Source organism: Rhizohabitans arisaemae (assembly GCF_025996515.1).
GTDB lineage: Bacteria > Actinomycetota > Actinomycetes > Streptosporangiales > Streptosporangiaceae > Rhizohabitans > Rhizohabitans arisaemae.
This window is the reverse complement of the sequence record NZ_BLRH01000009.1, coordinates 861954-1092639: the sequence shown is the minus strand read 5'-3', so window position 1 is coordinate 1092639 and position 230686 is coordinate 861954. Positions and strand designations below refer to the sequence as shown.

Sequence of the window (230686 nt, the reverse complement as noted above, 5' to 3'; positions counted from 1 at the left end):
TCGACGCTGAGGGCTACCTGGTGGCCAAGGGAGACTTCCCGGTACCCCCCGGACCCAGCTTCTGGGAGCGCGGGGACGCCGAGGCCGAGGTCAGGGCGAAGGGAGGCCACGCGTGAGCGAGCCCAAGCAGACCGTGCCCAAGCCGATCGCCGGTGTGAGTGGCTACATCGACGACCGCATCGGCGCCGGCAACTTCCTCAAGCGGAACCTGCGCAAGATCTTCCCCGACCACTGGTCGTTCCTGCTGGGGGAGATCGCGCTCTACTCGTTCATCGTCATCCTGCTCTCGGGGACGTTCCTGACGTTCTTCTTCAAGCCCAGCATGGCGCACACCGTCTACGAAGGCTCCTACGCCCCGCTCCGGGGCATCGGGATGAGCGAGGCGTACAAGTCCACGCTGGAGATCAGCTTCGACGTCCGGGGCGGACTGCTCATGCGGCAGATCCACCACTGGGCGGCGCTGCTGTTCGTCGCGGGCATGATGGTGCACATGCTCCGGGTGTTCTTCACCGGTGCCTTCCGCAAGCCCCGTGAGATCAACTGGATCATCGGCGTCCTGCTGCTCACCCTCGCCCTCGCCGCCGGTCTGACCGGCTACTCGCTCCCGGACGACCTGCTCTCCGGCGCGGGTCTGCGGATCACCGAGGGTGTGCTCATCTCGCTGCCGCTGGTGGGCAGCTACGCCACCTTCCTGCTCTTCGGCGGGGAGTACCCCGGGTTCGACGTGATCCCGAGGTTCTACACCCTGCACGTCCTGCTCATCCCCGGCATCATCCTGGCGCTCATCACCGCCCACATGATCTTGATGTGGGTGCAGAAGCACACCCAGATGCCGGGCAAGGGCCGGACCGAGAAGAACGTGGTCGGCGCGCCGTTCTACCCCGCCTTCATGGCCAAGGCCGGTGCGTACTTCCTGTTCACCTTCGGGGTGCTCGCCGGGCTCGGCACCTTCGCCCAGATCAACCCGGTCTGGCTGTTCGGGCCGTACAACCCGGCGGACATCTCCGCCGGATCCCAGCCCGACTTCTACATGGGCTTCCTCGAAGGCTCGCTCCGGCTCATGCCCGCCTGGGAGATCAACATCGGCAGCTACACCCTGCCGCTCAGCGTGATCATCCCGGCGCTGGTGCCGATGGGCATCATCATGACCGGGCTCGCGCTCTGGCCGTTCCTCGAACAGTGGGTCACCGGCGACAAGCGGGAGCACCACGTGTGCGACCGTCCCCGCAACGCTCCGGTACGGACGTCCGTCGGCTTCGCCGGGATCACCTTCTACGGGGTGCTCTGGCTGCTCGGCTCCAACGACGAGCTCTCGGTCGCCTTCGACGTCTCCCTGTTCGCGACCACCTGGTTCGGCCGGATCGCGGTTATCGTCGGTCCGATCATCGCCTTCCTGATCTCCTACCGGATCTGCATCGGCCTGCAGCGCAAGGACGCCGACGTCCTCGGCCACGGGGTCGAGTCCGGCGTGATCAAGCGGCTGCCGCACGGTGAGTTCGTCGAGATCCACGTCCCCGCCCGCGAGGACGTGGCCGCGCACCTGCGCGGGAAGAAGGAGATCCCGAGCCTGGAGGCCCCGGTCGACGAGCGCGGCATTCCCGCGCCCGGGGTACGCGGCCTGATCGGCAAGGTGCGCCTCACCCTCAACCGGGCCTTCCGTGCGGACGACATCCCGCTGGAGGAGGGCCACGGCCACGAGGAGGAGCACAAGGCCATCGGCGCCGGAAGCGGTCACAAAGCCGACCACTGATCGGTGGAGTGTTCGGACGGGGTGGCCGGGTCGACCGGCCGCCCCGTTCGGCGTTCGGAAGGTCAGGCGCGGCCCAGCCGGCGGAGCAGGAGCGCGGACAGGACGGGCCGGGCGCCGAGCCGGGCGACCGACTCGGCGACCTCCCGGTCTGAGGAGATCACCGCGACGGCGCGACCGGTCGGCTCCGCCCGTACCAGCTGCCTGATGAGGTCGTCGGCGGTCTGCCCGGGGGCGCTGAAGCGGACCCTGACCCCGCGCGGTGAGCTGACCGGGACCGGGGCGTTCAGCTCGGCCCCGTCGAAGACGCAGGTGACCTCGGCCCGGGTCTGCGCGGCGAGCGCGCTGAGGCCCCCGACGAGGCGGGCCCGCTGCTCGGCGAGGGTGAGCGTGCCGTAGCCGGTCTTGGTGACGTTGTAGCCGTCGACGATGATGTGGAGCTGGGGCAGGATCAGGATCTGGTCGAGCAGCGCGGGGTCGTCGTCGGCGAGCGCCCGGGCGGGGAGTCTGCGGGCGCCCTGCGGCCCCGGGGTGACCGCGCTGACCGTGTCGGCGGGCTTGCTGATGACCGAGGGCAGGGCGAGTTCCCGGCGCAGACCCGCCGCGGCGTCCTGCAATGCGTCGAGGAGGATTCTGAGCCGGGCGTCCTCCGCGGTCCTGCCTTCCCGGGCGGCGCGTTTGCCCGCCTCCAGCTGGTTCTCCGCGGCGGCGAGCCGTTCCCTGAGCCGTTTCAGCTCGGCGTCGCCCGCACCGGCCGCCAGGGCCGTCTCGGCGCGCAGCGCCGCCATCGCGTCGGCGAGGGTGTTCGTCTCCTCCTCGGCGGCTTTCAGCCGTTCCCTGGTCTCGTGGAGCTTTCGCCGCAGGTCGGTGTTCTCCGCCCGGACCGTCTTGAGCTGTTCGCGCAGCCGGTCCGCCTCCTCCTTCCCGGAGACCTTCGCGGCGGTGAGCTGCGCGCGCAGTTTGGCGGCGGTCTCCTCGGCGGCGGCGCCCTCGGCGGCCGCGGTGGAACGCTCGATGTCCTCCCGGGCGACCTCGATCATGTCGTGCCAGCCGACGGGACGGATCAGGTAGGCCGCCGCGGCGATGAGGACCGGCTCGGCCGCGGGCGGGACGGCGCCTTCACGCAGGCCGGCGACGAGGTCGGGCCAGGCGTCGCTGAGGGCCTGCCCGACGTGTTCGCGGAAGTCCTTGTCCGATTCGAGCTGCGCGGCGATGGAGGTCCCGGCGAGCCGGGCGCGTTTCCTGGGGTCGAACCGCGCGATGGCCCGGAGTTGCGGCGGCACGTCGGCAAGGGCGAGTGTGCCGAGAACCTGGGCGCCGAGGTCCACCACATGCTGGCGGACGGCCTCCGGCAGCGGCCGGTGCAGGGTCTCGTCGTCGGAACTCACGACGGGACCTCAGCACACATCCCCGGACACTTCGCGGGCCACACGGCAAGATATACCCGCTCACCAGCCGATCCATGACTTCGGCTGCCGGCGGGGCCGCCATGTGATCCAGGCACGGGTCACTCCTCTTGTGGTGTTGCAGGCAAGCGTACGGCTTTGACGCGCACGGTCCGTCTCGACGTTGTACGTCCAGTTATAGACAATCACGTGTTGGATACGGGTAACTGTGAACGGGGTTCAGAGGCAACCTTGTCGGTGCCGGGATCTAAGGTCGCAGTCGTGGAGGCAGTCCAAGGGAGACTCGACGAGCTCGGCACCCCCCTCTCCGAGACCACTTTCGTGGTTTTCGACCTCGAGACCACCGGGGGTTCGGCCGCGGAGAACGCGATCACTGAGATCGGCGCCGTGAAGATACGGGGAGGCGAGGTTCTCGGCGAGTTCGCCACCCTGGTCGACCCCGGCGGGCCGATACCCCCCTTCATCACGGTGCTGACGGGGATCACCGACGCCATGGTCATGGCCGCGCCGCGCATCGAGTCGGTCCTGCCGTCGTTTCTGGAGTTCGCCTACGGCAGCGTGCTCGTGGCGCACAACGCGTCCTTCGACATGGGTTTCGTCAAGGCGGCCTGCGCCGCGCACGGCTACCCGCCGCCCGCCAACCCCGTGGTCGACACGGTCGACCTGGCGCGCCGGGCGCTCACCCGGGACGAGGCGCCCAACTGCAAGCTGGCCACCCTCGCCCGGGTCCTCGGCAGCCGGACCGAGCCGTCCCACCGGGCGCTCGCCGACGCCCGGGCCACGGTGGACGTGTTGCACGCCCTGATCGAGCGGGTCGGCTCCTTCGGCGTGCACACCCTGGAGGAGCTGAAGGGCTTCGTCCGGGCCCCGACGCCGGAGCAGCAGCGCAAGCGCCATCTCGCCGACGCGGTGCCGGGCGAGCCGGGCGTCTACGTGTTCGAGGACGGCGACGGCCACGTGCTGTACGTCGGCAAGAGCACGAGCCTGCGCACCCGGGTCCGCTCCTACTTCACCGCGAGCGAGACCCGTACCCGGATCCGGGAGATGATCGGCATCGCCGAGCGGGTCCGGACGATCGTGTGCGCGACGCCGCTCGAAGCCGAGGTACGGGAGCTCCGGCTCATCGCCGAGAACAAGCCGCGGTACAACCGGAGATCCCGGTTTCCGGAGAAGGTGGTCTGGCTCAAGCTCACCGCGGAGGTGTTTCCGCGGTTGTCGGTGGTCCGGGAGCTCAAGGACGACGGGGCGGCGTATCTGGGCCCGTTCTCCTCCGCCAGGAACGCGGAGTACGCCAGGGACGCCTTGCACGAGAGCGTGCCGCTGCGCCGCTGCACGGACCGGATCACCCTGCGCAAGGGGCGGGCCGCGTGCGTGCTGTTCGAGATCGGCCGGTGCGGCGCGCCCTGTGAGGGCCGGCAGTCGGCGGAGGAGTACGCCTCGCACGTCAAGGTGGCCAGGGAGGCGATGGAGAGCGACGTCCGTCCGGTGGAACGTGCCGTTCAGGCCAGGATCGACCTGCTCTCGGCGGAGTTGCGGTACGAGGAGGCGGCGGAGGACCGCGATCGGCTCGCCTCCTATGTCCGGACCGCGGCCCGGATGCAGCGCCTGGCGGCGCTGAGCGGGCTCACCGAGCTGGTCGCGGCGCGCCCGGCGTTCGCCGGGGGATGGGAGCTGCACGTCATCCGGTACGGGCGGCTCGCCGCCTCGGGGGTCATGCCGCGCGGCGCCCATCCGGCCCTGTATGTGGAGGCGCTCACCGCCACGGCCGAGACGGTGCCGCCGGGCGCCGGTCCGACCCCGCGGGCGAGCGCCGAGGAGACGGACGTCATCCTGCGCTGGCTGGTCTCGCCGGGGGTGCGGCTGGTCCAGGTCGACGGCACGTGGAGCGAGCCGGCGCACGGGGCCGGTCGGCTCAAGGCACGGCTGGACGCCGCCTATCCCAGGGCCGACCCGGGTGGTCCCCGGACCCCGCGTGAGGGCCGTCCGCTCCGGTAGGCGGGGGAACCCCGTGCGGAGGGGCCTGGGCCGGGTACGGACTAGAGTCGGAGACGAACCCGACATTCAGGGAGGAACGCGTGGTTACCGCGATCGTGCACATCAAGGCGGACGTCGCCCGTATCCCCGAGGTCGCCGAGGCCGTCGCGGACATCGACGGGGTGAGCGAGGTCTACTCCATCACCGGTGAGTACGACCTGCTCGCCATGGTCCGCGTCTCAAGCTACGAGCGGATCGCCGACGTCGTCCCGCGCACCCTCAACAAGGTCCCCGGCATTCTGCACACCGAGACCCACGTCGCCTTCCGCACCTACTCCAAGCACGACCTGGACGCGGCCTTCTCCATCGGCCTGGCCGACGCGGACTGACGCGGCGACTCGTCCGGACGGAGGCCTTTTCCCGGGTTGGGCCTGATCGACAAATCCGGAATCGCTTGAAAACACGGCGTTCCCTTCAGTACTGTCTCGCAGGTCCGTCATTTCGGAAGAGTCGGAAGAGGGAGCTTCGTCTAGGTGGGTTCGCGAGGTTCCGGCTCAACAGCAGCCAAGGTCGTCGGAATGGGACTGGCCGTCACGCTCGCCGTGACGATCTGCGGTGAGTCCGCCGTGGCGGAGCCCCGGCCGACGCTCGCGCAGGCGCGGGCCAAACTGGCCAAGCTCAACGATCAGATGGACCAGTACGTCGAGCGCTACAACCTCGCCACCGAGCGGTGGAAAGAGGCCAAGAAGAAGTTCGACACGGTCAACGCCGAGCTGACCAAGGAGCAGGAGCGCGTCGAGGTGCTGCGCCGCGACGTCGCCCACATGGCGGCGGTCGCGTATCAGAGCGGCGCCGCGGCCTTCGCCCTGCCCAATCTGATCGGTGCCGAGAACCCCACCGACGCGCTGGACCAGATGGCCTCCTTCACCCAGCTCGCCACGAGCCAGGCGCTGATCGTCACGTCCTACCAGTCGGTCCTGGACAAGCTCACACGGCGGCGGAACGACGCCAAGACGCTGGTCACCGAGGCGGACAAGGCCCGCAAGGACGTACGGGACGAGCGGACCAAGATCGAGAAGGCGGTCCGGGAGCAGTTGAAGCTGCTCAGGCGGCTCGGCACCTACAAGGCGGGCAACCCCAACAGCCCCGGCCTGAAGTACAACGGGCCGGCGTCCGGCAACTCCCTGGCCGTCCTGCGCTTCGCCTTCGCCCAGATCGGCAAGCCCTACCGGTGGGGCGGCACCGGCCCCGGCTCCTGGGACTGCTCCGGGCTCTCCCAGGCCGCCTGGGCCAAGGGGGGCGTCTCCCTGCCCCGGACCACCACCCAGCAGTGGGCGTGGGGCTCCAGCCGGCGCGTGTCGATGGACAACCTCCGGCCAGGTGATCTGATCTTCAGCAGGGGCCTGGGGCACATGGGCATCTACATCGGGGACGGGAAGATGCTGCACGCCCCCCAGACCGGGGACGTCGTCAAGATCACGCCGTTGTCCCGGTACGGCAACCACAGGTTCCTGGGCGGGATCCGCCCCTGACGTAGACTCGCCCCGTGCGCAGCGTGGCCGTCGGCCGGGTTCTGCCGGCGGTCGTGTGCGCCGGTCTCTGCCTGGCGCTTCCGGCCGGGGATCGGATACCGGCGGAGCCGCGGGCTCCGCGGATCCCGGCGGCGTCGGCGGCCGGGGTCCCGGTGGCGGCCCGAGTGGACCCGGCGGTCCGGGCGCTGCTGGAGCGGCGCGCCGCGGCCGTACGGGATCGGGACCGGGACGGGTTTCTCGCGGCGGTGGATCCGGGGGCGGCGGAGTTCCGGGCGGCGCAGGCCCGGCTCTTCGATCGGCTGACCCGGCTTCCGTTCGCCGACTGGCGGTACACCGTCGACGGCGGGGACGGCGCGATCGCGTGGGTCGTCCTGTCGTATCGGCTGCGCGGGTTCGACCGGGATTCCGTCACCCGCAGGCAGTACGTCGAGATCTCCCCCCGGGGTCTGCTCGCCGGAGACGGCCGCTCGGCCGGGCTGGCCGACGATCCGGAGATCTGGGACGAGGAGTCCGTTGCGGTGACGGCGGGCCGGCGGTCCCTGGTGATCGGGGCCGGCGCCGGGATCGCCGAGACCGCCGCCCTGGTGGATCAGGGGATCGAGTCCGTCACGCGGGTCTGGGGGAGCGACTGGACCCGGCGGGCGGTGGTCCTGGTGCCGGGCACGGCCGCGCTGGCCGAGGCGCTCACCAAAGGCGGCCTTTCGGACATCGCGGCGCTGGCGACGGTCGCGACGGGTCCCGCCGGGGTGCCCGGCCGGGGGACGGGCGATCGGGTCGTGCTGGTGCCCGAGGGGTTCGCCCGGCTGTCGGAGACCGGGCGCCGGATCGTGCTCGCCCACGAGCTGACCCATGTCGCGACCCGGGCGGTGACCACGTCCACGGTCCCCGCCTGGCTGGTCGAGGGCTTCGCCGACTACATCGGCTACCGGGATTCGGGGATGAGCCGGTGGCAGGCGGCGCGGGAACTCGCCCGCGAGGTGCGGGCGGGGAAGATCCCGGGCCGGCTGCCGGGGCTGCCCGCGTTCGAGGCCGACGCCCCGCGGCTGGCGCAGGCCTACCAGGAGGCCTGGCTGGCCTGCGAGTACATCGCCACCCGGTGGGGCGAGCAGACGCTCGTCCGGCTGTACCGGGAGGCGGAGCGCTCCTCGGAGCGGGCGGCCCTCGCCACGGTGCTCAAGGTCGGCCCGGACCGGTTCACCGCGGACTGGCGCCGCTTCGTCCGGGACACCCTGGGCTGAGTTCCCCCTGCGCCCGGCGAACTCGTGCCGCGCGGGGCGTCCCTCCGGCGGGGAACGGGCGCCGCCAAGTACGCTGTGGCGCGTGAGATCACGAGCTTGGGCCGGGCTGACGGTATTGGGGGCCGCCTTGGCCGCCGTGATCGTGTTCACCACGCCCTGGAGCGCCCTGTCCGCCGAGCCGGCCCCGCTTGCCGAGTACTTCACCCCGGAGGAGATCGCCCGTTCCCGGGCGTTCGACGCGGCGGTGAACGTTCCCGGCTACCTCTCGCTCGCGCTCACCCTGGTCTTCGCGGTGCTGCTGGTGGTCACCCCCTGGGGCGGGCGCCTGATGCGGCGGCTGCCCGGCCCCTGGGCCGTACAGGTGCTCATCGGGGTCGTGCTCGTCGAGCTGGTCCTGCGGTTGATCACATTGCCGTTCTCGGCGTGGGGCGAGACGGTGCTGCGCCACTACGGCCTGTCGGTGCAGGACTGGGGGAGCTGGCTTCTGGACAAGGCCAAGGGTTTCGCGATCAACACGGTGCTCGTCGCGGTGCTGGTGCTCGCCCTGGTCGCGCTCGCCCGGCGGTTCCCGAGGTCGTGGTGGATCCCGGCGGCGCTCGGGGGCGCGGCCCTGACCGTCCTGGTGTCGTTCGTATACCCGGTGGTGGTCGAGCCGGTCTACAACGACTTCAAGCCGATGGCGGCCGGGCAGCTCCGCTCCGACCTGCTCGACCTGGCCCGCAAGGACGGGGTGCCGGTCGAAGACGTGCTGGTCGCGGACGCGTCCCGGCGGACGACCGCCCTCAACGCGTACGTGTCGGGATTCGGGGCGACCCGTCGCATCGTGGTGTACGACACGCTGCTCAAAGGCGCCACCCCGGAGGAGATCAAACTGATCGCCGCCCACGAGCTGGGGCACGCCAAGGAGAACGACGTCCTCGCGGGGACGCTCGTCGCGGCCCTGGCCACGGCCTTCGGGGCGTGTCTGATCTTCCTGCTGGTCCCGGCGCTCAAGGTGGAGTCGGTGCCGCTCCTCCTGGGGTTGTTCATTCTCTTCAACACGCTCAGCGCGCCGGTGCAGAACCTGGTCAGCCGCCGGATCGAGGCGCGGGCCGACGTACACGCCCTGGATCTCACCCGCGAACCGGCGTCCTTCGTCGCGATGCAGCGCCGGCTCGCCGTGAAGAACATCTCCGATCTGTCCCCCGACGCGCTGGAGTACCTGCTCTACTCGTCGCATCCGACGGCGGTGCAGCGGATCGGCATCGCCAGGTCGTGGGCGGCGCGCAACGGGTTGCCGGTGCCGTGAGCAGGATCCTCTTCGTCACCAACGACTTTCCGCCCCGTCCCGGTGGGATCCAGGTGTTCGTCCACGCCCTGACGCTGCGCCGCCCGCCCGGTTCGGTCGTCGTCTACGCCCCCGCCTGGCGGGGGGCCGCCGCGTTCGACGCGCGGCAGCCGTACCCGGTGATCCGCCATCCCTCGACGGTGATGCTCCCCGTCGGCTCGGTGGCGCGGAGGGCGGCACGGATCGCCGCGCGGTTCGGCTGCGACACCGTTGTGTTCGGCGCGGCGTTGCCGCTGGGGCTGCTCGCCCCCGAACTCCGCAAAGCGGGCATAAGGCGAATTATTGCGATAAGTCATGGACATGAGGCGGGATGGGCGTCGTGGTTTCCCGCCACGCGGATGCTGCGCCGCATCGGCTCCTCGGTCGACGTCATCACCTACCTCGGCGAGTACACCCGGGTACGGCTGGCGCGGGCGGTCCCCGGCCGGACCCGGCTGGCCAGGCTCGCCCCCGGGGTGGACACCCGGGTGTTCCGGCCGGGCGCCGGGGGAGCGGTGATCCGGAGGCGGTACGGGCTCGGCGGCCGGCCGGTCGTCGTCTGCGTCTCCCGCCTGGTGCCGCGCAAAGGCCAGGACACCTTGATCCGGTGCTGGCCCCGGGTGCTCGCCCGTGTCCCCGAAGCGGCGCTGCTCGTGGTCGGGGGCGGCCCGTACCGGCGCCGGCTGGAACGGCTCGCCGCCACCCTGGGCGTCGGGGCGTCGGTCACGTTCGCCGGATCGGTGCCCTGGTCGGAGCTGCCCGCGCACTACGACGCCGGGGACGTCTTCGCGATGCCCTGCCGGACCAGGCTGTTCGGACTCGACGTGGAGGGCCTCGGCATCGTCTACCTCGAGGCCGCGGCGACCGGCCTGCCGGTGGTCGCCGGAGCCTCGGGCGGGGCCCCGGACGCCGTGCTGCCGGGGGAGACCGGACACGTGGTGGACGGCCGGTCCCCGGACGCCGTCGCCGGCGCGCTCGTCGGCCTGCTCACCGACGAGGCGCACGCCAAGGCGATGGGTGAGAAGGGGCGGGCCTGGATCGAGCGCGAATGGCACTGGGACCTCGTCGCCGAACGCTTCGCCTGCCTCCTCGACGGCTGAGCGGCGGGATCACTTCCGGTAGATGGACTCGATCTCCTCGGCGAAGTCCTGGGCGACGACATTGCGCTTGAGCTTCAAGGACGGGGTGAGGTGGCCGCTGGCCACGGTGAGGTCCTCGTCGAGAAGGACGAACTTGCGGATGGACTCGGCCTTGGAGACCGACCGGTTGGCCTCGTCCACGGCCTTCTGCACCGCCGCGCGGATCTCGGGGGTGCCCGAGGCGACCGCGCCCGGCTTGCCGTTGTCCTTCCGCCACTGGTCCAGGGCCTCGGGGTCGATCGAGATGAGCGCGCCGATGAACGGCCTGTCGTCGCCGACCACCACGCACTGGCTGACCAGGGGGTGCGCCCGGATCCGGTCCTCCAGCGGCGCGGGCGCCACGTTCTTGCCCCCCGCGGTGACGATGATCTCCTTCTTCCGGCCGGTGATGCGCAGGTAGCCGTCGGAGTCGAGCTCACCGATGTCACCGGTGTGGAACCACCCCTGCTCGTCCATCACCTCCGCGGTGGCCTCCTCGTTGTTCCAGTAGCCGTCGAAGACGTGGTCGCCCTTGACGAGGACCTCGCCGTCCTCGGCGATCGCGACGGTGGTACCCGGCAGCGGCTTGCCCACCGAGCCGATCTTGTTCAGCTCGGGGGTGTTCACCGAGGTCGGCGCGGAGGTCTCGGTGAGCCCGTACCCCTCGTAGATCTCGATGCCGACCCCGCGGAAGAAGTGGCCGAGCCGCTCGCCGAGCGCCGAACCGCCGGACAGGGCGCCGGTCAGCCGGCCGCCGACCGCGGCACGCAGCTTGCCGTACACGAGCTTGGTGAAGACGGCGTGCTTGATCCGCAGCCCGAGTCCGGGCCCCGAGCCGTCCAGGGACCGGCTGTAGGCGATCGCCGTGTCGACGGCGATCCGGAAGATCTTGTCCTTCCCCTCCGCGATGGCCTTCTGCTCGGCGCGGTTGTAGACCTTCTCGAAGACCCTCGGCACCGAGAGCAGGAAGAGCGGCCGGAACGAGAGCAGCTCGGGGGCGACGTTGGCGAGATCGGGGGTGTGCCCGAGCGGGGTCGAGCTCTCCACGGCGCCGACCTCGATGATCCGGGCGAAGCTGTGTGCGAGGGGCAGGAAGAGGATGGTCGACCGGCCCTGCTGGGTGAAGACCGTCTTCAGCGCGCCGAACACGGCGGTACGGGAGGTGAAGAGCAGGTTGCGATGGGTGAGGCGGCAGCCCTTGGGCATGCCGGTGGTGCCGGAGGTGTAGATGATCGTGGCGAGGTCGTCGGCCTTGCGGCTGGTCCGGTGGGTGGCGAGGACGGCGTCGTCGACCTCGGCACCCTGCGCGTTGAGCTCGTCGAGCCTGTCGAACCGCCAGATCTGCCCAAGCTCCGGCAGTTCGGGCAGGACCTCCCGGATCCGCTCCTCGTGCTCGTCCAGCTCGGCGAAGACCGCCTTCGTCCCGCTGTCGCTCACGACCCACTGGATCTGCTCGGCGGACGCGTTCTCGTAGATCGGCACCGACACCGCGCCGACCGCCCAGACGGCGTAGTCGATGAGCGTCCACTCGTACCGGGTACGGCCCATGATCGCGACCCGGTCGCCCGACTCGATCCCGCTCGCGATCATCCCCTTGGCGAGCGCCGACACCTGGTCGGCGAACTCGCGGACGGTGACGTCGGTCCACGTCGGGCCGACCTTGCGCAGGAACACGACCGAGCCCGGATCCCGTTCGGCCCGGTCGACGATGGTGGCGACGCAGTTGGCATGGTCGGGGATCTCCACAAAACCGGGAACGTTGTACTCGCGCACGGTGACTCCTTGAACCACACCTTATTGTCGAATGCCTGGACGCTATCGTGCGAAGTTGTGCCTGGGTAGATCTCGACGCCATGGCGTTACACCGCAATGTCAGCTTATGAGTTCTTTGCGGGGGCACGAGGCTCCGGGTCGGATCCGCCGGTGTCGGCGGCCCCGGGAGCCCGCGCCGCCGAGTAGCGTTGACGCGAGGAGGAGACCTTATGGCGGATCGCACAAGGGCCGGCATCGTGATCGGCGCGGATCGGGAGTCGGTCCTGGCCGTGATCGCCGACTTCCCCGCCTACCCCGAGTGGGCGGGCCAGATCAGGCAGGCCCGGATCCTTCAGACCGGGCCGGACGGCAAGGCGACCTTGGTGCGGTTCGTCCTGGACGCCGGGATCATCAAAGACGAGTACACCCTCGGCTACACCTGGCACGGGGACGAGGGGGTCGGCTGGCGGATGGTCGAGCCGGGTCTCATGCTGTCCGGCCTGGAGGGCGGCTACCTCCTGGCGGACGCCGGGACCGGGACCGAGGTGACCTACGAGCTGACGGTCGCCCTCAAGGTGCCCATGCTCGGCATGGTGAAGCGGAAGGCGGAGAAGGTCATCGTCGACACGGCGCTGCGTGAGCTCAAGAAGCGCGTGGAGCGCGGATGAGCCCGCCCTCCGGGGCGGCGTACCGGGTACGGTCGAAGCAGGAGGAGACGATGACCGAGAAGACACCCCAGGGGTCGGCGGCCGAAGAGGCGCTGCGGCTGCTGGACGCGTTGCAGCAGCGGGTCGGCCGGGAGTTCGCCAAGGGTTTCATCAAAGGCGGCTTCGAAGGGTTCACCTCGCGAGGCTCCCGGACCCGCGGGGATGTGTGGAGCGAGGCGGTGAACGAGCCGGAGTACGGCGACGGCGAGTACATCTGCCGGGCCTGCCCGGTCTGCCGGGCGATCGCGGCGAGCCGTGGGTCCGGCCCCGACGTGGCCGATCAGGTGGCGTCGGTGGGGGGCGAGTTCCTGACCGCGGTACGAGGCGCGTTCGACGTGCTGACCAAGCCGCGCACCCAGCCCAGGACCACCGACGACGACGAAGACGACGGCCTCGGATAACGGGCCTCCCCCGCCCGGTGCCGTCCCTATCATCGGTCTATGTCGTTGACCATCGGAGTGGATGTCGGCGGGACCAAGGTCGCTGCGGGTGTGGTCGACGAGGAGGGCCGCATCCTGGAGAGGATCGGGCGCCTGACCCCCGCTCGGGATCAGGTCAAGACCGCCGAGACGATCTGCGAAGTGATCGTGGAGCTGGCCGGTCGGCACGACGTGGCGGCCGTGGGTCTGGGAGCGGCGGGCTTCGTCGACGAATCCCGGGCGACGGTCCGATTCGCCCCCAACCTCGCCTGGCGGGAGGAACCGCTGAAGCGGCGGGTCGAAGACATGGTCGGCCTTCCCGTCGTGGTGGAGAACGACGCCAACGCCGGGGCGTGGGGCGAGGCCAGGTTCGGGGCCGGCCGAGGCGAGGAGAACCTGGTCTGTGTGACGATCGGGACCGGCATCGGCGGCGGCCTCATCCTGGGCGGACGGCTCTACCGGGGCAGGTGGGGCATGGGCGGCGAGGTGGGGCACTTCCGCGTCGTCCCGGACGGCCGCCTCTGCGGCTGCGGCAACCGCGGCTGCTGGGAGCGGTACGCGAGCGGGTCGGCGCTCGGCCTCGAGGCGAAGGCGCTCGGCATGACCGAGTCCGGTGCGCAGATCACCGAGGCGGCGGCCGCGGGCCGTCGGGACGCGCTGACCGCCTTCGGCGTCGTCGGGTCGTGGATCGGCCAGGGGCTCGCCGATCTCGCCGCGCTCCTGGACCCCGGCTGCTTCGTGATCGGCGGCGGGGTGAGCGCCGCGGGCGACATCCTGCTGCTACCGGTACGGGAGGCCTTCGCGACCAGGCTCACCGGGCGCGCCCACCGCACCCTCGCCGAGATCCGACTCGCCGAGCTGGGGCCGGACGCCGGGCTGGTCGGCGCGGCGGACCTGGCCCGCTCCGGGTGACCTCGCCATGCTGATCAGGGTCGCCTCCTACAACATCCGGTCGATGCGGGACGACACGGCGGCGCTGACCCGGGTGATCCGTGCCATGCGGCCGGACGTCCTGTGCCTGCAGGAGGCGCCGAGGTTCGCCTTCTGGCGCCGGAAACGGGCCGGGCTGGCCCGCAGGACGGGCCTTGAGGTCGCGGTCAACCGCCGGAGCGGCGGTTTGGCGATCTTCACGTCCCCCCGGGTGCGGCTCGTCCACGGGGTGGGCCGTCCGCTGCGGCCGTTCGCCGGGCTGGAGCGGCGGTCGATCGCCGTCGCGGTCGCCGAGTTCGGGGGGCGCCGGATCGCCGTGGGCAATCTGCATCTGGATCTGGACGCCGCGGCCCGGTTCCACCACGCGGTCGAGGCGGTCTCCCTCCTGGACGGCCTGGGTGTTCCCACGGCGATCGCCGGGGATTTCAACGAGGAGGCGGACGGCTCCGCCCGTCGTTATCTCGCCCGGCGATTCACAGATGGCGACGGTGGGACGACTTTTCCGGCAGGATGTCCACATAAGCGGATCGACACCGTCTTCGCGGGACCTGAGGTGAGAATCCTCGCATGCGGGGTACCGGCTGCCGATCCTTCCGACCTGGCCGAGGCGAGCGACCATCTCCCGGTGCTGGCCGAGATTGAGCTGCGTAAGCCTGGATAGGGAACCTTTCACCGGCGTAGAGGACTGAAGGAGCGTGGTGCGGTCCGTCTGGGGAGACCGTGCCCATACGATGTTTCGTCACTGTGAGACCGTGGAGAACCAGGGGGAGGGGGACACGATGCCCGACGGCCGCCGCCGGACACCCGCTGTCCCGCTGAGACGGGTGGCCCCCGCGTGCGTGGTGGGCCTGTTGCTGGGAGGGCTCCTCGGCGGGCCGCTCATCCCCCCGGAACCGCCCGCACGGGGCAAGCCGCCGAACCGGATCCAAGCCGCGGCCGCGCCGGTTGCGCACGTACGGGCGGGGTCCGGGATCGACGGCTGGCAGCGGGTGGCGGTGACGGGGCTCCAAGCCAACAGCTCCCTCTCCGACGTCGTCGCGCTCGGCCCGAACAGCGTCTGGATCGTCGGCCAGCAGAACGTCTGGGACTCCTGGCAGAACCGGGCCGTGCTCTCCCGCTGGGACGGGACCGCCTGGTCGGAGGCGACGGTACGGGGTGACACCATCGGCGCGGACCACCTGCGGTCGATCGCCGCGGCTTCGCCGACGGAGCTGTGGACGGCCGGAGTGGCCCACGACGGCGGACCCTACCTGGCGCGGGGCGACGGCAACGTCTTCGACCGGGTGAACGCGCCCGTGCTCACCGCGACCGACTGGCTCGGCGCGGTCGCCGCCGTACCCGGCCGGATGGTGGCCGTCGGCAGCCGGGGGGACAAGACCCTTATCGTCTCCGCCGACGGCGGCTCCTGGAAGATCGCCGACCGGCCGCACGAGGGCACCCTGTACGGGGTCACCCTCACCGGCCGCGACTCCGGGTGGACCGTCGGGGACTCCGGGGATCGCCCGCTGATCATGCGGCTCAGCGGGAAGACCTGGCGCACCCAGCGGGTCCCCCTGGTGCGGAACGGCTTCCTGCGGGACGTCTACGCCGAGAGCGCCAAACGCGCCTGGGCGGTCGGCGGCGTCTACCAGGGGAACGGGCGATACCGCCCGCTGGTCATGAAATGGAACGGCAAGACGTGGTCCACGGTGAAGACGCCCGCCTCCGGCGCCGAACTGTACGGCGTGACGGGCGACGGCAAGGGACGCCTGTGGATCTCCGGGTACGACCCCGCCCGTCCGAGTCAGTCGTTCCTGCTCCGCCTGGACGGCAAGCGGTGGAGCACCCAGTACGGCAAGCCGATGGCGGGGAGCACCGCGGTACGGCTGCAGGCGCTGGCCCGGGTCCCCAAGACCGACGTCCTGTGGACCGTCGGGCACGTCGTCGACCGCATGGGCCGGTACGGCGAGCTCGCCGAGCGCTCGATCCGCAAGCGCCCTTCGGCCTGAGTTCCCGCGCCGGGGCGAGCGGGTTCAGACGACCGCGCCGTTGTCCCAGCCCGAGTCCTTGGGCGGCTCGTCGCCCATGTGCAGGACGAGCGTGATGAAGCCTCCGATGAAGGCGGCGATCGCGCCGAAGAGCGGCCAGCCGCCGAGCTCCCAGCCCAGCATCACCGAGAGCAGCAGGTAGGCGGGGCCGCCGAAGAGCGCGATCCAGGCGATCTTGGCTGTGACGTCCAGCGAGGGGAGCGGGGGAGGCGGCGGGGGGATGTAGTGACCCTCGTCGTCCTCGGTGTCGAACCCGGCCTCGTCGCCGTCCTCGGCCTCGTCGACCCGGCCGGGTGGGCCGGGCTCCACCAGCCGATCGGAGTCGGGGGCGTCTGAGGGCTTGGCTGTACGCCGGCTGGAGTCCGCGGCCACGTTCTCTCGCTCGGGCCACGGTGGTTCCCCGGCTGCCGGTTGATTGAAGGAGGCGACGATCTGGCGCCAGACCTCGTCCTCATCGCTTTGCGGCGTCACGTTGTCCGCTGGTCCCCCGTCACTGGTCTCTCTTCAAGGGTACCGACGCGTGCTCGCGAATGAATTCGAGGCTCCCCTCGAAGATCGCGGGCGCGTCGTTGTCAAGGGTGGCGACGTGATAGCTGTCGGGGCATTCGCGGATCGTCGCCGCGGGCAGCGCGGTGCGCAGAATGGCCACGCTTTCGGGCTTCACGACGTGGTCGTCGGGGCTGTGGAAGACGAGCACCGGCTGAGTGATCTTCCCAAGCTCGGCCGCGGTGATGGACCAGAGTTTGGGCAGAGTAGCCGCGGCCTTGACCGGCACCCGCTCGTAGGCGAGCTCGGCGACGCCCTCCTTCTTGATGTCCCCCGCCACCCCCGGGATGGAGGGGACGAGGAACTTCATCAGCATGGCGACCTTGAACAGCGGGCTGTCGGGGCGGAGCGAGGGGTTGACCACGACGACCCCGCGGATCGAGTCACCGTGCCGTTCCGCGAGGCGCAGCGCCATGCAGCCGCCGAGGGAGAGGCCCATGATGAAGATGTCGACGCACTTGCCGCGGAGTTCCCCGAATTCCCGCTCGACCTCGGCGTACCAGTCTTCCCAGCGGGTACGCGCCATCTCACGCCAGGTAGTACCGTGGCCCGGCAGGCGGGGGAGCGCGACCGTCAGACCGGCTTCGGCGAGATATTCGGCCCAGGGCCGGAGCGACTGTGGAGTTCCCGTGAATCCGTGGCACAGTAGGACACCGACTTCACCGCCTTCGTGATGGTACGGCTCCGCACCGGGTAGCAACGGCATCGAAGGTTCCTCCTCTCGGCTTGCCCGATGGTCGCACGATCCCGGGTGTAGGTGAAGGAGGCAGAAGGTGGGAAGATGGTGAAGGGTTCGCGGAGAGGGGTGGCGAGTGTTCTATTGGGTGGTTAAGGCCATTCTTAGCCCTTTCCTCCATTTTTTCTTCCGTCCCTGGTCGGAGGGGGTGGAGAACGTTCCACGGGAGGGTCCTGCGATCCTGGCCGGCAATCATCTGTCGTTCGCCGACCATTTCTTTGGCCCGCTTCAGCTTCCCCGTAAGGTTATCTCGCTCGGCAAGGCCGAATACTTCACAGGAACCGGCCTCAAAGGCTTCTTCACCAGGATTTTCTTTACCTTGGTGGGAACCGTGCCCATCGATCGCTCGGGCGGCAAGGCGAGCGAGGCCGCGCTCCGCACCGGGCTCCGGGTGCTCGGCGAGGGCGACCTGCTCGGCATCTACCCGGAGGGCACCCGATCCCCCGACGGCCGGCTGTACAAGGGGAAGACGGGCGTGGCCCGGCTGGCGCTGGAGTCACGGGTCCCGGTCATCCCGTGGGCGCTGGTCAACACCTTTGAGATGATGCCTCCCGGTCAGCTCATCCCCAGCCGCAAATGGCGGCCGGGGGTTCGCTTCGGCAAGCCGCTCGATTTCTCCCGCTATTACGGGATGGAGAACGACCGGCTCGTGCTTCGCGCGGTGACCGACGAGATCATGTACGCGCTGATGGAGCTCTCCGGCCAGGAGTACGTCGACAAGTACGCCACCTCAGCCAAGATCGAGATGCTCCGTAAGGCGAGGGAGGCCGCGTCCTCCTCTTAGGCTCCGCGGGTTCCTCTCAGGCTCCGTGGTTCCTCCTAGGCTCCGCCTCGCTTCCAGAAGGCGCGTCGTGCGGGCCGGGCCTGCGGCGGGGGCGTGGTGATCGAGGTGAGCAGGTCGACGGTCCGCTGCCAGAGCTCGTCGAGCCGGGCCTGATCCACGGCCGTGTGATCCTCACAGCGCAGCAGTTCCTCGGCGAGTGCGGCGAGTTCCGGGGCCGCTCCCGATCCGGCCAGGAGGGCCTGGAGCCTGGTGCCGAGGTCGGCGAGGTGGATCCGGCGGTCTTCCGGGTGGACTTCGCGGAGCAGGGTCAGCTCTTGGAAGATCGCGGCGTACACGGACGGGTCCAGGCCGACGGCTTTGCGTGTCCCGGGCCCCGCGGGTGCGGGCGCGGCCTGCCTCAGGGGGAGCGGTGCCCCGGCGGGGATCGGGCCGGCGCCTCCGGGGGGAGGCGGCGGGAAAGCTGCGTGCTTGGCCCGAGGCGGCGCGGGTGCCGCTCCGGGTGGGGCGATGCCGCTGAACGCCGCTGGCGCCGCTTCGGTGAAGGCCATCGGTGCGGCCATCGGCGGCATCGCGGAGTCGAACATCATCGGAGCGGGCGGTGCCCAGCCGCTCGGCAGTTCGACCGGCTGGATCGCTCGATGCCGCGGTCCGCCTTCCGCGGCGACACGGGTGTCCACCGCGACCAGTGCGGTGAACCGGCACAGCACCCCGAAGCGGAGTGAGGTGCGGGTGATGAGCTCCTCCAGGGAACGGTCACCCGCCACCGCGTAACGGTCTTCCAGATCCCGTAGGTAGGCGCGGGCCCAGATCACCGTCGCGGCCTTGTCCGCCGTGCGGACCGCGCCGACGACCCGTTCGAAGGCCTGTCCGTCCGAGGAGGTCCCCCGTACCCGGGCGGATTCCGGCGCCGCCCCCCGCCAGCGTCCGGAGACGACCAGCGGGACCCCGGGGAAGAGGTCGCCCATGCGGGTCGTGGTCTCACCGATCAGGCCCGGGGCGTCCACGGTGAGGCCGGTGACGAGCGGGGCCCCGATCCGCCGGTGGATGTGGTCCATCGCCTCGTCGAGCCGGTCCTCGGACTCGACGAGCTCGCAGCGACCCCGGCCCGCGGCCGCGAGTCTGCCCAGGAATCCCGCGTTCACCGCGCGGTCGATGCCGACCGTGTGGACGCGGATGCCGCGGAGATCGGCCCCGGCGAGGATCTGGTCCTCGTTGCCCACCTGCCCGTCGGTGACCAGGACGAGCACTCGGTCCCGGGTGGGGTCGTCGAGCAGCCGGACGCCCAGGGTCAGCGCCGCCAGCAACTCGGTGCCGCCCCGGGCGTCGAGCTTGGCCAGGTGTTCGACGGCCCGGAACCGGTGCCGGTCGGTGGCGGCCACCAGCCCGTCCTCGGGGCTTTCCACGACGTGGTCGAAGGAGAGCACGCCGAACCGGTCCTCCGACGAGAGGGTGTCCACGATTCTGGCGGCCGCGCGCCGGGCGGCGATCATCTTCCAGCCCTGCATGCTCCCCGATCGGTCGAGCAGCAGGACGACGTCACGTGGACGGCGGGTCGCGCCTTGGCGGGGCGGTACCAGGGTGAGGGTGAAGGTGCCCTCGTCGCCGTCCTCGTCGGGGGCGACGGCCAGCGAGCTCTGCTCGGCCTCGTCCAGGACCAGGCGGAGGATGAAGTCGCGGTCGAGCCGTTCCCCGGGCCGCAGCGAGATCGTGTTCCCGGTCACCTCGACCTCGTGCAGGCTGGAGCGGAGCTCCCGGACGGTCAGTCCCGCCGGGTCGAGCCGGGCCGTGAGGGAGAGGCGCACCGGGCTCGGGAACCCGGGCAGCAGGGTCGGCGGGGTGATCCGCGAGGCGTCCGGCACCGCGTCGGTGTCCCGGACGGTGCCGTCTCCCGCAGGGAGGTCGCCGAGCGGGACGCCGGGGATGTACCGGGGGGCGACCACGAGGGGGAACCGGAACGTCGCCGCGCCGTCCTCGTACGGCAACGGCTGGCTCAGCGTCAGATGGATGCCGACCCGCTCGCCCGGGAGGATGTTCCCGACCCGGATCGTGAAGACGTCGGGCCGTTCCTCCTCGGCGATGGCGGCGCGGCGTCCGGCGGCGAGGGCCTGGTCGTAGTCCTGCCTGGCCTCGCCGCGCTCTTTCAGCACGCCTTCCACGACCCGGTCGTCGGCCTCCATCCGCAAGGCGGTGACCGCGGCGCGGGGTGGGAGCGGGAAGATGTACGTCGCCTCCAAGGGCACGTCGAAGGGGTTGCGGAACATCTGGGTGACCTCGACGCCGGAGACGAGGCCGGTGATCCGGGCCTGGACGTCGAGGCTCTCCAGCGGCAGGTTGCCGCGATCCGTGGCGAGTGCGCCGAGTCCCGCGTCCGGTGTCGTGTCGCATTCGCCGGCCGGCAGCACGGTGACGATCATGAGCTGTTCCCTTCGGGGTTCTGAGCGACGTGGGGCTGCGAGGTGGGGTGCCGCGTGGGGGGTTCGTGGCCGAGTCGTCCCAGCCGGGAGAGCCGGTCGAGCAGGGGTCGCGCGGCGCTCACCAGAGCGGCCGTCTCGTCCGGGCCGAGTCGGGCACCCGGCCCGTCGAGGAGGAGGGTCACCCCGGGGGCGAGGCGTATCCCCTGAACCAGCCGCTCGTCATGGGTCTCCGGTGTCGCCCCGGGGGCGACCCGGACGGTACGCGGCGGCCCGCTCCAGGTGACGTCGGGGGTGGCCGAGGCGGACTCGGACGATGCCGCCGGCCCGGCCCGGCCCGGTTGATTCCAGGCGAAGTCCGGCACGGCCGACGCGGGTCCGGCGGACGTGGCCGGTGCGGAAGGCTCGGCGTTGCCGGGAGCGGCCTCCGGGAACGGGACGGGGTGGGTCGGCCCGTGCCAGCCGACGTCCGGCGCCCCGGCGGGGTCGGAGCCCCACTCGAAGACGGGATCGGTGAAGTCGAAGACGGGTCCGGCGGGCGCCTCGGGAGGTGCGGGCGGCCTGGCCCAGAAGCGGCCGGGTGCGGCCCGGGGCGCGGCGGACGGGGAGGGGTCGTCGTACCGGGGGACACGGGCGACGGATTGCAGGACCGCGTCGGTCGCCCCGGCGAGCTCCGCCTGGATGTCGGAGATCTTCCGCCCTTGGGCCTGCCGTCGTTTGACGGCGACGAGCTGGAGAAGGTGCCGAGGGCCGTACAGCGCGGTCCGCCCGCGCCGGGCCAGGGGCGGGTCGACCAGGCCGATCGTGACGTACCACCGGACCAGTCGCTCGCTCGGCAGGTCCTTGACCCTGCCGCTCCCCCTGCCGTCGCCGGACGGGCCCCGCGCGTCCGGGGTCTCGGTCGCATGCGCGTCGGAGGACCGGGTCGCCTCGCCCGTGAGCGCGGCCCCGGCCTGCTCCACCAGCTCTCCGATCGTCCATTCCATACTGCAATGATGGCACTGCAATCATTGCAGTGTCAATGCCGGGTCCGAGTCGCCCCCGGCCGCGGACCGGCCCGTCCCGCGATCGGCCGGGTGCGGGCGACGGCGCCGATCGGCCGCGCGGCCACCAAGATCACTCAAGCGTGGCCCGTACCCCTGACGTCGTCGCGTCGTCCGCCCCCGGCCGGGAGGGGTCACAGGAGGCGGTCGGCGACGGGGGCGATCTCGGGATCGGCGGTGAGCAGGTCGCGGAGCGCGTCCCAGCGGGCGTGCTCGTCGTCGGCGCCTTCGGCGGCGGGGTCGCGCGGGGAGTCGAGCCCGGCGTCGTCGAGCGCCGCGCACCATTTCCGGTCGTCCTTGGACGCCGCCGCCTCCTCCAGCCGGGTGAGGGTGCTGACCTCGCCGTCCGGCCGTGAGGTGAGCCGGCTCAGCAGGTGCGGCCAGCGGATGGTCAGCGCGGCGAGCTTGGCCAGGGCGGTGTCGGCGGGGCGGGGGGTTCCGGCGAGGCTCTGCCGGTAGGTGACGTAGGAGTAGAAACGGAAGACGTTGACATAGCGCTTGAGCTCACGCGGGTTGCTGAGGGCGAGGGCGGGGAGGGCGCTCTCCACCGCGTCGTAGGCCCGCTGGTCGCTGTAGATGTCGTCGAACACCCGGTCCGCCGCGAGCCTGGTCTCCCGGGCGAGCCCGCCGAGCGCGTCGGGCCCCGGGCGCAGGCCGAGGTGGCGTTGCGCCTGGTGGGCGACCCGGTCGAGGGTGTCGCCGGTGGGGGCGAGGGCGCGGATGGCGATCTCCAGCCGTTCGACGAGGGCCGGATCGGGGGTGGAGACCTCGTCCCGGACCGCGCGGGGGCCCACCGGGCGGCCCGTGGGGGTGGGTCCGGTGGCGGGTCCGGCTGCGGACCCCCCGGGCCGCGCCGGGGCGGCGGGCGCCACCCCGAGGAGCGCGCGCACATAGGCGGAGGCCTGGGATTCGACCGGAGGCAGCGAGAGCGGAAGCTGGACGATTTTCTCCAGGAAGCGCCAGCCGAGGCCGGACCGGCCGTCCCGATCGCCCGAGCGCAGGTTCCCGGCGAGGTCCGGGTGGGCCGCCTCGATGTGGGCGGCGACGAGTTCGGGCTCCATCGCCAGCACGAAGACGCAGCCGGGGAAACCGCCCGCGAGGAAGAGGTTGATCGCCTCGATGACCTGGGCGACGGTGTCGGACGCGCAGCGGTCGAGGTCGTCCACGAAGATCACCAGAGGCCGGTCCTCGGTGGCGACGAGCTTGAGCACCCGGCGCATGTCGGTCTGGACCAGGTGCAGGAACCCGGTCCGCGCCCGGTATCCGGGCTCAAGGATCAGGTTGCCGAACACGTCGGGCTGCTGGACGAGCCGCCCGAACACCGTACCCGCGGACTCGGAGAGGAACCGCGCGAGCCGTACCCCTCCCGCCACCAGGACGGCGAGCGCCCCGCCGACGCCGACCCCCGCCGCGGTCTGGTCCAGCGCGGCGGTGAGGCCAGGCAGGACGACGCCGAGGGTGAGGCTGCCACCCGCCAGGACGAGTGTGACGACGAGGGCGAGGAGCGCGGGGAGGAGCCGGGAGGCGGCGAGCCGGTAGGCCCGCCCGCGTACCTCGTCGCGGTCGATCCGCGCGAGGTTGAGTTCGAGCCAGAATCGCTCCCGGTCGGCCACGGGGAGCCGCTCCACGACCTGGCTGACGATCTCGTGGGCGAGCCCGGACCAGACCTGCTCCCCGGTCTGGTACATCCACGGGTTGAACCAGACGGTGGGCCGCCAGCCGGGCTGCTCCACCTCGGGTTCAGCACTTCGGCCGGGCGCTTGCTCAAAAGAGGACGGGCGGCGGAGCAGCCGGAGCACCTCGCGGTTGGTGACGGCCCTCCGGGAGCTTGTGGTGAAGGCGATCCGGCCTGCGGCCCCGACGGACGCGCCGGGGTCGAGCAACTCCTGGATCATGCGCATCAGCGAGGTCTTGCCGGAGCCCCACGGGCCGTGGATCCCGATGGTGAGCGGGGGCCGGGTCTCGGGGGAGCGGATGAAGGCGGTGATCGCCTCCGCGTGGACGCGGTGGCCGAGCTGGTCGGCGGTGGTCCAGCGGTCGGGGGTGAGCAGGGCCCGGGGGCAGGGGGCCCGGCGTCCGGCCCGCCGGCGCCGCATGCGCAGGCTCAGCTCCGGCAGGACCTCGGGTTCCACCGCGGACAGCAGCGCGGCGGCGAACACCCGCGTGCTCGGGTCCGGCGCCGGGGCGAGCCCCCACCGGCACAGTTCGTCCCACGCGGCGTCGGCGTCGGCGTCGAGCATCACGTGCGCGACCTCGGCGGTGAGTTCCTCGTTCTCGGGCAGCAGCGCGGATCGCCGCAGCAGCGCCTGGGCCGCCGGGCTCAGCCGCTCGTGGTAGAGGGTGTGGAGTACGGCGCCCACCCCGGGGTCGTCGGTCAGCCCGAGTTTGCGCAGCAGCTCTCGGTGGGACGCCCCGTGCGGCGGGAGGTACGGCGGCAGCGCGGGTACGGCGCACGCCTGGTGGTCGAGCAGGAACGGCCTGCGGCTCGATCCCGCGAGCCTGCCCATCGCGTACGCGTGCAGATCCGCCACGGTGATCACGCCGTCGGCGTCGGTGTCGGCCGCTCCCGAGACGACGCCTTCGGCGATCACCTCGGTCAGCGAGGGGGCCGCGGGGTCGGCGGTCGCCGCCCGGGTGGACAGGGCGGTGGAGAGGACGGCGGCGGCGACGGGCGGGTCACCGGGGACGTCGAGGCGGCGCACCCCGTCGCCGAGGCCGTCCGGGCCGGTGTCCACCAGCCAGCCGAAGTCGACGACGAGCAGGAGCGCGGCGGCCGGTGTGCGGTCCGTCTCCGCGCTGAACTCGCGCATCAGGGTCACGAAGTCGCGGGAGTTGAGCCCGGTGGAGCCGGAGACGCGTACGAGGAGCAGGTCGCCGGGCTCGGCGCCGGCCAGGAACGCCGCCGTCCTGGCCCGTTCCTCGGCCCCGGTGACCGGGGGCACGGTCTCGACGGCGAAGCCGCGCACGGCGAGGGCCGCGGCGAGCCGCCGGCCCGCTTCGTCCGGGCCCGGCGCGTCGGTGAGGATCAGCGCCCGATACGCCCCTGTGATCTGCGACATCGCCTTGGACTCTAGGCGCGCCGCGTCGGCCGGGCCGGGTGATTTGCCGGATCTTGCCCTCGCGCTGTGATCCTTTTCTGCGGGATGTTCCCGTGGACTTTATGACGTATTCCCGCCAAGTTCGCGGAGGGGTCCTACCGTGGACGCCGAGGAGGTTTCGATGAACCGTTCCACGCTGCGAAGCCCCGGAGTCCTGCGCGGCAACCCCGTTCCCGTCGTCGGGGCGCTCTGGCGGGCGGCGCATCTCGCCGGGTCCGGTTCCTCGTCCGGCCCCGGCCCGTACGGTCCGCTGTGCACACCGGACCGGCACGGACTCGCCCTGCCGTGGGGGTTCACCGCCAAGGTCGTCGCGGCGAGCGGCCACCGGGTGGGCGGGCTGACCTGGCCGGCCGCTTCGGCGGCGGGGGCGTGCCTGCCCGACGGGCCCGGCTGGGTGTACGTCTCCAACGCGGCGGCCCCCGTGCTCGGCGGGGTCTGCGTGATCCGGTTCGGCGCCGAGGGGACCCCGCGGGGGGCCTGCCGGGTCCTGTCGGGGACCGATCGCAACCGGGCGGGCGGGCCGACACCCTGGCGGACCTGGCTTTCGGCGGAGGACACGGCGCGCGGGCGCCTGTTCGAGACCGATCCGTACGGCGTCCACGCGGCGATCCCCCGGCTGGCGACGGGACGGTTCCGGCGCGGGGACCTCGCCTGCGACCCGGAGCGGGGCACCGTCTACATGGTGGAGGACGAGCCGGACGGATGCCTCTACCGTTTCCGCCCCGCCATCTGGGGCGACCTCTCCAGCGGCGTGCTGGAGGTGATGGCCGGGCCGCCCGGATCCCCGGCCGCGGTGCGCTGGGAGCGGGTGCCCGACCCCTCGGCCTCCTGCGAGCCGCTCCGGGCCCAGGTGCCGGCGGCGCGGCGCTTCGACGGCGCGCGGAGCCTGCACCACTCCGCCGGGGTCTGCTACTTCGCGGCGGGCGGCGACGGGCGGGTCTGGGGGTACGACACGCGCGCCGCGCGGCTCGACGTCGTGTACGACGCGCACACCGCGGGCGGCTCCCCGGCCGCCGGGCTGAGGATGCCGGACCTGCTCGTGGCCGACGACGCCGAAGGCGGAGTCCGGGCCGACACGGTGACCGGTACGGGCGGCGCCGCGCCCTTCCTGGAGCTGACCGGGGAAGACCGGCCGGGGATCGAGGACATGACGTTCTCCCCGGACGGCCGCCGCCTTTACCTGGCCACCCGGCAGGCCGTCTACGAGATCTCGGGCCCGTTCCCGGGCGAATGAGGGTCAGGCCCAGGACTTGGCGCGTTCGACGGCCGAGCGCCACCGGGCGTACCCGTCCCCGTCCCGGGCCTGCCGGGCCGAGGGCTCGAAACGCCGGTCCAGGCGCCAGGTCTGGCGGAGTTCGGCGACCGAGGACCACACCCCGGTGCCGAGCCCCGCGAGGAACGCCGCCCCGAGCGCCGTGGTCTCCTGGATCTCGGGCCGCTCCACCGGGCTGCCCAGCTGGTCGGCCTGGAGGGACATGAGCAGGTCGTTGCCGCTCGCCCCGCCGTCCGCCTTGAGCACGGGGACGCTCAGTCCCGCCTCCCCGGTCATGACGTCGACGACGTCGCGCACCTCGAACGCGATCGCCTCCAGGGTCGCCCGGACCAGGTGGGCCCGGGTCGTTCCCCGGGTGACCCCGATGATCAGGCCGCGGGCGTCCGGGTCCCAGTGCGGGGCGCCGAGCCCGGTCAGCGCGGGGACGAAGACGACGCCGCCCGAGTCGGGCACGCTCCGGGCGATCGCCTCCGACTGGGGCGCCGCGTCGATCAGGCCGAGGCCGTCGCGCAGCCACTGGACGGCCGCGCCGGTCACGAAGACGGCGCCTTCGAGGGCGTAGGTCAGCTCACCGGCGGGGTTCTCCCAGGCGACGGTGGTGAGCAGCCCGGCCTCCGACCGTACCGGCGTGTTCCCCGTGTTGATGAGCACGAAGGAGCCGGTGCCGTAGGTGCACTTCACGTCCCCGGCGTCGAAGCAGGTCTGGCCGAAGAGCGCGGCCTGCTGGTCGCCCGCGATCCCGGCGATCGGGAGGCGCAGGCCGAAGAACTCCCCGGGGTCGGTGCGGCCCGCCTCGCCGTAGGAGGGCACGATCCGGGGGAGCGCCCGGTGCGGTACCCGGAAGAGCTCGCACAGCTCGGGCGACCACTCTCCGGCGACGATGTCGAACAGCAGGGTCCGCGAGGCGTTGGAGGCGTCGGTGACGTGCACGGCCCCGCCGGTGAGCCTGCTGACGAGGTAGGAGTCGACGGTCCCGAAGACCACGCGGCCGTCCTCGACCCCCTCCCAGACCCGCGGCTCGTGGTCGGCGATCCAGGTGAGTTTGGTGGCGGAGAAGTACGGGTCGAGCCGGAGCCCGCTCAGCTCGGCGACCCGGCTCTCGTGCCCCTGCTCCTTGAGGGCGGAGCACAGGGCGGTGGAGCGCCGGTCCTGCCAGACGACGGCGCGCCGCGGCGCCGCCAGGGTCCTGCGGTCCCACAGGACGACGGTCTCCCGCTGGTTGGTGATCCCGATCGAGGTGGGGGGCGTGCGGGCGTGTTCGAGTGCGGTACAGCACGCGCTCAGCGTGGCCTGCCAGATCTCCTCCGGACCGTGTTCGACCCACCCGGGCCGGGGAAAGTGCTGAGTGAACTCCTGGTAGCCGCGGGAGTCGATCCGTCCGTGCTCGGTCACGACCAGGGCGGTGACACCGGTGGTCCCCGCGTCGATCGCCAACACACTCATAGAGGCTCCGATGGTCTAGACCACTGGCTCCCGGCTCGGGCAGAATGCTCGTCGGGTCTTAACAGTCTTACCGGGTGGATATGGAAAGGAACATGCTATGCGGATCGGAGTGCTGACCGGGGGTGGTGACTGCCCAGGGCTGAACGCGGTCATCAGGGCCGTCGTCCGCAAAGGGATCAAAGAGTACGGACATGAGTTCGTCGGATTCCGGGACGGCTGGCGCGGGCCGCTCGAGGGGGAGACCCGGGAGCTGGACATCGCGGCGGTCCGCGGCATCCTGCCGCGCGGTGGCACGATTCTCGGCTCGTCGCGGACCAACCCCATAAAGATCGAGGGCGGGGTCGACCGGATCAAGGACAATCTGGCCTCGCTCGGCGTCGACGCGTTGATCGCCATCGGCGGGGAGGACACCCTGGGCGTCGCCACCCAGCTGCACGACCTCGGCGTCAACGTGGTGGGTGTGCCCAAGACGATCGACAACGACCTCGGCGCCACCGACTACACCTTCGGGTTCGACACGGCCGTCAACATCGCCATGGAGGCGATCGACCGTCTGCACACGACCGCCGAGTCGCACCACCGGGCGCTGATCGTCGAGGTCATGGGCCGGCACGCGGGCTGGATCGCGCTCCACGCCGGGATGGCCGCGGGCGCGAACGCCATCCTCATCCCGGAGAACCCGTTCGACGTCGAGAAGGTCTGCGAGTACGTGCGGAACAGGTTCCAGAGCCGGTACGCGGCGATCGTCGTGGTGGCCGAGGGCGCGCACCCGCTGGAAGGGCAGATGTCGCTGTCGCACGGCGAGCTCGACTCCTTCGGCCACGTCCGCCTCGGCGGGATCGGCGAGTTCCTCGCCCGCGAGATCGAGAAGCACACCGGCAAGGAGGCCAGGACCACCGTCCTCGGCCACATTCAGCGCGGGGGCACCCCCACGGCCTTCGACCGGGTCCTGGCGACGCGCTTCGGCCTGCAGGCGATCGACGCGGCGCACGAGCGGGACTTCGGGAAGATGGTGGCGCTGCGGGGCACCGACATCGTCCGGGTCCCGCTCATCGAGGGGACCAAGGAGCTGAAGACGGTTCCGATCGAGCGCTACCGGGAGTCCGAGGTCTTCTTCGGCTGATCGGCCGGGCCGGTCTGGTCCACCGGCTCGAACAGGGAAGTCCGTGCCGAGGTGGCGCCCTGCCGGTGCGCACCCGGCCGGCCTTCCCGGACCGGCCTGCCGGTCCGGGTGTCGGCGGGCGGACCGGGCCTGCCGGCCGCCGGGGGCCGTACCTCCTGTTCGGCGAGTCGCCGCCGGGCTTCGATCCGGTCGAGCAGGTCGGCCTCCTCCCGCAGCTCCGATTCGCTGGGCGTGAGGAGCACCGTGGTGAGCAGGCCCACGGTGAGGACGCTGATCCCGACGATCAACGGGAGCAGGAAGTCGGTCGAGTCGGCCCCCGTGGGCTGTCCGAGCGACTCGTCGATGCCGACGCTCATGGCGGACATCCCCGTGTAGTGCATCCCGCTGATCGCCACCCCCATGATCATCGCGGCTAGAACGGTCCACACCAAGCCCCGGACGCGCAGGGTGAACCAGAGGGCGACGGTGCTGGCGACGACGGCGATGACGCACGAGGCGATCACCAGCAGCGGGTCGTAGCCGACGTGTCCCGGCATGTTGAGGGCGGCCATCCCCAGGTAGTGCATGCTCGCGACGCCGGCTCCCGCGATCAGGCCGCCGACGAGCAGGGCCGGGCGCCTGCCCCCGCCGTAGGTCAGGATGACCAGGCCCACCCCGACCACGACGATCGCCACCACCGCGCTGGCGACCGTGACGGGCACGTCGTACCGGATCGGGACCCGGTCGACCGAGAAGCCGAGCATGGCGATGAAGTGCATCACCCAGATCCCGGTCCCGCCGATGCAGATCGCTCCCCAGATCAGCCAGCGCAGCCGGGCGCCGCCGCGCATGCCCCTGGCCCGTGAGGTGAGCAGGAGACCGAGCAGGGAACCCAGTGTCGACATGAGGTACGCGAGTACCGGCGTCAACAGCCCATACGCGAAATGGTTGATATGTCCCATTATCAGTCACCTTGGCACTTGTTCTGTGTGATTGAAGCATTCTGTCGTTACTGACGCCTGAGTGGCGACCCGGGGTTACCGGCACGACCTGGGGCTGTCTTGGGGATACATTTAGACACCGGGAAGTTTCCGCCGGAGCGCGGGCGTTGCACCGACCAGAGGACCCCCGTCCCCGCACTCGCATCGGTGTGCGATCCCGGCTCCGGCCGTGCTCTCTCCGTCAGTCTGTGAGGTATCCCCGTGTCCGTCGCGACCAAGCTGAGCGAGCCCTGCGTGCTGCTCAAACTCGGCGAAGTGGTCCTGAAAGGCGGGAATCGCGAGCTTTTCGAGCAGCGGTTGCAGGCCAACCTGAGGAGCGCGCTCAAGCCGTTCGGGATCAACGTCGACCTTCGGCAGCGGCACGGGGTGATCGTCCTGCTCCTCCCGGCGGGCACCTCGGTCGAGATCGCCGAGCAGATCGCCGCCCGGGTCTCCGACGTGATGGGCCTGGTCTGGGTCCACCGGGCCTGGCGGGTGCCCAAGGACCCCGACGCGCTGGTCGCCGCCGCGCTCGAACTCCTCGAAGGGCGCGAGGACGTCGCGCGGAAGGTGAGCTTCGCGGTCCGGTCCCGCCGCCGGGACAAGCGGTTCCCCCTCACCTCGACCGAGATCGACCGGCTGGTCGGCGGGATAATCAACGACGTGCACGGGCTCCCCGTGGACCTCTCCACGCCCGAGCTCACCGTCCAGATCGAGGTGGACCGGGACGAGGCGTTCGTCTTCACCGGCGGCCTGGCCGGTCACGGCGGGCTGCCGGTCGGGATCAGCGGCCGGGCCCTGGTGCTCATGTCCGGGGGGATCGACTCGCCGGTGGCGGCCTACCGGATGATGCGGCGCGGCCTGCGGGTGGACTTCCTCCACTTCTCCGGCATCCCCTTCACCGGACCGGAGTCGATCTACAAGGCGTACGGGCTGGTGCGGGAACTCGACCGGTTCCAGGGCAACTCCCGGCTGTACGTCGTCCCCTTCGGCAAGGCGCAGCAGTCGCTGAAGTCCTCGGGTGAGGACCGGCTCCTGGTGGTCGCGCAGCGCAGGCTGATGCTGAAGACGGCCGCCCGGGTCGCCCGGCGCCTGCGCGGAAAGGCCCTCATCACCGGGGACTCGCTCGGCCAGGTGTCGTCCCAGACCCTGCAGAACATCACCGCGCTGGACGACGCGGTCTCCATGCCCATCCTGCGTCCGCTGATCGGCATGGACAAGACGGAGATCATCGCCGAGGCGCGCCGGATTCGCACCCTGGGCATCTCCGAACTCCCCGACCAGGACTGCTGCACCATGCTCGCCCCCCGGCGGGTGGAGACCAAGGCGAAGATCGACGACCTGCGCCTCATCGAGAAACGCCTGGACGCCGACGAACTCGCCTCCCGCCTCGCCGGATCCGTCCAGGAATACCACCCGGTCTGCGGCTAATGCGGCTTAGGCCGGATACGTGCAGGCAGTCTGCCCGTTAGGCTCGCATCGTGGGAACCATTCAGATCCGGAACGTCCCGGAAGCGACGATATTGGAACTGAAGGCCCGTGCGGAGCGAGCAGGCCGGTCGCTCTCGGCCTACCTGCGAGAACTCCTGAACGAGGAGGTCTCCACCCCGCCGATCGGCGAGGTGATGGCCGGGATCGCGGCGAGTGAGCCGATCCCGTACGACCCGGACTTCATCCGGGAGACCATCCGTGACGGCCGCCTGTGAGCACCTCTTTCATTGTCCGGCCAATCAGGTAGGCGGCAACCTGCCGCGGCCGACCGGTCGGATGGGTGCGCCGGAATCCGGGGGCGGGGAACGAACGCCGTACGGCCGGGGGCTCGTGGCCACCGGCCGTACGGGATCAAAATGTCGCGCGGTCACGCGGAGGGGAGCCGGGAGCGGGTGGCTCGGTCAGACCGCGGCGGGGGTGGGCTCGGGGGTCGGGGTCGCGGTGCGGCCCATCAGCGGCGGGAACTGGCGCATGATCCTGGCGAGTTCCCGAAGGTCCCCGTCGACCAGTGCCTGCGGGCCGTCGCAGAGGGCCGTCTCCGGGTGCGGGTGGACGTCGATGATGACGCCGTCCGCGCCGACCGCGATCGCCGACCGGGTGAGCGGCAGCACCAGGTCCCGGCGGCCGCCCGAATGCGACGGGTCGATGATCACAGGCAGGTGGGAGAGCCGCTGGGCGACCGGCACGGCCGAGACGTCGAGCGTGTTGCGGGTCGCGGTCTCGAACGTCCGGATCCCCCGCTCGCACAGGACGATGTCGAGGTTGCCGCGCTGGGCGATGTACTCGGCCGCCATCAGCCACTCCTCGATCGTGGCGTTCATGCCGCGCTTCAGCATGACCGGCTTGCCCGCCGAGCCGACCGCCTGCAGGAGGGCGAAGTTCTGCATGTTGCGGGTGCCCACCTGGAGCATGTCGGCGTAGGAGGCGACCAGGTCGACGTCGTGGGCGTCGACCACCTCGGTCACGATCGGCAGGCCGGTCTCGGCCCGTACCTCGTCCAGAATCCGCAGGCCGGCCTCGCCGAGACCCTGGAAGGCGTACGGCGAGGTGCGCGGCTTGTAGGCGCCGCCGCGCAGCAGCGAGGCGCCCGCGGCCTTGGCCATCACCGCGGCGTCCAGCGTCTGCTCCGGGGTCTCCACCGCGCACGGACCGGCGATCAGCGTCACCGTGTCCGGTCCGATGAGGACGCCGCCGACGCTCACCGAGGACCGGTCGGGATGGTTCTCCCGGCTCACCAGCTTGTACGGCGTGGAGACGCGCATCACGTCCGCGACGCCGTTCATGCCGCGCAGGTTCAGTGCGCTGAACTGGGTCAGGTCTCCGATGAGGCCGATGACGGTGCGGCGCACGCCTCTGCTGACGAACGCCTCGCCGCCGGCCGCGCCGACCAGTGAGACGAGCGCCTCGATATCGCTGTTTGTGGCCTCAGGGGCCATGACGATGACCATGTCTGTCCACTCCCGCTCATAGTTTCTCCACGTGATGCGCGTCCGGGTGCCGTGCCGGCCTGCCGATGAAACGACGAAGGCCCCGGGTCGGAATCCGAACCCGGGGCCTTCGCTCATCAGCCTGTCAGCGCAGCGTCTGATGGCGAGCGGTCCGCCCAGCGGGTCCGTCGCCATACCAATAAAACCAGAACGCAGTACGCATCGATTGAAAGAATACCGTACGGCGGTCAAAGCCGGACCCGGTGGGGGCCGGCGCGGGGGCTTGGGGGACAGTGGCAGGATGACCCCTGTGATGTGTCATCCCGGGAGACCGGTCTCCCGGACCCCCCGGCGGCGCGCCCCGAGGTCGTCCGTCCCGCCCGCCGGTCTCGTGCGCGGGATCGGGCGCCCGTGAGCGAGGAGCCGGAGAACCGCCTGCCACCCGGGCAGTACGTCCCCCGCGGACGCCCGGTGATCCATTACGGGCGGGTGCCGCGGTTCAACCCGGACACCTGGATCTTTCAGATCTTCGGCGCCACGGCCTCCGGGAAGGAGCACCGCCTCTCCTGGCCGGAGTTCGAGCGGCTGCCCAAGAGGACCGTTTTCGCGGATTTCCACTGCGTGACCAGGTTCTCCATCATGGGCAACGAGTGGTGCGGAGTCTCTCCCGCCACCCTCCTGGAGCTGGCTCCGCCCGCGCCCGGCGTACGGCATGTGATGGTGTGGGGGGAGTACGGCTACAGCGCGAACATGCGGCTGTCCGACTTCGTCGCGGACGACACCCTGTTCGCTCTCGAACTCGACGAGAATCGGATCACGCCGGAGCGGGGGTTTCCCCTCCGCCTCGTCGTCCCGCGGTTGTACGCCTGGAAGAGCGTCAAGTGGGTGCGCGCCCTGGAGTACCTCACCGAGGACCGGCGGGGGTTCTGGGAGGAGCGCGGCTACCACAACCTCGCCGACCCGTGGCGGGAGCAGCGGTACTCCTATCAGGAGGAACCCGGCGACGGACCCCTCTAGTTCCATTACACAGGGCTATTGTTTGATTGCCTTGTGTGACGGATCGCTTGCGGGCGCCCGGGTGGGCGGTGCAGCGTGGGGGGCATGTTTCGTGTCCTCGCGGTCGACGATGAGGCCCCCGCGCTGGATGAGCTCGCCCATCTGCTGCGGCGCAACCCCCGCATCGAGCGGGTGGAGACCGCGACCTGCGGCGTCTCGGCGCTCAACACCCTGATGCGGATCTCCGCCGAGGGTGGGCGGCTGGACGGTGTCTTCCTCGATCTCCGGATGCCCGGCCTGGACGGTCTGGACTTCGCCAGACTGGTCGGCGGATTCCCCGACCCGCCCCGCCTGGTGTTCGTGACGGCCTACGACGACGCCGCGGTGCAGGCGTTCGAGCTGGCGGCGGTCGACTACCTCCTCAAGCCGGTGCGACCGGAACGTCTGGCGGAGGCGGTGCGCCGGCTCGGCGGGCAGAGGTCGGTGTGGGAGGCCGGACGGGACGACCTGATCCCGGTGGAGCTCGGCGGGCGGATCCGGTTCGTCGACCGGCAGGCCGTCTGGTACGCCGAGGCGCAGGGCGACTACGTCCGGCTGCACACGGCCGAGGGGAGCTATCTGGTGCGGATGTCGCTCGCCGCGCTCGCCAGGCGGTGGGGGGGCGACGGTTTCCTGCGCATCCATCGGAGCACCCTGGTTTCCGCCAGGCACGTCGCCGAGCTCCGTTTCGACGGCGGACGGGCGTGGGTCCAGGTGGGGGGCGAGCTGCTCTCGGTCAGCAGGCGGCACACCCGCGAGGTGCGGGAGCGACTGGTGCGCAGGTTTCGGTTGCAGGGGCGGCGGGATTGATCCCGGCCGAATCCCCGTCGAGCCCCGATCCGGTGCGGGGCCTGCACGTCCCCTGGATACCCTTCAGCGCCTATCTCGACCGTTCGTCGCAGAGAAACCACCGTTCATCCGTCGGAGACCATCCGTATATCGCTAACTATCCGCCGCTTGTCGCGCGGGCCGGAATCCGGGTATCACCGATGTGATCACACATCGTAGTGTTGTCGAGTCGGTGGACTACACCGCGTGATCGGGGGAGCGGGCCGCGCCACGTCAACGGGTCAGTGGCGGGGCGCGACCGGATACGCGGACCGACGGTGGTTCTCCGCCGCGATGCCGCGTCAGGCCTCGTGGTGGTGCCTGGGGAGCGCCGACCGCGTCGGGCGGTGAATCACCGGCTGCCGGGCCCCTGTTCGGGGCGGGGCTCGGCGGTTTTTTTCGTCGTGACGGGGTGTCGGAGGACCGAGGGGCCCGGCCTCAACGGGGGCGGCCGGGTCGAGCACCCCGTCGCACCGCGATCAGTCGCGGAGCTTCTTCAGCAACGCCACGTCCTTGGCGTGCGTCTCGGCCTTGCCGGGGGTCTCGATCACCATCGGCGTGAACTTCGACACCGGGTGCCGCATGATCTCGGCGAAGGCCTGCTCCCCGATGTGACCGGCGCCGATGTTCTCGTGGCGGTCCTTCTTCGAGCCGCAGACGTCCTTGGAGTCGTTGGCGTGGATCAGCTTGAGCCGTCCCGGAGCCACCTCGTGCAGGGCGTCCAAGGTCTGCCCGACCCCGTCCTCGGCGGCGAGGTCGTGCCCGGCCGCGAAGACGTGACAGGTGTCCAGGCAGACCCCCGCCCGGGGGTGGTTCTCCAAGGCCGCAAGGTAGGGCCCGAGGTCCTGCACGGTGGCGCAGAGCACCTGCCCCTGCCCCGCCATGGGTTCGAGCAGGAGATCCGGACCGTCGTCGGGGATCTCCTCCAGCAGCGGGAGCAGGTGCTCGTGGAGCTGGCGCATCGCCGCTTCCTTCGACTGGCTCACCGCGGACCCGGTGTGCACCACCACGCCCTTGGCGCCGATCTCGGCGCCCCGGCGCAGCGTGTACCGGACGACCTCGACGGAGCTTTCGAGGGTCGAGGGGTTGGGTGAGCCGAAGTTGACCAGATAGCAGGCGTGCACGAAGGCCGGCACGGCGGACTCCCGCAGCTTGGCGTCCTCTTCCGGATGCGCGGGCGGCAGAGCCCAGCTTCTGGGGTTGGTGACGAAGACCTGGATCGTCTCCGCGCCGATGGAGTCCGCGTAGCGCAGGCCACCGGTCGCCAGTCCGCCGCTGACGGAGACGTGTCCGCCGATGAGAGGTGTCGATGCCATAGTCACCTCAGCTTACGGGTCCCGGTTACGATCCGGTCAGGTACTCCGCGCCGCGTTGTGCTGGGTCGCCTTGGCGTTCGAGCCGACGGAGAACGGGCCGCTGATCGTCCCGCCGCTCATCATCACCCCGTGGTTGTTGACGATCTCGGCGGCCCGCTGCCGGTAGCCGGTCGTGTCCACGTCACGCTCTTCCAGGAAGTCGAGCACGGCCTCGGTGAGCCGCTGCTCGATGAGCTTGGTGTACTTGGTCACGTCCAGGGCCTGCATGTAGGTCTGCAGGTCGCGGGCCGCGCCGAGCTCCCGGACGCTGAGGACCGCCCCGTAGGGATAGACCAGGGACTCGCTCGGCTCCTTGGCCGTCGCCCGTTCCCTGGCGAGCTGAAGGCCGGTGCGGATGAGGCGGGGCAAGGCGGCCACGATGTCGCGGAGCATGTGAAGCTTGACCGCCTTGACGGCTTCCCAGGCGATCCGGGCGGGGGTCATCCTCGGCAGGTCGTCCACGACGTGGTAGTGGTTCGCGACCGGGGGGAGCACGGTGACCACGAACTGGGTGTAGAGCATCCGGCCTTCCACCGCCAGGTAGATGAAGGCCGACGTCGTCACCTCCTGGTCCTCGGCGGGCGCCACGAGCCGGCCCGCCTCGTCGCGGATCTCCTGCGTCTGGTTGCCGACGACGATCCGCTGGTAGTAGCGGACTCCGCCCTGCGGATGGCGGATGATCGCCTTGATCTCCTCCGCCGTCGCCTGGTGGCGGGGCAGCCCCGTCTGCTGATCGATCAGCGGGTGCGCGGCCACGTTCAGGTAACGTCCGTCACCCGCCCGGTCGGCGAGGGAGAAGACGCCCCGGGCCACCACGTGGTCGCCGACGACGAGCCGGTCGACGCTCTCATTGGGTCGCAGGACCGCGGTGCGCATCTGGGAGAGCCTGTCCCGGACGAAGGCGTGCAGCTCGACGGGGTCGATGTCGATCGGCTGCTCCGTCCGCTTCCCCGGTGACCCGGGGGAGCTCGCCCGTTTCCGGTCGAGTTCGACGGCGATGGACCAGATCCGGTCGAGCTTGCCCGAGCCCATGAACGGGTTCTCGTCGGCGTAGAGGGTGATGTTGCCCCACTGGGCGCGTTGCAGGTGCTCCAGGCGCCGCCGGGTCCTGGCGTTCTCGGCCGTCGGGGACGGGCTCGCCGCCCCGGGGCGGAGGGTGCCGGCCAGGGTCCGGTAGACGAAGACGCGGTAGCCGAGCGCGACCAGGACGGTGGCGATCGGAATGAGCAGGGTGACGAACAGCTCGCCCAGTGTGGCGAACGGGGACTCGATGAGGAGCTCCCCGGTCTCGAAGTCGTACGACGAGCTCGGACCGTCGAACTGGTCGAGGAGGTACGGCACGAACAGGAACGGGAAGAGAATCACCCCGATGAGCATGAGGACGCCCCAGAGACCTTTGACCATGCTCCGGGTGACGGAGTTCCGGCCGCGCGTCCGCGCCGATGCCAGCAGCGCGAACGGCACGAGCAGCACCAGCCACCACACGGTCGTCGAAAAGCTGATGATCAGGCCGAGGAGCAGGATTCCGGCGATCAGGGCGTCCCGGCCGATGAGCATGCGCCGAGCCCGGATGCAGTGCTGGATCACCGGCCCCAGGTCGAAGCCGAAGGACGGCGGGACCGCGCGAAACTCGTGGAGCGTCGTCTCCTCAAGCGTCCGGTTGCGGAACGTGGAGTCCAGGTAGGCCCCGGCACACAGGTACCTGGTCGCGTTGCTCATCCGCGGCGTCTGCCCGGGGGGCGAGGCGGGCGGGGGCTCGGCCGGTGGCTCCTCGGGGATCATGTCGACCTCTCGGGTGGGGGTATCGTGATCGTAGGCCGCCTCTTACGCTCCGCACACCGCCTTCCGCGAAATGTCCGACTAATTGTGTTTCGCGGAAAGAATCACATGTGTCAAGGAGATCACGGACTTGTGCGGTACTGGACCTGAGCGAACGCCCCTGTGTCTACTGATCACATGCGCGGGACAACGTCGTCCGGACTGCCGGCCTTCCACGCCCTCGGCGCGGCCGCGGCCGAACGGGAGCTGCTCACCTGCTGTGCGTCCCCGGTCTGGGCCGCGGAGATGACCCGCCTCAGGCCGTACGGCGATCTCGCGGGGTTGCTCGCGGCGGCGCAGGAGACGCTCGTCCGGCTGGACTGGCCCCAGGTGCTTCAGGCGCTCGCCGCGCATCCCCGGATCGGTGCGAAGCCCCGCGGGGCGGATCGGGAGGCCGGATGGTCGCGCACGGAACAATCCGGGATGAACGACGCCGAACACGGAGTGCGTGACGCCGTCGACGAGGGGAACCTCGCCTACGAACGGCGTTTCGGGCACATCTATCTGATCTGCGCGACCGGCCTCACCGCCGACCAGCTGCTCGACGCCCTCCGGCGCAGGCTCGGCAACGACGAGCGAACCGAGCGCGGCGTCGTCCGGGAGGAACTCGCCAAGATCGTGCGGCTCCGTCTGATCAAGCTGCTGGGGGACCCGTGAGCCTGTCGACACACGTGCTGGACACCGCCAAGGGCAGGCCCGCCGCCGGGGTACGCGTCCGGGTGGAGCGCGCGGACGGGGCGGTCCTCGCCGAAGGGGTCACCGACGGCGACGGCCGGATCGGCAAAGACTGGCTGGCCCCCGGACTGCCCGAGCCGGGACCCCACCGCCTGGTATTCGACACCGGCGGCTACCTGGGCGAGGGGGCGTTCTTCCCCGAGGTGACGGTCGTCTTCACCGTGGCGCGGGCCGAAGCGCACCATCACATTCCGCTGCTGCTCAGCCCGTTCGCCTACTCCACCTACCGAGGGAGCTGAATGTCGATCGTTCTCGGGCCCAATCGCTACGGCAAGGCGGAGACCCGGGTCGTCCGGGTCGACCGGGACGGCGCGCGGCATCGGATCAAGGACTGCAACGTCGGTGTCTCCCTCTCCGGCGACCTCCACCGCACCCATCTCAGCGGCGACAACCGTGATGTGCTTCCCACCGACACCCAGAAGAACACCGTCTACGCGTTCGCCGCGAAGTACGGCATCGCCTCCGCCGAGGAGTTCGCGTTGCTCCTCGCACGGCACTTCACCGGCGCCACCCCGGCGATCCGGCACGCCCGGGTCGTCGTCGAGGAGTACGCCTGGGACCGCATCCCCGGCGCCTCCGGCCACTCCTTCGCCCGGTCCGGGGGCGAGGTCCGCGACGCGACGGTCCACTGCGACCGGGACGGCGCCGCCCACGTCGTCTCCGGGATCGGCGGCCTCGTCGTGATGAACACCACCGACTCGGAGTTCCACGGTTTCGCCGGCGACGAGTACACCACCCTGGCGCCCACCCGGGACCGGATCCTGGCCACGGAGGTCCGGGCCAGGTGGCGGCATACGGCCGTACCGGACCGGGCGGGCTGGGACGACTCCTACCGGAAGGTGAGGAGCGGTCTGCTCGACGCGTTCGCCCAGACCTACAGCTTCTCCCTCCAGCAGACCCTCTACGCGATGGGGTCCCGGGTGCTCGCCGACAACCCGGAGATCTGCGAGGTACGGCTGACGCTGCCCAACCGGCACCACTTCGCCGTCGACCTCTCCCCGTTCCGGCTGGACAACGACAACCGGGTCTTCCACGCCGCCGACCGGCCCTACGGGCTGATCGAAGGGTCCGTGCTGCGCGACGACGCCCCGGACGCGGGACCCGCGTGGGAGTGAGCGCGGCCGGAACTTACGGGGAGGGGACATGGAGTTTCTGAGACCGGCGAGCTGGGCCGAGGCTCTGGAGCTGAAGGCCGAGTACCCGGACGCCGTACCGATCCAGGGCGGCACCGACGTCATGGTCGAGATCAACTTCGACCTGCGCAGACCCGCGCGGCTCCTGGACCTTAACCCGGTCGCCGAGCTGAGCCGGTGGTCCACGACCGGCGGCGTGCTCCGGGTCGGGGCCGGGATGACCTACACGTCGCTCATCCGGGAGCTCTCCGCCGACCTGCCCGGTCTCGCCCAGGCCTCCCGCACCGTGGGCTCGCCGCAGATCCGCAACCGGGGTTCGGTCGGCGGGAACCTCGGGGCCGCCTCGCCCGCGGGGGACAGCCACCCGCCGCTGCTTGCCGCCGACGCCGAGATCGAGGTCGAATCGCGGGCACGAGGCTCCCGGCTGATCCCCGCGACCGCCTTCTACCAGGGGGTCAAGCGGAGCGCGCTCGCGCCGGACGAGCTGATCCGCGCCTTCCACGTGGCGCCGGCCACCGGCCCGCAGTACTTCTCCAAGATCGGCACCAGGAACGCGATGGTGATCGCCGTCTGCTCCTTCGCGATCGCCCTCCACCCGCGTCGCCGCGCCGTCGGCACCGGGATCGGCTCCGCCGCGCCCACCCCGAGGCGGGCGGGCGCCGCCGAGGAGTACATCGCGGCCGAACTGGACTGGGACTCCCGGGCAGCCCTCGACCCCCGGGTGGTCGCCCGCTTCGGCGAACTGGTGGCTCAGGCCGCTTCCCCGATCGACGACGTCCGGGGGACCGCCGACTACCGGCGGCACGCGCTGGGCGTCCTGGCACGCAGGACGCTGACCTGGGCGTGGCACGAGCACATGCGGGAGAGGACCACGACATGAGCATCCGGGTGAACTTCACCGTCAACGGGTCCGCGGAGTCCGTCGACGGGGTCTGGGAGGGGGAGAGCCTGCTGTACGTCCTGCGTGAACGGATGGGGCTCCCCGGTTCGAAGAACGCCTGCGAGCAGGGCGAATGCGGGTCCTGCACCGTCTACCTGGACGGGATCCCGGTGTGCGCGTGCCTGGTCGCCGCCGGGCAGGTGGAGGGCCGCAGCGTGCGAACCGTGGAGGGACTCGCCGACGGCGACCGCCTCGACCCGGTCCAGGAGGCGTTCCTGGAATGCGGCGCGGTGCAGTGCGGCTTCTGCACCCCCGGTCTCATCGTCGCCTGCCACGACCTGCTGGCGCGGAACCCCGCCCCCGGGGACGCCGAGATCCGGGAGGCGCTCGCCGGCAACCTGTGCCGCTGCACCGGCTACGAGAAGATCCTGGACGCGGTACGGCTCGCCGCGGCGCGACGGGCACCCCGCCCGTGACCCGCACGGTCGTGGGGGTACGGGGCAAGCCCGGCTCCGGCCGTACCGGGCCTCGCCCGAAAGGCGGCCTTCCGTGCTCGTCGAAAGGCGATCCGGCGGGGTCCGGCAAGGCGTCCGGGCACACGGTGCCGCCCACGGCTCGCCTCGGCCGGGCCGGCGGCCCGTCCACGCCGTCGCACGAGGGAGCGGGCGTACGGGCTGCGCCGCGTGTTCGCCGTACCGCCTCGCTCCAACGGCGGATCGGCCGTGCGTGAACCACCCGGGCCCGGCCCGGGATGCAAGGCGGTCCGGGCCGGGCCCGGCGTCCGCCGTACCGGACAGGGAAAGGCGGTGGGCGGGTGACCCAGGGTGAAACGACGCTGGTGGTGGAGAACACGGCGATCGCCCCGGTCGTGGGGCCGGAGATCGCGAACGGCCATCTCGTGATCGAGGGGGACCGGATCACGGCCGTGGGCGGTGGCCCCGCGCCCGCCGTGCCCGCCCACGCCCGGCGGATCGACGGAACCGGGTGCCTGGCCACCCCCGGACTGGTCAACACCCACCACCACCTCTACCAGTGGGCCTCCCAGGGGCTCGCTCAGGAGGCCACCCTGTTCGAGTGGCTCGTCACGCTGTACCCCATCTGGGCGAGGATGGACGCCGAGATCGTCCGCGGGGCGGCCGGAGCGGCCCTGGCCTGGCTCGCCAAGTCCGGATGCACCACCGCGAGCGACCACCACTACATCTTCCCGCGCGGCCGCGGCGACCTGTTCGCCGCCGAGATCGACGCCGCCCGCACCGTCGGCCTCCGTTTCCACCCCTGCCGAGGCTCCATGGACCGCGGCCGGTCCGACGGCGGGCTCCCGCCCGACGAGGTCGTGGAGAGCCTGGACGACATCCTGGCCGAGACCGAGAAGGCGATCGACGCCTACCACGACCCCGCACCCGGCTCGATGCTCCGGGTCGCGGTCGCGCCCTGCTCCCCGTTCTCGGTCAGCACCGAGCTGCTGACCCGTTCGGCGGAACTCGCCCGGGACCGCGGGGTACGCCTGCACACCCACCTCGCCGAGACCCTGGACGAGGAGGAGCACTGCCTGGAGCAGTTCGGGGTCACCCCGGTCGAATACCTGGACCGGCTCGGCTGGCTCGGCCCCGACGTCTGGCTCGCCCACGCGATACACCTGCACGACGCCGACGTCGCCCGGCTCGGCGAGACGGGCACCGGGGTCGCGCACTGCCCCTCCTCCAACGCGCGGCTCGGCGCCGGGATCGCCCGCGTCTGCGACCTGCTCCGGGCCGGGGTGCCGGTCGGGCTCGGCGTGGACGGAGCCGCCTCCGGCGAGATGACCCCCCTCGCCGGCGAGGTCCGGATGGCCATGCTCATGCAGCGGGCCCGGTACGGGCCGGGGGCCCTCACCGCCCGGCAGGCCCTGGAGCTCGGCACCCTCGGCGGCGCCCGGTGCCTCGGCAGGCAGGACGAGATCGGCTCCCTGGAAGTGGGCAAACTCGCCGACGTCGCGCTCTGGCGGATCGACGGGTTCCACGCGGCGATCGACGACCCGGTCTGCGCGCTCGTCTACGGGCGGACGCCCCCGCTCGCCCGGCTGCTGGTGGGCGGCGCGACCGTGGTCGAGGACGACGAGCTGCGAACCGCTTCGCAGGACACCCTCGGCGCGGCGGGCGCGCAGGCCCACCGCCGCCTGATGCGCGGCGTCCGGTGACGCCGGCGCGCGGCTCGGCGACCCGGGCCGAGGCCACGGCCCGCGAACCCGTACGGCACAGGGCGACGGCTTCCCGGCCGCTGAGCCGGGTTCGACGCCGCGTCCGGCCGTACGGGCCCGCGGGTGTGCGGTCCGGCCGCGCCGTCGGCCGTCACGGGGGTGACCCGGGTGTCGGCGGATAGTGTGGGCATCATGGTGACATCAAGTGGTAAATCGATGACGTACGGTGTTGTCTCCGCCGTGTGGCCGCCGTCCGACGCAGGGGTCCCGTGCCACGTGGTGACCCGGTCTCCCTACGCCGCATCGCGTGGGAGGTCGGCGGGAGCGCGTCCGTGACCGCGGGGCATGTGCTGGTCGCGCCGGACAAGTTCCGCGGGTCGTTGTCGGCGGCGCGGGTGGCGGACCATGTGGCGCGGGGGCTGCGCCGGGTCCGCCCGCGCACGCCGGTCGTCGGCATGCCGGTGGCGGACGGCGGCGACGGCACCGTCGACGCGGCCGTCGCCTCGGGCTTCCACCGGGTGGAGCGGCGGGTCACCGGACCGACCGGGGAGGACGTCGTCGCCTCCTTCGCGGTGCGCGACGCCGTCGCGGTGGTCGAGCTCGCCCAGGCGTCCGGCCTGGCCCTGCTCCCCAGCGGCAGGCCGGCCCCGCTGACCGCGTCGAGTTTCGGCACCGGCGAGCTGATCGCCGCGGCGCTGCGGCGCCTCAGGAGAACCCGATTCGGCCTGCTCCGGGGCGCCGCGGCACCGGTGTGCCGGATCGTCCTCGGGCTCGGCGGAAGTGCGAGCACCGACGGCGGCACCGGCATGATGCAGGCCCTCGGCGCACGCTTCCTCGACGCGGAGGGGAAGGAGCTCCCCTCGGGCGGCGCGGCCCTGAACGATCTCGCCTCCGTCGACCTCTCAGGTTTTGTGCGGCCGGAAGGCGTCGAGTTCGTCGTCGCCGGGGACGTCGACAACCCCCTGCTCGGCCCCGAGGGAGCCGCTGCCGTCTACGCGCCCCAGAAAGGGGCGGCTCGCGAGGACGTCGCCGTCCTGGAGACGGGGCTCGCCCGACTTGCCGAGATCGTCGAGCGAATGCCGGGGGAATCCGGATCCGATGAAGATCGAATCGGGGGCCGTCCGGAGGCCGGTTCGTCTGGGACGGGGGTCGGCGGTGTCTATGCCGGCCGGGTCGCCGACCGCCCCGGGGCGGGCGCGGCCGGGGGTGTCGGCTTCGCCGCGATGGCCTTCCTGGACGCCACGATGCGGCCGGGCGCCGACCTCCTGCTGGACCTGCTGGGTTTCGCGGAGAAGGCGGTGGGCGCGAGGCTCGTGGTCACCGGTGAAGGCTCACTGGACGCCCAGACCCTGCGCGGCAAAGCCCCGGCGGGCGTCGCCCGGGCCGCGGCCAGGGCGGGTGTCCCGGTCGTCGCGGTCTGCGGAGGCCGTTCGCTCACCGACGACGAGCTGACGCGGGCGGGAATCCAGGCCGCCTACGCGCTCACCGACCTCGAACCCGACCCGCTCCGCCGCATCCGAGAAGCCGGCCCCCTCCTCGAACACCTGGCCGAACGCGTGGCCTTGGACTGGCTCAGCCCGTAACCACTCCTACAGCCCTCCGGCGCTCCGCGGAACGCGCACCCATCGGCCCTTCCCCTGCATCTCGCGGAGCACCCGGAACCCTTCCTCCCGGGTAAGGCACCCCTCGATCACCCCTTCGGAGATGAGGTCCGTCGTGTCCCGTGTGGTGATGCCCTGCGCCCTCGCGTACTCCTGCGCGTCACGATCGTCGGTAATCCAGAAGGAACCGGCGAAATCGGTGGATGTCGGCGGGATGGGTCTTGGCGGTGTGGGCGGGGATATGTGATCGTGTTGGGTTGAGTGACCTATTTGGGAGGCAGGGATGGGGGATCGGGAGACGCTGATCGTGCGCTCTCGCCGTACGGTGCTCCCCGAGGGGGAACGGGCCGTGGCCGTGGCCGTTCAAGGCGAGAAGATCGCGGGGATCCTCCCGTACGACACGCCCGCCGACGTCGACCTCGGCGAGGTCGCGCTCCTGCCGGGCCTGGTGGACAGCCATGTGCACGTGAACGAGCCGGGGCGTACCGAGTGGGAGGGGTTCGCGACGGCGACCAGGGCCGCGGCGGCCGGCGGGGTGACGACGATCGTCGACATGCCGCTCAACTCGATCCCGCCGACCACGGACCCCGGGGCGCTCGCGGTCAAACGCGCGGCCGCCGCCGGGAAGTGCGCCGTGGACGTCGGGTTCTGGGGCGGCGCGGTCCCGGACAACCTGCACGCGCTGCGCGGACTCCATGAGGCCGGTGTGTACGGCTTCAAGTGCTTCCTCTCCCCCTCGGGGGTGGAGGAGTTCACCGAGCTTTCGACCGGGGAGCTGCGGACCGCCATGAAGGAGATCGCGTCCTTCGACGGGCTGATGCTGGTGCACGCCGAGGACCCCGCCCTGCTCCTTCCGCCGGACGGCCCGACCTATCGGGAGTTCCTGGTTTCACGTCCGCCGGAGTCGGAGCGTTCCGCGGTGGAGACCGTGATCGCGCTGGCCCGGGAGACCGGGGTCCGGGTCCACATCCTGCACGTCTCCGCGGCCGACTGCCTGGAGCCCGTCGCGCAGGCTCAGGCGGCGGGGGTCCGGATCAGCGCCGAGACCTGCCCGCACTATCTGACCCTTTCGGCCGGGGAGGACCTGGGCACCGAGTCCAAGTGCTGCCCGCCGATCCGGGACACCGGAAACCGGGACCGGCTCTGGCGCGGGCTCGCCGACGGGGTGCTCTCCCTGGTGGTCTCCGACCACTCGCCGAGCGTGCCCGAGCTGAAGCGGGGCGGGTTCGACCAGGCGTGGGGCGGGGTATCCTCCCTCCAGATCGGCCTGCCGGTGATCTGGACGGAGGCGCGGCGGCGCGGGCACACCCTGGCCGACGTCGTCGGCTGGATGGCGGACGCCCCGGCCCGCCTCGCCGGTCTGCGGCACAAGGGCCGGATCGCGGTGGGGATGGACGCCGACCTGGTGGCCTTCGCCCCCGACGGGCGTTTCACCGTGGACGCGGCCGCGCTGCACCACCGGAACCCGCTCACGCCGTACCACGGCCGGACCCTGCACGGCGTGGTTCAGGGCACCTGGCTGCGCGGGCGTCGCGTCGAGCCGGGCGCCTCCCGGGGCACGCTGCTATGACGGATTTCCTGAGATTTCCAGATCTTGCCGCGCGGAACGTCGGCGGTTCCGTCATCGCGGCCAACGACGAGTCCTTCGCCGAACGGGAGTGCCTCATCCGGCCGGGCGCACCCGAGTTCACCCCCGGGACGTTCGGCGCCAAAGGCCAGGTGTACGACGGCTGGGAGACCCGGCGCAGGCGTACCCCCGGGCACGACTGGGCCCTCGTCAGGCTCGGCCTGCCCGGCGTGATCAGAGGCGTCGTCGTCGACACCGCCTGGTTCAAGGGCAACTACCCGCCGCACGCGTCGGTGGAGGCCTGCGCCGTGGCGGGATACCCGACCCCCGAGGAATTGGACGGCGCCGACTGGATCGAGATCGTGGGCAGGAGCGCCCTGTACGGCGACAGCGCGAACCCCTTCCCGGTCACCGTGGAACGCAGGTTCACCCACGTCCGGCTGAACATCCACCCCGACGGCGGGGTGGCCCGGCTCCGGGTGCACGGCGAGGTGGTCCCCGACCCCCGGCTCCTGGCCGGGCTCACGGTCGACCTCGCGGCACTGGAGAACGGGGGCCGGGTCACCGGCTGTTCGGACGAGTTCTACTCCGCCCCAGGCAACGTCGTCCTCCCGGGACTCGCCCGGCACCAGGCCGAAGGCTGGGAGACGGCCCGGCGCCGCGACGGCGGCAACGACTGGCTGACGATCGCCCTCGCCGCGCCCGGCTCGATCGAACTGATCGAGCTGGACACCGCCAATCTCCGCTACAACGCCCCCGAATCCGCCGGGCTGCGGGCCCGCGACGTCCGAGCCGACCCGGACACCTGGTTCGACCTGCTGCCGAGAACCCGGCTGCTCCCCGACACCCGGCACCGGTTCCGGATCGAGCCCTCCCCGGCGGCGACCGACGTCCGCCTGGACGTCTACCCCGACGGCGGCCTGGCCAGGCTCCGCCTGTTCGGCTCGCTCACCCTCGACGGCGAGCGGCTCCTCACCGCCGCGTACACCGACCTCACCCGCTGAGCCCGCATCCGGGTGGTGCGGGCGGTGGGCCCACGCGTGCGGCGTTCAGTGCCAGATGGTGATCACACTGCCGCGCGGCGCGGTGCCGGTCTTGCTCTGCCGGGTCACCAGGTCGCCGCCGAGCAGCCCGCGCTTCACCTTCACCCGGAACCCGGCGCCGCGCAGTTCGGACCGGGCCTGGGAGATGCTCTTGAACATCACGTTGGGAACCGCGAGCCGGTTTCCGCCGCCGTGGTCCCCGTCGTCGTCGTCGCCCCCGCCGGGGAACCAGTCGGGCAGCTGGAACCCGTTGCCCGCGGAGACGACGATCACCACGTTCTGGCCGGCGGCGAGCGGGCTCCCCGCGACCGGGATCTGAGCGATCACCTGACCCCGGGGGGCTTCGCTCCGCTGCTCCTGGACGTGGGGGTTCACACCGATGTTCCGCAGCGCGGTCAGCGCGTTCTCCCGGGGCGTCCCGACCAGGGCGGGCATCGTGATGCCCGAGCTGACCAGCAGCTTGACCTTGCTCCCCACCGGGATTCTGGCGCCCTCCTTGGGGTCGGTGCCGATCACCTCGCCCCGGGGCACCGTGGCGCTGGCCTGGTTCTCCACCTGGCCGACGACGAATCCGGCCCCGGTGAGCTCGGCCCGCGCGGTCTCCACGGGCTTCCCGGCCACGCCGGGGACGGCGGCCAGCGGCGGGCCGGAGGAGGGGATCAGGGTCAGGGTGTCGGAGGCGCGGGCCTCGGTGCCCGGCGCGGGGTTCACCCGGACCACGTTGTTCTTGGGGATCTCGGTGCTCGGCTCCGGCGCACCCACGACGACCTTCTCGAACCCGGCCCGCCGGGCGAGCTCGGTGGCGATCGAGACGGATTTGCCGACGAGATCGGCGGGCACGGTGAGGTACCCGGCGCTGCTGACGATCAGCCACCCGGCGACCCCGACGACGAGGGCGAGGACCGCGGCGGCGGCGGGGATCGGCCATCGGCCGCGGGTGAGGGTCCGGCGCGGGGGGTGCGGGGCGGTGAGGTCTCCGAGCTCGGCGGGGGAGACGATCAGGGTGTGCCCGCCCTGTACGCCGCCCGCCGGGCGCGGCCGGGGCGCCGGGCCGGGGGAGGGCGCCGGGATGGGCTGCACGCCGCCGGGTATCGCCCGATGGAGCTCGACGGCGGCGACCAGGAGGGCGCCCGCGTCCTTGGGCCTGCGGTCCGGTTCCCGGTCGGTCGCCGAGGCGATCAGGGCGTCGACGCCGGGGTGCACGCCGGGGACGATCGTGGAGGGGGCCGGGACGGTCTCGTTGACGTGCCGGTACGCGACCGCCATGGGGCTCTCCCCCGCGTACGGCTGATGCCCGGTGAGCAGCTCGAACAGCATGATCCCGGCGGCGTACACGTCGGTGCGGGCGTCGGAGGCGCCCTGGGTCATCTGCTCGGGCGCCATGTAGGCGATCGTGCCGATCATGAGCCCGGTCTTGGTCTGGTTGCTCGCCGCGATCGCGCGGCTCAGGCCGAAGTCCACCACCTTGATCCGGCCGTCGCCGGTCAGCAGGACGTTCTCCGGCTTGACGTCGCGGTGGATGATCCCGGCCGCGTGCGCGGCGCCGAGCGCGGCGAGCACCGGGACCATGAGCTCCAACGCCTCGCGCTGGCCCAGGTGCCCGCGTTCCCGGAGCAGGTCCCGCAGGGTCCGGCCGGGGACGTACTCCATCGCGAGGTAGACGTGCCTGTCGTCGATGCCCTGGTCGAACACGCCGACGATGTTGGGGTGGGACAGGCTGGCCGTCGCCTTGGCCTCCCGGATGAAGCGCCGCACGAACTCGGGGTCTCCGGCGAGCTCGCCGTGCATCACCTTGAGCGCGATCGTCCGTTCCAGCCGGAGGTCGAGCGCCAGGTAGACGGTCGCCATCCCGCCTCGGGCGATCCGGGACTCAACCCGATAGCGCCCGTCGAGTATCCGCCCGACGAGGGGATCGGTCAGGGTCCTGTCCACAGGGCGAGTTTACGGCGGATTCGGGGATTGCGGACCCTCGGGCGGGCACGACGCCCGCCCGATCGGGGGCCGGTCACGCTTTGAGCGGGGAAGACGCCTCCGCGTACCTGCGGCGGGGGATCCGTCCGGCTTTGTGTGCTTCACGCCCGGCGAGTACGGCGTGCCGCATCGCCGACGCCATGAGCGCCGGGTTTCCGGCCCGGGTCACCGCGGAGGCGAGGAGCACGGCGGCGCAGCCGAGCTCCATGGCCTGGGCCGCGTCGGACGCCGTACCCACCCCGGCGTCCAGGATCACCGGGACGTTCGCGTACTCCACGATCAGCTCGATGTTGTGGGGGTTGCGGATGCCGAGGCCGGAGCCGATCGGCGAGCCGAGGGGCATGACCGCCGCGCACCCGGCCAGCTCCAGCCGGCGGGCGAGGATCGGGTCGTCGCCGATGTAGGGGAGCACCGTGAAGCCGTCGGCGACGAGCAGCTCGGCGGCCTCCAAGGTCTCCACCGGGTCGGGCAGCAGGGTCCGCTCGTCCGCGATGACCTCGAGTTTCACCCAGTCCGTGCCGAGGGCCTCCCGGGCGAGCCGGGCGGTGAGCACCGCCTCCCCGGCGGTGAAGCACCCCGCGGTGTTGGGCAGCACCCGGATGCCGCGCCGTTTGAGCACGTCGAGCACCGAGCCTTGGGCCGCCGGGTCCACCCGGCGCATCGCGACGGTGGTGAGCTGGGTTCCGGAGGCCACCAGGGCCTGGTCGAGCACGTCCAGGGAGGGCGCCCCGCCGGTGCCCATGATCAGCCGGGAGGTGAACTTCTCCCCGGCGAGGACGAGGTCGTCGGCGTCCGTCGTGAACTCAGCCACCTTGGACCGCCGTGAGGACCTCGACCCGGTCGGCGGCGGAGAGCGTCGTGGAGTCCCACGCCCCTCGCGACACGACCTCGTCGTTGACGGCGACGGCGACCCCTTCGCGCGCGGCGACCAGCTCCCGTACGGCGTGCCCGACGGTGGAGCCGGGTGGCAGCTCGTGTGCCGCGCCGTTAATGATTACCTCCATCAAACCTCCCCGGATCGCACTCTTTCAGGATCTGACTGGGCTGCTCGCCGGTGAGCATGGCGACGACCCCGTCTGCGGTGAGCGGCGCGAGCAGGATCCCGCCCCGGTGGTGGCCCGTCGCGGCGACGACGTCCGGCCGGATCCGGCCGATCACGGGGAGGTTGTCGGGCGTCCCCGGCCGGAGCCCGGCCTGGAACTCGACGATCTCCAGCTCCGTGATCCCGGGGACGAGCTCCCGGGCGTCCCGCAGCAGCTCCCACATCCCGCCCGCGGTGACCCGGGTGTCGAACCCCAGCTCCTCCTGGGTGGCCCCCACCGTGATCTCCCCGTCCGCCCTGGGCACGAGGTAGACCGAGGTGCCGCGGACCAGGCCGCGGACGCAGCGGGTGAGCAGGCCGGCCGGGCCGCGCAGGCGCATGATCTGCCCCTTGACCGGGCGGATCGGCAGGCCGAGTCCGAGCTCGGCGGTCCAGGCGCCGGTGGCGACCACGGTCTGCCGCGCCGGGACGACCTCGCCCCGCGTCAGCCGTACCCCGCCGTCGACGAGGCCGGAGGCGCGGCCCGGCACCATGGCGACCCCGGCCCGGGCCAGCGCGGTGAGCAGGGCGCGCACCACTCGGCGGGGGTTCACCCAGAGGTCGTCGCGGGCGAGCAGGCCGCCGCGGACGACGGGGGCGAGCATGGGTTCCAGGCGGCGGCATTCGCGGCCGGTGAGCCGTTCGACCGCGATGCCGAGGGATTCCTCGAAGGCCGCGAGGTCGGTCAGGACGGCGAGGTCGTCGGAGTCGTAGGCGACGGCGAGGGTGCCGTCGGCGCGCAGGTCCAGGTCGACCGCGGCGGCGGCGGAGAGGTCGGCGGCGAAGGCGGGCCAGAGCGCGAGGGACTCCCGGCCGAGGCGCAGGCTCGGCTCCTCGGTGTAGGCGACCTCGCTGATCGGGGCGAGCATGCCCGCCGCGGCGTGCGAGGCGCCGCTTCCGGGGCCCGGGTCCACCACGGCCACGGCCAGACCGCGTTCGGCGGTGCGCCAGGCGATGGAGAGGCCGACGACACCGCCGCCGATCACGACCACGTCGTACACGCCGGATCCGCTCCCTTCGCCGGTATGAACCGGATCAGGTTCCTGGCGGTCGAGAGCCGGACCGCTCTCCTCTCAGCCCGGTTCCGCCGGACTCCCGCGCGATGGTTTGGGGGTAAATCACCCTGGTTGCCATTGTATGTGCCTTCAGACGGATGCCGCGAACAGGTGGCGTGTCCCGTATCGTTCGGCCGTGGAACACGTAGTCGTGGTAGGAGCCGGTCTCGCCGGCCTGCGCAGCGTCGAATCGCTGCGTGCCCAGGGATACACCGGGCGCCTCACCCTTGTCGGTGAGGAGCCGCATCGCACCTACGACCGTCCCCCGCTCTCCAAGGCCGTGCTCGGCGGGGCGCTCGACGACACCACCGTCGACTCGGACTGGGCGGGGCTCGACGTCGACCTCAGACTCGGGGTCCGGGCCACGGCCCTCACCGAGGGCGTCGTGGTCACCGACGCCGGCGAGATCGGGTACGACGGCCTGGTGATCGCCACCGGGGCCGCCCCCGTGCGGCTTCCCGGCGAGGGCCGGCAGTATGTGCTGCGCACCATCGAGGACGCCCTGGAGCTGCGCTCCCGGTTCGGCGCCGGAGTCCGGGTCACGGTGATCGGCGCGGGCTGGATCGGCGCCGAGGTGGCCACCGCGGCCGCCGCCGCGGGCTGCCGGACGACCGTGGTGGAGGCCGACGCCGCACCGCTCGCCTCGGCCCTCGGAACCGAGATCGGCGCGCGGACGGTCCCCTGGTACCGGGAGGCGGGGGTCGAGCTGAGGCTCGGCGTCAAGGTCGCGGAGGTCGCCCCGGAGGGGGTCGTCCTGGTCGGGGAAGGCCTGCTCGAAGCCGATGTGGTGGTCACCGGGATCGGGGTACGGCCGTGCGTCGGCTGGCTGGCCGGCTCCGGGATCGCCGTCGAGGACGGGGTCGTGGTCGACGGGCGTCTCGCCGCCTCGCTCCCGTCGGTCGTCGCCGTCGGGGACTGCGCCTCCTGGTGGTCCGCACGGTACGGCAGACGCCTGCGGATCGAGCACTGGGACACCGCGCTGAGCGCGCCCGAGGTGGCGGCCGGCACGCTGCTCGGCGGGGAGGCGGTCTACGATCCGGTGCCCTACTTCTGGTCGGAGCAGTTCGGGCGGATGGTTCAGTTCGCCGGGTACGTCGGCGGGGCCCGCCTGGTCTGGCGCGGGGACCCCGGCGCGGACCGGGCCTGGGCGGCCTGCTGGGTCACCGAGCAGGGGCGGCTGGCCGCGGTTCTGACGGTGGACAGGCCTCGGGATCTGGTTCAGGGACGCCGTATCATCGGCGCAGGTCAGCAGGTGGACGAGCGCTTGCTTGCCGATCCGAGGGCGGCGCTGCGCGACGCGGTGCTTCGATAACCGAAGTTTGACGAAGGGCACGATGTGGTAATGGTGGTTCCGTGACGCTTTCTGTTGCGCAGTTAGACCGAGGGACAGATCAACTCGTGGGAGAGTGGCTTCCGCTCTCCGAGGTGGCAACCCGGCTCGGGATCAATCTGGCGCGAGCCAAGCAGCTGTTGAAGGATCGCAGAATCCTCGGGGTTCACCGCGGGGGCAGGGAAATAGCCGTTCCTGCGATCTTCATCTCCGACGACGGTCAGGTACTCAAGGCGCTTTCCAGCACGCTGACGGTTCTGGCCGACTCCGGCTACGACGAGGCCGAGTCCCTGCGGTGGCTTTTCACCGAGGACGACTCACTGCCCGGTTCTCCGGTGCAGGCCCTGGTCGAAGGCCGGCATACCGAGGTCAAGCGGCGTGCCCAGGCCCTCGCTTTCTGACCGATACCTCTACCTTTGTACGGATTCCCGCTCCCGGCAGGGTGATCTTCCGGAGTTCCTCGACTCCGCGCTCGCCGGTGGTGTGGACATTGTGCAACTCCGGGAGAAGGGACTGGAGGCCAAGCAGGAGCTCGCCTGCCTGGAGGTCTTCCGCGACGCGTGCGACCGGCACGGCGCGCTGCTCGCGGTGAACGACCGGGCCGACGTCGCCTACGCGGCGCGCCCCGACATCCTCCACCTCGGCCAGGACGACCTCCCCGTCCCCGTGGCCAGGGATCTGCTCGGTCCGGACATCCTCATCGGGCGTTCGACGCACACCGCCGCGGAGGTCTCCTCGGCGGCCGAGCAGGACGGGGTCGACTACTTCTGTGTCGGCCCGGTCTGGCCCACCCCCACCAAACCCGGGCGCCCCGCGCCCGGGCCCGGACTGCTCAAGCACGCGGCGTCGCTGGAGACCTCGCGTCCGTGGTTCGGCATCGGAGGGATCGACCTGACAAACCTGGACGAGGTGCTCGCGTACGGCGTACGCCGGGTGGTCGTCGTCCGGGCCGTCACCGAGGCCGAGGACCCCGGAGCCGCGGCGGCGGAGTTCCGTCGCCGCCTGACTGGTTAGCCTTTGTCACGCTATTTCCCGCCGATTTGGACACTGCGGGAAATAGCGTGATGAATGGGTGGGAGTAATTGTTTCCGCGAGTCCGGACATGTCACCATGTCCGGACGTGTTCGGCCGTCGGAGCCGCGCACATCGGCGTAGACCGAAAGGCTCCCCGGTGCAGGGCACCCCCACTCCCCGGCTCGATGGGACGATCTTCAACGTGGCCGAGTTCACCGCCTCCGGCGACGGGGCGGGCGACGACGCCGCGCCGATCCAGCGGGCCCTGGACGCCGCCGCCGCGGCCGGGCGCGGGGTCGTGGTCATCCCGCCCGGCACCTACCGGCTCAGAACCAACCTCGTGGTCCGCTCGAACACCGTGATCTCCGCCTACGGCGCCCATCTGATCCGGGCGGGAGGGCCGCTGCTGCGCAACTTCGCCTCCGGCGACGCCTTCCCCCGCCACGGGGGCAACAGCCACATCGCCGTACTCGGCGGGATCTGGGACTCGGCCGCCGCCGACGCCCCCGCCGACGCGCGGTACAACACCCTCTCCTTCATCCACTGCACCGACGTCACCGTCCGGGACGTCACCGTGCGCGACGTCTGCTCCGCCCACGGCGTCGAGTTCAACGCGGTCGACGGCGGCACGGTGGCCGACTGCAGGTTCGAGGGGTTCCGGGACGCGAGCACCGGCGGCAGGCGCCGGTTCTCCGAGGCGATCCAGCTTGACGTCACGGTCTCCGGCTCCAGCACGATCGGCGCGTTCGACGGCACCCCGTGCCGGAACATCCTCATCCACGGCTGCCACTCCGGCCCGTCGGCGACGCTTGGGCCCTTCGGCAAGCTGGTCGGCTCGCACACGGTGGCGCCCGAGGCCTACTACGAGGACATCCGGGTCATCGGGTGCACGGTGGACGGCGCCCTCGACGACGGGATCCGCGGGTACGGCTGGCGCCGGGCGGTCATCTCCGGCAACCTCGTCACCGGTGCCGCCGGGCGCGGCATCGCGGTGGACGTGCCGGCCGGGTCCCCGCGGCTCACCCCGGACTCCGTCGTGATCTCGGGGAACGTGGTCGGCAAGACCGGCAGGCAGGGGATCGTCGTGGCGGGTGCCGCCCAGGCGGCCGTCTTCGGGGTCCGGATCACCGGGAACACCGTGAACGGCACCGGGGCGGGCTTCGCCGGCGTCTGGCTGTCCGGCTGCACGGGTGCCGCCGTCGTCGGCAACGACGTCAAGGGCGCCGGCCAGTCGGGGATCTACACCGAACTCGGCGACGCCACCGTGATCAGCGGGAACACGGTGCGGAACTCGGCCTCCAACGGAGTCAACGTCACCAAGCAGCCCGGCGTCCTGGTCCAGGGCAACGTCGTGGACACCACCGCGGCCAACCACGGCGTCTTCCTGACGGAGTCGGCCGACTCCTCGGTGGTCGGCAACCACATCACCGCCGCCGCCTCCGCCGGGATCAGGCTCGGCGAGGGCGTCGTCCGCTGCCTGGTCAGCGCGAACAAGATCCGCAAGGGCGGCGGCACCACCAGGAACGGCGTCAGCGTGGTCTCCCCGGCGACCGTGGCGAACCACAGCACGGTCGTCGGCAACGACCTCTCCGGCAACGACTGGTCCCCGGCCGTCTCCGTCACCGGCCGCTGCAACGTCGTCTACCCCACCCACCCCGTGGCCGGCAACAACTTCCTCTGACCGATCCGTCAGGCGCGGCGGGTGATGGCGGCTTCGGCGAGGGCGGTGAGGGCTTCGCGGGACTCGGCGGTGAGCGGGGCCTGGGCGAGGGCGGTGACGGCCTCGTCGCCGTACTGCTTGATCATGCCTTCGCAGTCGAGGAGGGCGCCGCTCTCGACGATGATCTGGCGCAGCTCGGCCACCCCGTCGTCGTCGAGGCCGGGGTCACCCAGCAGGCGCCGTACGACTTCCCGCTGAGCGGGAGTGGCCGACTCCAGAGTGCGGGTGACCAGCATGGTCCGCTTTCCCTCGCGCAGGTCGTCCCCGGCGGGCTTGCCGGTCTCGGCCGGGTCGCCGTACACGCCGAGGATGTCGTCGCGGAGCTGGAAGGCGACGCCCAGCCGCTGGCCGTACTCCGCGCACAGGCGCTCCACCCAGGCGGGGTCGCCGCCGGCCATGGCGAGCCCGAGGTGCAGAGGTCGCTCCACCGAGTACTTGCCGCTCTTGTAGAGGGCGACCCGGTAGGCGCTCTCGAAGGTGGCCCGGCCGCGCGCCTGCTCCAGCAGGTCGAGGTACTGGCCGCACATGAGTTCGGTCCGCATGAGGTCGTAGACCGGGCGTCCCGCCGCGAGCGCCTGCGCCGACAGCCCGCTCGACTGCCACATCTCGTCCGCCCAGACCAGGAGCAGGTCGCCCAGGATTATGGCCGCGCCGACGCCGAAGCGGTCGGCGGCCCCCTCCCAGCCCGACTGGGTGTGCAGCGACTCGAACCCCCGGTGCGCCGACGGCATGCCGCGCCGGGTGTCGCTGGCGTCCATGACGTCGTCGTGGACGAGGGCGCTGCCCTGGAGGAGTTCGAGCGCGGCCGCCGCGACGACGATCTCCGGCCGGTGCTCGCCGCCCGCGCCGCGCCAGCCCCAGTAGCAGAACGCGGGACGGAGCCGCTTGCCGCCGGAGAGCAGGGTGTTCGCGGAGTCCAGCAGGGGTCGCAGGTCGGGCCCGGCGACGCTCGGGCGCCTGCGGTCGACGAAGGCGCGCAGAGCCTCGTCGACGTCGGCGCGAATGAGCTCCAAAGGGCCGGGAACGGTCATGACTTGAGCCTAGTGGCCGTCGCCGGTGAAGCTCGCGGGGTGGTCGCCCCGGCGCTGCTGAGCCGCCGGACCCACGGTTGACAGGTCCTTCACTCCGCGGGACCGGTAGCCTTGTCCGCATGTCTCTGGGTCGTTCCTCCGTCTTTCCGGACCGCGTTCCCACCATCCGTGAACTGTTGGCGGGAGGCGGCCGGTCGTTCTCCTTCGAGTTCTTCCCGCCGAAGACCGACGAGGGGGAGCGGCTGCTGTGGCGGGCGGTCCGCGAGCTGGAGGGGCTGCGTCCGACGTTCGTCTCGGTGACGTACGGCGCGGGCGGCGGGACCCGGGACCGCACGGTCGGCCTGGTCGAGCGGATCGCGCTGGAGACGACGCTCACCCCGGTGGCGCATTTCACCGCGGTCAACCACTCGGTGCGCGAGCTCCGTCATCTGATCGGGCGTTTCGCCGGGGCGGGCGTGCGCAACATCCTCGCGGTGCGCGGCGACCCGCCGGGCGACCCGATGGGGGAGTGGGTCCGGCACCCGGAGGGGGTGCTCTACGCCGAGGACCTGGTCCGGCTCATCCGCCAGTCGGGTGACTTCTGCGTCGGGGTCGCGGCCTTCCCGTACAAGCATCCCCGGTCGGCCACGATCGAGGAGGACACCGAGTACTTCGTCCGCAAGTGCCGGGCCGGTGCCGACTACGCGATCACCCAGATGTTCTTCCAGGCGGAGGACTACCTCCGGCTCCGGGACCGGGTCACGGCCCGAGGGGGTGACGTGCCGATCATCCCGGGCATCATGCCGGTCACCCAGATCAGCACGATCGCGCGCTCCGAGCAGCTCTCCGGCGCCCCCTTCCCGCCTGAGGTGGCCGCCCGGTTCGAGGCGGTCGCGCACGATCCGGCGGCGGTGCGCCGGCTCGGCGTCGAGCACGCGGCGGAGCTCTGCCGCCGCCTGCTTGAGGAGGGCGCGCCCGGAATCCACTTCATCACCTTCAACAAGTCGAGCGCGACCCGTGAGGTCTACGAGCGGCTTGAGCCCTGGACGGCCGCGGGCCGAGCCGCCCCCATCAGCGCCTAGCGGGATCGGGCCATGTCCTTGAGCGCGGACCACGTCGACCGGTTCGAGGCGTTCCGGCCGCGCCTCGAGGCCGTCGCCTACCGGCTCCTCGGCTCCGCCGGGGAGGCCGAGGACGCCGTGCAGGAGACGTTCCTGCGCTGGCAGGCCGCCGACGTCGACCGCGTCGAGGTCCCCGAGGCCTGGCTGACGAAGGTCCTCACCAACCTGTGCCTCAACCAGCTCGCCTCCGCGCGGGCGCGCCGCGAGACCTATGTGGGCCAATGGCTTCCCGAGCCGTTGCTCGACGGGGACCCGATGCTCGGCCCGGCCGACACCGCCGAACAGCGCGAATCGGTCTCGTACGCGGTCCTCACCCTCATGGAGCGCCTCTCCCCGGGCGAGCGGGCGGTATACGTGCTGCGGGAGGCATTCGACTACCCGCACCGGGATATCGCCGAGATCCTCGACATCACCGAGGCCGCCAGCCAGCAGATCTTCCACCGTGCCAAGAAGCACGTCGCCGGCGGCAAGGTCCGGACCGAGATCGACGAGGCCGCCGCCCGGCGGATCGTCGAGGAGTTCCTGGCGGCCGCCGTCGGCGGCCGGATCGAGCCGCTCGTGCGCCTGCTCACCGAGGACGCCGTCGCGATCGGCGACGGCGGCGGGAAGATCCCGTCCCGCGCCACGGCGTTCGAGGGCGCCGCCGCGGTCGCGAGGTTCCTGTGGGGCCTGCTCAAACCCGGCAAGGCCAAGCGCGCCCTGGTCGGCGGCGAGCCCGAGATCTACGCCTGGACCGCCAACGGCGATCCCGCGGTGGTGGCCGTCGTGGACGGCCGGGTCGTCGGTGTCGTCTGCCTGGAGGTCGTCGCCGAGGGCATCGCCGCGTTCCGCAGCCAGGTCAACCCCGACAAGCTCGAACGCGCGACCGAGCGCTGGGCGATCACCGCCCACGGGGAGCCCCTGTTCAACGCCTTCTGATCGCTGTGTGAGGCGCTTCACACCGCGTTCCTGTCAGGAAACGGCGGACCATCCGGTTCAAGTGGCGAGCCCGTACACGATAGGAGGAAGGCAATGCAGCACCGCGTCATCGTCCTCGGAGCCGGATACACCGGAGCCTTCGCCGCCGGTCGCCTCGCCAGGCGGCTCCGCCGCGAGGACGTCGCCGTCACCCTCGTCAACGCCGAGCCCGACTTCGTGGAACGCGTCCGCATGCACCAGGTGGTGGCCGGCCAGGATCTCAAGCCCCGGCCGCTGCGCGAGATGTTCGCGGGCACCGGCGTCGAGCTGAGGCTCACGCAGGTCACCGGTGTCGACGTCGGCCGCAAGACCGTCGCCGTCGCCGACGGGAACGGCGCCGGCGAACTCGCCTACGACACGCTCGTCTACGCCCTCGGCAGCGGCTGGAACGCCCAAGGCGTCCCCGGGACCGCCGAGCACGCCTATGAGATCGCCGGCCGCCCCGGGGCACTCCGGCTGCGCGAGCGCCTGGCCCGCCTCGACGCCGGGCGGACCGTGGTCGTCGTCGGCGGCGGACTCACCGGCCTGGAGGCCGCGACCGAGATCGCCGAGGCCCGGCCGGACCTCGACGTCGCCCTCGCCGCCCGCGAGGGCCTCGGCGACCGGCTTTCGCCCAAGGGCCGCGAGCACCTGCGGAAGGTCTTCGGCAGGCTCCGGATCACCGTGCACGAGCACGCCGCCGTCACCGGCGTCGAAGCCGACCGGGTCCGAACCGCCGACGGCATGACCATCCCGGCCGCGGTCACCGTGTGGACCACGGGCTTCGCGGTCCACCCGATCGCGCGGGCGACCGCCCTGGAGGTCACCGGTACCGGCCAGATCGTGGTCGACGCGACCATGCGCTCGGTCTCGCACCCGGACGTGTACGCCGTCGGCGACGCGGCCATGGTGATCGGCCCCGGGGACAAGCCGCTGCGGATGTCCTGCGCCTCGGGGACGCCGACCGCGTGGCAGGCCGCCGACGCGATCGCGGCGCGCCTGACCGGCGGGAAGCTCCCGAACGCGCCGATCCGCTACTTCAACCAGTGCATCTCCCTGGGGCGCAAGGAGGGATTGATCCAGTACGTCACCGCCGACGACCGCGCCGTGCCGGCGGTCCTGACCGGACGGCTCGCCGCCGTCTACAAGGAGCTGATCTGCAAGGGCGCCGCCTGGGGCGTCGCCAACCCGACGTTCGGGCTGCCGGCCCGGCGCCGGCGCGTCACGCGGGAGCGGGCGGCGGCGGGCTCGGCCGTCCGGTCTCCGGCGTAGCGCGCGAAGCGATGCGGGCGTCCCCGGCGCCGAGGGTGCCCGCATCGCCGTCGGCGACCGGCTCACCCAGGGCCTGACCGCTCCCGTCCGGTACGGCTGCCGCGCGGTTTGGGCGGCTTCCGCCGCGGCCGGACCACTGTTCGGGATCCGCGGGTACGGGCGGTGCCGGTGTCAGGGGTGTCGTGGGCCGGGGTCGGTGAGGGGCAGGGCCGCGCCCATGATGGCGTAGGGTTCGCTGCCGCCGGGGAAGCGGAAGCCGGTGATCAGGTCGCCGAAGCCCAGCTTGCGGTAGAGGTGCCGCGCCGCCGAATCCTTGTCGTGGGTGGAGAGCACCGCGGTGCTCTCGGGCCGCCCTTCGCACAGGCCGAGGACGAGCCGGCGCCCCACCCCGCGCCCCTGGTAGGTGGGGAACACGTGCACCTCGGCGATCTCGCAGGCGTTGCCCAGCCACCGCTCCCGCGTCTGCTCGGTGGTCCGCTCGGTCATCGCGGTGTGCACGACCTCGTGCCACCACTGCCCGAAGGTCCCGTGAAATCCGTAGGCGAAGCCGACGAGGCACTCCTGGACGGTGCCGGGGAGCGGCCCGGGCTCCTCGGCGATCGCCAGCCGGCACTCGAAGTCCGGGTACGTCGCGTGCCCGCGCATGATGCCGAGCCGTCCCGGCAGCTGGTCGGCCGGCGGGTTCATGGCCGCGGCGTAGACCGTGAGGATCGTGTCCAGGGCGCCGACGAACCCGTCCGCACCGATACGCCGCATCCCGATCACGCTTCGGACCCTATCCGACCCCGCCGGCGCTCCGTCGGGTCAGGCCACCTCGACCGCGGTGCCCCCCGTGATTCCGAGGAGTTCCTCGAACGTGGTCGGGAACACGGTGTGCACATGCCCTCCGGCGGCCCACACCTGCTCGTGCTTGCCCAGCCAGTTGTCCACGAGCGTGCGGATCGGCTGCGGGTGTCCCACCGGGGCGACCCCGCCGATCACCTGGCCGGTGGCGGCGCGGACGAAGTCGGGGTCGGCCCGCTTGACCTTCGCCGCGCCGACGAGGCGGGCGATGTGGGCGGTGTCCACGCGGTGCGCCCCGCTGGTGAGGACGAGGAGCGGCTCGCCGTCGGCGTTGAAGATGAGGCTGTTGGCGATGGCGCCGACCTCGCAGCCGACCTGGTTCGCGGCGCTTTCCGCCGTGGGTGTGGGCACCGGCAGGTGAACGATCTCCCCGGTGACGCCGGCGGCGCGGAGGGCTTCGGCGACGCGCAGCACGCTGGGGTGCAAGTCAGTTGCAGGTGGCTTTTCAGGCATTTCGCTCACTCTTGAGGCTTGGGGCCGGTAGACGGCGGTTGATTACGGTTGATTACGGTGCGGTGACGCCCTGATATATCAGCACGTACGTTTATAGGTCCCTAGTTAGTCTGATTTGAGTTATACGTAAGGCTTCTAGGGGGTTGTGCAGGTGCCGATTGGTCGGCGGTTGGCGGCGGCTGCGGCCGCAGCCGTGTTCTTTGCGGGACTCGGGGTATCAAGTGGGGTGGCCTCGGCCGAGGTCACCTCGAGTGTCAGGTCGTACGTTACATTCACCGAACCCGCGCCCTTCACCGCTCCGCAGGTGAAGTTGAAGCTGGGCGCCAAGGGTGCCGCGGTCAAGCAGCTCCAGACGCGGCTGAAGGAGCTCGGCTACGAGCCGGGCAAGATCGACGGTCGGTACGGCGGTGCCACCATGACCGCGGTCTGGGCGTTCCAGAAGGTGCAGGGCATCAAGCCGTCGAGCACCGTGGCGTCCAAGACCTGGCAGGCACTGGAGGAGCCGGTGGCGCCCAAGCCGCTGGTTCCGCGGGGGAAGCCGGATCGGGCCGAGGTGGACCTCACCCGTCAGCTGCTCTTCCTGTACAAGGGGGGTGAGGTCATCCTGATCAGTCACGTCTCCTCGGGCAGCGGCGTCCCGTACACCGAGAAGACGGTCTGGCAGGGGCAGGAGCGGATCTTCCGGGGTGACTCGAAGACTCCGCCGGGGAACTTCAAGACCACCTGGCGCCGGTCGGGCTGGCACAAGTCCTACCTGGGTGAGCTCTACAACCCGATCTTCTTCAACGGAGGGATCGCCTTCCACGGCGCGCTCTCCGTCCCGCTCTATCCGGCCTCCCACGGCTGCGTGCGCCTCCCGATGCACGTGGCCGAGGAGCTGCCGAAGCTGCTCGGCACGGGCGTGCCGGTGCATGTACGGCGCACGGCGCGCGCCTGAGGTGACGCGTTCGAATGGCCCCGTCCGGCAGGACGGGGCCATTCTTTTACCTTCGACATCGAACCCTTGTTCGTGGTCACCTTGACTTGATCATGTGATCGAATCTATGTTCGATCCAGTTGCGCGGAGCTCGCGGTCCGCGCCGGGGAAGTGGGCCTGAAAAGCACGGTCCTGCGGCCGGGCGGGGAGAGGGGAAGCTCCTCGTCCGGTGCCGCCGGACACCGGATTCCACGGGAAATGTCAGTGCCGCCCGTGTGACTGAGTCAAGGTGCAGGCCATAACCAGGGAGGCTGCCACATGGCTCATGACGTGAACGGCCGGTCCCACGGACCGGGACGGCCACGAGTGTCCCCCAATGTGCCGATCATGCTTACCGACGCCCGCGCGCTGCTGGCCGACGCGGCCGTTGCGCGTACCCCCGCGGACCGTTATCTGGCGGCGCATCTGGCCGCGCTCAAGGGAGCGGCGGCGCTGCTGGCGGCGCGGGCCGCGCCGGTGGGGGCGGGCAGGCGAAAACTGAGGAGCGCCTGGGAGCAGCTTCCCGGCGCCGCACCGGAGTTGCGCGAGTGGGCGACCTACTTCGCGGCGAGCGCGCTCAAACGGGCCTCGATCGAGGCGGGCGCGATCCGCACGGTGAGCGGTGAGGACGCGGCGGAGCTGCTGCGGGAGGCGGACGCCTTCGTCACCGCGGTGGAGGGCGTGCTGGGCGTCTGCGGCCAGCCCTCGCTCCCCATGACGATCCCGCTGGCCGGCTGAACCGCACGGTGGCGGGTGTCCCCGCCGCCGCCCGGACGACAGGACGCCCGGGCATGCCGGGACGCCGCCGTGCCGGACGACTCCGGCCGGATTCCACGGCCGGTACGGCTTCGCCGGGTGTCCGCGTCATCGGCCCCGAGCCGGACCCCTCGCGATCCGGGACGGGTGGACCCCTCGGGCAGTTCGCTGCCCGAGAGGGCCTTGAGGTGGCGGGCGGACGCCCGGCGAATCAGGTGACGATCAGAACGATTCGACGGCCCGGCGGGCCTCGGCGTCCAGGACTCCCCAGCTGATGAGCTCTTCGGTGAGCTCCGTGGGGGACTTGTCATAGATCACGGCAAGTGAACGAAGGTCCTCCTGGCGGATGGAGAGCACCTTGCCGTTGTAGTCGCCCCGCTGGCTCTGAATCGTGGCCGCGTAGCGGGCGAGCGGACCGGCCTTCTCCTTCGGCAGTGCTGCGAGTCTCTCCAGGTCGATGACGAGCTTGGGTGTCGGACCAAGCGGACTCGGGGACGCTCCGCCGGGCAGCAGCTCCGATACCGGCACTCCGTAGAAATCGGCGAGCTCGGCGAGCTTCTGCACGGTGACCGCGCGATCCCCGCGTTCATACGATCCGACGACCACGGCCTTCCAGCGGCCGCGGGACTTCTCCTCGACTCCATGCAAGGAGAGGCCCTGCTGGGTACGGATGGCACGGAGTCGTCCACCCAGCGACTTTGCATACTCAGACGGCATGGTTATGGCCCCCCGGCTTTCAAGGCGTGTTGTCTCAATCGAATTGTGTGTCTCCTCACCAGAGGCCACGAATCCGGCAGTCGGCCCATACCTCAAGTGTCGTACTTCTTCACTCTAGGCACCATCGGTGAGTGGCCGTCTGGGTTTACCCGGGATCGTCGCAAGGTGTGGTTACGGACAGTGACGGTAAAGCGGTGGACGCCCAAGGTCAAGCTGATTGGAAAAATGATGGCGAATCATGTCCAGTCCACCCTTGTACTGGTCCTCCCACTACAGCCGGTTAGGCATGTCCGTCAAATCCTCGTAAAGCATGAGATGAGCAGTGTCGGCCCAGGTCGCGGCATACGTGAGGGCGACGGGCTGGTAGCGTTAAGCGACCGACAACCTTTAAGACCCGTCCTGTGAGGCGGGAAAGGTGGTGATGTGATGGATGTTGCCCGGAATCAGGTCGAGCGAGCCGTCTTGGAGGCTCCCGACATCGGGCGGGCGCTGACCCGTATCGCCCATGAGATCTTGGAACGCACCAAGGGCGGCAAGGACATCCTCCTGCTCGGGATCCCCACGCGTGGCGCCGTGCTCGCCCGCAGGCTCGCCGAGAAGATCGAACAGGTGGAGGGGCTCACCCCGCGGGTGGGCACGCTCGACGTGACGATGTACCGCGACGACCTCCGCCTCAAGCCCGCCCGGGCCCTCGGCCGTACCGAACTCCCGGGGGACGGCGTCGACGACCGGATCGTCGTGCTCGTGGACGACGTGCTCTACTCCGGCCGCACCGTGCGCGCCGCGCTCGACGCGCTGAACGACGTGGGACGACCCCGCGCGGTCCAGCTCGCGGTGCTGGTCGACCGGGGCCATCGGGAGCTGCCCATCCGCGCCGACTACGTCGGCAAGAACCTGCCCACCTCCCGGTCGGAGACCGTCAAGGTCTTCGCCGAGGAGATCGACGGAAGGGACGCCGTGCTCTTGATCAAGGGAGGTGGCGGGTGAGACGTCACCTGATCTCGGCCGCGGATCTCACCCGAGAGGACGCGCTCCTCATCCTGGACACGGCCGACGAGCTCGCCCGGGTCTCCGAACGGTCGATCAAGAAGCTCCCCACCCTGCGGGGCCGGACGGTCGTCAACCTCTTCTTCGAGGACTCCACCAGGACCCGGATCTCGTTCGAGGCGGCGGCCAAGCGCCTCTCCGCCGATGTGATCAACTTCTCCGCCAAGGGGTCCAGTGTCTCCAAGGGCGAGTCGCTCAAGGACACCGCGCTCACCCTGGAGGCGATGGGCGCCGACGCGGTGGTCATCCGGCACAGCGCCTCCGGTGCCCCGCACCGTCTCTCCAACTGGGTGCGGGGCAGTGTGGTCAACGCCGGCGACGGCACCCACGAGCACCCCACCCAGGCCCTGCTCGACGCGTTCACCATGCGGCGGCGCCTGGGCTCCCTGGAGGGCCGCTGCGTGACGATCGTGGGGGACATCCTGCACAGCAGGGTCGCCCGCTCCAACGTGTTGCTGCTTTCCACGCTCGGCGCCAAGGTCACCCTGGTGGCCCCGCCGACACTGCTCCCGGTGGCGGTGGACTCCTGGCCCTGCGAGGTCTCCTACGACTTCGACGAGGTGCTGCCCAAGACCGACGTGGTGATGATGCTGCGCGTCCAGCGGGAGCGGATGAACGCCGCCTACTTCCCCACCGAGCGGGAGTACAGCCGCCGCTACGGCCTGGACCGGGAGCGGCTCGCCCGGATGCCGCAGGACGCGATCGTCATGCATCCCGGCCCGATGATCCGGGGCATGGAGATCGCGGCGGAGGTGGCCGACTCCGCCCGCTCCACGATCGTGGAACAGGTCGCCAACGGGGTGACCGTACGTATGGCCGTTCTGTATCTGCTGCTCGGGGGCTCCGAGCCCGCGATCGGGAAGGAAACCGAGTGAGTGAGGCAGGCGCCGGGCGGAGCTCCGGCGAAATCCTGATCAAGGGTGCGCGGATCCTCGGCGGTGAGCCGCAGGACATTCTTCTCAAGGACGGCCGGATCGCCGGGATCGGCTCGGGTCTGGCCGGTTCCCCCGGCGCCGAGGTGGTCGACGCGGCGAATCTGATCGCGCTTCCCGGCCTGGTGGACCTGCACACGCACCTGCGCGAGCCGGGCCGCGAGGACGCCGAGACGGTCGCCTCCGGTACGGCCGCCGCGGCGCTGGGCGGGTACACCGTGGTCCACGCGATGGCCAACACCTCCCCGGTCGCCGACACGGCCGGCGTGGTGGAGCAGGTGTGGCGGCTCGGCCGGCAGGCGGGGCACTGCGACGTCCAGCCGGTCGGCGCGGTCACCGTGGGCCTGAACGGGACGCATCTGGCCGAGCTCGGGGCGATGGCCGACTCCGCGGCCGGCGTCCGGGTCTTCTCCGACGACGGCAGGTGCGTCTCGGACGCCGTGCTCATGCGCCGGGCGCTGGAGTACGTGAAGGCCTTCGACGGCGTGGTGGCCCAGCACGCCCAGGAGCCGAGGCTGACCGAGGGGGCCCAGCTCAACGAGGGCCGCATGTCGGCGGAGCTCGGGCTGGCGGGCTGGCCCGCGGTCGCCGAGGAGGCGATCATCGCCAGGGACTGCCTGCTGGCCGCGCACGTCGGCTCCCGGCTGCACGTCTGCCATGTCTCGACCGCCGGATCGGTGGAGATCGTCCGGTGGGCCAAGTCCAAGGGATGGCAGGTGACCTGCGAGGTGACCCCACACCACCTGATCCTCACCGACGAGCTCGCCGCCTCCTACGACCCGATCTACAAGGTGAACCCGCCGCTGCGCACCGCCGACGACGTCCGGGCCCTGCGGGAGGCGCTGGCCGACGGCACGATCGACGCGGTCGCCACCGACCACGCCCCGCACCCGGTGGAGGACAAGGAGACCGAGTGGGCGGCCGCGGCGATGGGCATGATCGGCCTGGAGACCGCGCTCTCGGTGGTGCAGCACGCCATGGTCGACACCGGCCTGCTCGACTGGGCGGGGGTGGCGGACCGGATGGCCTACCGCCCGGCGGTGATCGGCCGGCTGGACGGGCACTCGGAGAGCCCGGGCCAGCCGCTCCGCGTCGGCGCCCCGGCGAGCCTCACGCTCTACGACCCGTCGGTCAGCCGCCCGGTGGACCCGGGGGAGATGGCGTCCAAGAGCAGGAACACCCCGTACGCCGGGATGGTCCTGCCCGGCCGGGTGGTCGCCACGTTCCTGCGCGGCCGTCCCACGGTCCTCGACGGCAAGCTCACCGGCCCGGTTTCGGGGGCAGAGACGGGGGAGTCGTCGAAATGAGCGGATATTTCGGGATTATTGGGGAGGTCACGGCGTGAGCCGGGTTGATTCGCAGGACACCGCGAGGCTCATCCTGGAGGACGGGACGGTCTACCGCGGCACGGCGTACGGCGCGCGCGGCGAGACCTACGGCGAGATGGTCTTCAACACCGGCATGACCGGATATCAGGAGACCCTCACCGATCCGTCGTACCACCGGCAGATCGTGGCCATGACGGCACCGCACATCGGCAACACCGGGGTCAACGAGGAAGACCCCGAGAGCCGCCGGATCTGGGTGGCCGGCTACGTCGTGCGCGAGCCGTCCCGGGTGTCGAGCAACTGGCGGGCCACCGCCTCCCTGGAGGATCGGCTCCGGCAGGAGGGCGTCGTCGGCATCGCGATGCGGGGCACCCGCGCGCTCACCCGCAGGCTCCGTGAGCACGGGGCGATGCGCGCGGGCGTGTTCAGCGGGGACTTCGCCGGCCGGGACACCGAGGAGCTCCTCGCCAAGGTCCGGCAGAGCCCGGACATGCTCGGCGCCGACCTCGCCCGCGAGGTGAGCACGCGCGAGCCGTACCTGGTCAAGGCGATCGGCGAGCGGCGCTTCACCGTCGCCGCCGTGGACCTGGGGATCAAGGCGATGACGCCGTACCGGATGGCGCAGCGCGGCTGCGACGTGCACGTCCTGCCCGCGGAGAGCACCGCCGAGGAGATCCTCGCGCTTGGCACCGACGGCGTGTTCTTCTCCAACGGCCCCGGCGACCCCGCGGCGGCCGGCTACGCGGTGGACGCCCTGCGCGGCGTCCTGGACGCGGGGAAGCCGTTCTTCGGCATCTGCTTCGGGAACCAGATGCTCGGGCGGGCGCTCGGGCTGCCGACCTACAAGCTCCGGTACGGGCACCGCGGCGTCAACCAGCCGGTCCAGGACCGGGTGACCGGGCGGGTGCACATCACCAGCCACAACCACGGGTTCGCCGTCGAGGCGCCGACGGACGGGCCGTTCGACACGCCGTACGGGCGCGCCGAGGTCAGCCACGTCAACCTCAACGACGGCTGCGTCGAGGGGCTGCGGCTCCTGGACCGCCCGGCGTTCAGCGTGCAGTACCACCCCGAGGCCGCGGCCGGTCCGCACGACGCCGCCGGGCTCTTCGACCGGTTCTGTGAGCTCATGCAGAGTGCGAAGGGGGTCAAGTAGATGCCGAAGCGGACCGACATCTCGTCAATCCTGGTGATCGGCTCCGGTCCGATCGTCATCGGGCAGGCGGCCGAGTTCGACTACTCGGGCACGCAGGCCTGCCGCATCCTGCGGGCCGAGGGCTTCCGGGTCATCCTGATCAACAGCAACCCGGCGACGATCATGACGGACCCGGAGTTCGCCGACGCCACCTACGTCGAGCCGATCACCCCCGAGTTCGTCGAGAAGATCATCGCCAAGGAGCGGCCGGACGCCCTGCTGCCCACCCTCGGCGGGCAGACGGCGCTCAACACCGCGGTCGCCCTGCACGAGTCCGGGGTCCTCGCCGAGTACGGCGTCGAGCTGATCGGCGCCGACATCGACGCGATCCAGGCCGGGGAGAACCGGCGGCTCTTCAAGGAGATCGTCGCCAAGGTCGCCGACGAGCAGGGGCTCAACGCCGAATCCGCGCGGAGCGTCATCTGCCACACCATGGAGGAGTGCCTGGCGGCCGCCGGGTCCCTCGGCTACCCCATGGTGGTGCGCCCCTCCTTCACCATGGGCGGCGCCGGCTCGGGCATGGCCTACGACGAGGAGGGGCTGCGGCGCATCGCCGGATCCGGCCTGGACGCCTCGCCCACCAGCGAGGTGCTGCTGGAGGAGTCCATCCTCGGGTGGAAGGAGTACGAGCTCGAGGTCATGCGGGACCGCCACGACAACGTGGTGATCGTCTGCTCCATCGAGAACCTGGACCCGATGGGCGTGCACACCGGCGACTCGATCACCGTGGCGCCCGCCCTGACGCTGACCGACCGCGAGTACCAGAACATGCGGGACGTGGCGATCGCCGTCATCCGCGAGGTCGGGGTGGACACCGGCGGCTGCAACATCCAGTTCGCCGTGCACCCCGGCACCGGCCGCATGATCGTCATTGAGATGAACCCGCGGGTGTCCCGGTCGAGCGCGCTGGCCTCCAAGGCCACCGGCTTCCCGATCGCCAAGATCGCGGCCAAGCTGGCCATCGGCTACACCCTGGACGAGATCCCCAACGACATCACCAAGGAGACCCCGGCCTCCTTCGAGCCCACCCTCGACTACGTCGTGGTGAAGGTGCCGAGGTTCGCCTTCGAGAAGTTCGCCGGAGCCGACCCGACGCTCACCACGCACATGAAGTCGGTCGGCGAGGCCATGGCGATCGGCCGGTCCTTCCCCGAAGCCCTGCAGAAGGCGCTGCGCTCCCTGGAACGCAAGGGCTCCTCCTTCAGCTGGGCGGGGGAGCCGGGGGACAAGGCGGCCCTCCTGGAAGCGGTGCGCACCCCGCACGAGGGGCGCCTGCAGGCCGTCATGGCGGCCTTCCGGGCCGGGGCCACGGCACAGGAGCTACACGAGGCCACCCGGATCGACCCGTGGTTCCTGGACCAGCTGCAGGCGATCGACGAAGTGGCGACCAGGCTGGCCGACCCCGGCCACACCCTGGCCGACCTGGAGACCGCCAAGGGCTTCGGCTTCAGCGACGCCCAGATCGCCGAGATCGTCGGCCTGACCGAGAGCCGGATCCGGGAGATCCGGCACGAGAACGGCATCCGGCCCGTCTACCACACGGTGGACACCTGCGCCGCCGAGTTCGCCGCGCGCACGCCGTACCTCTACTCCACCTACGACGAGGAGACCGAGGTCCCCACCGGGGACCGGCAGAAGGTCATCATCCTCGGCAGCGGGCCCAACCGGATCGGGCAGGGCATCGAGTTCGACTACGCGTGCGTGCACGCCTCCTTCGAGCTGTCGGCCGCCGGATACGAGACCGTCATGGTCAACTGCAACCCCGAGACGGTGAGCACCGACTACGACACCTCCGACCGGCTGTACTTCGAGCCGCTCACCCTGGAGGACGTGCTGGAGATCGTGCACGCCGAGCGGCTCACCGGCCCGGTGGCGGGCGTGATCGTACAGCTCGGTGGGCAGACCCCGCTCGGTCTGGCCCAGGCCCTCAAGGACGCGGGGGTGCCGATCGTCGGCACCTCGCCGGAGTCGATCCACCTCGCCGAGGAGCGCGGCGCCTTCGGGCGGGTGCTGGCCGAGGCCGGGCTCACCGCGCCCCGGCACAGCACCGCGGTCACCGCCGCGCAGGCGCAGGAGATCGCCGACGAGATCGGGTACCCGGTCCTGGTCCGGCCCTCCTACGTGCTCGGCGGGGCCGGGATGGCGATCGTCTACGACGACGAGACCCTCCGGGCCTACATGGGCCGCGCCGCGACCGACTCCGAGCACCCCGTCCTGATCGACAAGTTCCTGGACGAGGCGATCGAGATCGACGTGGACGCCCTCTACGACGGCGAGGAGCTCTACCTGGCCGGGGTGATGGAGCACATCGAGGAGGCCGGGATCCACTCGGGCGACTCGGCGTGCGCGCTGCCCCCGATCACCCTCGGCGGGAACGACGTCAAGCGCATCCGCGCGGCGACCGAGGCGATCGCCCGCGGGGTGGGCGTCCGCGGCCTGATCAACGTGCAGTACGCGATGTCGGCGGGCGTCCTGTACGTCCTGGAGGCCAACCCGCGCGCCAGCCGTACCGTGCCGTTCGTCTCCAAGGCGACGGCCGTCCCCCTGGCCAAGGCCGCCGCCCGGGTCATGATGGGGAGCACGATCGCCGGCCTGCGCGCGCAGGGCCTGCTGCCCGAGCGGGGGGACGGCGGGACCCTGCCCTTCGACGCGCCCATCGCGGTCAAGGAGGCGGTCCTCCCCTTCGACCGGTTCCGCGGCGTGGACATCGTGCTCGGGCCGGAGATGCGCTCCACCGGCGAGGTGATGGGCTTCGACGAGTTCTTCGGTACGGCGTACGCCAAGTCGCAGGCCGCCGCGTACGGCTCGCTGCCCACCAAGGGCCGCGCGTTCGTCTCGGTCGCCAACCGGGACAAGCGGTCGATGATCTTCCCGGTGAAGGCCCTCGCCGACCTCGGGTTCGAGATTCTCGCGACCGAGGGGACCGCCGAGGTACTGCGCCGCAACGGAGTCCGTGCCAAGATCGTGCGCAAGCACAGCGCGGGCGAAGGCGCGGACGGCGAGCCGACGATCGTGCGGCGCATTCTGGACGGCGAGGTCGACCTGATCGTCAACACACCCTTCGGCAGCCCCGGGCAGTCCGGGCCCCGGCTCGACGGGTACGAGATCAGGACGGCCGCCGTGCTGCGGGGCATCCCCTGCGTCACCACCGTCCAGGGCCTCGCCGCGGCCGTCCAGGGCATCCAGGCGATCGCCGCCGGGGGCGTGGGCGTACGGTCGCTCCAGGAGCACGCGCGTGCGCTGCGAGGCACGTGAGTGAGTTCGAGACCCGACGGCGGGGAGGCCGGTGTGCGCGTAACCGCGACCGCGCCGGCCGCCCCTGTCCGGGGAGGTGAGTGAAGGCCCGTGGCCCCCGTACAGGTGACCGGCACGGTTCTGACGATCCGCCAGGTCGACGCCTACCACGCGATGACCGTCGTCGCCCCGGGCATCGCCGAGCGCTTCAAGGCCGGTCACTTCACGGCGGTCGCCGTCGGCGGCGCGGAGACCTCCATGCTGCTGCGCAGGTGCCTGTCGATCCACGACGTGAAGCCGGACTACGGGGGCACCGTCGAGCTCGTCTTCTCGGTCCAGGGGCGGGGGACCGCCTGGCTCGCCGACCGGCGGGTCCGGGACAGCCTCGACCTGGTCGGCCCGCTCGGGCGGCCGTTCCCGCTCCCCCGGGACCCGGTGCACTGCCTGCTGGTCGGATCGGGGTACGGCTCGGCGCCGCTCTTTCCGCTCGCCGACGCGCTCCAGGCGCGCGGGTGCCGGGTGGACTTCATCCTCGGCGCGCCGTCGGCCGACCGGGTCTTCGGCGCCCTGCGGGCCCGGCGGATGGGGGAGACGACCACCCTCACCACCGACGACGGGTCGCTCGGCATGCGCGGCAGCGTCACCGACATGCTGCCCCACGTGATCGCCGACTCCCAGGCCGACGTGGTCTACGCCTGCGCGCCGATGGCCGTGCTCCGGTCCGTGGCGGCCGTGGCCGCGCGGCATGGGATCCCGGCGATGGTCTCCGTCGAGGAGGCCATGGCGTGCGGGATCGGGGTCTGCATGAGCTGTGTGCTGCCGGTGGTCGGCGACGACGGGATCACCCGGCTCGTCCGCTCGTGCGTGGACGGGCCGGTCTTCCGCGGTGAGCGGGTCCGCTTCGACGACGTCGGCACCATTCCCTTCGACGCGCTCGGGGCCCCGGGCGGACGGCTCGCCGAGGCCGGTCCGTGAGCCCCGACATGCGCGCGCGTCTGGCCCACGTCGAGCTCGCCAACCCGGTCCTGACGGCCTCCGGGTGCGCCGCCTTCGGACGGGAGCTCTCCCAGTTCTTCGACGTCTCCCGGCTCGGCGCGGTGGTCACCAAGTCCGTCACCCTCGCCCCGCGGGCGGGACGGCCCACCCCGCGGGTGGCCGAGACCCCCTCGGGCATGCTCAACTCGGTGGGGCTGCAGGGACCGGGCGTGGAGGCGTTCCTCCGGCGCGACCTGCCCTGGCTGACGGCGCACGGGGTGCCGGTGGTGGTCTCGATCGCGGGGAGCAGCGTCGCCGAGTACGCCGAGCTCGCCCGGCGCGTCTCGGCCGAGTCCGGGGTGGCCGCCGTCGAGGTCAACCTGTCCTGCCCGAACGTGGAGGACCGGGGGAGGCGGTTCGCCTCCGACGCGGGCGCCGCCTCCGACGTGGTCTCCGCCGTCCGGACGCACTGCCGGTTCGACGTCCCGGTCTTCGCCAAGCTCTCCGCCGACGTCACCGACGTGGTCCCCATCGCCAAGGCGTGCGTGGACGCCGGGGCCGAGGGGCTCTCGATGATCAACACGATCCTCGGCATGGCCGTGGACGTGGACACCATGCGCCCCAGCCTCGCCGGGGGGACGGGTGGCCTTTCCGGGCCCGCGGTGCGCCCGGTTGCCGTACGCTGCATCTGGCAGGTCTACGCGGCCCTTCCCGGGGTGCCCATCATCGGCATGGGCGGCGTTGCGACGGGCCGCGACGCCCTTGAGCTGATCCTCGCGGGAGCTTGTGTCGTCTCTGTCGGAACAGCCATATTTCATGATCCATACGCTTGCATCCGCATTCTCCGTGAGCTTGAGGAACTGCTGGAGCAGCGGGGTGTCGAGCGCCTGTCCGACGCGATCGGACTGGCCCACCGTGCCCTGCCTCGACATAGAACTGAGGAGAACCACCTGTGACGCCTGCCCCCATCGCCGTGGCCCTGGACGCACCCGATCTGGAGACCGCGGCACGCTGGGCCAGCCTGGTCACCCCGCACGTCAGCACCGTCAAAGTCGGCCTCGAGCTCTACCTGCGCTACGGGCCGGACGTGATCGCCTCGGTCAAGGGGGCGAGCGGGGTGAAGATCTTTCTCGACCTCAAACTGCACGACATCCCCAACACCGTCGCCGGGGCCGCGCGGGCCGTGGCCAGGCTCCGCCCGGCCATCCTCACCGTCCACGCGGCCGGGGGACCGGCCATGATCCGGGCTGCCGCGGAGGCCGCCCCCCAGTCCGACATCGCGGCCGTGACGGTCCTCACCTCGCTTTCGGAGGGCGAGCTGGAGGCCGTGGGGCTGGCCGGTCCGGCGCTCGACGCGGCGCGGCGTCTGGCGGCCCTGGCGGTCGGCGCGGGCGCCAGGGCGATCGTGTGCTCGCCTCAGGAGGTCGCGGCCGTCCGCGCCGAGGTGGGGCCGGACATCACGCTGATCACCCCCGGGGTACGGCCGACCGGCGCGGCCAGCCAGGACCAGGCTCGGGTGGCCACCCCGGAGCAGGCCCTCGCCGACGGCGCGGACCTGCTCGTGATCGGGCGGCCCATCACCGGGGCGGCCGATCCGGGTGCCGCCGCCGCCGCGATCGCAGCCGCCCTGCGGCGCGAGCAGACGCATCGCTGAGCCGTGTGGTTTACCGGTCCGCGCGCCGGAATGCCGGCTCGGCGGGCGCCCCGGGAAGGGCCTCGGAACGGTTTCTGACAACGAGATCGGTCGCCGGGGCCGGGCGAGTCAACCCCGAGACGTTCCCGCCGGGTGCCGGGGCACACCCGGGAGCCGTTCGAGGTGATCGCTGAACGGCGAGCATAGCAGGGTTCCGCATTGGTAGATCATCGTTTACGCGAGGAGGGGCCGGGCCGTGGATCACGATCCCCGTGACACCCGGGTGTCGACTCCGAGTCAAGGGGCGGGCTGCTCCCGAAGGCCGTTTCCCGGCGTGTCGCGGACGTGTTCGCTGATAGCGAAAAAAGCCTATCGCGCCTGGAAATCGCCATTAAACGCCCACAAATATCGACGGAGAGTAGTTTGATCTTCGCTAAGCGTGCTTGAGTAGATTTTTTGCTGCAAGAAACAGGTCATGACGTTGCCTGACAGGGCATAGACCAGCTAGTTTCCCCTCCCGTCCGAGTACATCCACAGAAATTCGAGGTGACCCGGCGTGGCTCTTCCTCCCCTGACCCCCGAGCAGCGCGCCGCAGCCCTGGAGAAGGCTGCCAAAGCTCGCCGTGAGCGTGCCGAGGTCAAGAACCGGCTAAAGCACGGCGCGATCTCTCTGGCTGAGGTGCTCAAAGAGGGGCAGGCCGACGACGTCGTCGGCAAGATGAAGGTGTCGGCACTGTTGGAGTCGCTGCCTGGCGTGGGCAAGGTGCGCGCCAAGCAGATCATGGAGCGTCTCGGTATCGCCGAGTCCCGTCGCGTGCGGGGTCTCGGGGCGAACCAGCGGGCCGCTCTTGAGCGGGAGTTCGGCGGCGCTGAGCGCTGATCCGGATTCCGGCGAAATCGGGGGTGTGAGTGACCGGTCCAACCTGGCCCGTGCAGGACGGTTCTGAGCCTGTGGAGCCGAGTGGCGGTCCCAGCACGTCCGCTAGGCGCCTGACGGTGCTCTCAGGGCCGTCAGGCGTCGGCAAGTCCACGGTTGTCGCCGAGTTCCGGCGGGCGCACCCGCAGGTGTGGCTGTCGGTCTCGGTGACCACCAGGAAGCCCCGTCCCGGGGAAACGGACGGGGTCGAGTACCACTTCGTCGACGACGACGCCTTCGGGCGTCTCGTCGACGACGACGAGTTGCTGGAGTGGGCGGAGTTCGCCGGGAACCGGTACGGCACCCCGCGCGGCCCCGTGCTCGAACGGCTGGCCGCGGGCCTGCCCACGCTGCTGGAGATCGACATCCAGGGCGCCCGGCAGGTGCGGGCGTCGATGCCGGAGGCGCTCCTGGTCTTCCTCGCCCCGCCCTCGTGGGAGGAGCTGGAGGCCCGGCTGCGCGGCCGCGGCACCGAGCCCGAGGACGTCATCCGGCGGCGGCTGGAGGCCGGGCGGGTCGAGATGGCGGCCGAGAAGGAGTTCGACGTCACCCTGGTGAACCACTCCGTCCGGCAGGTGTGCGGCGAACTGATCTCGCTGTTCCTGTCCAACAGCCGCTGAGGCGTCCCCGCGATCGGGATTCGGGTGTGCGGGGAGTTTTCCCGCCCCACCGCTTGACAAGCGCGTCCGGGACGTATTCCGGCGGCTGGTAGCCTTACGCTTGCGACGAACAATCGTCAGCGAAAACGTCGAGGGAAAGGCCGAACGTGGCAGGCGCCGCCCCGATTGCCTTGGGCATCACCAATCCGCCGATCGACGATCTGCTCGGCGTGATCGACAGCAAGTACTCTCTCGTGATCATGGGTGCCAAGCGGGCGCGTCAGATCAACGCCTACTACTCCCAGCTCGGCGAGGGCCTGCTGGAGTACGTGGGGCCCCTGGTGGAGACCCACGCCCAGGAGAAGCCGCTCTCCATCGCGCTCCGCGAGGTGCGCGAGGGTCTGCTGACCTCCGAGCCGGTCGAGGGCTAGGCCGCCTCCCGCGTGAGCCCGAGCCGTCCCGGCGGTCCGGATCGCCGTACCCGGGTCGTCCTGGGGGTGGGCGCCGGGATCGCCGCCTACAAGGCCTGTGAGCTGCTCCGCCTGTTCACCGAGTCCGGGTTTTCGGTACGGGTCGTCCCGACCGCGGACGCCCTGCGCTTCGTGGGGCAGCCGACCTGGGAGGCCCTCTCCGGGACGAAGGTGACGACCGACGTCTGGCAGGACGTCCCCGAGGTGCCCCACGTGCGGCTCGGCCAGGAGGCCGACCTGCTGGTCGTGGCCCCGGCCACGGCGGACCTGCTCGCCAAGGCGGCGCACGGTCTCGCCGGGGACCTGCTCACCGGCACCCTGCTCACCGCCCGCTGCCCGGTGGTCTTCGCTCCCGCGATGCACACCGAGATGTGGGAGCACCCGGCCACCCGGGCCAACGTGGCCACCCTGCGCGACCGGGGCTGTGTCGTCGTCGACCCGGCCGTCGGCCGGCTCACCGGGGCCGACACCGGCCCGGGGCGGCTCCCGGACCCCGCGGAGATCTACGAGGTCTGCCGCCGGGTGCTCGCCGGACGCGGCCCCGACCTGGCCGGCCGGCACGTGGTCGTTTCGGCGGGGGGCACCCGCGAGGCGCTGGACCCGGTCCGTTTCCTCGGCAACCGCTCCTCGGGGCTGCAGGGCTACGCGCTCGCCCGTACGGCGGCGGCGCGGGGCGCCCGGGTCACCCTGGTCGCGGCGAACGTCGCGCTCCCGGACCCGGCCGGCGTCACCGTGGTACGGGTCGGCTCCGCCCTGGAACTCCGTTCCGCGGTCCTGGCGGCCGCCGCCGACGCCGACGCGGTGGTCATGGCCGCCGCGGTGGCCGACTTCCGCCCGGCGGACCGGCTGGCCACCAAGATTAAGAAAACGGACGGCGACCCCGAACCCATCTATCTGGTAAAAAATCCGGATATACTTGCTGAGATATCTCAAGAACGGCAGATACCGGGTCAGGTGATCGTCGGCTTCGCCGCCGAGACCGACGACGTCCTCGCCAACGGCCGGGCCAAGCTCGAACGCAAGGGCTGCGACCTGCTCGTGGTCAACCGGGTGGGGGACGGGATCGCCTTCGGCACCCCGGACAACGCCGCGACGATCCTCGCCGCCGGAGGGGACCCGGTCGAGGTGCCCCGCGGCCCCAAGGACGACCTCGCCGACGCCGTCTGGGACCGGGTCGTGCCCCGGCTCGCGTCCATCCCGTGAAACAAGTGATCGGCATGTGGACGCTGCCACCGAAGAACACCCCAAAGGGCTACACTCAATCAGGCCTTCAAGCCCACCCGTGAGGGCGCCAGCCTGCACAACCCCAAAACGCCAGCAGCCGCTGCATGAGGAGCTACCCGTTGTCTCGTCGCCTGTTCACCTCAGAATCGGTCACCGAGGGTCACCCGGACAAGATAGCCGACCAGATCAGTGACGCGATTCTCGACGCCATGCTCAAGGACGACCCCAAGAGCCGGGTCGCCGTCGAGACGCTGATCACGACCGGTCAGGTCCATGTCGCCGGTGAGGTGACGACGGGGACGTACATCGACATCCCCGGTGTCATCCGCGAGAAGATCCTGGAGATCGGCTACAACGCCTCCAACAAGGGCTACGACGGGGCCTCCTGCGGCGTGTCCGTCTCCATCGGTTCGCAGTCCCCCGACATCGCGCAGGGCGTCGACACGGCCTACGAGCACCGGGTGGGTGACGCGGGCGACGACCTCGACCGCCAGGGCGCCGGCGACCAGGGCCTGATGTTCGGGTACGCCTGCCGCGAGACCCCCGAGCTGATGCCGCTCCCGATCATGCTCGCCCACCGGCTCGCCCGCCGCCTCGCCGACGTGCGCAAGAACGGCACCGTGCCCTACCTGCGCCCCGACGGCAAGACCCAGGTCACCATCGAGTACGACGGCGACCGCCCGGTCCGCCTCGACACCGTGGTCGTCTCGACCCAGCACGCCCCCGAGATCGACCTGAAGGAGATGCTCGCCCCCGACATGCGCGAGCACGTCGTCGAGCCGATCCTGGCCGACCTCGACATCGACTTCGAGGGCTACCGCCTGCTGGTCAACCCGACCGGCCGCTTCGAGATCGGCGGCCCGATGGGCGACGCCGGGCTCACCGGCCGTAAGATCATCATCGACACCTACGGCGGCATGGCCCGCCACGGTGGCGGCGCCTTCTCCGGCAAGGACCCGTCCAAGGTCGACCGCTCCGCCGCCTACGCGATGCGCTGGGTCGCCAAGAACCTGGTCGCCGCCGAGCTCGCCGACCGCTGCGAGGTCCAGGTCGCCTACGCCATCGGCAAGGCGCAGCCCGTCGGCCTCTTCCTGGAGTGCTTCGGCACCGAGAAGCTTCCGGTCGGCAAGCTCCAGGAAGCCGTTCTGGAGGTCTTCGACCTGCGGCCCGCGGCGATCATCCGCGACCTCGACCTGCTTCGCCCGATCTACTCGCAGACCGCCTCCTACGGCCACTTCGGCCGCGAGGAGCCCAACTTCACCTGGGAGCTGACCGACCGGGTCGACGCCCTCCGCACCATCACCGGCATCTGACAGCCGTCTCACCCGGGCCGTGCCGGGTGCTTTGATTCGATCGTGGTGGTCGACGCCGTACGTGTGGCGCCGACCACCACGTTTTTTGTGCACGTTCTGTGTGCGGCCAGACCGTTGCGACGCCGGAGAGGTGTGGACGGCGTCGGCCGCAGCCTGCGCCGCGTGATCGTCGTGGTGTGCGCACCCTGAAGGGTGCGGAGAACGCAACGATCATGGGAGGACGAGGGCGCGGCCGGGGTGGGGGTTTGCCGGCTGATCGTTGTGGTGTGTGTGCCATGGGGGGCGCGGAGAGCGCAAGGATCATGAGAGGGGTGGGATGTGACCGGGGTACGGGCTGCGCCGCGTGATCGTTGCGGTGTGCGCGCCTTCGAGGGTGCGGACGGCGCAATGATCACGGGGTGGCGGGGCTTGGCCGCGGAGCTGGTGCCGGGTGATGGCGCGGATCGTCGGGGGGATCTGGTAGGACGGGGGCGTGAGTGAGGATGAGGCGCTGACGCTGCCCGGGGTCGGGGCCAAAGGCTCGGCTCGGGCGGCTCCGCGCAAGGCCACGGCGCGGAAAGGGGCGCTCGAACCCGCCGAGCGGGCCCCGGTCGCCCGGGTGGCCGTCGACGTCCAGCTCCCGCACCTGGACCGCCTCTTCGACTATCGGGTACCGGCCACGATGGACGGGACCGCCGTCCCCGGGTGCCGGGTCAGGGTCCGGTTCGCCGGGCAGCTCGTCGACGGGTACCTGATCGAGCGGACCGACCGGAGCGAGTTCGAGGGGCGCCTGGCCTTCCTGGACCGCGTGGTCTCCGCCGAGCCCGTACTCACCGAGGAGGTGACGGCGCTCGCCAGGGCGACGGCCGACCGCTACGCGGGGACCCTCGCCGACGTCCTCCGGCTCGCGGTGCCGCCCCGGCACGCCAAGGCCGAGGCCGAGCCGGGCGTGGAGCCCGCGGCCCGGCCCGGGGCCCCGCAGGCCGGACCCTGGACGGCCTACCTGAACGGGCCCTCCTTCCTCCGCGCCGTCACCGCCGGTCAGGCGCCACGGGCCGTCTGGACGGCGCTCCCCGGTGCCGGGGCGGGCGGGCCCACCTGGCCCGCGGCCGTCGCGACCGCGGTCCAGGCCGCCCTCGCGGGGGGCAGAGGCGCCCTGGTCGTCGTCCCCGACGGGAAGGACGTCGCACTCGTCTCCGCCGCGATGGCGCACCTGCCGCACGAGGCGCTCACCGCGGGTCTCGGCCCCGCGGAACGGTACCGGCGCTGGCTCCGGGTGCTCCGCGGTGAGCGGCGGGCGGTCGTCGGGACCCGGGCGGCCGTGTTCGCCCCCGTCCGCGACCTCGGGCTGGTGGTGCTCTGGGACGACGGGGACGACGTGCACGCCGAACCGCACGCGCCGTACCCGCACGCCCGGGAGGTGCTCGCCCTGCGTGCCCACCGGATCGGGGCCGCCGCCCTCATCGGCGGCCACACCCGTACCGCCGAGGCCACCGCGATGATCGGCTCCGGGTGGGCGCACCCCCTCGTCGCGGCCCGGGAGACGATCAGGCGGAACATGCCCTCGGTCCGGCCGGTCGGCGCGGACGGGGAACTCGCCCGGGACGAGGCGGCGCGGCAGGCCAGGCTGCCGACCCTGGCCTGGCGGGCGCTGCGCGCGGGGCTGACCTCGGGTCCGGTGCTGGTGCAGGTGCCGCGGCGCGGCTACCTCCCGGCCCTCGCCTGTCAGAACTGCCGTGCCCCCGCACGCTGCCGGCAGGCCCCGTTCCGGCCGGGGGGTGCGGGCGGGCCCGGCGAGGAGGCCGTCTGCCACGGTGTGCTGGCGCTGCGGACGGGCCACGCGGCGCCGTACTGCCGCTGGTGCGGGCGTATCGCGGCCGACTGGAGCTGCCCGGCCTGCGGCGGGCGGCGGATCCGCGCCACGGTGGTGGGGGCGCGGCGGACCGCCGAGGAGCTCGGCCGGGCCTTTCCCGGGACACCGGTCCGGACCTCGGGGCGGGACGGGATCCTGGACCGGGTCGGCACGGACCCCGCTTTGATCGTCGCCACCCCGGGCGCCGAGCCGGTGCCCGAGGGCGGGTACGCGGCCGCGGTCCTGCTCGACGGATGGGCGCTGCTCGGCCGGCCCGACCTGCGCGCCACCGAGGAGGCGCTGCGCCGCTGGATGAACGCCGCCGCGCTGACCCGCCCCGGCGCCACCGTGGTCGTGCTGGCCGACGCCGCAGGGGCCACCGTCCAGGCGCTGGTGCGGTGGGATCCGGTCACCCACGCCGAGCGGGAGCTCGCCGAACGGGCCGAACTGGGGTTTCCCCCCGCGGTGCGGATGGCGGCGCTCACCGGGTCGCCCTCGGCCGTCCGGGAGCTGCTCGACGGCGCCGAACTCCCTCCCGCGGCCCAGGTCCTCGGCCCCGTCCCCGTCGGCGACGACGGCCAGGAGCGCGCCCTGGTGCGGGTCGGCCGCGGTGAGGGTACGGCGCTCGCGCGCGCCCTCAAGGGCGCCGTCGGCGTCCGCTCAGCCCGTAAGGCCCCCGACCTGGTCCGAGTCCGCATAGACCCCTTGGAGCTCATCTAAGGCTCTAGTTCGGGACGGTCACCCGGATTGAGGAGAGGACGAGCTCGAAGCCGACGCGTTCGTAGACCCAGCGGGCGGGGTTGCCCTCGGTCACGGCGAGCCCGAGGGCGGGCAGTCCCGCCTCGGCTCCGAGGGCGAGCGCCCGCCGGAGCAGGGCGGAGCCCAGTCCGGCGTAGGAGGGAGCGGGGTCGCGGAAGACGTCGATGATCCAGGGACCGCTCAGCGGCGGCTGCCCGGCCCAGTCGGCGACGAGGACTCCGGCGACCACCCGACCCTGGTCCAGGGCGAATCCGCTACAGGGGAGGAGCGGTCCGAGGACCTTCCCGGCGAGCATGTCGGCGAGGTCGTGGTCGTCCTGCCGGTCGGGGTGCTCGGGGTGGTAGGCGCTCCGCCAGCTCGGGAAGACCTCCTCGGGGGTGACCTTCTCGTGGCCCACGACGGGAAGTCCGGGGTCCGGCCACTCCGCCGCTGGGGGCTCCACCGTCAGGTTCCGGGTGTAGAGGTGCGCGTGACGTTCGAGGACGCATCCGGCGGCGATCAGCTCACGGCCGAGCCGCTCACTCCCGACGACCGACCAGCCGCGCATTCTCCGCATGATCAGATCGGCCGCCCCGGGGCCGAGGACCTCGACCAGGTCGGCGGAGGGCCGGCCGTTCCTGACGTCCTCGATATAGGAGATCACCGGGCGCCCCGCGTCGTCCTTTATGACCTTCCGTACAGTGATGTCCACTCTTTTCACGCTAGGCCGGGCCGGTCGCGCTCGCAAACGGTTATCGCCGTCGGAAGCCACCGGGGAACGCGCGCGCAGGATGCGGTGGAGCGGTGGGCACAGGGCGGTAGTCTCATGCGGTGGTCATGGCGTTGTCCGAGTGTGAGCTGGCATCGGCGGTGTTCCGCGTCCCGCTGGTGGTGGAGGCGCGGTCGCTGGCCGAGTGGGAGGACGGGCGCTCCGTCGACGAGCGGGGTTTCCCGGTGGAGACGCCCGCCGGCCTGCGGGAGCCGGCGCTCGCCTGGGTCGTCGCGGTCAACGGCGGGCTGGCCAGGGTGGACATCGAGGCGCGGGTCGCCCACCGGGGCCCGAACCTCGCGGTCCCGGACGGCGGTACGGCCGAGCGGCTCATGGAACTCTGGGACGGGGTCGTCATGGACGTGCTGGATCAGGCGGAGGACGGGGTGATCGCGTCCCGGGTCGCCGCCGAGCTGCCCGGGGCGCTGCTCCGCCGGTTGGCCGAGGGGGAGAGCGTGCGGGATGAAGAGTTGTTCGGCCCCGGTGGGCTCTCCGACGAACTCCGCGGTGGGGTCGGCGACGGGCTCGACCTCTTCGCCTACTGCGGTCTGGTCGAGCACGGGGACGGCGTCGTGGCGCTCACCCCGCTCGGGCACTGGGGCCTGACGCGGGACGCCGAGCGCTGAGGTGGGTGGCGCTTCCTCGTAGACTGGTGGAAACCCAATCAGCGAGGGAGATATGGCCATTCAGCCCATCCGGCTCTTCGGAGACCCGGTGCTGCGCACTCCGGCCGAGCCGGTGCGGGACTTCGACGCCGAGCTGCGCCGTCTCGTCAAGGATCTGAGCGACACCATGATGGACGCGCCGGGGGTGGGCCTGGCCGCGCCGCAGATCGGGGTGAGTCTGCGGGTCTTCACGTATTACGTCGACGACGTCCTCGGACATCTGATCAATCCCGATCTGGACCTGTCCTCCGAGTGCGAGGAGGGCGACGAGGGGTGTCTCTCCCTGCCCGGGCTCACCTTCCCGACGACGCGGTCGATTCACACGGTCGCCAAGGGCTACAACATGTACGGTGAGCCTGTCACGATCGAGGGCAGCCACCTGCTGGCCCGGTGTATTCAGCATGAGACGGACCACCTTGACGGGGTGCTCTTCATCGACCGGCTCGACCCGGTGCAGCGCAAGCTGGCGATGAAGGCGATCCGGGAGGCGGAGTGGGCCGGTGCGCAGCCGCCCGCGTTCAAGATCTCACCCCATTCGACGTTCGGGAAGGCGCTTTAAGACGTGCGTCTGGTCTTCGCGGGAACCCCTTTCACGGCATTGCCGTCGCTCGACGCGCTGCTCGCGTCCCGTCACGAGGTGGTCGCCGTGGTCACCCGGCCGGACGCGCCGGCGGGCCGTGGGCGCCGGCAGACGACGAGCCCGGTGGCCGAGCGGGCCGAGCAGGCGGGCATCGAGACCCTCAAGCCCGCGCGGGCCCGTGATCCGGAGTTCCTGGACCGGCTCCGGGAGATCGCCCCTGACTGCTGCCCGGTGGTGGCGTACGGCGCCCTGCTCCCTCAGGACGCCATCGACATTCCCCGCTTTGGCTGGATAAATCTGCATTTCTCGGTGTTGCCGGCGTGGCGGGGGGCCGCTCCGGTCCAGCACGCCATCCTCCGCGGCGACGACGTCACCGGGGCGACCACCTTCGAGATCGAGGAGGGGCTGGACTCCGGTCCGGTCTACGGCGTCGTGACCGAGGAGATCAAGTCCTCCGACACCTCCGGCGACCTGCTGTCCAGGCTCGCGATCTCGGGCGCCGGGCTGCTCGTCGCCACCCTGGACGGGATCGAGGACGGCGAGTTGACGTCCCGCCCCCAGCCCGTGGACGGGGTGAGCCTCGCGCCCAAGCTCGGGGTCGACGACGCGCGGATCGACTGGGCCGCGCCGGCCCGCCACGTGGACCGGCTCATCCGGGCCTGCACCCCCGCGCCCGGCGCCTGGACCGTGTTCCGCGACCACCGCGTCAAGATCGGTCCGGTACGGCCCGCGCCGGACGCCCCGAAAGCCGGACCGGGAGAGCTCGTCGTGGTCCGCGACCGGGTGTTCGCGGGCACCGGCAGCCACCCCGTGGAGCTCGGGGAGGTACGGCCGGAGGGCAAACGGCAGATGGGCGCCGGCGAGTGGGCGCGCGGGGCGCGGCTCGCCGCCGAGGATCGGCTGGGCCGGTGACGACAGGCGATCGGCGCGGGCGCCCGCGCAGAACCCGGCCTGCCCGTGACGAGGCGCGGAACGCGGCCTTCGACCTGCTTCGCGCGGTCGACGAACGGGACGCCTACGCCAACCTGCTCATGCCGGTCCTGCTCGCCGAGCGGCGGCTGACCGGCCGGGACGCGGCCCTGGCGACCGAGCTGGCCTATGGGACCCTGCGGGGCCTGGGCACCTACGACGCGGTGATCGACGCCTGTGGCGACCGGCCCTGCGACAAGATCGACCCGCCGCTGCTCGACGCGCTCCGCCTCGGCGCCCATCAGCTGCTCCGTACCCGGATTCCCCCCCACGCGGCGGTGAGCGCCACGGTCGACCTGGTCCGGCTGCGGATCGGGACCGGCGCGTCCCGGTTCGCCAACGCGGTGCTGCGCAGGATCGCGGGCCGCGACCTGGCGCAGTGGCTGGAGGTCGTCGCCCCGCCGGCGGACGAGGACCCGGTGGGCCGGCTCGCCGTGTCCCACAGCCACCCCCGCTGGGTGGTCACGGCGCTCCGCGACGCCCTCCGCGCCGACGGTGCGTCCGCGGACGAGCAGCTTGAGGCGCTGCTCGCCGCCGACAACGAGCGGCCCAGGGTGTCGCTGGTGGCCCGTCCTGGCCGGGCCTCGGTCGAGGAGCTCACCGCGGCGGGGGCGACCCCCGCGGCGTACTCGCCGTACGGCGCCTATCTGGGGGAGGGGGACCCGGGCGGGATCGCCGCGGTCGCCCAAGGCCGCGCGGCCGTCCAGGACGAGGCGAGTCAGCTGGTGGCGCTCGCGCTGACCCGGGTGCCGCTCTCCGGCGAGGATCACCTCTGGCTGGACATGTGCGCGGGCCCCGGCGGCAAGGCCGGGCTCCTGGAGGCGCTCGCCGCGGAGCGGGGCGCCCGGCTCCTCGCCTCCGACGCGCGTCATCACCGGGCCAAGCTCGTCTGGCGGACCACCCGGGACGCCGGGGTGATCGTCGCGGACGGTAGGGCGGGCGCCTGGCGGCCGGGGTCGTTCGACCGGGTCGCGGTGGACGCCCCCTGCACCGGGCTGGGCGCGCTCCGGCGGCGTCCCGAGGCCCGCTGGCGCCGGGATCCCGGCAGCGTCCCCGAGCTGGCCGAGCTGCAGCGAGGGCTGCTGACCGCGGCGCTCGCGGCGGTACGGCCGGGGGGCGTGGTCGCCTACGTCACCTGTTCCCCGCATCCGGCGGAGACCCGGGAGGTGGTCGCGGACGTGCTGCGCGGCCGGGACGATGTGACGGAGCTGCCCGCCGCGGAGTTCATCCCGGAGGTGGCGGATTTCGGCCCCGGGCCTTATGCGCAGTTCTGGCCGCACCGGCATGGCACCGACGCCATGTTCCTCGCGCTGATGCGGCGGGAGAACGGATAACTTCCCGTATCGGTATCGTGTCAATTCGTGAGAAGTGATGTTTCGTATAGCCGACGAAGCTGAACCGATCACGAGGAGTTCACATGCCGGAATCGCCGCGCGAGACGCAGTCGGCACCCGTCACCATGCCCTTTGACCGGTCCACCTACTTCGACCCTCCGCCGCGGCTGGCCGAGTATCGCCGGGAGAGCCCGATCCGCCGGCTGGCCTTCACCGACGGACATCTGGGCTGGCTGGTGACCGGCTACGACACCGCCCGCGCCGTGCTCGCCGATCCCCGGTTCAGCAACCGGGACGCCTTCCTGCACCCGATCGTGCCGCCCGAGTTCACCAACCCCCTGCAGACCGGCGGCTTTCCGCCGAGCTTCTTCCTCTTCACGGACCCGCCGGATCACACGCGCTATCGGAAGCCGCTGACCGGGCACTTCACGGTACGGCGGATGCGGCTCCTGCAGGAGCGGGTGGCGCAGATCGTCGAAGAGCGGCTGGCGGAGATGGAGCGCCTGGGCCCGCCGCTGGATCTCGTGGCGGAGTTCGCGCTGCCGATCCCGTCGCTGGTCATCTGTGAGCTGCTCGGGGTGCCCTACACGGACCGGGCGGCTTTCCAGCGGGACAGCAGGCTGCTGACCGATTTCACGACCACGGCCGAGGAGGCCGCCGCCGCCCTCGGGTCGCTCGGCGGATATCTGTACGAACTCATCCTGCGCAAGCGGGCCACGCCGACGGACGACCTTCTCGGCGAGCTGGCGTCCGCCGAGGGATTCACCGTCGAGGAGATCATCGGGATGTCGATGCTCCTGCTGATCGCGGGGTACGAGACCACGGCGAACCTACTCGGCCTCGGCACGCTGGCCCTGCTGGACAACCCCGGGCAGCTGGCCCTCCTCCGCGACGATCCGTCCGTCGCGGACGGCGCGGTGGAGGAGCTGCTGCGCCACCTGAGTGTGGTGACCGTCGGGTCGACCCGGTCGGCGACCGAGGACGTGGAGATCGGCGGGCACACGATAGCGGCGGGGGAGACCGTGGTGGTGTCGCTGGCGGCGGCCAACCGGGATCCGCTCCGGTTCGACTCACCCGACGACCTCGACCTCACCCGGCAGGCCCCCGGGCATCTGGCGTTCGGCCACGGCATCCACCAGTGCCTGGGGCAGCAGCTGGCCAGGATCGAGCTGAAGATCGCCTTTCCCGCCCTGATCCGGCGCTTCCCCGGTCTGCGCCTGGCCGATCCCGGTGCACCGATCCCGGTGCGCACCTACGCCACCGTCCACGGAGTGGAGCGCCTCCCGGTGACCTGGTAGCAGGGTCGGCTTCCCAGGCGGGCGTTTCCGGGGAAGTCACAAAAATGTCGCCGTGGCGTTCATTCCCGAGGCGATGGGATTTCGGGCCCGGACTTTATCGTGGATTCCGGCCGCACCGACATGGGACCTGCGGCGTCCCGCATTGCCACGGCGGGGCCGCAGGTACTCTCCTAGCCACTGTTCTCATACCCGAGCGCGATTTATCAAAATGATAGGTGCAAAATCGCGAAATGCGTTGTTTGTTAGAAGGGAGTGCTTCAGGTCCTGATAAGGGGTGTAAATGGGTAGCTCTTCCTATGAAACTGTCCAAATCACCACAACTCGGAAAGATCACTTCAACCCTCCCACGGAATGGGGAGAGTGGCGGGCGGAGGCCCCGATCCGCCGGCTGACCTTCCCCGACGGGCATCGGGGCTGGCTGGTCTCCGGCTACCGGCACGCCAGGACGCTCCTCGCGGACCCGCGCTTCAGCAACCGGCCGGAACTGCAGCACGCCGTCCTCCCGATCCTGCTGTTTGAGGATCCGCAGGGCCTGGGGCTCCCGCCGGGCTTCTTCATCTTCCTGGATCCGCCGGAGCACACCCGGTATCGGGGGGCGCTGACCGGCCAGTTCACCGTACGGCGGATGCGGCTGCTGGAGAGCCGGGTCGCCGAGATCGTCACCGAGCACCTGGACGCGATGGAGGCCGCGGGTCCGCCCGCCGACCTGATGGCCGACTTCGCGCTGCCGATTCCGTCGCTGGTCATCTGCGAGTTGCTCGGGGTGCCCTACGACGACCGGGAGGTGTTCCAGCGGGAGACCGACGTGCTGATCGCCTTCGACGTCGGCATGGACGAGGCCCAGGCGGCGATGGCCCGGCTGGCCGGCTATCTGCTGGGGCTGGTGGCGCGGAAGCGCGCGGCCCCCTCCGACGACCTGCTCGGCGGCCTCGCCGGCGGGACCGACCTGAGCGACGCGGAGATCACCGGGATGGCGTTCCTCCTGCTGGGCGCCGGACATGAGACGACGGCGAGCATGCTCGGCCTCGGCACGCTGGCGCTGCTCCGCCACCCGGCCCAGCTCGCGGCGATGCGTGACGATCCGGATGTGGTCGACGGCGGAGTCGAGGAGCTGATGCGATACCTCAGCGTGGTCACGGCGGGGGTGACCAGGGCGGCGCTCGACGACGTCGAATTCGAGGGGCATCTCGTCAAGGCGGGCGAATCGGTGGTGTTCCTGCTGCCCGAGGCGAACCGGGATCCGCTCCGGTTCGGCGCCCCCGACGAGCTCGACCTGTCGCGGACGGCCTCGGGTCATCTGGCGTTCGGGCACGGGATCCATCAGTGCCTGGGGCAGCAGCTGGCCCGGATCGAGCTGCGGATCGCGTTTCCCGCGCTTCTGCGGCGTTTCCCCGGCCTGCGGCCGGCCGTACCGATCGAGCAGATCACGGTGAAACCGGGATCCCTCATCCACGGCCTGACGCGGTTCCCCGTTACCTGGTAACCGTTTCCACGACCTCCGGCGGAGTCGACGGATGGCGGCTCAGTGAATAGGGGTCAAGTCACTATTCCACTACCAAATGGTTGTCCTGTCCCGAGGGCTCTGGAAAATCATGTAGCTAAATGGTTGTTGGAAAGGGGTGTATGCGGTCGTCATGCGCAGGCAGGGGTGAGGACATAGGCTCCGCCCCAGATTCGGTTCACATCACCACAAGAACGGATCATTTCCGCCCTCCCGTGGGATGGGGAGTTCGGCGGGGCGAAGTCATCCTGGTCGTCGTAGGGCACCCGCTCCGGTTCGCCGATCCCGGCGAGCCCGACCTGTCGCGGACGGGCTCGGGCCATCCGGCGTTTGGGCACGGGGTCCACCGGTGTGCGAGGCAGCGGTTCGTGAGGATCGAGATGCGTATCGCCTACCCCGCCTTGCTCCGGCGCCTCCCCGATCCGCGGTTGGCCTTGCGCGGAGGAGGACGTCCCGATGAGGGGGCACACGATCGTCCACCGGGTCCGCAGCCTCCCCGTGGCCCGGTGATCGGATGAAGATCGAAGCCGATCGCGGCGTCTGCATCGGGGCCGGGATGTGTGCGCTCACCCTGCCCTCGGTGTTCGATCAGAGCGACGACGACGGCACGGTGATCCTGCTCACCGTACGCCCGGGACCGGCCGAGGAGGTACTGGTACGGCGTGCCGTACAGCTGTGCCCTTCCGGAGCCCTGTCCGTCACGGACGGGCCGGGCGCCTGAACCCGCATGGGTGGACGCCTCGCGCGAGGCACCCGGCAAGGGGAACCAAGCACACCTGACGAAGGTCGTGCGGCGCAGCCTAGGGGAGACCTCACCGCGCCGCCGACCGACATGAATGTACAGTTCTCATTCATCGACCGATATGAATAAAAGCTGGACCGATATGAATGCATGGGTCTCAATAGTCGACGGATATGAAAATACGGCTCCCTGTCTTTCGACGGATATGGGCGCATGGGTCTCCGTCCTCGACTGAAATGAATACGCAAGACCCTGTGCGACCATCCCTGCTCAGCCGAAATATGCGCACCGTGCGGCGGACGGCCGGGGTCGCCGGACCTGACGGACGTTTGGCGGAAGCCGGGCCTACGTAGTGCTGCCGGACTGCCATCTAGCTGGGCTGATCGACCGGAAGCGCCAGGAGGTGGACAGCCGCCCTGGACCTTTCTCAAGCCTCCGAACGGGCTGTTTCCTCCTTGATTCAGAGGAATCGGGGATTGTCCGGCACGCGTCAGGCGCCGCGCCGGCCGGCCGAATATACAACGCATATACGCTGCCCAAGAAACATCGATGCGTGCATTTTGTGAATAGGAGCATCGATGTGTGCATCCCTGCGGACGCGCGCTGTCACCCGCGTTCGGGTATTTGCCTCGGCCATTGTCGTGACGGCTGCCACCGTGGTCGTGTCTCCCTCAACCGTCTCGGCTAAACCCCCGCCCACGCCGTGCGCCGACCACGCGGCGGCGACCGAGGCGGCGGCCAAGATAGCGCTGTCCTGCAACCGAAGGGTGGAGGTGACGGCGAAACGCTCGCCGACCGCCCAGGTCTTCGCCAACCCGGACGGCACCCTCACCATGGAGAGCTCCGCGATGCCCCGCCGGGTCAAGCGGGCCGACGGCTCGTGGGCCGACATCGATCCCTCGTTGCGCGCCGGTCCGGACGGCGCCTTGGCACCGGTGGCCTCGACGCTGGACGTCCGCTTCAGCGGAGGCGGCGCCGGGCCCATGGTCACGGTCGGGCAGGGTGCCGAACAGGTGGCGCTGACCTGGCCGGAGGCCCTCCCGAAGCCGTCGGTCGCCGGGGACACGGCCACCTACGGCGACGTCTACCCCGGTACCGACCTGCACCTGCGGGCCACGGGAACCGGGTTCACCCATGTGCTTGAGGTCAAATCGGCCCAGGCGGCGGCGCACCCCGCGCTGCGCCGGCTCGGCTACCGCCTGTCCGGCGGCGCAGATGTGCGGCTGCGGGAGAACTCCCAAGGGGGAGTGGACGCGGTCACCGCCGACGGCAGGGAGCTGCTGCACTCGGGCGGCGCGTCGATGTGGGACTCCGCCGCCACCACGACGGTCGGCAAACAGGCGAGGTTGTCCTCCTTGCGGGAAGCCGGGGTGAGCGCCCGGCAGGCGCACGTCAAGACCCGCTTCACCGGGGGCAGCCTGGTCACCGAGCCGGATACCGCGCTGCTGACCGGCCCGGACACCCGCTTCCCGCTGTTCATCGACCCGGCCTATCTCGGTCCGACGGGCGCGTCGCGCTGGGCGTACGCGACCAGCACCAACGTCAACCGTACCGACGAGTACGCCCGGATCGGCCGCGACCCCGCGGGCAACTACGAGGCCCGATCGTTCTTCGAGTTCGCCACGGCCCCTCTGGCCGGGTCAAAGATTATGTCGGCGAACTTCTCGATCGATCTGTACCACTCCTCCTCATGCGGCCCGACGCCGACGAACCTCTGGCACAGCGCCTCGATCTCCGGCACCCCGCGCGCCGACTGGAGCCCGTCCCTGATCACGGTGCTGAACACTCAGTCCGCTGCGGCCAACAAGGACGACTGCTTCACGCCGGCGATCCCGAAGATGATCTTCGACGGGAACCTCGCGGCCAACCTGCAGGCCAATGCGGCCAACCCCGGTGCCGGCGCCTACACCCTGGCGCTGGCGGCCCCGACCGAATGCAACTGCAACGCGTCCAGGGAGCAGTGGAAGAAGTTCATCGCGCACACCGCACGCCTGATCGTCCACTACAACCACATACCGCGGACCCCGGCGGCGACGGATATGTCCATCGATCCGTCCTTCGACTGCACGCCGTCCGGCCTGCGGGTCAACACGTTGAACGGGATCACCCTGCGGGCCACGCTGTCGGACGGGAACGGCGACGTCGTCAAGGCCGACTGGACGGTCAACGGCATCGCCGCCCAGTACGCCCCGCCCGACTCCGCTTTCGCGGCGTCAGGAAGCGACTTCACCACCACCCTTCCCGCGGCGGCCTTCACCGAGAACACCACCTATTCCTGGACGGTCCGGGGCGTGGACGAGGCCCACGCCGGCGCCGACGGGCCACTGTGCACGTTCACCGTGGACAACTCCGTACCCGGCTCGCCGGTCGTCGCCTCGGCCGACCTCGCCCTCGGCACGGGTCTCATCGTGCCCGCGCCACCGGCCTCCGCCGTGACGGGCCGGGCCGCGCGGGTCACGCTCGCTCCGGCGAGCGGCGACACCGACGTGGCGGGATACCTGATCGGCGTGGGCGCGGGCACGGCGCGCGACCCCGGCATCTGGGTCCCCGCCGCCCCGGACGGCAGGGCGGTGGCACCGGTCGTCCCCATCGCCTCCGGCAGCACGATCAACTACCTGCGGGTACGGGCCAGGGACCTGAGCGGGCAGCTCGGCGGCACCGTCACCTACATGTTCAGGGCGGGCGCCGGCGCCGCCGTCCGGGTTCGCGGCGACGCGACCGGCGACGGCCGTCCGGACCTGACGGTGCTGGCGGATGCGGGCGGCGGCAAGAGCGCCCTGTGGCGCTGGACGGCCGACCCCGCCGGAACGGGCCTGTTCGAGCCGATCGCCACCCAGGACACCCCGGGCAGCTATGCGACCGCGTCGACGACGGTCGCCCAGGGCGACTTCGACGGGGACGGACTCGGCGACGTCGCCGTACTCCAGCCCAAGGGACCAGGGAGCGCGCTGACGGTCCAGCGGTCGGACGGCAACAACCTGCTCGGGACCCCGGAGCTGTGGTCGGATCCGACCTGGGCGCCGGCGACCATGAAGACGGTCGCCGGTGACTTCACCGGGGACGGCAAGGACGACCTGCTGGTGCTCAAGGACGACGGATCGGCCACCTGGCGGGTCTGGGTCCTGCGGGCGACCGGGACGGCGGGGAACGTGCAGTTCGCCGCGCCGGCGGTGTGGTGGTCCAACCCGCCGGGACACGCCGAGTGGAGCAGGATGAAGGTCGTCGCCGGTGACTTCAACGGCGACGGCAAGACCGACTTCGGGCACTTCTACGACTACGGGTCGTGCCACACGAAGGTGTGGATCCACTACAGCACCGGATCGGCGCTTCAGAGCGGGACCATGCAGTGGGACGGCGGCGTCAACAACGCCTGTTGGGACCGGGCCTCGTACATCATCGGCGACTTCAACGGTGACGGCAAGGACGACCTGGGAAACTTCTACGACTACGGGTCGTGCCAGACGAAGTTGTGGACCCATCCGGCGAATGCGGCGGGCACCGGGTTCGACCTGCCGGTGCTGCACTTCGACTCCGGCCAGAACTCCTGGTGCCGGGACGCCGTCGAGCCGAGCGTCGCCGACGACAACGCCGACGGCAAGGACGACGTCACCGTGGTCTACCGGTGCTGCGGCCCCGGTCAGCGGGTGATCTGGCGCTTCGTCTCGGCGGGCGCGACGATGGCCGCGCCCCGGCTGGTCGCCAAGACCGCGCTCAACTCGGGCGGCAGATGGGCCCTGGCGGTCGACCAGTCGGGGGTGTACAAGCTGATGGCGCGGCACTCCGGGATGTGCGTCGACGTCGCGTGGGGCAGCACCGCCAACGGCGCGGCCATCTGGCAGTGGGGCTGCCACGGCTACGGTGGCCAGGCGTTCCGGGTGGTGTTCCACGGGGCCGGGCAGTACATGCTGCAACCGGCGCACACCACCGGGATGTGCCTGTCGGCGCACGGGAGCGCTAACGGCAACGGAGCCATCCAGTACCAGTGCGGGCCTGCTGGCGACCAGGTCTACAAACTGGAATACGTCTCGGGCACCGGTGACGGCACCCTCGTGCGGATGAGGCCGCTGCACACCGGCAGGTGCCTGGACGTCAGCAACGTGAGCATGGACCAGGGCGCGGCCATCATCCAGTACGACTGCTACGGGAACGCCAACCAGGACTTCTACCTCCAGCGCACCACGGTGGCGCCACCGCCCTGAGCTCGGCCCGTACCGGATGAACCGTTCCGGTCGCGTTCCGACCGGAACGCGACCGGTCCGTTCACGATCGGCCGCCCGCACCGGCTCGGTCCCTCCGACCACCGGTCCGGCGACCTCGACGACGTGCGGATCCGGATCCGCACGCCCAACGCGGAGGAGGTCACCACCCTTCACACCACCCGCGGCTGACGCCGTACATCCCGAAATCCCAACATCTCGGTAAGGAGAACGGCGATGGCGAGACAAGCCCTGCGCCGACTGAAAGTCACCACCACCATAGGCATAACGCTTGCAGCCCTGCTCACACCCGTGGCACCCACGAGCGCGGCGGGCGCGGCGGCTCGGCCACCTCTCCCGAAATCCGGGAAGGTGGCCTCAATCCCCGGCCGCGACGTGGTCCCGAGCAAGGCGCCGGCCGATCCGACGGCGGCCCACAACATGACGCGGGCGATGGCCGCGGCCTGGCCGAAGGGCGGTTCGGCGGAGGTCGCCGTGCCGCCCGGCGGGGCGACGTTCGCGAAGTCGTCGAGCCTGCCGGTCGCCGTGGCCGCGGCGTCGGAGGCGCCCGCGCCTGGGCGCGTCCAGGTCGACGTTTTACACCAGGACGGTCTCCCGCGCGGAGTGGTCCCGCTCCGGGTCAAGGCGGTGGACGGGCCGGACAGCCAGGTACGGCTGCGCGTGGACTACCGGGCGTTCGCCCAGGCGTACGGCGCCGGATACGGATCCCGGCTGCGGTTGACATCGCTGAGCGGCTGCGCCGCCCCCGGTGACCCGGGCTGTGTCCGTCGTGAGCTGTCCACGGTCAACGACCGGGCGGCCCGGCTGCTGACGGCGCCGGTGGAGGCGACCAAGGCGGGCACCATGGTCGTGGTGGAGTCCGCCCCCTCATCCGACGGCGGCAACTACGCGGCCACTCCCCTCTCGGCGACGGCGACCTGGTCGGCGGGCGGGAACTCCGGGGACTTCTCCTGGTCCTACCCGCTGCGGATGCCGCCGTCCCTCGGCGGCCCCGCACCGCAGATCGCGCTGTCGTACTCGGCCCAGTCGGTCGACGGCCGTACCGCCGCCAACAACAACCAGCCGTCGTGGATCGGCGAGGGCTTCGGCTACCACCCCGGGTCGATCACCCGCTCCTACAAGGCGTGCGCCGACGACGGCACGCCGGGTGTGGGGGACATGTGCTGGGGGTCCGACAACGCCATGCTCAGCATGTCCGGGCGGGGCGGTGAGCTGATCCGGGTGGCCGGCGGCGCCGACGTGTGGCGGCTGCGCAACGACGACGGCACCCGGGTGGAGCGGTTGACCGGAGCCTCCAACGGCGACAACGACGGCGAACACTGGAAGGTCACCACCACCGACGGCACCCAGTTCTTCTTCGGGCTGAACCGCCTGCCGGGCTGGACCACCGGCAAACCGGTCACCGGCTCGGCGTGGACGGTACCGGTGTTCGGCAACGCCGTCGGCGAGCCGTGCAACGCGGCCACGTTCGCCGCCTCGCACTGCAGCCAGGCCTACCAGTGGAACCTCGACTACATCGTCGATCCGCACGGCAACTCGATGTCGCTGTGGTACTCCACGGAGACCAGCAACTACGCCCGCAACCGCACCGACACCGCCGTGTCCGCCTACGTGCGGGGCGGCTGGCTGGCGCGCGTCGACTACGGCACCCGGCAGGACGGCGGCGTCGACTCCGCCCTGACGTCCGCACCCGCGCAGCGCGTGGTCTTCACCGTCCGGGACCGGTGCGTCGTCCAAGGCCCGACCTGCACCCCCGCCACACCGGCGAACTGGCCGGACGTGCCGTGGGACCGGCAGTGCGACTCGGCGACCTCGTGCCCGGGCAAGTACGCCCCGGCGTTCTACACGCAGAAGATGCTGTCCACCGTCACCACCCAGGTCGCCGCCGGGACCGGCCATCGCGACGTCGAGACCTGGACGCTCGACCACGTGTTCAAGGACCCGGGCGACGGCCACGACAAGATCCTCTGGTTGAACCGCATCGGGCACACCGGAAAGGCCGGCGGCACCACCACCGCCATGCCGGACGTCGTCCTCGACGCGGTCCACCGGGGCAATCGCGTCGACACCAGCCCGACCAAGAACCCGATCGTCAGGTACCGGCTCTCCTCGATCACCGACGAGTACGGAGGGGTCACCGCGGTCACCTACTCCCCGGCCGACTGCGCGCTCGGCTCCAACATGCCGTCCTCGCCCGACAACAACACCAAGCGGTGCTTCCCGGTGCGGTGGACGCCGTACGGCACCAGCGCGCCGACCTTGGACTGGTTCCACAAGTACGTGGTCACCAACGTCACCGTGACCGACCGCGCCGGCGGCGGATCCAAGGCCGTCGAGTCCGCCTACACCTACTCCGGCGCCCCGGCCTGGCACTACGACGAGGGTGAGTTCGTGCCCGACGCCCACAAGACCTGGGGGCAGTGGCGCGGCTACGGCCGGGTCCGCGTCGTCCGGGGAGCCGCCGACGACACCCGGTCGCAGACCGACACGGTCTACTTCCGCGGTATGCACGGCGACCGGCTCGCCTCCGGCACCCGCACCGTCACCCTCCCCGCCGACCCCGACTTCGGCGGCCCGGCGATCAACGACGAGCCGTGGCGGCAGGGACAGATCCGCGAGACCATCGACTACAACGGTGTCGGGGACGACGCGCCGGTGCTGGCCAAGACGCTCAACGAACCCTGGGAACACGGCCCGCACGCCAGCCGCACCCGCGGCGGGACCACCGTGCACGCCTACACCACCGGCGTGAAGTCCACCACCGCCAAGACCGCGCTGGACGGCGGGCGCGGCTGGCGGACCACCAAGGTGACCAACACCTTCGACCACGACGCCGGCGCGGCCAACCCGACCGGCCGTGTCGTGGCCGTCGACGACGCCGGTGACACCGCGCTCACCACCGACGACCGGTGCACGCGCACCACCTACGCCGCCAACGCGGCCGCGCACCTGCTCACCTCTCCCGTCCAGGTGGAGACCGTCGCCGTCGGCTGCGGCACCGCCCCCGACCGGTCCAGGCACGTGCTGTCGGACGTCCGGACCTACTACGACGGGGCCGCGGCCTTCGGCACCTCGATCGGCAAGGGCGACGTGACCCGGACCGAGCGCCTGGCCGACTGGAACGCGGGCAGCCCGCGGTACACGCCGATCGGCCGGTCGAGCTACGACGCTTACGGCCGGATCCTGGAGTCGTACGACGCGCTCGACCGCCGTACCTCCGCCTCCTACACCTCCGGCGCCTCATCGACCATCTCGGCCACGAACCCCATGCGCTGGACGCCCACCGTCACCACCATCGATCCCGCCTTCGGCGCCCCCACCAGCGTGGTCGACGCCAACGGTCGGCGGACCGACATGACCTACGACGGCCTCGGCCGCCTGACGGCGGTCTGGCTGCCCGGCCGCGACAAGGCGACCCAGACCGCCAGCCGGACCTACAGTTACACGGCCGCCGGAGAAGACTGGCCCACCTCGGTCGCCACCAGCACCCTCAACACCTCCGGAACCGGATACCTGACCGCGCACACCCTCTACGACGGGTTGCTGCGCGCCCGGCAGACCCAGCGGCCCGCGCCCGGCGGTGGCCGGATCATCACCGACGTCATGTACGACTCACGCGGCAACGCCGTGCTGAACAACCACGACTACCACAACAACGCCTCGCCGGGCGGCGTCCTGTACAAGCCCGACGAGCCGGTCCCGGGGCGCACCCTGACCACCTACGACCACGCGAGCAGGCCGACCGTCTCGGCCTTCCAGGTGAACAACGCGGAGCGGTGGCGCACCACCACCGCCTACGGCGGAGACCGTACCGACGTGAATGTCCCGGCGGGCGGCAACGCCACCTCCACCTGGACCGACGCCCGGGGTAACGTCCGCGAGCTGCGCCAGTACCACGGCAGCACGGTGGGCGGCACCTACGACACCACCCGCTACGGCTACACGCCGGACGGCAAGCGGGAGACCGTCACCGATCCCGCGGGGAACGTCTGGCGCTACCAGTACGACCAGCGCCGCCGTACGACGTCCGCGCACGACCCCGACAAGGGCACCGTCACCTATACCTACGACGACGCCGACCAGCTGGCGAGCGCGACCAACGCGCGCGGGGTCACCATGAACATGACCTACGACGCGCTCGGCCGCATGACCGGCGTCTACCAGGGCGCCGTCACGCCCGCCAACCAGCGAGCTGAATGGACCTTCGACACGCTTGGTGACGGGACGGCCGTCAAGGGCGAACCGGTCAAGTCCGTCAGGTACGCGGACGGGTCGGCCTACGTCACCGAGGTCACCGGATACGACGCGGCGTATCGGAGGACCGGCGTCTCGGTCACGATCCCCGCGGCCGAGGGCTCGCTCGCGGGCACATACCGGGCGTCGACCACCTACAACCCGGACGGAAGCATCGCCGACACCACCCTGCCGGCGGCCGGTGGGCTACCCGCCGAGACCTTGACCAACACCTACAACGCTGTCGGCCTCCCGGCCACGCTGAGCGGAATCAACACCTACGTCAGCCAGACCCACTACGACTCGCTCGGCCGGGTCGGCGACATGGAGATGACCGACGGCGGCGGCAAGACTCTCTCCCAGGTCTGGAACTACGAGGCCGGCACCGGCCGGCTCTTCCAGCACGGCGTGCTTGACCGGATCGCTCAGACTCTCTACCAGGACGCCCGGTACACCCGCGACGACGCCGGGAACGTCACCTCCATCAAGGACCTGACCAGTCAGTACGGCGCCGGGCCCGATGACAACCAGTGCCTGCGCTACGACCACCTCGCCCGCCTCAAGGACGCCTGGACCCCGGCGGACGGCAACTGCGCCGCAGCTCCCGCGACGAGCGCCCTGGGCGGACCGGCGCCCTACCGGCGGTCGTGGACCTACGACGCGATCGGCAACCGCCTCTCCGAGACCGAGCACACCGCCTCCGGCAACGTCACCCGGGCCTTCACCTACCCCGCCCCCGGCACGGGCCAGCCGCACACCCTGCGCAAGCTGGTGACCACACGACCGGGTGGCGGGACGGCCACCGACACCTACACCTACGACGAGGTGGGCAGCACCAAGACCCGCAACCTGGCCGGCAAGCCAGGCCAGACGCTGGAGTGGAATGCCGAGGGCCATCTGGCCTCGATCACCGAGGGCGGCGCCACCACCCGCTACCTCTACGACGCCGACGGCAACCGCCTGATGGCCAAGGATTCCGGCGGCGCCACGCTCTACCTCCCGGGCCAGGAAGTCCGCCGGACGGGGACCACCGTCACCGCCACCCGCTACTACGGGTCGAACGCGGCCCGCACGACCGCCGGCGGCCTGATCTGGACGGTCAACGACCACCACGGGACGAACTCCTTCACCTTCAACGCCTCGACGCTGGCCGACACCCGGCGCCGCACCACGCCGTTCGGCACGGTACGCGGCCAGACCCCGGCCTGGCCAACCACCAAGGGCTTCGTCGGCGGCACGGACGACCCGACCGGCCTCGTCCACGTGGGTGCGCGTGAGTACGACGCGAACACGGGCCGTTTCATCAGCGACGACCCCATCACCGACCATGCCGACCCGCAGCAGATGAACGGCTACGCCTACAGCAACAACACCCCGGCGACGGCCAGCGACCCATCGGGCCTGAAGCTCGCCTATGAGGGCGGCCACCGTCGCGGATGCACCGGAACACCGGACCGCTGCGCGGACCAGAGCGGCCAGAACGGAGGTCGGAACGGAGGAGGGTCGACCGGCAATCCCGCATGCGTCGGCGCCACCCCAAGCAGCCGCAGCGCCTCGTGCCAGGAGGACAAGGGACAGGACAACCCGATCACCGAAACGATCATCTTCGGCAAGCACGGCACCGTCCTGATGATCTTCGAGAACGGCCGCGCGTCCATCAACGGCTACCTCCTGCCCGAAGGGTTCCCCGGAGACCCCAGGGAGCTGGCCGCGGCCCTGGACGAGATGGATCTGGAGATCGACGAGTCCACGGAGGATCCCATCGAGGCGCTGAAGAACGCCACCAAGACGGCGAGGGCTCTCCTCTGGGTGTGCCACCAAAACTGCCACACGGAGAAGGGCACGAAGTGGAAGGACAAGGTCAGCACTGACATCGGGCTGCTGGAGGACATCATCCGGCCGGGCGCCCACCGTCTCTGCAAGGACAGGATGCAGGACGAGAACTACGCACAATGCGAGAGTGCCATGCAGCACTTCAGAAATGTTAAGAACGACCCATTCTGGCAAGGATGCGTCCAGAAAGTGAAAGACCATTGGGTAGCAGATGTGGCGGGTGCCGCCCTTATGCGTTCGGTGCCGCACATCGCGTGGGGTCCCGCGGCAGTCTCCTGCGTAATGGGAGGTACGGCAAAACTGGGGCATTGACGGAGGTCGTCGCCCGCAGCGTTACCGGCGGGTAGTGAGCCGCTCTTACGCTACGAAATCGGCGTCACTGCGAAGGATGGGCCGCAAGCCCACATGACGCGGTGTCAACCCCGACAGGTCCGGTTGCGCCGATCGTCGTGATCAGCGAGATGCCCGGTTGGCCGCCGGAGCCGATTAAGCTCCCGCTCTCCTCTTCGGAGGTGAGCGGGAGCTCTTCGGTGTCTGCAGCCAAGGCCTGGGAAGGAGAGGGTGTTTTCCCTGTTCCGTGCGCCTCCGGGGAGGGAGGGTACGGGCTGAGCCGGGGGAGCAATACACTCGGGAATCATGCCTGTACAGATCTCACCCAGCATTCTCTCCGCCGACTTCGCCAGGCTCGCCGACGAGTGCGCGGCGGTCGCCGGTACGGCCGACTGGCTGCACGTCGACGTGATGGACAACCACTTCGTGCCCAACCTCACCTTGGGGTTGCCGGTGGTGGAGTCCCTGCTCAAGGCGGTGTCCACGCCGATCGACTGCCACCTCATGATCGAGGACCCGGACCGCTGGGCGCCCGCCTACGCCGAGGCCGGGGCCGGGAGCGTCACCATCCACGTGGAGGCGGCCAAGGCCCCGATCCGGACCCTGCGCACGATCCGCGCGGCCGGTGCGCGGGCCGGGCTGGGCGTCAATCCGGCGACGCCCGTCGAGGCATTCGAGGACCTCCTGCCCGAACTCGACATGCTGCTGCTGATGACGGTGGAGCCGGGGTTCGGCGGGCAGCGGTTCCTCGACGTGGTCCTACCGAAGGTACGCCGGGCCCGCGAGCTCATCGACAAGCACGGCGGGTCGGTCTGGCTGCAGGTGGACGGTGGGGTGTCCGCGGAGACGATCGAGCGGGCCGCCGAGGCCGGCGCGGACGTCTTTGTCGCGGGGAACGCGGTCTACGGGGCGCAGGACCCGGCGCAGGCCGTACGGAACCTCAGGGCCCAGGCGGAGGGCGCCCGCTAACCAGGTCACCACGAGTCCGGTTTGTCGGGGAACGCGGTCTACGGGGCGCAGGACCCGGCGCAGGCCGTACGGAACCTCAGGCCGGGCCTCGGAGCTCAGGCGGAGTGCGCCCGGTAGGTCAACGTGAGTCCGGCGCCTCGCCGAACTTGTGGATGAGCGCCTTGAACTCCTCGACGGCCTGCCAGGCCCGGGCCGGTTCGCCGCCCTGGATGCCCATCGCGCCGATCGTGGACCCGTCGGCGAGGTCCAGGCGCGGCCAGGGGTCGCCGCGGACCATGTTCACCTGGATGATCTCCGCCCAGGAGTACCGGTGGGTCCGCATGGCGTTGACGACGGTGACCCCGGAGACGTCGGCGACGACCCGGCACCGGCCGAGCAGATAGAGGATCCACGCGAGCAGCGCGCCGAACAGGAACATCATGATCCGGTCCGGCAGCTTGAAGGACGCGGGCATCAACACGGCCAGGGCGGCGAAACCCACGAGGGAGACGATCGCGGAGCCGTGCGGCACCCAGCGGCCCCGCTTGGGGCGCCAGGTGACGGGCAACTCTGGTGGGCTGGTCATGGGCTCTTTCCGACGGTGTCACTGCTGTCGGGCACCAGTGTCTCGCACTCCACCCCCCGGTGATCCGAGCGGGCCGCGCGTCGAATAGCTCGGCCCGGTCTGGCGCACTTTTTCCGGCATGGCACACTGATAGGTGAGCAGCGTGCTCCGGGGTCGGTGAAATTCCGAACCGGCGGTGAAAGTCCGCGACCCGGTCGAAGCCATCGACCGGTTGAACCGGTGAAATTCCGGTACCGACGGTCAACAGTCCGGATGGGAGGAGACACGCGACCGGTCACACCGCAGGGTGGGGCCGGGTCAAGGCGCACCCTCGCGCCGTTTCCCCGGGGCTCGTGTCGACCGTCGTCGAGCGAGGAGGACCGGGATGGCGGACGAACCATCGGAGGCGCATACGCACATGCGGCGGGCCGTTCGTCTCGCCGCGCGGGGTCGAGGTACGACCTCCCCCAATCCCGTGGTCGGCTGCGTCGTCGTCGACGCCCGAGGTCAGACGGTCGGCGAGGGGTATCACGCCTACGCGGGCGGCCCGCACGCCGAGGTGGTGGCGTTGCGCCAGGCGGGGGAGCGGGCGCGCGGCGCCACCCTCTACGTCACCCTGGAGCCCTGTGCGCACACCGGGCGGACCGGTCCCTGCGTGGAGGCGATCCTGCGGGCCGGGGTCGCGGCCGTGGTGGTGGCCGTCCCCGATCCCACCCGGCTCGCCTCCGGCGGGTGCCGGATCCTCGCCGAACGCGGCGTGGCGGTCCGGACCGGCGTCCTGGCCGACGAGGCCGAGCCGGTCAACGCGGAGTGGCTCCGCTACGCCAGGTCGGGCCGGCCGCACGTCACCTGGAAGTTCGCCGCCACCCTCGACGGCAGGTCCGCCGCCGCGGACGGCACCAGCAAGTGGATCACCTCGGCGGAGTCCCGGGCCGACGTGCACCGGCTCCGCGCGGAGTGCGACGCCGTGGTCGCCGGCATCGGGACGGTCCTCGCCGACGACCCGCTGCTGACCGCGCGTACGGCGGGCACGCGGGCCGGGCCGCTGCGCGTCGTCGTCGACAGCGACGCCCGTACCCCGGCGACCGCGCGGGTGCTCAACGCCGACGCGCCGACCCTGCTGGCGATCTCCGAGGACGCCAGGCCCGGGGCACTGGAGTGCGAGACGGCGATGATCCGGCTGCCCCGGGCCAAGGACGGCCTGGACCTTTCCGCGCTCCTGGCCGAACTGGGCCGCCGGGAGGTGGTGAGCGTGCTCCTGGAGGGCGGCCCCACCCTGGCCGGCTCCTTCCTCGCCGCCGGGCTCGTCGACCGGGTCGTCGCCTACCTCGCCCCGGTGCTCTTCGGCGAGGGTACGGCGGCGCTCGGCGCGGCCGGGGTCGCCACGCTCGCCGCGGCGCACCGGCTGCGTATCGATGACATCACCCCCATCGGTCCAGACTTGCGGGTCACTGCCAGAACGGAGCATGCGTCATGTTCACCGGAATAGTGGAAGAACTGGGCGAACTCGTCTCGGCGACCCGGCGGGGGGCGACGGTCCGGCTCGCCGTCCGCGGCAAGCTCGTCACCTCCGACGCCCGGCACGGCGACTCGATCGCGGTCAACGGCGTCTGTCTCACCGTGGTCGACGTCGCCGAGGACGTCTTCGAGGTGGACGTGATCGACGAGACGCTCTCCCGGACCAGTCTGCGGGACCTCGGGGCCGGGGCCCCGATCAACCTGGAGCGGGCGCTGCGCGCGGACGCCCGGCTGGGCGGGCACATCATGCAGGGCCATGTGGACGGGACGGGGACCATCGTCTCCCACTCGCCCGACCATGTGGTGCGTATCTCCCTTCCCTCCACTCTTTCCCGATATGTCGTGGAAAAGGGGTCGATTGCCGTCGACGGAGTGAGTCTGACGGTGTCCTGGGTGGGTGACGAGGCGTTCGAGGTGAGCCTCATCCCCGCCACCCTCGCGCTCACCAACCTGGGCGCCAAGCAGGTCGGCGAGCCGGTCAACCTCGAGGTCGACATCGTCGCCAAGTATGTCGAGAAGCTGATCAGCCGATGAGTCAGGAAAGGGCGATCGCGACGTGAACGATATTCAGCTGGATCCGATCGAGCGGGCGATCATCGATATCCGGGACGGCAAGGCCGTGATCGTCGTGGACGACGAGAACCGGGAGAACGAGGGCGACATCATCTTCGCCGCGGCGAAGGCCACCCCGCAGCTCCTCGCCTTCACCGTCCGCCACACCAGCGGCGTCATCTGCGTGCCGATGGAAGGCGACGACCTGGACCGGCTCGGGCTCCCCCTCATGGTGAACCAGAACCGCGAGCGGATGCGCACCGCCTACACGATCAGCGTCGACGCGAGCGAAGGGGTCACCACCGGCATCTCCGCCGCCGACCGGGCCAGGACCATCCGGCTGCTGGCCGACCCCCGCACCGAGCCGACCGACCTGGTCCGGCCCGGCCACATCTTCCCCCTGCGCTACCGGGCCGGCGGGGTGCTGCGCCGCCGCGGGCACACCGAGGCCGCCGTCGACCTGGCCCGGCTCGCCGGACTCTCCCCCGCCGGGGTCCTGGCCGAGGTGGTCAACGACGACGGCACCATGGCCAGGCTCCCCGAACTCCGGATCTTCGCCGACCGGCACGACCTCGCGCTCGTCTCCATCGAGCAGCTCGTGGAGTACCGCAAGCGGAACGAGAAGGTCGTCACCCGGATCACCGAGACCGGCATCCCCAACCGGTACGGGATGTGGCGCGCGTACGGCTACCGCAGCGCGCTCGACAACGCCGAACACGTCGCGCTCGTCTACGGCGAGGTGGACGACGCCGAGGACGTCCTGGTCAGGGCGCACTCCGAATGCCTCACCGGGGACGTGCTCAGCTCGCTGCGCTGCGACTGCGGCGCCCAGCTGGACCACGCCATGCGGGTGATCTCCGAGGAGGGCCGGGGCGTGGTCGTGTACCTGCGCGGCCACGAGGGGCGGGGGATCGGCCTGCTGGCCAAGCTCCGCGCCTACAGCCTGCAGGATCAGGGTCACGACACCGTCGACGCCAACCTGGAGCTCGGCCTGCCCACCGACGCGCGGGAGTACTCGGGCGCCGGGCAGATCCTGGCCGACCTCGGGGTGAAATCCGTCCGGGTGCTCACCAACAACCCGGCCAAGATCAAGGGTATGGACGGGTACGGCGTCAAAGTCCTCGGCCGGGAGCCGATGCCCGTCGCCGCCAACCGGCACAACCTGCGCTACCTGACGGTCAAGCGGGACCGTCTCGGGCACACCATTCCGGAGGAGCTGTCATGAGCGCTGAGGGAGGGCTGAGATCCTCGGTGGTGGAGGCCGACGGCCTCACCGTGGGGATCGTCGCGGCCCGCTGGCACGAGGAGATCACCGACCAGCTGGTGGCGCGCGCCGTCCAGGCCGTCACCGAGTGCGGGGCGACGCCGGTAGTGGTCCGGGTCGCCGGGTCGCTGGAGATCCCGGTGGTCGCCCAGGCGCTCGCCCGCCGCCACGACGCGGTCGTCGCGCTGGGCACGGTCATCCGCGGGGACACCGCCCACTTCGACTACGTGTGCGACTCGGTGACCGAAGGGCTCACCAGGGTCTCGCTGGACGAGGGGACGCCCGTCGGCAACGGGGTGCTCACCTGCGAGAACGCCAATCAGGCGCTGGCGCGGGCCGGGCTTCCCGACAGCAGTGAGGACAAAGGCTGGGAGGCCGCGATCGCGGCCTTGGAGACCGCCCTCATCCTGCGGAACCTGGAGTGAGCCGGTCCAGCTCGGCCCGCAGGTTCTCCCGCGCCTGACCCTCCCACAGCGCCCGCCCCGGCTCGGTGCCGAAGAGCCGGGGCCCCGCCAGCAGCCCCCGCAGGACCGCCGCCCGCCCCGCCGCGAACAGCTCGTCCGGGACGTGCCGATACTCCTGGCGTACGGCCGCCGCGTAGGCCCGGTAGACCGGCTCGGGCGAGCCGAGCACCGCCAGGTCGGCGTCGCACAGCACGGCCGCGTTCGCGTCGTCCGGCTCGTAGGAGTGGCCCGCGGTCACCCGGACCAGCCGCGCGACCTCCGCGACCAGGGCCGGGGCCACCCCGCAACCGGGAAGCCGCTCCTCGGCCAGCGCCGCGCTCGCCTCCTCGTCCGCACCGGGCACCCCGTCGTAGACCGCGTCGTGGAACCACGCCGCCAGCGTCACCGCCACCGGATCGGGGGCCTGCCCGATCAAGGGTTCCAGCGCCGCGAGCACCGCCCGCAGATGATCGAGATCGTGATACCGCCGATGCGGTTCCCCCCACCGGGCGATCAGCTCGCCGCGCAATCGCTCGACCGCCGTACCATCCGGAAGCGGGAGAATCAGAGCCACCCGGCAGACGGTACCTCCGACCGTGCCTCCCGGGCCAGGCGATGGTGATCGAAGTCGTATACGTTGACGGCAAACGCTGCGACGGGACGGGAACGGCCTACTGATGGCGATCAGGGAAGAGCGCATGATTTGTCCCCGCTGTTACGGAGCGGGTCACGTCGTCGTGGGTCGCATGGCGATAGTCGATCGGCAGATCGTCACCGCGGGCGTCGAGGAGATGTGCAAGTCATGTCAGGGTCGGCGCTACCTCACGTACACCGTGGGCACGGTCGATGACTTCGAGCCGGAGCAACCGTCGGACAGCCGGCCACCAACGGAGTGATCAAGGCCACGGATCGACATCGTCGTTCGGTCCGTGGCCTTCCGTCAAATACAGGCTTGTGACAGTGATCGTGCTAACACGGTGAGCACGTTCAGGTCGTCACCCGGACCGTACCTACCGGGCCGGGCGGGTAGGTGCGGACGTAGCGCCTTGGGCACCTAGGCGCTGGTCACGTCACGTCCGCTCTTCGCGTGGTGCAGGGCCGCCGCGTTCAGCGTGAAGGTACTGGGTAACCTGGGTGGCGTGCGATCTCCCTCGGAGTTGGGCCGCAAGCTCGAAGAACACGACTACCTCGCCGACGAGGGTCTGGCCGTGGCGTGTTTCCTCGCCTTGCGGATGGGCCGACCGCTGTTCCTCGAAGGTGAGGCGGGGGTGGGCAAGACCGAGCTGGCCAAGACGCTCGCCAAGGTCCTGGACGCCCCGCTGATCCGGCTGCAGTGCTATGAGGGTCTGGACGCGGCGCAGGCGCTCTACGACTGGGACTTCCCGCGTCAGCTGCTCCACCTGAAGGCGGCGGAAACCGCGGGGGTGCGGGACGTCGGGAAGCTGGAGGACGACCTCTACGATCGCCGGTTCCTGATCCGGCGTCCGCTGCTGCGGGCGATCGAGGAGCCGGGGAGCGTGCTGCTGGTGGACGAGATCGACCGGGCCGACGACGAGTTCGAGGCGTTCCTGCTGGAGGTGCTGTCCGACTTCACCATCTCCATCCCCGAGCTCGGGACGATCCGCGCCGAGCGGCCGCCGGTGGTGATCGTCACCTCCAACCGGACCCGCGAGGTGCACGACGCGCTGAAACGCCGCTGCCTGTACCACTGGCTGGAGCATCCCTCCCACGAACGCGAGGTGGCGATCATCCGCCGCCGGCTCCCGGAGAGCACCGAGCTGCTCGCCGAGCAGGTGGCAACCGCCGTACACCGCCTGCGCGGCCGGGATCTGCTGAAGCCGCCCGGGATCGCCGAGTCGCTGGACTGGACCGAGGCGCTGCTCGCGCTGGGCGCCAGGGAGCTGGATCCGGGCCTCGCAGCGGCCACGCTCGGCGCGGTGCTGAAGTACCGGGAGGACCAGCAGGCCGCGCTCGCCGACTGGGGGCGGCGGCCGGGGTGAGCGGGCGGGACGTGACGGACACGATCGTCGGCTTCGCCCGTACCCTGCGGGCGGCCGGGGTGGACGCCGATCACGAGCGGACCCGGCTGATGATCCGCGCGCTCGGTCACGTGAGCGCGGCGAACCGGGACGAGGTCTACTGGGCGGGGCGGGTCACGCTCTGCTCCACTCCCGACGATCTTCCGCGGTACGACCGGTGCTTCGCCGCCTACTTCGCCGGGGAGACGCCCCGCCTGGCCCGGTCGGCGCCGCCGGTCGTGATCGTCCGGCACACCGCGACGCCCGTCGGCGAGCCGGGGGAACAGGAGGAGGGGGAGTCCGGTCTGACCCCGGCCGGGGTGAGCGAGGTCGAGGTGCTGCGCACCCGGGACGTGGCCGGGCTCACCGCGGCGGAACGGGACGAGGTGCACCGGCTGCTCGGGATGCTCCGCGCCGGTCGAATGTCGCGGGTGTCGCGGCGGTTCCTGCCCGCCCGCCGGGGCCGGCTCGATCAGCGCCGGACGGTCCGGGCGATGCTCCGGCAGGGCGGCGAGATCGGGGTGCTGCACCGCAGGCGGCACCGGCGGCGTCCGCGCCGGGTGGTGCTGCTGATCGACGTGAGCGGTTCGATGGCGGCCTACGCGGACACGCTGCTCCGGCTGGCGCACGCGCTGGTCCGGTCCGAGCCGAGGGCCACCGAGGTCTTCACCCTCGGCACCCGCCTCACCCGGGTCACCGCGGAGCTGCGGCACCGCGATCCGGCGACGGCGATGACCGCGGTCTCGGCCGCGATCCCCGACTGGAGCGGCGGCACCCGCCTCGGCGCGGAGCTGAAGGAGTTCCTCACCGGCTCGCGGGCGCGGGGGGCGATCGTCGTGATCGCCTCGGACGGCTGGGAGCGGGGAGACGCGAGCCTGCTCGGCGATCAGATGGCCCGCCTGTCGCGCCTCGCCCACCAGGTGATCTGGGTCAACCCACACAAGGGCCGCATCGGGTACGAGCCGCTCACCGCGGGCATGCGGGTCTCCCTTCCGCACGTCGACGAGTTCATCGCCGGGCACAGCCTCGCCGCCTACGAGCGACTCGCCCGCCTGCTCGCGGGAGGGTGATCATGACGATGCGAGGGGCGGACGGGGTGGCCGGGCTGCTGCTCGCCGCGGGTTCGGGATCCCGGCTGGGGCGACCCAAGGCGCTGGTGGAGTACGGCGGCGAGCGCCTGGTCGACCGGGGGGTCCGGCTGCTCGGGGAGGGCGGCTGCGATCCGGTGGTCGTCGTGCTGGGGGCGGTGGACGTGGCGGTGCCCCGCGCGGTGGTGGTGCACAACCCGAAATGGGCGAGCGGAATGGGGTCGAGCCTGCGCGCCGGGCTCGCCGCGCTGCCCGGTCACGCCTCCGGGGTGGTGATCGCCCTGGTGGATCAGCCGCTGATCGGGCCGGAGGCCGTACGGCGCCTCATCGCGGCCCGTGCCCCCGTCGCGGTCGCCACCTACGGCGGCAGTCCGCGCAACCCGGTCTTCCTCGCCCGGGAGCACTGGGCCGGGGCCGCCGAACTGGCGGAGGGCGACGCGGGGGCGCGGGTTTTCCTGCGGGCCCACCCCGAGCTGGTCACGCCGGTCCCCTGCGACGACGTCGCCGACCCCGCCGACGTCGACACCCCCGAGGACCTGCGGCGACTCACCGGTCCAGGGCCGTCTGAGCCGATCTAGGGCATGATCCGCGCAGGCCGTACGGCGCATTGCGTCACCTTGTTCGGGTGGGGGGTCCGGCTTGCGGCCGGGGCGTGGAGTGGAAACCAAAGGGGGGGCGCGACCGCGGTGCCTCCGCCGACGTCTACATCCCCCGCGGACCCTGTTGCGCCGTGCGGGTCCGGTGCTGGTTGAGTCGTTCCAGGGCATGACCCGCGCAGGCCGTACGGCCTAGTGCGTCGCCTTGCTCAGGTGAGGGTACGGCTCGCGGCCCGGGCGCGGAGCAGGAACCAGACGAGGGCGAGCAGGGAGAGGACGGCGACGCCTCCGCCGAGTGCGGCGTAGGAGGTGAAGGCCACCATGGCGCCGGCGATGACGCTGCCGATCGCCCCGGCCACGTTCATCGCCAGGTCGGACAGGCCTTGGACGCCGGGCCGGTCCGCGATCGCCACGGATTCGGTGAGCAGCGCCGATCCCGCGATCATGCCGAAGGACCAGCCGAGGCCGAGCAGGGCGAGCCCGGCCGACAGGTGGGGCACGCTGTGCGGGGGAGCGGTCGCGGCGACGACGGACGCGGCGGCGATCTGGATCAGGCCGAGGGCGAGGACGGGGAGATACCCGATCCGGTCGGCGAGCAGGCCGACGAGGGGGGAGAACATGTACATCCCCACGACGTGCAGGCTGATGACGAGCCCGACGATGCTCAGGGTGGCGCCGTGGTGCTCCATGTGCACCGGGGTCATCGACATGACGGAGACCATCCCGGTGTGCACCACGGCGATCGCCGTCAGGGCCAGCATGGCCCGGGGGGAGGCTCGCAACGCCGTCCACGCCGAGCGCGGCCCGGCGGCGGAGGTCTGCGGTCCGGCGTCGGGCCGCAGTCGGCGGGCGAGTCGCAGCGGGTCGGGCCGGAGCCCGGCGAAGACGATGAGGGCGGCGGTGCCGAACGCCGCGGCGGACAGGGCGAACGGGCCGGCGGCCTGGGCGAGGCCGCCGCCCACGCCGAGGTCGTCGGCGAGCTGGGCGAGGTTCGGGCCGGTCACGGTGCCGACGGTCGCGGCCCAGATGACGATGGAGATGTGGCGGGCGGACCGGCCGGGAGGCGACAGGTCGCTGGCGGAGTACCGGGCGGAGAGGTTGGCCGCGCTGCCTCCGCCGAACAGGACCAGCCCGGCCAGCAGGAGGGGCCAGGAGCCGAGGCCGATCGCGACGACCGAGATCACCGCCCCGGCGACGCCGAATCCGTAGGCGAACACCAGGGCGCCGCGGCGGCCCGACCGGCCCGCGGCCCAGGCGGTGGGGAGGGCGAGGAGCGCGGCGCCGAGGACCAGGCAGGTGCTGGCCAGGCCGCCGATGAAGGCGGAGCCGGAGAGCCTGGCGGCGATCAGGGTGGCGATGGAGAATCCGACGGCGATGCCGATGCCGCCGACGATCTGGGCGCCGCTGAGGACGGCGAGTACCCGGCGTTGAACCCTTCGAGCCTGTTCGGATGGAGCTATGTCATTGAGTGTCCGGGTACTGTGCACAACGAGTATTTTGCCATCCAACTATCCCCGGTTCATCCGACTTATGACGTGACGGCATGACGGGTGGTCAGTCCCCTGTCGTGGCGAACGAGTCGAAGAGGGTGGCGACGATCTGCCGGCTGCCGCCGTTCCACTCCACGTCGGTGAAGGTGATCTTGACGTGATAGGCCCGGTCGTCGCGCACCGGCACATGGCGTTCCAGGACGTGCATCACCTCGTCGTTGAGGTTGAGGAAGGTGTACTCCCAGTCGGCGGACGGCCGGTCCCGGTACGCCGTCGCCTCCAGCCTCAGCAGGGTGTACTCGCTGAGCCTGCTCTCCCGGTCCGCCTGCCGCAGCAGGCCCAGCCCCCCGTCTCCGGCGGGGGTGGCCCGGCTGATCCGGATGCTGCTCCCGGAGTGCCTGGGCCCGTTGACGGTGAGGTTCCCCCCGGCCGCGACCGCGGTCCAGCCCTTCGGCACGATCAGCGACACCCCGTCGAACCGTTTCACCGTGTAGCCCTCCGGGGCGACGGTGAGCGCCTGGGCGGAGGGCGGGCCCGCGACCTGTCCGAGGCCGACGGAGGAGGCGGCCGGAGGCCGGGGCGGGTCGGCGGCGGGCGTCGAACCGGAGAGGAGGGTGACCAGCACGACGGCGACGAACCCGACGGCGCCCGCTCCGGCGAAGATCAGCCGTGCGGTGGGGCGGCCGTCCCGGAACCAGACCTCGTGGTCGCGCCCGGTGGGGCCGTCCGAGCCCGGGCCGTCCGGGACGGGGTGGGCCCCCGTGGTGCGCTCCGGCCCGTCCACCTCGGCGGCGGGCGCGGTCGGCCACCGTACCGCGACGTCGTGGGTGCGGCCCGACAGCGTCCGGCCGGTCTGGACGCGCCGGGGCCGGGACGGCGGGCGTTCGGGGCGGCCGGCCGGTTCGCCGGACCCGGCGCCGACCGGGCTCGCGAGGGGCTCCTGGCCCTCCTGGCCCGGGGAGAGCTCGACGGGGATGCGCACCGGCCCCGAGGGCGTCTCCACGATCCGGTACGGCTGCGGCCCGGAGACCTGCTCCAACGGGGGGAGGAGGTGGATCGGCACGGGGTCGGCGGAGGTGGGGATCCAGGCGGCGCCCGCCCGGTTCACCGAGGTGCGGAGGAGTTGTTCCAGCAGTTCGGCGGCCTGCTCGGCGGTCAGGCGCTCGGCGGGGTCCTTCTTGAGGAGACCGGCCAGGATCGGCTCCATCGCCCCGGCCCGCCGCGGCGGCGCGGGCTCCCTGGCCATGATCGCGCCAAGGATCGCCACCACGTCGGAGCCGTCGTAGGGGGGCCGCCCCTCGACCGCGGCGTACAGGGTCGCGCCGAAGGACCAGAGGTCGGCCGCCGAGGTGATGTCCTCGCTCCGCAGCCGTTCGGGCGGGATGTAGGAGGGGGAGCCCATGAGCAGGCCGCTGTGGGTGATCGACACATCGCCCTCGGCCGCCGCGATGCCGAAGTCGGTGAGGATCACGCGGTCGGCGGTGAGCAGCACGTTGCCGGGCTTGACGTCGCGATGGAGGATCCCCGAGCCGTGGGCGTGCCGGAGCGCGTCGAGGATGCGGATGCCGATCTCGGCGGCCTGGACCACCGGGAGCGGGCCCGTCTGCCGGACCGCCTGCTCCAGGGACCAGGATCGGATGTACTCCATCACGATCCACGGGCGCCCGTCCTCCTCGACGACGTCGTGGACGGTGACGATGCCCGGGTGGCTGAGCCTGGCGGCGGCGCGGGCCTCGCGGAGCACCCGGCGGTGGGCGCCCGCGGTCGCGGCCTCGTCGGACCCGAGGGGCAGCATGAGCTCCTTGACCGCGACGTCGCGGTCGAGGAGGACGTCGTGGGCGTGCCACACGACACCCATTCCGCCCCGTCCGACCGGGGACATCAGGCGGTAGCGCCTGCCGACGAGTCTGCCCTGGCCGTTCGTCGTGCCACCCGCCTGCAAGTCACCACGCCCCTGACCATTGAGCATAGAGCGGACAATATCGAAGTGTTTTGTGCGGGATGACGATAACGACAATGTGGGCCGACAGTGGTGAAAACCCGATCAAAGGGTATGTGCGGCGAGGGCGCGCAGCGCCTCGGTGAACGCCTCCGACGGCGGCGTGACCAGTCCCGCCCCCACCTGCCCGGTCCCCGCCAGGCGTCCCGCGATCCCGGTGTTGACCACGGGCAGCAGCCCCGTTCGCGCCACCAGCGTGACGTCGATGCCGGTCGGCGTGCCCCGGAAGCCCAGGATCGGGATCTGGTAGGCGGGATGCTCGGCGAGGGTGATCTCGTACATCGACTCGGTCGCGGCGAGCGCGTCCGACACCTCGCCCCCCACGAAACGGACGATCGCCGGAGCGGCGCCCATCGCGAACCCGCCGAGTCCGGCGGTCTCGGTGATGGTGGAGTCCCCGATGTCGGGGTTGGCGTCGTCCGGGCCGAACGCGCCGAGGTAGAGGCCGTCCGGCACCCCGGCCGGGCCGGTGAACCACCGATCCCCGGTGCCCGACACCTGGATCCCGAAATCGGTCCCGTTGCGGGACATGGCGACCACCAGCGTGGACCCCGGGACGTTCCGCGCCGCGTCCGTGCTCACCTTGCCCGCGGCCATGCCGATGTTGAGGAAGAAGTGGTCGTTGGCGCCGATGAAGCGGAGCACCTCGGGCCCGTGCGGCGACTCGGCGATCGAGGGACCGAGCTCCCGGGCGAGCAGCGAGGTCGCCGCCCGGTTCCGGTTGTGCAGCTCGTCGCCCATCTGCAGCGCCTGCGCGATGATCGAGCGGACGTCCACCGGACCGTGCCGGCCGAGGGCGTCGCGGAGCACGGGACCGAGCACCGCCGACATCCACCGCAGCCGCTCGATCACCTCCGGGCCGTAGGCGCCGTACCGCAGGACCTTGCCGAGCCCCTCGTTGAGCGAGCAGTACGCGGTGCCGCCGTACTCGGCGTCCCGCACCTGGAACATCCACATCGACGGGCTGACCACCCCCGCCATCGGCCCGACCACGCCGTGGTGGTGGCAGGAGTCCAGCGTGACGCCGCCCGACCGCAGCAGCCGCTCCGCGCCCTCGGGGTCGTCCGCGAGGCCCTCGAACAGGACGGCCCCGATCAGCGCCCCCCGCATCGGGCCCGACGCCCGCTCCCAGGTGATCGGCGGCCCCGCGTGCAGGAACGTTCCCGCCGGCAGGAGGTCCGCGGCGGGACGCACGTCGACCAGGACGGGGTGGGCGCCGAGCAGGCGGCCGACCGCGACCTCGTTGGCCGCGCCGCGGCGCGGATCGGCGAGTACGGCGGCGAGCGCGCTCTCGGTGCCCTGCATCGGGGGACGCCACTGCACCGGCTTGCGGCGGACCGCCTGACCCTCCAGCGCCTCGTCGAGCACCGAGGCGCCCACGGTGACCACCTCGGGTTCGCCGGCGAGCAGCGGGGCGAGCGGGGAGTTCGCGGTCGAGCTCATCGGTCCCCCAGGATGAGTCCGGCGGCGTGGCGGGCCGCCTCGGCGTTGGAGGTGAAGACCGCCGCCCCCGCCGCGTGCAGGGCCGCGGCCTGGGCCTCCAGGTTCTGCGGGTCGCCCCGGGTTCCGATCAGGGAGACCACCGCCGGCTGCGTCGCCCGCCGGAGCACCGGGACCAGGGCGGCGGCGGGGTCGGGGTCGGCGGCGTGCCCCAGCACCACGTCCAGGAGGACGACCGCGCACGCCGGGTCCGCGGCCGCCGCGGCGATCCGCTCCAGCCTGAGCCCCGGGTCGATCATCGGATGGGCCCGCCCCCTGGTGAGCGCGTCGTCCCCGAAGTCGACGAAGACCGAATCGCCGAGTCCGCACCCCTGCGCGATCAGGCGCGCCTCCTCGCACAGGGTCCCGCCCGCGAACAGGCCGTGCAGCGTGCCCGCCCGCGGGGTCTGCGGCGCCGTCCAGCACGGCCAGACCGGTACCGTACGGCCGAGGGCCGTCAGGATCTCCGCCGCGGCCGAGGTCAGGTCGGTCCGCCCGCAGATCGCGTGGACCACCGGGGTGCGCAGCCGCTCCCCCGCCGCGCGAAGCGCCCGCTCGACCCGGGGGGACGGCGGTTTGGACACCAGCGCGATCAGCTCCGTCGCCGGGTCGTCGTCGAGCATCGCCAGGGCTCGCAGGGTGGATCGCCCGCCCACCGCGTCGCCGGTGTCCCGGCCGCCCGTGCCGATGATGCCGCTGACGCCGACGCCCGCCAGGTCGAGCAGGCAGGAGAGCTGCTGGGCGCCGGTCCCCGAGGCGGCGACCAGGCCCACCGGGCCCGGCCGCACCACGTTGGCGAAACCGAAGCCGACCCCGCCGACCAGGGCGGTGCCGCAGTCCGGCCCCATCACCAGGACCCCCCGCTCCGCCGCCCGATCCTTGAGCAGGATCTCCTGTTCGACCGGGACGTTGTCGCTGAAGATCATGACGGATCGCCCGGCTTCGATCGCGTCCATCGCCTCGGCGAAGGCGTGGCTTCCGGGTACCGAGACCAGGACCATCGTCGCCTCGCCCGAGCGGAGCGCGGACCGGGTCGTCCGCGGTGCCGTTCGCATCCCCGGCCCGTCCGCGGCGGCCGGCGTGCGGGCGAGCCGCTCGTCGAGTTCGGCCATCGCCGCGGCGAGCGCGTCGGCGTCCAGCGCCCGTACCGCCACCAGCAGGTCGGCGGGGGTGGCCTGGGCGGGGATGTCCAGCCCGAGGTCGCGGGCGAGCCCCAGGTTGAGCTCGGTGGCCATCGCCACCAGCGCCACCTCGACACCGGGCAGCGCGGTGAGCCCCTGGCTGATCCGCATCAGCGTCACCGAGTCGTGGTAGGCCCCCCGGCGGAGCTGGACAGTGTTCACCTGGCCCCTTCCGAGAGCCGCAGCACCGCACGGAGCCCCGCCAAGATTCCCCAGGCCAGGTCGGCGCCCGAGGTATGGCCGATGAGCAGGAGTTTTCGCATCGCCGGCTCCAGCGGCAGCAGCCCGGCGGCCCCGCGCAGCACCGCGCGCACCTCCGGCGACCCCTGGCCGCGGGCGGCGCAGTGCAGCATCGTCGCCGAGATCGGCGTGGTCCGGGTCCGGGCGTCGTAGGTGACCGCCGCGCCGAGCCAGTCGGCGAGCTTGACCGCGGGCAGGCCCCCGGGGCAGGCGCCGCCGAAGACCCGGAGGGTCATCAGCAGACCGGAGATCATGTCGTCGCCGCTGGGGGTGAGCCCCGGCCCGAGCCCGACCAGGCGTTCCGCGGCCATGACCGCGCGGGCGAGGTCACCCGCGCCGCACGCGGCGGCCAGCGACTCCCCGGCCTCGTGTCCGGCGAGCCCGCAGCGCCGGGAGTGCGCCGCGACGAGCCGGGTCCCCGCCTCCAGGGAGTCGGCCAGGCGGTCCCGGCCGACGGCGCCGAGGATGAGGCCCGGATCCCACCAGCGCCGGGTGCGGATCACCGCGTCCCCGATCTCGACCGTCCCGTCGCCGATCGCGGCCTCCTCCCCGATGGAGGCGGGCGGCCACCCGTTCCCCGAGACGACCACGCCGTTGGGGGGTTTGCTGGCGTGGCCGTGGACCACCGCGACGACGTGCGGTTCGACCTGGGACCGCACCTCCAGGTACAGCCCGAGGGGGAAGACCGCGAGCACCCGGGCCGGCCTGCGGGGATGCTCCAGCGTGGCGCGGAGCGCGATGCTCGCCGCGCCGGTCAGATGGATTCGAGTCGGAGCCCTCCGCCGTGTTCCTACGCTCACCCGTGCCTCCCGTGACCTTGACGCGACCGTAGACCGGGCCGCGACATACCCCGTACGGAGAAAGGTGCCAAGCCGTTCCGCGAAAGTTGGCTCTTCCTGACAGCGGGAGAGTCGGGGTAAAAGGGGTTTGTGACCTCAAAACCGGTGCCCCCCTCACCGTCACCTCCGGCGATGCGCCTTGCCAGCACCGGCACGATCCTCCACGGGGTGTCCGTCGGCGAAGTACTGGGTGTGTCCACCCTCGCCGGCGCACGCCTGATCGCCGGCGAAGCCGGCCTCGGCCGCATCGTCCAGCGGCTGAACGTCATGGAGGTGCCGGACATCCTGGCCTGGGTGAAACCCCATGAGCTGCTGCTCACCACGGGATACCCGCTGCGCAACACCCCCCAGTCCCTCGGCCGTCTCGTGATCGACCTCGACGAGCGCGGCCTGTCCGCACTCGCCATCAAACTCGGCCGCTACCTGGACGAGATCCCCGCCGAGATGATCGAGCAGGCGGACCGCCTCGGCTTCCCCATCATCCAGCTCGCCGGCGACGTCGGCTTCGACGACATCCTCAACCAGGTGCTCACCGACATCCTCAACCGGCAGGCCGCCGTGCTCGCCCGCGCCGAGGAAGCCCACCGGGCGCTCGTCCAGGTGGTGCTGGCCGGCGGCGGCCTGGAGGAGGTCACCGCGCAGGTGGCCGAACTGCTGGACGTCTCGGTGGCGGCGACCGATCAGGTCGGGACGATCCTGGCCTCCTCCGGGCCGGCCGAGCACCTGCCCGCGCTCAAACGCCCCGCCCGGGTCTTCGACGGGCACCACGCGGTCGTCCCGGTGGTCGCGGGCGGCCACCACCACGGCAGGATCGTCGCCTACAGCGCGGCGGGCACCCTGCGGGACAGCGACGTCGGCATCCTGGAACGCGCCGCCACCGTCGCCGCCCTCGTGGTCACCCGCCAGGAGGCCGTGGCCGCGGTGGAGAGCAAGTACCGCGCCGACTTCCTGCGGGACGTGCTGACCGGCCGGGCCGGCGGCGGGGACCGGGTCGCCACCCGGGGCCGCGGGTTCGGCTGGGACCTGGCCAGGCCGGTGACCGTCCTGGTCGCCGAGCTCGACCCGCTCGGCGGCGACGAGCGGCCCGTCCAGGACCGGCTGCTCGCCGCCTGGACCTCCGCGGTACGCCGCCACGACGGCAAGGGCGCCGTGGTGAGCTTCTCCCACGAGGTGGTGGCGATCGTCGGAAGCGGGGTCGACACCCGGCGGGTCGCCAAGGACGCGGCCGGCGCGTTCGCCGATCAGGGCTCGGCCACCTTCTCCACCGGCATGAGCCGGGTCGCCGAGACCGCCGACCACCTGCCGGAGGCGTACAGCCAGGCGCTGAAGGCCGCCCGGGTCGGCCGCCAGCTGCACGGGGTCTCCTCGGTCGCCCACTTCGACCAGCTCGGCGTCTACCGGCTGCTCTCCCTCGTCCAGGACACGGCCGAGCTGCACGCCTTCGTCCGGGAGACGCTGGGGCAGCTCGCCGGGGACGACGACCCGGAGAACGCCGACCTGCGGCGCACCCTGGCCGTGCTGCTCGACACCAACCTCAACGTGGCGGAGACGGCGCGGCGGCTGCACTTCCACTACAACACGCTCCGCTACCGGATCGGCAAGCTGGAGCGGCTGCTCGGGCGGTTCACCGAGGACGCGCATCTCCGGCTCAACCTCACCCTGGCCCTTCATGTTCTGCGGATGCGGGGAATCTGAAGGTTTGGCAGATCTCGATGGTGTGGAATGGGAAACCTGGGCTTACCGTGCCTCCCACAAGGTCGTGTGACCGTCCAGACGCATCTTTAGGTCCGCGAAGGAAACGCGCATTTGAAACCGCCCGCGTTCGACTATCACGCCCCGGCCGGCGTCGACGAGGCCGTCGAGATCCTGGCCGAGGCCGGGGCGGAGGCCAAGATCCTCGCCGGGGGGCAGAGCCTCATCCCGCTGCTCAACATGCGCCTGGTGACCCCCGGGCACATCGTGGACGTCAACCGGGTCGCCGGGCTCGGCTTCGTCGAGGCCGGGCCGGACGGCGTCCGGGTGGGCGCGCTGGCCCGGCACTCCCAGGTGGAGCGATTACCGGAGCTCCGGCGGGTGCAGCCCCTGCTGGGGCAGGCGCTGCGCCTCGTCGCCCACCCGGTGATCAGAAACCGGGGGACGGTCGTCGGGAGCATCGCGCACGCCGACCCGGCGGCCGAGCTGCCCGCCGTACTCGCCCTGCTCGGCGGGTCGGTCCAGACCCGGCACGCGGCCGGGGGCCGGACGATCCCCGCCGCGGAGTTCTTCGTCGGCCCGCTCGAATCGGCCCTGGAACCGGGCGAGCTGGCCGTGTCGGTGTTCTTCCCGGCCCTTCCCCCAAGATCCGGTACGGCGTTCGCCGAGACGGCGCGCAGACACGGGGACTACGCGATCGCCGGGGTCGCCGCCCTGGTCACCCTCGGGCCGGACGGGGAACCCGAACGCGCCGCGGTGGCCTGCGTCGGGGTCGGCCCGGTCCCGATCGTCGTCGAGACGCCGTACCGGGCCGGCTGGGACGGCGCGGCGGAGGCGGTCGCGGCGGCGATCGAGCCCGAGGACGACATCCACGCCACCGCCGCCTACCGGCGGCACCTCACCGGGGTGCTCGCCGTCCGCGCGCTGGGGCAGGCCACCGAGGAGGCTCGCGGGTGAACGAGATCACGCTCACCGTCAACGGATCGGTCGCCCGGGTCGTCGTGCCCGCCAGGCGTCTGCTGTCGGACTGCCTGCGCCACGACCTCGGGCTGACCGGCACCCACGTCGGGTGCGAGCACGGGGTCTGCGGCTGCTGCACCGTCCTGCTGGACGGGGACCCGATCCGCTCCTGCCTCATGCTGGCGGTGACCGCCGACGGGCACGAGATCACCACGGTGGAGGGGCTCGCCGGGCCCGGCGGGGAGCTCTCCCCGGTGCAGCGGGCGTTCCACGAGAGCCACGCGCTCCAGTGCGGCTTCTGCACCCCCGGCTTCCTCTGCACGGTCACGGCGCTGCTCCGGGACAACCCGGCGCCGACCGAGGCGGAGGCGCTGGAGGGCGTCTCCGGGAACCTGTGCCGGTGCACCGGGTACCAGAACATCGTCAAAGCGGTCCACCGGGCCGCGGAGCTCACGGCGGAAGAGACGGGTCCGGATGACGACGAAGCTGTTCGGTGAGCCCATCCCGCGCCGGGAAGACCCTCGCCTGCTCGTCGGCGGCGGCCGGTACCTGGACGACCTCGGGCCGGGCGCGCTCGCGGCGGCCTTCGTCCGCTCCCCGCACGCCCACGCCAGGATCGCTGGCGTCGACGTCTCCGACGCGGTCGAGGTGGACGGCCTGGTCGCGATCTACCTCTGGGAGGACCTGCCCGACCGGGTCGGCGAGCCGCTGCCGCTGCTCATCCCGCATCCGGCGCTGACCCACGGCCGTACCGCCCATCCGCTCGCCCGGGACGTGGTCCGGCACGTGGGGGAGCCGGTGGCGATGGTGGTGGCCGTCGACCGGTACACGGCCGAGGACGTCTGCGCGCTGATCCGGGTCGACTACGAGCCGCTGCCGCCGGTGGTGGGCCCGGAGAACGCGGTGCAGGGCTCCGCCCTGGTCCACGCCGACGTCCCCGGCAACGTCGGCGCCCACCTCGTCCAGGAGGTCGGCAACGCCCGGGAGGCGATCGAGGAGGCGGAGCACACCCTGGCCTTCCGGCTGGACGTGGAGCGGAGCGCGTCGATGCCGCTGGAGGGGCGCGGGGTCTACGCGCGCTGGGACTCAGGCGACTCCTCGCTGCGCGTGTACACCTCCACCCAGGCCTCCACGAGCGTGCGGATGGCGATCGCGGCGACGCTGGAGCTGCCGCTGCCCTCGGTCGAGGTGGTCGCCCCGGACGTGGGCGGCGGCTTCGGCGTGAAGATCGTGCACCCGTGGCCGGAGGAGATCCTGGTGCCGTGGGCCTGCATCCGGCTCGGGCGCGAGGTCAAGTGGACCGAGGACCGCCGCGAGCACTTCATCTCCTCGGCGCACGAGCGAGCCCAGGTGCAGTACGTCAGGGTGGGGTTCGACTCCGCCGGGCGGGTGCTGGGCCTGGAGCTCAACATCCTGCACGACCACGGCGCGTACACGCCGTACGGGATCATCGTCCCGATCATCACCTCCACCCAGGCTCTGGGCCCGTACAAGATCGGCGCCTATCGGGTGGAGTTCCAGTCGATCTACACCAACACGGTCCAGGTCACGCCGTACCGGGGTGCGGGGCGGCCCCAGGGCGTCTTCGCCATGGAGCGGACGATGGACCGCATCGCCGACCATCTCGGGCTGGACCGGACCGAGGTCCGGGCGGCCAACTTCATCCAGCCGTCCGAGTTCCCCTACGACCAGGGCTTGACGTTTCAGGACGGGCGCCCGCTGATCTACGACTCGGGGGACTACCCGGCCTCGCTGGAGCTGCTGAAATCCCTGATCGACTGGGACTCCTTCGAGGAGCGCCGGGCGGAGGCGGCGGCCGAGGGGAGACGGATCGGGATCGGGCTCGGCTGCTACGTGGAGGGGACCGGCGTGGGCCCGTACGAGGGCGGGCACGTCCAGGTGACCTCCGACGGCCGGGTGCACGTCTCGACCGGGCTCACCTCGCAGGGACAGGGGCACGAGACGGTCTTCGCCCAGATCGTGGCGGAGGAGCTCGGAGTCGACATTTCCGATATTTCCGTTGTGACGGGGGATACCAGGCGCTTTCCCTACGCGGTCGGCACATTCGCCTCGCGCGCCGCCGTGATGAGCGGCAACGCCATCGCCCTCGCCACCCGCAAAGTCCGGGACAAGGCGCTCCGGGTGGCCGCCGAGGCGCTGGAGGCCGACCCCGGCGACCTGGAGATCGTGTCCGGGATCGTCCGGGTCCGCGGGAACCCCACCGCCGCGATCCCGCTGAAAACCGTCGCCGTCCTGTCCAACCCGCTGCGTTACGCCTTCGACGCCGAAGCCGCGCGGGCCACCCAGTTCGCCGCGCCCGGCTCCCCCGACGAGCCCCCGCTGAAGGAGGAACCCGGGCTGGAGGGACGCGACTACTACTCGCCGATCCGCTCCACCTTCGCCTCCGGGATGCACGCGGCCGTCGTGGAGACCGACCCGGTCACCGCGGAGATCCACATCCTGCGCTACGTCGTCGTCCACGACTGTGGAAAGTTGATAAACCCGCTGATCGTGGAGGGGCAGATTCACGGCGGGGTCGCCCAAGGGGTCGGCGGCGCCCTCTACGAGCGGATGGCCTACGACGAGCACGGCCAGCTGCTCAACGCCTCCTTCATGGACTTCCTGATGCCCTACGCCACCGAGATCCCGCGGATCGAGACCGCCCACCTGGAGACGCCGTCCCCGCTCAACCCGCTCGGCATCAAGGGCGCGGGCGAGGCGGGGGTGATCCCCGTCTCCGCGGTCGTCGCCTCCGCGATCGAGGACGCCGAAGGGCTGGTGATCAGCCGGATGCCGATCTCCCCGTCCGACCTGTACGACTTGCGCCTGGCCGCCGCCCGGGGTGAAGCCGAACGCACCTCCCGCTCGGCTGGGTAGCCTCTGCCGTACCGGCAATGCCTGGTTTGTCGCGAAATAGGCCCATGTTGGGTCCGATTAGCTTGATAGGCATGGGTCGACCCGGAGTCGGCGGACCGCTCGGACCCGCTTGCGCCTGCCGGTCCGGTTTCCGTGTGGCGTGTGCGGTGGCCGCGTTTGCCCGTACGGCATGCATTGGTTTGTTGTGAAATTTGGGCGCTTACGGCCGTACGGGCGGCGCCGGGGGGAAGAGGCGACCGGCGGGGCGGGATCCCGGCATGATCCCGGCCCGCCGGCCGCGGTGACCGTCCTGCGGGGGCTAGACGGTCTTTCGGGTGAGTCGTTTGCGGAACACCCAGTACGTCCATCCCTGGTAGGCCAGGATCAGCGGGAGCAGGATGATCCCGGCCCAGGTCATCAGGCGGAGGGTGTACGGGCTGGAGGCCGCCTCGTAGACCGTGAGGCCGGGCAGCGGCGACGGCCAGAGCGCGCCGAACAGGGTGACGGACATGACGACGATCGCCAGCGCGGTGGACAGGAACGCCGAGCCGTCCCGGGCGCGCAGGGTGAAGGCGACGGCGACGGTGAGCAGGGCCACCGCGAGCGCAGCTGTGATCTTGGTCCAGCCGGGGGCGGCGGGGACCAGGAGCGCGGACAGCGGGACCGTGGCGAAGGCGCAGGCCAGAGCGGCTTTGCGGGAACGGGCCCGGACCGACAGGCCGGTTTTGAGCGTCAGGAAGGCCGCGCCGTGCAAGGTGAACAGCGCGAGGGAGAGCAGACCGCCGAAGAGGGCGGGCAGGCTGAGCACCTCCAGGCCGACGGATCCGGGCAGGGCCCCGTACAGCAGGGTCCCGAAGACGGCACCCCACATGAAGGCGGGGATGAGGCTGCCGAAGAAGATCCCGCGATCGCACCAGGCGCGGCCTTCGGGGGTGGTCGCCTTGCCGCGGAACTCCAGCGACACACCCCGGATGATCAGGCCGACCAGGATGGCGACGATGGGGAGGTAGAAGCCGCTGAGCAGGTCGGCGTACCAGGCGGGGAAGGCGGCGAACATCGCGCCGACCGCAGTGATCAGCCAGACCTCGTTGCCGTCCCAGACCGGGCCGATCGTCCCGAGTATCACCCGCCGGTCGGTGTCGTCCCGCGAGATCATCGGGAGCAGGATCCCGACTCCGTAGTCAAACCCCTCCAGGATGAAGTAACCCATCCAGAGAACCGCTATCAGGACGAACCACAGCTCCATGACGTTCTCCTAGTAGCTCATCGCGGGTTCGGGGCGCTCCGCCGGGGTGGGCGTGGGTGTCTCCGGCGGCGGACCGGCCTTGATGTAGCGGACAAGCAGCACGGTCTCCACGATCGCCATGACGCCGTACAGGACCGTGAAGACGCTGAGCGAGATCGCGATCTCGGTGTGGGTGACCCCGGGGGAGACGCTCGCAGCGGTGAGCAGTTCGCCCTGGACGGTCCACGGCTGCCGGCCGATCTCGCTCAGCAGCCAGCCCGCGATCATCGCGATGGGCGGAAGTGGGAGGGCGAGCAGGCAGAGGCGGGCGAACCAGGTGGGCGGGGGACGGCGTTCCCGGTTCTTGCGCGGGATTCTTCGGCTTTTGTCGGGACTTGTACGGCGCCGCCGGGTCAGCCAGAGGCCGACGACCGACAGGGCGGTGGTCGCCAGGCCCAAGCCGAACATCACGCGGAAGGACCAGTACACAACGGGGAGATTGGGCCGATAGTCGCCGGGGCCGAACTGCTGGGCGAATCTGCGCTGAAGGTCCTCGGTGCCCTGGATGGTGGCGTTCGGGTCGTTGGTCGCGAGGATGCTCAGCAGTTTGGGGATCTCCACCCCAGGAATGGGGGAGAAGGGGGCGCCCTGCTCGTCGTGGCGCAGGCCCTCGGCGGCGGCGAGCTTCATCGGCTGCTGGGTGTGCAGGAGCTTGGCGGAGAGGTCACCGGTCGCCACGACCAGCACCCCGGCGGCCGCGGTGACGACCAGGGCGCCGCGCAGGCTCTTGCGGAAGACCTCGACGTCCTTGCCGCGGAGCAGATGGTAGGAGCTGACCGCCAGCACGAACACCCCGGCCACGATGAAGGCGCCCGCCACGACGTGCGGCACCTGGGCGAGCGCGGTCGAATTGGTGAGGACCGCCCAGATGTCGGTCATCTGCGCGCGTCCGTTCTCCACCACGTAGCCGACCGGGTGCTTCATCCAGGCGTTGGCGGCGAGGATGAAGTACGCGGAGATGTTCGATCCGATGGCCGCCGCCCAGATCGTCAGGAGATGGATGCGTTTGGGGAGGCGGTCCCAGCCGAAGATCCACAAGCCGAGGAACGTCGACTCCAGGAAGAACGCGAGCAGGGCCTCCAAGGCGAGCGGGACGCCGAAGACGTCGCCCACGAACTTCGAGTACTCACTCCAGTTCATCCCGAACTGGAACTCCTGCACGATCCCGGTCACCACACCGAGGGCGAAGTTGATCAGAAAGAGCTTGCCGAAGAACTTGGTGAGGCGGAGGTACTCGGGCTTGCCGGTCCGGTACCAGGCGGTCTGCATCGCCGCGACGAAGACCCCCAGGCCGATCGTGAGCGGGACGAACAGGAAGTGGTAGACGGTGGTGATCCCGAACTGCCACCGCGCCAGATCAAGTGCGTCCATGCTCTCCCCTTGCCCCAGGCTTTGCCTCTATCCAATGTAGTACTACAACACGTAGAGCAAGTGTGCGCGCCTTGGTTTTCCGGGATTTTCGAGAGGAAGATCACACCCCGCTGGTATCAAAGGCGGTCGTCGGCCGTGCTGGGTCTCCAGGGGAGGTATCAGACCGTGTACTACAGTGATATCCATAGAGAAGAAGATTTGGTATCTGGGGCCGGGGGGAACTGCATGATGGCGAAGACACAGATCGACTTGGACGACGAGGCCCTGGCCCTGGCCGCCGAGGAACTGGGCACCACCTCAAAGGTCGCCACCGTGAACGCCGCACTCCGGGAGATCGCCTACCGGCGTGCGGGAAAGAAGTTCATGGCACTGCTGGACGAGATCGACATCGACCTCACCGAGGACGCCTACGAGCGGGGAAGCGAGGAGTGACCGTCTACCTGGTGGACAAATCCGCCTGGGAGGCCGCACGCCGCGACCCCGTGGCCCGAGCCGAGATGAACCTCATCCTGAACGCGGACACCGTGGCCACCTGCCACATGGCGATGCTGGAGGTGCTGTACTCGGCGCGGAACCCCGTCGACTACGAGCGTCTGCGGTTCGCCCAGCTGTCGCTGAAACAGCTGCCCGACCCGGCCGCCGGCTCGTACGCCGAGGACATGGCGTGGGTGATGGACCGGGCGCTGGACGTGCAGCGGCTGCTCGCGCCCCAGGGGCTCTGGCGCCGACCCCCGCAGGACTTGATCATCGCCGCCTGCGCGGAACGGGTCGGGGCGACCCTGCTCCACATCGACAAGGACTTCCCGCTCATCGCCAAGATCACCGGACAGGCCGAGCGGCGCCTGGCGACCGGCGCCTAACGGGCTCGCGGGCGGACTCCGGCGGCCTTGAGGTAGGCGTCGAGGTTGCCCAGCTCGAAGCCCCGGCGCTCGATTTTGCGGACCAGCCGGCGGAAGTCCTCGGCCAGGTTCGGCCGGAAATGGAGCAAGATGACGTCCCCGGGGTAGAGCCGCTTGTCCGGGACCTGGTAGGCGATCTTCCCCTCGCGCTGCACGGTCGCCGTCCAGAGCAGGACTGCGTCGATGCCGCACTCCTTGGCGGCCCGCCGGGTCGCGGTGTTCAGATTGCCGAACGGCGGCCGGAACAGCCACGGGCGGACGCCGATCTGCTTGGCGATCACGGCCGACGCACCGCAGATCTCCCTGCGCTGGGCCTCGTAGCCGAGCAGCCGCATGTTTGGATGGGTCAACGTGTGATTCTCGAACGTGGCCCCGGCATCCCTCAGCTTCCGGAAATACGGATACTTTCCGGCACCGATGTACGAGCCCCCGGTGACGGTGGGGTCGAGCGCACCCCGCGCCTCGGCCGCGTCCCGGGTGAGGAAGACCGCGATCGGAATGCGTTCGGTACGGACGAAGTCCACGAAATGCGGATCCTGTTCCCAGCCGTCGTCGATGGTGAGGAAGACCACCTTCCGCTTGGTCGGGATCTTGCTGATCACCGGTGGGAGCCCGTCGGCGGGTTTGGGGATCCTGGCCACCTCACCGGTCCGGGGCAGGGCTCCCGGGGGAGTGGGCGGCGGGCTGGCGGGCTGTTCGGCCGCGGCCGGGTCCGGTGCTTTCGTGGACCTTGTTCCCTGCTCTCGGGTGTTCTCCGCAGGCGTGCCGCAGGAGACCAGTGCCGTGGCCATGGCCAGACAAACGCCGATTTTTCCCCTGTTGTGTGACAAGTGGCTGTCCTTCCCCCGGGATCGTCTTGGGCCCCGTACCCAAGATTTCCAACGGCACAGCAGGCTAGTGCCCTCGAAGGAGCCTCCGGACCTCCGGCACGCCTCTCCGAAAGAGCAAGCTCCTGTCCGGAGGGAGATGGACCAGGCCCGGTGGCCACCAAGATCGGTTCGGCGCAGCCCGTACGCGTGAGGCCGGGTGATCGTCGCGTTGTGCGCGCCTCCTAGGGTGCGCAGACCGCAATGATCATCGGAACAGCGGGCCGGCCGGCCGCCGGTTAAGCCCGGGAACGCCACCGGGTTCTCGCCCTCATAGATGCCCTTGCCACCGTCTGACCGGCCGATGAACGTTCAGCCGTACAGGTCCGCGGTGCCCGAGTGGTCTTCCGGCGAATCGGGGACCGGGCTTCCGAACATGCTGGGGCGGGCACAGCCCGTACCATCCGATCTCTCCTGGAATCCGACAAAGGTGACCATTTTGGCGAACTCCTCGCGGAACGCTGACACCTAATATTCCGATTGCCTCTAGGCAGGATTTGCTGTTAGCGAGTCCTCGGGGAATTCTCTAGGGTTCCTCCATGAAGGTTGCCGGAAACGCCGTCGTCGCCGCCCCCCGCGCCCGTGTTTGGGATGCGTTGCGGGATCCTGCGGTACTTGTCCGTACCATCCCTGGCGCGATCAAGCTTGAGGCGACCGGCGGCGACACCTACCGGATGACCGTCGAGGCGGGAGTCGCCTCCATCAAGGGCGTCTACCAGGGTGAAGTGGTCCTGCTCGACCCCGAGCCGCTGGACCGCTTCGTGATGAAGGCCTCCGGTCAAGGCGCCTCGGGCACGGTCGACGCCACCGTCCGGGTGAGCTTGGCCGAGGTCGACGGCGGCACCCGGATCGACTACGAGGCCGAGGCGGTCGTCGGCGGCATGATCGGCGGGGTGGGCCAGCGGGTGCTCACCTCGGTCGCGAAGAAGACCGCGACCCGGTTCTTCGCCGCGGTCGACCGGGACCTCACCAAGGACCTCTCCGTGGAGGCCTTGATCGCGGAGACGACCGGTGCGGAGGTCACCCCGGTCGCCACGCCCGTGAACGGCGTCTCGCTGAACGGCGTAGCCGCCCATCCCGCGCAAGACGTCCCCACCGTGGCGGGGGAGTCCGGTCCGGTGGCCGAGGTGCCGACCCCGGCGGAACCGCGGGAGTATGTCCGGCCGAAAGCGGAGAAGACCACCTCCCGGGCGAGCCTGTGGGCGATGCTCGCGGCCTTCGGCGCCGGCGCGGGAGTCGCCCTCGGCAGCACGGTGATCGGCTGGCTGCTCGGCCGGTCGGGTCGGCGACGCCCCTGATGCGCGACTTCACCGCGGCCGCCGTCCAGATCGCGCCGGTGCCGGGACCGCTCACCGCGGAGGGCGTCACGGCCAATCTCGCGCGGGCGGTGGAGTACGTCGAACGCTGTGCCGAGGCGACCGGCGCCGAGCTGATCGTGCTCCCCGAGTCGTGCACGACCGGTTTCACACCCGGGGTTCCCGCCGCCAGGCTGTACGAACTCGTCTCCGCGGTGCCCGGACCGATCAGCGAGCCCCTGCAGAAGGTCGCCGCCCGGCTCGGGGTGCACGTCTGTCTCGGCACCTACCGCCGTGGGCCCGCGCCGGGGATCGTCCACAACGCGGCCGTGCTCATCGGCCCGTCCGGCGACATTCTCGGGATCTACGACAAAACTCACCCTTTCGGCCCGGAGGACGCGGCCCGAGGCGGCTGGACGACCGTCGGCTCCACGGTCACCGTGGTCGAAACCGAGCTCGGCTCGATCGGCATGGCGATCTGCTTCGACGGCGACTTCCCCGAACTCTGGCGGATCCAGGCGGTCCGGGGGGCCGCGGTGATCTGCCGCCCCTCCGCGCTGCTCCGCTCGGCCGACATCTGGGAGCTGACCACCCGGGCCCGCGCCTACGACAACCACGTCTACGTGATCGGCGCCAACGCGGTCGGCGCGGACCCCGGCGGTGTGCTCTACTTCGGCAACTCGATCATCGTCACCCCGATCGCCGAGGTCGTCGCCCGGGCCGCCTCCCACGAGAGCTGGATCTCCGCCAGGATTCACCCGGACTCGGCACTTAAGTCCCTCACCCCCGGCTCGTCGGTCCCTCAGCGCTTCGACCATCTCGCCGACCGAAACTTGGCCCTTTACGGCCGCTATGCGACCGACCTCCTCGGTCCGGCCCAATCCCCGTTTCACCACGATTGACGGACTCGGGTGTTAATCTCATCCCTATAGCTCGCAGGGCTGAGTGAACAATTCGGGCATTGCTCATAAATACCCTTAAGTTGGACTGGTTTGCGGAACCCTTAACCTGGAGCTCCAACTTTTAGTAATGTCTTTGGCATGCCAACGCTAGAGCATGAAATGCCGATCGAGCTCTTCCGTAACCGGCCTGACCTCGCGGCCGCACTCCTTAAGGAGCCACTCGGCGTAGACGTTCCCGTCTACGCGGAGGCCAGGATCGAATGCGCGGATTTCACCGATGTCAAACCCACCGAGTATCGGGCTGACATGGTCATCACTTTCCGCGAATCCACCGATCCTCAAGCCCAGCCCAAGCTGGCCGTCATTGTGGAAGTCCAGCGGCGGGAGGACCGGCAAAAACGCCTGACCTGGCCCGTCTATCTGGCTACTGTCCGTCACCGTATGGATTGCCCGGTGATGTTGCTGGTTCTCTGCCCCAACGACAAGGTTGCCCGGTGGTGCACGGGTGAGATCGCCATGGGTCCACCCGGCTGGAATCTTCGTCCGTTCGCGTTGGGGCCGGGCGGAATTCCGGTGGTGACCGACCCCGAACTGGCGAGTCGCCTGCCGGAGCTGGGGGTACTCTCAGCACTGGGTCACAGCGAAGGACCACTCGCCGAGCAGGTGCTCAAATCCCTGGTCGACGGGGTGGCTTCACTGGATGAGGAGACGGCCACGCTATACCTGGACTACGTATTCGCCAAACTTTCCAAAGCCGGGAAGAAACAGCTAGGAGGACTCATGGCATCCGGGTCATACAAATACCAGGGCGACTTCGCGACGACGGTCTTCGAGGACGGTCGCTCGGAGGGCCACGCGGAGGGTCACGCGGATTCGGTTCTTAAAGTTCTTGATGTACGTGGCGTCGTAGTATCCGAGGGAATCCGGCAGCGTATCGCCGACTGTCGTGACGAGGCGCAGCTGGATATCTGGTTGGATCGGGCCGTCAAGGTCGCTTCGGCCGAGGAGCTTTTCAGAGAAGAGTTGCAATAATCTAAACCTGGAGCACCAACTCTTGGTAATGTCTCTTCCATGCAGATATCAGAACTGGATATGCCGATCGTGCTCATCCACAACCAACCTGGTCTCGCGCCGAATCTCCTCAAGGAACTGCTCGGCGTGGAGATCCCGGAATTCGAGACCGCACGAATCGAACCCACCATCTCAATCAACTTCGAAACGCCGATGTTCGAAGGCGTCGTCGTCACCTTGTGGTCGGCGGACGAATCCTGTAAGGCGCCCAAGCTCGCCATCCTGGTCGATGTTCAGCGAGAAGAGGACGAAAGAAAGCGGTACACCTGGCCGGCCGATATGGTGCTGGTCCGGGAACGCCTGCGGTGCCCGGTGATGCTACTGGTTCTCTGTCCTGACGATGAGATCGCCAGGTGGTGCGAAGAACCCATCGACGTCGCTCCTCGCTGGATTCTCCGCCCGCTGGTCCTGGGGCCGAGCAGGATCCCGGTGGTCGCCGACCCCGAGAAGGTGAAGGCCCTTCCCGAACTCGCGGTGCTGTCCGCGCTCGCCCACCGCGACGGCCCTGCCGAAGCGGAGATCCTGGAGGTGCTGCAGGAGACGCTGAATGATCCTGCGGAAGGCGCCGAAGAGCTCTACGTCGAGTACGTCAAGGCTCGCCTCACCGCCATCGACGTAGCGCAGGTCTTGGGACCCCCCGACAGCGGGGGCGACAAGTACCGTACCGAGTTCGCCTCGACGTTCTACAACGACGGATTCCTGGACGGAGAGGCCACCGGCTTCGTCAGGGGGGAAGCCCGGGCGGTCCTCACCGTACTGGAGGCACGCGGCCTGGACGTGCCCAAGCGCATTCGGGACCGTATCGCCGACTGCGACGACGAGGGACTCCTCGACGCCTGGCTACACCGAGCCGTCGCCGTAAGCGACGCCAAAGAGCTGTTCAGCAAGCACTGATTCAGTCACGAGCCGTCGGCTACCCAGCCTGGTAGTCCGTGGGCTGCCCCCTCAGCACCGGGACTGGCAACGGCTCGCCGCAAAGCCTGACACCGATCGCGCTGCTGAGCCGGCGAAGAGGTAGGTGGGCGCCCACCTACCTTCGACCGCCAGGCCCACCCGGGTGGCTTCGTCGACGAGTTTGGGAGCCACTTGTAGCCGGTTTCGGGAGCCGGATAGCGATCTTCAACGCCGCAGATGTCGGCGAAACGAGAGCCGCGAAGAGCCGCGTGCAATCCTGTTCGTACCGGCCGAGAAAGACCGTGCGGCTGCCGCGAAACGCTCGGTCTTAGCGACAGGCGTTGCAATCGTCGCACAGGGTTTTGATCCAAGGGCGTTCCCTGGCCTGGCCGGGATTACCGCAGTACTCACAGATCCTGGCCGACTCCTGTTCAGCGGCGCGTACGAGGAGTGTCGCCGCGTCGTCCTCCTGCTTGTAGCGTTCCGCCTCGTCTGGTTCGGGCCACCCGTCGCCCCCTTGGTGCAGGTGGCGCAACAGGCCGGTGCGGAGGTAGATGCGCAAGGCGCCGTACTTCTCCTTGACCTGCTGGACACTGTAGCTGGGGCTGACGGCCAGCAGTTCCTCGTGCAGGCGTAGCAGCAGCGGATGCCAGCCTGGACCGATCTCGTCAAGATGGGCGGGGATCTGATCCGACATGGCTTCATACTCTGATGCAGCGCGGTCGGCTGTCGACAGCGTCAAGAGCCCGGACGTCCCGGGCACCTGAGCCGCGCGGATGGCTCTCCACCTCATCAACACCGCACATTCCGGCCGATGATCTCGAAAGCCACTGACCAACATCTGGTTCCCAGACTCGCCAACAGAACCACCCGGGGGCGGCCACACTTCGGATTACGCTTCGCCTACGCCTTCAAACGCGTGTACGGCCCATCGTCCTGCGCATACCGTCGGTAGGGGAGTCGTCACCAGAAGCCCGGAAGGTGAACGAGACATGGTGAATGGGACTTTGGACAGGTTCGGTTGCCGAATGCGAACGTCCATCCGATAGGTGCAGATGTCTCGTCATAAGGTGCGGACCAGTAGTTGTTCTCGTAGAGCCGGGTTGCTGGGGAGCTGCATGTACTCCTCAACCGGCTCAAAGCCATTCTTGAGATAGAGCCGACGAGCAGTCTCGTTCCCGTCCACGACCCACAACTCGATCGCCCGATGACCGAGGTCCTTCGACCAGCCGACCACCTCGGAGATCAACCTTCCCGCGATTCCGGACCCTCGAGCCGCAGGCGTCACCCACATGCTGATCAGCATCGACCGGCCATCCGGCTTCTCCGGCTCCAGTCCACCCGCCATCCCCACGGGCGCCTCATCCACAAACGCGATAAACCGCACCCCGCGCCCAGGCCCCAGCGACTCCCGCCACCGCGCCTCGTCATACCCCTGCTCCTCGGCCAACGTAGACGCAAACGCATCCGGCGCATCCGCCAGCCCGGCGAGCCGCACCCTCCGCCAGACCTCCCAATCCTCCGGCCCAACCACCCGCACCTCGATCCCCACCATGTCCCGAACTGTAGTGCCGCACCCTTCTGCCATCCACGGGAGCAGCCTGAGAGGGGATGAAGATGCTCAAACCTATCTCCAGGGCGATATTTCATCCTGTGATCATCTGCTCACAGAATCGGGAACTTTGGTGCCCTCTCATGCGAGATGAAAATGAGATCTTGACTGATCGCCAAACGCCTGACATAACATCATATTTGGCAATTTATTAGGAATTTATTACGCACATCAGCGCCGGTCTGGCGCATATTCCGGCTTTCGTGGCCGGATTTACCCAGGGGGGGTTTCGGCGTGTCGTCACGTCGCCTTTTTGTGCTGCTTGCTGCCGGTTTGACGGCTGGAGCGGTTCTGGTGGCAGGTATCGGTGTCCCCGAGGATCTGGCCCAAGCCGCTACCGCGCCGCCACCCGGCACTGAGGAACGCTCCGTCGAAGGCCGTACACCGCCGAAGCCCAAAGAGTACTCCGGGCCTGAGGACAAGTTGGAGCCGAAACCGGCCAAGCTCACCTGGCCCAATGCCGGTACGGCCGTGGTGGACGTTCCTGTGCCCGGTGCCAAACCCCAGAAAGCCCAGGATCTGCCGGTCTCGGTCAGGAACGTTCCCGCCAGGGATTCAAGCCCGGTGACCAAGGTCCGAGTTGAGTCGCTTGGGCCGCAGGTGGCCAAGCGACTCGGTGGTGTGGGCCTGGCGGTCAGGGTGTCCCGAGCCGACGGTGGTGACCGCCCTGGAATCGCACGCCTGGCGTTCGACTACAGCGGGATCCGTGACCTTTATGGCGGCTCATTCGGCGAGCGACTCAAGCTGGTGCGTCTTCCGGGATGTGCGGTACGGCGTGGCGCGGGGGAGGGCTGTTCACTGCGGCCGGAGCCGGTTCAGCTCATCCGTGACGGCACAAAGGACCAGCTGATCGCGGATCTCCCCGTCGCGGCTCAACGTGCACCGATCCAGGGTGACGGGTCTCCGCCGCTCCTGCCGGGCAAGGACGCGCAAGCCGAACAGGACGCCGACGCCGTGTTCATGATGTCGTCCTCGACCTCGGGGGAAGGCGGAAATTTCGCGGCGACGGATCTCAAGCCGACCGGTACCTGGACGACGGGTCTCTCATCCGGTTCGTTCTCCTACAGCTATCCGATCGCCGAGCCGCCGTCGGTGGCGGGCTCGGGCCCCGGCATGGCCCTCGCCTACGACGCGTCCCGGATCGACGGCATGACGGCCGGGTCGAACAACTTCTCCGGCTGGGTGGGTCTCGGCTGGGAGGTGACCGGTGGCGGCTACATCGAGCGGCGTTACCGCGCCTGCGGGACCTCCGCGGCGGAGGGGGACACCGCTGCCAAGCACCCGGATCAGGATGACATCGGGCATATGTGCTGGCATGCGGTCGGCGGCTACCCGGAGTACGTCGTCAGCCTCGGCGGCAAATCGTCCAAGATTGTCTATCGGAACGGCCGTTTCCAGAGTGTCGACCAACCGACGTGGAAGGTCGAGTTCTCCGGCTTCAGCTTCCCGCACTGGGAGCCGAACCAGGGTGTGCCCCAGCCGCCGGATTCGTTCGAGTACTCCTCGTGGACGGTGCGGACACCTGACGGCGGCGTACACACGTTCGGCACCGGCGACGCCTCACGCTGGCGGATGCCGTTCATCGGCGATGATCAGGGAGATCCCTGCCAGAGCCGGTATCCCAGGCCGACCTTCCCCGGCGGCACATCGACGCCGCAGTGGCCACCGACCCCGCCGGAGCCGTCCTGCCGAGGCGTGTGGCGGTGGAACATCGATCAGAGCATCGACCCCAACGAGAACGTGACGGATTACCACTACACCAAGGAGACCAACCAGTACGTCCTGCGGCACCGCACCTGTCAGGGCGGGCCGAACGACCCCTTCCCGGTGCCGTGCAACACGCCGATCGGCTACGACCGGGGCGGTTACCTCAGCAGGGTGGAATGGGGGGCGAACACCCAGGTCGCGGGGAGCCAGCACGTCGCCAGGGTGGTCTTCAACTCGGTCAACCGATGCCGGGCCGGGATGGTCCGCGAAGACCCGCTTGCCAACCCCTACACCACAGATCCCTGCCCGGTCGCCGACGACGACACCCTCGAGCCGCCCCCACCGGGCCAGCCGAACTACTCCTGCCAGGAGATCCCGCCCGATCCGACCGACCCGAACAGTGGACCGGTCGGTGGTAGCCAGTGCAGCTGGGACCTGCCGCAAGATCTCAACTGCGACCAGAACGACGTCTGTCTGGCCGGTTCCCCGGGGTTCTTCGTGGCCCGCCGCCTGGACTCGATCGTCACCGAGAGCCGGAACCCGGCCACCTCGGGCTGGGACAACGTCACCAAGCTTCAGCTCCGCCAGAAATACATCGGTGGATGGGAGGTCATCCCAGGTCAGAAGGTGGCCCCGGCTCTGTGGCTGGATTACGTCCGGCCGGTCGGCTTGATCGGTGACGACGCCAACCAGATCAGGCTTCCCGTGGTTGAGTTCGACGCGGCCCTGCTCCCGGTGGGCCCGATGGCGGACGCCTTCCCCAGAGCCCAGTATCCGCGGGTCGCGGCGATCGCCAACGGCTTGGGTGGCCGGATCGAGGTCCACTACGGCCAGGCCAACCTGTGTCCGAGCGGCACCGCCCTGGAAAGCGTGAGCTGGGATCGGGCGGAGTTCGACTGCTACCAGCCGTTCGAGTACTGGAACAAGGGCGTCTGCGTGGAGTGGGCGGATCCCAACCGGCACCGGTGCATCCGGTGGGGTCCCCGCTTCGGCTCCTACGGGGTGTACCACAAGTACCTGGTCGCCAAGGTGGTGGAGAAGGACCTCGTCGGTGGCTCACCGGATATGGTGACCCGCTACGAGTACGTCGGCAAGCCGGCGTGGGCGCGATCGAGCGGCTGGGGGGCCGACAACCAGGAACTCACCTGGAGCGAGTTCCGCGGCTACCAGACGGTCCGCGTGATCAAAGGCTCCGGTGACGATCCCGAGCAGTACAGCGTCTCCTCCCAGTCGTTCTACCGAGGCATGTACGACGATTCGTACTACGGCTGGATACCCAAGGGCACCTTGGTCACCGACTTCGAAGGCAACGTCCACCCCGACCGCCGATGGCTGGCCGGGCAGGTGCTGCAGGAGCAGAGCTGGCGGATGAAGCAGGTCGGGGCCGGTGCCCAGCAGATCGCCTCGAAAACCACAGCCGGTCCGTCGGCGAAGCCTTCAGCGCCGGTAGCCGATGGGGCGGCTCATGTCGCGGCATCGCTGATCGCGGTGGCGTCGGGCAAGCCGACACGGGTGGCCGGCCCGCCCGGAGCACCGGAAACCATGGCCAATCCGGATGGGCTGGGCTTCTCGGTCGTGCTTCCCTTGGTTCGGGACCTTGAGGTCTTCAGCGCTGCGAGTTCCAGCCTGCCTGAGAACAGTCAGTACATCAACGTGGGTTCCAATTTCGAGTATCACCGCCGTGCCCTGATGAAGTTCGACACCGCATCCCTGGTCGGGAAGACCGTGACCAGTGCGGCGCTGGAACTGTGGGACGCCAACGACTACGGATGCCTTGGTACGAACAATGACATGCGGGTATCCCGGATCACGCAGAACTGGCTGGCGACCGTGTTCTGGAGCACCCAGCCCGGGGTGACCGCGGACGGCGCCGCGGTGATCACACGTCCGGCCACCTGCCCCGCGGGGACCCTCTCCTGGCCGATCACGGCGATCGCCCAGGCGTGGGCGGACGGCACGGCGAACCACGGCGTGCAGGTCCGGGCGGTCACCGAGGCCATCGGCCACAACAGCCGATACTCCGTCATCCGATCCTCCGAGTACACCGGTACGAACGGTCACACCCCACGCCTCAAGGTCGTCTACACCCTGTCGGACCCGGGAATCAGCGGTCTCGCGGTCACACCTTCCCAGGTGGTGAACGGGACACCGGTGACCTCGACGCTGACCCCGGCTTTGTCCGGCCTGGTCTCCGACCCCGCCGGCGGCTCGCTGACCGGAGAATTCCAGGTGGAGCACGACCCCACTGCCCCCTCCGGTCAGGGTACGGGGGTCATCTGGTCGGGCGCCTCCGCTGCGGTCACCCCGGGTAACGCCGCCTCCGTGACGCTACCGGCGGCCACCCTGACCGACGGGTGGCTGGTCCGCTGGCGGGCTCGGGCGGTCAACGCCGGGCGGGGTACGGCCTCGGCCTGGTCGGGCTGGCAGACGCTCAAAGTGGATCTGCCCAAGCCATCCGTGGATCAGCTGCAGGTCACCCCGTCCACCCAGGTGAACGGTCAGACGGTCACCTCCTCCTACACACCGAGTCTGCACACGACCGTGACCCATCCATCCGCCGCCTCCTCCACAGCCGAGTTCGAGGTGGAGCACGCTCCGTCTGCTCCGGCGGGTCAGGGCACAGGCGCGATCTGGTCGGGTTCGGTGGTGAACGTGGCTTCCGGTGCGCAAGCCTCAGCGACCGTCCCCGGAGGCAGGCTCGCCGACCGCTGGCAGGTCCGTTGGCGTGTCCGCGCGGTGAGCGGAGGTATGGCGTCCGCTTGGTCGGCCTGGCAGGCGTTGGCAGTGGACACCCCGGATCCGACGGTCAGCGCACTCCAGGTGACCCCGTCCACCCAGGTCAACGGCGAGACGGTCACCTCTTCGGTCACGCCGAGCCTGCGGGCGACACTGACCGATCCGGAGAACGGGACGCTGACCGGCCAGTTCGAGGTGGAGCATGCTCCCTTGGCTCCGGCGGGTCAGGGCGCGGGGGCGATCTGGTCGGGTTCGGTGGCCGGTGTGGCTTCCGGTGCCCAGGGTTCGGTGACCGTTCCCGCGGCGAAGCTGTCCGACGGGTGGCTGGTCCGCTGGCGGGCGCGAGCCGTGACCGCCGGTTCGTCCTCGGCCTGGAGCGCCTGGGCGGAGCTGCGGGTGGATGTGCCCGATCCGGTCGTCGATCAGCTTCAGGTGACTCCGTCGGCACAGGTGAACGGGACGACGGCGACAGGCAGCCTGACCCCTGCCTTGCTGGCCCGGGTGACCGACCCGCAGGGTGCCGTACTGTCCGCCGAGTTTGAACTGGAACACGCTCCCTCGGCTCCGGCCGGTCAGGGCACAGGCGCGATCTGGTCGGGTTCGGCGACAGGGGTCGCCTCGGGTAGCCAGGCCTCGGTGACCGTTCCCGAGGGGAAACTGACGGACGGGTGGGCGGTCCGCTGGCGGGTTCGCGCCGTCAACGCCGCGGCCGGTTCGGCGTCGAGCTGGACCACATGGTCCGACCTGCGGGTCGATCTTCCTGACCCGGATCCGGCGCTCTCTGTGAATCAGCCCCAGGTCACGCCGGCACAGCTGGTCGGCGGTCAGGTCGTCACCTCCTCGCTCGTTCCGCAGCTGCACGTGACCGTTTCCCACCCCGCCGGTGGACCGCTCGGCGCCGAATTCCAGCTGGAGCACGCTCCGTCGGCTCCGGCCGGTCAGGGCAGTGGTGCGATCTGGTCGGGTTCGGTGGCTGGCGTGGCTTCCGGCGCTCAGGCTTCGGTGACCGTCGCCGCCGGTCGGCTGGCCAACGGCTGGATCGTCCGCTGGCGGGCCCGCGCCACCAAGGCGGACGCGTTCTCCGTCTGGTCCGCCTGGCAGGAACTCCGGGTCGACCTACCCCCACCTGTCGTCGGCGACCTGCAGGTCAGCCCGTCCCAGAGCGTCAACGGACTGATCACCACCTCCTCCCTGACTCCCGAACTCCGCGCCACCGTGACCGAACCCACTGGGGCTGCCTCACGGGCGGAGTTCGAGGTGGAGCATGCTCCGTCGGCTCCTGCGGGCCAGGGGAGTGGTGTGATTTGGTCGGGTTCGGTGGCGAGTGTGGTGTCGGGTGGGCAGGCGACGGTGTCCGTACCGGCTGCGACGTTGTCCGACGGCTGGCAGGTCCGCTGGCGGGTCCGTGCACTCAACCCCGTCCTGAGTACGGCGTCCGTGTGGTCGCCCTGGCAGGAACTCGCCGTCGACTACCCCGATCCGCTCGTCGAACATCCGCAGGTCACCCCGTCCGACCTCGTCGACGGCACGATCGTGACCACCAGCCTCACGCCTTCCCTGCACGTCACCGTCACCGATCCGGCCGGAGCCGCACTGCGGACCGATTTCGAGGTGGAGCATGCTCCGTCTGCGCCTGCGGGCCAGGGTTCGGGTTTGATCTGGTCGGGTTCGGTGCCGGGGGTCGCCTCGGGTGGGCAGGCGACGGTGTCCGTACCGGCCGCCACGCTGTCCGACGGCTGGCAGGTGCGCTGGCGGGCCAGAGCTGCGAGCCCCTCGGCGACATCCGCCTGGTCGTCCTGGTCGAACCTGACAGTCGACCGCCCCGACCCCGTACTCGACCAGTTCGGTGTTACGCCGTCCCGGGTGACCGGGGGAGAGCGGATCAGCACCTCGCTCACACCACAGCTGTCCGCGCGGGTTACCGAGTCGTCCGGTGCTGCCAGTGCCGTCGAGTTCCAGCTTGAGCACTCCCCGTCCGCGCCTCCCAGCCAGGGCAGCGGCTTGATCTGGGCGGGTTCGGCGGCGAACGTCCCCTCCGGGGGGCAGGCTGCGGTAGCCGTACCGGCACAGCTGCTCACCGAAGGCTGGAAGGTACGCTGGCGCGTCCGCGTCGCCTCCTACTCCTGGTCCACCTGGCGCCACTTCACCGCCGGGCAGCCCGCCGCCACCCTGACCGCAGGCGACCTGGAGATGACCCCGTCCTGGGTCACCGCCGGTCAGCGCGTCACCTCGACCCCGTCCCCAACGCTCTCCGCACACATCGCCGGCGCACGCGGCACCAACCTGCGCGCCGAGTTCGAACTCCAGACCTCCCCCGGCGGAGCACTCCTTTGGAGAGGTGCCTCCAGCCTGGTGGTCACCGGCGGCCGAGCCTCCGCCACCGTCAACGCCAGCCTCAGCTCCGGGTGGCAACTCCGCTGGCGTGTCCGTGCCGTAGCCGGCACCAACACCTCCGCTTGGTCGCCCTGGCAGACATTCACCTACGACCGCCTCGCCGTCGACCCCGGCCCCGCCCCCGGCAAATACGAAGAGATCCAGTCGACCCGGCACGAATACTGGATGTGGACCGACGCGGCGGGTGGCGAGCCAAGCATCTACGACCCCGTCATCGTCAAACCGTCCAAGGAACGCACCCGAACCGTCCTCGCCGACGGCGGCTACCGTTGGGGCCAGTCCCTCACCGCCTACAACAACGACGGCTACCCCACCCAGGTCAACAACCACGGCGACCTGGCCGTCCCCACCGACAACACCTGCACCCGAACGACCTACGTCGGTAACACGAGCCCGTGGATTCTGGGCTTGCCGTCTGCTGAGGAAACCCGCGAAGGGGACTCATGCAGTGCAGGGCGGCTGCTCGGGAAGAAGATCACCCTGTACGACGGCGGTACCGACCCCGCGACCAACACCCCGTCGGATGGCAATCCCACCGAGATGCGCAGCTCCATCAATGAGACTGCCATCTCCACGGTCAGAACCACCTACGACAACTACGGCCGCCCCACCGCAATGACGGACGCGCTGGGGAAGACCACCACGACGGTCTTCAACCCCGCGGTGAACTGGCCAACCAACGGAGTGACGGCAACCAATCCGCTGGGGCATCAGATAACGAAGTGGACGTCCCCCTACCACGGAAACACGGTTGGCATCCGGGGGACGAACCTCCAGGACACCAACATCGACTACGACGCGCTGGCCCGTACCACCACGCTCTGGACGCCTTTGCAGCCAAAGAGCGGAGGAACCCCTGCCGGAAAGATCACTTACTCGATCCCCTACGACGGGTCGATCGAGCAGCCCACGGCGGCGGTGAGCTCCTCAGTGAGCCAGCTTCACGCCGGGGCCGGCGCGAATGCGAAATGGCTGACCAAGCACACCTACATCGATGGCTTCGGGCGTAAGCGGGAGATTCAGGCGGCTTCGCCTGCCGGTGGACGCATCGTCTCCGTGATGGCTCACAACTCCCGTGGCCAGGAGTGGGCGGCTTCGGGCCCCGTCCACAATGAGGACGCTGCGGGCTCGGGACTTCTGAACCCCGCGATGAAGGACCTGGCGTCCTGGAGCGAAACCGTCTACGACGGTACAGACAACGCTGTCGCCAAGATCGACTACAACCTGAGCACCGAACTGCGTCGCACCACCACCCGGTTCCTCGGTGACCGCGAAGAGTTGATCGACCCCAAGGGCAACAAGACCGTCCACCACGTCGACATCGGCGGCAAGGTGACCAAGGTCGAGGAATGGATCGATGCCGTAACCCACTACGACACGACCTACGAGCACGACCACGCGGGCAAGCCAACGAAGATCATCGACGCCAAGGGGAACGTACGGACCTTTACCTACGACCTGCTGGGTCGTCGAATCGCGGGAACCGACCCCGATTCCGGATCTTCGACAAGCACTTATGACGCCGCAGGCCGGATGATCTCAAGTATCGACGGCAAGGGTCAGAAGCTCTCCTACGTCTACGACGACATGGGCCGGCGTACCGCCCAGTGGGCCGGTGAGGTTGGGAACGGAACGAGGCTCGCGGAATGGGTGTACGACACCCTGCACAAGGGGCAGCTGACCTCGGCGACACGCTGGACCGGGGGCCAGCCTTACGTCGATACGGTGACCGGCTACGACGTGATGGGTCGGCCGACCGGATCCACATTGTCGATTCCGGCGTCCGAGGGGCTGCTCGCGGGCAACTACTCGTTTAGCGCCTCCTATGACACCGCAGGACGCATCGCATCCGTCGGTATGCCTGCTGTCGGTGGGCTTCCCGCCGAGACGATCACCTCCTCCTACAGCGACCAGGGCCTCGCACACGGTCTCACCTCCGATTTCGGGGGCGGATTCACCTACGTCAAGGAGACTCGTTTCTCGAAGACAGCGCTCCCGATTGAGCGTCTGTATGGAGCCAGCAGCCAGGTCCGACGGAGCATGACCTGGGACGACGGGACCGGATACCTGACCAATGTCAGGACGACCGCCAGGTCTGGCACCTCCAGTGTGAACACGGCGCAGGACGACCAGCTCTTCTACGACGTCGGCGGAAACATCACCCGAATCCTGGACAAGGCCGGATCCCAATCGGAGTGTTTCGCCTACGACGCCCTGGAGCGGCTGCGCCAGGCCTGGACGACAACGGCTGGCAACTGCGCGAGCGGTTCCGCCGACGGACTGGGCACCTCCCCCTACAATCTGGGCTACACCTACGATGCCGTCGGCAATATCACCAAGGTGAACTCCTCTGGGGCTGAATCGGTCTACCACTATCCGGCCTCGGGACCGACCGCGGTACGCCCGAATGCGGTGACCAGAATCAGCGGTACAGCGGGTGACGACACCTACGCCTACGACGCGGCGGGGCAGTTGCTCACCCGCGTGGCGGACGGCAAATCCGCAGGCTTCGAATGGAACGAGCTCGGACAACTCGCCAAGGCAGTCGTGGACGGCGCCACCACCTCGATGGTCTACGACGCAGACGGCGAGCGCCTGATCCGCCGCGAAGCGGGCAAGACTGTGCTCTACCTCGGCTCGATGGAACTGGAACTCGCCGGCGGCCAGGTCACCTGCAAGCGGTACTACACCTCACCCGACGGCGCCACGGTGGCGCTCCGCACCGGCGGCAGCGGCCTCACCTGGCTGCTCTCAGGCCTGCACGGCAGCGAGCAACTCGCCATCGGCGACACCACCGGCCAGGTAAGTCGGCAGCGTTACCTCCCATACGGAGAACAGCGCGGCGGAGACTTCCTACCCCAGACCGACCGCGGATTCCTGGGCAAAGTCGAAGACGCCGCGACCGGACTGACCTATCTGTCGGCCCGGTATTACGACCCGGCCATCGGCAAGTTCATCTCCCCAGACCCGCTGCTCGACCTACGCCGCCCGCAATGGTCAAACCCCTACTCCTACGCCGGCGACAACCCCATCGGCCTCTCCGACCCAACCGGTTTGGCGGTAGATCCTGACGACTGCAAGAAAGGCGGGAAGGCAGGCCACTGCCGGGAAGAGAGATCGAGGATTGCTTGTGAGAAAACGTACGGCAAGTCGGAATGTCAGCAATGGCGAATTGCGGCGGCTTTGGCCCAAAAGACTCGCGAGTTCCTTGATGGCTGTGTATTGAAGTTTGATACCCCGCAGCAATTCAATAACTGTGTCGATAGGGCCAATTGGCTTGGGTTGTCGCAAGATGACTGGACTGCAATGAACGAGGAGGCGTTCAAGAAAACCGAGCTTGCCCAAATGATGGACTTCCTCGCCGGAGACTGGATCGCTTGCCATGGGGGCAACTACATGGCGTGTGTATCTGCGGCGCTCGATGCTCTACCGGGCAAGAAAGTAGTCGGCCTGGTAGGAAAATCCTTCTCAAAGTTGGGTACGGCGCTAAAGACGGCCGCGAAGGCTTGCAGTAGCTTCGTTCCCGACACCGAGGTTTTGATGGGAGACGGGACCTATAAGCACATCGAGGACGTCAAGATCGGGGATAAGGTCTTGGCTACTGATCCTGAGACAGGAAAGACCGCCGGAAAACCGGTTATTGTGCTGATCAGCGGTGAAGGCGACAAAGAGCTCTTCCAAATCACGGTGGACACTGACGGAGACTTGGGTAACCAAACTGGTGTCGTTACCGCCACCGCAGAACATCCGTTCTGGGTCAACGACCACAGCCGATGGCTGAATGCTGATCAGCTAGTAGTGGGCATGCGTCTTCTCAGTTCGACAGGCGACACTCACAAAGTATCTGAGATGATGCATTATCGCCAGCTTGGCGCGAGAGTTCGAAATCTCACTGTTGACGAGCTGCATTCGTATCATGTTGCTGTTGGAGATTCGGATGTACTTGTCCATAACGCAGCTCCGTGCATTAAGGTTTCCGTCTCATTCGGAGACTGGGGTACTAAGGGTGCTCATGTATACATAGGCAACAAGGAAGCCCGTATTTTCCCGGATGGCAAGGGGGGGGTTGGGGTTGTGGGAATTCGACTTCGAAACGGTCTGCCTAGCAGCGCGCAACTCCAGCAGGTCGCCGACGCTATCGCTTTCGACTCACAGTTGCGCGCGAGTCTAATTCGGAATGCGAAGGACATGATGGCGCGTATGAACAGGGGCGAACTGGGCATGAAGAGGAATCGTGCAGCGGAAATGCATTTCTTGATTAAGGCTTTGGAGAAAATGGGATGAGTGATTTGGATTTCTACGCACAAGCGGCAACGGCAAATGTCGTGCTGGGAGTCAGCCTCGGATCAGTGCCAGAGGAGGTGCAGAATCGGTTTGGTGCGGACTTCATCGATGATCGGAGGCGAGGGGTCCTGCGCCGGGACTACGGCCTGTTGGAATTTTCATTCTTTCGGGATATTGACTGGAAGTGTGGAGCTATTGGTATTCAAGTCCATAGGCTATTATGGGCCGACCCTGACGCTGTTCCTTCTGCTTTGATAGTGAAGTATGGGGATTTTGCAAATCGTCTGACAATTTCATCTCTGAAAGATGTCATAAGTGATGCTGGGTTTGAGCTTGATGAGGTGTCTGGGCAGGATGGAGATGAGTTCATTCAATTTTGTGTGGTTCAATCAGGTGTGGAGATCATCGTGGTTGGCTGCCCAATGATGATTGGGGGTGCAAGCTATAATACTGGCGATGTTTGGTCTATTCATATTTCTGGCACAATAAGGCCTATTCAATAGCGGCAGGGTGATCCACCCGAAGAAGTGCAGGGCAACTATCGCATCAAGGGCCTCGGAGAACTTGTGCAGTGGTTCACGGAACGGCGTGGCAAGCATCGCCTACGAGGAGCTACACCAGCAAAGATCGACTAGCCTGACATAGGCGGCATGACACCTCAACGCGTGTCCGCAGAGGAAGGCCCGCCCCCCGCAGGACTGGGATCAAGCGCTACCCCCATGCTTAGTGAGCCGTTTGACTGGGTGGCTGCCTTCTGGACGACGCGTTCGCGCATGGCCTGGAGTCGTCTATGGACGACGAGGCAGGGCCAGATGCTGGTAGCGTGCGGCTCTCCTCCTTCGATGGCCAGGGCAAGCGCATACCTCGGACGACGAGGATCACCGAGTGGGGGAACTGAGCCTCTGCGGTCGTATCCGGTGGCGGGAACGTCCCACACCAGGACTCGCCACTCGGTGTCGTCCCGGTCCTCGAATAGGTAGTAGTCGACCACCTTGGGACAGGTGGCGACCAGGTGGCTCAGGTAGGCGGCGAAGCGTGCCCTGCCGAACGCCGAGGCGTGCCCAGGGAGTCGTCTTCCGCTCTGCGGCACATGGACTCGCTTTTCGCGTCCCCAGCGATCGAGACCCATGACCATGACTGGTTGAGGTTGTTGCGGGTCTGGATCACGAAGGCGTACTGGTTGCCTGCGGAGCTCGTGCTCCTCAGCCTGATCGCTCGTGCCGTGTAACGCCATCGGCGTGTGCACGAGGCTGGCTCGCGGAAGGCATCCGATGGGAAAACCGGACTCGGTGCGGAGGCCCTCACACAACTGGGCGGCACCGATCGACGACGATCGGCATCATGAGGCCTTGTTCACCCGCTTGGGAGTGCTTCGGAGTTCTGCTCCTGGTGGATCTGTGTGCAGGCCCTACGGGGTGATGGATTTGCCGAGGTCGCCGGTGCGGTAGTGGCGGCGGCAGAGGACCTGGTAGCGGGTTTCGGCTTCGACGGTGTCGGCGATGAGGACCTGTTCGCCGGCGCGGACGAGTTCGCCGCCGACGGTGCGGGCGTTGAGGCGGGCGGGGCGGCCGCACCAGCACAGGACTTCGACCTGGAGGCGTTCGACTTCGTCGGCGAGTTCGAAGAGCCGGCGGGCCGCGGGGAAGAGTTCGGAGCGGAAGTCGGAGGAGAGGCCGAAGGCGTACACGTCCACGTCGCAGTCGTCGACGAGCGTGGCGAGCTGTTCGATCTGGGCGATGGAGAAGAACTGGACTTCGTCGCAGATGAGGTAGTCGAGGCGCCGGCCGTGCGGGTTGACCAGTTCGGTGAGGTCGAGGTCGTCGTCGACTTCGATGGCGTCGCCGCCGAGGCCGATCCGGCTGGTGACGCGGGGGCCGCCGGAGCGGTCGTGTTTGGTGAGGACGAGTCCGCGTCTGCCTTGGCGGCTGTGGTTGTAGTTCATCTGGAGGGCCAGCGTCGATTTTCCGCAGTCCATGGGGCCGTGGAAGAACTTGAGCACGGCGTCGCGGTGAAGTCCGCTGACGCCGGCCGCAGGTACCGGGGACAACGCTGACAATTCAGTCACGGGGCGCCAGCTTAGTGGGTCATGAGGTTGGCGTGGTTCCCAGTCCCGTGGGACATTTCTCGCATAACTGCCGTCGGGATGTCAGGAGACGCTCATGGGTTTCCCCTTCACCGGGCCAGCGCACGAGGCCGAGGAGGTCGAGGACCCCCGCAGGGGGCGCCGGTCCGGCCGTCTGGTCGGCGATCTCTCCGGAAGCGACTCGACCCGCTGGCGGTTCGGGTTCTTCGTGGTCCTGGCCGGACTGATCGTGGTCCTGATCAGTTTCGTGGCCGCCGTCGTGGTCAACAGTGAGATGGCGGTCCTGTTCGCCGGGGTCGCGGGGGTCACCGGGACGATCATCGGTGCGTACTTCGGGGTGCTGACCGGCCAGTCGGGCAAGGAGCAGGTGGAAGCGGAGCTGCGCCGGATGAACGAGGTCGCGGTTCGGATGGCCGCCCACGTGCCCACCGCGCAGGCGGAGTCCGTGATCAACGCGGTGATGGGCCGGGTGAACAGTCGGCCATGACCGTTCCAGCGGATGATGTTTGGCACAGTGTGCCGGTTCGCCGCGGACGTCATGGTGAGTAGACAGTGATCTATGCAGGTACGCATAGGGGTGGACACGGGCGGGACCTTCACCGACGTGGTCGCCGTGGACGAGGAGACCGGCGAGATCGTCACGACGAAGACGCCCTCCACCCCGGAAGACCCGTCGGAGGGGTTTCTCGCCGGGGTACGCAAGATCCTCGCGCTGCTGCCCGGCGCGCAGGTGCAGGCGTTCTCGCACGGGACGACCGTCGCCACCAACCAGCTGCTGGAAGACCGGGTCGGTGAGCTGGGGTTCGTCACCACCGAGGGGTTCGAGTTCATCCTGGAGATCGCCCGGCAGAGCGTCCCCGACGGCTACGGCAACTCCTACTTCTGGGTCAAACCCCGCCGGATCGTGCCGGTGCACCGGGTCAAGACTGTCGGCGGGCGGCTCGACCACACCGGCGCGGAGGTGCGCCCGTTCGACCACGCGGAAGCCGTACAGGTCGCCCGATGGTTCAGGGACCGGGGCATCACCACCATCGGGGTGTGTTTCCTGCATTCGTACGCCGATCCCGCCCATGAGCTGCTGATGCGGGACGTGCTCGGCAAGGAGCACCCGGAGGCGGTTGTGTCGATCTCCAGCGAGGTCCTCCGGGAGTATCGGGAGTACGAGCGCTCGGTCACCACCCTGGTCGACGCCGCGGTGAAACCCACCATGAAGCGATACATCGCCAATATCGCCGCGAAGCTCGATCGGACCCCGCTCTATGTGATGAAGAGCAACGGGGGAGTGCTCTCCGCGGGCGAGGTGGTCCACCAGCCGATCACGACGGTCCTCTCCGGGCCTGCCGCCGGGGCGCTGGGGGCGGCCATGATCGCATCGGCCGCCGGGGCGCCGTCCGTGATCACCCTGGACGGCGGGGGTACCTCGACCGACGTCGCCCTCGTGCTGGACGGCGAGCCGACGCTCACCACCGAGGGCGGAATCGGGGGATACCCATGCAAGATCCCCATGATCGACATCGTGACCGTGGGCGCGGGCGGCGGATCGATCGCCTGGATCTCGCCTGAGGGGACGCTCAAGGTCGGGCCGCGCAGCGCCGGGGCCGATCCGGGACCGCTCTGCTACCCGGGCCATGGCGGAGACCGGGGCGGAGACGACGTCACCGTGACCGATGCCCATGTCATGCTCGGGCGGATTCCTCCGCATCTGCTCGGTGGGGAGATCCCGCTGGACGTGTCGGCCGCGCACAAGGGGATCACGGAGCTCGCCGGGCGGCTCGGCCTGCCCCCGGAGCGCGCCGCGCTCGGCATTCTGGAGATCAGCGCGTGGAACCAGGCCAACGCGATCCGCCGGATCACCGTCGAGCGCGGGCTGGACGTCCGGGATCTGCCGATGGTGGCATTCGGCGGTTCCGGCCCGCTGCTGGTCTGCCGGCTCATCGACATCCTCGGCCTGCCCTCGGTGATCGTGCCGGAGGACCCGGGGAACGTCTCCGCGTTCGGGCTGCTCACCGTCGATGTCAAGAACGATTATGTACGGACGTATGTCGCACGGGATCCGCATCTCGGGGCGGTGAGCGCGATCTTCGCCGAGTTGGAGGGGCAGGCCGGGGAGGCTCTGAACAAGGAAGGGTTCGAACAGCACGTTTACGCCCGCAGCGTCGACCTCCGGTATTTCGGCCAGGCATACGAGGTTCGGGTGGCCGCGCCGGGCGGTCCGATCGACGCGGAGTTCGTCGCCACGGTGCTGGACCGCTTCCACGAGGCACACGAACGCTTGTACGGGTACGGCTACCGCGACGATCCCCGGCACGGCGTCGAATGGGTGAACCTTCGCGTCTCGGGCATCGGCCCGATCAAGCGCCCGGTCCTCCGCCGCAGGCCGTACGGAACAAACAGCTCCAAACCCCAGGGGATCCGAAAAGTCGTCTTTGATGCTGGAGATTCCGGAGAAATCCGGATCTATGCCCGAGAACAGCTGAGAGCCGGGGACGTCGTCAACGGCCCTGCGGTGATCGAGGAGTACGGCTCCACCCTCCCGATCCATCCCGGCTTCACCGCCGCCGTCGACGGCCACGGCAACATTCTCGTGACCGGCAAGCGATCGTGAGGCCGGGTGAACCCCAGCCGGAGCGATTGATCATCCCGAGCGCGGATTCACCTGTGATCAAGCCAAGTGATCCTGGGATGGTACGGGCCTCGCGGGTCGGCCGGCCGCTCGCTCGGCGGGGCGGCTCGCTCCGAGGAGCCCGGGGAGCGGCCGTGGCCTGGGGAAATCTTGGGGGAAAGGCGAAGGTCGCCCGTGCATCCGGGTCGAGGTGGTCCGTGGAAACGAGTCTTGCGCGTGACGCGGCTGCCGGCTCATCGATGCCCGTGATCATCCGCGCTCCGGGCTCGCTCATGTGCTCCGGCGTAGCGGATTTCCGTGTGGTACGGGCTTCGCTGTTTGCTGAGGCGGTTGCCGCCCAATCGGCCTCAACCGGTTGTGGTGTGGTGGAGAGGTCCGGGGAAGAGGCGGCCACGACACGCCTGATCACCGCAGTGGACGGAGCCACCAGGGTATTGGCTGGATATCTGGGATCAATCGCGATTTATCCAAACGAAGCAGGCGATCTCATGCCGAAGGGGGAGTCGTGAAGCGCGCGAAGGTCGACCCGGTACTGGTGGAGATCGTCGAGGGCACGCTGGCGTCGGTGGAGCGGGAGGTGGAGACGGCGATCGCCCGTACCGCGCGGTCGCCGATGATCCGGGACGCGCACGACTTCCGGGCGGGGATCCACGACGTACGGCTGCGCAAGCTGACCGGGCGGTCGTATTCGGCGCTGGTCCAGCCGGTGGTGCGCGACTTCCCGATCGAGGAGATGCGGCCGGGCGACGTCTTCTTCCACAACGACGTCTACCTGTCCGAGGGCGGTATCGGTCATCTGCCCGACCTGTGTGTCACCGTGCCGGTGTTCCACGAGGGCCGGGTCGTCGCGTTCGTCCAGGCGTTCGGTCACCACGACGACATCGGCGGCGCGGTGCCCGGTTCCATGCCCTCGCACGCGCGATCGGTGTTCGAGGAGGGGCTGATGGTCCCGCCGATCAAGCTGTGGGACCGGGGTGTGCCCAACAGGGCGGCTCTGACGATCATGACGCGGAACTCCCGGATGCCCGATTCCCTCGCCGGGGACCTGGACGCGGAGTGCTCCGCCTGCCTGATGGGGGCCCGGCGGCTTGAGGAGGTCTTCGACCGGTACGGCAGGGAGGCGGTCGAGGGCTGCTTCGACGCGATCATCGACAAGACGACCGAGACCTTCCGCCGGGAGATCCTCGCCAAGATCCCGCCGGGGGTCTACGTCTGGGAGGACTACGCCGAGCACGACGGGGTCGACCCGCCTCGGCTGCACACCCAGCGGATCACCCTCACCGCGGCCCCGGATCTGCTGACGATCGACTTCACCGGAACGTCTCCGCAGGCCAAGGGTCCGATCAACCATGCGGGCGACTACGCCGACGGGGTGTTCCTGAAGAAGTGGCTGGCCCCGATCCTCCGCAACCTGGCCGACACGCCGGAGCGGATGGCCGAGCTCGACGTGAACGAAGGCGTCGTCCCCCTCATTGAGATGATATTTCCGGACAAGGGGACGTTGATCACGCCGATCTTCCCCGCCCCCACCAACGCCCGGACGTTCGTGATCTTAAGGCTGCTCGGCGTCCTCGCCGGAGTCCTCGCCAAGGCCACCGGCGGGCGCATGCCCGCCGACCAGGAGACGATCAGATACACCGGCGTCTACGGCGAGCACAACGGCGTCCCTTACCTGATGCGGGAGGTCCTCGGCGGCGGTTCGGGCGGACGCTGGTACGCCGACGGCGAAGACACCATCCATGTTGTCCCGGATTCCCGGAACATCCCGGTCGAGTTCGCCGAGGCCCGCTGGCCGTTCCGGGTCGAACGGCTCGGGCTCGCCGTCGACAGCGGCGGCCCCGGCGAGTTCCGCGGCGGGCTCGGCTACGACAAGCACATCCGGATGCTCACCGACGCCCGCTACATGTCGATCGCGGACCGTTCGATCCTGTCCTGCTGGGGCGTGAACGGCGGCGCGGCCGGCCGTCCGTTCCGGGTCGAGGTGGACGGAACCGAGATGGAAGGCCTCGTCGACGGCGAACCCGTCAAAGCCGGGCAGATCATCCGGATCCGTACCACCGGTGGCGGCGGCTGGGGCGACCCGCTCGACCGTGATCCGGCGCTGGTGGCGGCCGACGTCCGCGACGGGAAGGTCTCGCCCGAGGGCGCCCGCGACGACTACGGCGTCTTCCTCGTCGGCGCCGCCGCCGACCTGGCCGCCACCGCGAAGCTGCGGGCCCGCATGCGCGAAGCCCGTACGGAATCCCGCCCGTTCTTCGATCGAGGCCCCGGCTACCCGACCCTCTCCGGCGGCAAGACCCACGCCGACGTCGACGTTCTCTAGGGATCGGTATCCGCGCACGCGTCCGGGCCGGAACACCCGCGAGGTGTGTCCCGGCCCGTGGTCGCAGGCGTGCGGTCAGCGGGTCAGCAGGTGATCCGGCGCTGGAGTTCGTGCTTGAAGGTCTTGGGAATGGTGTTCCCGGCCACGATCACGCCCTGGGTGAAGTTCTTGTAGAGCTGGTTGCCGCCGGAGCACTTCCACGTCGCGGTGACGGTCTTGGTGAACGCCCGGCTGGGGATCGACGTGCGGTTGTGGGCCTTGTTCCGCCAGATGCCGAGGCCGCGATACTGCTCAAGGTAGACGTTGTAGTACCCGCCCCGGGTCGCGAAACCGGTGTAGCGGCTGCAGCTCACGGTGGAGGTGGCCTTGATGTATCGGCCGCTTCGGTACGGCTTGGACATGTTGAGCTTGCCGCCCTGGCACGGGATTCGGTAGGAGGACGCCGCCGACCCGGCCTGAGCCTGCGTGGTCTTCGCCGCGCTCGCGGGTCCGGCGAACAGCGCCATCCCGGCGATCATCGTCGCCGCCACCGTGATCGTCTTGATGGTCTTCATAGGTGTGTCACCTTCTGTGGGGGATCGAGGTCGTGGCCCCGGCCGCGGAGCGCGCCGTCGCCGGGGGTGCGACACCAGATCTAGCCAGCCGGGTGATTGTTTGGCAGCCCGTCCCGGCCGCCCAAACAAAAACGACGGGGCCGGGCCGCACCCCCGAGTGCGCTCCGGCTTTCCCGTCGGACGTCCGCTCAGCAACTGAGTCGTCGCTGCACGGTGCGGTCGGTCTTCTTCGGCAGGCTGAATCCGTTCACGACCCTGACGTGGGTGTAGTTGCCGTAGAGCGGTCGTCCGTACGGCGTGCGCGTGGCCGGGAAAGGCCGGAGCCCCGGCGGGGGGATGCCGGGGCTCCGGGTGTGGATGGATCAGGGGGTCACGGGCGGGTGATCTTGACGTTGTCGACGCCCGCTTCGATCAGGCTCGCGGTCGAGGCGTCGGCGGTGTCGACGACGAGGCGGATGGTCTGCCCGCCGTAGGCGGAGAGGTTGACGGTCGCGGTCGCCCAGGCGCCCGCCCGGTTGGTCGCCGCGCCGAGCTGCTGGAAGACCACGTTGTTGACGGCTCCGGCGACGACCCGGACCCGGAAGTAGTCGGCGCTGGTGGCGTTGTTGAGGTGGGCCAGGTACCAGGAGAAGGTCAGGGTCGACGACCCGCTCGGCAGGGTGATCGCCGGGGACTGGATGGTGGTGAGGCCGCCGTCCACGTCGTAGGTGCCGGCCGAAAGTCCCGCGGCCGCCCCGGTGACCAGGCCGTTCACACCGCTGACGGTGTTGTTGAGCTGCAGGGTGACGCCGGCTGAGGTGGTGCCGGCCGGGTTGCCGCGCACCCACTGGCCCGAGGTGGCCGTGTCGGTGCCGCCCGCGTTCGGGGTCCAGCCGAGGTTGGTCTCGAACGTGTCGTCGAAGACGACGTCACTCGTCCCCGCCACGGTCAGGCTGAACGGCGCGGTCCGGTCGACGCTGACCCCGTCGCCGGTGACGATCACGTTGTACGGACCGGGGGTCGCGGTCCCGGGCACCGCGATCGTCAGCGTGGAGGTGCCGCCCGACAGGACCGAGGGCGGGGTGAACGTGACGACGGAACCGGCCGGAGCGCCCGCGGCGGAGAGGGTGACGTTCTGCGGGTTCCCCGAGGTCGTCGTGGTGTTCACCGTGACGGTGGCGGTCTGGCCCGCGTTGACGGTGGCGGAGGTCGGGCTCAGCGCCAGGGAGAAGTCGTCCCCGCCGGTGGAGCAGGTGGTGGGCTCACCCGCCGCGGCCGGCACGCTCACCGCGTTCCACGCCGCCTTGACGGTGTTGAACTCGACGCAGGAGCCGGGGAAGAGCGCGAGCGCGGCCTCCAGCGACGCCTTGCGGGCCAGGGAGTGGGTCCAGGTGGTGGTCTTGCGCATCAGCGTGCCCATGAAGACCTGCCCGGCCTTCTGGATGCCGATGCCGGTGATGGTGCTGCCGTCGCAGGTGGGGCTGTTGGGCAGGCCGCCACCGGGGGCGCTGCCCGCGGCGAGCAGGTAGAACCAGTGGTTCTGCACCCCGGCCATGGCGTGCACGCCGAGGTTCGGCACCGAGGCCGAGTAGCAGTTGGGGTGCCCGGAGATCAGCGAGGGCTGGTGCATCCGGCGGATCGGACCGGAACCCACCAGGTTGACCTCCTCGCCGACGTCGTAGTCCGGCGGGTCGTAGGCGGCCGGCTCGTTGGCGTAGAACTCGGTCAGCGCGCCGAAGATGTCACCGGTGGACTCGTTCAGGCCGCCCTTCTCGTTGCTGCCGGTGGAGCCGCCCGGGGTGGTCTGGAAGATCGAGTGACCGTACTCGTGCGCCACCACGTCCATCGCGGTCGCCTGCCGCTGACCGTCCTGGGACCGGCCGTAACTGGTGTAGCTTCCGGTCCAGTAGGCGTTGACGTCGGCCAGGCCCACCCGCATCGGGAATCCGCCGCCGCTCCCGTTGAAGCCGTTGCGGCCGAGCCAGGCGCCGAGCATGTCCCATTCCTTGCCCGCCGCGTGCAGGCCGTCCACGCACGCGGTCTCCAGGTCGGTCCCGCCCCCGTTGCCCCAGACGTCGTCGGTGCCGGTGTACGGCGTGCCGCCCTGCCCGCCGCATTGCACGTTCGGCCGGCCGGGGTCGACCATCTCGTAGCCGGTCCCGGCGGCTCGGGTGCCGATGGTCACCGGGCCGTGGTAGTAGCTGGTGCCGGTTCCCGCCTTGACCAGGTCGGAGCTTTCGGCGACCGCGCCGCTGAGGGCGTCCACGTAGACGTGGAGCCTGCTCTCGATCCCCTTGGTGACGCCGTTCACCTCGACCTTGTAGGTGAGGCGGCCGGTACCCTCGGCCATCACGGTCAGCACGGGGGCGGTGGAGCTCTCCACCGTGTCCACGAGCGCCCGGGCGACCTCGGTGGCCTTGGCGGGGGAGATCTTGGGGGTGGTGCCGACGTTCAGCGCCTTGGCCTGGGAGACCGAGGTGCTCAGCACGCCGCCGGAGGCGTTGGTCACGACGACGAAGTCGCCGCCGTAGACGGGGAGACCCGCATGGGTTCTGCCGTAGGAGACGTATTGGAGTCCGCCCTGCCCGGACTCGACCCCGAGACGGTGGACGGTATCCTTGGGGGACTTGAGGAGCCGGGCCGAGTCGGCTTGGACCAGCCGGTCGGCCGACTGGACGGCGAGGGCCGCCGGGGGTGCCGGGGACGGGGTGGGCGGTGCCTGCGGGGCTTGTGCCACCGCGGCGGGCGCGGACAGCACCATGACGATCCCGGTGATCGCGGCCATGAGGCTGAACGCGGCGTTTCGTGTCACGCGGGTGCTCCTTCCAACGAGCGGCGGTCCCCGGGTTTCCTTGTGGGATGGCCGTGGACCGTGATGGTGGGGGGTGCCGGTTCCCGGATCCCGGCGGAGGTGACGCCGGGGCGGGGTGAGGTGGACGCTCGTCTGACGGCCAGGGGGGTTAATGGCCATTCCTGACCATTTGTCATGAAGTTGACTATCGTAATGATGCAAAGTCAAGGGATGTCAATTCTTGGCCTCTTAAGTGATAATTAAGTATTTAGCGAAATCTCTGAATGGGGAACGTTCCATCGGCGCATCCGGAGGCCCGGACGAATCCCCTGGTGGTGGCGGTCGGTGGGTGGAACGCTCCGTCGGACACGGCAGGATCTGCGGCCGAGCCGGTCATCGAATGTCCGGATACCAATAGGTCGGCACCTAAATCTGAAAACGGTATGGGAAAACTGGAGTGATTTGCCGAGTTGACACCCGACGGCCCGTACGGAAAGCCCGATACGACCGGCACCCGGAGCGTTTCGGCCCGGCGGAGCCCGTACCGCGAAACGCCGAAGCCCCGGCACCTGGCGGGTGCCGGGGCTTCGAAGGTCGCCGGGATCAGGGAGTGGCGACCTTGACGTTGTCGACGCCGGCCTCGACCAGGCTCGCCCCGCTCGCGTCGGCGGCGTCGATGCGGAGGCGGATGGTCTGCCCGGCGTACGGGGTCAGGTTGACGGTCGCGGTCGCCCAGGCGCCCGCCCGGTTGGCCGACGAGCCGAGCTGCTGGAAGACCACGTTGTTGACCGCCCCGCTGATCACCCGGACTCGGAAGTAGTCGGCGCTGCTGGAGTTGTTCAGGTGCGCCAGATACCAGGAGAAGGTCAGCGTGGACGTGCCGGGCGGGATGGTGATCGGCGGCGATTGGACGGTGGTCACCCCGCCGTCGATGTCGTTGCTTCCCGCCGACAGCCCGGCCGAAGCCCCGGTCACCAGACCGTTGACCCCGCTCACGGTGTTGTTGAGCTGCAGGGTGACCCCGCCGGAGGAGGTGCCCTGCGGGTTGCCGCGCGACCACTGGCCGGAGTACGCGGTGTCCGTGCCGTTCGGGTTCACCGTCCAGCCGAGGTTGGTCTCGAACGTGTCGTCGAAGACCGTACTGACCATCGGGGTCACGGTGAGGGTGAACGGCGCGGTCTGGTCCATCCCGGTCCCGTCCCCGTCACCGGTGACGATCATGTTGTACGGACCGGGGGTCGTGCCCGGCGGCACCGTGACGGTCATGGTGGAGGAGGCGCCCGAGACCACCGAGGGCGGGGCGAACGCGACGGTGGCGCCGGCGGGCGCGCCCGTGGCGGAGAAGACGACGTTCTGCGGGAGGCCCAGGGTCGTCGTCGTGCTCACCGTCGTGGTCGCGAACTGGCCGGCCTGGACGGTCGCCGAGGTCGGGCTGAGCGACATGGAGAACTCGGAGCGGACCGTGCAGGGGCCCGGCTCGTCGGGTTCGGCGGGGACGCTGACCGCGTTCCACGCCGCCTTGACGGTGTCGAACTCGGTGCAGGAGTTCGGGTAGAGCGCGAGCGCGGCCTCCAGCGACGCCTTGCGGGCCAGGGAGTGCGTCCAGGTGGTGGTCTTGCGCATGAGCGCGCCCATGAAGACCTGCCCGGCCTTCTGGATGCCGATGCCGGTGACGGAGGTGCCGTTGCAGGTCGGGCTGTCGGGGAGGCCGCCGCCGGGTGAGCTGCCCGCGGCGAGCAGGTAGAACCAGTGGTTCTGCACGCCCGACGCCTCGTAGAGGTCCATGTTCGGCACCGAGGGCGAGTAGCAGTCCGGGTGACCGGGGATCAGCGAGGGCTGGTGCATCCGGCGGATCGGGCCGTTGCCGACCACGTCGAACTCCTCGCCGACGTCGTAGTCCGGCGGGTCGAAGGTGGCGGGCTCGTTGGCGTAGAACTCGGTGAGCGCGGCGAAGATGTCACCGGCGGACTCGTTGAGCGCGTCCTTCTCATTGCTGCCCGTCGCGCCGCCCGGGGTGTGCTGGAAGATCGCGTGGCCGAACTCGTGCGCCACCACGTCCATGGCGGTCGCGTGCCGCTGCCCGTCCATGGAGCGGCCGAGGCTGATGTGGCTGCCGGTCCAGTAGGCGCTGACGTCGGCGAGACCCACCCGGGCGGGGAAGCCGCCACCCGCTCCGTCCAGCCCGCTGCGGCCGAGCCACGCGCCGAGCATGTCCCATTCCTTGGCCCCCGCGTACATGGCGTCGACGCAGGCGGTCTCCAGGTGGGTACCGGTCCCGTCCCCCCAGTGGTCGTCGGGACTGGTGAAGTGCGTCCCGTTCTGGCCGCCGCAGGCCAGGCCCGGTCGCGCCGGGTCGTTCAGCGCGTAGCCGCCCGCGACCGGGGTGGTGCCGACGGTGACCTGGCCGTGGTAGTGGCTGATACCGTGCCCCGCCTTGACCAGGTCGGAGCTTTCGGCGACGGCGCCGGTACGGGCGTCCACGTAGACGTGGAGCCTGCTCTCGATCCTCGGGTTCCGGTTGTTCGGGCCGTTGACCTCGACCTTGTACGCCAGGCGCCCGCTGCCCTCGGCCATCACCGTGAGCACCGGCTCGGTGCTGTCCGTCACCTCCTTCAGCTGCGCGCGGGCGATCTCGGCGGCCTTGGCGGAGGAGATCTTGGGCGTGGTCCCGACGCTGAGCGTCCTGTCCTGGGCGACGGAGGTGCTGAGCACCCGGCCCGTGGCGTCGGTCACCACGACGAAGTCGCCGCCGTAGACGGGGAGGCCCGCGTGGGTCCGGCCGTAGGAGACGTACTGGAGCCCCGCGTGCCCGGACACCACCCCGAGGCGGTGGATCTCGTCCTTGGCGGACGTGAACAGGCGTGCGGACTGACTCTGGACCAGCCGGTCGGCCGAGAGGGCGGCCAGGCTCGCCGGGGGGGTCGGCGACGGCGTCGGGGTGGGGGGTGCCTGGGGGGCGCTCGCCACCGCGGTCGGCGCGGACAGCGCCACAACGATCCCCGTGAAGGCGGCTACCACACCAAATGCGGCATTTCGTCTCACGCGGGTGCTCCTTCCAACGAACGGCGGCCCGCGGACTCCGTGGAGCGGAGCCGGGAGCCGTGGTGATGGGGGGTACAAAGCCCGGTGGATATCCACCGGGCAACAGGGTGAGGTCGGCGCGCATTTGACGGACTATTACGGATTTCCGCAGGTCAGAAAGGCGGCAGACGGCTACTCAAGCCGTGTGCCGGGCAATTGACGGCCGTAACCGTCCGACGTCAATGAGCGGATTGTGGGCGGAACGTGGGGCCCGGTCAATTGAGAATTGAATTCCTTTTGATGTGACTAGACGGGGAGCGTTCCAGACTTCGGCCCACACAAACCTGGATGACAGGGATGAACCTACACGATCTCCGAGCGTGATCGGGTGATTGATAGCGATTTCGTACGGCGATCGAGGGGTTTTTGTGACCGGCCGACACCATGCCGAATAACCCGGTGGCCGGACGTGGCGGGCTCGGGAGATGGGGCACGCGTTAAGCCGCATTCCTTGATGATATCGACTAAAAGTCGGATTTGTCGTCAAAAGGGAGTAGAGTCGGAATTGGGGCCTGGCTGTGGGCGGTGGAGACCCACCTGGCAGGCTAGGCCGCGGTAGGCCCCACCTGGCTTGGAGGATGATCTTGGCTGCTCAGCCGTTGGCAGGACCTTCGACCGGACCGATGGAAGGCGTGGTCGTCCTCGACCTCTCGCGCGCGCTCGCGGGACCGCACGCGGCGCAGATGCTCGGCGACCTCGGCGCGAAGGTGATCAAGGTTGAGCACCCGGGCGGGGGCGACGACTCCCGGAGCTGGGGACCCCCGTTCGTCGGGGAGAACGGTGACATCTCCACCTACTTCCTGTCGTGCAACCGGAACAAGGAGTCGATCACGGTCGACCTGAAGTCCGAGTCGGGGGTGAAGCTGATCGAGCGGCTGATCCCCCACTGCGACGTGCTCATCGAGAACTTCCGCACCGGTGTCCTCGACCGTCTCGGCTTCCCGGTGGAGCGCCTGCACGCGCTCAACCCGCGCCTGGTGATCCTCTCCATCTCCGGATTCGGCCACGACGGGCCGGAGGGCGGGCGCCCGGGGTACGACCAGATCGCCCAGGGCGAGGCGGGACTGATGAGCCTCACCGGTCCCTCCCCGGAGGAGCCCTACCGGGTCGGCGCCTCCATCGCGGACCTGCTCGCCGGGCTGCACGGGGCGTACGGCGTCGCCGCGGCGCTGCACGAACGGCACCGCACCGGACGCGGGCGGGTGGTCCGGACCTCCCTGCTCGCCTCCGTGGTCGGGGTGCACGCCTATCACGGCACCGCGTGGACGGTGGCCGGGCAGGTGCCCAAGGCCTCCGGCAACCACCATGCGTCGATCACTCCGTACGGCGCCTTCCACTGCGCGGACGGGATGATCCAGATCGCGGTGGCCACGGACGCCCAGTGGCGCAAGGTCGCCGCGATCCTGGGGATCGACAACCCGGCCTACGCCGTCAACAGCGCCAGGTTCGCCCACCGGGACGAGCTGATCGACGAGATGGAGAAGGTGCTCCGCGTCCACGACCGCGCCCACTGGCTGGAGCGGCTCACCGCGGCCGGCGTGCCCGCCGGGGCGATCCGCTCCGTCGACGAGGTGTACGGATGGGACCAGGTGGCCTCGCAGGGACTCATCGTCGAGGTGGACCACCCGGCGCTCGGACCCATCCGGCTCCCCGGCCCGCCGCTGCGCTTCGACGGGATGCCCGCCCGGGACCACCTGGCGCCGCCCGAGCTCGGCGCGGACAACGCCGAGGTGCTCGCCTGGCTGGAGGCCAGGGAGCGGGAGGCCTGACCCCGGGCCGCGCGCCGCGCCGTACATATCCCTCGAAGTCGTAACAAATCCCGGGAAGGTTGGTCAGTCGGCCGGCGGGTGGGGCCGCCAGCCGGTCCCGGCCGGCAGGTCGATCCGTTCGACCCGGGTCGACTGGACCTCCTCCGGGGGTACGACCACCTCGTAGGCGCCGTGGTCGACCTGCCAGTAGCCGATGGCGTCGGCCTGGACCCCGTCGTGACCGGCGTAGGCGATGTGCAGCCCGTCGGCCTCCTCGCCGAGGACCATGCACGGCTCGCCGGCGAACACCCCGACGGTGCGCAGCAGCACCAGCCAGGTGAGCCTGCCCCGGCTGACCCGCAGCCACCAGTACCCGGGCGCGGCCTGCCACCCCTCCTGCGCGGTCTCGGCGAACAGGACGACGTCGTCCTCGCCGGGGCCGAGGTTGGCCGCGTAGGACCTGCCCTGGTAGTGGGCGATGAAACCGTGCACGCCCGCCTCGTGGTCACTCATGCGGGACGCTGCCAGAGCAGCCCGTCGAACCAGGCGAACGGCTCCTCGCCCCGGGAGGACACATGGATGATCTCCGCTCCCGCGGGGATGGGCATCGGCATGGTGTGGAACTGCGGGACGACGTGCTCCCGGCTGGTCGTGAACCCGTTCCCGGCGAAAGGCGGTGAATCGTTCCAGTCACCGCCCATGTGGGGACCGTAGGGGACCACGTAGGAGTCGGTGTCGCGGGCGAACCACCGGAGCAGGTAGAGCTCGGGCACCCCGGCGCTCAGCTCGGAACCGTCGAACCCCAGGTCAAGCCCGTGGTAGAGCTTGGCGGGCGTCGTCAGGCGGGTGCAGTCCTGCACGCGGTAGACGTATCCCGAGATCACAGTCCGCTCCCCGGCCAGGTAGGGCACGAGCAACCGGGGCGGGATGACCTTCTGCATCTGGGTTCTACGCCCATGATCTGGCTCTCGCACAGTCATCACTTTAAGATCTGTTGCCGCCCAGGCGGCGATGTTCCAGGGACGGCAAAGTACTCCGGACCCGTTTTGTCAGCTCGGGGTCGGTTTCCACGACGCGTACCGCCGCGTACGGGCCGAGGTCGGCGGCCACCACGCCGAGCGGGTCGACGAGCATGCTGCGGCCCACCCCGTACACGCTCGGCCGCCCGGGGTCGGCCGCCATGCCGACGGCGGCGGTCCAGACCGTGTTCTCGATCGCCCGTGCTCGGACCAGCGTGACCCAGTGCTCCTCCTTGAACACGCCCGTGCCCCAGGCGGCGATCACGGCGAGCAGCTCGGCCCCCTCGTCCATCAGGGCGCGGGCGAGCTCGGGGAACCGGATGTCGTAGCAGGTGATCAGGCCGACCCTCAGCCCGGCGACCTCCACCGTCACGGGGTCGTCGCCCGGTGCGACGAGCTCGGACTCCCGCTGGCCGAAGGAGTCGAACAGGTGGATCTTCCGATAGGAGCCGGCCAGAGCCCCGGAGGCGTCCAGCGCGATCGAGGTGTTGTACACCCGGCCGTCGCCGGCGGGTTCGAACGTCCCCAGGATCACCGCCGTCCCGGCGGCGCGGGCCGCCTCCGCGACCGCGGAGACGAAGGGTCCGTCGAGCGGCTCGGCGACGTCCCTGAGCCCGGGGTGGAATCGGCTCAACGTGGCCTCAGGGAAGATCGCGAGCTCGGCGCCGCCGTCGGACGCCCGGGCCAGGGCCTCACGGACCCGTCCCAGGTTGGTCTTCGGCTCGTCGCTGAGCGTGGTCTGGCAGAGGGCGATGCGCGTCACCCGACCAGTCTGCCGCCAATCCGCCGTTCTCGGAAACGGGCGCCGCGACGGCCTTGGGTACGGGCCCGCGCGCGACCCCCCAGGCGAAAAGGTGCCAGACCCACTCCAGCGGCCCGTGCCGGAACCGGCGCAGCCAGAGCCGGGCGAAGACGGTCTGCACGGCGAGGATCACCGCGGGGACGGCCACGAAGCCGATCCCGGTCGGGTCGGCTTCCAGGATCGGCAGGGCGGCGAGGATGGCCAGGGTGGCGGTGAGGTAGGCGGTGAGCGCGATCCGGCCGAGCGGCTCCAGCACCGCCGTCAGGGCGCGCCGCGCCGGGGTGCGCAGCAGGAGCAGGACGGCGGCGCAGTAGACGACGCCGCCGACGACTCCGGCGGCGTAGTCGACCCAGACGAGTCCGGAGCCGAGGTCGAGGATCGCCGGGGGGAGGCCGGCGAGCGCGCCGACGACCGCGACGATCAGCAGCGGCGTGGCCGGGAGCCGGTCGAGCCGGTCGACCAGCCCGTACTCGGCCGCGGCCGCGCCGATCAGGAAGAGACCGGCGATGAGCAGGTAGGGGTCGCTGTCCAGCGCGAGGACGAGGGGAGTCCCGATCACCCCCGCCGACAGGACGGCCGCGCGGGGCAGGAAACTAGCCGGGAGGAGGACGACGAGGCCGTAGGCGGCGTAGGGGAGCAGGACCTCGCCCGGGTAGATCTGACGGTGGGCGAGCCCGAGGAGCGCGAGGACGGCCAGACGGCGGAGCATGGCCCGGCGGGGCCGGGTGGTGCGCCGGCGCGCCGAGCGGAGGAAGAGGACGAAGCTCACCCCGAAGAGCAGGGAGAAGATCGGGTAGAACCTGCCCTGCAGGAACGTGCCGATCGCGTCGTCGAAGACGGTGGGTCCGGCGGGGTGCGCGGTGGTGTGCTGCCAGGTGTTCACCACGGTGATGCCGCACAGCGCGAAGCCACGGAGCACGTCGATGGAGTGAACGCGCCGTGGGGGGAGATCGTCCATGGGCTCCTCAAGCTATGGTGAGCTGTGTGAATGAGGCGCTAGTGACCCGTATGCGGGAGTTTGGCACCACCATCTTCGCCGAGATGACCGCGCTTGCGGTGCGAACCGAGTCGATCAACCTCGGCCAGGGGTTCCCCGACACCGACGGACCCGCCGCGATGCTGGAGCGCGCGGTCGAGGCGATCCGCGGCGGGGCGAACCAGTATCCCCCCGGGCCGGGTCTCCCCGAGCTCCGGCGGGAGATCGCCGAGACGACCCGGGCCCGGTACGGGCTCGCCTACGACCCCGACGGCGAGGTCCTGGTCACCGTCGGGGCCACCGAGGCCATCGCCACCTCGATCCTCGCCCTCGCCGAGCCCGGCGACGAGGTGATCGTCTTCGAGCCGTACTACGACTCCTACGCCGCGGCGATCGCGCTCGCGGGCGCGGTGCGCAAGCCGGTCACCCTCCGCCCGGAGCTGGGCCGGTTCACCTTCGACCCGGACGAGCTGCGGGCGGCGGTGACCCCGCGGACCCGGCTGATCCTGGTCAACTCCCCGCACAACCCCACGGGCACCGTCTTCACCCGGGAGGAGCTGGCGGCGATCGCCGAGCTCTGCGTGGAGCACGACCTGACCGCGATCACCGACGAGGTCTACGAGCACCTGACCTTCGACGCGGTCGAGCACATCCCGCTCGCCGTCTTCCCCGGCATGCGGGACCGGACCGTCATGATCTCCTCCGCGGGGAAGACCTTCTCGGTGACCGGCTGGAAGACCGGATGGGTGCGGGCCCCCCGGCACTGCGTCCAGGCCGTCCAGACCGTGAAGCAGTTCACCACCTTCACCATGGGCGCCCCCTGGCAGCGGGCCGTGGCCTACGCCCTGAGCGAGGAGATGCCCTGGGTGGACGGGCTCCGTACGGCGCTGCAGGCCAAGCGGGACCGCCTCGCCGACGGCCTGGCCTCGGCCGGGTTCACCGTCTACCGCCCGGCAGGCACCTACTTCGTCCAGGCCGACATCCGCCCGCTCGGCTTCACCGACGGCCTGGACCTCGCCCGCCGCCTGCCCGGGCTCTGCGGCGTCGTCGCCGTCCCCACCCAGGTCTTCTACGACGACGTCGCCGCCGGACGGCCGTACATCAGATTCGCCTTCTGCAAACGCGACGAGGTCATCGACGAAGCCGTGGACCGCATCAAACGCCTCGGCTGAGCTCCCCGAGCCGAGCCGAGCCGAGCCGGGCCGAGCCGGGCCGGGCCGGGACCAGCCTGCCGTGGGTCTTCCGCGGATCATGGCGTCGACCCAACCGGTGTCTGCGGGAAGCCCGCCCACGCGCGCCGACGGGTGGGCTTTCCGGTTCTCCGATCCATCCGATCGTCCGTGCCACGACCTGCACGGTTCGCAAACTCGGGAGCCCGCGATGAGCGACACCAGCGACCCGCTGGCCCTCGCCGAACTGTTCACCGGCGGCGAGCCGTGGCTGCCGCTGCTGAAGCCGGTCATCGAGGCACAACCGGACGCGGCCACCTTTATCGGCCCGGGCCGCAGCCCGCAGGTCGTACCCGTCCGGGAACTCACCTTCCAGGCGCTCAAGCCCAATCCGCCGCACAAGTGGAAGGTCGTGGTCTTCGGCCAGAACCCCTACCTCACGGCTGGGAGCGCCACCGGCATCGCCATGTTCGACAACACCTTCCACGACTGGGGCGACAGCCGGTTGGGCCGGGTCGTCTCCATCCGCTCCGTCGTGAAGGCGGCGGCGATGTGGAAGCACGGCATCCCCAAGAGGACGCCGATCGCCGACATCCGCAAACTGCTGAAAGAGCACGACACGGTGCAGCCGCCGGAGTGGTTCCAGGCGATGCTCACCCAGGGCGTGCTGCTGCTCAACGCGGCGCTCACCGCCGGTGGCGACGCGATGGCCGCCGACCGGCACACCGCGTTCTGGCGACCGGTCGTGGAGAAGGTCGTCGAGGAGATCCTCAAGGCCAAGCAAAGCGCCGGCGAGGAGGACCGCGGTGTCGTGTTCGCGTGGTGGGGGGATCATGCCCCCGGCTTGAAGGACGCGGTGCCGCGTATCCAGAGGAAGTATCCCGAGGTGAAGGTCTGGCACATCGACCACCCCAACCCGACGGCGCAGCGCGGCGTCTTCTGCGACGGGAACCACTTCGGCGTGGTGAACATGGCGCTCGACGCGCTGGGCGCAGACGAGATCGACTGGCTGCCGAGCAAGGGGTGGAACCGGCCGCGGACCGGTGGGGTGGACGAGGACGCAGCCGCCCGCACCGGGGCGTTCAGCACCGCCACCATGGAACCGAACCCGCTGTATCTCGAACGTCTCGAGAGCGTCAAGCACGAGGGTCTGGAACTCCCCCCGATCAGGGGGGTCTTCCGCACCCCCCTCATGGACTTCCGCCACGGCCTCACCTCCGCGGCCAGGCTGGTGCCGGGTCTCGACCGGCGGCTGGACCGGTCGCACCGGTTCGGCAAGGAGTACGCGAACACCTCGGTCGGCGGCCTGTCCGCCGACGAGGCCGCGGCACTCCACCTCTACACCTGCGATCCGGCGTTCTCCCGGCAGGTCAACGCGGCCCTGCGCAACCCGGACCGCACGCAGGTCGTCGCCTACTACGCCTATCTACGACTCCTCTTCTCGGCCGTGTCGCGCCTGCCGACGCGGACCGAGCCCCTGTGGCGCGGGGTGGGCCTGAACCTGAAGGCGCGGTATCCGCTCGGCCGGACCGTGACATGGTGGGGCGGGTCCTCGTGCACTTCGAATCCCGACGTGGCCCGGGTTTCTCTCGGCGACCGCGGCAGGCGGACGCTGTTCGAGGTGCTCCCCGTGCGGGCCGTGGGCATCGGCGGGTTCTCCGCCTTCGCCGGCGAGGAGGAGTTCATCCTGGCCCCTGGCACCCGGCTCAAGGTGACCGGCGTGACGTCCGAACGCGGGGGCCTGTGCACGGTCCGGCTGACCGAACTGGAGGACCGGAGCCCGGTGACCTGAAGGCCGCACCCGTGTCCGGTACGGCCTGCGGCGGCTCGGGCCCTCCGCCTCCTGGCGGGAGGACCCGGCGCGGAGGCCCGTACCGGGCGTCGGCTAGTGCGCTCCGGCTTTGACCGGGGTGCAGGGGGTGCAGGCGTGGGCGGGGTGGGGGGCGTCTTCCGGGGTGCCGTGGTCGACTTCCAGGGTGGTGTGGTCGATGTGGAAGCGGTCGTGCAGGAGCGTGGCGAGCTCTCTGCGCACCGCGTGGCAGTCGCTGCCCTCCTCCACGATGACGTGCGCGGACAGCGCGGGGAAGCCGCTGGTCACCGTCCAGATGTGCAGGTCGTGCACCTCGGTCACCCGGGGGTGGGCGGTGAGCTCGGTCTCCACCTGACCTGGGTCGAGCCCGGCGGGGGCCGCCTCGAAGAGGATGCGGCCCGAGTCGCGGAGCAGGGAGTAGGCGGCCTTGGCCATGAGCGCGGCCACGACCAGGGCGGCGATCGCGTCGGCGCGGGCCCAGCCGGTGAGCCAGACGATCACTCCGGCCACGGTGGTGGCGATGAAGGCGTACAGGTCGTTCAGGACGTGCTGGTAGGCGCCTTCCACGTTGAGGCTGTCCCGGTTGGCCTTGGCGAGCAGCCAGGTGGCGGCCACGTTGACGGCGATCCCGGCGAGCCCGGTGACCACCACGAGCAGCCCGGTCACCTCCGGGGGCTCGATCAGCCGCCGGATGCCCTCGTAGACGAAGTAGACGACCAGGACCACGAAGGTGAGGCCGTTGATCGCCGCGGAGACGATCTCCGCGCGCTTCCAGCCGAAGGTGTAGGCGCCTTTGGCGGGCCGGGCGGCGAGCCGGGCCGCGACCAGGGCGAGCGCGATGGCGCTGGTGTCGGTGAGCATGTGGCCGGCGTCGGAGATGAGCGCCAGGGAGTTGGCGACGACTCCGACGACCACCTCGACGGTCATGAACGACAGGAGCAGTACGAGGGCTCCGCTCAGGTACCGCCGGTCTGAGTCGGCGCTCACCGCGTGGCCGTGGCCGTGTCCGTGATCACTCATGGCGCAGGTGCTCCAGGCTTAGGTCCAGAAGGAGGCGGACGTGGGAGTCGGCGAGCCGGTAGTAGATCATCCGGCCGTCCCGGCGGCTCGCGACGATGCCCGCCGTGCGCAGGAGCCGCAGGGCGTGCGAGACGGCGGTGTCGGAGACCTCGACCGTGGCGGCGAGGTCGCAGACACAGAGCTCCCCGGCTTCGAGCAGCGCGTAGAGCAGCCGGGCCCGGGTCGGGTCGCCCAGGAGTTTGAACAGGTCGGCCAGGCGGCCGGCCTCCGCCGGGGTGACGAGCCGGTCGCGGGTCGCCGCCACCTTGGCGGTGTCGGGAGCGCGGGTGACGCACCCGTCGAGAGCGGTAACGGTGTTCATATCCACAATCTCTGAACAACTACTCAGGTATTCCGGGAAACCATACCCCGCCCCGGTGTCTCCGCGCTAGCGCTTAGGGAAACCTAACCTTCCTGAAATACCGTGACCGGCAGGCGGCGCGCCCGCACCGCGCCCCGTACGGCCTTGGCCACCTGCGCGAACTCCGCCAGGCGGGGCGAGGTCGCGCGATAGGCCAGACCGATCCGGCGACCCGGCGCCGGGTCCGCGAACCGCCGTACCCGCACCGGGACCCGTCGACCGGCCTCCACCGGCACCGCCGACTCCGGCAGCAGGGTCACCCCGAGACCCCCGGCGACCAGCTGGACCAGGGTGGGCAGGCTGGTGGCGTACGTGGCGGCGGTCGCGCGGGTGCCCACCTCGCGGCAGACGTCGATCGCCTGCTCGCGCAGGCAGTGACCCTGGTTGAGCAGGACGATGTCGAGCCCGCGCAGGACCTCGCGGGTGACCGGGCCGTCCCCGTGGGCGAGGGGGTGGGCCGCGGGCACGGCCAGCAGGAACTCCTCGTCGTAGAGCGGCTGCTCCACCAGGCCCGGGGCCTCGCCCGGCAGGGCGAGCAGGATCAGATCGAGCCGCCCCTCCTTGGCCTCCTCCACGATCGTCTCGGTCTTGGCCTCGTGCACGGTCAGCTTGATGCCGGGGAACCTGCGGGCGAACATCGGCAGCATCGCGGGGAGCAGGTACGGCGCGACGGTGGGGATGACGCCCAGGTGGATCGGGCCGGTGAACGGCTCCCGGACCGTGGCGGCCTCCTCCATCAGCTCGTCCATGCCGGCCAGGACCCGCCGGGCGTGCTCGGCCACCCGGGTGCCCGCGGGGGTCAGAAGGACCCGGCGGGTGGTCCGCTCCAGCAGCCGGGTGGCGAGGATCTCCTCCAGCGCGGAGACGGCGCTGGAGAGCGCGGGCTGGCTCATCCGGAGCTCGCCGGCCGCCTCCCGGAAGTGGAGGTGTTCGGCTACGGCGAGGAATGCCCGCAGCTGGGCGAGGGTGGGGCTCGGCGGACTGATAGGGAGATCCTTTCAGTGAGTTGTCCCTGGTCGATTTCTCCAATCAATAGTATGTGCGGCAGGCTGAACCCACAGTCAACGGAGACTTTTTCACTTGGGGGGACCCCGCTTTGCTCACCATCGGTGACCATTTCCCGACCTATGAACTCACCGCCTGCGTCGACCTCGACGCCGACAAGGCGTTCGAGACGATCGACCACAAGACCTACGAGGGCAAGTGGCGGGTCGTCTTCTTCTGGCCGAAGGACTTCACCTTCATCTGTCCCACCGAGATCGCCGAGTTCGGCCGCCTCGAAGGCGAGTTCGCCGACCGGGACACCCAGGTCCTCGGCGTGTCGATCGACTCCGAGTACGTGCACCACGCGTGGCGCAAGGACCACCCAGACCTGCGCGACCTGCCGTTCCCGATGCTCTCGGACATCAAGCGCGAGCTGTCGGAGGCGTGCGGCATCCTCGGTGAGGACGGCGTCGCCCAGCGCGCCACCTTCGTCGTGGATCCGAACAACGAGATCCAGTTCGCCATGGTGACCGCGGGCTCGGTCGGCCGCAACGTCAAGGAGGTCCTGCGGGTGCTGGACGCGCTCCAGTCCGACGAGCTGTGCCCGTGCAACTGGAACAAGGGCGAGGCCGGTCTGGACGCGCAGCGGCTTATGGCGGGGGCATGACCGGCGTCCAGGCGCTGAAGGAGGCGCTGCCGCCGTACGCCAAGGATCTCAAGCTCAACCTGGGCTCGCTGACGACGACCTCCTCGCTCACCGATCAGCGGCTCTGGGGCACGCTGCTCGCCTGCGCCGCCGCGACCCGGTCGACGCAAGTGATCACGGGCGTGGCCGCCGAGGCGCGCGGCGTGCTCGGCGCGGAGGCGTTCGACGCGGCCAAGGCGGCCGCCGCGATCATGGCGATGAACAACGTCTACTACCGCTCGGTCCACCTGATCGGTGACGAGACGTACACGACGCTCCCGGCCAGGCTGCGCATGACCGTCATCGGGAACCCGGGGGTCGACAAGGTCGACTTCGAGCTCTGGTGCCTCGCGGTGTCGGCGATCAACGGCTGCGGACGCTGCCTGGAGTCGCACGAGCGGGTGCTGCGGGAGTCGGGCGTGCCCCGGGAGCAGATCCAGGAGGCGATCCGGATCGCCGCGGTGGTCAACGCGGTCGCCGCGACGCTGGAGGCCGAGTCGGTCCTCAGCGCCGTCTGATCTCGGGCCGCGGACGCGTGGCGGGGTCACCCTGCCACGCGTCCGGCGTTCCCGGGTCAGCCCGCGCCGCCCCACTCCCCGGCCGGAGGCCGCCACATCGGCCAGAACGGTGTGCCGTCCGGCAGGTGGAACGGCTCGTGGGCCCGGTAACCGTGGCGCAGGTACAGTTCGCGGCTTCCCGGGCTGCTCGCCTCCAGGTAGCCGGCGACGCCGGCCTCGTCCAGGACGGCGTGGTGCCGCCGGAGCAGCGCGCCGCCGAGCCCCCGCCGCTGGTGCCCGGGGCGTACGGCGAGGAAGACGAGGTGGTGGTGGGGCTCGTGCGGATGGTTCGCCTCGAACAGGGCGTCCAGCGCGGTGAAGCGGTCGAGCCACGGGCCCACGGCGTCGGCGAGGCGCTTGTCGTAGTCCTCGGGTTCGGGGAGCGGCCCGGTCCGCGGGAGCCAGACCGCGGCGGCGTGGCCGGGGTCCACCAGGTCCACGTGGCCGTGCTCCAGGGCGTGCTCGACGAAGATCCGCAGATTCGCGGTCATCGTCTCCAGGCGGGCGCCGGAGTCGGGCACCAGCCAGTTCAGCGCGGGCAGGTGCAGGAAGGCCGTCGCCACGAGGGCGGAGACCGGCTCGGCTTCGGCGGGTTCGGCGCGACGGATGGCGGGGAGGGTCATCGGGTTCATCTCCCCGCGGTCGCGGTGGGCGTGGGCCCGGTCGCCGGGTCGCCGGCCGCGGCCTTGGCGCCGAGGCCGATCCGGGCGTACACCTCGGGGTTGCGACCGCGCAGGGACAGGCCCCAGAGCAGGCCGCCGACGGCGGCCACCAGGTACAGGCCGGGGAGGACCCAGCCGAGGGCCGAGTCCGGCGGGACGCCGAGGAGGGTGGTGAAGTTGCTGACCGCGAGGTAGGAGAAGACCCCCAGCAGGACGCAGGCGACGCCCGGTGCGATCAGCCGCCGCCAGACGTTCTCCCCGCCAGGGTTCCGGGCGAAGTAGCGCAGGACCGAGAGGGAGGTCGCGGTGATGAGCAGGAGCACGCCGAAGCCGCCGAGGGTGCCGGCCTTGTAGAAGAGGTCGACGACCGGGTCGAGGCCGAGCACGGCGAAGACGACGATCACCGTGAAGCCGAGGACGCTCTGTGCGATGGAGCCCGAGCGGGGGGCTCCGGTTCGCGCGCTGGTCTTGCCGAAGTACGCGGGCAGGACCCGCTCCCGGCCGAGGGCGAAGATGTACCGGGAGGTCGTGTTGTGGAAGGAGACGGCGGCGGCGAAGACGCTGGTGGCGAAGAGGACCCGGGCGATGTCGACGATGGTCGCGCCGAGATGGTCGGCGGCGAGGACGAAGATGGTCTCGGTGGCGTTCTTCTGAGAGAACTCGACGATCCGGTCCGCGCCGACGGCCATGGTCATCGCCCAGGAGGAGAAGGCGTAGAGGCCGGCGATCACCGCGATGGAGATGTAGGTGGCGTAGGGGACGGTCCGGCGCGGGTCCCGGCTCTCCTCGGAGAAGACCACCGAGGATTCGAAGCCGACGAATCCGGTGACGGCGATGACCAGCAGGGCGCCGACCCCCGGGGCGAACAGGGCGCCGGGGGAGAAGACGGTCGCGGTGGTGGCGACCCCTCCGGCGGCCGGGTTGACCAGGTCGGCCAGGTTGAACAGCAGGATCACCACGATCTCGGCGGTGATCAGGACGGCGAGGATGGTGCCGTTGAAGTCCACCCGCATCAGGCCGAGCGCCGCGACGAGGGCCCAGGCGATCAGGCCGAGCAGCCACCACTCCAGGCTGAGGGAGAGCCACTGCTCCAGCAGCGGGGCGGCCGCGGCGCCGAAAGCGCCGTACAGGCCGACCTGAAGCGCGTTGTAGGCGGTGAGGGCCACCCAGGCGCCGCCCACGCCCGCGGGCCTGCCGAGCCCTTGCGCGATGTAGGAGTAGAAGGCGCCGGCGTTCGCCATGTGCCGTGCCATCGCGACGTAGCCGACGGCGAACACGGCGATCACCGCGCCGACCGCCAGGAACGCTATGGGGAGTCCGATGATGCCGGTCACCGCGTATCCGGTGGTCACGACTCCGGCGACCACGGTGAGCGGGGCGGCCGCGGACAGGACGAAGTAGACGACGGCTCCGACGCCCAGCCGGTTCGCGGCGAGTGTGGCGCTGATTCTGTCGGTGCCGTTGGTTCGGGGGGCCATGGACGTGTCTCCTGTGGGTCCGGACGTGCACGGTCTTAAGAACGACGGGTCCTGGGAACAGTGGGTCTTACGGATCTCAGGGGGTTTCTCAGCCGCGGTAGGCGAGCACGGCGTCGCCGACCGCGGCCTTCAGCTGCCCGATCAGGTCGACGTACGGCGGGGGAAGGCTCGCCAGGAGCACGTCGAGGTATTGACGGCTCGCGGGCCGGTCGGCCGGGTTGGACACCACCGACTCGAACAGGCCGGTGGCCTCCATCAGCCCGGCGAGCACCATGCCGGACAGGCCGATCGGCTCCCGTTTGGTGAGGGTCAGCGCGAGCCGCGCCGCGGGCCAGGAGCAGACGATGAAGTCGACGGCGAGGTACCGGACCCGGATCCGCCAGAGGGAGCGGCTCTGCTCCCGGTGGATGAGGTCGCTTTCGCGCATCCGTTCCGCCACGTTCTCGACGGCGTCCCCGGCGAGGTAGGCGAGCCAGGTGCGGACGCCGGTGTGCTGGGGGGCGTCGCGGATCTGGGCGAGCAAGTCCCCGGTGAGGGGGTCTTCGACCGGCTGGGAGCTGAGGATCCGGAGTTCGGAGCCGCGGACCGTTATCCGGTCCTGGAGCATGAGTTCGGCGAGGAGCGCGCCGCCGAGGCCGAGCGCGACCGTCCCGGGGTTGAGGCGGGGTCTTCCCTGGTGGGCGGTGTCCCAGGAAATAAGAAAGAACTCATCCGCCAGGCGCACCGTTGCTCCCCTCGGCGCCGGAAAACCCTTCTGACCGGGGAGAACCACAATCAGCGATAGGATTTCCGGTGCAGTCGCATGAGTGCACAATTCATCCTTGGTCGGCGGACGTCTGCGGAATTTCTGGCAACCTCACGTTCAGGGCGTGTACCCGGGTGTAATTTGTAGCAAATCTTCGTACTTAGGTATAGCTAATCCATGTCGATCAGAGAAAATTGACATTCAGTCTTGACTATCGGATGTCTGCGGTCGGCGCGGTACGGTCAATGCGGTTGCCCGGTTTCGGGCAGGCGATAACCGGCGAAATCCGGCCTGCCGACGTACCGGCCGGTGCCGCGCCCGACGCCGGACACCCTTCCCGGACTGTGCGCACGCCGTGCCACCGCACCGTCGGCCGCCTGGTACCGCGCCCGTCCCGCGACGGGCTCCACCGGATTCCGGGCGTCCCGAAACGTTCTGTAAGACCGGAGTCTCCGGGACGGGGTTGATCGTCGTGGCGCCCCTGACCCGACGGGCGCCACGACGATCGGCTTGGGGACGGCTCAGCCGCGGGCCGCGTGGCCGTACCGCGCGGCGCGTTCGGCCAGCCAGAGCCAGCGGCGCCGTACCGCGCCGGAGGTCGCCGACACCATGTCCAGCGCCGCGCCCTCCACCCGGCCGAGCGCCTCGGGTGTCGCGACGGTGTCCTCCAGCAGCGCGGCGCCGTCTTTGAAGGCGGTCGCCTCGGCGTCCCCGCCGAACCGGGGGGCGACCTCCTCCCGCCAGAAGTCGTCCCAGCTCAGTGTGGGATTCCAGCTGAATCTGGCGTACGCCAGATAGCTGATCTCGTTGGTCGGGTGGTAGGCGGACGGTTCGGCGAAGATCGTCAGGCCGCGCAGTCCGGCGGCTCCGCTTCGGCTCGCCATGTCGGCGAAGAGGTCGGGCACCCAGCTGTGCCGCTGCCGGTTCCACTGCGAGCCCGCGTGGGTGCGCAGCACGTTGACCGAGTGCGGCAGCCGGCTTACGTGCTCGGCGGTGAGCCGCTCCCGGTTCTCCTGCCAGTAGCCGCGGTTCACGCAGTACTGGTAGGCGACGTCGTCCGGGAGGTCGGCGAGCGGCTTCTGCGCCTCCAGGTCGAAGATGTTGTCCCAGTAGACCTCGACCAGGTGCCGCAGCGGCGTCCCGGCCGGGCCGGTGCGGCGGGCGGTCTCCAGCAGGTCGGGATAGACCGAGCGCATCGCCTCGTATGACCACGAGGTACGCTCGCCGCCGGTGCGGGCCGTGCAGCGGGCGCAGGCGCAGCTGCCGTAGTCGCCGGTCTCGAAGTTGATCCCGCCCACCGGCAGGGTGTCCAGCAGCCAGGCGATCGCGTCCCGGTTCCAGGCCAGGTTGTCCGGGTGGGAGGGGCAGGCCGCCATCATGTACTCGCTCGCCGGGAAGTGCAGCTCGCCGTAGTCGGAGATGTCGAAGCCCACCTTCTTCGGCAGCTCGGCGGCGAGGTCGGGCCGTCCGCGCAGCCAGGTGGCGAGGTTGTAGGGGTGCCGGCCGTCGAAGTAGACGCCGCCGTAGGCGTTGATCCCCACCCCGGCGACGATCCGCACACCGCGGGCGCCTGCGTACTCGCAGAGCTCCCGCGCCGCCTCGACCCCGCCGTGCGCGTCCCGCAGCAGCCCGTACACGACGATCCCGCCGATCCGCTCCCGGCTGCAGAAGTCCACCAGCCGCCGGTAGTCGGCGCCGAACGCCTCGGCCGGCTTGCCGTACGGGTTGAGCGCGCCGATCTCCTGCTTGCCGAGCTGCCGCTCGTCCCAGTTGGTGGAGTGGTCCCAGGTCCACAGGGTGCGCAGCGGCAGTCCGGGCTCGTCCTGGAACGTTCCAGTCGGCAGCGTGCCGTCCCGGACCAGGCCGGTCAGTTCCCGGGCGGCGTAGACCAGGCCCGCGAACGGGTCCCCGGTCAGGGTGATCCCGCCCTCGGCCGGCACCTCGATCCGGAAACCGCCCTCGGGCATCCCGGCGTCGGCGACGAGCCGGACCGGGGTGCCCTCGGCGCCGGCGCCGAACCCTTCGGTGAGCAGGCCCGCCGCATGCGGCGACCGCTCGGCGTCCTCCAGCCGTACCCCGGAGACGGGGCGGCGGTCGACGGACATGGTTACCTCCCGGTGTTCTCTACGACAGCGGTGTTCTCAGGCGACGGCGGCGAGGTAGGCGACCACGTCGATCGCCGTCCACACCCCGTGCCGCCAGTAAGGGTCCCGCTCCAGACAGGCGCGGGCGGCGGCCGAGTCGGCCGCCCGCAGCACCAGGACCGAGGCGGTCAGGTCCGCCCGGGCCCCGGCCACCAGCGCCGTACCCGACTCGATCAGTTCGCGGACGTGCGCCAGATGCGCCGCCCGGTACGGCTCGCGCCGGGCGGCCGCGTCCGGCGCGAAGACCGCGGTGGCCAGGAACGTCTCCTCAAACCTCACGTGTCCTCCCCGATCGCCCCGATCAGGCGCCGCATCGCCACCCGGTAGACCGTCTGCGGACGCCCGGCGCCGGTGCTCACGTGCAGCCCGGCCTCCTCGGCGTAGCCGGCGGCCCGCAGCGAGTTGAGCAGCCGCCGCGCCGAGCGGACCTCCACCCCGTAGGCGTCGGCGAGCGCCCGCGCGGTCACCTGGCCCGAGTCCAGCTGATGCAGCGCCTCCAGCAGGCGGCGGGTGGAGAGCGGCCCGATCCGGAGCTGCTCGGAGATGCGCAGCACCCCGGGCGCCGTCTCGCGCAGCCGCTGCTTCACCGTGGTCTCCCGGCTGGAGTACACCTCCCCGTCGGGGAAGACCACCTGGGTGTCCCCGTGCTGGCGGCCCAGCGTGAGCGCCTTGCGGGCGTTGTCCTCGGCCGCGGCGATGGTGGTGCCCGTCCCCAGGCCCACCGCGTGCTCGGCCTCCACCCCGCGCAGGGTGAGCAGCGAGGCGTGCCCGGCGCGATGCCGCGCGATCGCGCTCTCCACCGTCCCCCGGGTGGTGGTGATCAGGAAGGTGCTGTCGTCCACGGTGGTGAGGCGGCCCCGCATCCGCTCGGCGTGCTCCAGCAGGGCCTCGCGGAGCCGGAGCCGCTGCAGCTCGGCGCGGTAGGGGTCCCGTTCCCGGACGGCCGGCTCGGCGAGGGCGATCATCATCACCGCGATCTGGGTGGCCCGAGACTGCCGTACCTCGGCCGCCAGCCAGGCCCGGCGGAGTGCGTCCCGGACCGAGGCGCGGGTGTGCTCGACCCGCCAGACCGGGACGCCTTCCGCCGTCAGTTTCCGGTGGACCGCGCCCAGGCAGGTGAGGCAGGCCTCGACCGCGCCGGACTCATACCGCGCCCGGTGGAAGTCGGCGATCTCGTCCACCCCGGAGGAGAGCAGCACGCCGTCGTCGGCGATCGGCAGGATCTCGGTGGGCGGGGTGAGCTCGATGTCGTCGTAGGTCTCCCGGACGATCTCCGCCTCGATGGTGTCCACGCTGATCCGGGGGAGCCGGCCGCCACCGGCGATCAGCATCCGGGACAGGGTGCGGTACAGGTCGATCCCGGAGTGCGGCATGAAGTCGATCTCCGCGCGGAGCCCGCCCGCGGCCTCGGCGAGGGCGTGCGGGATCCGCCCGGTGAAGAGCAGTACCTGGCAGAGCTCGTCCAGCTCCCGGGCGAGGTCCGGCGCCTGCTCCGGGTGGGCGTAGGCCCGGGTGGTGACCTCGCCCGCACGCCCCTGGCCGTCGGCGACCTTGAGCACGAGCTCGACCGAGTCCTCGGGGCCGATGATGCCGATCACGTTGCCGCCTCCAGGTAGTAGCTCCGTCGGTGCAGAGAAGGCGCTCAAGCCGTGAAGACCGTGCCGTCGAGGGCGTCGGCGGACGGGGCGGCGAGCAGGGCCAGCACCGAGGCGACCTCCTCGGGGCGGCCCAGCGCGGCCTCGATCCGCGACACCCGATCGGCATCGGTTCCGTTGGCACGGGCTTCGTCCAGCGACCGCCGCATCAGCGGCGTGTCGATGTCGCCCGGGCAGAGGGCGTGGACGCGGATCCCGAGGGGACGGAGATGACGGGCGAGGGTCAGCGAGAGACCGTGCAAACCTCCCTTACTCGCGCCGTAGGGTATCGAGCCGGAGCCCGCCTGCACACCCGCCTTGGACCCCACCAGGACGATCACTCCGCGCCCGGCGGGCACCATGTGCCGCGCGGCGTGCTTGGCCACCAGGAACGGCCCGGTGAGGTTGATCGCGATCACCTCGTTCCACAGCTCCAGCGGAAGCTCCCGTACGTCCAGGCCCTGGCCGCGCATCACCCCCGCCACGTGCAGCACCGCGTCGATCCCGCCCAGCTCGGCGGCGGAGGCGTCGATCGCGGCGGCCACCTCGGCCTCGTCCGCCACGTCGGCCCGGTGGGAGCAGGCGGCGACCCCGGCGGCGCGGGCCGACGCGGCGGCCGACGCGGCGCCGTCGCCGTCCCGGTCGAGCACGGCCACCGAGCCCCCGGCCGCGGCCACGGCGTCCACCGTGGCCAGGCCGATCCCGGACGCGCCGCCGACCACGACCACCCGCCGTCCGGCGAGCAGGCCGCCGCTCACCAGTGGACCGTCCGTCGTACGGTGTCGGCCACGTGGACGGCCTCGGGGACCACGGCCTGCTGGAGTACGGGCGCCGCCGGCATGGGCACGTCGGGCGCCGCGACCCGGGCCACCGGGGAACGCAGGTCCTCGAAGCACTCGTCGGCGACCCTGGCGGCGATCTCGGCGCCGAAGCCGCCGGTGAGGTTGGCCTCATGCGCGACGACCAGCCGGCCCGTCTTGGAGACGGAGGCGCCCACGGTCTCGAAGTCCAGCGGGTTGAGCCAGCGCAGGTCGATCACCTCGGCCCGGATGCCTTCGGCGGCGAGGGTCTCCGCGGCCTCCAGCGCGGCGGGGACCATCCGGGACCAGGCCACCACGGTGACGTCGGGGCCCTCGCGCAGTACCCGGGCGCCGCCCATCGGCTCGACGGGGACGTCGGTCCGTACCTCGCCGGCGATCGGGTAGAGCATCCGCGCCTCGGCGACGATCACCGGGTCGTCCACGGTGACCGCGGTGCGCAGCATCTGGTACGCGTCGTCGGCGGTGGCGGGGAGGGCCAGGCGCAGCCCGGGCGTGTGGGCGAAGTAGGCCTCGGGGGAGTGGGAGTGCTGGGCGCAGGCCCCGGGGGAGTAGCCCTGCTGCATCCGGATCACCAGGGGTGCCTTCCACCGGCCTCCGCTGGAGTAGCGGATGTTGGCGATCTGGTTGACGATCTGGTCCATCGCCACGAAGGCGAAGTCCGCGTACATGATCTCCGCGATCGGCCGCATTCCGGTCATCGCGGCGCCGAGAGCCATGCCGAGGAAGCCGGTCTCCGAGATCGGGGTGTCGAAGATCCGGCCGGCGCCGAACCGCTTGTGCAGGCCCTTGGTGGCGCCGAACGGGCCGTTGGGTATGGCGACGTCCTCGCCGAAGTAGACCGTGTCGTCCCGGCTGTCCAGCGCCCAGGTGAGCGCGGCGTTGACGGCTTGGATGTAGCGCATCGATTCAGGCATGGACGTGCTCCGTGACGGTGGCCGGGTCGGGGAAGGGGATGGCGCGCGCCGCGGTCACGGCCGCGTCGATCTCCGCGGCGATCTCCGCCTCGATGGTGTCCAGGCGTGCGGTCAGCTCGGCGTCGGCGGCCTGCCGGATCCGGGCGAGCGGTTCCCGCTCCTTGGCGGCGGCGACCTCGCCGGCCGGGCGGTACTGCTGGGCGTCGCCGCTGTAGTGGCCGACCAGCCGCTCGGTCATGGCCTCCACGAGGGAGGGCCCGGAGCCTTCGCGGGCCCGCCCGACCGCCTGCGCCATGGCGGCGGTGACCGCGTCGACGTCGTTGCCGTCGACGACCGTGCCGGGGATCCCGTACCCGGCGGCCCGCTCGGAGAGCCGGTGGACCCGCACCATGTCCTCGATACGGGACATCTCCGAGTAGACGTTGTTCTCCACCACGAGCACCATCGGGAGGTCGAGCACGGCGGCCAGGTTGAGCGCCTCGTGCACGTTGCCCTGGTTCATCGCGCCGTCGCCGATGCTCACCACCGACACCGCGCCGTGGCCCCGGTGCTTGGCGGTCAGCGCGGCCCCGGCCGCGATCGGCACCCCGGCGCCGACGATGGAGTTCTCCCCGATGAAGTTCCGGGAGGCGTCGGAGAGGTACGGCGACGCGGCCCGGCCGCCGGAGATCGGGGAGTCGCGGCCCATCATCTCGGCGAAGAGCGCGGCCAGGCCGACTCCGCGGGCGATCGCCCAGCCGTGTCCGCGGTAGGTCGCGGACACGTAGTCGTCCTCGCGCAGCACGCCGCAGGCGCCGACCGGAATCGCCTCCTGCCCGTTGCACAGGTGGATCGAACCCGGGATCTCGCCGCTCTCCTTGAGTGCCATGAGCCGCTCTTCGAACCGGCGGATCCGGGCCATGGCCCGGTAGGTGTCGGGCAGATCCATCAAACCCCCAGCTTCATATAAGCCGTATTCTGCCTTGTTCGCTGGCGATCCTAGACCAAGCGGATATGCCTATGGAAGAGTATGGGGACAAGATTCTGGCCGATATTAGTCTCTAATTGGGAGCGGATCATGGAGATCGCCGCAGTCGAGTCGACGGTGCTGGGTGACGCGCACTTTGTGCAGGTGTACACCGACGACGGCCTGGTCGGGGTCGGCCAGTCCGGCTGCTGGGGCTACCCCGGCGCGGTCGACGCGGTGGTAGCCGAATTCCGGCCCTACCTGCTGGGCGCCGACCCCGGCCGGATCGAGCACCACTGGCACCACCTCTACCGGATGGGGCCGTTCCGGGGCTCGGTGCTCACCGCGGCGGTCTCCGCGATCGACATCGCGCTCTGGGACCTCAAAGGCAAACGGCTTGGCGTCCCCGTGTGGGAACTGCTCGGCGGGCGGGTCCGCGACCGGATCCGGCTCCACCTGCTGCTCCCCGGCGTCGGCGCCGACGAACTCGCCGCCCAGGCCGCCGCGGCCGTCGCCGACGGATTCACCGCGGTCAAGTTCGACCCGCTGCCCGCCGCGTACGGCGACCTCGCGCTGCCCCGGCTCGTCGCCGAGACCGAGGCCACCGCCGCCGCGGTCCGCGACACCGTCGGCCTCGACGTCGACATCCTCCTCGAACTCCACCGCAAACTCACCCCGCTGCAGGCCGAAGCGGTCATCCCGGCGCTGCGCCGCCTGAACCCGCTGCTGGTCGAGGACGCCGTCCAGATCGACAGCATCTCCAGCCAGGCCCAGGTGGCCCGGCGCTCCCACGGCGTGCCCGTCGGCAACGGCGAACGCCTGCACACCGTCTGGGAGTTCAAGGAGCTGCTCGCCCAGGGCGGTGCCCAGTACGTCCGCCCCGACCTCGGCCTCGCCGGCGGACTCAGCCACGTCAAGAAGATCGCCGCCCTCGCCGAGGCGCACCACGCCGCCGTGGTCACCCACAACTGCCTGGGCCCGCTGCTCACCATGGCCGCCGTCCACCTGGACCTGACCATCCCCAACTTCGTCGTCCAGGAGTACTCGCCCCTCGACGACACCCTCGCCGACGGCCCCGCCAAGCCGTGTGTACGGCGCGAAGGCGGCTTCATGCCCGTACCCACCGAACCCGGCCTCGGCGTCGTCCTCGATCTCACCGGTGCCAAGCCTCAGGACCTCACCGGCCGTCCCCTCACCAGGATCCCCCTCAGGCAAGACGGCTCGGTCGCCTACGCCGTCTAAGCGGACAGGCCCGCCCGGTCCGTGACCGGGCGGGCCTGTCCCCGTACGAAACCTCAGGGGTCGATCCCGTCGTGGTGGAAGACCGGGTGGGCCCAGAGGGGTTCGCCTTCGGAGTCGGCGACCTCGGCAAAGAGGTGGGTGAGGGAGGCCGTCCAGCGGGCCTGGACGGCGGAGGCGCGGGTGGCCTCGCGGGTGTGCTCGAAGCCCCATCGGGTGCGCAGGACGCAGATGAGCAGCGTGCCGTACCGGTAGATGTGGTAGTCGTAGACGCCCGCCTCGTCGAGGAATTCCGCCATCTCGGGCCACAGGTCGGCGTGGCGCCGCTCGTACTCCTCCTCGGCGCCGGGGCGCAGCCGGTACACGTGGCACAGCTGCTCCCCGGGACCGCGCACGGCGCCGCTCATTTGCCGGACCCGGCGAGCGCGCCCGCGACGAGCTGCCGCTGGAAGACGAGGTAGATGATGAGGACGGGCAGCAGGGCGATGATGAGCCCGGCGCTCACCAGCGGCACCGACAGGTCGTACTGGCCGGTCAGCAGGGAGACGCCGACCATCAGGGTCTTGCTGTCCGAGCCGCCCATGATGACCAGCGGCAGGATGAGGTCGTTCCACATCCAGACGAAGTTGAAGATCGCCAGGGCGGCGATCGCCGGGGTGGCGATCGGGGTGAGCAGCCGGAACAGGATCGTGAAGTGTCCGGCGCCGTCCACCCGGGCGGCCTCGATGAGCTCGTCCGGGATCTGCTGGAAGTATCCGGCCAGCTGGTAGGTGCCAAGCGGCAGCCCGAACGCCGCGTACACCAGGATCAGGCCCTGGTACTCGCCGGACATGCCGAGGTCCAGCACCGTCTGGTAGAGCGGGTAGATGATCGCCTGGCCGGGGATGGTGAGCGTGATGATCACCAGGAGGAAGACAAGCTTGCCGCCCGGAATGCGCAGCTTGGTGACCGCGTAGGCGGCGAGCAGCGCGGCGAGCACCGAAATGATCAGACCGCCCGCCGTGGTGACCAGCGAGTTCATCAGCAGCCGGGGCATGTCCAGCCGCCGGAACGCCTCCAGGTAGTTCTCGAACGTGATCGCGGTCGGCAGGCCCAGCGGGTCGTGGGCGAAACCGGTCTGCGACTTCAGCGAGCTGATCACGGTGAAGAGCAGCGGATAGATCGCCGCGACCGCGACGACCACGAGCGCGAAGCTCAGCAGATAGCGCCCGATCCGGGCGGCGGTGCGCCGGTTCATCGCTTCCGGGTCCCCTCTTTGAACATGTGCCGGACGCTGAAGATCGAAAGCACGGCGACGAAGACGAACAGCGCGATCCCGATGGCGGACCCGTAGCCGCGGTCCAGGAACTGGAACGTGGTCTGGAAGACCAGGAACTCCGGGAGCATCGTGGCGTCACCCGGGCCGCCCTGGGTCAGCGCGTAGATCAGCGGGAAGAGCCAGATCAGCACACCCGAGGCGCAGAGCACACTCCAGTAGGCCACCGTGGCCCGCAGCATCGGCACCACGATGGAGAAGAGCCGCCGCCAGAAGCCGGCCCCGTCGATGTAGGCGGCCTCCAGCACCTCGTCGGGCAGCGCGGCCAGCCCGGCCAGGTAGGTCATCACGCCCAAGCCGAAGAAACTCCACAATGCCACCGCGACCAGGGAGAACAGCGCGCTGTACCGGCCGTTCAGCCACTCAAGGGCGAGCGGTTCCAGCCCGACGGAGGTGAGCATCGTGTTCAGCGGGCCCTCGGGCGCGAGGATCTGCCGGAACATGATGCCGACCAGGATCGGCGCGATCGTGTACGGGATGAAGTAGACCGCGCGGAACAGCTTCCACCCGGGGGTGCGCTGGTGGATGAGGACCGCCAGCACCAGCGGGAGCACGATCCAGACCGGGAGGGTCGCCACCACCAGCAGCGCGTTGCGGAAGCTGGACAGCACCGTCGGGTCGTCGAGCATCCGGGTGTAGTTGTCCAACCCGGCGAACGACGACTCGCCGAAGCCGCTGGATGATTCGAGACTGGTGGAGACACCGCGCCCGAGCGGCACCAGCTTGAAGGTCACGGCCAGGGCGACCGCGGGCAGGACCATCGCGGCGCCCAGCCACCAGTCCCGCGCCTGGCCGGGGCGGAACCGGCGGCGGCCGGGTTTCGCCGTGGCCTTGCCGACCTTGGGGTCCGGCGCGGGCGCGGTGGAGATCGTCATTGGGGGTTCCCTCCGGAGGGCTCGCCGGGCGGGGCGGTACGACCCGCCCCGCCCGGTACGGCTACTTGCCCTGCTTCTTCGTGGGGCTGCGCTCAAGCGCGCGCTGCATCTGGTCGGCCCACTTGTCCACGGTGAGCTGGCCGAGGGTTACCTGCTGCCAGCCGCGGGCCAGCGCGTCCGCCTCCGGACCGGAGAGCATGACCCCGGCGTGCAGGGTCGGGTCGGCGATCAGCTCCTGGATCTTCTGGAACGCGGGGGAGGAGGGCAGCAGCGACTTGTCGACGTTCTTGTTGAGCGGCTGGCCCTTGCCGTGCTGCACCCAGAGCTCACCGTTCTTCTTGCCGGCGAGCCAGGTGATGAACTTCAGCCCGGCTTCCTTCTTCTCGCTCCACTTGGTCACGCCGTAGACGGCGCCCTCGATCCCGGAGAACTTGTTCGCCAGCGGGGCGTCGGCGTTGATCACCGGCCACCGGGTGACGCCGAGGTTCTCGTCGCCGAGCGCCTTGCCGAACGCCTCCCAGTTCACCGCGTCGGAGATGATCGTCCCGGCGAAGGCCGCGTCGCCGCGCTGGAAGATGTCGGCGCCGTCGGGGAGCATCGTGATGGAGGGGGCGTTCTTGTTCGCCCAGCCCTTGGTGGTGATCTCGGCGAGCTTGGTCAGCACCGAGACCAGCTTGGGGTCCTTCCAGGAGATGGTGCCCGCGAGCAGGGCGCGGATGTCGTCCTCGCTCAGGTAGTTCCGGGCGATCTCGGGGAAGTCCCAGTAGGCGGGGAAAGTGCCCGACTGGCCGAGGGCGAGGCAGGTCTTGCCGGACTTGGTCACCGCCTCACAGGCCGCGCTGAACTCCTCCCAGGTCGCCGGGGGCTTCTCCGCGTCTAGACCCGCGGCCTTCAGTACCTGCTTGTTGTAGTAGAGCACGTTGCCCTGGTAGGAGAACGGCACCCCGTAGCAGGGCTTGCTGGTGTCGAAGCCCTCGCAGGCGCCGCTGTAAGTGACCAGATCCTTGTTGATCTCCGCGGCCTTGGCGCCGAGCGGCTCGTAGGCGCCGCGCCGGTCGAACAGCTCCAGGCCGGCGTTGTTGGCCATCACGTCGGGACCGGACTGCGAGGTGATGTACGGGCCCTGCACCTCGGGGTACTTGTCGAACGGGACGGCCTGCATCTCCAGCTTGATGTCGGTGTGCTCGGCCTCGAAGGCGGTCTTCACCTGCTTCCAGTACTCCGAGCCGCCCGGCTCCCAGGTGAGCACCTTCAGGGTGACCGGACCTGTGGCCCCGCTGGGGGAACCGGCGTCGCCACCGCCACCGCAGGCGCTGAGCAGCGCGGCCGTCAGACCGGCGGCGAGGACGCCGGTGATCCTACGTCGATTCATGGGCTTGAAACTCCTGTCGCAAGGGGGTTCACACGGGGGACAGCCGGCGATGGGCACCGCCGGCTTCGGCGCTGTCGATCAGGGCGGCGGCGACCCGGACCACGTGGAGCCCGTCCGCAGGCCGTACCGTCTCCGGCGGCTGGGCGCCGGCCACCCTGTCGAGGAAGTGCCGCAGTTCGGCGGCGAGCGCCCCGCCACCCCCAGGCGGGGAGATCAGCCAATCGGGCGCTTGTGTCCGCTCGGCCTGGACGAGCAGCGTGGGATGGGCGAGGTCGACGTGGCCGACCCCGCCTGAGCCGTACACCTCGACCAGGTCCGAGGTGGGGTTCGGGGAGCTCTCCGGCAGGAGGTAGGCGTTGCGGATCGACGACACGACGCCGCTCTCGTGCCGAAGTTCCGCCCAGACCAGGACCGGAGAGACGGCCCCGGAACGGCTCTGCGTGACCGCGCGCACCTCGGTCACCGGCGAGCCGGAGTACCAGAGGGCGAGGTCGATGTCGTGCACCGCGGTGAGCATCGCGGGATGCGCGCCCGGGTAGAGCCTGCTCAGCGCCCGGGAACGGTCCCGGCGCGAGGACACGGCGAGCACCTCGCCGAGCTCACCCGCGCGCAGCGCGTCGTACAGGGCCCGATGCGGCGCGGAGAAACGCAGGATGTGCCCGGGCTGGCAGAGCACCCCGGTCGACTCCGAGACGGCGACGATCTCCTCGGCGTCCCGCACGGTGTCGGCGAGCGGCTTCTCCACCAGGACGGGGATCCCGGCGGTCATCAGCGTGACGGCGGCGTCCCGGTGGGCGTGCCCGGGGGAGCACACCGACGCGGCCTCCGGCCGTACGGCCTCGATCAGCTCCTCGACACGGGCGAAGGTCCGCGGCACGCCGAACGCGGACGCCAGGTTCTCCCGCACGGCGGGGTCGGGGTCGACCAGCGCGCCGACCCGTACGCCGAGCGAGGCGTACGCGGCGACGTGCCGGGCGCCGAACGCCCCGGCGCCGACGACGGCCACGGTGAGGCTCACGCGGGCACCGCCTCGGCTGGCGTGGGGAGCTCGGTGAGCCGCCCGTCCAGTACGGCGCGGGTGAGCCGCTCCAGCGCGGCGGTCCCCACGGCCAGGCAGCGTTCGTCGACGTCGAAGCCACCCGAGTGCAGCGGCGCCCCGGCGCCTTCCCCGGCGACGCCGAGTTTCACGTACAGGCTGGGGCCGAGCGCCCCGAGCAACGCGAAGTCGTCGGTGGTGAGCGGGGGCACCGGCAGGTCGACGACGTCGGCGGTCCCCGGGAGTTCGGCGTGCGCCAGTGACACCAGTTCGGCCGCGTTGCGGATGGCCGGCATCTCGTTGGCCCAGGTGAAGTCGATGCCGACGTCGAGCGCGGCGGCCTGCTGCCGGGCGAGCCGCTCGATGATCTCCTTGAGCCTGGCCCGGGCGGCGGCGTCGTGGGTACGCAGGGTCCCGGTGGCCTCGGCCCGCGCGGCGACCTGGCTCTGACTGGCGCCGCCGGCGATGGTGCCGATGTTGAAGGCGACCAGCTCGTGCGGATCCCGGCCGCGGGCGACCGCGGCGTGCAGGAGGCCGACCAGGGTGCTCAGCGCCAGGATCGCGTCGCGACCCTGGGCCGGGGTGGCGGCGTGGGCGGCCCGCCCGATCAGCTCGATCCGGAACGCGTCCTTGGCGGCCATCGCGGTGTGCCGGTCGACGCCGATCGCCCCGGCGGGCAGTTCGGGCCAGCAGTGCAGGCCGAGTACGGCGTCGAACCGCCGGTCGGCGAGCGCGTCGGTGGCGAGTACCTTGGCGGCGCCGGATTCGGCGCCGAACGGGATCTCCTCGGCGGGCTGGAAGAGAACGGTGACCGAGCCGCGTGCCGGCGGGTTCGCGGCGAGCCGGGCGGCCACGCCGTACGCGACGGTCATGTGCACGTCGTGTCCGCAGGCGTGGCAGACGCCCGGGTTCCGGGACGCGTAAGGGACGTCCTTGGCGTCGGAGACGGGATAGGCATCCATATCGGCCCGAATAAGAACCGATGGCCCGGGCGCCTGGCTCGCCAGCTCGACGACCAGACCGGTCCCGGCCACCCCCGCACGCACCGGCGCCAGCGGGCTCAGCAGCTCCGCCAGCGTCTTCGCGGTTTGGTGCTCCGTGAACCGCAGCTCCGGGTGCTGATGCAGTCGGCGTCGGAGCCGGACCAGCTCATCGAAGTCGTCGCCTGCCAACGTCACGGGGCCTACCTCTCTTCTCCGGTCCTAATCCGGACCTAATTGAGCCATAACTTAGGTGAGTGGTCTTGTCGCGTCAATGGCCGGACCGGAATCCGGCTAAAGTTCCGCCCTATGAACCGCGCTGACGCCCACATCCACCTCTTCGCGACCGGCTATCCGGGCCGATACGGCCGTTCGCCCGCCGGAGCCGACGAACTCGCCGCCTACCAAGACCTGCGGGCCGCGCACGGCATCGGCCGGGCCCTGGTGGTCGGCTACGAAGCGGAACCGCGGTTCGCCGGGAACAACGCCCACCTCGCGGCACTCGCCGCCGACCACGACTGGATCGCCCCCGTCGCCTACGTCCCGCCGTCAGGCGTCGCCGACCTCGCTCACCTGCGGGACTTCGCCGGCCTCTCCGCCTACCTGGCCGACCTCGACGCCGCACAGGCGTTCGAGGGTTGGGTACGGCGACACGCCGCCACGCTGAACGCCACGGGCGCGATCGTCAGCCTCAACGCCACCCCCGTCGCCACCGCCGGGCTCGCCCGCACCGTCGCCGCGCTCGACGGCTGCACGATCCTCTTCAGCCACCTCGGACTCCCCGGCCCGCACGCCGTACCCCCCACCCACGCCGAAGCGGCCCAAACCCTCGCCCCGCTCCTCGCCCTCGCCGGCGGACCCCACGTCGGGGTCAAGATCTCCGGTCTGTACGCGGTGAGCGACCCCTCCTACGCCTACCCGCACACCGCCGCCCTGCCGTTCATCCTGACCCTGCTCGAACGGTTCGGCCCCGACCGGCTCTATTGGGGGTCGGACTTCTCCCCGAGCCTGGACCACGTCTCCTTCCCCCAGACCCTCCACCCCATCGGACTGGCCGGCCTGGCGCCGGACGAGGCCGAAGCCGTGTACGGGGGCAACCTGCTCCGGGCGCTCGAGCGGCGGTATGGCGGCTGAGCCGCGCAGGCCATACGCAGGCTGAGGACTCGCGATCAGGGTGACAACCCGGATGTGGGGACCGTGTTAAGTGAGCTCAGGCCTGCAAGACCAGTGTTTTCAACATTGACCGCGGCGGTTTGCGCCGGACAAAGGGCGTCCGGCGCAAACCGCCGCGCGCATTCTCGCGCCGCCAAGAGCGCGGCGCGAGAAGTGCGGACCTAGCGTCTTGGGCACCTAAGATCCAGCCGTGCTCACGACTCGGGTTCGGCGCGTCTGATCGGTTGAGCAGGTCCGAGACGGGCTGGTCGCGGCGCGTTCTGGGTGGACGGCTCTAGCCTTGCCACGGCTTGGCGGGTTGCGGCCTGAGGTGCTGGCCGTCGTACCGGCCGCCGACGCAGTGTCGCTTCCAGGTGCCGTCGACGAAGTTGACGAGGTGGGCGCTGCCGCCCCCGTCGGTGCACTCCTGGTACCAGACGTCGGAGGGGGTGGCGTGAACCGGGGCGGCAATCAGCACGGGCGCGATGAGCGCGGCGGCGCAGGCCAGGGCTGCGATGGGGCGACGCATAATCATCTTCCTTTACAGAGAGTAACTTTACCAACACTCTAGGTCGTCGATGGTCCGTGCGCACCCGAGATCCCTGGTGCTGTGACCGGAAACGATCACTGGGTTGGCGTGTAGGACGCTCGTGGCGATTGAATGGGTGATGATCACATTCGATCGGCACCCGTCGGCCTCGGCCGGCGGCAATACGGTGCCGGTGATCACCCGGCTGGTACGGGCGATCAGGACACGGTGCGCGATGTGATTCATCGCTTCAACGAGATCGGGCCGGCCTGCCGGGACCCTCGGTGGGAGGGAGGCCGTCCCTGCCTGCTGAGTCCTGAGGATGAAGGGGGCCGATCTCGCTCATATGCGGTGGAGCAGGGAGGCGGTCACGTGATGCCGTTGACGCCGTCAACCGGAAGGAGCACTGTGGAGAAACTGCTCGTCTCGTGTGATGAGCTGGCCGGGTTGATCGGCGCACCATCGGTCCGGATCGTCGACACGCGCTGGCCCGTGGGCGATGGTCCGGCCGGGCACACCCTGTACCGCCGCTCTCGCGTGCCCGGCGCCGTCTACCTCGGGTTCGACGCCACCCAGGCGCCCGGTCCGCAGCCTCCGGGCCGGGCCGCCGACCCCGCGACGCTCGCCGCCGCCCTCGCCGGCCTCGATGTCGGCACCGGCACCACCGTGGTGGCCTACGACGACAATCACCAGTTCACTGCGGCGCGTCTGGTATGGCTGATGCGGGCTCACGGCTTCGAACGGTCGTTCCGCCTCGACGGCGGATGGCCCGCCTGGCTGCGGTCAGGCGGGTTCGTGGAGACCGGGCCGACCTCCTGGCGGCCCCGCGTAACCCGCCCGCCGCTCCTGAGCCGGACCGGCTCCGCCATCGCCGGCCTGGACGACCTGCTCGCGCACCAGGCGGCCGGTCTGCCCATCGCCGACTGCCGTCGCGACTCCAGCTGGGCGGAGCAGCCGCAGCTCATCCCAGGCGCGACGAGACTGCCGATGCGCATGCTCGTCGACTCCTCGGGGCTGCACCTTCCGCCGTCCCGCATCAGGTCGGCGGCCGCCGCAGCCGGGATCGGCGTCGACACGCCGGTCGTCGTGTACTGCGGCGCGGCGATCTCCGCCCCGGCTGTCTGGCTCGCCCTGCGCTCAGCCGGCGTCACCGGGGTACGGGTGTACGACGGTTCCATCACGGAATGGATCGCCGGCGGTCGGCCTCTGACACCTGCGGCGGCGGGTCGGCCCGATCCTGATCCGTGAGCCTGCGCACCTTGACCGGTTGCGTCACCCTGCCTCCCAAGCGCCGATCGAATGTGATCATCACTCACTCAATCGGCATGAGCGTCCTGCATGCCAACCCGTTGATCGTTTCCGGTGACAGCACGAGCAAGGGAAGTGGTGTTCGAAGAGCCTGTAGGACGGCGTCGGCCGTACTAACGGCTGGGCGGGCACAGGTCAGAGTGACAACCTGGATGTGGGAACCGGCGGGCCGATCGGAGGGGGCTGCCACCCAGATGAACTGCTCGTCCGACTTGCGGGATTTGTCGATGGAAGACTGGGCGCGCGGGCAAGTACTGGAATCGCGGTGCTCGCCGTGAAGCTTAGTGATTTCGAGGCCCGGCTGAGGGATCTCATGTTTCCACGCCGTTTGGTGGATGAATCCGTTTTCCTCTACCGAAACACCGGATTGGACATTGCGAACTTCCAGTCGGACACAGGGATATTGGCGTCATAATTCCAGCGAAGCACCTAAACGGCGACCGATCCCCCTACCGGGCAGGTCGGGAGCCCGTGCGACTCCTCGCTCTGGGAGACGGCGTCCCCTCACGTGGTGGGATTCGAGCGGACGGCGGTCGACCACTGCGAATGGGTGAACCCGGTGGTCCGGCCTGACGGGACCTCACGAGACGGACAAGGACACCGGTATTCGCAAATCCCACCACTCTCTGGGACGCGACCTTCTGGGGCCGTTGTCGGCACAACGGTCGACCGAAAATCCGGTGATCGGCGCCCCGGTAGCCGTGGGTGGGTGGTGGGAAATATGTCGGTTCCATTGCGGCGGTTGGTTTCGCTGGCGTGATGGGTTTGGCGTCTTTACCGTCGGTGTGTCGTTGGCTCGCGGATAGGGGTTTTTTCATGGCTGAGCTGGTTCCGGTGGAGTCGGACGGTATTCGGTTTTGGGTGGAGGTGTCGGAAGGCCCCGGCATTCAGACGGTGGGGTTGGGGGACGCGTTCACGTTCGACGGTGTCCGGGACGCGGTGCTGGCGGTGGGTTCGGAGTTGCAGGCGGTGTGGGAAAAGGTGCGGCCGAGCGAAGCCGAAGTGGAGTTCGGGGTGAAGGTGACGGCCAAGACCGGGAAGCTGTCGGGGCTGCTGGTGGAGGGCGGCGGTGATGCCACGCTGAAGGTGAAGCTGGTGTGGCGTCGTGATCAGGCGCCGGGTCCTTCGGTGGTGCAGGTGCAGGGGGCTGGCTCCGGTGCCGAGGGCGAACGCGAGGGGGAGGGCGAAGGGACCGGCGAGACCGGGGGAGACGACGGATGAGGGGGACGCCGTCGGGAGTCGATTCACGGGAGTTGCGGCGGCGGGTGGTACGGCTGGAGGAGGTGGGCGGGCATGTGCTGGGTTCGGGGTTCTTCGCCGCTCCATGTGTGGTGGTGACCTGCGCTCACGTGGTGAAAGACCGGTCCGAGGTCCGGGTCGTGGCGGATGACGGGACCAGCGGGGTGGGCAGGGTTGAGATCCGGTCCGCTCTGGGGGGCCAAGGGCTGTGGCCGTTTCCGGATCTCGCGGTGGTGCGGGTGGGTCCGGAGTTCGAAGGACGGCCGTGGGTGTTGCTGGATGACCGGGATCCGGTGAGCGGCGAGGAGTGCCATGCGTGGGGATACTCACGGCGGGATGGAGAAGGCGCGGGCCCGGGGTCGCCGGCGTCGTTCGTGTTCGAAGGGGTGGAAGGTGACGGCTGGCTGAAGCTGAAGGTGGGGGCGGCGGAGCCGGGATTGAGCGGTGCCCCGCTGGTGAGCCCGTCGCGGCGGGCGGTGGTAGGCGTCGTGGTGGCGTCCCGGAAACCCGGCGATGACCTGGGCGGATACGCGGCTCCGGTTGCCGTTGTGCGGACGGCGTCGGATGCGGGCCCGGGGTTGGCCGACGCGGTTTCCCGGGTGTACGAGGCAAGCCGGGCCGAGTCGTTGACGGATCGATCGTGGCAGCGGGTGCTGCCCGTGGAGCACGCGGGCCGGGCACTGGATCGGCCGTGGGCGCCGTTCGTCAAGACCGCGAGGACGGATCCGGCGGAGTTGCTGCTGGCCGAGTACGGGGTGGTTCCGTATTTGTTCCGTGCGGACGCTCTGCGGCGGGTGGAGGAGTGGTGCGCGACCGCCGATCCGGTGTCGGTGATGCTGGTGTCGGCTCCGGGCGGAGCGGGCAAGTCGCGCTTCGCGATCGAGGCGTGCCGCCGGATGGCCGATCAGGGCTGGTTGACGGGCCTGTACCGGGGCAGCGAGGACGTGGCCGGAGTTCCGTTGCCGCGTCTGGTGGTCGTCGACTATGCGGAGACGGTGTCGCCCAAACAGCTGGATGAGCTGCTGGCGGACTTCCAAGCGCACGCGACCCCGTATGAGCCGGTACGGCTCCTGCTGGTCACCCGCCCGAACCAGCGGCAGAGCACCGACGGAATCGGGCTGTGGCGCTCCGGCCTGCGCGCGGCCCGCCTCCTGGTCCTCAACGCCACCGATGTCAACACGTTGGCCGTCCCCCGCTTGACCCTGGGCCAGCGGACCGACCTGTACGAGGAAGCGGTCAAGCGGTTCGCCGAGGCGTGGCGGATCCCGTGCCCCCAGACCGTTCCGGCCTTGGACGGTCTCGCACTTCCTCTCGATGTGCTGTTCGAAGCACTCGACCAGGTGCTGAACAGCGAGGGGACGACGAGCAGCGGAACAGGGAGCCCCGCCGAACGCGTCCTCGACCACGAAGAGCGTTACTGGGAGTCCTGGCCCGGCCGCCCGGACATCCCCATGGACCTGCTGCGCACGGTGGTCGCGCTGGCGACTCTGGCCGGCGCCGAAGACGTCGAGCAAGCCCATGCCCTGCTCAGCGCCCACCCCGATCTCACCGACGACGAACCCCTGCGGGGACGTCTCATCGCCTGGTTAAGCGATCTGCACAGCGGCGACCAGCTGGTGAATCCCCTCCGCCCCGACCGCCTGGGCGAAGCGCTCATCAGCCGCACGCTGACCCTCGTACCCGACGGCGGAGACACGTTGCTGTCGGACCTGCTGCCCGTGCTCGGCTTCACCCAGCTCACCCGCACCTTGGAAGTCCTCACCCGAATCAGCATCTCGACCACCCGCCACGACGCAGCGATCACCACAGCCCTCGCCACCCACCTGGCCGACATGACCGACCTCGCCGAACACACGGCGACCGGCACCTTCGACCGCACAGCAGACCCCGCACTCGCCACGACGCTCATCAGCCTCCTCACCACCCGCATCACCAACCACCTCACATCCCACCAACCCGGCAACACCACCTATCGGCGTGATCTGGCCGTCTCCTACGGCCGACTTGCGGACCTGGCTGCTGCTCAGGGGCAAGCCCAGGTGGCCGAGCGCCTTTATCGTGATTCGTTGTCGGTGGTCGAGCGGCTTGTCGCGGGTGAGCCGGGTAACACGACCTATCAGCGTGATCTGGCTGTTTCGTATGAACGCCTGGGGGATCTGGCTCGGGTTCAGGGGCAGGTCCAGGTGGCCGAGCGCCTTTATCGTGACTCGCTTCACATTCGGGAGCGGCTTGTCGCGGGTGAGCCGGGCAACACGACCTATCAGCGTGACCTCGTTCTCTCCTACAACCGCCTGGGGGATCTGGCTCGGGTTCAGGGGCAAGTCCAGGTGGCCGAGCGCCTTTATCGTGATTCGTTGTCGGTGGTCGAGCGGCTTGTCGCGGGTGAGCCGGGTAACACGACCTATCAGCGTGATCTGGCTGTTTCCTACGACCACCTGGGGGATCTGGCTCGGGTTCAGGGGCAGGTCCAGGTGGCCGAGCGCCTTTATCGTGACTCGCTTCACATTCGGGAGCGGCTTGTCGCGGGTGAGCCGGGTAACACGACCTATCAGCGTGATCTGGCTGTTTCGTATGAACGCCTGGGGGATCTGGCCGCCGCTGAGGGGCAAGTCCAGGTGGCCGAGCGCCTTTATCGTGATTCGTTGTCGGTGGTCGAGCGGCTTGCTGCGGGTGAGCCGGGTAACACGACCTATCAGCGTGATCTGGCTGTTTCGTATGAACGCCTGGGGGATCTGGCCGCCGCTGAGGGGCAAGTCCAGGTGGCCGAGCGCCTTTATCGTGACTTGTTGTCGGTGGTCGAGCGGCTTGCTGCGGGTGAGCCGGGTAACACGACCTATCAGCGTGATCTGGCTGTTTCCTACGACCGTCTGGGGGATCTGGCTCGGGTTCAGGGGCAAGTCCAGGCGGCTGAGCGCCTTTATCGTGATTCGTTGTCGGTGGTCGAGCGGCTTGCTGCGGGTGAGCCGGGTAACACGACCTATCAGCGTGATCTCGCAGCATCCTACGAACGCCTCGGGGACCTGGCGGCCGCCGTGGAGATCCGCTACGAGCTTTTCGCACGGGAACCGAACAGATTCGACCTTGTCGAAGAACTGTGTGTGTCCATCTATCTCGCAGCTCGTGGGGGGCTGATAGACGCAGCCCAGGCAAAGAATGAAGTCCGTCGTCTCCTTGCGCCGTTTGCCCAGCTTGGCCGTGTGTCAGTGAAAGGCCAAGCACTACTTGCCTGGGCAGACGGGGAAGCCTGACAGCTCACGCCTGAACCACGGTCACCCGATTGGTCGAGCAGGACCAGGCGATACGGGAGTGGGTCAGGTGACAAGAAACGACGGTGATGTTGGTGAGGGTTGTGATGGCATGGCGGGGGCTTGATCGATAGCGTCGCAGGGTGAGTGCCGAACGACTGGTGATCGCGCTGGGTGGGAACGCCATGACCTCGCCCGATGGGAGCGCGACGCCGCAGGCGCAGCGGGTCGCGATTGAGGGCGCGATGGAGCACGTCGCCGAACTGGTGGGCGACGGTGTCCAGGTCGTGATCACTCACGGGAACGGGCCGCAGGTCGGCAACCTCCTGATCAAGAACCAGCTTGCGGCGCACGTGGTGCCGCCGGTGCCGCTGGACTGGTGCGGGGCGCAGACCCAGGGCACGATCGGGGTGCTCATTCTCAACGCGCTGGAACGTCTGATCGGTCCGAGCCGGGTGGCCGCGGTCGTCACCCGGACCCTCGTCGACCCGGACGATCCGGGCTTCGCCGATCCGGTCAAACCGATCGGCCGGTATTTCCCCGAGGAGGAGGCGCGGCGGCTGGAGGCGCTCGGCCAGCGCTGGAAGCCGTACGGCGACCGCGGCTGGCGCCGCGTGGTGGCCTCGCCGGAGCCGCTGGAGATCCTCGATCTGGCCGCGGTGGAGGCCCTGCTGAACGCCGGGTTCATCGTGGTGGCGGCGGGCGGTGGCGGGGTGCCGGTGGCCAGGAGCGGCGGGACCCTCCGCGGGGTGGAGGCGGTGATCGACAAGGACCTGGCCTCGGCCGTACTCGCCTCCTCACTGGGGGCCGAGACCCTGGTGATCGCGACGGATGTGGAGTACGCGATGACCGGATTCGGTACGGCGGACGCGCGGCCGATCGGGCGGACCACGGCGGCGGAGTTGCGGGCGCTGCTGGACTTCGGCGAGTTCGCGAGCGGCAGCATGGGGCCGAAGGTGGAGGCGGCGATCCGGTTCACGACGGGTGGCGGGAAGCGGGCTGTCATCACCGCACTTGCCGGTATCGGTGGAAACGTAGGGACGATTGTGGAGGGCTAGATGCCGGATCCGATTGAAGTGCGCAAGGTCCCGATCGAGAGCGTCACCGACGCGTCGGGGCTGGCCAAGCTGATCGACGAGGGTGTGATCGAGGCGGGTCGCGTGCTCGCGGTGATCGGCAAAACCGAGGGCAACGGCGGCGTGAACGACTACACCCGGATCCTCGCCGACCGGGCGTTCCGCGAGGTCCTCAAGGAGAAGGGGCATCCGGCACCGGAGAACGTGCCGCTGGTCTGGTCGGGCGGCACCGACGGGGTGCTCAGCCCGCATGCGACGATCTTCGCCACGATCGACCCGGCGAAAGCCGTACCGTCCGACGAGCCCCGGATCTCGGTCGGGGTGGCGCTGAGCGATGTGATCAACCCCGAGGACATCGGGCGGCCCGCGATGGTGGAGAAGGTCGCCGCCGGCGTCCGGGAGGCGATGAAGGTCGCCGGCATTGACGACCCGGCCGACATCCACTACGTGCAGACCAAGACGCCGCTGCTCACCCTGGCCACCATCGAGGACGCCAAACGCCGCGGGCACGATGTGATCACCGAGGACACCGGCCCGTCCATGGACATCTCCAACTCGACCACGGCCCTGGGGATCGCCGTCGCGATGGGCGAGATCGAGATGCCGACCGCCGACCAGATACATCGGGATTTATCGCTGTATTCCTCCGTCGCCTCCTGCTCGTCGGGCGTCGAACTGGATCGGGCACAGATCGTGGTGGTCGGCAACGTCCGGGGCATCGGTGGCCGGTACCGGATCGGGCACGACGTGATGCGGGACGCCCTGGACGCCGACGGCATCTGGGCGGCGATCCGCTCCAGCGGCATCGACCTCCCGGACAGGCCGCACCCCTCCGACCTGGGCGGACGGCTCGTCAACGTCTTCATGAAGTGCGAGGCCGACCCGTCGGGCCGGGTACGCGGACGCCGCAACATCATGCTGGACGACTCCGACGTGCACTGGCACCGCCAGATCAAAGCCTGCGTGGGCGGGGTGGCCGCCTCGGTAACCGGCGACCCGGCGGTCTTCGTTTCGGTGGCCGCCGTCCACCAGGGCCCCTCCGGCGGCGGCCCCGTCGCCGCCATCGCCGACCTCGGCTGATTCCGGCGCAAGCCCGTAACGATCCGGTCGTATCGAAGCGGGTACGGCCGGACGGCGGGCTCGACGCGGTCCGGGTGGCTGGGAACGGGACCAGGCAGGGAAGACGACGATCCCGAGGTCCTCGCCGCCGTGGATGCTGCCGTCGCCGAACTCCCCGGCCCTACCCGCCCGGCCTTTACCTCGGGTCGGGCGGTGGCGTACGGGTTGTGGTCGCCGTGGTCGTGGGCTTGGCCGCCGGGATCGACGACCCGACCGGTATTCACTAGGTGCAGACCAAGCCGCTGCTGCTCACCCTGGCCACCATCGAGGACGCCAAACGCCGCGGCCACCCCGTGATCGCCGAGGACGCCGGCCCGTCCATGGACACCCCCAATTCGACCACGGCGCTGGGCATCGCCGTCGCGATGGGCGAGATCAAGATGCCGTCCGCCGTGGTGGGCGACGTCCGGGGGATCGGTGGGCGGTACCGGATCGGGCACGGCGTGATGCGGGACGCCCTGGACGCCGACGGCATCTGGGCGGCGATCCGCTCCAGCGGCATCGACCGGTCGCCGTCATCGCCGACCTCGGCTGACGTGGGCGCAGCCCGTACCGACGGGATGCTCGGGGATCGGACCGGGCAGGGAACGCGGTAGCCTCGCTGACCGTGCCGATGATTCCGCAGCCCCTGGTCCCGGGCGACGACGGCGGGGCCGACCCCGCGGTCGCCGCCGCGCTCGCCGCCTTCGGTGCCGGTACGGGCGACGCCGGGCCGGTCCTTTCGGCGCTCCGCCGCTCCCGCCTGCTCGTCCCCGTGGTCGCCCTCCTCACCTCCGCCGAGATCGGCCCGGACGGGCGGAAACGGGAGAAGGAGAGCGAGATGGCGCTGCCCAAACTGGTCGGCGCGGACGGCCGCGAAGCCGTACTCGCCTTCACCTCGGCGGACTCCCTGGCCCGCTGGCGCCCCGACGCCCGCCCGATCCAGGTGAGCGCCACCCAGGTCGGTCACGCCGCCGCGGGGGAGGGCGCCTCTGCGGTCGTGATCGACATCGCGGGCCCCGTCCCGTTCGTCGTCGAGGACCTGCGGGCGCTGGCCGGGGGACTCCACGACGATCCCGAGGTCCTCGCCGCCCTGGAAACGGCCGTCGCCGACCTCCCCGGAATCGTCACGGTCGAAGTCGGCCCGAGCGACGCAGCCGACCTCACCCTCACCCTGAAAGCCGCTCCCGGCCACGACCCCGCCGAACTCGGCCGCAATCTGGCCGACCGCATCGGCCGCCTCCTCCCCACCGGCCTGGAACTTCGCCTGGCGCGCTGAGAAGCGAGCTGGAGAACACGCTTACCTAGGCTCACCCAAGGCTGCCGCATGCGCGTCGCGGGGTCGTGCGCTCATTCAGGGGGCCCACCACTCGGGTCCGCACGGTAGCCCTCCGTAATGTCGTGAAATCGATGCGTAGCCCGTCGCATTCTGCGATTGGGAAGGGCACGGCGGGCTGGGATGCCTACGAGTCGCTGCTTGCCGAGATCAGTGTGCGAGTCGTCTGCTTTCTCTACGCCGCGGGCGTGTCGAGCACGCTTCTTCGCGGGAAGCTCCGCAGGCTTCCTGCAGCCTGACACGGCGACCGGCAACGACACCAACTGAAATCTCACGTTCTGCGAGCGGCGCACGTCTACCAGGCAGGAGAAGGGAAACGCAGATGAGCACTCGGCACATCGTGATCGAGACCCGCCTTGGACCGATCACGCTCGTGGCAAAGGGCGAGACGATTGCCGGCTTGTACTTCAGGCACCACGTCCGCCGCCCCTCGCAGGAGACGTTCGGCCCCGAGGTGGCCGACTCCGCGGACCCGTTGCTGAACGAGGCAGCCCGACAGCTGCGCCACTACCTGGCGGGTCGACGCAGGGAGTTCGATCTTCCGCTCGCCGCCGAGGGTGACGCGTTCCAGCACGCCGTCTGGGACATCGTGAAGAGCATTCAGTGCGGTGACACGACCACCTACGGCCGGATCGCCGAGCAGGTCGGAGACCGCGGTCTCGCGCAACGGGTCGGACAGGCCGTGGGTGCGAACCCGCTGTGCGTCTTCGTGCCGTGTCACCGCGTCCTCGGCTCCAATGGTTCCCTCACCGGATACGCCGGCGGACTGAAGCGCAAGCAGGCGCTGCTGGGGCTTGAGGAGCCGCCTGAGGCCAGAGCTAGCCGGTTGTTCTGACCGGAAAAATCACGTTTGTCACCGACAAGTATGTCTTCAATGGGATGGACATGAAACAACCGTTCGAGAACGTAGTCGCGCAGCACGGTGCAACCGTGCTGCGCGTCTGCCGGGTCGTCCTCGGCCCGCACGACGCGGACGACGCGTGGTCGGAGACCTTCCTCTCCGCCATGCGCGCCTATCCCGACCTGCCTGAGACGGCGAACGTGGAGGCATGGCTCGTGACGATCGCGCATCGCAAGGCGATCGACGTGCTGCGTGTCGCGAAAAGGAGTCCCCTACCGGTCGACGAGGTACCGGAAGCACCGACAGGGCGGGACATCCCGGACCCCGGGGACGCCGACCTGTGGGCCTTGGTGAAAGGGCTGCCGAGCAAACAACGCCAGGCTGTCGCCTACCGCTATGTGGCGGGATTGGCATACGCCGAGATCGCGGAGATCCTCGGCGGCAGTGTTGAGGCGGCCCGCAGAGCCGCCGCAGACGGGCTCAAGAGTCTCAGGAAGAAATATCCGGGCGAGATCATGAAAGGAGCATCATCATGAACGACATTCGCCCCGGTGACGACATGGCCGCCCTGCTGTCGACGCCTGTGGACGCCGACACGCTCGGTCGGCTCCACCGCCGTCTGGAGCAGGCGGCAGAGCGAGCCGATCTCATCGATGTCGCTTACACCACCATCGACTCACCTGTCGGCAAGTTGCTGCTCGCCGCCACCCCGGAGGGGCTGGTCCGCGTGGCGTACGCCCGTGAGGACCACGATCGAGTCCTGGAAGCCCTCGGCCGGGAGCTCAGTCCGCGCATCTTGCGCGCACCCAAGCGGCTGGACGAATCGGCTCGCGAGATCGACGAGTACTTCGCCAAGCGCCGCCAGGTCTTCGACCTGAGGCTGGACCTGTCCCTGTCTCGCGGATTCCGGCGCCTCGTGCAGACGCATCTGCCCGAGATCGGGTACGGCCAGACCCGCAGTTACCGAGACATGGCCGAGCTCGTCGGCAACCCCAAGGCCGTCCGAGCGGTGGGCACCGCCTGTGCGACCAACCCGCTGCCCATCGTCGTCCCGTGCCACCGCGTGCTGCGTACCGACGGCACGCTCGGCGGTTACATCGGCGGACTCGAGGCCAAGACCATGCTGCTGAACCTGGAGGCCGCGGCATGAGCATCGAGAAGGCGAGCAGGAGGAAGACGGATCGGTGGTACAGCCGCGTCGAGTCCGGCGACTGGGAGGCGATCACCACAGAGGTCGACGAGTACGGCGGCGCACTGCTGCCGCAACTGCTGACCCCGGAGGAGACCGTGGAGATCAGGGAGCTGTACCAGCAGGACGGCCTGTTCCGCAGCACCGTCGACATGGGCAGGCACCGCTTCGGTGAGGGCCGGTACCGATACTTCAACACGCCGTATCCGGAACCGATCGAGCGGCTCAAGCAGGCCCTGTACCCGCGGCTGCTTCCCATCGCCCGCGACTGGTGGACCAAGCTCGGCCGGCCCGCACCGTGGCCGGAATCGCTTGATGAGTGGCTTCGGATGTGCCACGACGCCGGCCAGACGAAGTCTTCGGCGATCCTGCTCCACTACGGCGAGAAGGATTGGAACGCTCTGCATCGCGACCTGTACGGCGACCTCGTGTTCCCGTTGCAGGTCGTGATCAACCTCAACGAGCCTGGCGTGGATCACACGGGCGGCGAGTTCCTGCTGCTGGAACAGCGCCCGCGCGCCCAGTCCCGGGGCACGGCCACGCTGCTGCCACACGGTTACGGATACCTCTTCACCACCCGCGACCGACCCGTCAAGTCCGCCCGCGGGTGGTCCGCCGCGCCGGTTCGGCACGGCGTGTCCGCCATCCGGTCCGGCGAACGTCACACCCTCGCCCTCGTCTTCCATGACGCCGCATGAGAGACGCAACGAAGACGTACACCCTTCTGGGGATGGACGGCCGTCCCTATCGGTCTGCGGTCAAGGGGCTGTGGGGCGGCCATCGCGACTCGAAGATCTACGGGAGGCTCGACTGTCTCGCCGCGCTGTGCGCCATCGCTCGCGGCGGCTACGTGAAGCACCGGGTCTTCTTCGCCGACGAGGCCACGGCGGTCGCCGCCGGGTTCCGCCCCTGCGGAGCCTGCTGCAGGGACCGCTTTCAGAAGTGGAGGACCGCCCGGGAGAACGGCGAACCATGGAAGCCCTGACCAGCCCCTTGCTGAAGACGCCGGCGAGTCATGACGCGGACCCGACGGCTACGGATGCCGAGGTCGCGACCGTCATCGGAATCGCCCGCGACCGCCGTGCCCGCAATATCGTGATCGGCTCCGGCCGCACCCCTGGCGCCCTTGCGACCTCACGCCTGATCGAATCGGCCTGGGATCGCGCAGGCGGCGGAACTCTCGACACGATCACCTGGCCCGAGACCGGGGCCTCCTGGCTGCGTCACGCGTCACGGTTCGCCGCCGCCGCCCCCGACCTATGGGTGATGGTCGGGCCGGCAACCGGCTGGGCGCAGATGACCCGGCGGCTGCTGTGGTCGACTCCCTGGAGCCCCGCACGTACCCTCGCGACCGCCGGAATCGGCGACCCGCGCACTCTCGCACTCGTCGGACTGACCAATCTGGACGGCCTGGCCGGCGTAAGCGCAGACGGTACCTCCTGGCTCGTTGCGCACGATTCCCTCGTGCACCTCACACACGTGGAGGGCAAGCGTTGACAGCGCTGTTCACTCCGGAGATCCCCGAGCGTGACGGGGGAGAGGTCGCCCCGGGCGCCACCCTGGTCCCTGATTGGCTGACTCGGGAGCAGCAGAATCGGATCGTGGATCGGTTCCGCGAGTGGGTGCAAGGCCCCGTCCCCATCCGCGCCGCGAAGGTCCGCGGACACGAGATGTCGGTGCGCACCGTGTGTCTGGGCTGGCACTGGCAACCGTACAGGTACACGCGAGAGGCCACCGACGTGAACGGCGCCCGTGTCCTTCCGTTCCCCGACTGGATGATCCGCCTGGGACGACATGCCCTCCGGGCCACCGGCCACGACGCAGCCGTGATCCGCTCCTATACGCCCGACACCGCGCTGGTGAACCACTACGACGCGGGAGCCCGCTTGGGAATGCACCAGGACAAGGACGAGATCTCCCGCGCTCCGGTCGTCTCGCTGTCCATCGGCGACAGTTGCACGTTCCGATTCGGCAACACGGAAAACCGCGGCAAGCTGTACACCGACGTGCTGCTGGCCTCCGGCGACCTCTTCGTCTTCGGCGGACCCGCCCGACTGGCCTACCACGGTGTCACCAAGGTGCACGAGAGCACCGCTCCCGAGGGATGCGGACTCAGCCGCGGCCGGATCAACATCACGATGCGCATGACCGGGCTTGACGGGTGATCGAATGACACAGGAGGCAAGCACCGTCGCCGACCCCGGCGTCGTCGTCGGGGACGACGGGCTCGCCCGGCCCGCATGGGCGGCCGCCGCCCCTCTGCTGCGCGACTACTACGACACAGAGTGGGGCATGCCGGTCACGGACGAACGCGGCGTCTATGAGCGCATCAGTCTCGAAGGATTTCAGGCGGGTCTGTCCTGGGCGACGATCCTCCGCAAGCGCCCCGCATTCCGTGCGGCGTTCGACGACTTCCTCCCGGACGCGATCGCCGCGTACACCGAGACCGATGTCGATCGGTTGATGGCCGACGCCGGCATCGTGCGCAACCGGCGGAAGATCCAGGCGACCATCACCAACGCCCGCGCCACCATCCTGTTGCGTGAGGAGATGGGCCTGGCCGAGCTGGTGTGGTCCTTCCGGCCCGAGAGCACACCCTGCCCCCGGACCTTTGCGGAGATCCCCACGAAGTCCGCCGAGTCGATCGCATTGTCAAAGGAGCTGCGCCGACGCGGATTCGCCTTCGTCGGCCCGACCACCGTGTACGCCCTCATGGAGGCGATCGGCATCGTCGACACCCATCTGCTCGGCTCGCATCGACGGGGCAGCTCCCGAATCTGGACATCGTGACCTTCATGGGCGAGCTCGTGGCCGCCCACGGGACGCCGGCAGCCGCGGCCTGCTCATGGATCCGCACAATGTGGCCGTCGCCGACCGGCTCGGCCTGCAACCGATCGACGTCGCAGCCCTCATCCTGCTGGAGAACCGCGGACCCCTCGCGGTGGGGGCGATCTTCGAGGAGCTTGGGCTGCCGTCCGCCTCGGCGACCAGGGTGATCGACAGGCTGGAGAAGGCGGGTTGCGTACGGCGGGTGCGCGGCGAACGCGATCGGCGCACGGTCACCGTGGAGCCGGTCGAGGACGGCATGGCCGGCTACCGTGCCGCCGCCGACTACTCCAGGCGGCACCTGTCGGCGACGGTCGGCGTCCTCCTCCCCAATGGCCTGGAACTCCGCCTGACGGTCTGAGAGGCGGTTCGGCGGGCGGGCGCGCGTCGCCGAGGTCAGCCGTCGTCGTCCTGACGGCATACGAAACCTTGAACATATCTGCCGGTAAATGCGTCAGGAAGATCGGCGCTTGTTTCGCTGCCGACCGAGCCGGCGATTCGTTCAAGGAGGTCGTGGGCGCATCAGTGGAATCGTCGTGGCAATGATCGCACTTGTGGGCTGTTCGCCGGCACCCGAGCCCGTCTCGGTGTATCAAGCCCAATTCGCGGTCGATAAGCAGGCTTCGCCACGCACGTCTGGGGAGAATCGCCTGGAGTGTGAAGTCGATCTGCCTGGTTCCTGGGAGAAATTCATAGCGGCGGGATCGATTCCGACACAGGTCACAGCAGGCCAAGTTCTTCCTGCATCGGTCGGTGCCGACGGTTCTGCAATCTTCGGGCAGCTGAATGCCGGAAAATATGAAATAGGTGTTCTCAGGAACACTGAGATCGTGAGATTTGACGGGCAGAAGAGAACCTGGTCGACTGTTTATCGGATGGAGGATCCCAGCCGTGATCAGCAGGTGGGCGGGTCCTTCGACGGTCGCTGGTTCGTCTTCGCCGTTCAGCATTCTCTCATGTCTTATGAGACGTCCATTCGGGTCTGGGACCAGGAAACCGACATTACTCGCCAGCTCGATGATGGGTTTGTTGACGGCGTCGACACTCGCTCCGGAAAAGCGATATGGAGCAAGGGCGTAGATCGCGACGTTACCGAGGTGTGTCTGTACGACCTGAAGAACGATGAGAAAACCGTCGTTGCGCGCGGCAGGATCAGATCGACGTGGATCATCGGGGATCTGATCGTCCGGACCGAGGGTCAGGCAGACGGCAGCCTCGATTTCCGAGCCGCGGCATTGGCGTCCGGGAAACCCGTCGAGACCCCGCAAGGCCTGCGGGACATCGAGGATGTAGGGCCGAACGCGGCAAGCGGCTCGGTGCTCGCGTGGATCGAGGGTGGATTCCGAACCGTCCGCGCCTGGAAGGTCGGTTGGGACGAGCCTCGGACCGTTTTCGACGAGGGCCGGGACAAGGTCGACGGCATCGGCGTCTCAGGTGATCTGGTCTCGTGGCATCCGGTGGACAGTCGCCGGTGTGACCCTGCAGCGGGCATTCAGCCGGTCTATGTCGCGGACGTGCGTTCCGGGACATGTGTGCGACTCACCAAGGAACTCGGTTACGTCTCCACGAACGAGGACGCCATGGTCGTCGTCCATCCGGATTCGTCTCGGCAGAAGTTCCACTCCTTCCTGATGCGGCCGTCGCAGCTGCCGCCCCTTCCCACGCGCTGACGGCCCGCCACGGGGACACCGTCCACGACCCCGAGAAGCCGGGCCGCGAACTCCACCTCCCTCCAATGAGTCTGAAACTCCGCTTGGCACCCCCTGACCCGGGGTCAATTGCTCCGGGTACCACCCACATGGCTTGAGGGAAGGCTGAGGGGTCATAAACCTCGGACGGCCGGGATTTCAGGTGTTCCGGAGTCGGATTGACAACCGATCCGGCTTCACCGCGTGATCGTCGCCGTACGGCAATGCATCGTTGGGCGTTCAGGCATCGTGCCCAGGTCCGGGCCCGAGTTTCCGTACTGCGGTTTGAAGGGCCGTATGTGGAGGTTGGTAAGAAAGATTGGTCATTGGCCCAATGGTGCGAATCATTGGAAGTGACGAGACTTGCTTATCGCAGCACCTGATGAAATTTCTTTCGCAGTTCCGGATGGATTTTGGCGAGTTATCTCCAATTCTCCGGACGGGAGATCTACCCGCTCGATTCGGTGCGTGTAACGCGTTCATCACCCGGTTATCCGCCGGGCATCCCTCATCCGATGAGGGTCATTTCTGATTCTTGAGCGGACGGGCAGAAACGTACCCTTAATATCCCTTGTGTGATGATTGTGTGGATATCTTGCTGTCGTATTGGTGAGGGGTTTGTTGGCCCCCGAATCGGCCAGGGAATTGTCGGTGGCGGGTGGCAGGGTGGGGGTGTGGAGATTTCGGTGACGCAGCGGGTTCCCGCCGGGCTGGCTCAGATGCCGCCCGGTGCGGAGCTTGGGCGTGTGCTGGCCACGATCGACATCCGTCGGGTGTCGGACTCGGATGCCGTGGAGGTGCTGAAGGCCTGGCACCGGCAGTGCGCCCACGACGACGCCATGTTCATGGCCGCGATGGTGGAAGTCGGGTTGCGTACCCCCGGCCCGGATTCGCTGGTGTGCCGGACGGACGTCCCGGACGAGTTCTCCGCCGACGAGTTGCGCCCCGCCTTGGTGTGGTCGCGCCGTCGGGCCGAGACCCGTTTCGCTGAGGCCTGGGATCTGATGTCCCGGCTTCCGGCGGTGCACGCGGCGTTGGGTCGTGGCCGGATCGACAAGGCGAAGGCACAGGCGCTGGCGACCTGGACGCGCGGCCTGACCGACGGGCAAGCCCAGGTGGTGTGTGACCGGTTGCTTCCCCTGGCGGAAACGGTGACGGTGGCCGCGCTCATCGACGCGGTCAAGCGGGCGGCGGTCGGGATCGACCCGGAGTGGGCGGAGAGGCACTACAAGGCTGCGGTGCGGGAACGCCGGGTGGTCGGGTCGCGCAACCCCGACGGGACCGCGAACCTGTCGGGGGTGGACCAGCCGGTGGAGAGGGTCACGGCCGCCTGCGCCCGGGTGGACGCCCTCGCAAGGCGGGCCAAGACGGCGGGGGACCGGCGGCCGACTCAGCACATTCGGTCGGAGCTGTTCCTGGGGATGCTGGACGCGAGCTTTCAGTGCTGGACGGACGAGCAGATCGTGGCCTGGCTGGTGGCCGATTCCCGGCGCATGGACGATCTTGTCCGATCAGGGGCAGGGGAGGGTGAGGACGCGCGAGTCGCGGCCGGGTCGGCCGACCGCAGTGGACCGGCCGGGCGGCCGGGGGTGGTTGAAACAGCCGGGGCCTCCGGCCGGGGAGTGGACCGGGCCGGGCGGGAAGGCGTGGCCGAGGCCACAGACGCAGACGGGGTCTCGCCCGGTGATGGGACATGGGCTGGGAACCGTCGCACGCACCGGCTGACCGGGCTTGGCCCGGCCGGGGGTGACGGCTCACCTCACGCCTCGGACGGAAATCCCATCCTTCCCGGATCCCGCTGCTTCACCGGACGTGACCCCCGCCCTCATGTCCGCTCGACGGGACGCGACCTCGAACCTCGTGTCGAGATGCCACCGGCCGCATGCAGCCAGGCGCCCGGAGCGACCAAGACCATGCGGATCAACACCGAAACCGTAGTCGTCTCTCCACGCTCCGCGGACCGTGAACCCTTTGCGGGAAGCATGCCCGGTGAGCAAGGGGGGTCCACCTTCGGTCCGAAGAAGGTCGGCGATGCGGTGGTGCTCCCCCGAATGTACGAAGGGCTCGGTCGGGTTCCGGCTGTGGGCGCACTCGAAGTCGTCGTCCCCAGGGTCGGCGAGTCGGAGCGTGAGGGGCCGGTGGCGAGTCCGAGGGGGTGGTCGGCCGGTGAGCTTCGGGTGGAGGTGGCCACGCTGCTCGGTCTGGACGAGCGTCCTGGGGAACTGGCGGGGTGGGGGCCGGTTCACGCCGGTCTGGCCCGGGAGATTGCCGCCCGGCAGCTGCGTGGGAGGTGGCGGTGGGTCCTCACCGACGACCGGGGCCGTCTGGCGGCCTGCGGCGTCACCCGGTGCCGCCCCGATCTCCGCGGAGACGCCGGGCCCGGCCTGCCGGAGGCGACGACCGACCCGGCTGGGACCGGTGACCCGCGCGGGATCGTCGAACTCCGGTTCACCCGGGCCGATCTTCTCCGCCTGAACGCCCTGCCCCGGCTCGCCGAGGGGTGGCGGCGTCTGCTCGTCGATCTCACCCGCCAGGCCACTCTCACGTCAGGATTCGGCCGGACAAACCCGGACCGGGGACGTCCTCCCCGGTCAAGCCCCGGCACGGGCGACCCCGAGAGCGTCGGGCGCGGCTGGACCACGGGCGAGACGGAACCGCACGAGGCGAATCCGGTCGAGGAGGAGCCGCTCGGGATGGATCCGGGCCGGGCGAGTCCCCGAAGATCGAGCGGAGGCAAGAGCGGTCCAGGAAGCGTAGGGAGGGACCGGATACCCGGCGGGACGGAACCGCACGGGACGGATCCTGACTCCACCGGCCGGGGCCCCCGGTTCCCCGGTGCTGCGCTGCGCCGGTAGGTGCAGATGCGGGACCGGACGTGCACCGCGCCCGGCTGCGGCGTGCCCGCCTCCCGCACCGACCAGGACCACATCCGGGAATGGGGGGACGACGGGGAGACGCAGGCGGGCAACCTGCACTGTGTCTGCCGCCACGACCACCGGCTCCGCCACGAGGGCGGCTGGCAGGTCACCCGGACCCCCACCGGCGACATCGTCTGGATCACCCGCCTGGGGCAAATCCACCGTGTTCCCCCGCCGCTGATCGCCGTGCCGCTTCCCGAGCCCCTACCCCGCCTTCTCACACCGCTCGACTACCCGATCGAGGATGACGACACCCCGACCCTGGCCTCACCGGTGACGGCAAACCCGCGGACCCCTGCGGCTTCAACCGCCATGGCGCGACCGGCGATGCCCGACTCCGACTCGGAGGTGCCCCCGTTCTGATCTGAGCCCAGGGCCCGGGTTACCGCTGCGGGGGCTTCTGGGTCGGCCGACCTCGCCCTGCACGGTGGCAGGGAGCTCTAGACCATGGAGCTCTAGACCATGGAGCTCTAGACCATGGAGCTCTAGACCATGGAGCTCTAGACCATGGAGCTCTAGACCATGGAGCTCTAGACCACAGGGAGCCCTAGACCACAGGGAGCCCTAGACCACGCAGAACTCGTTGCCCTCCGGATCCTGCAGCACCACGGCGTAGTACTCCATTCCCGGCTCATCCATGATCCGCAGCACGGTGGCACCGGCCTTGGTCAGCCGTTCCACCGTGGCGGCGACCCGCTGCGTGCGCACCGCCAGCGCAACGTCGCGCCCGCCGCCCACCTTCAGATCCAGGTGCACCCGGTTCTTGCCGGTCTTGGGTTCGGGAACCTGCTGGAACCAGACCCGAGGCCCTTGCCCGGCGGGGTCGACGATCGACTCCGGGGTGTCGCCGGCACCGGGACCCAGCTCCTCCTCGGGCACCCCCATGCCCACCCAGTAATCCCGCCAGGTGGTGTGTCCCCCCGGAGGAGGTTCGGGCACGTATCCCAGGGCCTCGCTCCAGAACGCCACCAGTCTCCGCGGGTCGGTACAGTCGATCGTCAGCTGCAGGATCGTCTCCATGGCAGAAACCTGCCAGACGGGTCCGACGGTTTCTGAGTCGAAGGCGCTGAACTCGACCAAGCTCCTCAGCCGCGACCCTTCCTTGGACTGCGGGGGCCGGTCGAACTCTCCACGTTCTCAAACCTGGCCGACCGAACTGGCGACTGTTCTCGGTGAGAGTCCTTCGGTCTCGCTGAAAATCCCTCCACCACTCCCGGCGACCGGCTCACGTCCAATCCCCGGGTCACCCGTCCGGAGACCCGACTGACAGTGACGATGTTCCTGGTGACGCCGCAGGCGGGCCTGACCCACTGGCTGACCCGACGTCTCCCGTCATCGTCGTGTCCACCTGCCCGACCGGTGCGTGCCACCTCCAGAGCGGACCCTCCGCCGGCTGGGAAACGATCACCCCTCCGGCGGACACAGTCGTATGCCTGACAACCCCAGCGCCGATACGTGCTCGACGCCTGCGAGCCGGGAGATCGGTTTCGGCGGCTCACAAGACGGCGGGTCATGCGGATTGGGCGACCAGGGCGGTGAGGCGGTTGCTGAAGCGGGCGAGCAGGTTGGAGTGGGAGCTTTCCGAGACCAGGCGGCCGATCAGCGGGGGGGCGTTCGTCCTGCACGACATGTTCGCGATCCCGTTCCACGAAATCGGTCAGATCCTGGGCAAATCCGCCGACGTCACCAAAGCACGTCTTCTGAATGCTTGGCGATGACGCGGGCCGGGGAGGGAATCCGCGGCTCGGGCGCAGCCTTCAGGTCTGCAGCGACACAGGGCCGCGCTAGGCGCATGCGGTTCCACGACGCCGTGCCGCTACCGAGCGCAACCTCTTCAACACGCATGCAGATTCCGGAGTGAACGGACCTACGCCAGATGTCACCCCTTGCGACCGGATGGATCCGGAAATGTGTGAGGGTAGCCGATCCGACACGGTCCTCACCGCTGACGGCGACGTCCCGGTACGAGCCAGGAGAACGGCGCGGCTGTCAACCGGTGGGACTGGGTCGGCGTCGACCGGTGGCGACTCCGATTGGAGGCGTACGGGGTATGGCCGAGCGGGCCAGGCCCGACACCGTTTCCAACGGGCCCGCACCGGCCCCTCGTCGGCGCAGGCGACGCACGACCCGTGGGTGGTTTCCGTACCGGCCCCGGGCGTTCCTCGGTTAGGGTCGGCCGGTGGCGTACTGGGTTGTGGTCGCCGTGGTCGTGGGTCTGGCCGCCGGGGTCCTTGTCCGGCGGGTGGCCGACGGGTTCGCGCCGGTGGACGAGGGGCCGGGTCCCCGCCTCAGGCTCGTCTGGCCGCCGTGGATCGAGGTGGGTACGGCCGCCGCGGCGGGGCTGGTCGTCTGGCGGGTCGACGAGCCGGCGCTGCTGCCCGCCTATCTGTCCGGGGTCCTGGCCGGGTCGGCGCTGGCCGTGGTCGACCGGCGGATCAAGCGGCTTCCGGATCCGCTCACGCTCACCTGGTATCCGGTGGCGTTCGTCCTGCTCGCCGCCGCGGCGCCGTACACGTCCGGGTGGCCGGGACTTCTCGCCGCTATTTCCGGTATGGCCGGACTTTTGCTGATTTATGGCATCTTTTGGCTTATCAAGCCGGACGGCCTGGGGTTCGGGGACGTCAAACTCGCCGGGGTACTCGGGCTCCTGCTGGGGCGGCTGGGCTGGGACGCCTGGCTGATCGGCGCGTTCGCCGGGCATCTGCTGGCCGCGCTGTACGCCGTACTGCTCCTGGCGACTCGCCGTGCGACATGGCGGAGCGACTTCCCCTTCGGGCCCTTCATGCTGCTCGGAGCCCTGATGGGGGCCTGTCTCGCCTGATGATCGGTTGGCGCGGGCCGGTCCCGGCACATGGAAGACTTGTGTCCATGCTGCGCTGGTTGACCGCCGGGGAGTCCCACGGCCCCGAGCTTGTTGCGATATTGGAGGGTCTGCCCGCCCACGTGCGGGTGACCACCGCGGACGTTTCCGAGGCGCTTCGCCGCCGTCGGCTCGGCTACGGCCGGGGCGCGCGGATGAAGTTCGAGGAGGACGCGGTCACGATCGTCGGCGGGGTCCGGCACGGCAAGACCATGGGCGGCCCGGTCGCGATCCGGGTCGGCAACTCCGAATGGCCCAAGTGGGAGGTCGTGATGGCGGCCGACCCGGTCGACGAGGAGCTCCTCGCCGGCCTGGCGCGCAACGCCCCGCTCTCCCGGCCCCGGCCCGGTCACGCCGACCTGGCGGGGATGCAGAAATACGGCCACGACGACGCCCGCCCCGTCCTGGACCGGGCCTCCGCGCGGGAGACCGCCGCCCGGGTCGCCCTCGGCGAGGTGGCCAAGCGCTTCCTGCACCAGGCGGTCGGGGTCGAGGTGGTCAGCCACGTCGTCTCCATGGGCGCCGCGGAGGCGCCCGCAGGGGTCATCCCCGAGCCCGGTGACCTGGCCGCCGTCGACGCCGACCCCGTCCGCTGCTTCGACCCCGAGGCGAGCGCCGCGATGGTCGCCGAGGTGGAGGCCGCCCGCAAGGAAGGCGACACCCTCGGCGGTGTCGTCGAGGTCGTCGCGTACGGGCTGCCGCCCGGCCTGGGCAGCTTCACCCACTGGGACAGGCGGCTCGACGCCCGGCTCGCCGGAGCGCTGATGGGCATCCAGGCGATGAAGGGGGTCGCGGTCGGCGACGGCTTCGAGACCGCCCGCCGCCGGGGTTCCCTCGCCCACGACGAGATCGAAGGCTCCCTGGAAGGGGTGCGCCGGGTCACCAACCGGGCGGGCGGCATCGAAGGGGGCATGACCAACGGCGAGCCGCTGCGGGTCCGCGCCGCGATGAAGCCGATCTCCACGGTGCCCCGCGCGCTCTCCACCATCGACGTGCACACCGGCGAGCCCGCCAAGGCCATCAACCAGCGGAGCGACGTCACCGCGGTGCCCGCCTCCGGCGTGGTGGCCGAGGCGATGGTGGCGCTGGTGCTCGCGGACGCGGTGCTGGAGAAGTTCGGCGGTGACTCCGTCGAGGAGGTCGCCCGCAACGTCTCCGGCTACCTGTCCACCCTGATCGTCAAGTAGCAGGTGAGATGATCCGATGACTCAGCCCGTCGCAGTGCTCATAGGTCCCCCGGGGTCGGGCAAGACCACGATCGGGCGGCTGCTCGCCACCCGCCTCGACGTGGGGTTCCGCGACACCGACACCGACGTCGAGGAGGTCGCCGGCAAGAAGGTGAGCGACATCTTCGTCGAGGACGGGGAGGAGCGGTTCCGCGCCCTGGAGGCGGAGGCGGTACGGCGCGCGCTGGCCGAGCACGATGGCGTGCTCGCCCTCGGCGGCGGCGCGATCCTCGCCGCGCGGGCCCAGGAGCTCCTCGCCGGGCACCGGGTCGTCTACCTCACCGTGGGGCTCTCCGACGCCGTGCACCGGGTCGGGCTCGCCCAGGCCAGGCCGCTGCTCGTCTACAACCCGCGGAGCCGGCTGAAGGTGTTGATGGAGGAGCGCCGCCCGATCTACGAGCGGCTCGCCTCGATCACCGCCGACACCTCGGGCCGGGAGGCCGAGGAGGTCGCCGACGAGCTGGTGAAGGAGCTGGCGTGAGTGTGACCCGGATCGAGGTGACCGGCGACAGCCCGTACCCCGTGGTGGTGGGCGCCGGGATCCTCGGTGAGCTGCCCGATCTGCTCGGCCCCAAGGTGCGCAGCGTCGCCCTGGTGCACGGCGAAGGGCTGGGGGAGATCGCCCGGCCGGTCCGCCGGGTGCTGGACGAGGCCGGGTACGAGGTCGTCGCGATGCCCGTCCCCGACGGTGAGGCGGCCAAGACCGCCGACGTCGCGGTGCGGCTCTGGTCCGAGCTCGGGCGCGCCGGGTTCACCCGCTCCGACGCGGTCGTCGGGGTCGGCGGCGGCGCCACCACCGACCTGGCCGGGTTCGTCGCGGCCACCTGGCTGCGCGGGGTCAAGGTCGTACACGTCCCGACGACGGTGCTCGGCATGGTCGACGCCGCGGTCGGCGGCAAGACCGGGATCAACTCGCCCGAAGGCAAGAACCTGGTCGGCTCCTTCCACCCGCCCGCCGGGGTGCTCTGCGACCTGGCGACCCTGGTCACCGTGCCGAAGGCCGACTACGTCAGCGGGCTCGCCGAGATCATCAAGGCGGGTTTCATCGCCGACCCGAAGATCCTCACCCTGGTGGAGGACGACCCGGCCGGCGCCTGCGTCCCGGAGGGGCGGCACAGCCGCGAGCTGATCGAGCGCTCCATCCGGGTCAAGGCCCACGTGGTCGGCGAGGACCTCAAGGAGAGCGGGCTGCGCGAGATCCTCAACTACGGGCACACCCTCGGGCACGCCGTCGAACGGGTCGAGGACTACCGGATGCGGCACGGCGAGGCCGTCGCGATCGGGATGGTCTACGCGGCGACCCTCGGGGCGCGCACCGGCCGTGCCGACCTGGTGGAACGGCACCGCGCGGTGCTCGCCTCGGTCGGGCTGCCCACCGCGTATCGGCGTGACGCCTGGCCCAAACTGCGCGAACATATGAGAATCGACAAGAAGAGCCGGGGGGCCGTGCTCAGATTCGTGGTCCTGGACGGGCTCGCCGAGCCCGCCAGGCTGGAAAACCCCTCCGAGGAGCTCTTGGAGGCGGCCTACCAGGAGGTCTCCCGATGAACGACGCCCCCGACACCCGCAAGCCCGTCCTGGTCCTCAACGGCCCGAACCTGGGGCGGCTCGGCAGCCGCGAACCCGACGTCTACGGCGCCGACACCTACCAGGACCTCGTCGACCTGTGCCGGCTGACCGGCGAGAAGCTGGGTCTGGCGGTGGACGTCCGGCAGACCGACGACGAGGCCGAGCTGGTGCGCTGGCTGCACGAGGCGGCCGACGGCCGGATCCCGGTGGTGCTCAACCCGGCCGCGTTCACCCACTACTCCTACGCGGTGCGGGACGCGATCGCCCAGCGGACCGCGCCGCTGATCGAGGTGCACATCTCCAACCCGGCCGCCCGCGAGGAGTTCCGGCACACCTCGGTGGTGGCCGCCGTCGCCACCGGCACGATCGCCGGTTTCGGCCTCCGCTCCTACGTCCTCGCCCTCCAGGCCATCGCCGGATAGCACGTTCTCACCTCGGGGTGGGCGCGCGACCACCGTGCCGCTCACCCCGACAGGTCGGCGATCGTCTTCCGCAGCCGGGCCGCGCGTCCGGCGGGAGTCCTGGTTTTCAGCAGCGGCAGCACCACGTGGTAGCGAGCCGTCCTGCCGAGTGCCTCGAAGCGGGCGGCGGCCTCGGGGCAGGCCGCCAGGGCCTCGGCCAGGTCGGCCGGGAGCGGTGTGTCGCGCTGGGCGGTGTAGGCGGACGCCCAGCGGCCGTCGGCCTGGGCCGCGGCGACCTCCGCCAGACCGGGTGGGCGCATCCGACCCGCGATGATCAACGACTCGACGTGGCCGACGTTCACCTGCGACCAGGGGCTGCCTCTGCGGCGCCGTGAGTAGCGCTGCAGGAACCAGTGCTCGTCGTGGGATTCGCGCCGGCTGTCGATCCAGCCGTAGCACAGCGCGACCTGGAGCGCCTCCGCGGCGGTGACGGAGACGGCGGGCGATCCCTTCTTGGCGATTCTCAGCCAGACCCCATCACCCTCGTGATGGCCGGCCAGCCACTCCTCCCAGCCGGCCGCGTGCGTGAAGTGCATCACCGGTTTGTCGATGCCGGACCGTTCGCGCATTATGTGTCGTTCCTTTCCTCGTTCCGCACGGTAGGAGGTATTGAGGAACGTTTGTTTCCTCAATGTGAGCGAACCAGAAGTGACCCTCGCCTCATGGGCCCCTGGGCGGCCGGTGGGGCGCGGTGGGTACGGCCGGCGCGGGGCTGGCGTAGCCCGTACTGGACAGCATTGACCTGGCCCGCAGGCGGCTGGGTGGTGGAGGTGCGAGGCGGGTACGGCCGGAGCGGGCATGCGCAGCCCGTACCGGACGTCGGTGCAGGTGAGGGACGGTGCTCGCCTGCGCCTGGAAGCCGGTTTCAAAGCGATGGGGGGCTTGCCGTGCTTCCGGGGACCTTAGCCGAATAGGATTCGGTTTCACGGAATATGAGATATCCACGAGGAGCGGCGGATGCGTATCGGGATGCCGTTGAGTTACGCGGGCGGGTTCAAGGAGACGATCGCCGAGCTGGCCGACTACGAGAAGGCCGGGCTGGAGATCGTCTTCGTGGCCGAGGCGTACAGCTTCGACGCGGTCAGCCAGCTGGGCTATCTCGCGGCCAGTACCGAGCGGATGCAGATCGCCTCCGGAATCCTCCAGCTCTACACGCGCACGCCCACCCTGACGGCGATGACCGCGGCCGGGCTGGACTATGTGTCCGACGGGCGGTTCGTCCTGGGGATCGGGGCGTCCGGGCCGCAGGTCGTGGAGGGCTTCCACGGAGTCCCGTACGACGCGCCGCTGGCCCGGACCCGGGAGGTCGTGGAGATCTGCCGCAAGGTGTGGCGGCGGGAGCGGCTGGTCCACGACGGGAAGCACTACCGGATTCCGCTGCCCGAGGGGCAGGGCACCGGCCTCGGCAAGCCGCTGAAGATCATCAACCGCCCGGTGCGGGAGCGGATCCCGATTGTGATCGCCGCCATCGGGCCGAAGAACGTCGAGCTGACCGCGGAGATCGCCGAAGGCTGGGCGCCGATTTTCTACGTTCCGGAGAAGGCCGGCCAGGTCTGGGGTTCCGCCTTGACGGTCGGCCGGGACAAGCGTGACCCGGAGCTCGGCGGGCTCGATGTGATCGTTCAGGCCACCCTGGCGATCGGGGACGACGTCTCCGGCCTGCTGGAGTTCGGCCGTCCGATGGCGGCGCTCTACATCGGGGGCATGGGGGCCAAGGGGCGGAACTTCTACAACGACCTGGCGCGCCGGTACGGGTACGAGCGGGAGGCGGAGCTGATCCAGGAGGCGTACCTCGACGGCCGTAAGGACGAGGCGGCCGCGCTGGTCCCGTACGAACTGCTGGAGAAGATGTCGCTGATCGGCTCGGAGGGCTTTGTTCGGGATCGTCTGGCGGCGATGCGCGAGTCCGGGGTGACCACGGTCAACGTGACCCCGGTGGCGGGGACCCATGCGGAGCGGGTCCGGCTGATCGAGCGGATTCGGGAGCTTGTTTCCTGATTTCGGTTGACGATACTTCGTGAGGCGAAGTATTGTCTGCTGCCATGATCAAGCGATCATCATCGATGAGCGAGCCGACGTACTTCATCCTCGCCTCGCTCATGGACGGCCCGCTGCACGGCCACGCGATCATCAAACGCGCGGACGAGCTTTCCGGCGGGCGGATCCGGCTGGCCGTCGGCACCCTGTACGGGGCGCTGGACCGGCTGGCGGATCACGGTCTGCTCGTCGTGGACCGGGAGGAGATCGTGTCCGGGCGACCCCGGCGCTACTTCCGGCTCACCGAGGACGGCACGCAGGCGCTGAACGAGGAGGCCCTGCGGATGCAGCAGGCCGCCAGGGTCGTCACCCTCCGCTCGCCACAGCCCGGGACGGCAGGGTCATGACCACCTTGGAGAGCCGATATCGGCTGCTGATGCGAGCCTATCCGCGCTCCTACCGGACCGGTCACGGGGAGGAGCTGCTCGGCACGCTTCTGGAGGAGGCGAGGCCGTCGCAGCGGCTTCCGCCGATCCGGGAGGCGACGGCCCTCGTCCGGGAGGGCCTGCGGACCCGGGTGCTGCACTCGGCTCGCGGACCGGCCTGGGTGCAGGGCGTTCACCTCGGCGTCCTGATGCTCTCGATCGTCAACCTGGCGCAGCTCTTCCCTTACTTCCGGTCGATCCCGGTGTGGGTGGGGGTTTCGGCGCTGGCGGTTTTGGCGGTCATGCGGGGCCGGGTACGGCTGGCGCTGCCGCTCGTCCTGGCCACCACGGCGAAGATGTCCACCCTGGCCACGGGGGTCCAGTTCCCGGTGGACATCACTCTGATTCCGGTCTTTCCCGACCGGGGATGGCTCCCGGTACTCCCGGACGAGGGGATCTCGCGGGCGTTGTTCTCGGAGGGCGGGCCCTGGGCGCCGCTGCTCTCCTACGGGGTGACGATCGCGGGCCTGGCGGTGCTGGCCGGACGCCGGCAGGCTCCGGGGAACCGCTCCTGGTGGTGGCCGGTGCTGATCCCCTTCGTCGCCGGGGTGGATCCGGCCGCCGGGCTGACCGGTGTGCTCGGCTCCCCCCGGACACTCACCAGGGCGGTACTGGAGATCGCGCTCGTGCTGTTCGCGCTCTGGGCCACCTGCGTGGTCAGGGACCATCGGTGGGCGGTGGCGGCCGGCGTCTACCTGATCGCGGCCTCGGTGTACTTCGTCGAGGACGTGTTCCACTTGACCAGGAGTGACTACGCCCACTTGGGCATCCTCCTCTTTCTCACGGTGGTGGCGGCGGGGATCGCCTACCGCGAGCAACGGCACGTGATTCTGTAACCTTCGCACTCTTTCTTCGGCGGCACCGGTCGCCGTGTTTCACCTTGCCGGAAATCCGGGCCGGGCAACCATGTCGATCCACCATGCGTTGAAACGGGGTTGATCATGCTCAAACGTTGGCGTTTCGCAGTTCCTGTCGCATTGGCGCTCGGGGTCCTGACCGGGTGCGGGACCGAGGCGGAGAACAAGGCCGGCGGATCCGTCGCGACCTCGCCGTCGAACTCCCCGGCGGCTTTGGCGGACAAGCGGCGGGAAATCGCGGCGAAGAAGGCCGACTGTATGAAGCAGAAGGGTTTCAAGTACACCGCCTATGTCCCCAAGTCGGCGCCGGAGGCGGTGGTGAAGGCCAGGCTCGGGGACTACGCGGCGATGAAGGAGCACCGGGCGAAGTACGGCTTCGACGTCTTCGCCGCCACGGTCTACGGCCAGATCAGTCCTGGCGAGTACGACCCGAACGACAACCCCAACGCGATGATCATCGTGGAGATGTCCGAGACGCAAGGGGAGGCGTTCCGCAAGGCCAGTGGCGACTGTCAGGTGCAGGCGGTCAACGCCGTGCTCGGCACGAACTTCCGCTCGAACGACGAAATCGGCGACGAGTCGGACCGGGCCCGGGAGCGGGGGGAGCGCGCGCTTGACGCCGATCCGGACCTGGTACGGCTGGCGCCGGGTTACGCCGACTGTTTGAAAGCAAAGGGGTACCGGATCCGGGATACGAAGCCAACGAAGATCGCCACGGCTCTTTTTGACTTGTTCAGCGAGAAGAGCAGAGCGTTGCTGAACGAAAAGATGGGGGATAAGGGCTTCACCGCCGATGCCCTTCCCACCGCGGAGGAGGCGAAGCCGCACCTGGCGCGGGAGATCAAGGCCGCGCTGGAGGACCTGGAGTGCGGCAAGGAGTTCCACGCGATCTACGCACCGAAGAACGCCCGGATCCTCGCCGAATACGACGGAGTGGGGAGCTATGACCCCACGTGATCGCCGGACCCGTGGTCGCGTCGGCCAGGTGATCCAGGGCCGCCGGGTTCGCCTTTCATCCTCACGATCCGCGCCGTGGACCCACAGCCTGAATCCGATTCCGCCTTCTTGAACGAGGACCAACCATGCTCAAGCCTTGGCGTTTCGCCGTACCCGTCGCGCTTTCGCTGGCGGTGCTGGCCGGCTGCACAAGCACCTCCGAGGAGAAACCCGCCGTATCAGGTGGCGTCTCACCGCAGCCCACGGCCGACAAGCGGCGGGAGATCGAGACGAAGAAGGCCGACTGCATGAAGCAGAAGGGCTTCAAGTACATCGCCTACGTTCCCAAGCCGGAGCCGGACGCGGTGGTGAAGGCCAGACTCGGCGACTACGCGGCGATGAAGGAGCACCGCGCCAAGTACGGCTTCGACATCTTCTCCGTGTCCGTCTACGGGATCGCCGATACCCCTGGTGTGGAGAACCTGACCGACAACCCCAACGCGGCCCTCGCGGGGGAGCTGTCCGAGGCGCAATCGGCGGCATTCTCCAAAGCCGGTGGTGAATGCCAGGTGCAGGCGGTCAACGCCGTGCTCGGCAAGAACTTCCGCTCGGATGAGGAGATTTACCAGGAGGCGGACCGGGTCAGGGAGCGGGAGGAACACGCACTTGACGCCGATCCCGGCCTGGTACGGCTGGCGCCGGGTTACGCCGACTGCCTGAAAGCCAAAGGGCATCGGATCGGGAATACGAAACCCACGAAGGTCGTCACGGCTCTTCGCGACCTTTTCCGGGGTGAGCTCCTGGCGTTGATGCAGGAAAAGACGGGGGGCAGCGGCCAGCTTCGCATGGACCTTCTCACCGCGGAGGAGGCGAAGCCGTATCTGGCGCGGGAGATCAAGGCCGCGCTGGAGGACCTGGAGTGCGGCAAGGAGTTCCACGCGATCTACGGCCCGAAGAACGCCCGGATCACCGCCGCGTCCGAGGAGCTGGTGGGAGACCTCTGACCGCCGCGCGCCGCGCGCCGCGCAGATCCGCACAGTCCGCGCCGCGGATCCGCGGCCTGAATCCGTTTTCGCTTTCTTGAATGGGGACCAGCCATGCCAAAACCCTGGCGTTTCGCCGTACCGGTCGTACTGTCGCTAACGGTGCTGGCCGGCTGCGGAACCACCTCGGCGGAGAATTCCACCGGTTCTTCGCCGTCGAACTCGACGGAGGCTTCGGCGGACAAACGACGGGAGATCGAGACGAAGAGGGCCGACTGCATGAAACTCAAGGGCTTCAAGTACATCGCCTACATCCCCAAGCCGAAACCGGATGTGATTAAGGCTCAACTCGGTGATTACGCGGCGATGAAGGAGTACCGCGCAAAATACGGCTTCGATGTCTTCGCCGTCAGCGTTTTCGGCAAGGCCGGCCCTGCTGTGAATGACGCGGACGACAACCCCAACATGCAGTTCTTGAAGGAGATGTCCGGGGCACAGTCGGACGCGTTCATCAAAGCCGGTGGCGAATGCCACGTGCAGGCACTCAACGCCCTGCTTGGCACGAAGTTCCAGTCGCAGGAGGACATCGCCAAAGAGTCGGATCGGATCGCTGAACAGGGGAAGCGTGCGCTCGACGCCGATCCGGAACTGGTTCGGCTGGCGCAGGGTTACGCCGACTGCCTCAAAGGCAAGGGGCACCGGATCCAGGATGTCAAGCCCTCGAAGGTCGTCACGGCTCTTTCCGATGTCATCACCGCTGAGTTCCTGGCGTTGCTGAAGGAGAAGTCGGGGGACAGCGGGCAAATCAACATTAGCGGGGATCTTGTCGCCGTGGAGGAGGCGAGGCCGCATCTGGCGCGGGAGATCAAGGCCGCGCTGGAGGATCTGGAGTGCGGCAAGGAGTTCTACGCGGTTTACGGTCCGAAGCACACCCGGCTCATCACTGAGTCCCTGGTGTCGGGGGCCGATCTCATGGTGCCGCTAGGCCGTCTCTGAACTCCGCGTCCTGTGCGGTTTCCCACCCCACGATGACGGGGGCCGTCCCGTCACTCAGGCGGCACAGCCCACGTCGCGGATTCGCGGCCTGAGGCCGCTTCCCATCCCTTGAACACGTCAATCCATGCTCAAACCTTGGTGTTCTGCCGTACCTGTCGCCCTTGTCGCCGACGGTGCCGGCCGGGCGTTCAAGACCGGGCAGGAGGCCGCGGGCGGTGACCTCCGGGCAGGTCGGGCCCCACTCAAACACCACCGTCCGCACCACGGATCAATCTTCGAACGGGGTCTCATCATGTTCAAGTACTGGCATCTCGCGTTACCTGTTGCATTGTCGGTTGGGGCCCTGTCCGGGTGCGGGACCACGCCGGAGGGCAAACCCGCCGCATCAGCCGGCGCCTCGGCCGCCAACTCCCCGGAAGCTGCGGTGGACAAGCGGCGGGAGGTCGAGGCGGTGAAGGCCGACTGTATGAAGAAGAAGGGGTTCACGTACGTCGCCTTCGTGCCCAAGCCAAAACTGGACGTGGTGGCCAAGGCCGAGCTCGGGGATTACGCGGCGATGAAGGAGTACCGGTCGAAATACGGTTTCGACGTCTTCTCTCACTGGGTTTACCGCGAGAAGCACCCTAAGAACCCTGAACAGCTGAACGATCCTAATGATGCGCTGAAGCGTAGCCTGTCGCGTTCTCAGTACGGGACTTACGGGGAGGCCAGCGACGAATGCGAGGCACAGGCGATCAATGTCGTGTTCGGCAAGTCTTTTCGCTCAGCGGAAGAATTCCATGAAGAGGGGGAGAAGGCCTCCGAGCGGCTCAATCGTGAGCTGAACGCGGATCCGCAGCTGGTGGAGCTGGCCCAGGGATACGCCGACTGCCTCAAGGGCAAGGGATACCGGGTCACCGACGTGAAACCCAGTGGTGTCGCCGACGCGCTCTGGCTCGCCTTCAACGAAGAGGGAAGTGCGTTGGGCAAGGCGAATCAGGAGGCGTCGGAAAGCGGTGATCTCGCGGCGGCCATTCCCACCCCGGAGCAGGCCCGGCCGTACCTGACCCGTGAGATCAAGGCCGCCTTGGAGGACCTGGAGTGCGGCAAGGAGTTCCGCCCGGTTTTCATCCCGAAGAAGGATCAGCTGGAAGCTGTGCATATGCCCGATATGGGCTTGAGCTGATGACTAGGCGTCACTTTCGTCGTGGTCACCGAGGGGGATGCGCGCCGGTCGCGACCACAGGCGCCGACCACCTCCGTGGACCGCTCCCTCTCTTGAACGGGGTTGATCATGCTCAAGCCCTGGCGTTTCGCCGGTCCTGTCGCGTTCCTGCTCGTGGCCCTTACCGCGTGCTCGGCCACTCCGGAGGGCAAAGCCGCCGAATCCCCGACGACCTCAAAGGCGCAGGCCGGCGAGTCCACGCGTGCCACGTCCGGGAGCTCGTCGGCGGCCGTCAAGCGGCGTGAGATCGAGGCGGCCAAAGCCGACTGCATGAAGAAGAAGGGCTTCACCTACATCGCCTACATCCCCAAGGACAAAAGCTCCGACACAGCGGTCATGGCCGCCAACGGGGATTACGCGGCGATGAAAGAGTTCCGCTCGAAATACGGTTTCAAGATCTTCTCCCAGATCGTCTATCCGGATGTCCAGCTCCATTCGTCGACGGCACGCAACGATGACGACCCCAACGCAGCGATTCTGGCGGCGTTGTCGGATAGCCAGAACACCACCTATCGGAGCTCACTTGAGGACTGCAGGGTCCAGGCGGTCGGGACGGTGCTCGGAAAGGTCGCCGGCTCGGCGAAGGATCTCCAGGAGGCAAGAATGCGGAGGGGCGAGCAGCTCTCTGAACAGGTCGACGTGAACCCTCGGCTCGTGGAGCTCGCCCAGCCGTACGCCGACTGCCTGAAAGGGAAGGGGTATCGCGTTGACTCCGCGGCGCCGGGAAGAGTGACCATGGCGGCGAGCTGGCCTTTCTGGCAGGAGCTCAATGCGCTCCGGGGAGAATCCAAAACGGGCGAAGAGTCGGATGAGATCAGCCAGGAGGCGGCGCGGCAGCACCTGGCTCGGGAGATCAAAGCGGCACTGGACGACCTGGAGTGCGGCAAGGACTTCTACGCGGTCTACCTCCCGGAAGCCCGGCATGAGGAATCGATCCTGAACGAGGAATTCGGCGAGCCCTGATGAGCTCGCCGCCCAAGAACTGACGTCTCGGCGTCACGCGTTCACCGTGATCACGGGTGCAGGAGCTTTGCTCACCCGCCTCGGCGACGCATTTTCACCGCGCAGCCGGGATCCGCGGCTGCGCCCCCCTGTTGTGAAACGGAATCAGATCATGCGCAGAACCTGGCGTTTCGCCGTACCGATCATGCTCTCGCTGACGGTGCTGGCCGGATGTGGAAACACCCCCGAGGAGAAGTCCGATGAGGCGGTTGCCGCCTCGCCGCAGGCTTCGCCCGGAGCCGACAAGCGGCGGGAGATCGAGGCGGTGAAGGCCGACTGTATGAAGAAGAAGGGGTTCAAGTACGTCGCCTTCGTGCCCAAGCCGAAGCCGGATGCGGTGGTCAAGGCCGGGCTCGGTGATCACGCGGCGATGAAGGAGTACCGGTCGAAGTACGGCTTCGACGCCTTCTCTCAGTCGGTCTACGGCGAGACGCACCCGCAGAACCCCGGGCTGGAGAACAATCCCAACGATGAGCTGCTATCGAACCTGTCCGGCACCCAGGTGGAGGCGTACCACACCGCTCGTGATGAGTGTCATATCCAGGGGGTCAACGCTGTGCTCGGCAAGACCTTCAGCTCGGTGGAAGAGCTCTATGCGGAAGTCGACCAGGTCAACCAGCGGATTCGTGATGCGCTGAACGCGGACCCGCAACTGGTGTCGTCGGCCCAAAGGTACGCCGACTGTCTCAAGGGCAAGGGGTACCAGGTCGCCGATGTGAAACCCATCGGGATCCTCTGGGCGGTCCCGCAAGTCTTCCAGGATCAGTTCCAAGGCTTGGCCAAGGCCAAGCAGGATGCGGGAGGCAAGGGCCGCACAGAGCTCATCGTCACCCCGCAGGAGGCCCGGCCGTACCTGGCACGTGAGATCAAGGCCGCGCTGGAGGACCTGGAGTGCGGCAAGGAGTTCCACGCGGCCTTCGGCCCGAAGCGCGATCGGCTGAAAGCCGAGCAAAACCTGACCAATTTGGCCCCTTGGGGCTGATGCCTCGGCGTCATGCGTTCACCGTGGCCCGGCGGGTGCGGGAGACCCGCTTCCCGCACCCGCCGGGCCACGACCACAGATGCCCGCCCGGTCCGGCGACCGGTGCTCAGTCGGCCGTACCCCCGTGAAACGGAATCACATCATGCATAGAACCTGGCTTTTCGTGTTGACTGGTGGAGGCGGGATCGTCTCGGCGGACCAGGGCGCCCACGAACCCGAGGTGTCCCCGTGAAGAGGTCTCCGCGCCGTACCCTCAGCGTGATCGTCGGCGGTGTGGTGGTGCTGGCGGGGGTCGGCTGGGGTGTGGGGACGCGGCTCAGGTCGCCCGCCGACGAGGCCGCGGCCCGCCGCCCGCCCAATCCGTCCCTGGTCACCGCACCCGTGGTCCGGCAGACGTTGACGAGCTCCGTCGCCATGCAGGGCCAGCTGGCGTACGGCTCACCGCTCTCGATCTTCCTCGCCGGCACCGTGGGCGGTGCCGCTTCGGGGGGGAGCGAGCCGGGGGCGTCGTCCGTCCAGCGGGCCACCAGGGTGCCGCCCGCGGGCACCCGCCTGCGCAACGGCTCGGTGTTCATGGAGGTCGGGGGCCGCCCGGTCTTCGCCCTGAAGGGGGACATCCCGATGTACCGGGCGCTGGAGCCGGGTACCGAGGGGCCGGACGTCAAGCAGCTGCAGCGGGCCCTGGCGGGGCTCGGTTTCAGCCCGGGGCGGATCTCGGGGGTCTTCGACGCGGGGACCGCGGCGGCCGTACGGCGCTGGTACGCCAAGAAGGGGTATCGGGCGCAGGAGCCGGGGCCGGAGGAACGGCAGGCCCTGCGGGATCTGGAACGCGCCGTCGACCAGGCCCGGGAAGCCCTGGTGGCCGACGAGCGGACGCTTGGTCAAGGCGGTGACCAGCGGCTGATCAAGCTGAAGATCGCCAACAGTGAGCGGAACCTGGCCAGGGCCAAGGAGGCGCTGGCGGAGTTCGAGGCGTACGGCGAGAGCCTGGAGACCCGCGAGCGACGGGAATCGCTGCGCCGCGCCGTACAGTCGGCCAGGGAGGAGGTGCTCGCGGCCGAGCAGGCCCTCGCCGCGGCCAAACCCGAGGACGACAAGCGCCTGCTGGAGCTGCGGTTGCAGGGGGCTCGGGAGAATCTGGCGGCCGCGGAGCAGGCCCTCGCCGACTTCGAGGAACGCGGCCACGAGGCCGACGAGCAGAAGCTGCAGCAGCTCCGCCAGGCCGTGGAGACCGCCGAAGAGGCGCTCCTCGCCGACAAACAGCAGCTCAAGCTGAGCAAGGACGTGAAACTCCTCAAACTGAAAATCGCCAACGGCAAGCGGAGCCTGGGAGCCGCGCAGGCGGCGCTCGCCGTGGCGCGGACGCGGTACGGCCTCAGCGTGCCCGCAGGGGAGGTGGTCTTCCTGCCCGCGTTCCCCGCCCGGCTCGACAAGGTCTCGGTCAAAGCGGGGGACCCGGTGACCGGGAAGGTCGCCACCGTCACCGGGGCGAGCGTAACCGTCCCGGGGTTCATCCCCGAACAGGAGGCCAGGCTGCTGCGCAAGGGCCTGCCCGCGACCATCGAGACCGCGGCGGGCCGCACGTTCAAAGCGGCGGTGACCGCCATCGGCAAGGAGGCCGAGCAGAGCGACGGACCCAAGGCCCCCGAAGGGCAGTCGGCGGTCCCGATCCTGCTCACCGCGTTCGACTCGGGGCCGCTGCGCGCGCTGACCGGATCCGCGGTCACCGCGACCGTGCAGGTCGGCGCGAGCGCGGGGAAGGTGCTGACGGTGCCGGTCGCCGCCGTCTTCACCTCGGCCGACGGAACGGCGCGGGTCAAACTGCAGACCGGCGAGAACGCCACCAAGGATGTGCCGATCGTCGCCGGCTTGGCCGCAGACGGGAACGTCGAGGTCAAACCGGTGGAGCAGGGGGCGCTCAAGGAGGGCGACCGGGTCGTGGTGGGGGCCGTGACGTGACGACCGTGATCAGCTTGGCGGACGTCTGCCGGATTTTTCCCACCGAACCGCCCGTCCATGCCCTCTCCGACGTCACCCTGGAGGTGCCGCCCAAGGACTACCTCGCCATCGTCGGACCCTCCGGATCGGGCAAATCCACTCTGCTCAACACCCTCGGCCTGCTCGACCGGCCGACCGGCGGCTCCTACCGGCTGGACGGGGTGGAGACCACGGACCTGTCCGACGGGGAGCGTACGGCGCTGCGGGGGAGCCGGATCGGCTTCGTCTTCCAGTCCTTCCACCTCCTGGCCACCCGGACCGTGGAGGAGAACGTGATGCTCGCCGAGCTCTACCGCAAACACGATCGTCGCCGGAGAAGGAAACGCGCGCTGGACGCGCTCGACCGGGTGGGTATGGGACACCGTGTCGGCTTCACCCCGGATCGGCTCTCCGGTGGCGAACGGCAGCGGGTGGCCATCGCCAGGGCGATCGGCGGCGATCCGGCGCTGCTGCTCTGCGACGAGCCGACGGGCAACCTGGACAGCGACAACACCGCCTCGGTACTCGACCTCTTCGACGAGCTGCGCGAGCAAGGCCTCACCATCGTGGTGATCACGCACGACGACGTGGTGAGCGGCCGGGCCGACCGCGTCGTCCGGATCAACGACGGGCGGCTGACGTGAGGCGAGGCCCGGGCAAGCCGCGGCTGGACGTCCGGGACCTGTGCGGCGAGGCGCTCGCCGGGGTGCTGGCCCGGCCGGTCCGCTCCGCCCTCACCACCCTCGGCACGGTCCTCGGCATCGCCACGCTCGTCGTCACCATCGGCGTCGCGGCGACCGCGGGCAACCAGATCGTGGGCCGGTTCGACGCGCTCATCGCCACCTCCGTCACGGTCGAGGTGCCCGAGCAGACGTGGGGCGAGCGGGTGTCGGTCGGCTGGGACGCACCCGAGGAACTCGCCCGGCTCCGCGGTGTGGTCTCCTCGGCGGCGATGGCGACGAGCCGCAAAACCGCCAACCTCACGGTCAGCGCCAACGCGATCGTGGACCCCACCCGGGTCACCGACCAGACCCTTGAGGTCGTCTCCGCCACGGTCGGTCTGCCCGAGGCAGCAAGAGGCGCGATCGTGGACGGGCGTTTCTACGACGAGGGGCACATCACCCGCAGGGACCGGGTGGTCGTCCTCGGTGATCAGGCGGCCAAGCTGCTCGGGATCGCCACGACCGCGAACGCGCCCGCCGTCTTCATCGGGGACCGGGCCTACACCGTCATCGGGATCCTCGGCCGCATCGGCCGTGAGCCGGGGCTGGCCACCGCGGTCATCGTGCCACCCTCGGTCGGGCGCGCCGACTTCGACCTCAAGGAGGTCTCCCGGGTGCTGATCAACACCAGCCTCGGCGCCGCCGGGCTCATCGCCGAGCAGGCGCCGCAGGCGCTCAGCCCGAACAACCCCACCGGCCTGCAGGTGACCTCGCCGCCGAGCCCCACCCGGGCCAGGGACGGCGTGCAGAGCGACGTCAACACCCTGTTCCTCATCCTCGGACTGGTCTCCCTCGTCGTCGGAGGCGTCGGCATCGCCAACGTGACACTCGTCACGGTGATGGAGCGCATCGGGGAGATCGGCCTCCGCCGCGCCCTCGGCGCCGCCCGGCGGCACATCGCCGCCCAGTTCCTGCTGGAGTCCACGATGATCGGCCTGATCGGCGGGGTGATCGGCGCGAGCCTCGGCATCGTCGCCGTCGTCGGCATCTCCGCCGCCAACGAGTGGACCCCGGTCCTGGACACCCGCCTCGCTCTGGCCGCCCCCGTCGCCGGCGCCCTGGTCGGCCTGCTTGCCGGCCTCTACCCGTCCATCCGGGCCGCCCGGATGGAGCCTGTGGAAGCGCTCCGCAGCGGAACCTGAACCACCAGGGGTACGGGCTGCGTCGGCCCGGAACAGGGGCCCGGACCGGCGCAGCCCGTACAGGATCTGGAATCGCGGGGTCAGCCGCGGCTCATGAGGGTGTTGGCGTAGAGGCCGATCGCGGCGAAGTCGATGGCGGGTTCGGAGGCCTGCCAGGAGCGGACGTCGTCGACGTACCGGGAGCCCTTGCCGGTGAACTCCTCGTACCGGTCGACGCCGTCGGCCGGGCACTTGTTCATCTCGGCGAAGTGGCCGCCGAGCCCGCCGCTGAACAGGCCGGCGCTGTTGGGGCCGTTCACGACGGCGCCGACGGCGTCGCGCTTACGCAGGTTGGCGACCTGGTGGTGCGGGCACTTCTCGTAGTTCTCGCCGACGCCGACCATGAACGAGACGCCCCAGGGGTTGGCGCCGAACGCCCAGCCGCGCTGCCGGTTGCCGAAGGTGTCGAAGGTGGGGTCGCCGGTGACCGACCGGTACAGCCGGGAGGTGGCGGCGAGGCCGAAGGTGCGGGGGACGGCGTCGAAGTTGTCGTATTGGGCTCCAGCGCGGAACGGGTCGGCGGCCGATCGTGTGGCGCCGATGTTCAGCTGGGCGCGGAGGTCGCCGATGAGGTCGTCGGCGGTGACGGCGAGGCCGCTCACGTTGACCCGGCGCAGGACCCGGGTGAGGTCGGCGTGCGCGAGCGCGCTCACGTCGTACAGGTTGAGGGTGTCCCCGCCGGCTTCGTGGGTGAGGTACTGGCGGGCCCAGTGCGCGGCGTCGCGGACCCACCCGTTCAGCCGGTTGTCGCCGAGGCGCAGCGCGGCGAGGGCGAGCTGGGTGCCGCCGAGTTCCATGTCGTCCCGCCAGGGGCTTTCGGGATAGAAGGCGTACGGGAGCGAGGTGATGAGCTGCCCGACGTTCTCGGTCTTGGCGAGTGCGTAGACCTGGGCGGCCTTGTCGAGCAGGTCGCGGGCCCGGGTCAGGTCGGTCTCGGACTGGGCGGCGAGGGCGAACGCGGCGGCGGTCCGGCCGGCCAGGTTGGGGCTGATCGGCTGTCCCGGGGCGGCGGCGCGGAAGACGGGCCGGTTGCGGATGAAGTGACGGCCGGTCGCGGTGTCGTTGTCGTCGGCTTCGGGGAGCCGCCAGACGTCGTGGTCGCCGACGAAGGTGCCTTCGGCGTTGCCGGCGCCGATGCCGACCTGGATGTAGAGGGTTTTGGTCCGTTCGTCCCACATCTTGTCGAGCCAGTCGATGCCGTGGCGGGCTTCCCGGCGCAGGGCGTCGTCGGGGGCGCCGTCCCGGACCGAGGCCCAGACCATGGTGTTGGCGTACGCCATGATGTGGGTGAACTTGAGGTAGTCACCGGCGTCGAACCATCCGCCGGAGACGTCGACGGGCCCGCCGATCCTTCTCAGCTCGCCGCTGATCTGGTCGGTGCCCGGGCCGGTGAAGGTCGGGTGGTCGTAGACCTCGGCGCGGCGGTCGTTGAGGTGGGCGGGTTTGCGGCCGAGGTCTCCGGGGACGACGTCGGCTCCGTCCCGCTGGCCGGTGAAGAAGGTCCGGGCCTTTCGCGCGGGGTCGAGGTAGAGGGCGGAGGTGCCGACCCGGAAGGCGGGGGAGGTCGTGGCGACCGATCCGGTGGTTTTGATCCGGTAGGCGCCTTGGGTCCGCACGTTGCTGAGGTCGATGAGGTACACGTGCGGGTACTTGGCGTTCCAGTCGCCGAGCCTGGTGCCGGCGCGCCCGGTCAGGACGGTACGGCCGCCGGCGTCGACGACGGTGAAACGCGCGCCGGGGGCGGCCCGGGTGGAGAGCAGGTAGGCGTGTTTGGTCTCTGCGGTGGTGAATCCGGCTTGGTCGACCCGGATGAAGGCGGCGGGGGCCGCCGCGGTGGCGGCGGTGGCGCCCGCCGTCGCCAGGGAGGCCAGGCAGACGAGCGCGGTGACGGTGGCCAGACGTTTCAACCCCATGGGCGGTCCTCACACGGCGGAAAGTTGGTTAGGAAGCTTTCCTAACAAACCGGAAGGTAGCCCGTCGGTCGGAACGGGTCAAGAGGCGGCTTTCCATGATCAGGCGCTCGCCGTAAAGTCGACGGCATGACCGTGTTCCCAAGCCCCGGCGACGTCCTTCAGGCCCGGCGCGCCCGGCTGGCGGAGATCGCGGGCACCGCGGCGGTGCTCGTCGTCAAGCCCGTCAACGTGCGCTACCTGACCGGGCTGAACAGCTCCAACGCCGCGGTGCTGATCTACTCGGACGGCCGGGCGGTCCTCGCCACCGACTCCCGGTACGCGGAGACGGCCCGGGCTCTCCCCGAGGGCCTGGAGGTCGTCGTGGAGCGGGAGGTGGCGGCCAGGCTGACCGAGCGGGCGGCCCGGGACGGCGTCGGCGAACTGGGGTTCGAGGCGCACGCGGTCACCGTCGGGCTCTACCTCGGCCTGAAGCGGATCCTCCCGCTCGTCCCGCTTTCGGCCCCGGTCGAAGAGGTCCGGATGGTCAAGGACGAGTCCGAGATCGCGGCGCTGCGCCGGGCGTGCGCGATCACCGATCAGGCTTTCGCCGACGTGCTCCCCCGGATCCGCCCGGGGATGACCGAACTCGAGCTCGCCCGCGCGCTGGAGACCAGGATGACCGAGCTCGGCGCCCGCAAACCCGCCTTCGACTCGATCGTCGCGGCCGGGCCGTCCGGGGCGGTGCCCCACCACGGGCCGGGGGAGCGGGCCATCCGCCGCGGTGACCTGGTGACCATGGACTTCGGCGCCCTGTACGACGGCTACCACGCCGACATGACCCGCACCGTGGCCGTCGGGGCGGTCGCGGACTGGCAGCGGGACCTGTACGACCTGGTGGCGCGGGCCCAGCTCGCGGGGGTGGACGCGGTACGGCCGGGGGCGGCGCTCACCGAGGTGGACGCCGCCGCCCGGTCGGTCATCGAGGCGGCGGGGGAGGGCGAGTGGTTCACCCACGGTCTGGGACACGGGGTCGGCCTGGAGATCCACGAGCTGCCGTTCCTGACCCGGGCGCCCGCCCCGGACGCGGTGCGGAACGACCCCGAGCCCGGACGCGCTAGACTGATGGATCGAGTTCCGATCACCATCGAGCCCGGCGTCTACCTGCCGGGCAGGGGCGGCGTCCGGATCGAGGACACCCTGGTGACGCGAGACGATGGACCGGAGCTTCTCACACTGACCACCAAGGAGCTGCTCGTCCTCTAGGGCGGCTACACGCGGGAGAACGAACACGTGGCGACGACAAACGATCTCAAGAACGGCCTGGTGCTGAAGCTCGACGGCGGCGAGCTGTGGTCTGTGGTGGAGTTCCAGCACGTCAAGCCCGGTAAGGGCGGCGCCTTTGTTCGCACCAAGCTGAAGAACGTCCGGTCGGGCAAGGTCGTGGACAAGACCTTCAACGCCGGCGTGAAGGTCGAGGTGGCGAGCGTCGACAAGCGGGAGATGCAGTTCTCCTACATCGACGGCGGCGACTACGTCTTCATGGACACCGAGACCTACGACATGCTCAACGTCTCCCGGGCGGCGCTGGGCGACACCGTCAACTACCTGCTGGAGAACATGCTCGCGACGATCGCGGTGAACGAGGGCGAGGTGCTCTACGTCGAGCTGCCGGCCGCGGTCGAGCTGACCATCTCCCAGACCGAGCCGGGTCTGCAGGGCGACCGTTCCACGGGCGGCACCAAGCCCGCCACGCTGGAGACCGGCGCCGAGATCAAGGTCCCGCTCTTCATCACCACGGGCGAGAAGGTCAAGGTCGACACCCGTACCGGCGAGTACCTCGGCCGGGCCTGAGGTGTCGGCGCGCGGCAAGTCGAGGAAGCGGGCCCTGGACGTCCTGTACGAGGCGGAGCTCCGTACCGAGCCCCTGCTCACCGTGCTCGCCGAGAAGGTGGAGCGGGCCGAGCCGCCGGTCAACGAGTACACGATCACTCTGGTGGAGGGCGTCAACCGGCATCTGGGACGGATCGACGAGCTGATCGAGACCTACGCCGAAGGCTGGACGCTGGACCGGATGCCGGTGGTCGACCGGAACATCCTCCGGGGCGGCGCCTATGAGCTGCTCTGGGTCGACGAGGTCCCGGACGGGGTGACGATCAGCGAGTGGGTTCAGCTCGCCCACGAGCTGTCCACCGACGAGTCGCCGTCGTTCGTCAACGGGATGCTCGCCCGTTTCAAGCAGCTCAAGTCCTCGCTGACGCTCTGAGGCCGTGCGGGGCCCTCACGCGTGCCCGTTTCCCTCGTGCGCGGAGTGTCCCTCGGGTTCCAGCTGCAGCGTGCAGTGTTCCACGTCGAAGTGCCCGATCAGGCATCGGTGCAGCCGGTCCAGGAGCGGTCCGGGGTCGCTGAGCCGGTCCCGGCCGACCACGATGTGCGCGGTGAGGATCGGCAGGCCGCTGGTGATGGTCCACGCGTGCAGGTCGTGCACGTCGACGACCCCCTCCTCCGCCAGCAGGTGCCGCCGTACCTCGGCGAGGTCGACGTTCTTCGGCGTGGCCTCCAGGAGCACGTCGAGCGCGTCGCGGAGCAGCCGCCAGGCGCGGGGGAGGATCATCAGCGCGACGAGGACCGAGGCGATCGGGTCGATGACGTACCAGCCGGTGACCCCGATTCCGATCGCGGCCGCCACGACGGCGATCGAGCCGAGCAGGTCGCCCAGGACCTCCAGGTAGGCCCCCCGGACGTTGAGGCTCTCGGCCTGCCCGGCGTGCAGGAGGCGCAGGGAGATCGCGTTGACGACCAGTCCGATCAGTGCGATGACCAGGACGAGGCCGCTTTCGACCACGGGGGGTGCGAAGAAGCGCCCGTACGCCTCGGTGAAGATCCAGATGGCGATGGAGAAGAGCAGGATCGCGTTGACGACCGCCGCGAACACCTCCAGGCGGAGGTAGCCGAAGGTCTTTCCGGGGGAGGGCGGCCGGGCCGCGAGGGTGGTGGCGATCAGGGCGAGCAGGACCCCGGTGATGTCGGTGGCCACGTGCAGCGAGTCGGAGATCAGCGCCAGGCTGTCCGCGGCGACGCCCCCGGCGATCTGGGCGATGAAGACCACGGATGAGATGCCGAGGACGATCACGAGCCGCCCCCGGTGGCGCGCGGCCGCGCTCTGGTGCCCTCCGCCCATGCGCAGGCCCCTAGCGGGGTTCGTCGCGGTCACACGGGAATCGCCCGGCCGCTCGTGATGGGCGCAAGGTCGGCACGGTCGGTACCTACCCCTGCCACGCTTAGGCTAATGCCAGTGTCACACGAGTGAGGAGACGATCCGTGGCGGAGACGCAGCGCACCGTGGGGGCCGTACGCACCGCGGTGGTGTGGGAGGCCTTGCGTGAGGTCATCGAGATGCAGGTCAAGGTCACGGGACGGGACAGGCTCGACATCCTTGACGCCGGGGGCGGTACGGGCGGTTTCGCCGTGCCCCTGGCCGGCCTCGGGCACTCGGTGACGGTGGTCGATCCCAGCCCGGACTCCCTGGCCGCACTGGAGCGCCGGGCGGCCGAGTCCGGCGTGACGGTCCGCGCGCTGCAAGGGGACGCGGCCGACTTGGGCGAGCTGCTGGAGCCCGCGGGGACCGACCTGGTGCTCCTGCACAGCGTCCTTGAGTACGTGGACGACCCGCGGTCGGCGTTGGCGGCGGTGGCGGGGTTGCTGCGGCCGGGCGGGGCGGTGAGCGTGCTGGCGGCGAACTCGGCGGCGGCGGCCATCCACCGCTGTGTGACGGGGCAGTTCGAGGAGGCGCTGGCGATCCTGACCGATCCCGAGGGCAGGTTCGGGGATCGCGATCCGGTGCCGAGGCGCTACACCCGGGAGGGCCTGGCCGATCTGCTGGCGGAGTCGGGGTTCGCGCCGGGCGCGGCGCACGGGGTTCGGGTCCTGTCCGATCTGGTGGGCGGCGGTCTGGTGGACGGGGAGCCGAGGGCGGTCTCCGCGCTGATCGCGCTGGAGCAGGTGGCGGCGACCCACCCGGTGCTGCGGGACATCGCCACCCAGCTCCACCTCGTCGGCATCCGATAGAAATCGAACGTATAATCGATCCATGTCGCGAAAGCAGCAGGTTCCCCGTCGGGCACCCGTCCTGGGCGCCGACGCGGACGACACCGGCTGCCCGATCCTCCATGTCGACATGGACGCGTTCTTCGCCAGTGTGGAGCTGCTCGACCGGCCGGAGCTGGTCGGGAAACCGGTGATCGTCGGGGTTTCCGGCGGGCGCGGGGTGGTGCTGAGCGCGACCTATGAGGCGCGGCGGTTCGGCGTCCACTCGGCGATGCCGATGACGCGGGCCCGGCGGCTCTGCCCCCATGCCGTGGTCATCCCGCCCTCCCGGGGGAGGTACGGCGAGGTCTCCCGCGGCGTCATGGAGATCTTCCACGAGTTCACGCCCGAGGTGGAGCCGATCGCCTCCGACGAGGCGTTCCTGGATGTGGCCGGGGCGGGGCGCAGGGTCGGCCGCCCCGCCCGGATCGGCGAGCTGATCCGCGCCCGGGTGCGGGAGCGGTTCGGCATCACCTGCTCGGTCGGGGTGGCGGGTACCAAGTTCGTCGCCAAGCTCGCCTCGCAGCAGTGCAAGCCGGACGGTCTGCTCGTGGTGCCGGTCGCCGAGGTCGTGGCCTTCCTCCACCCGCTGCCCGTGGCGGCGCTGTGGGGCGTGGGGGAGAAGACCGAGACCGTCCTGCGCAGGCTCGGCATCAGGACCGTCGGGGACCTCGCCCGGGTGCCGGAGGCGACCCTCCGGCGGGAGCTGGGCTCGGCCGCGGGCACGGCGCTCGCCGCCCTCGCGTGGGGGCGTGACGACCGGAAGGTCGTGCCGCACGCCCCCGACAAGAGCATCGGCGCCGAGGAGACCTTCGCCGCCGACGTCGACGACCCGGAGGTCATCCGCAGGGAGCTGCTCCGGCTCTCCGAGCGGGTGGCCGCCCGGCTGCGCGCCGGAGGCCGTGCGGGGAGGACCGTCAGCGTCAAGCTACGCCGTTCCGACTTCACCACGATCAGCCGCTCCCGGACGCTGCGGGAGGCGACGGACGTGGCGAAGGAGATCTACGCCGCGGCCTGTGATCTTTACCACGCCGCGGGTTTGGAACGGGTGAGGCTCCGCCTGGTCGGGGTCCGGGTGGAGAACCTCCGTCCCGCGGAGTCGGTCTCGCGCCAGCTGGGCCTGGGGGAGCGGGAGGTCGGCTGGGCGGAGGCGGAGCGGGCGATGGACCGGGCGGTCCGCCGTTTCGGAGAAGGTGCGATAATCCCCGCTACCCTGGTACGGCGGGATTTCGACGATCCCGGGACCGTGCCGGAGACCTCGGAACTATGATCGGGCAAGGCGAAGGGGGTTGCTCCAGGGACAGGGTTACGATTCCTGTTCATCATGGCTTGCCCGTGGTTGGACGTTTTCTTTCGTCTACGTCTACAGCCTCGTATTCTGGGGATAACCGACCGCAGGGTGCGGGGCGCCAAATCGGTGTGCACACCTTGTCGACCGTTGCCGTCTACCCCGTCTTGGGGCCGTCCTTGGGAGGCGCCGTGCCGCTGTCTGAGCACGAGCAGCGCCTGCTCGACCAGATCGAGCAGGCCTTCTATGCCGAGGACCCGAAGTTCGCCAACGCGGTGCGGATCAGCGACCCGCGTACTCACTACAAACGTCGGCTGGTCAAGGCATCGATCGGGTTCTTCCTCGGCGTTGTCTTAATGATGGTCGGCGTTGTCGTGCCGCTGTATCCGCTCGGCGTCGGCGGCTTCGTGGTCATGCTCGCCTGTTCACTGTGGGGTCTGTCCAGCTTGAAGCGAATGAAGGGTTCCGGGCCTGACGAAGGCCCACAACTGCGTGGCCAACCCAGCCGACGCACACACAAACCAGGATTCATGGAACGCATGGAAGAGCGCTGGCGGCGTCGCCACGAAGAGCGCTGAGGCAGCGCCTCCTCCCTACGGCAGGTGAATCCCGCTCTTCGCGGAGCCTGGCTCCGCGAAGAGCAAAGAATCGGGAAAATCCCTATTGCTCAGCCCGGCGTGGCCGCAGCCGGATCGACTCCAACCGGTCGAAGGCGTCCAGCAACCCGGTTCCCGCCCGACGCAGTCGCCGCAGGACCGAAGGCGGTGCGAACCTCGCCCGGAACCGCTCCGCCCTGCCCGCCGCCGCCAGCAGCGCCGACCGCACGGTCCGCAGATCGGCGTCCAGCCGTTGCCCGGTGAGGTCCGCGGGGAGCGAGGGCGCGTAGCGAAGCCGCTCCTGAGCCCGGGCGATCCGCTCCAGGGCCTCCGCGGGATCCGCCGCCGGGGACC

At 70.0% G+C, this 230686-nt stretch carries 199 protein-coding genes and 2 riboswitches (2 of these 201 only partly in view); of the genes, 134 read left to right on the top strand and 65 right to left on the bottom strand.

All coding sequences use genetic code 11. The features are described 5' to 3' along the window. Positions 1-116 carry the final stretch of a cytochrome bc1 complex Rieske iron-sulfur subunit gene (gene qcrA, locus RUR_RS05635; protein WP_283133784.1) on the top strand. The gene continues 976 nt to the left of window position 1, outside the view, so only the last 116 of its 1092 coding nucleotides appear in the window; its start codon lies off the left edge, out of view; the stop codon is at positions 114-116. Continuing rightward, on the top strand, positions 113-1750 hold the full coding sequence (gene qcrB / locus RUR_RS05630) for a cytochrome bc1 complex cytochrome b subunit (protein ID WP_283133783.1): 1638 nt from the start codon (positions 113-115) through the stop codon (positions 1748-1750). The genes qcrA and qcrB overlap by 4 nt, the downstream gene beginning before the upstream one ends. A gap of 62 nt (positions 1751-1812) precedes the next feature. Here the strand turns inward: qcrB and RUR_RS05625 are convergent, their stop codons facing one another. Then, the gene (locus tag RUR_RS05625; RefSeq protein WP_283133782.1) at positions 1813-3135 is read right to left on the bottom strand and encodes an NYN domain-containing protein; all 1323 of its coding nucleotides are present in this window, start codon (positions 3133-3135) and stop codon (positions 1813-1815) included. Positions 3136-3414: 279 nt separating this feature from the next. On the opposite strand from RUR_RS05625, the gene RUR_RS05620 reads away from it, so the two are divergent. The 6 genes from RUR_RS05620 to RUR_RS05595 all read left to right on the top strand — a co-directional run bounded on the left by RUR_RS05620 (position 3415) and on the right by RUR_RS05595 (position 10303). Then, positions 3415-5148: a DEDD exonuclease domain-containing protein gene (locus RUR_RS05620; RefSeq protein ID WP_283133781.1), complete on the top strand. Its 1734-nt coding sequence runs from the start codon at positions 3415-3417 to the stop codon at positions 5146-5148. Positions 5149-5228: 80 nt separating this feature from the next. Continuing rightward, a complete protein-coding gene (locus RUR_RS05615; protein ID WP_283133780.1) occupies positions 5229-5516 on the top strand; it encodes an Lrp/AsnC family transcriptional regulator in 288 nt (95 codons plus the stop codon). A 144-nt stretch (positions 5517-5660) separates the two neighbouring features. Beyond that, on the top strand, positions 5661-6659 hold the full coding sequence (locus RUR_RS05610; RefSeq protein WP_283133779.1) for a C40 family peptidase: 999 nt from the start codon (positions 5661-5663) through the stop codon (positions 6657-6659). 14 nt (positions 6660-6673) lie between these two features. Beyond that, entirely contained in the window at positions 6674-7897 is a 1224-nt protein-coding gene (locus RUR_RS05605) for a gluzincin family metallopeptidase (RefSeq protein WP_283133778.1), read from the top strand. An 82-nt stretch (positions 7898-7979) separates the two neighbouring features. Next, a complete protein-coding gene (locus RUR_RS05600; protein ID WP_283133777.1) occupies positions 7980-9185 on the top strand; it encodes a M48 family metallopeptidase in 1206 nt (401 codons plus the stop codon). Beyond that, positions 9182-10303 (top strand): glycosyltransferase family 4 protein, encoded by a 1122-nt coding sequence (locus RUR_RS05595; protein ID WP_283133776.1) that lies wholly within the window; start codon positions 9182-9184, stop codon positions 10301-10303. Before RUR_RS05600 ends, RUR_RS05595 begins: the two co-directional genes overlap by 4 nt. A gap of 9 nt (positions 10304-10312) precedes the next feature. Here the strand turns inward: RUR_RS05595 and RUR_RS05590 are convergent, their stop codons facing one another. After that, entirely contained in the window at positions 10313-12094 is a 1782-nt protein-coding gene (locus RUR_RS05590) for an AMP-dependent synthetase/ligase (RefSeq protein WP_283133775.1), read from the bottom strand. A gap of 209 nt (positions 12095-12303) precedes the next feature. Between RUR_RS05590 and RUR_RS05585 the strand changes: the two genes are divergently transcribed. The 5 genes from RUR_RS05585 (at position 12304) to RUR_RS05565 (ending at position 16117) form a co-directional block, all read left to right on the top strand. Further along, positions 12304-12741, top strand: coding sequence for an SRPBCC family protein (locus tag RUR_RS05585; RefSeq protein ID WP_283133774.1), 438 nt, complete (start codon positions 12304-12306; stop codon positions 12739-12741). Beyond that, positions 12738-13181 (top strand): hypothetical protein, encoded by a 444-nt coding sequence (locus RUR_RS05580; protein WP_283133773.1) that lies wholly within the window; start codon positions 12738-12740, stop codon positions 13179-13181. The genes RUR_RS05585 and RUR_RS05580 overlap by 4 nt, the downstream gene beginning before the upstream one ends. A 39-nt stretch (positions 13182-13220) precedes the next feature. After that, on the top strand, positions 13221-14111 hold the full coding sequence (locus tag RUR_RS05575; protein WP_283133772.1) for an ROK family glucokinase: 891 nt from the start codon (positions 13221-13223) through the stop codon (positions 14109-14111). A gap of 7 nt (positions 14112-14118) precedes the next feature. After that, entirely contained in the window at positions 14119-14790 is a 672-nt protein-coding gene (locus RUR_RS05570) for an endonuclease/exonuclease/phosphatase family protein (protein WP_283133771.1), read from the top strand. 70 nt (positions 14791-14860) lie between these two features. Continuing rightward, positions 14861-16117, top strand: a complete 1257-nt coding sequence (locus tag RUR_RS05565) for a beta propeller repeat protein (protein WP_283133770.1) — start codon at positions 14861-14863, stop codon at positions 16115-16117. A gap of 24 nt (positions 16118-16141) precedes the next feature. Here RUR_RS05565 and RUR_RS05560 read toward each other — a convergent pair whose 3' ends face one another. After that, positions 16142-16627: a hypothetical protein gene (locus RUR_RS05560; protein WP_283133769.1), complete on the bottom strand. Its 486-nt coding sequence runs from the start codon at positions 16625-16627 to the stop codon at positions 16142-16144. 19 nt (positions 16628-16646) lie between these two features. Further along, positions 16647-17408, bottom strand: a complete 762-nt coding sequence (locus tag RUR_RS05555; RefSeq protein WP_283133768.1) for an alpha/beta hydrolase — start codon at positions 17406-17408, stop codon at positions 16647-16649. A gap of 106 nt (positions 17409-17514) precedes the next feature. Here RUR_RS05555 and RUR_RS05550 point away from each other — a divergent pair, with 106 nt between their 5' ends. Beyond that, entirely contained in the window at positions 17515-18222 is a 708-nt protein-coding gene (locus tag RUR_RS05550) for a lysophospholipid acyltransferase family protein (RefSeq protein ID WP_283133767.1), read from the top strand. 35 nt (positions 18223-18257) lie between these two features. Here RUR_RS05550 and RUR_RS05545 read toward each other — a convergent pair whose 3' ends face one another. The 3 genes from RUR_RS05545 to RUR_RS05535 all read right to left on the bottom strand — a co-directional run bounded on the left by RUR_RS05545 (position 18258) and on the right by RUR_RS05535 (position 24735). Then, positions 18258-20636: a VIT domain-containing protein gene (locus RUR_RS05545; protein WP_283133766.1), complete on the bottom strand. Its 2379-nt coding sequence runs from the start codon at positions 20634-20636 to the stop codon at positions 18258-18260. After that, positions 20633-21619: a MerR family transcriptional regulator gene (locus tag RUR_RS05540; RefSeq protein WP_283133765.1), complete on the bottom strand. Its 987-nt coding sequence runs from the start codon at positions 21617-21619 to the stop codon at positions 20633-20635. The genes RUR_RS05545 and RUR_RS05540 overlap by 4 nt, the downstream gene beginning before the upstream one ends. A gap of 191 nt (positions 21620-21810) precedes the next feature. Continuing rightward, a complete protein-coding gene (locus RUR_RS05535; RefSeq protein WP_283133764.1) occupies positions 21811-24735 on the bottom strand; it encodes a P-loop NTPase fold protein in 2925 nt (974 codons plus the stop codon). 160 nt (positions 24736-24895) lie between these two features. Between RUR_RS05535 and RUR_RS05530 the strand changes: the two genes are divergently transcribed. After that, a complete protein-coding gene (locus RUR_RS05530) occupies positions 24896-26008 on the top strand; it encodes a DUF839 domain-containing protein (RefSeq protein WP_283133763.1) in 1113 nt (370 codons plus the stop codon). Between the two features lie 3 nt (positions 26009-26011). Here the strand turns inward: RUR_RS05530 and glpK are convergent, their stop codons facing one another. Continuing rightward, complete coding sequence (glpK, locus tag RUR_RS05525; RefSeq protein ID WP_283133762.1) at positions 26012-27490, bottom strand: glycerol kinase GlpK; 1479 nt, start codon at positions 27488-27490, stop codon at positions 26012-26014. A gap of 97 nt (positions 27491-27587) precedes the next feature. Between glpK and RUR_RS05520 the strand changes: the two genes are divergently transcribed. Continuing rightward, positions 27588-28613, top strand: coding sequence for a 6-phosphofructokinase (locus RUR_RS05520; protein WP_283133761.1), 1026 nt, complete (start codon positions 27588-27590; stop codon positions 28611-28613). On the opposite strand, the gene RUR_RS05515 is transcribed toward RUR_RS05520, so the two are convergent. Continuing rightward, the gene (locus RUR_RS05515) at positions 28583-29497 is read right to left on the bottom strand and encodes an MHYT domain-containing protein (RefSeq protein WP_283133760.1); all 915 of its coding nucleotides are present in this window, start codon (positions 29495-29497) and stop codon (positions 28583-28585) included. The genes RUR_RS05520 and RUR_RS05515 overlap by 31 nt on opposite strands. Positions 29498-29794: 297 nt before the next feature. Here RUR_RS05515 and thiI point away from each other — a divergent pair, with 297 nt between their 5' ends. Together thiI and RUR_RS05505 are read left to right on the top strand one after the other, a co-directional pair. Next, positions 29795-31003, top strand: coding sequence for a tRNA uracil 4-sulfurtransferase ThiI (thiI, locus tag RUR_RS05510; protein WP_283133759.1), 1209 nt, complete (start codon positions 29795-29797; stop codon positions 31001-31003). A 50-nt stretch (positions 31004-31053) separates the two neighbouring features. Next, positions 31054-31278: a FitA-like ribbon-helix-helix domain-containing protein gene (locus tag RUR_RS05505; RefSeq protein WP_283133758.1), complete on the top strand. Its 225-nt coding sequence runs from the start codon at positions 31054-31056 to the stop codon at positions 31276-31278. Between the two features lie 186 nt (positions 31279-31464). On the opposite strand, the gene aroF is transcribed toward RUR_RS05505, so the two are convergent. After that, entirely contained in the window at positions 31465-32511 is a 1047-nt protein-coding gene (aroF, locus tag RUR_RS05500; RefSeq protein WP_283133757.1) for a 3-deoxy-7-phosphoheptulonate synthase, read from the bottom strand. Between the two features lie 390 nt (positions 32512-32901). On the opposite strand from aroF, the gene RUR_RS05495 reads away from it, so the two are divergent. Both RUR_RS05495 and RUR_RS05490 read left to right on the top strand, forming a co-directional pair. Further along, a complete protein-coding gene (locus RUR_RS05495; RefSeq protein WP_283133756.1) occupies positions 32902-33507 on the top strand; it encodes a molybdopterin-dependent oxidoreductase in 606 nt (201 codons plus the stop codon). Positions 33508-33591: 84 nt separating this feature from the next. Continuing rightward, positions 33592-34335 (top strand): LytR/AlgR family response regulator transcription factor, encoded by a 744-nt coding sequence (locus RUR_RS05490; RefSeq protein ID WP_283133755.1) that lies wholly within the window; start codon positions 33592-33594, stop codon positions 34333-34335. Positions 34336-34832: 497 nt separating this feature from the next. On the opposite strand, the gene RUR_RS05485 is transcribed toward RUR_RS05490, so the two are convergent. Further along, complete coding sequence (locus RUR_RS05485; RefSeq protein ID WP_283133754.1) at positions 34833-35669, bottom strand: deoxyribonuclease IV; 837 nt, start codon at positions 35667-35669, stop codon at positions 34833-34835. A gap of 36 nt (positions 35670-35705) precedes the next feature. Next, positions 35706-37490, bottom strand: coding sequence for a hypothetical protein (locus RUR_RS05480; RefSeq protein WP_283133753.1), 1785 nt, complete (start codon positions 37488-37490; stop codon positions 35706-35708). A 174-nt stretch (positions 37491-37664) separates the two neighbouring features. Here RUR_RS05480 and uraD point away from each other — a divergent pair, with 174 nt between their 5' ends. From uraD to alc, 9 genes are all read left to right on the top strand, one after another. Beyond that, positions 37665-38183 (top strand): 2-oxo-4-hydroxy-4-carboxy-5-ureidoimidazoline decarboxylase, encoded by a 519-nt coding sequence (uraD, locus tag RUR_RS05475; protein WP_283133752.1) that lies wholly within the window; start codon positions 37665-37667, stop codon positions 38181-38183. Continuing rightward, positions 38180-38500, top strand: a complete 321-nt coding sequence (gene uraH, locus RUR_RS05470; RefSeq protein WP_283133751.1) for a hydroxyisourate hydrolase — start codon at positions 38180-38182, stop codon at positions 38498-38500. Before uraD ends, uraH begins: the two co-directional genes overlap by 4 nt. After that, entirely contained in the window at positions 38501-39376 is an 876-nt protein-coding gene (gene pucL / locus RUR_RS05465) for a factor-independent urate hydroxylase (RefSeq protein WP_283133750.1), read from the top strand. Between the two features lie 28 nt (positions 39377-39404). After that, entirely contained in the window at positions 39405-40274 is an 870-nt protein-coding gene (locus RUR_RS05460) for an FAD binding domain-containing protein (protein ID WP_283133749.1), read from the top strand. A gap of 2 nt (positions 40275-40276) precedes the next feature. Continuing rightward, positions 40277-40750, top strand: coding sequence for a (2Fe-2S)-binding protein (locus RUR_RS05455; protein ID WP_283134018.1), 474 nt, complete (start codon positions 40277-40279; stop codon positions 40748-40750). Positions 40751-41088: 338 nt separating this feature from the next. Then, entirely contained in the window at positions 41089-42450 is a 1362-nt protein-coding gene (locus RUR_RS05450) for an 8-oxoguanine deaminase (RefSeq protein WP_283133748.1), read from the top strand. A gap of 332 nt (positions 42451-42782) precedes the next feature. Next, positions 42783-44033 carry a glycerate kinase gene (locus tag RUR_RS05445; RefSeq protein ID WP_283133747.1) on the top strand — a complete coding sequence of 417 codons (1251 nt, stop codon included), beginning with the start codon at positions 42783-42785 and terminating at the stop codon, positions 44031-44033. 301 nt (positions 44034-44334) lie between these two features. Then, on the top strand, positions 44335-45621 hold the full coding sequence (gene allB / locus RUR_RS05440) for an allantoinase AllB (RefSeq protein WP_283133746.1): 1287 nt from the start codon (positions 44335-44337) through the stop codon (positions 45619-45621). Then, positions 45618-46622, top strand: coding sequence for an allantoicase (gene alc, locus RUR_RS05435; RefSeq protein ID WP_283133745.1), 1005 nt, complete (start codon positions 45618-45620; stop codon positions 46620-46622). The genes allB and alc overlap by 4 nt, the downstream gene beginning before the upstream one ends. Before the next feature lie 45 nt (positions 46623-46667). On the opposite strand, the gene pknB is transcribed toward alc, so the two are convergent. The 4 genes from pknB to thiO form a co-directional block, all read right to left on the bottom strand. Then, on the bottom strand, positions 46668-48593 hold the full coding sequence (gene pknB, locus RUR_RS05430) for a Stk1 family PASTA domain-containing Ser/Thr kinase (RefSeq protein WP_283133744.1): 1926 nt from the start codon (positions 48591-48593) through the stop codon (positions 46668-46670). A gap of 73 nt (positions 48594-48666) precedes the next feature. Beyond that, positions 48667-49443 carry a thiazole synthase gene (locus RUR_RS05425; protein WP_283133743.1) on the bottom strand — a complete coding sequence of 259 codons (777 nt, stop codon included), beginning with the start codon at positions 49441-49443 and terminating at the stop codon, positions 48667-48669. Further along, the gene (gene thiS / locus RUR_RS05420) at positions 49436-49636 is read right to left on the bottom strand and encodes a sulfur carrier protein ThiS (RefSeq protein WP_283133742.1); all 201 of its coding nucleotides are present in this window, start codon (positions 49634-49636) and stop codon (positions 49436-49438) included. The genes RUR_RS05425 and thiS overlap by 8 nt, the downstream gene beginning before the upstream one ends. After that, positions 49620-50714 (bottom strand): glycine oxidase ThiO, encoded by a 1095-nt coding sequence (thiO, locus tag RUR_RS05415; RefSeq protein ID WP_283133741.1) that lies wholly within the window; start codon positions 50712-50714, stop codon positions 49620-49622. Before thiO ends, thiS begins: the two co-directional genes overlap by 17 nt. Then, a riboswitch (TPP riboswitch) is annotated at positions 50709-50822 on the bottom strand. It overlaps the preceding gene by 6 nt. A gap of 82 nt (positions 50823-50904) precedes the next feature. Between thiO and RUR_RS05410 the strand changes: the two genes are divergently transcribed. From RUR_RS05410 to RUR_RS05395, 4 genes are all read left to right on the top strand, one after another. After that, the gene (locus RUR_RS05410) at positions 50905-52080 is read left to right on the top strand and encodes an NAD(P)/FAD-dependent oxidoreductase (protein ID WP_283133740.1); all 1176 of its coding nucleotides are present in this window, start codon (positions 50905-50907) and stop codon (positions 52078-52080) included. A gap of 86 nt (positions 52081-52166) precedes the next feature. Beyond that, positions 52167-52499 (top strand): Rv2175c family DNA-binding protein, encoded by a 333-nt coding sequence (locus RUR_RS05405; RefSeq protein WP_283133739.1) that lies wholly within the window; start codon positions 52167-52169, stop codon positions 52497-52499. Beyond that, complete coding sequence (thiE, locus tag RUR_RS05400; RefSeq protein ID WP_283133738.1) at positions 52477-53112, top strand: thiamine phosphate synthase; 636 nt, start codon at positions 52477-52479, stop codon at positions 53110-53112. Before RUR_RS05405 ends, thiE begins: the two co-directional genes overlap by 23 nt. Positions 53113-53269: 157 nt before the next feature. Next, positions 53270-54793 (top strand): right-handed parallel beta-helix repeat-containing protein, encoded by a 1524-nt coding sequence (locus tag RUR_RS05395; protein ID WP_283133737.1) that lies wholly within the window; start codon positions 53270-53272, stop codon positions 54791-54793. A gap of 8 nt (positions 54794-54801) precedes the next feature. On the opposite strand, the gene RUR_RS05390 is transcribed toward RUR_RS05395, so the two are convergent. Further along, complete coding sequence (locus tag RUR_RS05390) at positions 54802-55863, bottom strand: polyprenyl synthetase family protein (protein ID WP_283133736.1); 1062 nt, start codon at positions 55861-55863, stop codon at positions 54802-54804. Between the two features lie 119 nt (positions 55864-55982). Between RUR_RS05390 and metF the strand changes: the two genes are divergently transcribed. The 3 genes from metF (at position 55983) to RUR_RS05375 (ending at position 59171) form a co-directional block, all read left to right on the top strand. Further along, complete coding sequence (gene metF, locus RUR_RS05385) at positions 55983-56924, top strand: methylenetetrahydrofolate reductase [NAD(P)H] (protein WP_283133735.1); 942 nt, start codon at positions 55983-55985, stop codon at positions 56922-56924. Between the two features lie 12 nt (positions 56925-56936). Then, positions 56937-57881: an RNA polymerase sigma factor SigJ gene (gene sigJ, locus RUR_RS05380; protein ID WP_283133734.1), complete on the top strand. Its 945-nt coding sequence runs from the start codon at positions 56937-56939 to the stop codon at positions 57879-57881. 93 nt (positions 57882-57974) lie between these two features. Then, positions 57975-59171: an NAD(P)/FAD-dependent oxidoreductase gene (locus RUR_RS05375; protein ID WP_283133733.1), complete on the top strand. Its 1197-nt coding sequence runs from the start codon at positions 57975-57977 to the stop codon at positions 59169-59171. A 171-nt stretch (positions 59172-59342) separates the two neighbouring features. Here the strand turns inward: RUR_RS05375 and RUR_RS05370 are convergent, their stop codons facing one another. Then, positions 59343-59927 carry a GNAT family N-acetyltransferase gene (locus RUR_RS05370; protein WP_283133732.1) on the bottom strand — a complete coding sequence of 195 codons (585 nt, stop codon included), beginning with the start codon at positions 59925-59927 and terminating at the stop codon, positions 59343-59345. A gap of 48 nt (positions 59928-59975) precedes the next feature. After that, complete coding sequence (locus tag RUR_RS05365; RefSeq protein WP_283133731.1) at positions 59976-60467, bottom strand: YbaK/EbsC family protein; 492 nt, start codon at positions 60465-60467, stop codon at positions 59976-59978. Between the two features lie 304 nt (positions 60468-60771). Between RUR_RS05365 and RUR_RS05360 the strand changes: the two genes are divergently transcribed. Beyond that, positions 60772-61404, top strand: a complete 633-nt coding sequence (locus tag RUR_RS05360; protein ID WP_283133730.1) for a L,D-transpeptidase family protein — start codon at positions 60772-60774, stop codon at positions 61402-61404. 366 nt (positions 61405-61770) lie between these two features. After that, positions 61771-62160: an SAV_6107 family HEPN domain-containing protein gene (locus RUR_RS05355; RefSeq protein WP_283133729.1), complete on the top strand. Its 390-nt coding sequence runs from the start codon at positions 61771-61773 to the stop codon at positions 62158-62160. A 240-nt stretch (positions 62161-62400) separates the two neighbouring features. On the opposite strand, the gene bldD is transcribed toward RUR_RS05355, so the two are convergent. After that, positions 62401-62895, bottom strand: coding sequence for a transcriptional regulator BldD (gene bldD, locus RUR_RS05350; RefSeq protein ID WP_283133728.1), 495 nt, complete (start codon positions 62893-62895; stop codon positions 62401-62403). Between the two features lie 426 nt (positions 62896-63321). Here bldD and pyrR point away from each other — a divergent pair, with 426 nt between their 5' ends. The 14 genes from pyrR to RUR_RS05280 all read left to right on the top strand — a co-directional run bounded on the left by pyrR (position 63322) and on the right by RUR_RS05280 (position 80312). Then, entirely contained in the window at positions 63322-63882 is a 561-nt protein-coding gene (gene pyrR / locus RUR_RS05345; protein WP_283133727.1) for a bifunctional pyr operon transcriptional regulator/uracil phosphoribosyltransferase PyrR, read from the top strand. Beyond that, positions 63879-64817: an aspartate carbamoyltransferase catalytic subunit gene (locus RUR_RS05340; protein ID WP_283133726.1), complete on the top strand. Its 939-nt coding sequence runs from the start codon at positions 63879-63881 to the stop codon at positions 64815-64817. Before pyrR ends, RUR_RS05340 begins: the two co-directional genes overlap by 4 nt. After that, positions 64814-66181, top strand: coding sequence for a dihydroorotase (locus RUR_RS05335; RefSeq protein ID WP_283133725.1), 1368 nt, complete (start codon positions 64814-64816; stop codon positions 66179-66181). Before RUR_RS05340 ends, RUR_RS05335 begins: the two co-directional genes overlap by 4 nt. Positions 66182-66215: 34 nt before the next feature. Beyond that, positions 66216-67358 carry a glutamine-hydrolyzing carbamoyl-phosphate synthase small subunit gene (carA, locus tag RUR_RS05330; RefSeq protein WP_283133724.1) on the top strand — a complete coding sequence of 381 codons (1143 nt, stop codon included), beginning with the start codon at positions 66216-66218 and terminating at the stop codon, positions 67356-67358. Next, positions 67359-70652: a carbamoyl-phosphate synthase large subunit gene (gene carB / locus RUR_RS05325; protein ID WP_283133723.1), complete on the top strand. Its 3294-nt coding sequence runs from the start codon at positions 67359-67361 to the stop codon at positions 70650-70652. 153 nt (positions 70653-70805) lie between these two features. Next, positions 70806-71606: a dihydroorotate dehydrogenase electron transfer subunit gene (locus tag RUR_RS05320; RefSeq protein WP_283134017.1), complete on the top strand. Its 801-nt coding sequence runs from the start codon at positions 70806-70808 to the stop codon at positions 71604-71606. An 8-nt stretch (positions 71607-71614) separates the two neighbouring features. Then, a complete protein-coding gene (locus RUR_RS05315) occupies positions 71615-72562 on the top strand; it encodes a dihydroorotate dehydrogenase (RefSeq protein WP_283133722.1) in 948 nt (315 codons plus the stop codon). Beyond that, positions 72559-73260, top strand: coding sequence for an orotidine-5'-phosphate decarboxylase (gene pyrF, locus RUR_RS05310; RefSeq protein ID WP_283133721.1), 702 nt, complete (start codon positions 72559-72561; stop codon positions 73258-73260). Before RUR_RS05315 ends, pyrF begins: the two co-directional genes overlap by 4 nt. Positions 73261-73795: 535 nt before the next feature. Next, a complete protein-coding gene (gene mihF, locus RUR_RS05305) occupies positions 73796-74119 on the top strand; it encodes an integration host factor, actinobacterial type (protein WP_283133720.1) in 324 nt (107 codons plus the stop codon). Between the two features lie 50 nt (positions 74120-74169). Further along, positions 74170-74775, top strand: coding sequence for a guanylate kinase (gene gmk / locus RUR_RS05300; protein ID WP_428846974.1), 606 nt, complete (start codon positions 74170-74172; stop codon positions 74773-74775). A gap of 146 nt (positions 74776-74921) precedes the next feature. Then, positions 74922-75185, top strand: coding sequence for a DNA-directed RNA polymerase subunit omega (gene rpoZ / locus RUR_RS05295; protein ID WP_283133718.1), 264 nt, complete (start codon positions 74922-74924; stop codon positions 75183-75185). 12 nt (positions 75186-75197) lie between these two features. Then, entirely contained in the window at positions 75198-76427 is a 1230-nt protein-coding gene (coaBC, locus tag RUR_RS05290) for a bifunctional phosphopantothenoylcysteine decarboxylase/phosphopantothenate--cysteine ligase CoaBC (protein ID WP_283133717.1), read from the top strand. Positions 76428-76567: 140 nt separating this feature from the next. Next, a complete protein-coding gene (gene metK, locus RUR_RS05285) occupies positions 76568-77761 on the top strand; it encodes a methionine adenosyltransferase (RefSeq protein WP_283133716.1) in 1194 nt (397 codons plus the stop codon). Between the two features lie 472 nt (positions 77762-78233). After that, complete coding sequence (locus RUR_RS05280; RefSeq protein ID WP_283133715.1) at positions 78234-80312, top strand: primosomal protein N'; 2079 nt, start codon at positions 78234-78236, stop codon at positions 80310-80312. A 4-nt stretch (positions 80313-80316) separates the two neighbouring features. On the opposite strand, the gene RUR_RS05275 is transcribed toward RUR_RS05280, so the two are convergent. Next, positions 80317-81042 carry a GNAT family N-acetyltransferase gene (locus RUR_RS05275; protein WP_283133714.1) on the bottom strand — a complete coding sequence of 242 codons (726 nt, stop codon included), beginning with the start codon at positions 81040-81042 and terminating at the stop codon, positions 80317-80319. Between the two features lie 125 nt (positions 81043-81167). On the opposite strand from RUR_RS05275, the gene RUR_RS05270 reads away from it, so the two are divergent. The 10 genes from RUR_RS05270 (at position 81168) to rpe (ending at position 99770) form a co-directional block, all read left to right on the top strand. Then, positions 81168-81725 (top strand): hypothetical protein, encoded by a 558-nt coding sequence (locus RUR_RS05270; RefSeq protein ID WP_283133713.1) that lies wholly within the window; start codon positions 81168-81170, stop codon positions 81723-81725. A gap of 52 nt (positions 81726-81777) precedes the next feature. Further along, on the top strand, positions 81778-82323 hold the full coding sequence (gene def, locus RUR_RS05265; protein WP_283133712.1) for a peptide deformylase: 546 nt from the start codon (positions 81778-81780) through the stop codon (positions 82321-82323). 3 nt (positions 82324-82326) lie between these two features. Continuing rightward, entirely contained in the window at positions 82327-83256 is a 930-nt protein-coding gene (fmt, locus tag RUR_RS05260; protein WP_283133711.1) for a methionyl-tRNA formyltransferase, read from the top strand. Beyond that, positions 83253-84647 carry an RsmB/NOP family class I SAM-dependent RNA methyltransferase gene (locus RUR_RS05255; protein ID WP_283133710.1) on the top strand — a complete coding sequence of 465 codons (1395 nt, stop codon included), beginning with the start codon at positions 83253-83255 and terminating at the stop codon, positions 84645-84647. Before fmt ends, RUR_RS05255 begins: the two co-directional genes overlap by 4 nt. A gap of 83 nt (positions 84648-84730) precedes the next feature. After that, positions 84731-85945 (top strand): cytochrome P450, encoded by a 1215-nt coding sequence (locus RUR_RS05250; protein WP_346349014.1) that lies wholly within the window; start codon positions 84731-84733, stop codon positions 85943-85945. Positions 85946-86225: 280 nt separating this feature from the next. Then, complete coding sequence (locus tag RUR_RS05245; protein ID WP_283133709.1) at positions 86226-87428, top strand: cytochrome P450; 1203 nt, start codon at positions 86226-86228, stop codon at positions 87426-87428. A gap of 532 nt (positions 87429-87960) precedes the next feature. Further along, the gene (locus RUR_RS05240; RefSeq protein ID WP_283133708.1) at positions 87961-88167 is read left to right on the top strand and encodes a ferredoxin; all 207 of its coding nucleotides are present in this window, start codon (positions 87961-87963) and stop codon (positions 88165-88167) included. Positions 88168-88850: 683 nt separating this feature from the next. Continuing rightward, a complete protein-coding gene (locus RUR_RS05235) occupies positions 88851-92387 on the top strand; it encodes an RICIN domain-containing protein (RefSeq protein WP_283133707.1) in 3537 nt (1178 codons plus the stop codon). Between the two features lie 369 nt (positions 92388-92756). Continuing rightward, entirely contained in the window at positions 92757-98783 is a 6027-nt protein-coding gene (locus RUR_RS05230) for an RHS repeat-associated core domain-containing protein (protein WP_283133706.1), read from the top strand. Positions 98784-99107: 324 nt separating this feature from the next. Then, positions 99108-99770, top strand: a complete 663-nt coding sequence (rpe, locus tag RUR_RS05225; protein ID WP_283133705.1) for a ribulose-phosphate 3-epimerase — start codon at positions 99108-99110, stop codon at positions 99768-99770. A 118-nt stretch (positions 99771-99888) separates the two neighbouring features. Here rpe and RUR_RS05220 read toward each other — a convergent pair whose 3' ends face one another. Beyond that, entirely contained in the window at positions 99889-100335 is a 447-nt protein-coding gene (locus RUR_RS05220) for a PH domain-containing protein (RefSeq protein WP_283133704.1), read from the bottom strand. A gap of 139 nt (positions 100336-100474) precedes the next feature. Further along, positions 100475-100604: riboswitch (FMN riboswitch) on the top strand. Positions 100605-100699: 95 nt separating this feature from the next. Between RUR_RS05220 and ribD the strand changes: the two genes are divergently transcribed. The 4 genes from ribD to ribH are packed head-to-tail and all read left to right on the top strand — an operon-like array spanning position 100700 to position 104073. Beyond that, entirely contained in the window at positions 100700-101803 is a 1104-nt protein-coding gene (ribD, locus tag RUR_RS05215; RefSeq protein WP_283133703.1) for a bifunctional diaminohydroxyphosphoribosylaminopyrimidine deaminase/5-amino-6-(5-phosphoribosylamino)uracil reductase RibD, read from the top strand. Continuing rightward, on the top strand, positions 101788-102366 hold the full coding sequence (locus RUR_RS05210) for a riboflavin synthase (protein WP_283133702.1): 579 nt from the start codon (positions 101788-101790) through the stop codon (positions 102364-102366). The genes ribD and RUR_RS05210 overlap by 16 nt, the downstream gene beginning before the upstream one ends. Positions 102367-102388: 22 nt before the next feature. Then, positions 102389-103609, top strand: coding sequence for a bifunctional 3,4-dihydroxy-2-butanone-4-phosphate synthase/GTP cyclohydrolase II (locus tag RUR_RS05205; protein WP_283133701.1), 1221 nt, complete (start codon positions 102389-102391; stop codon positions 103607-103609). Beyond that, positions 103606-104073: a 6,7-dimethyl-8-ribityllumazine synthase gene (gene ribH / locus RUR_RS05200; RefSeq protein ID WP_283133700.1), complete on the top strand. Its 468-nt coding sequence runs from the start codon at positions 103606-103608 to the stop codon at positions 104071-104073. Before RUR_RS05205 ends, ribH begins: the two co-directional genes overlap by 4 nt. Here the strand turns inward: ribH and RUR_RS05195 are convergent. After that, a complete protein-coding gene (locus RUR_RS05195) occupies positions 104051-104665 on the bottom strand; it encodes an HD domain-containing protein (RefSeq protein ID WP_283133699.1) in 615 nt (204 codons plus the stop codon). The genes ribH and RUR_RS05195 overlap by 23 nt on opposite strands. A gap of 172 nt (positions 104666-104837) precedes the next feature. Here RUR_RS05195 and RUR_RS05190 point away from each other — a divergent pair, with 172 nt between their 5' ends. The 4 genes from RUR_RS05190 to RUR_RS05175 all read left to right on the top strand — a co-directional run bounded on the left by RUR_RS05190 (position 104838) and on the right by RUR_RS05175 (position 107775). Then, a complete protein-coding gene (locus RUR_RS05190) occupies positions 104838-104987 on the top strand; it encodes a hypothetical protein (protein ID WP_283133698.1) in 150 nt (49 codons plus the stop codon). Between the two features lie 243 nt (positions 104988-105230). Beyond that, positions 105231-106091: an AAA family ATPase gene (locus RUR_RS05185; protein WP_283133697.1), complete on the top strand. Its 861-nt coding sequence runs from the start codon at positions 105231-105233 to the stop codon at positions 106089-106091. A gap of 11 nt (positions 106092-106102) precedes the next feature. After that, positions 106103-107179 (top strand): vWA domain-containing protein, encoded by a 1077-nt coding sequence (locus tag RUR_RS05180; RefSeq protein ID WP_283133696.1) that lies wholly within the window; start codon positions 106103-106105, stop codon positions 107177-107179. Between the two features lie 2 nt (positions 107180-107181). Beyond that, positions 107182-107775, top strand: coding sequence for a nucleotidyltransferase family protein (locus tag RUR_RS05175; RefSeq protein WP_283133695.1), 594 nt, complete (start codon positions 107182-107184; stop codon positions 107773-107775). 227 nt (positions 107776-108002) lie between these two features. On the opposite strand, the gene RUR_RS05170 is transcribed toward RUR_RS05175, so the two are convergent. The 5 genes from RUR_RS05170 to RUR_RS05150 all read right to left on the bottom strand — a co-directional run bounded on the left by RUR_RS05170 (position 108003) and on the right by RUR_RS05150 (position 114982). Further along, a complete protein-coding gene (locus RUR_RS05170; RefSeq protein ID WP_283133694.1) occupies positions 108003-109280 on the bottom strand; it encodes an MFS transporter in 1278 nt (425 codons plus the stop codon). A gap of 67 nt (positions 109281-109347) precedes the next feature. Next, positions 109348-111252: a serine/threonine-protein kinase gene (locus tag RUR_RS05165; RefSeq protein WP_283133693.1), complete on the bottom strand. Its 1905-nt coding sequence runs from the start codon at positions 111250-111252 to the stop codon at positions 109348-109350. A 75-nt stretch (positions 111253-111327) separates the two neighbouring features. Beyond that, positions 111328-112725: a YlbE family protein gene (locus tag RUR_RS05160; protein WP_283133692.1), complete on the bottom strand. Its 1398-nt coding sequence runs from the start codon at positions 112723-112725 to the stop codon at positions 111328-111330. Then, a complete protein-coding gene (locus RUR_RS05155; RefSeq protein ID WP_283133691.1) occupies positions 112722-114104 on the bottom strand; it encodes an AllF/FdrA family protein in 1383 nt (460 codons plus the stop codon). Before RUR_RS05155 ends, RUR_RS05160 begins: the two co-directional genes overlap by 4 nt. Continuing rightward, complete coding sequence (locus tag RUR_RS05150; RefSeq protein WP_283133690.1) at positions 114101-114982, bottom strand: oxamate carbamoyltransferase subunit AllH family protein; 882 nt, start codon at positions 114980-114982, stop codon at positions 114101-114103. Before RUR_RS05150 ends, RUR_RS05155 begins: the two co-directional genes overlap by 4 nt. Positions 114983-115153: 171 nt before the next feature. Here RUR_RS05150 and RUR_RS05145 point away from each other — a divergent pair, with 171 nt between their 5' ends. From RUR_RS05145 to cutA, 4 genes are all read left to right on the top strand, one after another. Further along, complete coding sequence (locus RUR_RS05145; protein ID WP_283133689.1) at positions 115154-116716, top strand: PucR family transcriptional regulator; 1563 nt, start codon at positions 115154-115156, stop codon at positions 116714-116716. A gap of 111 nt (positions 116717-116827) precedes the next feature. Next, positions 116828-117670, top strand: a complete 843-nt coding sequence (locus RUR_RS05140) for an FAD binding domain-containing protein (RefSeq protein WP_283133688.1) — start codon at positions 116828-116830, stop codon at positions 117668-117670. Further along, entirely contained in the window at positions 117667-118170 is a 504-nt protein-coding gene (locus RUR_RS05135; protein ID WP_283133687.1) for a (2Fe-2S)-binding protein, read from the top strand. The genes RUR_RS05140 and RUR_RS05135 overlap by 4 nt, the downstream gene beginning before the upstream one ends. Then, entirely contained in the window at positions 118148-120550 is a 2403-nt protein-coding gene (cutA, locus tag RUR_RS05130) for an aerobic carbon-monoxide dehydrogenase large subunit (protein WP_283133686.1), read from the top strand. The genes RUR_RS05135 and cutA overlap by 23 nt, the downstream gene beginning before the upstream one ends. A 298-nt stretch (positions 120551-120848) precedes the next feature. Here the strand turns inward: cutA and cydB are convergent, their stop codons facing one another. Together cydB and RUR_RS05120 are read right to left on the bottom strand one after the other, a co-directional pair. Then, a complete protein-coding gene (cydB, locus tag RUR_RS05125; RefSeq protein WP_283133685.1) occupies positions 120849-121775 on the bottom strand; it encodes a cytochrome d ubiquinol oxidase subunit II in 927 nt (308 codons plus the stop codon). Positions 121776-121784: 9 nt separating this feature from the next. Further along, positions 121785-123185 (bottom strand): cytochrome ubiquinol oxidase subunit I, encoded by a 1401-nt coding sequence (locus RUR_RS05120; RefSeq protein WP_283133684.1) that lies wholly within the window; start codon positions 123183-123185, stop codon positions 121785-121787. Positions 123186-123413: 228 nt separating this feature from the next. On the opposite strand from RUR_RS05120, the gene RUR_RS05115 reads away from it, so the two are divergent. Both RUR_RS05115 and RUR_RS05110 read left to right on the top strand, forming a co-directional pair. Further along, the gene (locus RUR_RS05115) at positions 123414-123617 is read left to right on the top strand and encodes a type II toxin-antitoxin system VapB family antitoxin (protein ID WP_283133683.1); all 204 of its coding nucleotides are present in this window, start codon (positions 123414-123416) and stop codon (positions 123615-123617) included. After that, a complete protein-coding gene (locus tag RUR_RS05110; protein ID WP_283133682.1) occupies positions 123614-124045 on the top strand; it encodes a PIN domain-containing protein in 432 nt (143 codons plus the stop codon). Before RUR_RS05115 ends, RUR_RS05110 begins: the two co-directional genes overlap by 4 nt. Here the strand turns inward: RUR_RS05110 and RUR_RS05105 are convergent. Next, positions 124042-124875 carry a polysaccharide deacetylase family protein gene (locus RUR_RS05105; protein WP_283133681.1) on the bottom strand — a complete coding sequence of 278 codons (834 nt, stop codon included), beginning with the start codon at positions 124873-124875 and terminating at the stop codon, positions 124042-124044. The two genes, RUR_RS05110 and RUR_RS05105, sit on opposite strands and share 4 nt — an antisense overlap. A 614-nt stretch (positions 124876-125489) precedes the next feature. Between RUR_RS05105 and RUR_RS05100 the strand changes: the two genes are divergently transcribed. From RUR_RS05100 to RUR_RS05085, 4 genes are all read left to right on the top strand, one after another. After that, a complete protein-coding gene (locus tag RUR_RS05100) occupies positions 125490-126248 on the top strand; it encodes an SRPBCC family protein (protein ID WP_283133680.1) in 759 nt (252 codons plus the stop codon). Then, on the top strand, positions 126248-127147 hold the full coding sequence (locus RUR_RS05095; protein ID WP_283133679.1) for a carbon-nitrogen hydrolase family protein: 900 nt from the start codon (positions 126248-126250) through the stop codon (positions 127145-127147). The genes RUR_RS05100 and RUR_RS05095 overlap by 1 nt, the downstream gene beginning before the upstream one ends. Positions 127148-127285: 138 nt before the next feature. Further along, positions 127286-128179, top strand: a complete 894-nt coding sequence (locus tag RUR_RS05090; RefSeq protein ID WP_283133678.1) for a hypothetical protein — start codon at positions 127286-127288, stop codon at positions 128177-128179. 39 nt (positions 128180-128218) lie between these two features. Then, positions 128219-129112: a hypothetical protein gene (locus tag RUR_RS05085; RefSeq protein WP_283133677.1), complete on the top strand. Its 894-nt coding sequence runs from the start codon at positions 128219-128221 to the stop codon at positions 129110-129112. 328 nt (positions 129113-129440) lie between these two features. On the opposite strand, the gene RUR_RS05080 is transcribed toward RUR_RS05085, so the two are convergent. Together RUR_RS05080 and RUR_RS05075 are read right to left on the bottom strand one after the other, a co-directional pair. Beyond that, positions 129441-129809: a hypothetical protein gene (locus RUR_RS05080; RefSeq protein WP_283133676.1), complete on the bottom strand. Its 369-nt coding sequence runs from the start codon at positions 129807-129809 to the stop codon at positions 129441-129443. Positions 129810-130175: 366 nt separating this feature from the next. Further along, positions 130176-130667: a GNAT family N-acetyltransferase gene (locus tag RUR_RS05075; RefSeq protein ID WP_283133675.1), complete on the bottom strand. Its 492-nt coding sequence runs from the start codon at positions 130665-130667 to the stop codon at positions 130176-130178. 1986 nt (positions 130668-132653) lie between these two features. On the opposite strand from RUR_RS05075, the gene RUR_RS05070 reads away from it, so the two are divergent. Together RUR_RS05070 and RUR_RS05065 are read left to right on the top strand one after the other, a co-directional pair. Next, entirely contained in the window at positions 132654-141845 is a 9192-nt protein-coding gene (locus RUR_RS05070; RefSeq protein WP_283133674.1) for a polymorphic toxin-type HINT domain-containing protein, read from the top strand. Further along, positions 141842-142348 carry a hypothetical protein gene (locus RUR_RS05065; RefSeq protein WP_283133673.1) on the top strand — a complete coding sequence of 169 codons (507 nt, stop codon included), beginning with the start codon at positions 141842-141844 and terminating at the stop codon, positions 142346-142348. The genes RUR_RS05070 and RUR_RS05065 overlap by 4 nt, the downstream gene beginning before the upstream one ends. A 905-nt stretch (positions 142349-143253) precedes the next feature. On the opposite strand, the gene RUR_RS05060 is transcribed toward RUR_RS05065, so the two are convergent. Beyond that, positions 143254-143910, bottom strand: a complete 657-nt coding sequence (locus RUR_RS05060) for a thymidine kinase (RefSeq protein WP_283133672.1) — start codon at positions 143908-143910, stop codon at positions 143254-143256. 94 nt (positions 143911-144004) lie between these two features. Between RUR_RS05060 and RUR_RS05055 the strand changes: the two genes are divergently transcribed. The 3 genes from RUR_RS05055 (at position 144005) to RUR_RS05045 (ending at position 148874) form a co-directional block, all read left to right on the top strand. Then, positions 144005-144415, top strand: coding sequence for a hypothetical protein (locus tag RUR_RS05055; protein ID WP_283133671.1), 411 nt, complete (start codon positions 144005-144007; stop codon positions 144413-144415). A gap of 72 nt (positions 144416-144487) precedes the next feature. After that, entirely contained in the window at positions 144488-146533 is a 2046-nt protein-coding gene (locus tag RUR_RS05050) for a hydantoinase/oxoprolinase family protein (RefSeq protein ID WP_283133670.1), read from the top strand. A 523-nt stretch (positions 146534-147056) separates the two neighbouring features. Further along, positions 147057-148874, top strand: a complete 1818-nt coding sequence (locus tag RUR_RS05045; RefSeq protein ID WP_283133669.1) for a hydantoinase B/oxoprolinase family protein — start codon at positions 147057-147059, stop codon at positions 148872-148874. Positions 148875-148957: 83 nt separating this feature from the next. Here RUR_RS05045 and RUR_RS05040 read toward each other — a convergent pair whose 3' ends face one another. From RUR_RS05040 to RUR_RS05030, 3 genes are all read right to left on the bottom strand, one after another. After that, positions 148958-149428 carry a hypothetical protein gene (locus RUR_RS05040; protein WP_283133668.1) on the bottom strand — a complete coding sequence of 157 codons (471 nt, stop codon included), beginning with the start codon at positions 149426-149428 and terminating at the stop codon, positions 148958-148960. 370 nt (positions 149429-149798) lie between these two features. Beyond that, positions 149799-152219: a M4 family metallopeptidase gene (locus RUR_RS05035; RefSeq protein WP_283133667.1), complete on the bottom strand. Its 2421-nt coding sequence runs from the start codon at positions 152217-152219 to the stop codon at positions 149799-149801. Positions 152220-152801: 582 nt separating this feature from the next. Beyond that, positions 152802-155240, bottom strand: coding sequence for a M4 family metallopeptidase (locus RUR_RS05030; RefSeq protein ID WP_283133666.1), 2439 nt, complete (start codon positions 155238-155240; stop codon positions 152802-152804). A 662-nt stretch (positions 155241-155902) separates the two neighbouring features. Here RUR_RS05030 and RUR_RS05025 point away from each other — a divergent pair. Next, a complete protein-coding gene (locus RUR_RS05025) occupies positions 155903-157048 on the top strand; it encodes a CaiB/BaiF CoA transferase family protein (RefSeq protein ID WP_283133665.1) in 1146 nt (381 codons plus the stop codon). A gap of 63 nt (positions 157049-157111) precedes the next feature. Here the strand turns inward: RUR_RS05025 and RUR_RS05020 are convergent, their stop codons facing one another. From RUR_RS05020 to RUR_RS05005, 4 genes are read right to left on the bottom strand one after another with little or no spacing between them, the layout of a single operon-like run. Continuing rightward, the gene (locus tag RUR_RS05020) at positions 157112-157540 is read right to left on the bottom strand and encodes a hypothetical protein (protein WP_283133664.1); all 429 of its coding nucleotides are present in this window, start codon (positions 157538-157540) and stop codon (positions 157112-157114) included. After that, complete coding sequence (locus tag RUR_RS05015) at positions 157537-158001, bottom strand: hypothetical protein (RefSeq protein ID WP_283133663.1); 465 nt, start codon at positions 157999-158001, stop codon at positions 157537-157539. Before RUR_RS05015 ends, RUR_RS05020 begins: the two co-directional genes overlap by 4 nt. A 10-nt stretch (positions 158002-158011) precedes the next feature. Beyond that, complete coding sequence (locus tag RUR_RS05010; RefSeq protein ID WP_283133662.1) at positions 158012-158809, bottom strand: carbon-nitrogen hydrolase family protein; 798 nt, start codon at positions 158807-158809, stop codon at positions 158012-158014. Beyond that, entirely contained in the window at positions 158739-159806 is a 1068-nt protein-coding gene (locus RUR_RS05005; RefSeq protein ID WP_283133661.1) for a DUF418 domain-containing protein, read from the bottom strand. The genes RUR_RS05010 and RUR_RS05005 overlap by 71 nt, the downstream gene beginning before the upstream one ends. A gap of 50 nt (positions 159807-159856) precedes the next feature. On the opposite strand from RUR_RS05005, the gene RUR_RS05000 reads away from it, so the two are divergent. Further along, positions 159857-160996: a pyridoxal phosphate-dependent aminotransferase gene (locus tag RUR_RS05000; protein ID WP_428846973.1), complete on the top strand. Its 1140-nt coding sequence runs from the start codon at positions 159857-159859 to the stop codon at positions 160994-160996. 208 nt (positions 160997-161204) lie between these two features. Then, the gene (locus RUR_RS04995; protein WP_283133659.1) at positions 161205-162785 is read left to right on the top strand and encodes an ADP-ribosyltransferase domain-containing protein; all 1581 of its coding nucleotides are present in this window, start codon (positions 161205-161207) and stop codon (positions 162783-162785) included. A 93-nt stretch (positions 162786-162878) separates the two neighbouring features. Here RUR_RS04995 and RUR_RS04990 read toward each other — a convergent pair whose 3' ends face one another. From RUR_RS04990 to RUR_RS04980, 3 genes are all read right to left on the bottom strand, one after another. After that, positions 162879-163823, bottom strand: a complete 945-nt coding sequence (locus tag RUR_RS04990; protein WP_283133658.1) for a cation diffusion facilitator family transporter — start codon at positions 163821-163823, stop codon at positions 162879-162881. Beyond that, entirely contained in the window at positions 163816-164184 is a 369-nt protein-coding gene (locus RUR_RS04985; protein WP_283133657.1) for an ArsR/SmtB family transcription factor, read from the bottom strand. Before RUR_RS04985 ends, RUR_RS04990 begins: the two co-directional genes overlap by 8 nt. A gap of 83 nt (positions 164185-164267) precedes the next feature. After that, the gene (locus tag RUR_RS04980) at positions 164268-165179 is read right to left on the bottom strand and encodes a LysR substrate-binding domain-containing protein (RefSeq protein ID WP_283134015.1); all 912 of its coding nucleotides are present in this window, start codon (positions 165177-165179) and stop codon (positions 164268-164270) included. Positions 165180-165319: 140 nt separating this feature from the next. Between RUR_RS04980 and RUR_RS04975 the strand changes: the two genes are divergently transcribed. Both RUR_RS04975 and ahpD read left to right on the top strand, forming a co-directional pair. Beyond that, complete coding sequence (locus tag RUR_RS04975) at positions 165320-165874, top strand: peroxiredoxin (protein WP_283133656.1); 555 nt, start codon at positions 165320-165322, stop codon at positions 165872-165874. Continuing rightward, positions 165871-166410, top strand: a complete 540-nt coding sequence (gene ahpD / locus RUR_RS04970; RefSeq protein WP_283133655.1) for an alkylhydroperoxidase, AhpD family — start codon at positions 165871-165873, stop codon at positions 166408-166410. Before RUR_RS04975 ends, ahpD begins: the two co-directional genes overlap by 4 nt. A gap of 56 nt (positions 166411-166466) precedes the next feature. Here the strand turns inward: ahpD and RUR_RS04965 are convergent, their stop codons facing one another. The 9 genes from RUR_RS04965 to RUR_RS04925 form a co-directional block, all read right to left on the bottom strand. Further along, positions 166467-167072 (bottom strand): GNAT family N-acetyltransferase, encoded by a 606-nt coding sequence (locus tag RUR_RS04965; protein ID WP_283133654.1) that lies wholly within the window; start codon positions 167070-167072, stop codon positions 166467-166469. Positions 167073-167077: 5 nt separating this feature from the next. Then, the gene (locus tag RUR_RS04960; protein ID WP_283133653.1) at positions 167078-168589 is read right to left on the bottom strand and encodes an APC family permease; all 1512 of its coding nucleotides are present in this window, start codon (positions 168587-168589) and stop codon (positions 167078-167080) included. A gap of 88 nt (positions 168590-168677) precedes the next feature. Then, a complete protein-coding gene (locus RUR_RS04955) occupies positions 168678-169313 on the bottom strand; it encodes a GOLPH3/VPS74 family protein (protein ID WP_283133652.1) in 636 nt (211 codons plus the stop codon). A gap of 542 nt (positions 169314-169855) precedes the next feature. Beyond that, entirely contained in the window at positions 169856-171439 is a 1584-nt protein-coding gene (locus RUR_RS04950; protein ID WP_283133651.1) for a hypothetical protein, read from the bottom strand. 36 nt (positions 171440-171475) lie between these two features. Next, positions 171476-171757, bottom strand: coding sequence for a YciI family protein (locus RUR_RS04945; RefSeq protein ID WP_283133650.1), 282 nt, complete (start codon positions 171755-171757; stop codon positions 171476-171478). Then, a complete protein-coding gene (locus RUR_RS04940; RefSeq protein ID WP_283133649.1) occupies positions 171754-173076 on the bottom strand; it encodes a helix-turn-helix domain-containing protein in 1323 nt (440 codons plus the stop codon). The genes RUR_RS04945 and RUR_RS04940 overlap by 4 nt, the downstream gene beginning before the upstream one ends. A gap of 44 nt (positions 173077-173120) precedes the next feature. Beyond that, on the bottom strand, positions 173121-173870 hold the full coding sequence (locus tag RUR_RS04935) for an SDR family NAD(P)-dependent oxidoreductase (RefSeq protein WP_283133648.1): 750 nt from the start codon (positions 173868-173870) through the stop codon (positions 173121-173123). Continuing rightward, positions 173867-174847, bottom strand: coding sequence for an alpha-ketoacid dehydrogenase subunit beta (locus RUR_RS04930; RefSeq protein WP_283133647.1), 981 nt, complete (start codon positions 174845-174847; stop codon positions 173867-173869). Before RUR_RS04930 ends, RUR_RS04935 begins: the two co-directional genes overlap by 4 nt. Then, positions 174840-175775: a thiamine pyrophosphate-dependent dehydrogenase E1 component subunit alpha gene (locus tag RUR_RS04925; RefSeq protein WP_283133646.1), complete on the bottom strand. Its 936-nt coding sequence runs from the start codon at positions 175773-175775 to the stop codon at positions 174840-174842. The genes RUR_RS04930 and RUR_RS04925 overlap by 8 nt, the downstream gene beginning before the upstream one ends. Positions 175776-175904: 129 nt before the next feature. Here RUR_RS04925 and RUR_RS04920 point away from each other — a divergent pair, with 129 nt between their 5' ends. Next, positions 175905-177035, top strand: coding sequence for a mandelate racemase/muconate lactonizing enzyme family protein (locus tag RUR_RS04920; protein ID WP_283133645.1), 1131 nt, complete (start codon positions 175905-175907; stop codon positions 177033-177035). 53 nt (positions 177036-177088) lie between these two features. Here RUR_RS04920 and RUR_RS04915 read toward each other — a convergent pair whose 3' ends face one another. The 6 genes from RUR_RS04915 to RUR_RS04890 all read right to left on the bottom strand — a co-directional run bounded on the left by RUR_RS04915 (position 177089) and on the right by RUR_RS04890 (position 182808). Continuing rightward, entirely contained in the window at positions 177089-177427 is a 339-nt protein-coding gene (locus tag RUR_RS04915) for an L-rhamnose mutarotase (RefSeq protein ID WP_283133644.1), read from the bottom strand. An 8-nt stretch (positions 177428-177435) separates the two neighbouring features. Continuing rightward, positions 177436-178269, bottom strand: coding sequence for a carbohydrate ABC transporter permease (locus RUR_RS04910; RefSeq protein WP_283133643.1), 834 nt, complete (start codon positions 178267-178269; stop codon positions 177436-177438). Continuing rightward, positions 178266-179222: a carbohydrate ABC transporter permease gene (locus RUR_RS04905; RefSeq protein ID WP_283133642.1), complete on the bottom strand. Its 957-nt coding sequence runs from the start codon at positions 179220-179222 to the stop codon at positions 178266-178268. The genes RUR_RS04910 and RUR_RS04905 overlap by 4 nt, the downstream gene beginning before the upstream one ends. Before the next feature lie 61 nt (positions 179223-179283). Continuing rightward, the gene (locus RUR_RS04900) at positions 179284-180594 is read right to left on the bottom strand and encodes an ABC transporter substrate-binding protein (RefSeq protein ID WP_283133641.1); all 1311 of its coding nucleotides are present in this window, start codon (positions 180592-180594) and stop codon (positions 179284-179286) included. Between the two features lie 28 nt (positions 180595-180622). Beyond that, positions 180623-181612, bottom strand: a complete 990-nt coding sequence (locus tag RUR_RS04895) for a Gfo/Idh/MocA family protein (protein ID WP_283133640.1) — start codon at positions 181610-181612, stop codon at positions 180623-180625. Then, entirely contained in the window at positions 181609-182808 is a 1200-nt protein-coding gene (locus RUR_RS04890; protein ID WP_283133639.1) for a M20 metallopeptidase family protein, read from the bottom strand. Before RUR_RS04890 ends, RUR_RS04895 begins: the two co-directional genes overlap by 4 nt. Positions 182809-182919: 111 nt before the next feature. On the opposite strand from RUR_RS04890, the gene RUR_RS04885 reads away from it, so the two are divergent. After that, positions 182920-183744 (top strand): amidohydrolase family protein, encoded by an 825-nt coding sequence (locus tag RUR_RS04885; RefSeq protein ID WP_283133638.1) that lies wholly within the window; start codon positions 182920-182922, stop codon positions 183742-183744. Between the two features lie 313 nt (positions 183745-184057). Here RUR_RS04885 and RUR_RS04880 read toward each other — a convergent pair whose 3' ends face one another. Beyond that, complete coding sequence (locus RUR_RS04880; RefSeq protein WP_283133637.1) at positions 184058-184291, bottom strand: hypothetical protein; 234 nt, start codon at positions 184289-184291, stop codon at positions 184058-184060. 408 nt (positions 184292-184699) lie between these two features. Between RUR_RS04880 and RUR_RS04875 the strand changes: the two genes are divergently transcribed. The 19 genes from RUR_RS04875 (at position 184700) to RUR_RS04785 (ending at position 203418) form a co-directional block, all read left to right on the top strand. Beyond that, positions 184700-185539, top strand: a complete 840-nt coding sequence (locus RUR_RS04875) for a sulfurtransferase (protein WP_283133636.1) — start codon at positions 184700-184702, stop codon at positions 185537-185539. Between the two features lie 876 nt (positions 185540-186415). Next, positions 186416-186820, top strand: coding sequence for a CU044_2847 family protein (locus tag RUR_RS04870; RefSeq protein ID WP_283133635.1), 405 nt, complete (start codon positions 186416-186418; stop codon positions 186818-186820). A 62-nt stretch (positions 186821-186882) separates the two neighbouring features. Continuing rightward, positions 186883-190086: a tetratricopeptide repeat protein gene (locus RUR_RS04865; RefSeq protein ID WP_283133634.1), complete on the top strand. Its 3204-nt coding sequence runs from the start codon at positions 186883-186885 to the stop codon at positions 190084-190086. Between the two features lie 140 nt (positions 190087-190226). Then, the gene (locus RUR_RS04860) at positions 190227-191141 is read left to right on the top strand and encodes a carbamate kinase (RefSeq protein ID WP_283133633.1); all 915 of its coding nucleotides are present in this window, start codon (positions 190227-190229) and stop codon (positions 191139-191141) included. Continuing rightward, positions 191142-192239, top strand: coding sequence for a barbiturase (bar, locus tag RUR_RS04855; RefSeq protein WP_283133632.1), 1098 nt, complete (start codon positions 191142-191144; stop codon positions 192237-192239). It abuts the gene before it with no gap. A 266-nt stretch (positions 192240-192505) separates the two neighbouring features. Continuing rightward, positions 192506-192874: a ring-opening amidohydrolase gene (locus tag RUR_RS04850; protein WP_283133631.1), complete on the top strand. Its 369-nt coding sequence runs from the start codon at positions 192506-192508 to the stop codon at positions 192872-192874. Positions 192875-192891: 17 nt separating this feature from the next. Then, on the top strand, positions 192892-193536 hold the full coding sequence (locus RUR_RS04845) for an SseB family protein (protein WP_283134014.1): 645 nt from the start codon (positions 192892-192894) through the stop codon (positions 193534-193536). 379 nt (positions 193537-193915) lie between these two features. Further along, on the top strand, positions 193916-194428 hold the full coding sequence (locus RUR_RS04840) for a methylated-DNA--[protein]-cysteine S-methyltransferase (RefSeq protein ID WP_283133630.1): 513 nt from the start codon (positions 193916-193918) through the stop codon (positions 194426-194428). Between the two features lie 44 nt (positions 194429-194472). Next, positions 194473-194970 carry an RNA polymerase sigma factor gene (locus RUR_RS04835; protein ID WP_283133629.1) on the top strand — a complete coding sequence of 166 codons (498 nt, stop codon included), beginning with the start codon at positions 194473-194475 and terminating at the stop codon, positions 194968-194970. Next, complete coding sequence (locus RUR_RS04830; protein WP_283133628.1) at positions 194967-195584, top strand: methylated-DNA--[protein]-cysteine S-methyltransferase; 618 nt, start codon at positions 194967-194969, stop codon at positions 195582-195584. Before RUR_RS04835 ends, RUR_RS04830 begins: the two co-directional genes overlap by 4 nt. Next, positions 195581-196321 (top strand): 2OG-Fe(II) oxygenase, encoded by a 741-nt coding sequence (locus tag RUR_RS04825; RefSeq protein WP_283133627.1) that lies wholly within the window; start codon positions 195581-195583, stop codon positions 196319-196321. The genes RUR_RS04830 and RUR_RS04825 overlap by 4 nt, the downstream gene beginning before the upstream one ends. Next, positions 196318-196608, top strand: coding sequence for an Ada metal-binding domain-containing protein (locus tag RUR_RS04820; protein ID WP_283133626.1), 291 nt, complete (start codon positions 196318-196320; stop codon positions 196606-196608). The genes RUR_RS04825 and RUR_RS04820 overlap by 4 nt, the downstream gene beginning before the upstream one ends. Beyond that, positions 196596-197120 carry a hypothetical protein gene (locus RUR_RS04815; protein ID WP_283133625.1) on the top strand — a complete coding sequence of 175 codons (525 nt, stop codon included), beginning with the start codon at positions 196596-196598 and terminating at the stop codon, positions 197118-197120. Before RUR_RS04820 ends, RUR_RS04815 begins: the two co-directional genes overlap by 13 nt. Then, on the top strand, positions 197117-197788 hold the full coding sequence (locus tag RUR_RS04810; RefSeq protein WP_283133624.1) for an alpha-ketoglutarate-dependent dioxygenase AlkB family protein: 672 nt from the start codon (positions 197117-197119) through the stop codon (positions 197786-197788). The genes RUR_RS04815 and RUR_RS04810 overlap by 4 nt, the downstream gene beginning before the upstream one ends. A gap of 4 nt (positions 197789-197792) precedes the next feature. Then, positions 197793-198413, top strand: coding sequence for a DNA-3-methyladenine glycosylase I (locus RUR_RS04805; protein ID WP_283133623.1), 621 nt, complete (start codon positions 197793-197795; stop codon positions 198411-198413). A gap of 55 nt (positions 198414-198468) precedes the next feature. Then, positions 198469-198810, top strand: coding sequence for a MarR family transcriptional regulator (locus RUR_RS04800; protein ID WP_283133622.1), 342 nt, complete (start codon positions 198469-198471; stop codon positions 198808-198810). A gap of 181 nt (positions 198811-198991) precedes the next feature. Further along, entirely contained in the window at positions 198992-200119 is a 1128-nt protein-coding gene (locus tag RUR_RS04795) for a hypothetical protein (protein ID WP_283133621.1), read from the top strand. A 704-nt stretch (positions 200120-200823) separates the two neighbouring features. Continuing rightward, positions 200824-202992, top strand: coding sequence for a DUF222 domain-containing protein (locus RUR_RS04790; RefSeq protein ID WP_283133620.1), 2169 nt, complete (start codon positions 200824-200826; stop codon positions 202990-202992). Between the two features lie 6 nt (positions 202993-202998). Then, positions 202999-203418, top strand: coding sequence for an HNH endonuclease signature motif containing protein (locus RUR_RS04785; RefSeq protein WP_283133619.1), 420 nt, complete (start codon positions 202999-203001; stop codon positions 203416-203418). A 201-nt stretch (positions 203419-203619) separates the two neighbouring features. On the opposite strand, the gene RUR_RS04780 is transcribed toward RUR_RS04785, so the two are convergent. Then, a complete protein-coding gene (locus tag RUR_RS04780; protein WP_283133618.1) occupies positions 203620-204075 on the bottom strand; it encodes a VOC family protein in 456 nt (151 codons plus the stop codon). Positions 204076-205234: 1159 nt separating this feature from the next. On the opposite strand from RUR_RS04780, the gene RUR_RS04775 reads away from it, so the two are divergent. The 5 genes from RUR_RS04775 to aroQ are packed head-to-tail and all read left to right on the top strand — an operon-like array spanning position 205235 to position 209132. Then, positions 205235-205876, top strand: a complete 642-nt coding sequence (locus RUR_RS04775) for a prepilin peptidase (protein WP_283133617.1) — start codon at positions 205235-205237, stop codon at positions 205874-205876. 47 nt (positions 205877-205923) lie between these two features. After that, the gene (gene aroC / locus RUR_RS04770) at positions 205924-207102 is read left to right on the top strand and encodes a chorismate synthase (protein WP_283133616.1); all 1179 of its coding nucleotides are present in this window, start codon (positions 205924-205926) and stop codon (positions 207100-207102) included. Between the two features lie 16 nt (positions 207103-207118). Beyond that, positions 207119-207622 (top strand): shikimate kinase, encoded by a 504-nt coding sequence (locus RUR_RS04765; RefSeq protein ID WP_283133615.1) that lies wholly within the window; start codon positions 207119-207121, stop codon positions 207620-207622. Continuing rightward, positions 207619-208689: a 3-dehydroquinate synthase gene (gene aroB, locus RUR_RS04760; protein ID WP_283133614.1), complete on the top strand. Its 1071-nt coding sequence runs from the start codon at positions 207619-207621 to the stop codon at positions 208687-208689. The genes RUR_RS04765 and aroB overlap by 4 nt, the downstream gene beginning before the upstream one ends. Beyond that, positions 208686-209132: a type II 3-dehydroquinate dehydratase gene (gene aroQ, locus RUR_RS04755; RefSeq protein ID WP_283133613.1), complete on the top strand. Its 447-nt coding sequence runs from the start codon at positions 208686-208688 to the stop codon at positions 209130-209132. The genes aroB and aroQ overlap by 4 nt, the downstream gene beginning before the upstream one ends. A gap of 41 nt (positions 209133-209173) precedes the next feature. On the opposite strand, the gene RUR_RS04750 is transcribed toward aroQ, so the two are convergent. Then, entirely contained in the window at positions 209174-209740 is a 567-nt protein-coding gene (locus tag RUR_RS04750; RefSeq protein WP_283133612.1) for a YdeI/OmpD-associated family protein, read from the bottom strand. A 388-nt stretch (positions 209741-210128) separates the two neighbouring features. Between RUR_RS04750 and RUR_RS04745 the strand changes: the two genes are divergently transcribed. The 12 genes from RUR_RS04745 (at position 210129) to RUR_RS04690 (ending at position 222434) form a co-directional block, all read left to right on the top strand. Next, a complete protein-coding gene (locus RUR_RS04745; RefSeq protein ID WP_283133611.1) occupies positions 210129-211169 on the top strand; it encodes an LLM class F420-dependent oxidoreductase in 1041 nt (346 codons plus the stop codon). 44 nt (positions 211170-211213) lie between these two features. Continuing rightward, complete coding sequence (locus RUR_RS04740) at positions 211214-211555, top strand: PadR family transcriptional regulator (protein WP_283133610.1); 342 nt, start codon at positions 211214-211216, stop codon at positions 211553-211555. Next, the gene (locus RUR_RS04735; RefSeq protein WP_283133609.1) at positions 211552-212469 is read left to right on the top strand and encodes a hypothetical protein; all 918 of its coding nucleotides are present in this window, start codon (positions 211552-211554) and stop codon (positions 212467-212469) included. Before RUR_RS04740 ends, RUR_RS04735 begins: the two co-directional genes overlap by 4 nt. A gap of 105 nt (positions 212470-212574) precedes the next feature. Next, positions 212575-213447, top strand: coding sequence for a hypothetical protein (locus RUR_RS04730; protein WP_283133608.1), 873 nt, complete (start codon positions 212575-212577; stop codon positions 213445-213447). Positions 213448-213572: 125 nt separating this feature from the next. Next, a complete protein-coding gene (locus RUR_RS04725) occupies positions 213573-214430 on the top strand; it encodes a hypothetical protein (protein ID WP_283133607.1) in 858 nt (285 codons plus the stop codon). A 93-nt stretch (positions 214431-214523) separates the two neighbouring features. Beyond that, on the top strand, positions 214524-215405 hold the full coding sequence (locus tag RUR_RS04720; protein WP_283133606.1) for a hypothetical protein: 882 nt from the start codon (positions 214524-214526) through the stop codon (positions 215403-215405). Between the two features lie 292 nt (positions 215406-215697). After that, a complete protein-coding gene (locus RUR_RS04715) occupies positions 215698-216570 on the top strand; it encodes a hypothetical protein (protein ID WP_283133605.1) in 873 nt (290 codons plus the stop codon). Between the two features lie 108 nt (positions 216571-216678). Then, positions 216679-217572: a hypothetical protein gene (locus RUR_RS04710; RefSeq protein WP_283133604.1), complete on the top strand. Its 894-nt coding sequence runs from the start codon at positions 216679-216681 to the stop codon at positions 217570-217572. 67 nt (positions 217573-217639) lie between these two features. After that, a complete protein-coding gene (locus tag RUR_RS04705; protein ID WP_283133603.1) occupies positions 217640-218593 on the top strand; it encodes a hypothetical protein in 954 nt (317 codons plus the stop codon). Positions 218594-218821: 228 nt separating this feature from the next. Continuing rightward, a complete protein-coding gene (locus tag RUR_RS04700; protein ID WP_283133602.1) occupies positions 218822-220552 on the top strand; it encodes a peptidoglycan-binding protein in 1731 nt (576 codons plus the stop codon). Then, positions 220549-221214: an ABC transporter ATP-binding protein gene (locus tag RUR_RS04695; protein WP_283133601.1), complete on the top strand. Its 666-nt coding sequence runs from the start codon at positions 220549-220551 to the stop codon at positions 221212-221214. The genes RUR_RS04700 and RUR_RS04695 overlap by 4 nt, the downstream gene beginning before the upstream one ends. Then, positions 221211-222434 (top strand): ABC transporter permease, encoded by a 1224-nt coding sequence (locus RUR_RS04690; RefSeq protein ID WP_283133600.1) that lies wholly within the window; start codon positions 221211-221213, stop codon positions 222432-222434. The genes RUR_RS04695 and RUR_RS04690 overlap by 4 nt, the downstream gene beginning before the upstream one ends. Before the next feature lie 80 nt (positions 222435-222514). Here the strand turns inward: RUR_RS04690 and RUR_RS04685 are convergent, their stop codons facing one another. Next, a complete protein-coding gene (locus tag RUR_RS04685) occupies positions 222515-224386 on the bottom strand; it encodes a glycoside hydrolase family 9 protein (RefSeq protein ID WP_283133599.1) in 1872 nt (623 codons plus the stop codon). A gap of 126 nt (positions 224387-224512) precedes the next feature. Between RUR_RS04685 and RUR_RS04680 the strand changes: the two genes are divergently transcribed. The 3 genes from RUR_RS04680 to nusB are packed head-to-tail and all read left to right on the top strand — an operon-like array spanning position 224513 to position 226628. After that, a complete protein-coding gene (locus RUR_RS04680) occupies positions 224513-225628 on the top strand; it encodes a M24 family metallopeptidase (RefSeq protein WP_283133598.1) in 1116 nt (371 codons plus the stop codon). A gap of 27 nt (positions 225629-225655) precedes the next feature. Further along, a complete protein-coding gene (gene efp, locus RUR_RS04675; RefSeq protein ID WP_283133597.1) occupies positions 225656-226216 on the top strand; it encodes an elongation factor P in 561 nt (186 codons plus the stop codon). Between the two features lies 1 nt (position 226217). Then, complete coding sequence (nusB, locus tag RUR_RS04670) at positions 226218-226628, top strand: transcription antitermination factor NusB (protein ID WP_283133596.1); 411 nt, start codon at positions 226218-226220, stop codon at positions 226626-226628. A 15-nt stretch (positions 226629-226643) separates the two neighbouring features. Here the strand turns inward: nusB and RUR_RS04665 are convergent, their stop codons facing one another. Continuing rightward, complete coding sequence (locus RUR_RS04665) at positions 226644-227543, bottom strand: cation diffusion facilitator family transporter (protein WP_283133595.1); 900 nt, start codon at positions 227541-227543, stop codon at positions 226644-226646. A gap of 140 nt (positions 227544-227683) precedes the next feature. On the opposite strand from RUR_RS04665, the gene RUR_RS04660 reads away from it, so the two are divergent. The 3 genes from RUR_RS04660 to RUR_RS04650 all read left to right on the top strand — a co-directional run bounded on the left by RUR_RS04660 (position 227684) and on the right by RUR_RS04650 (position 230314). Then, complete coding sequence (locus RUR_RS04660) at positions 227684-228430, top strand: methyltransferase (protein WP_283133594.1); 747 nt, start codon at positions 227684-227686, stop codon at positions 228428-228430. Between the two features lie 22 nt (positions 228431-228452). Further along, complete coding sequence (locus tag RUR_RS04655; RefSeq protein WP_283133593.1) at positions 228453-229718, top strand: DNA polymerase IV; 1266 nt, start codon at positions 228453-228455, stop codon at positions 229716-229718. A 209-nt stretch (positions 229719-229927) separates the two neighbouring features. Then, positions 229928-230314 carry a DUF3040 domain-containing protein gene (locus RUR_RS04650; protein ID WP_283133592.1) on the top strand — a complete coding sequence of 129 codons (387 nt, stop codon included), beginning with the start codon at positions 229928-229930 and terminating at the stop codon, positions 230312-230314. A gap of 82 nt (positions 230315-230396) precedes the next feature. On the opposite strand, the gene RUR_RS04645 is transcribed toward RUR_RS04650, so the two are convergent. Beyond that, positions 230397-230686 carry the 3' portion of a transglutaminase TgpA family protein gene (locus RUR_RS04645; RefSeq protein WP_283133591.1) on the bottom strand. 2080 nt of this gene lie beyond the right edge of the window, so only the last 290 of its 2370 coding nucleotides appear in the window; the start codon falls outside the window, past its right edge; its stop codon occupies positions 230397-230399.

Coding starts and splice junctions, on each gene's coding strand:
- RUR_RS05585 (WP_283133774.1), top strand. CDS start 12,304: ATGGCGGATCGCACAAGGGCCGGCATCGTGATCGGCGCGGATCGGGAG.
- RUR_RS05580 (WP_283133773.1), top strand. CDS start 12,738: ATGAGCCCGCCCTCCGGGGCGGCGTACCGGGTACGGTCGAAGCAGGAG.
- RUR_RS05575 (WP_283133772.1), top strand. CDS start 13,221: ATGTCGTTGACCATCGGAGTGGATGTCGGCGGGACCAAGGTCGCTGCG.
- RUR_RS05570 (WP_283133771.1), top strand. CDS start 14,119: ATGCTGATCAGGGTCGCCTCCTACAACATCCGGTCGATGCGGGACGAC.
- RUR_RS05565 (WP_283133770.1), top strand. CDS start 14,861: ATGTTTCGTCACTGTGAGACCGTGGAGAACCAGGGGGAGGGGGACACG.
- RUR_RS05555 (WP_283133768.1), bottom strand. CDS start 17,408: ATGCCGTTGCTACCCGGTGCGGAGCCGTACCATCACGAAGGCGGTGAA.
- RUR_RS05545 (WP_283133766.1), bottom strand. CDS start 20,636: ATGATCGTCACCGTGCTGCCGGCCGGCGAATGCGACACGACACCGGAC.
- RUR_RS05540 (WP_283133765.1), bottom strand. CDS start 21,619: ATGGAATGGACGATCGGAGAGCTGGTGGAGCAGGCCGGGGCCGCGCTC.
- RUR_RS05535 (WP_283133764.1), bottom strand. CDS start 24,735: ATGTCGCAGATCACAGGGGCGTATCGGGCGCTGATCCTCACCGACGCG.
- RUR_RS05530 (WP_283133763.1), top strand. CDS start 24,896: ATGAACCGTTCCACGCTGCGAAGCCCCGGAGTCCTGCGCGGCAACCCC.
- glpK (WP_283133762.1), bottom strand. CDS start 27,490: ATGAGTGTGTTGGCGATCGACGCGGGGACCACCGGTGTCACCGCCCTG.
- RUR_RS05520 (WP_283133761.1), top strand. CDS start 27,588: ATGCGGATCGGAGTGCTGACCGGGGGTGGTGACTGCCCAGGGCTGAAC.
- RUR_RS05515 (WP_283133760.1), bottom strand. CDS start 29,497: ATGTCGACACTGGGTTCCCTGCTCGGTCTCCTGCTCACCTCACGGGCC.
- aroF (WP_283133757.1), bottom strand. CDS start 32,511: ATGGTCATCGTCATGGCCCCTGAGGCCACAAACAGCGATATCGAGGCG.
- RUR_RS05490 (WP_283133755.1), top strand. CDS start 33,592: ATGTTTCGTGTCCTCGCGGTCGACGATGAGGCCCCCGCGCTGGATGAG.
- RUR_RS05485 (WP_283133754.1), bottom strand. CDS start 35,669: ATGGCATCGACACCTCTCATCGGCGGACACGTCTCCGTCAGCGGCGGA.
- RUR_RS05480 (WP_283133753.1), bottom strand. CDS start 37,490: ATGATCCCCGAGGAGCCACCGGCCGAGCCCCCGCCCGCCTCGCCCCCC.
- uraD (WP_283133752.1), top strand. CDS start 37,665: ATGCGCGGGACAACGTCGTCCGGACTGCCGGCCTTCCACGCCCTCGGC.
- pucL (WP_283133750.1), top strand. CDS start 38,501: ATGTCGATCGTTCTCGGGCCCAATCGCTACGGCAAGGCGGAGACCCGG.
- RUR_RS05460 (WP_283133749.1), top strand. CDS start 39,405: ATGGAGTTTCTGAGACCGGCGAGCTGGGCCGAGGCTCTGGAGCTGAAG.
- allB (WP_283133746.1), top strand. CDS start 44,335: ATGGGGGATCGGGAGACGCTGATCGTGCGCTCTCGCCGTACGGTGCTC.
- alc (WP_283133745.1), top strand. CDS start 45,618: ATGACGGATTTCCTGAGATTTCCAGATCTTGCCGCGCGGAACGTCGGC.
- thiS (WP_283133742.1), bottom strand. CDS start 49,636: ATGGAGGTAATCATTAACGGCGCGGCACACGAGCTGCCACCCGGCTCC.
- RUR_RS05390 (WP_283133736.1), bottom strand. CDS start 55,863: ATGACCGTTCCCGGCCCTTTGGAGCTCATTCGCGCCGACGTCGACGAG.
- metF (WP_283133735.1), top strand. CDS start 55,983: ATGTCTCTGGGTCGTTCCTCCGTCTTTCCGGACCGCGTTCCCACCATC.
- sigJ (WP_283133734.1), top strand. CDS start 56,937: ATGTCCTTGAGCGCGGACCACGTCGACCGGTTCGAGGCGTTCCGGCCG.
- RUR_RS05375 (WP_283133733.1), top strand. CDS start 57,975: ATGCAGCACCGCGTCATCGTCCTCGGAGCCGGATACACCGGAGCCTTC.
- RUR_RS05370 (WP_283133732.1), bottom strand. CDS start 59,927: ATGCGGCGTATCGGTGCGGACGGGTTCGTCGGCGCCCTGGACACGATC.
- RUR_RS05365 (WP_283133731.1), bottom strand. CDS start 60,467: ATGCCTGAAAAGCCACCTGCAACTGACTTGCACCCCAGCGTGCTGCGC.
- RUR_RS05355 (WP_283133729.1), top strand. CDS start 61,771: ATGCTTACCGACGCCCGCGCGCTGCTGGCCGACGCGGCCGTTGCGCGT.
- bldD (WP_283133728.1), bottom strand. CDS start 62,895: ATGCCGTCTGAGTATGCAAAGTCGCTGGGTGGACGACTCCGTGCCATC.
- pyrR (WP_283133727.1), top strand. CDS start 63,322: ATGGATGTTGCCCGGAATCAGGTCGAGCGAGCCGTCTTGGAGGCTCCC.
- carB (WP_283133723.1), top strand. CDS start 67,359: ATGCCGAAGCGGACCGACATCTCGTCAATCCTGGTGATCGGCTCCGGT.
- RUR_RS05320 (WP_283134017.1), top strand. CDS start 70,806: ATGACCGTCGTCGCCCCGGGCATCGCCGAGCGCTTCAAGGCCGGTCAC.
- RUR_RS05315 (WP_283133722.1), top strand. CDS start 71,615: ATGCGCGCGCGTCTGGCCCACGTCGAGCTCGCCAACCCGGTCCTGACG.
- RUR_RS05270 (WP_283133713.1), top strand. CDS start 81,168: ATGGCGTTGTCCGAGTGTGAGCTGGCATCGGCGGTGTTCCGCGTCCCG.
- def (WP_283133712.1), top strand. CDS start 81,778: ATGGCCATTCAGCCCATCCGGCTCTTCGGAGACCCGGTGCTGCGCACT.
- RUR_RS05250 (WP_346349014.1), top strand. CDS start 84,731: ATGCCGGAATCGCCGCGCGAGACGCAGTCGGCACCCGTCACCATGCCC.
- RUR_RS05245 (WP_283133709.1), top strand. CDS start 86,226: ATGGGTAGCTCTTCCTATGAAACTGTCCAAATCACCACAACTCGGAAA.
- RUR_RS05240 (WP_283133708.1), top strand. CDS start 87,961: ATGAAGATCGAAGCCGATCGCGGCGTCTGCATCGGGGCCGGGATGTGT.
- rpe (WP_283133705.1), top strand. CDS start 99,108: ATGCCTGTACAGATCTCACCCAGCATTCTCTCCGCCGACTTCGCCAGG.
- RUR_RS05220 (WP_283133704.1), bottom strand. CDS start 100,335: ATGACCAGCCCACCAGAGTTGCCCGTCACCTGGCGCCCCAAGCGGGGC.
- ribD (WP_283133703.1), top strand. CDS start 100,700: ATGGCGGACGAACCATCGGAGGCGCATACGCACATGCGGCGGGCCGTT.
- RUR_RS05210 (WP_283133702.1), top strand. CDS start 101,788: ATGTTCACCGGAATAGTGGAAGAACTGGGCGAACTCGTCTCGGCGACC.
- ribH (WP_283133700.1), top strand. CDS start 103,606: ATGAGCGCTGAGGGAGGGCTGAGATCCTCGGTGGTGGAGGCCGACGGC.
- RUR_RS05190 (WP_283133698.1), top strand. CDS start 104,838: ATGGCGATAGTCGATCGGCAGATCGTCACCGCGGGCGTCGAGGAGATG.
- RUR_RS05175 (WP_283133695.1), top strand. CDS start 107,182: ATGACGATGCGAGGGGCGGACGGGGTGGCCGGGCTGCTGCTCGCCGCG.
- RUR_RS05165 (WP_283133693.1), bottom strand. CDS start 111,252: ATGCTCAATGGTCAGGGGCGTGGTGACTTGCAGGCGGGTGGCACGACG.
- RUR_RS05160 (WP_283133692.1), bottom strand. CDS start 112,725: ATGAGCTCGACCGCGAACTCCCCGCTCGCCCCGCTGCTCGCCGGCGAA.
- RUR_RS05145 (WP_283133689.1), top strand. CDS start 115,154: ATGCGCCTTGCCAGCACCGGCACGATCCTCCACGGGGTGTCCGTCGGC.
- cutA (WP_283133686.1), top strand. CDS start 118,148: ATGACGACGAAGCTGTTCGGTGAGCCCATCCCGCGCCGGGAAGACCCT.
- cydB (WP_283133685.1), bottom strand. CDS start 121,775: ATGGAGCTGTGGTTCGTCCTGATAGCGGTTCTCTGGATGGGTTACTTC.
- RUR_RS05120 (WP_283133684.1), bottom strand. CDS start 123,185: ATGGACGCACTTGATCTGGCGCGGTGGCAGTTCGGGATCACCACCGTC.
- RUR_RS05115 (WP_283133683.1), top strand. CDS start 123,414: ATGGCGAAGACACAGATCGACTTGGACGACGAGGCCCTGGCCCTGGCC.
- RUR_RS05105 (WP_283133681.1), bottom strand. CDS start 124,875: ATGGCCACGGCACTGGTCTCCTGCGGCACGCCTGCGGAGAACACCCGA.
- RUR_RS05100 (WP_283133680.1), top strand. CDS start 125,490: ATGAAGGTTGCCGGAAACGCCGTCGTCGCCGCCCCCCGCGCCCGTGTT.
- RUR_RS05095 (WP_283133679.1), top strand. CDS start 126,248: ATGCGCGACTTCACCGCGGCCGCCGTCCAGATCGCGCCGGTGCCGGGA.
- RUR_RS05090 (WP_283133678.1), top strand. CDS start 127,286: ATGCCAACGCTAGAGCATGAAATGCCGATCGAGCTCTTCCGTAACCGG.
- RUR_RS05085 (WP_283133677.1), top strand. CDS start 128,219: ATGCAGATATCAGAACTGGATATGCCGATCGTGCTCATCCACAACCAA.
- RUR_RS05080 (WP_283133676.1), bottom strand. CDS start 129,809: ATGTCGGATCAGATCCCCGCCCATCTTGACGAGATCGGTCCAGGCTGG.
- RUR_RS05075 (WP_283133675.1), bottom strand. CDS start 130,667: ATGGTGGGGATCGAGGTGCGGGTGGTTGGGCCGGAGGATTGGGAGGTC.
- RUR_RS05065 (WP_283133673.1), top strand. CDS start 141,842: ATGAGTGATTTGGATTTCTACGCACAAGCGGCAACGGCAAATGTCGTG.
- RUR_RS05055 (WP_283133671.1), top strand. CDS start 144,005: ATGGGTTTCCCCTTCACCGGGCCAGCGCACGAGGCCGAGGAGGTCGAG.
- RUR_RS05050 (WP_283133670.1), top strand. CDS start 144,488: ATGCAGGTACGCATAGGGGTGGACACGGGCGGGACCTTCACCGACGTG.
- RUR_RS05040 (WP_283133668.1), bottom strand. CDS start 149,428: ATGAAGACCATCAAGACGATCACGGTGGCGGCGACGATGATCGCCGGG.
- RUR_RS05025 (WP_283133665.1), top strand. CDS start 155,903: ATGGAAGGCGTGGTCGTCCTCGACCTCTCGCGCGCGCTCGCGGGACCG.
- RUR_RS05020 (WP_283133664.1), bottom strand. CDS start 157,540: ATGAGTGACCACGAGGCGGGCGTGCACGGTTTCATCGCCCACTACCAG.
- RUR_RS05005 (WP_283133661.1), bottom strand. CDS start 159,806: ATGGACGATCTCCCCCCACGGCGCGTTCACTCCATCGACGTGCTCCGT.
- RUR_RS05000 (WP_428846973.1), top strand. CDS start 159,857: ATGCGGGAGTTTGGCACCACCATCTTCGCCGAGATGACCGCGCTTGCG.
- RUR_RS04995 (WP_283133659.1), top strand. CDS start 161,205: ATGAGCGACACCAGCGACCCGCTGGCCCTCGCCGAACTGTTCACCGGC.
- RUR_RS04990 (WP_283133658.1), bottom strand. CDS start 163,823: ATGAGTGATCACGGACACGGCCACGGCCACGCGGTGAGCGCCGACTCA.
- RUR_RS04985 (WP_283133657.1), bottom strand. CDS start 164,184: ATGAACACCGTTACCGCTCTCGACGGGTGCGTCACCCGCGCTCCCGAC.
- ahpD (WP_283133655.1), top strand. CDS start 165,871: ATGACCGGCGTCCAGGCGCTGAAGGAGGCGCTGCCGCCGTACGCCAAG.
- RUR_RS04965 (WP_283133654.1), bottom strand. CDS start 167,072: ATGACCCTCCCCGCCATCCGTCGCGCCGAACCCGCCGAAGCCGAGCCG.
- RUR_RS04960 (WP_283133653.1), bottom strand. CDS start 168,589: ATGGCCCCCCGAACCAACGGCACCGACAGAATCAGCGCCACACTCGCC.
- RUR_RS04950 (WP_283133651.1), bottom strand. CDS start 171,439: ATGTCCGTCGACCGCCGCCCCGTCTCCGGGGTACGGCTGGAGGACGCC.
- RUR_RS04930 (WP_283133647.1), bottom strand. CDS start 174,847: ATGCCTGAATCGATGCGCTACATCCAAGCCGTCAACGCCGCGCTCACC.
- RUR_RS04925 (WP_283133646.1), bottom strand. CDS start 175,775: ATGGATCTGCCCGACACCTACCGGGCCATGGCCCGGATCCGCCGGTTC.
- RUR_RS04920 (WP_283133645.1), top strand. CDS start 175,905: ATGGAGATCGCCGCAGTCGAGTCGACGGTGCTGGGTGACGCGCACTTT.
- RUR_RS04910 (WP_283133643.1), bottom strand. CDS start 178,269: ATGAACCGGCGCACCGCCGCCCGGATCGGGCGCTATCTGCTGAGCTTC.
- RUR_RS04905 (WP_283133642.1), bottom strand. CDS start 179,222: ATGACGATCTCCACCGCGCCCGCGCCGGACCCCAAGGTCGGCAAGGCC.
- RUR_RS04900 (WP_283133641.1), bottom strand. CDS start 180,594: ATGAATCGACGTAGGATCACCGGCGTCCTCGCCGCCGGTCTGACGGCC.
- RUR_RS04885 (WP_283133638.1), top strand. CDS start 182,920: ATGAACCGCGCTGACGCCCACATCCACCTCTTCGCGACCGGCTATCCG.
- RUR_RS04880 (WP_283133637.1), bottom strand. CDS start 184,291: ATGCGTCGCCCCATCGCAGCCCTGGCCTGCGCCGCCGCGCTCATCGCG.
- RUR_RS04870 (WP_283133635.1), top strand. CDS start 186,416: ATGGCTGAGCTGGTTCCGGTGGAGTCGGACGGTATTCGGTTTTGGGTG.
- bar (WP_283133632.1), top strand. CDS start 191,142: ATGCCGGATCCGATTGAAGTGCGCAAGGTCCCGATCGAGAGCGTCACC.
- RUR_RS04845 (WP_283134014.1), top strand. CDS start 192,892: ATGATTCCGCAGCCCCTGGTCCCGGGCGACGACGGCGGGGCCGACCCC.
- RUR_RS04840 (WP_283133630.1), top strand. CDS start 193,916: ATGAGCACTCGGCACATCGTGATCGAGACCCGCCTTGGACCGATCACG.
- RUR_RS04835 (WP_283133629.1), top strand. CDS start 194,473: ATGGACATGAAACAACCGTTCGAGAACGTAGTCGCGCAGCACGGTGCA.
- RUR_RS04830 (WP_283133628.1), top strand. CDS start 194,967: ATGAACGACATTCGCCCCGGTGACGACATGGCCGCCCTGCTGTCGACG.
- RUR_RS04825 (WP_283133627.1), top strand. CDS start 195,581: ATGAGCATCGAGAAGGCGAGCAGGAGGAAGACGGATCGGTGGTACAGC.
- RUR_RS04820 (WP_283133626.1), top strand. CDS start 196,318: ATGAGAGACGCAACGAAGACGTACACCCTTCTGGGGATGGACGGCCGT.
- RUR_RS04815 (WP_283133625.1), top strand. CDS start 196,596: ATGGAAGCCCTGACCAGCCCCTTGCTGAAGACGCCGGCGAGTCATGAC.
- RUR_RS04805 (WP_283133623.1), top strand. CDS start 197,793: ATGACACAGGAGGCAAGCACCGTCGCCGACCCCGGCGTCGTCGTCGGG.
- RUR_RS04800 (WP_283133622.1), top strand. CDS start 198,469: ATGGATCCGCACAATGTGGCCGTCGCCGACCGGCTCGGCCTGCAACCG.
- RUR_RS04795 (WP_283133621.1), top strand. CDS start 198,992: ATGATCGCACTTGTGGGCTGTTCGCCGGCACCCGAGCCCGTCTCGGTG.
- RUR_RS04785 (WP_283133619.1), top strand. CDS start 202,999: ATGCGGGACCGGACGTGCACCGCGCCCGGCTGCGGCGTGCCCGCCTCC.
- RUR_RS04780 (WP_283133618.1), bottom strand. CDS start 204,075: ATGGAGACGATCCTGCAGCTGACGATCGACTGTACCGACCCGCGGAGA.
- aroC (WP_283133616.1), top strand. CDS start 205,924: ATGCTGCGCTGGTTGACCGCCGGGGAGTCCCACGGCCCCGAGCTTGTT.
- RUR_RS04765 (WP_283133615.1), top strand. CDS start 207,119: ATGACTCAGCCCGTCGCAGTGCTCATAGGTCCCCCGGGGTCGGGCAAG.
- aroQ (WP_283133613.1), top strand. CDS start 208,686: ATGAACGACGCCCCCGACACCCGCAAGCCCGTCCTGGTCCTCAACGGC.
- RUR_RS04750 (WP_283133612.1), bottom strand. CDS start 209,740: ATGCGCGAACGGTCCGGCATCGACAAACCGGTGATGCACTTCACGCAC.
- RUR_RS04745 (WP_283133611.1), top strand. CDS start 210,129: ATGCGTATCGGGATGCCGTTGAGTTACGCGGGCGGGTTCAAGGAGACG.
- RUR_RS04740 (WP_283133610.1), top strand. CDS start 211,214: ATGATCAAGCGATCATCATCGATGAGCGAGCCGACGTACTTCATCCTC.
- RUR_RS04735 (WP_283133609.1), top strand. CDS start 211,552: ATGACCACCTTGGAGAGCCGATATCGGCTGCTGATGCGAGCCTATCCG.
- RUR_RS04730 (WP_283133608.1), top strand. CDS start 212,575: ATGCTCAAACGTTGGCGTTTCGCAGTTCCTGTCGCATTGGCGCTCGGG.
- RUR_RS04725 (WP_283133607.1), top strand. CDS start 213,573: ATGCTCAAGCCTTGGCGTTTCGCCGTACCCGTCGCGCTTTCGCTGGCG.
- RUR_RS04720 (WP_283133606.1), top strand. CDS start 214,524: ATGCCAAAACCCTGGCGTTTCGCCGTACCGGTCGTACTGTCGCTAACG.
- RUR_RS04715 (WP_283133605.1), top strand. CDS start 215,698: ATGTTCAAGTACTGGCATCTCGCGTTACCTGTTGCATTGTCGGTTGGG.
- RUR_RS04710 (WP_283133604.1), top strand. CDS start 216,679: ATGCTCAAGCCCTGGCGTTTCGCCGGTCCTGTCGCGTTCCTGCTCGTG.
- RUR_RS04685 (WP_283133599.1), bottom strand. CDS start 224,386: ATGGGGTTGAAACGTCTGGCCACCGTCACCGCGCTCGTCTGCCTGGCC.
- RUR_RS04680 (WP_283133598.1), top strand. CDS start 224,513: ATGACCGTGTTCCCAAGCCCCGGCGACGTCCTTCAGGCCCGGCGCGCC.
- RUR_RS04665 (WP_283133595.1), bottom strand. CDS start 227,543: ATGGGCGGAGGGCACCAGAGCGCGGCCGCGCGCCACCGGGGGCGGCTC.
- RUR_RS04655 (WP_283133593.1), top strand. CDS start 228,453: ATGTCGCGAAAGCAGCAGGTTCCCCGTCGGGCACCCGTCCTGGGCGCC.